Origin of the sequence: Methylorubrum sp. B1-46, from assembly GCF_021117295.1 — a bacterium.
Classification (GTDB): Bacteria; Pseudomonadota; Alphaproteobacteria; order Rhizobiales; family Beijerinckiaceae; genus Methylobacterium.
Genome location: NZ_CP088247.1, coordinates 3,700,025 through 3,924,902, shown reverse-complemented (window position 1 = coordinate 3,924,902; position 224,878 = coordinate 3,700,025). Strand labels below are relative to the sequence as shown.

At 68.6% G+C, this 224,878-nt stretch carries 209 protein-coding genes, 3 tRNA genes, 7 pseudogenes and 1 other annotated feature; of the genes and pseudogenes, 108 read left to right on the top strand and 111 right to left on the bottom strand.

Annotated elements, in window-relative coordinates; genetic code table 11:
- The first annotated feature begins 179 nt into the window (after positions 1-179).
- Positions 180-1,946: a glycosyl transferase family 90 gene (locus LPC10_RS18245; RefSeq protein ID WP_231343835.1), complete on the top strand. Its 1,767-nt coding sequence runs from the start codon at positions 180-182 to the stop codon at positions 1,944-1,946.
- Between the two features lie 173 nt (positions 1,947-2,119).
- Here LPC10_RS18245 and LPC10_RS18240 read toward each other — a convergent pair whose 3' ends face one another.
- The 10 genes and pseudogenes from LPC10_RS18240 to rfbC form a co-directional block, all read right to left on the bottom strand.
- The gene (locus LPC10_RS18240) at positions 2,120-2,305 is read right to left on the bottom strand and encodes a hypothetical protein (RefSeq protein WP_231343834.1); all 186 of its coding nucleotides are present in this window, start codon (positions 2,303-2,305) and stop codon (positions 2,120-2,122) included.
- Positions 2,306-2,395: 90 nt separating this feature from the next.
- Positions 2,396-2,719, bottom strand: a pseudogene (locus LPC10_RS18235) (helix-turn-helix domain-containing protein); the annotation flags it as partial.
- 31 nt (positions 2,720-2,750) lie between these two features.
- Positions 2,751-3,194 (bottom strand): peptidoglycan-binding protein, encoded by a 444-nt coding sequence (locus tag LPC10_RS18230; RefSeq protein WP_231343833.1) that lies wholly within the window; start codon positions 3,192-3,194, stop codon positions 2,751-2,753.
- 78 nt (positions 3,195-3,272) lie between these two features.
- The gene (locus tag LPC10_RS18225) at positions 3,273-4,904 is read right to left on the bottom strand and encodes a hypothetical protein (protein ID WP_231343832.1); all 1,632 of its coding nucleotides are present in this window, start codon (positions 4,902-4,904) and stop codon (positions 3,273-3,275) included.
- Between the two features lie 497 nt (positions 4,905-5,401).
- Positions 5,402-6,904: a phosphomannomutase/phosphoglucomutase gene (locus LPC10_RS18220; protein ID WP_231343831.1), complete on the bottom strand. Its 1,503-nt coding sequence runs from the start codon at positions 6,902-6,904 to the stop codon at positions 5,402-5,404.
- Between the two features lie 164 nt (positions 6,905-7,068).
- A complete protein-coding gene (locus tag LPC10_RS18215) occupies positions 7,069-8,538 on the bottom strand; it encodes a mannose-1-phosphate guanylyltransferase/mannose-6-phosphate isomerase (RefSeq protein WP_231343830.1) in 1,470 nt (489 codons plus the stop codon).
- A 145-nt stretch (positions 8,539-8,683) separates the two neighbouring features.
- A complete protein-coding gene (rfbA, locus tag LPC10_RS18210) occupies positions 8,684-9,550 on the bottom strand; it encodes a glucose-1-phosphate thymidylyltransferase RfbA (RefSeq protein ID WP_231343829.1) in 867 nt (288 codons plus the stop codon).
- Between the two features lie 16 nt (positions 9,551-9,566).
- A complete protein-coding gene (gene rfbD / locus LPC10_RS18205) occupies positions 9,567-10,457 on the bottom strand; it encodes a dTDP-4-dehydrorhamnose reductase (RefSeq protein ID WP_231343828.1) in 891 nt (296 codons plus the stop codon).
- A 2-nt stretch (positions 10,458-10,459) separates the two neighbouring features.
- On the bottom strand, positions 10,460-11,518 hold the full coding sequence (gene rfbB / locus LPC10_RS18200; RefSeq protein ID WP_231343827.1) for a dTDP-glucose 4,6-dehydratase: 1,059 nt from the start codon (positions 11,516-11,518) through the stop codon (positions 10,460-10,462).
- Positions 11,519-11,651: 133 nt separating this feature from the next.
- On the bottom strand, positions 11,652-12,203 hold the full coding sequence (rfbC, locus tag LPC10_RS18195) for a dTDP-4-dehydrorhamnose 3,5-epimerase (protein ID WP_231343826.1): 552 nt from the start codon (positions 12,201-12,203) through the stop codon (positions 11,652-11,654).
- A 148-nt stretch (positions 12,204-12,351) separates the two neighbouring features.
- Between rfbC and LPC10_RS18190 the strand changes: the two are divergent.
- Positions 12,352-12,573, top strand: a pseudogene (locus LPC10_RS18190) (IS5/IS1182 family transposase); the annotation flags it as partial.
- A 442-nt stretch (positions 12,574-13,015) separates the two neighbouring features.
- On the opposite strand, the gene LPC10_RS18185 reads toward LPC10_RS18190, so the two are convergent.
- The 3 genes from LPC10_RS18185 to LPC10_RS18175 form a co-directional block, all read right to left on the bottom strand.
- Positions 13,016-13,105: transfer RNA gene (locus LPC10_RS18185), tRNA-Ser, on the bottom strand.
- 142 nt (positions 13,106-13,247) lie between these two features.
- A complete protein-coding gene (gene mdoH / locus LPC10_RS18180; protein ID WP_231343825.1) occupies positions 13,248-15,416 on the bottom strand; it encodes a glucans biosynthesis glucosyltransferase MdoH in 2,169 nt (722 codons plus the stop codon).
- Between the two features lie 29 nt (positions 15,417-15,445).
- A complete protein-coding gene (locus tag LPC10_RS18175) occupies positions 15,446-17,086 on the bottom strand; it encodes a glucan biosynthesis protein D (RefSeq protein WP_231343824.1) in 1,641 nt (546 codons plus the stop codon).
- A gap of 261 nt (positions 17,087-17,347) precedes the next feature.
- Here LPC10_RS18175 and LPC10_RS18170 point away from each other — a divergent pair, with 261 nt between their 5' ends.
- Positions 17,348-18,514 (top strand): dimethylmenaquinone methyltransferase, encoded by a 1,167-nt coding sequence (locus tag LPC10_RS18170; protein WP_231343823.1) that lies wholly within the window; start codon positions 17,348-17,350, stop codon positions 18,512-18,514.
- Between the two features lie 323 nt (positions 18,515-18,837).
- Here the strand turns inward: LPC10_RS18170 and LPC10_RS18165 are convergent, their stop codons facing one another.
- A complete protein-coding gene (locus LPC10_RS18165; protein ID WP_231343822.1) occupies positions 18,838-19,062 on the bottom strand; it encodes a hypothetical protein in 225 nt (74 codons plus the stop codon).
- A 526-nt stretch (positions 19,063-19,588) separates the two neighbouring features.
- On the opposite strand from LPC10_RS18165, the gene LPC10_RS18160 reads away from it, so the two are divergent.
- Positions 19,589-20,620, top strand: coding sequence for an LLM class flavin-dependent oxidoreductase (locus tag LPC10_RS18160; protein WP_231343821.1), 1,032 nt, complete (start codon positions 19,589-19,591; stop codon positions 20,618-20,620).
- Here the strand turns inward: LPC10_RS18160 and LPC10_RS18155 are convergent.
- From LPC10_RS18155 to LPC10_RS18105, 11 genes are all read right to left on the bottom strand, one after another.
- Complete coding sequence (locus tag LPC10_RS18155) at positions 20,609-20,851, bottom strand: hypothetical protein (RefSeq protein WP_231343820.1); 243 nt, start codon at positions 20,849-20,851, stop codon at positions 20,609-20,611. The two genes, LPC10_RS18160 and LPC10_RS18155, sit on opposite strands and share 12 nt — an antisense overlap.
- A gap of 65 nt (positions 20,852-20,916) precedes the next feature.
- Positions 20,917-22,257: an NCS2 family permease gene (locus LPC10_RS18150; RefSeq protein ID WP_231343819.1), complete on the bottom strand. Its 1,341-nt coding sequence runs from the start codon at positions 22,255-22,257 to the stop codon at positions 20,917-20,919.
- Positions 22,258-22,349: 92 nt separating this feature from the next.
- Entirely contained in the window at positions 22,350-22,622 is a 273-nt protein-coding gene (locus LPC10_RS18145) for a hypothetical protein (protein ID WP_231343818.1), read from the bottom strand.
- A 117-nt stretch (positions 22,623-22,739) separates the two neighbouring features.
- Complete coding sequence (locus LPC10_RS18140; protein WP_231343817.1) at positions 22,740-24,977, bottom strand: xanthine dehydrogenase family protein molybdopterin-binding subunit; 2,238 nt, start codon at positions 24,975-24,977, stop codon at positions 22,740-22,742.
- 25 nt (positions 24,978-25,002) lie between these two features.
- Positions 25,003-25,977: a xanthine dehydrogenase family protein subunit M gene (locus LPC10_RS18135; protein WP_231343816.1), complete on the bottom strand. Its 975-nt coding sequence runs from the start codon at positions 25,975-25,977 to the stop codon at positions 25,003-25,005.
- A gap of 14 nt (positions 25,978-25,991) precedes the next feature.
- Entirely contained in the window at positions 25,992-26,645 is a 654-nt protein-coding gene (gene paoA, locus LPC10_RS18130; protein ID WP_231343815.1) for an aldehyde dehydrogenase iron-sulfur subunit PaoA, read from the bottom strand.
- Between the two features lie 183 nt (positions 26,646-26,828).
- Complete coding sequence (locus LPC10_RS18125) at positions 26,829-28,088, bottom strand: SfnB family sulfur acquisition oxidoreductase (RefSeq protein ID WP_231343814.1); 1,260 nt, start codon at positions 28,086-28,088, stop codon at positions 26,829-26,831.
- A 46-nt stretch (positions 28,089-28,134) separates the two neighbouring features.
- Positions 28,135-29,244, bottom strand: a complete 1,110-nt coding sequence (gene sfnG / locus LPC10_RS18120; protein WP_231343813.1) for a dimethylsulfone monooxygenase SfnG — start codon at positions 29,242-29,244, stop codon at positions 28,135-28,137.
- Positions 29,245-29,534: 290 nt separating this feature from the next.
- Positions 29,535-31,952, bottom strand: a complete 2,418-nt coding sequence (locus LPC10_RS18115; RefSeq protein ID WP_231343812.1) for a penicillin-binding protein 1A — start codon at positions 31,950-31,952, stop codon at positions 29,535-29,537.
- Positions 31,953-32,274: 322 nt separating this feature from the next.
- Complete coding sequence (locus LPC10_RS18110) at positions 32,275-33,606, bottom strand: N-acetylmuramoyl-L-alanine amidase (protein WP_231343811.1); 1,332 nt, start codon at positions 33,604-33,606, stop codon at positions 32,275-32,277.
- Positions 33,607-33,804: 198 nt separating this feature from the next.
- Positions 33,805-33,990: a hypothetical protein gene (locus LPC10_RS18105; protein WP_231343810.1), complete on the bottom strand. Its 186-nt coding sequence runs from the start codon at positions 33,988-33,990 to the stop codon at positions 33,805-33,807.
- Positions 33,991-34,706: 716 nt separating this feature from the next.
- Between LPC10_RS18105 and LPC10_RS18100 the strand changes: the two genes are divergently transcribed.
- Entirely contained in the window at positions 34,707-37,904 is a 3,198-nt protein-coding gene (locus LPC10_RS18100; protein WP_231343809.1) for a ribonuclease E/G, read from the top strand.
- Between the two features lie 156 nt (positions 37,905-38,060).
- Here LPC10_RS18100 and LPC10_RS18095 read toward each other — a convergent pair whose 3' ends face one another.
- The 3 genes from LPC10_RS18095 to LPC10_RS18085 all read right to left on the bottom strand — a co-directional run bounded on the left by LPC10_RS18095 (position 38,061) and on the right by LPC10_RS18085 (position 41,849).
- Complete coding sequence (locus tag LPC10_RS18095; protein WP_231343808.1) at positions 38,061-39,227, bottom strand: pyridoxal phosphate-dependent aminotransferase; 1,167 nt, start codon at positions 39,225-39,227, stop codon at positions 38,061-38,063.
- 89 nt (positions 39,228-39,316) lie between these two features.
- Entirely contained in the window at positions 39,317-40,672 is a 1,356-nt protein-coding gene (locus LPC10_RS18090; RefSeq protein ID WP_231343807.1) for an OprO/OprP family phosphate-selective porin, read from the bottom strand.
- A gap of 133 nt (positions 40,673-40,805) precedes the next feature.
- The gene (locus tag LPC10_RS18085; protein ID WP_231343806.1) at positions 40,806-41,849 is read right to left on the bottom strand and encodes an HD-GYP domain-containing protein; all 1,044 of its coding nucleotides are present in this window, start codon (positions 41,847-41,849) and stop codon (positions 40,806-40,808) included.
- Positions 41,850-42,160: 311 nt separating this feature from the next.
- Between LPC10_RS18085 and LPC10_RS18080 the strand changes: the two genes are divergently transcribed.
- The gene (locus LPC10_RS18080; RefSeq protein WP_108943028.1) at positions 42,161-42,940 is read left to right on the top strand and encodes a DsbA family protein; all 780 of its coding nucleotides are present in this window, start codon (positions 42,161-42,163) and stop codon (positions 42,938-42,940) included.
- An 84-nt stretch (positions 42,941-43,024) separates the two neighbouring features.
- Here the strand turns inward: LPC10_RS18080 and LPC10_RS18075 are convergent, their stop codons facing one another.
- Entirely contained in the window at positions 43,025-44,206 is a 1,182-nt protein-coding gene (locus LPC10_RS18075; RefSeq protein ID WP_231343805.1) for a mechanosensitive ion channel family protein, read from the bottom strand.
- Positions 44,207-45,033: 827 nt separating this feature from the next.
- Between LPC10_RS18075 and LPC10_RS18070 the strand changes: the two genes are divergently transcribed.
- The 3 genes from LPC10_RS18070 (at position 45,034) to LPC10_RS18060 (ending at position 48,687) form a co-directional block, all read left to right on the top strand.
- Positions 45,034-46,350 carry a Hint domain-containing protein gene (locus tag LPC10_RS18070; protein ID WP_231343804.1) on the top strand — a complete coding sequence of 439 codons (1,317 nt, stop codon included), beginning with the start codon at positions 45,034-45,036 and terminating at the stop codon, positions 46,348-46,350.
- Positions 46,351-46,649: 299 nt separating this feature from the next.
- Positions 46,650-47,321 (top strand): hypothetical protein, encoded by a 672-nt coding sequence (locus tag LPC10_RS18065; protein WP_231343803.1) that lies wholly within the window; start codon positions 46,650-46,652, stop codon positions 47,319-47,321.
- A 256-nt stretch (positions 47,322-47,577) separates the two neighbouring features.
- Positions 47,578-48,687 (top strand): glycosyltransferase, encoded by a 1,110-nt coding sequence (locus LPC10_RS18060; RefSeq protein WP_231343802.1) that lies wholly within the window; start codon positions 47,578-47,580, stop codon positions 48,685-48,687.
- Positions 48,688-49,108: 421 nt separating this feature from the next.
- Here LPC10_RS18060 and LPC10_RS18055 read toward each other — a convergent pair whose 3' ends face one another.
- The 4 genes from LPC10_RS18055 to LPC10_RS18040 all read right to left on the bottom strand — a co-directional run bounded on the left by LPC10_RS18055 (position 49,109) and on the right by LPC10_RS18040 (position 53,481).
- On the bottom strand, positions 49,109-50,851 hold the full coding sequence (locus tag LPC10_RS18055; RefSeq protein ID WP_231343801.1) for an AMP-binding protein: 1,743 nt from the start codon (positions 50,849-50,851) through the stop codon (positions 49,109-49,111).
- Between the two features lie 98 nt (positions 50,852-50,949).
- Positions 50,950-51,726, bottom strand: coding sequence for a hypothetical protein (locus LPC10_RS18050; protein WP_231343800.1), 777 nt, complete (start codon positions 51,724-51,726; stop codon positions 50,950-50,952).
- Entirely contained in the window at positions 51,723-53,216 is a 1,494-nt protein-coding gene (locus tag LPC10_RS18045) for a leucyl aminopeptidase (RefSeq protein WP_231343799.1), read from the bottom strand. Before LPC10_RS18045 ends, LPC10_RS18050 begins: the two co-directional genes overlap by 4 nt.
- Positions 53,217-53,337: 121 nt before the next feature.
- Positions 53,338-53,481 carry a hypothetical protein gene (locus LPC10_RS18040; protein ID WP_231343798.1) on the bottom strand — a complete coding sequence of 48 codons (144 nt, stop codon included), beginning with the start codon at positions 53,479-53,481 and terminating at the stop codon, positions 53,338-53,340.
- 119 nt (positions 53,482-53,600) lie between these two features.
- Between LPC10_RS18040 and LPC10_RS18035 the strand changes: the two genes are divergently transcribed.
- The 11 genes from LPC10_RS18035 (at position 53,601) to LPC10_RS17985 (ending at position 65,039) form a co-directional block, all read left to right on the top strand.
- A complete protein-coding gene (locus LPC10_RS18035) occupies positions 53,601-53,894 on the top strand; it encodes a type II toxin-antitoxin system RelE/ParE family toxin (protein ID WP_231343797.1) in 294 nt (97 codons plus the stop codon).
- A gap of 10 nt (positions 53,895-53,904) precedes the next feature.
- Positions 53,905-54,231, top strand: coding sequence for an addiction module antidote protein (locus LPC10_RS18030; RefSeq protein WP_231343796.1), 327 nt, complete (start codon positions 53,905-53,907; stop codon positions 54,229-54,231).
- Between the two features lie 149 nt (positions 54,232-54,380).
- The gene (lptF, locus tag LPC10_RS18025; protein ID WP_231343795.1) at positions 54,381-55,550 is read left to right on the top strand and encodes an LPS export ABC transporter permease LptF; all 1,170 of its coding nucleotides are present in this window, start codon (positions 54,381-54,383) and stop codon (positions 55,548-55,550) included.
- Between the two features lie 10 nt (positions 55,551-55,560).
- Positions 55,561-56,649: an LPS export ABC transporter permease LptG gene (lptG, locus tag LPC10_RS18020; protein WP_108941498.1), complete on the top strand. Its 1,089-nt coding sequence runs from the start codon at positions 55,561-55,563 to the stop codon at positions 56,647-56,649.
- Positions 56,650-56,754: 105 nt separating this feature from the next.
- Positions 56,755-59,343 (top strand): LPS-assembly protein LptD, encoded by a 2,589-nt coding sequence (locus tag LPC10_RS18015; RefSeq protein WP_231343794.1) that lies wholly within the window; start codon positions 56,755-56,757, stop codon positions 59,341-59,343.
- A gap of 145 nt (positions 59,344-59,488) precedes the next feature.
- Complete coding sequence (locus LPC10_RS18010; protein ID WP_231343793.1) at positions 59,489-59,965, top strand: TerB family tellurite resistance protein; 477 nt, start codon at positions 59,489-59,491, stop codon at positions 59,963-59,965.
- A 127-nt stretch (positions 59,966-60,092) separates the two neighbouring features.
- A complete protein-coding gene (locus LPC10_RS18005) occupies positions 60,093-60,479 on the top strand; it encodes a CidA/LrgA family protein (protein ID WP_231343792.1) in 387 nt (128 codons plus the stop codon).
- On the top strand, positions 60,476-61,192 hold the full coding sequence (locus tag LPC10_RS18000) for an LrgB family protein (RefSeq protein WP_231343791.1): 717 nt from the start codon (positions 60,476-60,478) through the stop codon (positions 61,190-61,192). Before LPC10_RS18005 ends, LPC10_RS18000 begins: the two co-directional genes overlap by 4 nt.
- Before the next feature lie 50 nt (positions 61,193-61,242).
- Positions 61,243-61,298: a sequence feature (sul1 is cis-regulatory element that is thought to sense ions involved in sulfur or methionine metabolism; They are found in Alphaproteobacteria), on the top strand.
- A gap of 68 nt (positions 61,299-61,366) precedes the next feature.
- On the top strand, positions 61,367-62,860 hold the full coding sequence (locus LPC10_RS17995) for a SulP family inorganic anion transporter (protein ID WP_231343790.1): 1,494 nt from the start codon (positions 61,367-61,369) through the stop codon (positions 62,858-62,860).
- A gap of 145 nt (positions 62,861-63,005) precedes the next feature.
- The gene (locus LPC10_RS17990) at positions 63,006-64,097 is read left to right on the top strand and encodes an alpha/beta fold hydrolase (RefSeq protein ID WP_231343789.1); all 1,092 of its coding nucleotides are present in this window, start codon (positions 63,006-63,008) and stop codon (positions 64,095-64,097) included.
- Between the two features lie 330 nt (positions 64,098-64,427).
- Entirely contained in the window at positions 64,428-65,039 is a 612-nt protein-coding gene (locus LPC10_RS17985; protein ID WP_231343788.1) for a DUF1795 domain-containing protein, read from the top strand.
- A 99-nt stretch (positions 65,040-65,138) separates the two neighbouring features.
- On the opposite strand, the gene rsmA is transcribed toward LPC10_RS17985, so the two are convergent.
- The 3 genes from rsmA to LPC10_RS17970 all read right to left on the bottom strand — a co-directional run bounded on the left by rsmA (position 65,139) and on the right by LPC10_RS17970 (position 68,294).
- Complete coding sequence (gene rsmA / locus LPC10_RS17980) at positions 65,139-66,026, bottom strand: 16S rRNA (adenine(1518)-N(6)/adenine(1519)-N(6))-dimethyltransferase RsmA (protein ID WP_231343787.1); 888 nt, start codon at positions 66,024-66,026, stop codon at positions 65,139-65,141.
- 11 nt (positions 66,027-66,037) lie between these two features.
- Complete coding sequence (pdxA, locus tag LPC10_RS17975) at positions 66,038-67,087, bottom strand: 4-hydroxythreonine-4-phosphate dehydrogenase PdxA (protein WP_231343786.1); 1,050 nt, start codon at positions 67,085-67,087, stop codon at positions 66,038-66,040.
- 370 nt (positions 67,088-67,457) lie between these two features.
- Positions 67,458-68,294, bottom strand: coding sequence for an alpha/beta fold hydrolase (locus LPC10_RS17970; RefSeq protein ID WP_231343785.1), 837 nt, complete (start codon positions 68,292-68,294; stop codon positions 67,458-67,460).
- Positions 68,295-68,599: 305 nt separating this feature from the next.
- Between LPC10_RS17970 and LPC10_RS17965 the strand changes: the two genes are divergently transcribed.
- Positions 68,600-69,520, top strand: a complete 921-nt coding sequence (locus LPC10_RS17965; RefSeq protein WP_231343784.1) for an oxidoreductase — start codon at positions 68,600-68,602, stop codon at positions 69,518-69,520.
- Between the two features lie 245 nt (positions 69,521-69,765).
- Positions 69,766-71,850, top strand: coding sequence for a YgiQ family radical SAM protein (locus LPC10_RS17960; RefSeq protein WP_231343783.1), 2,085 nt, complete (start codon positions 69,766-69,768; stop codon positions 71,848-71,850).
- 131 nt (positions 71,851-71,981) lie between these two features.
- Here LPC10_RS17960 and LPC10_RS17955 read toward each other — a convergent pair whose 3' ends face one another.
- Genes LPC10_RS17955 through LPC10_RS17940 form a run of 4 tightly spaced genes read right to left on the bottom strand, consistent with a single transcriptional unit; the run spans position 71,982 to position 75,480 of the window.
- Positions 71,982-72,986, bottom strand: coding sequence for a magnesium transporter CorA family protein (locus tag LPC10_RS17955; protein WP_017484493.1), 1,005 nt, complete (start codon positions 72,984-72,986; stop codon positions 71,982-71,984).
- 18 nt (positions 72,987-73,004) lie between these two features.
- Positions 73,005-73,859: an NAD(P)-dependent oxidoreductase gene (locus LPC10_RS17950; RefSeq protein WP_231343782.1), complete on the bottom strand. Its 855-nt coding sequence runs from the start codon at positions 73,857-73,859 to the stop codon at positions 73,005-73,007.
- On the bottom strand, positions 73,856-74,671 hold the full coding sequence (locus LPC10_RS17945) for an SDR family NAD(P)-dependent oxidoreductase (RefSeq protein ID WP_231347086.1): 816 nt from the start codon (positions 74,669-74,671) through the stop codon (positions 73,856-73,858). The genes LPC10_RS17950 and LPC10_RS17945 overlap by 4 nt, the downstream gene beginning before the upstream one ends.
- A gap of 44 nt (positions 74,672-74,715) precedes the next feature.
- Positions 74,716-75,480: an enoyl-CoA hydratase-related protein gene (locus tag LPC10_RS17940; protein WP_231343781.1), complete on the bottom strand. Its 765-nt coding sequence runs from the start codon at positions 75,478-75,480 to the stop codon at positions 74,716-74,718.
- 385 nt (positions 75,481-75,865) lie between these two features.
- Here LPC10_RS17940 and LPC10_RS17935 point away from each other — a divergent pair, with 385 nt between their 5' ends.
- A complete protein-coding gene (locus LPC10_RS17935; protein ID WP_231343780.1) occupies positions 75,866-76,309 on the top strand; it encodes a DMT family transporter in 444 nt (147 codons plus the stop codon).
- A gap of 72 nt (positions 76,310-76,381) precedes the next feature.
- On the opposite strand, the gene LPC10_RS17930 is transcribed toward LPC10_RS17935, so the two are convergent.
- Positions 76,382-78,079, bottom strand: coding sequence for a P-loop NTPase fold protein (locus LPC10_RS17930; protein WP_231343779.1), 1,698 nt, complete (start codon positions 78,077-78,079; stop codon positions 76,382-76,384).
- An 878-nt stretch (positions 78,080-78,957) separates the two neighbouring features.
- Positions 78,958-79,977: an SIS domain-containing protein gene (locus LPC10_RS17925; RefSeq protein WP_231343778.1), complete on the bottom strand. Its 1,020-nt coding sequence runs from the start codon at positions 79,975-79,977 to the stop codon at positions 78,958-78,960.
- A gap of 245 nt (positions 79,978-80,222) precedes the next feature.
- On the opposite strand from LPC10_RS17925, the gene LPC10_RS17920 reads away from it, so the two are divergent.
- Positions 80,223-81,983, top strand: coding sequence for an outer membrane beta-barrel protein (locus LPC10_RS17920; RefSeq protein WP_231343777.1), 1,761 nt, complete (start codon positions 80,223-80,225; stop codon positions 81,981-81,983).
- Between the two features lie 6 nt (positions 81,984-81,989).
- On the opposite strand, the gene LPC10_RS17915 is transcribed toward LPC10_RS17920, so the two are convergent.
- The 7 genes from LPC10_RS17915 to LPC10_RS17885 form a co-directional block, all read right to left on the bottom strand.
- The gene (locus LPC10_RS17915) at positions 81,990-82,547 is read right to left on the bottom strand and encodes an AprI/Inh family metalloprotease inhibitor (RefSeq protein WP_231343776.1); all 558 of its coding nucleotides are present in this window, start codon (positions 82,545-82,547) and stop codon (positions 81,990-81,992) included.
- 232 nt (positions 82,548-82,779) lie between these two features.
- Complete coding sequence (locus tag LPC10_RS17910; RefSeq protein ID WP_231343775.1) at positions 82,780-83,604, bottom strand: succinate dehydrogenase iron-sulfur subunit; 825 nt, start codon at positions 83,602-83,604, stop codon at positions 82,780-82,782.
- 58 nt (positions 83,605-83,662) lie between these two features.
- Positions 83,663-84,223 carry a hypothetical protein gene (locus tag LPC10_RS17905; RefSeq protein ID WP_231343774.1) on the bottom strand — a complete coding sequence of 187 codons (561 nt, stop codon included), beginning with the start codon at positions 84,221-84,223 and terminating at the stop codon, positions 83,663-83,665.
- A 46-nt stretch (positions 84,224-84,269) separates the two neighbouring features.
- Positions 84,270-86,087 carry a succinate dehydrogenase flavoprotein subunit gene (gene sdhA, locus LPC10_RS17900; protein WP_108943027.1) on the bottom strand — a complete coding sequence of 606 codons (1,818 nt, stop codon included), beginning with the start codon at positions 86,085-86,087 and terminating at the stop codon, positions 84,270-84,272.
- A gap of 47 nt (positions 86,088-86,134) precedes the next feature.
- Positions 86,135-86,554, bottom strand: coding sequence for a succinate dehydrogenase, hydrophobic membrane anchor protein (sdhD, locus tag LPC10_RS17895; RefSeq protein WP_017484506.1), 420 nt, complete (start codon positions 86,552-86,554; stop codon positions 86,135-86,137).
- An 8-nt stretch (positions 86,555-86,562) separates the two neighbouring features.
- Complete coding sequence (gene sdhC / locus LPC10_RS17890; protein ID WP_231343773.1) at positions 86,563-86,964, bottom strand: succinate dehydrogenase, cytochrome b556 subunit; 402 nt, start codon at positions 86,962-86,964, stop codon at positions 86,563-86,565.
- Between the two features lie 127 nt (positions 86,965-87,091).
- A complete protein-coding gene (locus tag LPC10_RS17885; RefSeq protein WP_231343772.1) occupies positions 87,092-88,417 on the bottom strand; it encodes an SLC13 family permease in 1,326 nt (441 codons plus the stop codon).
- Between the two features lie 176 nt (positions 88,418-88,593).
- On the opposite strand from LPC10_RS17885, the gene LPC10_RS17880 reads away from it, so the two are divergent.
- Positions 88,594-89,484 carry a LysR substrate-binding domain-containing protein gene (locus LPC10_RS17880; RefSeq protein ID WP_231347085.1) on the top strand — a complete coding sequence of 297 codons (891 nt, stop codon included), beginning with the start codon at positions 88,594-88,596 and terminating at the stop codon, positions 89,482-89,484.
- Between the two features lie 5 nt (positions 89,485-89,489).
- Here the strand turns inward: LPC10_RS17880 and LPC10_RS17875 are convergent, their stop codons facing one another.
- Positions 89,490-90,824, bottom strand: a complete 1,335-nt coding sequence (locus LPC10_RS17875; protein ID WP_231343771.1) for an Nramp family divalent metal transporter — start codon at positions 90,822-90,824, stop codon at positions 89,490-89,492.
- A gap of 378 nt (positions 90,825-91,202) precedes the next feature.
- Here LPC10_RS17875 and mntR point away from each other — a divergent pair, with 378 nt between their 5' ends.
- From mntR to LPC10_RS17860, 3 genes are all read left to right on the top strand, one after another.
- Positions 91,203-91,667, top strand: coding sequence for a manganese-binding transcriptional regulator MntR (gene mntR, locus LPC10_RS17870; RefSeq protein ID WP_231343770.1), 465 nt, complete (start codon positions 91,203-91,205; stop codon positions 91,665-91,667).
- Positions 91,668-91,710: 43 nt separating this feature from the next.
- Positions 91,711-92,019 carry a hypothetical protein gene (locus LPC10_RS17865; protein WP_231343769.1) on the top strand — a complete coding sequence of 103 codons (309 nt, stop codon included), beginning with the start codon at positions 91,711-91,713 and terminating at the stop codon, positions 92,017-92,019.
- A gap of 95 nt (positions 92,020-92,114) precedes the next feature.
- The gene (locus LPC10_RS17860) at positions 92,115-92,318 is read left to right on the top strand and encodes a hypothetical protein (RefSeq protein ID WP_231343768.1); all 204 of its coding nucleotides are present in this window, start codon (positions 92,115-92,117) and stop codon (positions 92,316-92,318) included.
- A gap of 45 nt (positions 92,319-92,363) precedes the next feature.
- Here the strand turns inward: LPC10_RS17860 and LPC10_RS17855 are convergent, their stop codons facing one another.
- Positions 92,364-92,576, bottom strand: coding sequence for a hypothetical protein (locus LPC10_RS17855; RefSeq protein WP_231347084.1), 213 nt, complete (start codon positions 92,574-92,576; stop codon positions 92,364-92,366).
- 246 nt (positions 92,577-92,822) lie between these two features.
- Between LPC10_RS17855 and LPC10_RS17850 the strand changes: the two genes are divergently transcribed.
- Both LPC10_RS17850 and LPC10_RS17845 read left to right on the top strand, forming a co-directional pair.
- Positions 92,823-93,014 carry a hypothetical protein gene (locus tag LPC10_RS17850; RefSeq protein WP_231343767.1) on the top strand — a complete coding sequence of 64 codons (192 nt, stop codon included), beginning with the start codon at positions 92,823-92,825 and terminating at the stop codon, positions 93,012-93,014.
- Between the two features lie 357 nt (positions 93,015-93,371).
- Positions 93,372-93,447 (top strand) — tRNA-Ile (locus tag LPC10_RS17845).
- A 227-nt stretch (positions 93,448-93,674) separates the two neighbouring features.
- Here LPC10_RS17845 and LPC10_RS17840 read toward each other — a convergent pair.
- Entirely contained in the window at positions 93,675-93,824 is a 150-nt protein-coding gene (locus LPC10_RS17840) for a hypothetical protein (RefSeq protein WP_231343766.1), read from the bottom strand.
- Positions 93,825-93,955: 131 nt separating this feature from the next.
- On the opposite strand from LPC10_RS17840, the gene LPC10_RS17835 reads away from it, so the two are divergent.
- From LPC10_RS17835 to LPC10_RS17820, 4 genes are all read left to right on the top strand, one after another.
- On the top strand, positions 93,956-94,531 hold the full coding sequence (locus LPC10_RS17835) for a hypothetical protein (RefSeq protein ID WP_231343765.1): 576 nt from the start codon (positions 93,956-93,958) through the stop codon (positions 94,529-94,531).
- A gap of 193 nt (positions 94,532-94,724) precedes the next feature.
- Positions 94,725-95,063: a hypothetical protein gene (locus LPC10_RS17830; protein ID WP_231343764.1), complete on the top strand. Its 339-nt coding sequence runs from the start codon at positions 94,725-94,727 to the stop codon at positions 95,061-95,063.
- Between the two features lie 67 nt (positions 95,064-95,130).
- Positions 95,131-95,649, top strand: coding sequence for a hypothetical protein (locus LPC10_RS17825; RefSeq protein ID WP_231343763.1), 519 nt, complete (start codon positions 95,131-95,133; stop codon positions 95,647-95,649).
- A gap of 49 nt (positions 95,650-95,698) precedes the next feature.
- On the top strand, positions 95,699-96,052 hold the full coding sequence (locus LPC10_RS17820; RefSeq protein ID WP_231343762.1) for a hypothetical protein: 354 nt from the start codon (positions 95,699-95,701) through the stop codon (positions 96,050-96,052).
- A gap of 24 nt (positions 96,053-96,076) precedes the next feature.
- On the opposite strand, the gene LPC10_RS17815 is transcribed toward LPC10_RS17820, so the two are convergent.
- The 5 genes from LPC10_RS17815 to LPC10_RS17795 form a co-directional block, all read right to left on the bottom strand.
- Positions 96,077-96,376 carry a hypothetical protein gene (locus LPC10_RS17815; protein WP_231343761.1) on the bottom strand — a complete coding sequence of 100 codons (300 nt, stop codon included), beginning with the start codon at positions 96,374-96,376 and terminating at the stop codon, positions 96,077-96,079.
- The gene (locus tag LPC10_RS17810) at positions 96,373-96,579 is read right to left on the bottom strand and encodes a hypothetical protein (protein WP_231343760.1); all 207 of its coding nucleotides are present in this window, start codon (positions 96,577-96,579) and stop codon (positions 96,373-96,375) included. Before LPC10_RS17810 ends, LPC10_RS17815 begins: the two co-directional genes overlap by 4 nt.
- Entirely contained in the window at positions 96,576-97,058 is a 483-nt protein-coding gene (locus LPC10_RS17805; protein WP_231343759.1) for an HAD domain-containing protein, read from the bottom strand. The genes LPC10_RS17810 and LPC10_RS17805 overlap by 4 nt, the downstream gene beginning before the upstream one ends.
- Positions 97,059-97,426: 368 nt before the next feature.
- Complete coding sequence (locus tag LPC10_RS17800; RefSeq protein WP_231343758.1) at positions 97,427-97,738, bottom strand: hypothetical protein; 312 nt, start codon at positions 97,736-97,738, stop codon at positions 97,427-97,429.
- Positions 97,739-97,955: 217 nt separating this feature from the next.
- Complete coding sequence (locus tag LPC10_RS17795) at positions 97,956-98,537, bottom strand: hypothetical protein (protein ID WP_231343757.1); 582 nt, start codon at positions 98,535-98,537, stop codon at positions 97,956-97,958.
- A 369-nt stretch (positions 98,538-98,906) separates the two neighbouring features.
- Here LPC10_RS17795 and LPC10_RS17790 point away from each other — a divergent pair, with 369 nt between their 5' ends.
- The 5 genes from LPC10_RS17790 to LPC10_RS17770 are packed head-to-tail and all read left to right on the top strand — an operon-like array spanning position 98,907 to position 102,564.
- Positions 98,907-100,553, top strand: a complete 1,647-nt coding sequence (locus tag LPC10_RS17790; RefSeq protein WP_231343756.1) for an AAA family ATPase — start codon at positions 98,907-98,909, stop codon at positions 100,551-100,553.
- A gap of 10 nt (positions 100,554-100,563) precedes the next feature.
- On the top strand, positions 100,564-100,791 hold the full coding sequence (locus LPC10_RS17785; protein ID WP_141949891.1) for a hypothetical protein: 228 nt from the start codon (positions 100,564-100,566) through the stop codon (positions 100,789-100,791).
- Entirely contained in the window at positions 100,788-101,411 is a 624-nt protein-coding gene (locus LPC10_RS17780; protein WP_231343755.1) for a hypothetical protein, read from the top strand. Before LPC10_RS17785 ends, LPC10_RS17780 begins: the two co-directional genes overlap by 4 nt.
- A complete protein-coding gene (locus tag LPC10_RS17775; RefSeq protein ID WP_231343754.1) occupies positions 101,411-102,241 on the top strand; it encodes a metallophosphoesterase in 831 nt (276 codons plus the stop codon). Before LPC10_RS17780 ends, LPC10_RS17775 begins: the two co-directional genes overlap by 1 nt.
- Before the next feature lie 2 nt (positions 102,242-102,243).
- On the top strand, positions 102,244-102,564 hold the full coding sequence (locus LPC10_RS17770; RefSeq protein WP_231343753.1) for a hypothetical protein: 321 nt from the start codon (positions 102,244-102,246) through the stop codon (positions 102,562-102,564).
- Between the two features lie 89 nt (positions 102,565-102,653).
- Here the strand turns inward: LPC10_RS17770 and LPC10_RS17765 are convergent, their stop codons facing one another.
- Together LPC10_RS17765 and LPC10_RS17760 are read right to left on the bottom strand one after the other, a co-directional pair.
- The gene (locus LPC10_RS17765) at positions 102,654-103,601 is read right to left on the bottom strand and encodes a phage antirepressor KilAC domain-containing protein (protein ID WP_231343752.1); all 948 of its coding nucleotides are present in this window, start codon (positions 103,599-103,601) and stop codon (positions 102,654-102,656) included.
- On the bottom strand, positions 103,598-104,281 hold the full coding sequence (locus LPC10_RS17760) for a hypothetical protein (protein ID WP_231343751.1): 684 nt from the start codon (positions 104,279-104,281) through the stop codon (positions 103,598-103,600). Before LPC10_RS17760 ends, LPC10_RS17765 begins: the two co-directional genes overlap by 4 nt.
- A 150-nt stretch (positions 104,282-104,431) precedes the next feature.
- Between LPC10_RS17760 and LPC10_RS17755 the strand changes: the two genes are divergently transcribed.
- Positions 104,432-104,674, top strand: a complete 243-nt coding sequence (locus tag LPC10_RS17755) for a helix-turn-helix transcriptional regulator (protein ID WP_231343750.1) — start codon at positions 104,432-104,434, stop codon at positions 104,672-104,674.
- A 381-nt stretch (positions 104,675-105,055) separates the two neighbouring features.
- On the opposite strand, the gene LPC10_RS17750 is transcribed toward LPC10_RS17755, so the two are convergent.
- From LPC10_RS17750 to LPC10_RS17675, 16 genes and pseudogenes are all read right to left on the bottom strand, one after another.
- Complete coding sequence (locus LPC10_RS17750; RefSeq protein ID WP_231343749.1) at positions 105,056-105,292, bottom strand: hypothetical protein; 237 nt, start codon at positions 105,290-105,292, stop codon at positions 105,056-105,058.
- Between the two features lie 193 nt (positions 105,293-105,485).
- Positions 105,486-105,716, bottom strand: a complete 231-nt coding sequence (locus tag LPC10_RS17745; RefSeq protein WP_231343748.1) for a hypothetical protein — start codon at positions 105,714-105,716, stop codon at positions 105,486-105,488.
- Positions 105,713-106,093 (bottom strand): hypothetical protein, encoded by a 381-nt coding sequence (locus LPC10_RS17740; protein ID WP_231343747.1) that lies wholly within the window; start codon positions 106,091-106,093, stop codon positions 105,713-105,715. The genes LPC10_RS17745 and LPC10_RS17740 overlap by 4 nt, the downstream gene beginning before the upstream one ends.
- 2 nt (positions 106,094-106,095) lie before the next feature.
- A complete protein-coding gene (locus LPC10_RS17735) occupies positions 106,096-106,473 on the bottom strand; it encodes a hypothetical protein (RefSeq protein WP_231343746.1) in 378 nt (125 codons plus the stop codon).
- Entirely contained in the window at positions 106,470-106,721 is a 252-nt protein-coding gene (locus LPC10_RS17730; protein ID WP_231343745.1) for a hypothetical protein, read from the bottom strand. Before LPC10_RS17730 ends, LPC10_RS17735 begins: the two co-directional genes overlap by 4 nt.
- 1 nt (position 106,722) lies before the next feature.
- Positions 106,723-107,322, bottom strand: a complete 600-nt coding sequence (locus tag LPC10_RS17725) for a lysozyme (protein ID WP_231343744.1) — start codon at positions 107,320-107,322, stop codon at positions 106,723-106,725.
- Positions 107,322-107,561: a hypothetical protein gene (locus LPC10_RS17720; RefSeq protein ID WP_231343743.1), complete on the bottom strand. Its 240-nt coding sequence runs from the start codon at positions 107,559-107,561 to the stop codon at positions 107,322-107,324. The genes LPC10_RS17725 and LPC10_RS17720 overlap by 1 nt, the downstream gene beginning before the upstream one ends.
- Positions 107,558-107,890 (bottom strand): hypothetical protein, encoded by a 333-nt coding sequence (locus LPC10_RS17715; protein WP_231343742.1) that lies wholly within the window; start codon positions 107,888-107,890, stop codon positions 107,558-107,560. The genes LPC10_RS17720 and LPC10_RS17715 overlap by 4 nt, the downstream gene beginning before the upstream one ends.
- Positions 107,887-108,339, bottom strand: a complete 453-nt coding sequence (locus LPC10_RS17710) for a hypothetical protein (RefSeq protein WP_231343741.1) — start codon at positions 108,337-108,339, stop codon at positions 107,887-107,889. Before LPC10_RS17710 ends, LPC10_RS17715 begins: the two co-directional genes overlap by 4 nt.
- Positions 108,336-108,596 (bottom strand): hypothetical protein, encoded by a 261-nt coding sequence (locus LPC10_RS17705; protein WP_231343740.1) that lies wholly within the window; start codon positions 108,594-108,596, stop codon positions 108,336-108,338. Before LPC10_RS17705 ends, LPC10_RS17710 begins: the two co-directional genes overlap by 4 nt.
- Positions 108,593-108,964, bottom strand: a complete 372-nt coding sequence (locus LPC10_RS17700) for a hypothetical protein (RefSeq protein WP_231343739.1) — start codon at positions 108,962-108,964, stop codon at positions 108,593-108,595. Before LPC10_RS17700 ends, LPC10_RS17705 begins: the two co-directional genes overlap by 4 nt.
- Before the next feature lie 306 nt (positions 108,965-109,270).
- A complete protein-coding gene (locus LPC10_RS17695; protein ID WP_231343738.1) occupies positions 109,271-111,304 on the bottom strand; it encodes a hypothetical protein in 2,034 nt (677 codons plus the stop codon).
- 485 nt (positions 111,305-111,789) lie between these two features.
- Entirely contained in the window at positions 111,790-112,224 is a 435-nt protein-coding gene (locus LPC10_RS17690; RefSeq protein ID WP_231343737.1) for a hypothetical protein, read from the bottom strand.
- Positions 112,225-112,447: 223 nt separating this feature from the next.
- Positions 112,448-112,564, bottom strand: a pseudogene (locus tag LPC10_RS17685) (IS3 family transposase); the annotation flags it as partial.
- Between the two features lie 416 nt (positions 112,565-112,980).
- Entirely contained in the window at positions 112,981-113,196 is a 216-nt protein-coding gene (locus LPC10_RS17680; protein WP_231343736.1) for a hypothetical protein, read from the bottom strand.
- On the bottom strand, positions 113,189-113,329 hold the full coding sequence (locus tag LPC10_RS17675) for an IS66 family transposase (protein ID WP_231343735.1): 141 nt from the start codon (positions 113,327-113,329) through the stop codon (positions 113,189-113,191). Before LPC10_RS17675 ends, LPC10_RS17680 begins: the two co-directional genes overlap by 8 nt.
- Positions 113,330-113,710: 381 nt before the next feature.
- On the opposite strand from LPC10_RS17675, the gene LPC10_RS17670 reads away from it, so the two are divergent.
- The 8 genes from LPC10_RS17670 to LPC10_RS17635 are packed head-to-tail and all read left to right on the top strand — an operon-like array spanning position 113,711 to position 127,533.
- The gene (locus LPC10_RS17670; RefSeq protein WP_231343734.1) at positions 113,711-113,917 is read left to right on the top strand and encodes a hypothetical protein; all 207 of its coding nucleotides are present in this window, start codon (positions 113,711-113,713) and stop codon (positions 113,915-113,917) included.
- Positions 113,917-117,030, top strand: a complete 3,114-nt coding sequence (locus LPC10_RS17665; RefSeq protein WP_231343733.1) for a DUF499 domain-containing protein — start codon at positions 113,917-113,919, stop codon at positions 117,028-117,030. Before LPC10_RS17670 ends, LPC10_RS17665 begins: the two co-directional genes overlap by 1 nt.
- Before the next feature lie 12 nt (positions 117,031-117,042).
- Positions 117,043-117,690 (top strand): DUF3780 domain-containing protein, encoded by a 648-nt coding sequence (locus tag LPC10_RS17660; RefSeq protein ID WP_231343732.1) that lies wholly within the window; start codon positions 117,043-117,045, stop codon positions 117,688-117,690.
- Entirely contained in the window at positions 117,687-120,629 is a 2,943-nt protein-coding gene (locus tag LPC10_RS17655) for an anti-phage-associated DUF1156 domain-containing protein (protein WP_231343731.1), read from the top strand. Before LPC10_RS17660 ends, LPC10_RS17655 begins: the two co-directional genes overlap by 4 nt.
- A gap of 20 nt (positions 120,630-120,649) precedes the next feature.
- Positions 120,650-123,397 (top strand): helicase-related protein, encoded by a 2,748-nt coding sequence (locus LPC10_RS17650; RefSeq protein ID WP_231343730.1) that lies wholly within the window; start codon positions 120,650-120,652, stop codon positions 123,395-123,397.
- Positions 123,398-123,443: 46 nt separating this feature from the next.
- A complete protein-coding gene (locus tag LPC10_RS17645; protein ID WP_231343729.1) occupies positions 123,444-124,592 on the top strand; it encodes a hypothetical protein in 1,149 nt (382 codons plus the stop codon).
- A complete protein-coding gene (locus tag LPC10_RS17640; RefSeq protein WP_231343728.1) occupies positions 124,589-125,608 on the top strand; it encodes a hypothetical protein in 1,020 nt (339 codons plus the stop codon). The genes LPC10_RS17645 and LPC10_RS17640 overlap by 4 nt, the downstream gene beginning before the upstream one ends.
- Positions 125,605-127,533: an Hsp70 family protein gene (locus LPC10_RS17635; protein WP_231343727.1), complete on the top strand. Its 1,929-nt coding sequence runs from the start codon at positions 125,605-125,607 to the stop codon at positions 127,531-127,533. Before LPC10_RS17640 ends, LPC10_RS17635 begins: the two co-directional genes overlap by 4 nt.
- A gap of 244 nt (positions 127,534-127,777) precedes the next feature.
- Here LPC10_RS17635 and LPC10_RS17630 read toward each other — a convergent pair whose 3' ends face one another.
- The gene (locus LPC10_RS17630; RefSeq protein WP_231343726.1) at positions 127,778-129,331 is read right to left on the bottom strand and encodes an ISL3-like element ISMex26 family transposase; all 1,554 of its coding nucleotides are present in this window, start codon (positions 129,329-129,331) and stop codon (positions 127,778-127,780) included.
- A gap of 183 nt (positions 129,332-129,514) precedes the next feature.
- Between LPC10_RS17630 and LPC10_RS17625 the strand changes: the two genes are divergently transcribed.
- Positions 129,515-130,610, top strand: a protein-coding gene (locus tag LPC10_RS17625; protein WP_231343725.1) for an IS630 family transposase whose coding sequence is annotated in 2 segments (ribosomal slippage) — positions 129,515-130,041 and positions 130,040-130,610 — 1,098 coding nt in all. Because the reading frame shifts where the segments join, the coding sequence is not laid out codon by codon here.
- A 75-nt stretch (positions 130,611-130,685) separates the two neighbouring features.
- A pseudogene (locus LPC10_RS17620) lies at positions 130,686-132,177 on the top strand (ISL3 family transposase).
- 146 nt (positions 132,178-132,323) lie between these two features.
- Here the strand turns inward: LPC10_RS17620 and LPC10_RS17615 are convergent.
- Entirely contained in the window at positions 132,324-132,857 is a 534-nt protein-coding gene (locus tag LPC10_RS17615) for a hypothetical protein (RefSeq protein ID WP_231343724.1), read from the bottom strand.
- A gap of 9 nt (positions 132,858-132,866) precedes the next feature.
- Complete coding sequence (locus LPC10_RS17610) at positions 132,867-133,970, bottom strand: XRE family transcriptional regulator (protein WP_231343723.1); 1,104 nt, start codon at positions 133,968-133,970, stop codon at positions 132,867-132,869.
- Positions 133,971-134,203: 233 nt separating this feature from the next.
- Between LPC10_RS17610 and LPC10_RS17605 the strand changes: the two genes are divergently transcribed.
- The 4 genes from LPC10_RS17605 (at position 134,204) to LPC10_RS17590 (ending at position 138,685) form a co-directional block, all read left to right on the top strand.
- Complete coding sequence (locus LPC10_RS17605) at positions 134,204-134,377, top strand: hypothetical protein (RefSeq protein WP_231343722.1); 174 nt, start codon at positions 134,204-134,206, stop codon at positions 134,375-134,377.
- Between the two features lie 69 nt (positions 134,378-134,446).
- Positions 134,447-135,577, top strand: coding sequence for a metallohydrolase (locus LPC10_RS17600; protein ID WP_231343721.1), 1,131 nt, complete (start codon positions 134,447-134,449; stop codon positions 135,575-135,577).
- Between the two features lie 31 nt (positions 135,578-135,608).
- Positions 135,609-137,897, top strand: a complete 2,289-nt coding sequence (locus tag LPC10_RS17595; RefSeq protein ID WP_231343720.1) for a ThiF family adenylyltransferase — start codon at positions 135,609-135,611, stop codon at positions 137,895-137,897.
- Entirely contained in the window at positions 137,894-138,685 is a 792-nt protein-coding gene (locus LPC10_RS17590; RefSeq protein WP_231343719.1) for a hypothetical protein, read from the top strand. Before LPC10_RS17595 ends, LPC10_RS17590 begins: the two co-directional genes overlap by 4 nt.
- 94 nt (positions 138,686-138,779) lie before the next feature.
- Here the strand turns inward: LPC10_RS17590 and LPC10_RS17585 are convergent, their stop codons facing one another.
- The 3 genes from LPC10_RS17585 to LPC10_RS17575 all read right to left on the bottom strand — a co-directional run bounded on the left by LPC10_RS17585 (position 138,780) and on the right by LPC10_RS17575 (position 141,802).
- Positions 138,780-139,694, bottom strand: a complete 915-nt coding sequence (locus LPC10_RS17585) for a hypothetical protein (RefSeq protein ID WP_231343718.1) — start codon at positions 139,692-139,694, stop codon at positions 138,780-138,782.
- Positions 139,695-139,801: 107 nt separating this feature from the next.
- Positions 139,802-141,277, bottom strand: coding sequence for a hypothetical protein (locus LPC10_RS17580; RefSeq protein WP_231343717.1), 1,476 nt, complete (start codon positions 141,275-141,277; stop codon positions 139,802-139,804).
- Positions 141,278-141,448: 171 nt separating this feature from the next.
- Positions 141,449-141,802: a recombinase family protein gene (locus LPC10_RS17575; RefSeq protein ID WP_231343716.1), complete on the bottom strand. Its 354-nt coding sequence runs from the start codon at positions 141,800-141,802 to the stop codon at positions 141,449-141,451.
- 698 nt (positions 141,803-142,500) lie between these two features.
- On the opposite strand from LPC10_RS17575, the gene LPC10_RS17570 reads away from it, so the two are divergent.
- From LPC10_RS17570 to LPC10_RS17555, 4 genes are all read left to right on the top strand, one after another.
- Positions 142,501-142,989: an RNA polymerase sigma factor gene (locus LPC10_RS17570; protein WP_091950927.1), complete on the top strand. Its 489-nt coding sequence runs from the start codon at positions 142,501-142,503 to the stop codon at positions 142,987-142,989.
- On the top strand, positions 142,989-143,705 hold the full coding sequence (locus tag LPC10_RS17565; protein ID WP_091950929.1) for an anti-sigma factor: 717 nt from the start codon (positions 142,989-142,991) through the stop codon (positions 143,703-143,705). Before LPC10_RS17570 ends, LPC10_RS17565 begins: the two co-directional genes overlap by 1 nt.
- Before the next feature lie 123 nt (positions 143,706-143,828).
- Positions 143,829-145,040, top strand: coding sequence for a molybdopterin-dependent oxidoreductase (locus tag LPC10_RS17560; RefSeq protein WP_091950930.1), 1,212 nt, complete (start codon positions 143,829-143,831; stop codon positions 145,038-145,040).
- Between the two features lie 13 nt (positions 145,041-145,053).
- Entirely contained in the window at positions 145,054-145,374 is a 321-nt protein-coding gene (locus tag LPC10_RS17555; protein ID WP_174804894.1) for a cytochrome c, read from the top strand.
- Between the two features lie 49 nt (positions 145,375-145,423).
- Here the strand turns inward: LPC10_RS17555 and LPC10_RS17550 are convergent, their stop codons facing one another.
- Entirely contained in the window at positions 145,424-146,863 is a 1,440-nt protein-coding gene (locus LPC10_RS17550; RefSeq protein WP_091950973.1) for a YncE family protein, read from the bottom strand.
- Positions 146,864-146,912: 49 nt separating this feature from the next.
- Complete coding sequence (locus LPC10_RS17545; RefSeq protein ID WP_091950935.1) at positions 146,913-147,311, bottom strand: DUF305 domain-containing protein; 399 nt, start codon at positions 147,309-147,311, stop codon at positions 146,913-146,915.
- A gap of 197 nt (positions 147,312-147,508) precedes the next feature.
- On the opposite strand from LPC10_RS17545, the gene LPC10_RS17540 reads away from it, so the two are divergent.
- From LPC10_RS17540 to LPC10_RS17530, 3 genes are all read left to right on the top strand, one after another.
- Positions 147,509-148,018, top strand: coding sequence for a sigma-70 family RNA polymerase sigma factor (locus LPC10_RS17540; RefSeq protein ID WP_091950938.1), 510 nt, complete (start codon positions 147,509-147,511; stop codon positions 148,016-148,018).
- Positions 148,015-148,812 carry an anti-sigma factor gene (locus LPC10_RS17535; RefSeq protein WP_091950940.1) on the top strand — a complete coding sequence of 266 codons (798 nt, stop codon included), beginning with the start codon at positions 148,015-148,017 and terminating at the stop codon, positions 148,810-148,812. Before LPC10_RS17540 ends, LPC10_RS17535 begins: the two co-directional genes overlap by 4 nt.
- A gap of 61 nt (positions 148,813-148,873) precedes the next feature.
- Complete coding sequence (locus LPC10_RS17530; protein WP_091950942.1) at positions 148,874-149,758, top strand: LysR substrate-binding domain-containing protein; 885 nt, start codon at positions 148,874-148,876, stop codon at positions 149,756-149,758.
- A gap of 14 nt (positions 149,759-149,772) precedes the next feature.
- Here LPC10_RS17530 and LPC10_RS17525 read toward each other — a convergent pair whose 3' ends face one another.
- The 3 genes from LPC10_RS17525 to LPC10_RS17515 form a co-directional block, all read right to left on the bottom strand.
- Complete coding sequence (locus tag LPC10_RS17525) at positions 149,773-150,864, bottom strand: molybdopterin-dependent oxidoreductase (RefSeq protein WP_231343715.1); 1,092 nt, start codon at positions 150,862-150,864, stop codon at positions 149,773-149,775.
- A gap of 64 nt (positions 150,865-150,928) precedes the next feature.
- Complete coding sequence (locus tag LPC10_RS17520; RefSeq protein WP_091950946.1) at positions 150,929-152,011, bottom strand: YeiH family protein; 1,083 nt, start codon at positions 152,009-152,011, stop codon at positions 150,929-150,931.
- Positions 152,012-152,288: 277 nt separating this feature from the next.
- Positions 152,289-153,089 carry a pentapeptide repeat-containing protein gene (locus LPC10_RS17515; RefSeq protein ID WP_091950948.1) on the bottom strand — a complete coding sequence of 267 codons (801 nt, stop codon included), beginning with the start codon at positions 153,087-153,089 and terminating at the stop codon, positions 152,289-152,291.
- A gap of 185 nt (positions 153,090-153,274) precedes the next feature.
- Here LPC10_RS17515 and LPC10_RS17510 point away from each other — a divergent pair, with 185 nt between their 5' ends.
- Positions 153,275-153,949: a Crp/Fnr family transcriptional regulator gene (locus LPC10_RS17510; RefSeq protein ID WP_091950950.1), complete on the top strand. Its 675-nt coding sequence runs from the start codon at positions 153,275-153,277 to the stop codon at positions 153,947-153,949.
- Between the two features lie 292 nt (positions 153,950-154,241).
- Here the strand turns inward: LPC10_RS17510 and LPC10_RS17505 are convergent, their stop codons facing one another.
- Complete coding sequence (locus LPC10_RS17505) at positions 154,242-154,619, bottom strand: hypothetical protein (RefSeq protein WP_231343713.1); 378 nt, start codon at positions 154,617-154,619, stop codon at positions 154,242-154,244.
- A 415-nt stretch (positions 154,620-155,034) separates the two neighbouring features.
- Here LPC10_RS17505 and LPC10_RS17500 point away from each other — a divergent pair, with 415 nt between their 5' ends.
- Positions 155,035-155,349, top strand: coding sequence for a hypothetical protein (locus tag LPC10_RS17500; RefSeq protein ID WP_231343712.1), 315 nt, complete (start codon positions 155,035-155,037; stop codon positions 155,347-155,349).
- Between the two features lie 81 nt (positions 155,350-155,430).
- Here the strand turns inward: LPC10_RS17500 and LPC10_RS17495 are convergent, their stop codons facing one another.
- Both LPC10_RS17495 and LPC10_RS17490 read right to left on the bottom strand, forming a co-directional pair.
- Positions 155,431-156,303, bottom strand: a complete 873-nt coding sequence (locus tag LPC10_RS17495) for a hypothetical protein (protein ID WP_231343711.1) — start codon at positions 156,301-156,303, stop codon at positions 155,431-155,433.
- Positions 156,304-156,385: 82 nt separating this feature from the next.
- Complete coding sequence (locus tag LPC10_RS17490; RefSeq protein WP_231343710.1) at positions 156,386-157,273, bottom strand: hypothetical protein; 888 nt, start codon at positions 157,271-157,273, stop codon at positions 156,386-156,388.
- A gap of 281 nt (positions 157,274-157,554) precedes the next feature.
- Here LPC10_RS17490 and LPC10_RS17485 point away from each other — a divergent pair, with 281 nt between their 5' ends.
- The 10 genes from LPC10_RS17485 to LPC10_RS17440 all read left to right on the top strand — a co-directional run bounded on the left by LPC10_RS17485 (position 157,555) and on the right by LPC10_RS17440 (position 163,678).
- Positions 157,555-157,773: a transcriptional regulator gene (locus tag LPC10_RS17485; RefSeq protein ID WP_231343709.1), complete on the top strand. Its 219-nt coding sequence runs from the start codon at positions 157,555-157,557 to the stop codon at positions 157,771-157,773.
- Positions 157,774-157,811: 38 nt separating this feature from the next.
- On the top strand, positions 157,812-158,309 hold the full coding sequence (locus tag LPC10_RS17480; RefSeq protein ID WP_231343708.1) for a GcrA family cell cycle regulator: 498 nt from the start codon (positions 157,812-157,814) through the stop codon (positions 158,307-158,309).
- Positions 158,306-158,848 carry a hypothetical protein gene (locus tag LPC10_RS17475; protein ID WP_231343707.1) on the top strand — a complete coding sequence of 181 codons (543 nt, stop codon included), beginning with the start codon at positions 158,306-158,308 and terminating at the stop codon, positions 158,846-158,848. Before LPC10_RS17480 ends, LPC10_RS17475 begins: the two co-directional genes overlap by 4 nt.
- A gap of 10 nt (positions 158,849-158,858) precedes the next feature.
- Positions 158,859-159,680 (top strand): hypothetical protein, encoded by an 822-nt coding sequence (locus LPC10_RS17470; protein WP_231343706.1) that lies wholly within the window; start codon positions 158,859-158,861, stop codon positions 159,678-159,680.
- The gene (locus tag LPC10_RS17465) at positions 159,680-160,117 is read left to right on the top strand and encodes a hypothetical protein (RefSeq protein WP_231343705.1); all 438 of its coding nucleotides are present in this window, start codon (positions 159,680-159,682) and stop codon (positions 160,115-160,117) included. The genes LPC10_RS17470 and LPC10_RS17465 overlap by 1 nt, the downstream gene beginning before the upstream one ends.
- Entirely contained in the window at positions 160,072-160,428 is a 357-nt protein-coding gene (locus LPC10_RS17460; protein WP_231343704.1) for a hypothetical protein, read from the top strand. Before LPC10_RS17465 ends, LPC10_RS17460 begins: the two co-directional genes overlap by 46 nt.
- A 124-nt stretch (positions 160,429-160,552) precedes the next feature.
- Positions 160,553-161,473, top strand: a complete 921-nt coding sequence (locus tag LPC10_RS17455) for a hypothetical protein (protein ID WP_231343703.1) — start codon at positions 160,553-160,555, stop codon at positions 161,471-161,473.
- A 68-nt stretch (positions 161,474-161,541) separates the two neighbouring features.
- Positions 161,542-161,766, top strand: coding sequence for a hypothetical protein (locus LPC10_RS17450; RefSeq protein WP_231343702.1), 225 nt, complete (start codon positions 161,542-161,544; stop codon positions 161,764-161,766).
- The gene (locus LPC10_RS17445; RefSeq protein WP_231343701.1) at positions 161,766-162,020 is read left to right on the top strand and encodes a hypothetical protein; all 255 of its coding nucleotides are present in this window, start codon (positions 161,766-161,768) and stop codon (positions 162,018-162,020) included. The genes LPC10_RS17450 and LPC10_RS17445 overlap by 1 nt, the downstream gene beginning before the upstream one ends.
- Before the next feature lie 2 nt (positions 162,021-162,022).
- Positions 162,023-163,678: a hypothetical protein gene (locus tag LPC10_RS17440; protein ID WP_231343700.1), complete on the top strand. Its 1,656-nt coding sequence runs from the start codon at positions 162,023-162,025 to the stop codon at positions 163,676-163,678.
- Positions 163,679-163,719: 41 nt separating this feature from the next.
- Here the strand turns inward: LPC10_RS17440 and LPC10_RS17435 are convergent, their stop codons facing one another.
- The gene (locus LPC10_RS17435; RefSeq protein WP_370644506.1) at positions 163,720-164,202 is read right to left on the bottom strand and encodes a metallophosphoesterase; all 483 of its coding nucleotides are present in this window, start codon (positions 164,200-164,202) and stop codon (positions 163,720-163,722) included.
- 620 nt (positions 164,203-164,822) lie between these two features.
- On the opposite strand from LPC10_RS17435, the gene LPC10_RS17430 reads away from it, so the two are divergent.
- Both LPC10_RS17430 and LPC10_RS17425 read left to right on the top strand, forming a co-directional pair.
- Positions 164,823-166,292 (top strand): site-specific integrase, encoded by a 1,470-nt coding sequence (locus LPC10_RS17430; RefSeq protein WP_231343699.1) that lies wholly within the window; start codon positions 164,823-164,825, stop codon positions 166,290-166,292.
- Between the two features lie 722 nt (positions 166,293-167,014).
- Positions 167,015-167,719, top strand: coding sequence for a L,D-transpeptidase (locus LPC10_RS17425; protein WP_231343698.1), 705 nt, complete (start codon positions 167,015-167,017; stop codon positions 167,717-167,719).
- A gap of 246 nt (positions 167,720-167,965) precedes the next feature.
- On the opposite strand, the gene LPC10_RS17420 is transcribed toward LPC10_RS17425, so the two are convergent.
- Positions 167,966-168,403, bottom strand: coding sequence for a DUF3597 domain-containing protein (locus LPC10_RS17420; protein ID WP_231343697.1), 438 nt, complete (start codon positions 168,401-168,403; stop codon positions 167,966-167,968).
- Positions 168,404-168,644: 241 nt separating this feature from the next.
- On the opposite strand from LPC10_RS17420, the gene LPC10_RS17415 reads away from it, so the two are divergent.
- The 5 genes from LPC10_RS17415 to LPC10_RS17395 all read left to right on the top strand — a co-directional run bounded on the left by LPC10_RS17415 (position 168,645) and on the right by LPC10_RS17395 (position 172,038).
- Positions 168,645-169,658, top strand: coding sequence for an ABC transporter substrate-binding protein (locus tag LPC10_RS17415; protein WP_231343696.1), 1,014 nt, complete (start codon positions 168,645-168,647; stop codon positions 169,656-169,658).
- Between the two features lie 22 nt (positions 169,659-169,680).
- Complete coding sequence (locus LPC10_RS17410) at positions 169,681-170,433, top strand: ABC transporter permease (protein ID WP_231343695.1); 753 nt, start codon at positions 169,681-169,683, stop codon at positions 170,431-170,433.
- Positions 170,430-171,224, top strand: coding sequence for an ABC transporter ATP-binding protein (locus tag LPC10_RS17405; protein ID WP_231343694.1), 795 nt, complete (start codon positions 170,430-170,432; stop codon positions 171,222-171,224). Before LPC10_RS17410 ends, LPC10_RS17405 begins: the two co-directional genes overlap by 4 nt.
- A 99-nt stretch (positions 171,225-171,323) precedes the next feature.
- Positions 171,324-171,758, top strand: a complete 435-nt coding sequence (locus LPC10_RS17400; protein ID WP_108943015.1) for a tellurite resistance TerB family protein — start codon at positions 171,324-171,326, stop codon at positions 171,756-171,758.
- 88 nt (positions 171,759-171,846) lie between these two features.
- Positions 171,847-172,038, top strand: coding sequence for a hypothetical protein (locus LPC10_RS17395; protein ID WP_231343693.1), 192 nt, complete (start codon positions 171,847-171,849; stop codon positions 172,036-172,038).
- A 217-nt stretch (positions 172,039-172,255) separates the two neighbouring features.
- Here the strand turns inward: LPC10_RS17395 and LPC10_RS17390 are convergent, their stop codons facing one another.
- Both LPC10_RS17390 and LPC10_RS17385 read right to left on the bottom strand, forming a co-directional pair.
- Positions 172,256-173,875: a peptide chain release factor 3 gene (locus LPC10_RS17390; protein ID WP_231343692.1), complete on the bottom strand. Its 1,620-nt coding sequence runs from the start codon at positions 173,873-173,875 to the stop codon at positions 172,256-172,258.
- A gap of 222 nt (positions 173,876-174,097) precedes the next feature.
- Positions 174,098-174,847: an SDR family oxidoreductase gene (locus LPC10_RS17385; RefSeq protein WP_231343691.1), complete on the bottom strand. Its 750-nt coding sequence runs from the start codon at positions 174,845-174,847 to the stop codon at positions 174,098-174,100.
- A gap of 184 nt (positions 174,848-175,031) precedes the next feature.
- Here LPC10_RS17385 and LPC10_RS17380 point away from each other — a divergent pair.
- The 5 genes from LPC10_RS17380 to LPC10_RS17360 all read left to right on the top strand — a co-directional run bounded on the left by LPC10_RS17380 (position 175,032) and on the right by LPC10_RS17360 (position 176,765).
- Positions 175,032-175,106 (top strand) — tRNA-Gln (locus tag LPC10_RS17380).
- 144 nt (positions 175,107-175,250) lie between these two features.
- A complete protein-coding gene (locus tag LPC10_RS17375) occupies positions 175,251-175,916 on the top strand; it encodes a metallophosphoesterase family protein (RefSeq protein ID WP_231343690.1) in 666 nt (221 codons plus the stop codon).
- A gap of 27 nt (positions 175,917-175,943) precedes the next feature.
- Positions 175,944-176,273 carry an HNH endonuclease gene (locus LPC10_RS25715; RefSeq protein ID WP_370644505.1) on the top strand — a complete coding sequence of 110 codons (330 nt, stop codon included), beginning with the start codon at positions 175,944-175,946 and terminating at the stop codon, positions 176,271-176,273.
- A gap of 83 nt (positions 176,274-176,356) precedes the next feature.
- Positions 176,357-176,551, top strand: coding sequence for a hypothetical protein (locus LPC10_RS17365; protein ID WP_231343689.1), 195 nt, complete (start codon positions 176,357-176,359; stop codon positions 176,549-176,551).
- Complete coding sequence (locus LPC10_RS17360; RefSeq protein ID WP_231343688.1) at positions 176,541-176,765, top strand: hypothetical protein; 225 nt, start codon at positions 176,541-176,543, stop codon at positions 176,763-176,765. Before LPC10_RS17365 ends, LPC10_RS17360 begins: the two co-directional genes overlap by 11 nt.
- A gap of 310 nt (positions 176,766-177,075) precedes the next feature.
- On the opposite strand, the gene LPC10_RS17355 is transcribed toward LPC10_RS17360, so the two are convergent.
- Positions 177,076-177,276 (bottom strand): hypothetical protein, encoded by a 201-nt coding sequence (locus LPC10_RS17355; RefSeq protein ID WP_231343687.1) that lies wholly within the window; start codon positions 177,274-177,276, stop codon positions 177,076-177,078.
- A 117-nt stretch (positions 177,277-177,393) separates the two neighbouring features.
- Between LPC10_RS17355 and LPC10_RS17350 the strand changes: the two genes are divergently transcribed.
- Complete coding sequence (locus LPC10_RS17350; protein WP_231343686.1) at positions 177,394-177,615, top strand: hypothetical protein; 222 nt, start codon at positions 177,394-177,396, stop codon at positions 177,613-177,615.
- Positions 177,616-177,717: 102 nt separating this feature from the next.
- Here the strand turns inward: LPC10_RS17350 and LPC10_RS17345 are convergent.
- From LPC10_RS17345 to LPC10_RS17320, 6 genes and pseudogenes are all read right to left on the bottom strand, one after another.
- Positions 177,718-178,101, bottom strand: a pseudogene (locus LPC10_RS17345) (integrase core domain-containing protein); the annotation flags it as partial.
- 30 nt (positions 178,102-178,131) lie between these two features.
- Positions 178,132-179,279 (bottom strand): IS3-like element ISMch5 family transposase gene (locus LPC10_RS17340; RefSeq protein WP_231343685.1). Its coding sequence is split into 2 segments (ribosomal slippage): positions 178,132-179,030 and positions 179,030-179,279, totalling 1,149 coding nucleotides; the frame shifts between segments, so codons are not numbered across the junction.
- Positions 179,228-180,109 (bottom strand): hypothetical protein, encoded by an 882-nt coding sequence (locus LPC10_RS17335; RefSeq protein WP_231343684.1) that lies wholly within the window; start codon positions 180,107-180,109, stop codon positions 179,228-179,230. Before LPC10_RS17335 ends, LPC10_RS17340 begins: the two co-directional genes overlap by 52 nt.
- A complete protein-coding gene (locus LPC10_RS17330; protein WP_231343683.1) occupies positions 180,109-180,513 on the bottom strand; it encodes a PAAR-like domain-containing protein in 405 nt (134 codons plus the stop codon). The genes LPC10_RS17335 and LPC10_RS17330 overlap by 1 nt, the downstream gene beginning before the upstream one ends.
- Positions 180,510-181,673: a DUF2169 domain-containing protein gene (locus tag LPC10_RS17325; protein WP_231343682.1), complete on the bottom strand. Its 1,164-nt coding sequence runs from the start codon at positions 181,671-181,673 to the stop codon at positions 180,510-180,512. The genes LPC10_RS17330 and LPC10_RS17325 overlap by 4 nt, the downstream gene beginning before the upstream one ends.
- Before the next feature lie 13 nt (positions 181,674-181,686).
- Positions 181,687-184,059: a type VI secretion system Vgr family protein gene (locus LPC10_RS17320; protein WP_231343681.1), complete on the bottom strand. Its 2,373-nt coding sequence runs from the start codon at positions 184,057-184,059 to the stop codon at positions 181,687-181,689.
- Positions 184,060-184,462: 403 nt separating this feature from the next.
- Here LPC10_RS17320 and LPC10_RS17315 point away from each other — a divergent pair.
- The 14 genes and pseudogenes from LPC10_RS17315 to LPC10_RS17250 all read left to right on the top strand — a co-directional run.
- A pseudogene (locus LPC10_RS17315) lies at positions 184,463-185,100 on the top strand (transposase); the annotation flags it as partial.
- Positions 185,101-185,475: 375 nt separating this feature from the next.
- The gene (locus tag LPC10_RS17310) at positions 185,476-186,588 is read left to right on the top strand and encodes an SDR family NAD(P)-dependent oxidoreductase (RefSeq protein WP_231343680.1); all 1,113 of its coding nucleotides are present in this window, start codon (positions 185,476-185,478) and stop codon (positions 186,586-186,588) included.
- Positions 186,589-186,599: 11 nt separating this feature from the next.
- Positions 186,600-187,688 carry an SDR family NAD(P)-dependent oxidoreductase gene (locus tag LPC10_RS17305; protein WP_231343679.1) on the top strand — a complete coding sequence of 363 codons (1,089 nt, stop codon included), beginning with the start codon at positions 186,600-186,602 and terminating at the stop codon, positions 187,686-187,688.
- On the top strand, positions 187,685-188,977 hold the full coding sequence (locus tag LPC10_RS17300; RefSeq protein WP_231343678.1) for a TIGR04295 family B12-binding domain-containing radical SAM protein: 1,293 nt from the start codon (positions 187,685-187,687) through the stop codon (positions 188,975-188,977). The genes LPC10_RS17305 and LPC10_RS17300 overlap by 4 nt, the downstream gene beginning before the upstream one ends.
- On the top strand, positions 188,968-190,092 hold the full coding sequence (locus LPC10_RS17295; protein ID WP_231343677.1) for a glycosyltransferase family 4 protein: 1,125 nt from the start codon (positions 188,968-188,970) through the stop codon (positions 190,090-190,092). The genes LPC10_RS17300 and LPC10_RS17295 overlap by 10 nt, the downstream gene beginning before the upstream one ends.
- A complete protein-coding gene (locus LPC10_RS17290) occupies positions 190,089-191,210 on the top strand; it encodes a glycosyltransferase (RefSeq protein ID WP_231343676.1) in 1,122 nt (373 codons plus the stop codon). The genes LPC10_RS17295 and LPC10_RS17290 overlap by 4 nt, the downstream gene beginning before the upstream one ends.
- A complete protein-coding gene (locus tag LPC10_RS17285) occupies positions 191,207-192,319 on the top strand; it encodes a glycosyltransferase (protein WP_231343675.1) in 1,113 nt (370 codons plus the stop codon). Before LPC10_RS17290 ends, LPC10_RS17285 begins: the two co-directional genes overlap by 4 nt.
- Entirely contained in the window at positions 192,316-193,434 is a 1,119-nt protein-coding gene (locus LPC10_RS17280) for a glycosyltransferase (RefSeq protein WP_231343674.1), read from the top strand. The genes LPC10_RS17285 and LPC10_RS17280 overlap by 4 nt, the downstream gene beginning before the upstream one ends.
- Before the next feature lie 19 nt (positions 193,435-193,453).
- Positions 193,454-194,527 (top strand): UDP-glucuronic acid decarboxylase family protein, encoded by a 1,074-nt coding sequence (locus LPC10_RS17275; RefSeq protein WP_231343673.1) that lies wholly within the window; start codon positions 193,454-193,456, stop codon positions 194,525-194,527.
- 199 nt (positions 194,528-194,726) lie between these two features.
- Positions 194,727-195,830, top strand: coding sequence for an inositol-3-phosphate synthase (locus LPC10_RS17270; RefSeq protein ID WP_370644504.1), 1,104 nt, complete (start codon positions 194,727-194,729; stop codon positions 195,828-195,830).
- Positions 195,827-196,429, top strand: a complete 603-nt coding sequence (locus LPC10_RS17265) for a histidine phosphatase family protein (protein WP_231343671.1) — start codon at positions 195,827-195,829, stop codon at positions 196,427-196,429. Before LPC10_RS17270 ends, LPC10_RS17265 begins: the two co-directional genes overlap by 4 nt.
- Positions 196,426-197,190 (top strand): TIGR04290 family methyltransferase, encoded by a 765-nt coding sequence (locus LPC10_RS17260; RefSeq protein WP_231343670.1) that lies wholly within the window; start codon positions 196,426-196,428, stop codon positions 197,188-197,190. Before LPC10_RS17265 ends, LPC10_RS17260 begins: the two co-directional genes overlap by 4 nt.
- Positions 197,190-198,128 (top strand): beta-xylosidase, encoded by a 939-nt coding sequence (locus LPC10_RS17255; protein WP_231343669.1) that lies wholly within the window; start codon positions 197,190-197,192, stop codon positions 198,126-198,128. The genes LPC10_RS17260 and LPC10_RS17255 overlap by 1 nt, the downstream gene beginning before the upstream one ends.
- 315 nt (positions 198,129-198,443) lie before the next feature.
- Complete coding sequence (locus LPC10_RS17250; RefSeq protein ID WP_231343668.1) at positions 198,444-201,146, top strand: excinuclease ABC subunit UvrA; 2,703 nt, start codon at positions 198,444-198,446, stop codon at positions 201,144-201,146.
- A 394-nt stretch (positions 201,147-201,540) separates the two neighbouring features.
- On the opposite strand, the gene LPC10_RS17245 is transcribed toward LPC10_RS17250, so the two are convergent.
- From LPC10_RS17245 to LPC10_RS17215, 7 genes are all read right to left on the bottom strand, one after another.
- Entirely contained in the window at positions 201,541-204,930 is a 3,390-nt protein-coding gene (locus LPC10_RS17245) for a chemotaxis protein CheB (protein ID WP_231343667.1), read from the bottom strand.
- A gap of 55 nt (positions 204,931-204,985) precedes the next feature.
- Positions 204,986-205,558, bottom strand: coding sequence for a PAS domain-containing protein (locus tag LPC10_RS17240; protein ID WP_231343666.1), 573 nt, complete (start codon positions 205,556-205,558; stop codon positions 204,986-204,988).
- Between the two features lie 638 nt (positions 205,559-206,196).
- On the bottom strand, positions 206,197-206,709 hold the full coding sequence (locus LPC10_RS17235; RefSeq protein WP_231343665.1) for a cupin domain-containing protein: 513 nt from the start codon (positions 206,707-206,709) through the stop codon (positions 206,197-206,199).
- Between the two features lie 19 nt (positions 206,710-206,728).
- Positions 206,729-207,670 carry an ABC transporter substrate-binding protein gene (locus LPC10_RS17230; RefSeq protein ID WP_231343664.1) on the bottom strand — a complete coding sequence of 314 codons (942 nt, stop codon included), beginning with the start codon at positions 207,668-207,670 and terminating at the stop codon, positions 206,729-206,731.
- A complete protein-coding gene (locus LPC10_RS17225; protein WP_231343663.1) occupies positions 207,670-208,767 on the bottom strand; it encodes an LLM class flavin-dependent oxidoreductase in 1,098 nt (365 codons plus the stop codon). Before LPC10_RS17225 ends, LPC10_RS17230 begins: the two co-directional genes overlap by 1 nt.
- 16 nt (positions 208,768-208,783) lie before the next feature.
- Positions 208,784-209,920, bottom strand: a complete 1,137-nt coding sequence (locus LPC10_RS17220) for an acyl-CoA dehydrogenase family protein (protein WP_231343662.1) — start codon at positions 209,918-209,920, stop codon at positions 208,784-208,786.
- Between the two features lie 133 nt (positions 209,921-210,053).
- Complete coding sequence (locus LPC10_RS17215; protein ID WP_231343661.1) at positions 210,054-210,389, bottom strand: hypothetical protein; 336 nt, start codon at positions 210,387-210,389, stop codon at positions 210,054-210,056.
- An 86-nt stretch (positions 210,390-210,475) separates the two neighbouring features.
- On the opposite strand from LPC10_RS17215, the gene LPC10_RS17210 reads away from it, so the two are divergent.
- Genes LPC10_RS17210 through LPC10_RS17200 form a run of 3 tightly spaced genes read left to right on the top strand, consistent with a single transcriptional unit; the run spans position 210,476 to position 213,352 of the window.
- Positions 210,476-211,561 carry an ABC transporter substrate-binding protein gene (locus LPC10_RS17210; RefSeq protein ID WP_231343660.1) on the top strand — a complete coding sequence of 362 codons (1,086 nt, stop codon included), beginning with the start codon at positions 210,476-210,478 and terminating at the stop codon, positions 211,559-211,561.
- Positions 211,562-211,571: 10 nt separating this feature from the next.
- Positions 211,572-212,567, top strand: coding sequence for an ABC transporter permease (locus tag LPC10_RS17205; protein WP_231343659.1), 996 nt, complete (start codon positions 211,572-211,574; stop codon positions 212,565-212,567).
- On the top strand, positions 212,561-213,352 hold the full coding sequence (locus tag LPC10_RS17200) for an ABC transporter ATP-binding protein (RefSeq protein ID WP_108941299.1): 792 nt from the start codon (positions 212,561-212,563) through the stop codon (positions 213,350-213,352). The genes LPC10_RS17205 and LPC10_RS17200 overlap by 7 nt, the downstream gene beginning before the upstream one ends.
- A gap of 140 nt (positions 213,353-213,492) precedes the next feature.
- On the opposite strand, the gene LPC10_RS17195 is transcribed toward LPC10_RS17200, so the two are convergent.
- Together LPC10_RS17195 and LPC10_RS17190 are read right to left on the bottom strand one after the other, a co-directional pair.
- Positions 213,493-214,844, bottom strand: a protein-coding gene (locus LPC10_RS17195) for an IS3 family transposase (protein ID WP_231345814.1) whose coding sequence is annotated in 2 segments (ribosomal slippage) — positions 213,493-214,506 and positions 214,509-214,844 — 1,350 coding nt in all. Because the reading frame shifts where the segments join, the coding sequence is not laid out codon by codon here.
- Positions 214,845-214,922: 78 nt separating this feature from the next.
- A pseudogene (locus LPC10_RS17190) lies at positions 214,923-215,963 on the bottom strand (nitrate/nitrite transporter); the annotation flags it as partial.
- A 262-nt stretch (positions 215,964-216,225) separates the two neighbouring features.
- Between LPC10_RS17190 and LPC10_RS17185 the strand changes: the two are divergent.
- The 5 genes from LPC10_RS17185 to LPC10_RS17165 all read left to right on the top strand — a co-directional run bounded on the left by LPC10_RS17185 (position 216,226) and on the right by LPC10_RS17165 (position 222,410).
- Entirely contained in the window at positions 216,226-216,447 is a 222-nt protein-coding gene (locus LPC10_RS17185; protein WP_231343658.1) for a hypothetical protein, read from the top strand.
- Positions 216,448-216,808: 361 nt separating this feature from the next.
- A complete protein-coding gene (locus LPC10_RS17180; protein WP_231343657.1) occupies positions 216,809-217,399 on the top strand; it encodes a TadE/TadG family type IV pilus assembly protein in 591 nt (196 codons plus the stop codon).
- On the top strand, positions 217,396-218,004 hold the full coding sequence (locus tag LPC10_RS17175) for a TadE/TadG family type IV pilus assembly protein (protein WP_231343656.1): 609 nt from the start codon (positions 217,396-217,398) through the stop codon (positions 218,002-218,004). Before LPC10_RS17180 ends, LPC10_RS17175 begins: the two co-directional genes overlap by 4 nt.
- A gap of 224 nt (positions 218,005-218,228) precedes the next feature.
- Positions 218,229-219,641 (top strand): TadE/TadG family type IV pilus assembly protein, encoded by a 1,413-nt coding sequence (locus LPC10_RS17170; RefSeq protein ID WP_370644503.1) that lies wholly within the window; start codon positions 218,229-218,231, stop codon positions 219,639-219,641.
- A 45-nt stretch (positions 219,642-219,686) separates the two neighbouring features.
- The gene (locus LPC10_RS17165) at positions 219,687-222,410 is read left to right on the top strand and encodes an ATP-binding protein (protein WP_231343654.1); all 2,724 of its coding nucleotides are present in this window, start codon (positions 219,687-219,689) and stop codon (positions 222,408-222,410) included.
- A 360-nt stretch (positions 222,411-222,770) separates the two neighbouring features.
- On the opposite strand, the gene LPC10_RS17160 is transcribed toward LPC10_RS17165, so the two are convergent.
- A complete protein-coding gene (locus tag LPC10_RS17160) occupies positions 222,771-223,832 on the bottom strand; it encodes an HD domain-containing phosphohydrolase (protein ID WP_231343653.1) in 1,062 nt (353 codons plus the stop codon).
- Positions 223,833-224,017: 185 nt separating this feature from the next.
- Positions 224,018-224,878, bottom strand: a complete 861-nt coding sequence (locus tag LPC10_RS17155) for a universal stress protein (RefSeq protein ID WP_231343652.1) — start codon at positions 224,876-224,878, stop codon at positions 224,018-224,020.

Sequence of the window (224,878 nt, the reverse complement as noted above, 5' to 3'; positions counted from 1 at the left end):
CCTGACCCGCAACGCCGTACAGACCGCGAACTTGCGGGCACGGCCGCCCCTGAAGTGATTGGGCGGAAACTTAGAGTGCCTCACAAAACTCCCGGTCTCTGACCGTTCTCGTTCTGGCGGTAACAGCGCAGCGGGAGTTTTGTGAGAGACACTTAGCCCCTATCGAGCCTGAGACGAGAATGATTCCGCCAGCGCCCACCTTCCGAGAGCTAACAACGCTTCATCTCGCCGAGGAGATCCGGCGCTGGGGCTGGGTCATCGGACCTCATACCTACGGCCTTCCGCGGGTGCTCGAGCCCGGACTGGCGACGCTATCGATCGGAGCGTTCTGCTCAATTGGTCCGAACGTTACCATCGTACTCGGCAACCATCGAACCGATCTCATCACAACCTATCCGTTCAGGGCCATCTCAGACATTACGGGCGGGTGCCTTTGGGAAAATGCCGATCAGTGTTCTGAGCCCGACCACGAAAGCCGGGGCAGTGTGGTAATCGGTCATGAAGTCTGGCTCGGCGCCAACAGTGTAGTGCTGTCCGGCGTCACGATCGGCCACGGCGCGATCATAGGTGCAGGCTCCGTCGTGAGTAGGGATGTTCCCCCCTACGCAGTGGCGGTCGGCAATCCCGCTGCCGTTAAGCGCTTCCGCTTCGACGAAGCAACGATCGCGCAAATGCTGGATACCAATTGGTGGACGTGGACTGAGGCACAGGTCGACAAAGCCCTGCCATACATTCTCAGTTCCGACACTAAACAGTTCCTAGCGTATGCTGCAACTGTTGCTCAAGCAGATGTCGAGACACCATCTGCCGAGTCGATGGGGGACGTCGCAGATGGTGCGTTCGACAACTCAACTGTTGAGCGGAACTTGCAAAGCAAGCAATATCAGGTTAGTAAAGGTGCAATAAACCTTCGTCGGGGCAACATGAAAACGCTTGCTCATCAAGATAGGCTTGCGGTCATAAGATCTTGGGTCGACTTACAGTTAAGTGGCTTTAGCGACCGCACCTACAGCAAGTCCGCGGCATTTGAATATTTTAATCATCTTAATAGGACCAACGGAGATGTATTTATTATTAATGTGCGGGAAGGAAGGGCAAATTTAGCCGAAAAGCCTCAAGAAGGTCGGCATGTACATTACGAACAAGCTCTGGCAAGAGCACAGAGATATCACTCCTTTTTTTGGTCCGTAGCCGCGAGATTTCCGTCTCAGATCGATGCGACGATCGCCGTTCATGTGGGCGACGGTGCTTTTGAGAGTGAGGACGCGCCGGTCTTCTCGTTCCAAAAGCGGCGCGGGCAAAGGTGCCCCCTCCTGCCTGATATCGATCTGATCCGGGTGGATTTCCTCACCGCCCCGGAGTTCGCTGACAAGACACCCTATGCGGCAAAAAGCAACTCGGCGATCTTCGCTGGCGCAACGAGCGGCTATAGGATTTCGCCTCGTGCCATCATAGCGAATGAAGTGCCAAGAATCAGGGCCGGCCTCTACTTCCGCCGGAGCCCGAACGTTCATTTCTATATTCCAAAGATCGCCGACTGCGACTCGCCCGATGCACGGAGCTTCCTTGAAGGGCTTGGCTTCGGAGATGGGAACATTGTTTCATGGCAGGATCAGATGAAGCATAAGTTCATGCTCAGCATGGACGGAAGCGGCCCATCGCTCACGCGTATCGTGGTTGGCCTACAGAGCCGCTGCGCACTTATTCAATACGCATCGGATCACGTCTTATATTACACGGACGGGTTGCTTTCGGGCGCGCACTACCTGTCTGTAATGCAGGACGGTGAGGTGGAAACGATCATTGCGAATGAATGTGCGGCGCCCGGCCACTATGCCGACGTTGCTCGGCAGGGATCAGAATTCGTCTCAAACTTTCTGTCGCACGACATGGTCATGCACTACGGCAACGAGATGATGAGTCGTTACTCCAATCTCTTTGAGTAGTGCGGTTGAAAAATCAAATAAGTATCATTCAGGGCTAGCTTTAAGATCTAAAAAGATAGGAATGAGGAAGCAACCATGTCAACGCCGGATGTTTAGGTCCGAGTTGTCCTGAAACGATGAGCCCCCCGCCAGCGGACCGTGCGGGGCTGATGTCATAGAGCGGAGAGCCTGGGCTAGTTGGCCGGCAAGCACGTCTGCAGCCAACTGGCGATCAGCTGGAAATCGGGCTGGATCACCAGCAGGAAATATCCGAGGGCCAGGGCGATCCCGAGCAGCGCGAAAAGCCTGGGCCATCGGACCGGCGGTGGATCCTGCTCTTGATCCCTCGGCGCGATCAACACGAAGATCTGCCCGAGCACGATGAGACAGAGCCATCATGCGTTGATGTCAGAGACAATCAGCCACCCGGGAAAGCCGGACCCGCGCTAGACCAGCGACCACATCGCGCTCCTGGTGAAGAAGCGCGACAGCCCACTCAGGCTCACCGCGGCGCCGTGCTCCTGCAAGGTTGCCCGCACCTCGCGCAGGTAGGCATGAGACTGGACCTCAAGGGTCTGCAGGATCAGGGCCGCATGCGCCTCGGTTTTATGCGAATGCCGGTCTGCGCCCATTGGCTTGGCAGCAATCTCGCCGTCCGCCCTGAAGCGAGCGTGCCAGCGGATCGCGCTGGCCTTGCCCACTCCGAACCGCTCTGCCGCCTGTCGACACGAGGCGCCCGCCTCGACGGCGGCGATCACCCGCTCGCGAAGATCCTGCGACAGGGCTGCAGCCATGTTGCTCCTCCGTGGTCCGAAAACCAAGGAATCACAGCAGCCGAGCGTGTGCGCCGCGTAGGTGCCCCGGAGGGGCCTCGTTGTCGGCGATGGAGCGATCGCCGCGGACCAGCGTGCCGTCGCCCTGGATGATGATGTGGTAGTGCGAGCGATCGAGGCCAGTCGCCTTGTGCGGGCCCGCCGTCCAATGGACGATGATGCGCTCCATCTTGGCGCTCGGCAGCCAGGCCGGGACCAGCGCGTAGGCGGGATCGGCCGGGACGGGGGCAGGCGCGGGGCTCGCCGGGCTTGCGCTACCCGCCTGAAGCGCTGCCTGCGTCTTTGGGCCAGGGTCGCCATCCACGGTCAGCCCAGCGTCGCGCTGGAACGCCCGCACAGCCGCCTCGGTCCGCTTCCCCGCGACGCCGTCCGCTCCCGAGGGTCCGAGGTCGTACCCGCGCGCCAAGAGAGCGCGCTGGATCTCAGCGACGGTCATGGTGGTGTTCTACGATGTCGAGGGAAGGTGTCAGGCTCGGGCCGGGTGGCACGGCGAAAGCGGGCTACCGAAGATGGATCACCAGCTCGAGAGAGCGGCCCGCTTCCAACTGTTGGCGGCGACACAGACGTAGACGAAGCCGGTGTCGAAGGTGATCGCGCCGGCGATGCAGGTCGCCGAGGCCGATGCGGGCGCCGTAGCCGGGATCACGGCGGGCGAGCTCAGTGAACCGAGGTAGGTTGGAGCCGAGCCTTTTGCGGAAACGGCGATCGGTCCCGAAGTCGAAGAAACCGCACTCGTTCCCGAAGGGCTGCTTGCGCCGCTAAGCGTCAGCGCGCCGCCGCCGTTGACTCCAGCAACGCTGGCCCCGCCTCCGATCACGACGGGTGAAGTGGCCGAGCCGAGGTTCGTGGCGGACGCACCTGCAGCCGAGACACGGATGGGGCCGGTCGTAGCCGTGATCGAGGCCGCATCGCCCGCGCTGGCCGCCCCGTCGAACTTGAGGCCATTGGCGCCGACGATGGTTCCATGGGTGGAGAAGAACCCATTGGCGAAGACGGCCGTGCCGGTCGTCGTCAGGCTAGCGAATTGCGCGTCCCCATTCGACTTGATCCAGAGCGGCCGGGCGTTCAAGTTGCCGACCGTGTCATCGTTGACCTCCAGCACGTAGTCACGAACCGCCCCGCGCAGCATGCGGATGCCGGCCGCGAATTTGGCTTGCGCCGGGTTTAGGCTCGACACGTAGAAGGCCGCATCACACGGCGCGTTGCCGCCACAGACGGCGTTCGTCGCGTAGATGGTGCTTCTGCCAGTACCCCCGACACCCGCGTAAAAGTCTGCCGTGTGGTCGATCCCGGTCTTGTTGTAGACATCGAACTCCACGGCTACGGCAGAGCCGGTTGCTCTGTGCTCCAGCGCGGACGTGATGTTCATCCCGTAGGCCCGCCCGCCCTTGACGCCGGCCCCCACATTGCCAGTGGCCGTAATGCCGACGATGTCCTTGCACCCTTTCAGCGGCGTTCCCACGCAATTGCCGCTGTCGTAGGTCGTCGCTCGCACGAATAAAGCCGATTTCTGATAGTTGGATGGGGCGGGCGAGTCGCGCGTAATCATACCAATGTTGACGACGGTGTCGGTGTCAGGCGTCGTCGAAGTCTTGAGGAACGTGTAGTTGGGATAGTTCGTTAGGTCGCCGATGTTTGCGAGGCGTCCCGCCGTGAAGGTAGCTCCGCGCGAGAAAAAGGGGACGCCCGCGGGGGGCTCGAAGTCTCGATCGAGGCGGTACTTGCCCGGCGCCACGGCAATGCTATGACCCGTATTCGCCGCCGCCGCACTTGCCGCGGCAAAGGCGGGAGCGCTATCGCTGCGCCCTACCGGATCCGCCCCCCGATCGAGCACAGCAGCCTCCTCCGCAGTGCGCGGGGCGGTCCGGCACAGTACGGTGCCCTCGGCAAGCACGCATAGGTCGGACCCGTCGCCTTGCTCCACCATCTTGCGACCGGCGGGCAGGGCCTCCATCATCGTGCCGATGCCGATCGTGTTATTCGGTCGCCGATAGATCAGCCGGCCATCAGCGGTGTTGGTTGCAATCTCGCCCTCGGTGAGCCGCGGCGGCACACGGCCCGGCTCTTTGGAGTACTGCAGATCAAGCGCATGCGCAGCCGAGCCTGCCAGCCCGCACAGGAGAAGGGTTGCGAGGGATCTTTGCATCGGGCCTCTCAGAGCCTGTTTGAGATCCTCCGCCGGCCGCCCCCTCTGTCTCATTTGCCAGCACAAATTCCGCGTGGCGTGGCGGAGCGGAGAGCAGATGCGGACGGACCGACATCGGACGCGTCATGAGGCGCGCCTGAAGGACATGGTGTTGCAGGTGGGCCTGGACGAGGTGGTCCGCTTGCCGGAGCGAGCCCATCCGCCAGGCCGTGCGGATGCGACGCCGGCGTGCCTGTTGGTGGCAGGGATGCGTGGCACCCGCGGATGGGCGGAGACTGGTGGGGTTGCCTCCAGGCTTTCCGCTCTGGTGCACGATCTACGGCTGGTTCCGGCGCTGGGTCATGAAGGATCTGTTCGAGGCTTTGATGCGGGCTCTGGCTCGCCGGCAGCGGCGGCGCTGCGGACGGCGGCCCAATTCACACCTTGGGGCTTGCCGTCTTCCTCACTGCGCATTTGTTCCATGGTCAAGCTTATCTTGATATTCAATTATCAGATTATCAGATGGTCTGGTTGTAGGCCCCGACCTCCGGATGCTGGCGCAGCACGCCGTCTACCGCGGCGAACATCTCCCGCAGCCGCGCCTCGGAGACCGGGCTCTCCACCACCACCACCAGTTCCGGCTTGTTCGAGGAGGCCCGCACCAGCCCCCAGGTGCCGTCGTCCGTCGTCACCCGCACGCCGTTGACCGTCACCAGATCGGTGATCGCATGGCCGCCCACCGGCTCGCCTGCCGCCTGGAGCGCCCGGAACCGCTCGGTCACCGCCTCGACCACACCGTACTTCACCTCGTCGGCGCAGTGCGGCGACATGGTCGGCGAGCCCCAGGTCTTCGGCAGCGCCCGGTAGAGGTCGGCCATGGTCTGCCCCGGATTGCGGTCGAGCATCTCGATCACCGCGATGCCCGTCAGCAGGCCGTCGTCGTAGCCCCGCCCCACCGGCGCGTTGAAGAAGAAGTGGCCCGACTTCTCGAAGCCGGCCAGCGCCGAGAGCTCGTTGACCCGGCGCTTGATGTAGGAGTGCCCCGTCTTCCAGTAGTCGGTGCGCACGCCGCGGCCCTGAAGCTCGGGATCGGCGGCGTAGAGGCCGGTCGATTTCACGTCGACCACGAAGGTCGCGTTCGCGTGCAGCTTCGACAGGTCGCGGGCCAGCATCACCCCGATCTTGTCGGCGAAGATCTCCTCGCCCTCGTCATCGACCACGCCGCAGCGGTCGCCGTCGCCGTCGAAGCCGAGGCCGACATCGGCACCGGTCTCGCGCACCTTGTCGGCGATGGCGTGCAGCATCGCCATGTCCTCGGGGTTGGGGTTGTAGCGCGGGAAGCTGTGATCCGGCTCGACATCGAGCGGGATCACCTCGACGCCGAGTCGCTCCAGAAGCGCGGGGGCGAAGGCGCCGGCCGTGCCGTTGCCGCAGGCCGCCACGACCTTCAGCTTTCGCGAGACGGGTTTGGCGCGCGCCACGAGGTCGTCGAGATAGACCTGAGCGAAGTCGGAGACGAATTCGTAGGCGCCGCCGTCGCGGTACTGGAACGCGCCCGTGGTGACGATCTCCTTGAGGCGGCCCATCTCGTCGGGGCCGAAGGTCATCGGGCGCTCGGCCCCCATCTTCACGCCGGTCCAGCCGTTGTCGTTGTGCGAGGCGGTGACCATGGCCACGCAGGGGCAATCGAGGGCGAACTGGCCGAAATAGGCCATCGGCGAGAGCGCGAGCCCGATATCCTTCACCCGCAGCCCCGCCGCCTGCATCCCGGCGATCAGCGCGAGCTTGATCGAGGCGGAGTAGGCGCGAAAGTCATGGCCGGTGACGATGTCGGGGCGCACGCCGCGCTCATGGATCAGCGTGCCGAGGCCGAGGCCGAGCGCCTGGACGCCCATCAGGTTGATCTCCTGCGGGAACAGCCAGCGGGCGTCGTACTCGCGAAAGCCGGTGGGCTTGACCATCGGCAACTGCTCGAAGGCGAAAGTGCCAAAAGGAAGCATTTTCATCGGTACTGGAAACATTTCAACACCTTGAGATGATCGCTTATTTTAGCTGAATTTATGAGATAAAGTTAGCTAAGGTTCATATTTTGTTAAAGCATATATAACGCTAATAATTCAATTAAAGTATTGAATCGAAAATAATTGTAGGAGGGTTGGACTGTGATATGCCTTAGTAATAATGGTCAGGACTGGTGAGCCTCATCTACTTGCGATGAGAGATGACGGCCATATATGTCCTCGACCCGAATAATATCATCTTCGCCTGTGTAGGAGCCGACCTGGACCTCGATCAGCTCGAGCGGGATTTTTCCGGGATTGGTCAGGCGGTGCCGCGAGCCAATCGGCAGGTAGACCGCCTCGTTCTCGTGCACGAGGATGATCTGGTCGTTCAGCGTCACCTCGGCCGTGCCCTTCACCACCACCCAGTGTTCGGCCCGGTGGAAGTGCTTCTGCAGCGAGAGCCGCCCGCCCGGCGTCACCATGATCCGCTTCACCTGGAAGCGCTCGCCGATATCGATGCGCTGATACCAGCCCCAGGGGCGGTACATCCGGCGGTGGGCATCCGCCTCCGGATGCGCCTTCTCGCGCAGCACGGTCACGAGATCCTTGACCTTGCCCGACTTCGCCTTGGAGGCGACCAGCACCGCGTCGGGGGTCGCGACCACCACGACGTCGTCGAGTCCGACCACCGTGGTGAGCCCGTCGCCCTCGCTATGGACGAGGCTGCCCGTGGTCTCCACGAGTTCGACGCGGCCGCGCACGGCGTTGCCCTGGGCGTCGCGCTCCAGCACCTGCCACACCGCGTCCCAGGTGCCGACATCCGACCACGCGAAGGAGACGGCGAGCACCCCGGCTCGCGTCGTACGCTCCATCACCGCGTAATCGATTGAGGTTTTCGGCGCCCGGGCGAAGGATTCGGCCTGGAGCCGGACGAAGTCGAGATCGGTGGCGGCGTTGGCGAGCGCGCCGCGGGCGGCTTCCAGCACCTCCGGTGCATGCGCTTCCAGCTCGGCGATCATCACGTCGGCGCGGAACAGGAAGTAGCCCGAGTTCCACAGGGCGCCCTCCCCGATCAGGCGCTCGGCGCCGGCCGCGTCGGGCTTCTCCACGAAGCGCTCGACCCGGTGGAGGCCCGGCGCATCGGGGAGTGCGCCGCCGGTGCGGATGTAGCCGTACTCGGTCGCCGGCCGGGTCGGCGTGATGCCGAGCGTCATGATCTGGCCGAGCCGGGCACCGAGCGCGGCCTCCCGCGCGGCGCGGGCGAACGCGGCGGCGTCCTCGATCACATGGTCGGCGGCCATCACCAGCACCACCGTCTCCGGCCCGCGGCGGGCCGCGTGAAGGGCGGCCACCGCGACGGCGGCGGCGGAGTCGCGCCGCTCGGGTTCGAGCAGGATGTCGGCAGCGACGCCCGCCTGCGCGAGTTGCTCGGCGACGATGAAGCGGGACTCGGCCGAGGCGATGACCGTCGGTCTCACGAACACGGCCTCGTCGGCGACGCGGCGGACGGTGGCCTGGAAGGTCGAGGTCGCGGGATCGACCAGCGGCGTGAATTGCTTCGGCATACTCTCGCGCGAGGCCGGCCACAGCCGCGTGCCCGAGCCGCCACATAGGATCACCGGGAGCACGTGAGTTGGTTCTTGTTTCACCATGATACAATTCCCATCAAAACATAAGTCTGGCATCGCAGTACTTGTGCCAAACGCGGCTTTAACTATCATCTTTCAAGGCAGGCATTGCTATAAATTTACATACGTAATCATGATATTCCTGTTCATATGATGAAGCCGCAAATCACTAACAATCTAGTAGCCGTAACAAGCTCTGACCGTAGCTAGTTTTGGCGAACAGCTCACCGCGTGCCTGCAACTGCTCGCGGCCGATGAAGCCCTGCAGGTAGGCGATCTCTTCGAGACAGGCGACCTGAAGACCCTGACGGCGCTGCAGCACCCGCACGAACTCGGCGGCCTCCAGCAGGCTGTCGTGGGTCCCCGTGTCGAGCCACGCATAGCCGCGGCTCATTTGCTCGACATGAAGCTGGCCGCGTTCGAGATAGGCTTGGTTGACCGATGTGATCTCGAGTTCGCCTCGGTCCGAGGGCTTCACCTCCGCGGCGATGTCGAGAACCTGATTGTCGTAGAAGTACAGCCCCGTCACCGCCCAGGGGCTCTCCGGCGTCTTGGGCTTTTCCACCAGCCGCAAGGGCCGGCCGGACTCGTCGAGGGTGACGACGCCGTAGGCTTCTGGATGATCGACGTGGTAGGCGAACACCGTCGCCCCGCTCTTGCGGGTGCGCGCGTTGGCGAGCAGGTCGCTCATGCCATTGCCGAAGAACAGGTTGTCGCCGAGCACCAGCGCCACGTCGTCGCTGCCGACGAAGTCGCGGCCGATGATGAAGGCCTGGGCCAGCCCTTCGGGCCGCGGCTGCACCGCGTAGGTGAAGGTGACGCCGAACTGCTCACCGGTGCCGAGAAGGCGCTGGTAGTTGCCGAGATGCTCCGGCGAGGAGATGACGAGGATCTCGCGGATGCCGGCGAGCATCAGCACCGAGATCGGGTAGTAGATCATCGGCTTGTCGTAGACCGGCAGCAACTGCTTGTTGATCGCCAGCGTGGCCGGATGCAGCCTTGTGCCGGAGCCGCCAGCGAGCACGATGCCCTTCATGCGAAACACGTCCTGATCAGTGGGAGCGAACCGGCCCGACCAGCCGGTCGAGGATGTCGTCGAGCGCCGGCTCCCAGCTTCGCGGCGCGAGGCCGTAGGCGTCGGTCAGGCTCTGCGTGGAGAGGCGCGAGTTCACCGGGCGCCGGGCCGGCGTCGGGTAGGCGGAGGTCGGGATGCCCTCGACCGGCACCGAGCGCCCGCCGCGCCGGGCCGAGCCCGCGACGATGGCGCGGGCGAACTCGCACCACGTGGTCGCGCCGTCGTTGACGCAGTGGAAGGTGCCGATGGGCGCGGCCTCGTCGCCCGCCAGCCGCAGGGCGATGGCGGCGAGTGCACCTGCGAGATCGGCCGCGGAGGTCGGGCAGCCGTGCTGGTCCTCGACAACGGTGAGCCGATCCCGCTCGCCCGCGAGCCGCAGCATCGTCTTGACGAAATTGCCCCGGTGCGGGCTCACCACCCAGGCGGTGCGGACGATGGCGTGGCGCGGATTGCCGGAGCGCACCGCCATCTCGCCGGCCGCCTTGCTCGCACCGTAGACGCTCTGCGGGTTCACCGGCGCATCGGGGGCGTAGAAGCCTTCGCCCGACCCATCGAACACGTAGTCGGTCGAGACATGGACGAGCGGGATCGCCCGCCGCTTCGTCTCGGCGGCGAGGAGGGCCGGCGCCAGCGCGTTCAGGCGCCAGGCGGCCGCGACCTCTGTCTCGGCCTTATCGACGGCGGTGTAGGCGGCCGTGTTGATCACCGCCGCATAGGTGCGCGCGTCGAGAGCAGCCGCAACGGCCGCCTCGTCGGTGATGTCGAGGCTCTGCCGGTCGGGGGCGTGGACCCGCACGCCCTCGGGCCAGGGAAAGGCCTGAAGCTCCGTGCCGACCTGGCCGGCGCCGCCGAGGATCAGGATGTCCATGTTCAGGCGCTCTTGGGCGTGAGGCCGAGGCGCTCGCCGGAATAGCGGCCCTCGCGGATCGGGCGCCACCACGCCTCGTTGTCGAGGTACCAGCGCACGGTCTCCGTCAGCGCCTCCTCGAACACCTTGGTCGGCCGCCAGCCGACCTCGGCTTCCGCCTTCGACGGGTCGATGGCGTAGCGGCGGTCATGGCCGGGCCGGTCGGCCACAAAAGTGATCAGGCGCTCGTGCGGGCCGTTCTCGGGCTTGAGTTGGTCGAAGGCGGCACAGAGCGCCTTCACCACGGCGAGGTTGTTGCGAACCGAGCGCCCGCCCAGCAGGTAGGTCTCGCCGAGCCGGCCGCGCTCCAGCACCGCGACGAGGCCGCGGGCATGGTCCTCGACATGGATCCAGTCGCGCTCGTTCAGGCCGTCGCCGTAGACCGGCAGCGGCTTGCCCTCCAGCGCCGCCAGGATCATCAGCGGGATCAGCTTCTCGGGGAAGTGACGCGGTCCGTAATTGTTCGAGCAGTTCGTTACCAGCACCGGCAGGCCGTAGGTCTCGTGCCAGGCGCGGGCGAGGTGGTCGGAGGCCGCTTTCGAGGCCGAGTAGGGCGAGCGCGGATCGTAGCGGCTCTCCTCGGTGAAGAACGCGTCCGGCGGCAGCGAGCCGTAGACCTCGTCGGTCGAGACGTGGAGGAAGCGGAACGTCGCCTTGGCTTCGCGGGAGAGGCTCTCCCAATGGGTGCGGGCGCCGTCGAGCATGACCTGGGTGCCGATCACGTTGGTGCGCACGAAGGCACCCGGATCGGTGATCGAGCGATCGACATGGCTCTCGGCGGCCAGATGCATCACCGCCTCGGGCTTGAAGTCTGCATAGAGTGCGTGGACGCGGGCCGGATCGCAGATGTCGGCCTGCTCCAGGCGGTGGCGCGGGTCGTCGGCCAGCGGCTCGAGGGAGATCGGGTTGGCAGCGTAGGTCAGGGCGTCGAGGGTCAGCACCTCGTGGCCGAGGTCCTGCACCAGATGCAGCACGAGGGCGGAGCCGATGAAGCCGCAGCCGCCCGTTACCAGAATGCGCATCGATCCCAACTCCGTCCAATTCCTGCCAGCGGGGTCGGCATCCGCGGGATGGGCAAGGGCCACGCTCGGCCGCGCCGACGCCAACCTGAGGTCGGGTTCAATCCGCCCGACCGAACGATCTCGATACCTTGACTCAGAACACCCGCCCGAGATCGGCCAGAAGCGGCGCCGCCTTGTCCTTGCCCGAGAGGATCGCATCCGCTTCGGCCACCGGCCAAGCGATGCCGATGGCCGGATCGTTCCAGCGCAGGTTCCGGTCGTCGGCCGGGCTGTAATAGGCGTCCACCTTGTAGGCGACCATGGTGTCCGGCTCCAGGGTGCAGAAGCCATGGGCAAAGCCGGCGGGCACGAAGAGCTGCTCACCGCCCGCTGCATCGAGCCGCACCGCGACGTGGTGGCCGTAGGTCGGAGAGTCGGAGCGCAGATCGACGGCGACATCGAGGATCGCCCCGGCGAGCACTCGGACCAGCTTGGCCTGGGCGTTGGGTGCCACCTGGAAGTGCAGACCCCGGATCGTACCGGCTGGCGCGGAGAACGATTGGTTGTCCTGCACGAAGGCGTTGGCGATGCGGCGCTCGGCCAGCAGGTCGGCGCGGTACACCTCGGAGAACCAGCCGCGATCGTCGCCGTGGCGCTTCGGGATGACCCGCTTGACCGCCGGGATCTCGGTCTCGATCACCTGCATCCGCCGTTCCTAACTCGTCCGTCCGGGTTCGCCCAAGGCGTAGGCCGTGCGAAGGCGGCGAAGTCAAGGCCGCATTAGATCCATTTCGGTGCAGCTGAAGTTTATGGCGTGCCGGTCTGGTGCACAGAACGAAACACGATGATAAGTTGCCTTGGCAACGAGCATCACCTTCGCGATCGTGTGCAAGCAACCGGTGCAGGTCGGCAACGTCGTCCAGGCGTGCAGATGGGTGGTCGAGCGCTTCTGCGCATGGAACAGCCGCAACAGCTGCTACTGGAAGGCCCTTGGGGCCATCCTCACCTCGGCTCAAGCTATCCTCTACGCCGCTGCAATTATGATCCACATCCAACGCCCTGAGTGCACCTTATAAATCATTGGGTATTTGATCCCGCGAAGAGGTGCACCCGCCTCAAGCTGATTAAGCGGAGCATATACGGCCGCGCCAAGTTCGATTTCCTGCGCCAGCGTGTCCTACATGCCGCATGAGGTCGACCAGCAGAGCTTGGCCGCAAGGCAGCCTACCAGCATCGAAAGTGCGGACGAACCGTTTTTCCACGCCGATTCTCAACCCTGACGGTGTATGAAACGCGGAGATTAAGATGTGGCCTGGAAACATGTATCTTGCTGAATGCTCAACCAGGGAGCCAGCAGGGAAGCGTTGGCTGACGGCAATGGGCGAGTAGCTGGGGAGTCTTCCGAGGAGGTCCGATAGGGTCCAGTGCAAGTGGCCCAAAAATGTGGGCTAATTTGAGGGTTTGCAGCCTGAATTAAACCGAAAATGATAACGACTGCAATTACTTGCTGAATTCAATTGGCGGAAGGGGTGGGATTCGAACCCACGGTGGAGTTGCCCCCACGGCGGTTTTCAAGACCGCTGCCTTAAACCACTCGGCCACCCTTCCTTGCCTGTCGGAGCCGCGCGATCGCGCCCGGCTCTGCGGTCGATGCTTGTCTATGGCCGCCGGGGGATCAGCGTCAACGTTCGAGACGCGGATCGGGCCCTTGCTGCCCCGGGCGCGGAGCAAGTTTGTAGGCGGGTCGGCTTCAGGCGGGCCGCAGACGGGTGAGCTGGTCCAGCGCCGCGCGGTCGTGGAGCAGGGCGAAGCGCTCTTTTGGGGCGAGCCAGGCCTGCGCTTCGGCCACGGTTTCCGCCTCCACGATCTTGGCGCGGGCGAGCGTGCGGTCTGCGTCGATATTTCCGCGGGGCCGAGGCGCACCTTCGGGCAGCATCGCCGCGTGCGCCTGGGCAAGGGCGGCGTCGGCGTGGAGGGCGGCCAGCGCGTCCGCGTCGTCGAAGCCGCGCGCCGCGTTGCGGCGGGCGAGTTCGCCCGCGCGCAGCGCGATGGCCGGCGGCGTCTGCTCCTCGGGCGTCACCAGGAGGCCGCGGTGCTTCAGGGCGAGGCCGAGTGCCAGTTGGCCGCTGGCCCAGGAGAGCGGGATCGCCAGGACGAGGCCGAGGATCGTCGGCGACATCCATAGGAACAGGGAGGTGGCGATGGCGAACGCCGCAATCCCTGTGACCACGCCGAGGCCGGTGTGCCAGCGGTGGCGGCGCACGATATCGGAGACCGGAATTGAGCCGTCGTCGCGGCGCTGCGGGTTCCAGCCGGTGTCGCGCCCGGCCAGGATCTGGAACACCGAGCCCGACTGGATCAGCATCGCGATCGGCGCGATCAGCGCCGAGAGCAGGATCTCGATCAGGAAGGACAGGGTCAGCCGCCCCGCTCCGCCGCTCGCCCGCCGGGTCTCGGTGTCGAGCAGCGCGAGGATGAGGCCCAAGACCTTCGGGGCGAGCAGGATGCCCATGGTGAGTGCGAAGAGCTGGAGCGCGCGCACCGGGTCGAAGCGCGGCCAGACGGGGTAGAGGCCGAACTCAGCGGAAAAATATTCGGGCCGTACCCAGGCGGTCTGCAGAACGATGATGATACCGATCACGAGCTGCGCGAGCCAGAGCGGCGAGGCGACGTAGCCGGCGATTCCCGTGGCGAAGTGCTGGCGCGAGGCCGGCGCGAGGCCTGCCGCGCCGATGACGCGGGCGTGCTGGAGATTGCCCTGCGCCCAGCGCCGGTCGCGCACGGCGAGGTCGATCAGCGAGGGCGGGCTCTCCTCGTAGGAGCCCTCCAATTGCGGCAGCATGGTCACGCCCCAGCCGGCGCGGCGGATCAGCGCCGCCTCGACGAAGTCGTGGCTGAGGATGTGGCCGCCGAACGGCGGGCGGCCCTTGAGGTCGGGCAGGCCGGCGGCCTCGGCGAAGGCCTGCATCCGGATGATCGCGTTGTGGCCCCAGTAATTGCCGTCGCGGCCCGACCAGACCGAGAGGCCGGTGGCGATGACGGGGCCGTAGATGCGCGCGGCGAATTGCTGGAGCCGGGCGAACAGCGTGTTGCGGTTGATGATGAGCGGCAGACTCTGGATGATGCCCGCCTGCGGGTCGGCCTCCATCGCCGCCGTCAGCCGCACGATGCAGTCGCCGGTGAGCAGGCTGTCGGCGTCGAGCACCAGCATGTGGTCGTAGGCGCCGCCCCAGCCGGTGACGAAATCGGCGATGTTGCCGGCCTTGCGGTGGTGGTTCTTCGCCCGGTGGCGGTAGTAGAGGCGCGCCTCAGGGCCGAGTTCCTCGCGCAACTCCAGGAAGGCGCGCTCCTCGGCGATCCAGGCATCGGCTTGCGTCGAGTCGGACAGCACGAACCAGTCGAAATGGCGCCCGAGGCCGGTGGCCTCGACCGCCTCGTGCATCGCCTGCAGCCCGGCGAAGACCCGGGCACTGCCCTCGTTGTAGACCGGCATGACGATGGCGGTGCGGGTGGCGAGACGCGCAGGCATCGGCGCCAGAGGCGGCCGCCGCAGCAGCGCCGCGAAGCCGAGCAGCGCGGCGGTAAACGCCAGCGCGATCCAGGAGAAGTTCAGGACGAACAGGACCAGCAGCACGTACTGGAGCCAGGTGGCGCCGCCGGAGACCGAGATCACCTCGTACATCTGCCACGCGCCGTAGACGGTGAGCGCGGCGGCCCCACCGAACACGAACAGCCGCGCCGCCAGCGGCCCGCCGCCGCCGTTGCGGCGCGTCGCCGGCCGGTTGCGCAGGTCCTGCACCGGCATGGACAGCGGCGCCCGCTTCGGCATGGCGGCCCGAGCGAGGCCGGTCTCGGCAGGGTCTTCCACCGGCGCGGGGCGGTCCATTAGGGTCGAGACGCTGGCGGCGGGGTCGGGCATCGTCGCTCCGGCGAGAATTCGGGGGAGGGTCAGGGCGTCCAGCGGTACAGCCACGTTTCTGTGATCTGCCGCCCTTCCGTCTTGAGGGCAAGGCGCAGTTCGGCCGCCCGCTCACTGCCGGGATCCAGCTCGAAGGCGACCCGCACGGTGCGGGTCTCCGGATGGGCGATCCAGCGGGTCGCCCCCTCGACGATCCGGCCAGGGGCGGCGATCAGCACCGTCTCGACGGGCACCATCGCGCCCTCCGCGGTGAACAGCCCGTCGCCGGTGAAATCGACGAGGAACAGGCGCCGTGGGGTGGCGCCGCCGCGACCGCTGCGGGTGCCCGTAACGCGAGCGAGCGGGTCGACCGGCGGCTCGCCGCCCCAGTTCTGCCGATAGCCGACACGGATCTCCTGACCCGCGGGCAGGGCCGCCTTCGGCCGCCAATAGGCGATGACGTTCTCGTTGATCTCCGCGTCGCTCGGGATCTCGAGGAGGGTCACGGCGCCCTCCCCCCAAAGGTTGTCGGCACCGGTCGATTCACCCGGCTCGACCCAGAGCGAGGGGCAGCGCTCCCAGGGATGGGCGTCGTCCTCGAAGGTCGCGGGGGAGCGGTCCCGCTGTATCAGGCCGAAGCCCTGCGGTCCGTTGTCGAGGAAGCCCGAGATCTGCAGCGTCTCCGGGTTGCGCACCGGGCGCCAGATCGCCTCGCCACCGCCGTTGCGGATCTGCAGGCCGCCCGCGGCGTAGACCGCGGCACGGGCATCGTCCGCACCGCGCCGGTCATGCGGGCCGAACAGGAACGGCGCCTGCATGCCGCCGAGGCCCAGATGCTCGACCGCCTTGCGGGTGACCAGGGTGGCGGTGACCGCGGCGGTCGAGGTCTCGCCGGGGCGCAGCTCCAGGCGTAGCGCCGCGGCGAGCGAGTCGGAATCGATCAGGGCGTGGATCACGAGCGGACCGTCCGGGGTCTTCGGGCGCTCCACGAACAGCGCCCGCCAGCGCGGGAATTCCTCGCCGCGCGGGTCGGCCGGGCGCAGCATCAGGGCGCGCCCGTTGACGCCGAATTCCTGGCCCTGCCCCACCAGCCGGTAGAAGCAGGCGCCCTGGAACACCGCGAAATCCTGGTGCCGCTCGCCGAACCGCGCGCGGATGCGCAGGCCGGAGAAGCCCGGCTCGGTCTCCGGCAAGGCCGCCGCGCCCGCCTCCGATCCCGCCTCGTAGTTTCCCCGCGCGTAGGTGACGGGACGGACCACGCCGTCCTCGACGAGGAACAGCGCGACCCGGTCGGTGTAGTAGAAGCCGCGCAGCAGCGGCTCGACGGCGAAGCCGTGCGGCTCGCCGCCCCAGAGCAATGCCTCGGGCCGGAGACGGATGGCCTCGTAGGCTTCCCGTGACAGGTTCTTCAGCGGGTCGGGCATGTCGTTCGCGGCCTGCGCCACGAAGGCCCGGTTGCCGAGCGCCCGGGCGAGGTCCGGCACGGTCGCATCCGAGAAGGGCGAGCCCGCCGCGGGAAGCGCCGGCGCCGCGGCCTGGGCGTCCGCCCTTCCCGGCAGCAGGGCCAGGGCGGCGCCGGCCGCGGCCCCGCCGATCAGCCGGCGGCGATCGAGACACGGGCCGAGGGAGTGCCCGAGGGCAGGGCCGGTCCGCTGCGCATCGCGGGTCGAGAGGTCGGTCGGATGCGTCATGCCTCGCCGGTTCTCACGGTGTTCTCGGGTAAAGGACGGTCGCAGATAGGATCTCAACGCCTGAACCGGGCGTTAAGGTTGCCGGGTTTGCCCGGTCGTTGCAGCGCATCGGGGCGGCGCATCGGAATCGGGGCCGAAGGCCCGTGGACCTTTCGGGGCCGGCCGGCGTAAGAGGCTCGAACCTCGCACGCCGCATCCGCGGTGCCCGCCGTCTCGCGTCCCGCGAGCCTCCTGTCCAGCCTTGAGTCGAGATTTCTGCCGATGATCGTCACGCAGATCTCCCATCACGACCTCGACGGCTACGGTGCCACGACGGTTGCCGCCGCCTTGGCCGCGGTGTCGCGGGTGGTGCATGTCGCCCGCTATTCCGATGTCGGCCCGGTGGTGGAGGACGAGCTGAAGCGCCTGCGCGGCGCGGCCGCCTCCGAGACGCTGCTGATGACCGATCTCGGGCTGGAGGAGCCGACGGTCGCCTTCCTGCGCCGCTTCGCCGCGATGAACCGCGGCCGGGCGGAGGAGGCGCGCCACCGCCTCGTGGTGCTCGACCACCACGCCTCCTCGATCGACCAGCTCAAGCGTCAGAACCTCGAGATCGGGCCCGACCCGGAGCGCGCCGGGCTGCTGCGGGCGGATCTCGGCGACCCGGACGTGTTCGTGCTCATCGACGAGGCGCATTGCGCCACGCGGATGGCGTACGACCAGCGCGCCCTCTACGCCGCCGAAAAGACGCTGCCCGAGACGCAGGCGGCCGACCTCGCGGCGCTGATCGAGGCGGTCGAGGCGCTCGACCTGTGGAAGAAGGGCGAGCCGCACTTCGCCGGCGGCCTCGCGCTGGACGAGCTGTTCTGGGACAGCGTCTCGACCCTGGTGCCGGCGGGCCACCCCTGGCACGATCGCTTCGTCTCCGACCTGCTGCTGGCGGCGGCCGGCCGGCTGCGGGCCGGGGCCACCCCGGCCGAGCTGGAGCGCCGCTCGGGCGAACTCCGCGCCGGCCTCGTCGATGCCCTGCTCGCGGACGAGCCGGATGACGACCGGACCCTGACCGCGCGCCAGCGGCTGGCCCGGGCGCTGGCGCGCTCGGAGGCGCTGTTCCACCCGCTCTCAGACGGCACGCTGCTCTCCTTCGGCCTCGATTCCGGCACCTTCCAGCGGGTCTCCGACCAAGTGATGGAGGCGGGCCGGGCCAAGCGGGTCGTCAACGTGCAGCGGGCGGGCACGCTCTCGTTCCGTTCCATCAACGGCACGGCGCTGGACGGCGCCCGCGCCTTCCGCGGCGGCGGGCACCGCGACGCCGCCGGCGGCAAGCTGCCGAACGGCAGCGCGCATTCTAGGGACGACGCGATCGCCCAGGTCGAGCCGGTGCTCAACCCCCCGCCCCCGGATCTTTCCGGCAGCCCGTTCGCCGCGCTGAAGAACTGGAAGGGCTGAGTTTTCAGGATCGAGCATCGTCCCGATCGGGCGTCGCCGGCTTCTTCGGCACCGATCTGCCGGAGGGCGCATCGCGGTGGGCTTCGAGGATCGCGTGCCGCGAGCGCCCAGCATGAGGACCGTCGTGGACGCCGGAGCGAGCTGGCCAGACAGCCTCATCGCGTTTCCGGTTGATCGCTTCGGCTTTTGCCCGACGCCGTCATCGCGAGGTGAAGCCGAAGCGATCCAGGACGCGACATCTCCGGAAAGTGCCGAGCCCTGGATTGCTTGCGCTTCGCCTCGCAATGACGAAGAGCCACCGAAGCGATCAAGCGGAGACCGTATCAAATCCTCAGGTTGAACGGCAGGTCGAACAGCGTCGAGTGATCGACGTAGCTGACCCGCAGAGTGTGCTCGCGGGCCGCGTCGCGCAGGGCGTCGGCCTCGCGCAGGGTTCGGATCATCTCGCGGGCGGCGCGGAAGGCCATGCCGCAATCGGGGCAGTCGCGCGTCTCCGTCTCACCAATCGTCCGGCCGTTCCGGCAGAGCTCGAAATGAAAGAGTGGCATCCGGCGCCGATCTCCGAGCCTCGTTCGGAGCCGCTCGTGCAAGCCTTGAGCCGGGATGGCCGATACAACGCCGTGTGGTGGAAATTTCGCTTGCCTGCCGAGCAAAGGGGCAGGCACGATGCTCTCTCGGCATGAAAAAGCCCGCCAGCTTTCGCCGACGGGCTTTTGCAGGGGCCACACTCTCGCGCGCGGTGGGAGCTGCCGCCCCGCCCTCGGACCGGCGGGGGAACTCAACCGTCCGCAGCGTTAGGGAGCCACTATCCCTGCCGATCTTGGTTGGGTGGCGTGTCCTGATCCGCATCGGCGGTGCGCGCGGTGGAGACGGTAACGCCGTGATGTCTCATGGCCGACCTCCTTGTCTCAGGGCGGCGCCGCAGCGCCGATGAGGAGAGGCTAGGACGGTTTGCGCGCCCCGCGCAAGCCCCTTTTTGCCTTGCGCCGGGCCGCCTCGCACACGATCTGTCCGGATCGAGGGGAAACAGATTTTTTGCGTCCGGGCGGGCGCGAAGTGAAGCGTGGTGCCCTGATGGCCTCCTCCCTGCCTCCCCTCTCCGTTCTCGATCTCGCCTTCATCCCGGAGGGCGCCACGCCGGGGCGGGCGCTCGCCAACAGCCTCGATCTCGCCCGGCATGCCGAAGGGCTCGGCTACCGCCGCTTCTGGCTCGCCGAGCACCACAACATGATCGGCATCGCCAGCGCCGCCACGGCGGTGGCGATCGGCCACGTCGCGGCCGGCACGACGCACATCCGCGTCGGCGCGGGCGGGATCATGCTGCCCAACCACGCGCCGCTGGTGATCGCCGAGCAGTTCGGCACGCTGGAGGCACTGTATCCCGGCCGGATCGATCTCGGGCTCGGCCGGGCGCCGGGTACGGACGGGGCGACCCTGCGGGCGCTGCGCCGCGACTACGGTTCGGCGGAGCGGTTTCCGCAGGACGTGCTCGAATTGCAGGCCCTGCTCGGCCCGGTGCGGGAAGGGCAGGCGGTCCAGGCCGTGCCGGGCGCGGGCCTCAGGGTGCCGCTCTGGATTCTCGGGTCGAGCCTGTTCGGGGCGGAACTCGCCGGCCTGCTCGGCCTGCCCTACGCCTTCGCCTCACATTTCGCGCCCGACGCGCTGCTGCCGGCGCTCGCGGCCTACCGCGCCCGTTTCCAGCCCTCCGAGCAGTTGCAGCGGCCCTACGCCATGGTCGGCATCAACGTCGTCGCGGCCGAGACGGACGGGGAGGCGCGACGCCTGTTCACCACGGCGCAGCAGCAATTCACCCGGCTGGTGCGCGGCACCCGCGGCCTGCTGCCTCCGCCGATCGACGACATCGAGGCGACTTGGAGCCCGGCGGAGAAGGCGCAGGCCTCGCGGATGCTGGCGCGCTCCCTGGTGGGCTCGCGCGAGACCGTGCGCGCCGGGCTGGAGGCGCTCGCGGCCGAGACCGGCGCCGACGAGGTGATGGTGGCCTCGGCGATCTACGACCACGGGGCGCGGCGTGCCTCCTACGCGATCCTGGCCGAGGCGCACGGCACTCTGGCGGCCCAGGCTCCGCCCGAGCGTTCAGCGGCCTGAATGCGGGACGTCCCTGGCGGCTTTCGGTGCGGGCGGCGGCGGAATCTGCGTGATGTGGCGCAGGGCGGGCGGGGTCTCCGCCGTCGCGCCGGGGCGGTGGCCGCCCTCGCCCATCACCCGCGCGACGAGGCTGCCCAGGGCGAAGCCGCCGAGGCCGAGAAGGATCGCGAGGCCGGTGCGCTTGATCATGGCCGGTGCCGTCCGGGCCCGCCGGGCGCGGACGGCGTCCATCGTGGCGCGGATTCGTTGACGGATCGTTCCGCCGCGCGCGGCGGCTCGCTTTCTCCGCGAACCGGTCAGTGCGCGCCGCCGGTCTCGACGAACTTGAACAGGAACACGGCCGCGATCACCCACACCACCGGCTTCACCTCGCGGGCGCGGCCGGTGAGCGCCTTCAGCACGGCGTAGGTGATGAAGCCGAAGGCGACGCCGTTGGCGATGGAATAGGTGAACGGCATCAGCAGCGCCGTGACGCAGGCCGGAATCACCTCGGTGAGGTCGTCCCAGTCGAGGGCGGTGAGGTCGCGCAGCATCAGGCAGGCGACGTAGAACAGGGCCGGCGCGGTGGCGTAGGCCGGCACCGAGCCGGCGAGCGGCGCGAAGAACAGGCAGGCCAGGAACAGCACGGCGACGGTGGCGGCGGTGAGCCCGGTGCGCCCGCCCTCCTCCACCCCGGCCGCGCTCTCGAGATAGGCGGTGGTGCTCGACGTACCCAGCAGCGAGCCGGTGAAGATCGCCACGGAATCGGCCATCAGCGCCCGGTCGAGCGCCGCCGAGCGCCCTGCCTCCGGCAGGAGGCCGGCGCGGCTGGCCACCGCCATCAGCGTGCCGGTGGCGTCGAACAATTCGACCAGGAACAGCACGAGGATGACGTTGAGAAGCCCTCCGGTGAGCGCGCCGGGAATGTCGAGGGCCAACAGCGTCGGGCTCAGCGAGGGCGGCGCCGAGACGATGCCTTGGAAGGCGTTGCCGGCGAAGACGAAGCTCAGGCCGGTCACCGTCAGGATGGTGAGGAGCAGCGCCGCCCGCACCCGCCGCGCCGAGAGCACCGCCACCATCAGGAAGCCGAGAGCGGCGAGCACGGTGCCGGGCTGGCGCAGGTCGCCGAGCGTCACGAAGGTGGCGGGGTTGGCCGCCACCACGCCCGCGTTCTTGAGGGCGATGATCGCCAGGAACAGGCCGATGCCGACGGTGAGCGCGATGCGCATGGAGCGCGGGATGCCCGCGACGATGATCCCGCGCAGGCCCGTCAGCGTTACGGCGAGGAAGCAGAGGCCGGAGAGGAACACCGCGCCGAGCGCCGCCTGCCACGTATAACCCATGCCTTGGACGACGACGTAGGCGAAGTAGGCGTTCAGCCCCATCCCCGGCGCCAACGCCACCGGCCAGTTGGCGACGAACGCCATCACGAGGGAGCCCAGCGCGGCGATGAGGCAGGTGGCGACGAAAACCGAGCCCTTCGGCATCCCCGCATCGGCCAGGATGCTCGGGTTGACGAAGACGATGTAGGCCATGGTGAGGAAGGTGGTCAGCCCCGCCAGCAGCTCGGTGCGGACCGTGGTGCCGTGCGCCTCCAGCTTGAACCGGCGTTCGAGCCAATGCGGCTTCGGGGCGGCCGGGTCCCGCTTCCTGTTCATCGCCGCGCTCGACCCTGTCCGTCTGAGAGGTGGTCCCTCCTCATGGCAGCCGTAGGCGATGCAGACCAGACCGGAAGATCGGCCAGGGCCGCTCAGCGAATTGCCGTCATCCCACCGCGGGCGGCCGGGCCCGACAGGGGCAGGCCGAAGCGGCCGGTGCTGGGGCTGATCGCGTTCGTGGTCCAGCGGGGATCGTGCGGGCGCGGGCGCTCGGAGGGCGGAAGCTGCTGGATCAACTGCCGGTAGCGCACCGAGGCCGCGTCATTCGGGAAGGCCTGCGCCGTCGCAGCGCCAGCAAGGGGTAGGCCGGCAAGGGGGAGGCCGCCGAGGACGAGCGCGGCGGCGAGAGGAGAACGACGGGACATGGCGTGACACTGCGTTCCGGCGGGAGCCGGTGGGAGAACGTGCTGGAAGGCTGATAGACCCTGAGATGGGCGTCCGGACCGCGATCCGCAATCCGAACCACCGTTTTCCGGTAGGCTTTAAGTCCGTCGCTGCGCTGCGCTCTCCTGATCAGTCCAGCCGTCGAGCACCTTGTCGAGGGTGAGCGGATAGTCGCGGATGCGCAGGCCCGTGGCGTTGTAGACGGCATTGGCGAGAGCCGCCCCGGCGCCACAGATGCTGACCTCGCCGAGCCCCTTGCTCTTCAGCGGGTTCGCCTTGTCGTCGAGTTCGGGCAGGAACACCGCGTCGATCGCCGGCACGTCGGCATGGGCCGGGACGTGGTACTCGGCCAGATCGTGGTTCACGAAGTGGCCGAAGCGGGTGTCGGTCTCGGCGGCCTCCATCAGCGCCGCGCCGATGCCGAAGATCATGCCGCCGATGGCCTGCGAGCGGGCGGTCTTCTGGTTGAGGATGCGTCCGCCGGTGAACACGCCGAGCATCCGCCGCAGCCGGATCTCGCCGGTGTCCGCGTCGACGCCGACCTCGGCGAAATGCGCGCCGTAGGAGTGCTGCGAGAATTTCTCCTTCATCGCGCCGGGCTTGATCTCGCCCTTGGCCTCGACGCCCTGCCTGCCGGCCAGATCCGCCAACGCCTCCGAACGGTTGCCGGACGTCACTTTGCCATCAGTGAACACGGCGCCGTCCGGGTTCATGCCGGCCGTCTGCAGCAGCGCCTGCCGGAGATTGTCGCAGGCGACGTAGAGCGCCGAGCCGGCCGAGCCCGCGCCGAACGAACCGCCGGAACCGGCCGCCTTCGGGTAGGCGGTGTCGCCGATCTCGACGCGGATGCGCTCGACCGGCAGGCCCATCATCTCGCCCGCGATCTGGGCCAGGATGGTGTAGGTGCCGGTGCCGATATCGGTCATCGCCATCCGCACGGTGAGCGTGCCGTCGGGGTTGAGGCGCACGCCCGCCTGCGAAGGCATCAGCGGGTTGAGCCGCGAGGCCGCCGCCATGCCCATGCCAACGAGCCAGCGCCCGTCGCGCGTGGCCCCGGTCGCGCCGCGCTTGTCCCAGCCGAAAAGCCGCGCGCCCTCGCGCATGCAGGCGACGAGCTGGCGGGTGGAGTATGGGACCCCCTTCTCCGGATCCTGCTCCGGCTCGTTGCGGATGCGCAGCTCGATCGGATCGATCTTCAACTGCTCCGCCAGCTCGTCCATGGCGCACTCGAAGGCGAGCTGGCCGACCGCCTCGCCCGGCGCCCGCATGGCGGAGGCGACCGGCACGTTGAGGTTCGCGAGCCGGTGCCGGGTGAGGCGGTTCTGCGCCGCGTAGAGGGAGCGGGTGACGACGGCCGAGGTCTCGTAGAACACATCCCCCGGCGCGGTGGCCGACCAGGATTCGTGGGCGATGGCCGTGAGCCGCCCGGTCTCGTCGGCACCCAGGCGAATGCGCTGGATCGTGTCGCTGCGATGGGTCGCGACGTGGAATTCCTGCTGGCGGGTCAGCGCGACCTTGACCGGGCGCTTGAGGCTCTTCGAGGCCAGCGCGGAGAGGATCGCCTCGGGCTGCGGCTGCAGCTTCGAGCCGAAGCCGCCGCCGATATAGTGCGAGACCAGCCGCACGTTCTCCGGCTTCAGCTTCAGCACCGAGGCGAGCGAGGTCTGGCCGCGGTTGAGCATCTGGTTGGCGGTGAACAGCGTGACGCGATCCCCATCGGGGCCGCTCTCCCAGGAGGCGATGGTGGCGTGCGGCTCCATCTGCGCGTGGATCTGCACCGGCGTGGTGTATTCCACGTCGAGCTTGACCGGCGCGCCGGCGAAGGCGCCGTCGAAATCGCCGAGCTTTGAATCCGGCGGCGTCTGCGCCGGCTTCGGCTCGACGGCATTCGGCCGGGCCGCCTTCAGCGAGGCTTCGGGCTTCTCGACGTCATACTCCGCCCGCACGAGGGCGGCGGCCGCGCGGGCCTGCTCGAAGCTCTGCGCCACCACGAAGGCGATGGGCTGGCCGTGGAAGCGGATCTCGGGGCCCTGCAATTGCGGGTACACCTGCTCCTTCTTCTCGCCCTGCTCCGGTACGTTCTCGTGGGTCATCACGAGTAGCACGCCCGGCGCGCGCTTGGCCGCGGCGACGTCGAGGCTACGGATGCGGCCCCGGGCAATGCCGGCCTCGACGAGGAAGCCGTAGGCCGGATTGTCCAACTCGCGGATCTCGTAGGCGTAGGGCGCGCGGCCCGTCACCTTGAGGCGCCCGTCGATGCGGTCGATCGGACGACCGACGAGCCCGTCCGGCTTGCCGTCGAGGGGCGTCGCGCCGATCGGCTGGTTCATGTCCATGGGGCGATTCCTCAGGCGCGAAAGGTCAGGCGCGAAGAGCTTCGGCGACGGTGGCGCGCAGCGTCCTGCGGGTGAGCGGGATCTTGAAGTCGTTGGAGCCCTGGCCGCGGGCGCCCTCCAGCACCCGCTCGGAAGCGGCATCCGCCGAACCGGTCTCGACCAGAGCCGCTTCCGCCGCCTCGACCCGCCAGGGCTTGTGGGCCAGCCCGCCGAAGGCGAGTTTCGCGGATTTCGGCTTGTCGCCCTCCCCCTTGGCGATGATGGCCGCCACCGACACCGTGGCGAAGGCGTAGGACGCCCGGTCGCGGACCTTGCGGTAGAGGTGCACGCCCTCGACCGGCTTCGGGAGCGTCACGGCGGTGATGAGTTCGCCGGGCTTGAGGTCGGTCTCGATCTGCGGCGTGTCGCCGGGCAGGCGGTGGAAGTCGGCGATGGGGATGCTGCGCCGCGCGCCCTGCGGGTCCACCGTCTCCACCGTCGCGTCGAGGACGCGCATGGCGACGTTCATGTCGGAAGGGTTGGTGGCGATGCAGGCCTCGCTCGCGCCCAGCACCGCCATGATCCGGTTGAACCCGCCGATGGCCGAGCAGCCCGAGCCCGGCTCGCGTTTGTTGCAGGGTTTGGTCGTGTCGTAGAAGTAGTAGCAGCGGGTCCGCTGCAGCAGGTTGCCGGCGGTGGTCGCCTTGTTGCGGAGCTGGCCCGAGGCGCCCGCGAGCAAGGCCTTGCCGAGGACCGCGTAGTCCCGGCGCACCCGCGGATGCGCGGCGAGATCGGAATTGCGCACCAGCGCGCCGATGCGCAGGCCGCCCTCCTCCGTCTCGGTGACGTCGGCCAGCGGCAGGCGGTTGACGTCGATCAGAGTCGCGGGCGTCTCGATCTGAAGCTTCATCAGGTCGAGCAGGTTGGTGCCGCCGGCGATGAAGCGGGCATCGGGCCGCTCCGTTGCGAGGCGCGCGGCGTCCTGAACCGTGGCGGGGCGCTCGTAGGCGAAAGCCTTCATGAGTCTCGCCTCCCTCAGATCTTGGTGCTGGCATCGCGGATCGCCGCGACGATGTTGGGATAGGCCGAGCAGCGGCAGATGTTACCGCTCATCCGCTCGCGGATCTCTTCGTCGCTCAAGGAGACCTTGGCCGAGAGATCATCCGTGACGTGGCTCGGCCAGCCCGCCTCAACTTCCGAAAGCATGCCGGCGGCGGAGCAGATCTGGCCCGGCGTGCAGTAGCCGCACTGGTAGCCGTCATGGTGCAGGAAGGCGGCCTGGAGCGGATGCAGCGCATCACCCTGCACCAGCCCCTCGATGGTGGTGACCTCGTCGCCCTCGTGCATGGCGGCCAGCGTCAGGCAGGCATTGATCCGCCGCCCGTTCACGAGAACCGTGCAGGCCCCGCACTGGCCGTGATCGCAGCCCTTCTTCGAGCCGGTGAGGTCGAGATGCTCGCGCAGCGCGTCGAGGAGCGTCGTGCGGGTGTCGAGGGTGAGCGCGTGCCGCTGCCCGTTGATGGTCAGCGAGACCGGCATGGTCTGCGGCTGCGGGTCGGCGGCGCCTGCCGGTGCAGCACTCGCCCGGCCGCGCAGGGAGGCGCCCAGCGTCGCCAGCGCCGCGCAGCTTCCCATCACCGTGCGGCGCGTCGGGTCGAAGCGCCGGTCTCTCGTCGAATGGTCTGTCATGCAGCCTGCCATTCCGCGCATCCGAACCGGCCGCGGCGGGCGCGACCAGTCTGGAATGGATCGAAAACTGCAGGCGGAACGCGACAGGCGTTCAGGTTGATCCGAGTGGACGCCGCGCCCCTATGGCGCAGCGCAGAGGTTGTTCCGGCCGCTCGCGCATCCCTCGGTCGCGTCCGGGGAGATCTAGCTCCAGGCGTGGAGCGGCGGGTTCACGCCGTTGAGCGCGTGGTTGCCGACGATCGCGTATTTCCAGCGCACGGGATCGTGAAGGGTGTGGGTACGGGCGTTGCGCCAGTGACGGTCGAGGTTGTGCTCGGCCAGCGTCGAGCGGGTGCCGGACAGTTCGAACAGGGTGTTCGAGGCGGCAAGCGCGACCTCGGTGGTCAGAACCTTGGCCTCGGCCGTGGCGATCTGAGCCGCGGCCACGCTGTCCGGCGTCGGATCCGTCACCGCCGCGTCGATGGCGAGTCCCGCCCGGTCGAGCAGGGCTTCCGCCGCGTGCTGGCGGATCGTCAGGTCGCCGATGGCGCGGATGGTGTAGGGATCGTCCGAGGCCCGCTCTCCCCCGCTGTCGATCCAGGGCCGCGCCTTCTCGCGCACGAAGTCGATGGTGTCGTCGAGCGCCGCGCGCCCGATCCCGGCATCGACCGCGGCCTGGATGATCTGGAAGATCGCACCGTCCGCCCGCGGCGCCTCGTAGGCGCGGTAGCCTGGCACGAGGTGGGATTTTTCGACCCGCACGTCCTCGATGATGACGGTGCCGCTCGCCGTGCCCCGCTGGCCGAAGGCCGACCAGTCGTCGATCACGGTGAGGCCGGCTGCGTCGCGCTCAGCGATGGCGTACCAGGCACGGCCCTGATCATCGAGCGCGACGATCGGCACGAGATGGGCGAGGAGCGCGCCGGACGCGTAGAACTTCTGGCCGCGCACGACGACGTGGTCGCCGTGATCGGTGAAGCGGGTCTCGAACTCCGCGGCGCGCTTGGTGCCCTTTTCCGAGAAGGCGTTGCCGAAGCGGGTGCCCTTCAGGACTTCGGCGAAGAGCCGCTTCTGCTGTTCGGGGTCGGACACGGTGCGGATCGCCGCGACGATGCCGAGATGGTTCTGGGCGATCTGGGCGATCGAGGGGTCGGCGGCGGCGATGATCGCGATTACCTGCGCCAGCGTCCGGTAGGAGACCTCCGGCCCGCCATAGGCCCGCGGCACGTTGATCGACCACAGGCCGCTTTGCGAGAAGGCGTCGAGTTCGGCCAGCGGACGGGCATTGGTGCGGTCGCGCTCGGACGCACCCTCGCGAAAATCTTTCGCCAGGTCGTGAGCGATGCGGATCGCCTCGGCGTCGTCGCGCACGATGTGGGCCGGGGTCGAGGGACGCGCAGGCCCCGGCACGCCCTGCGGCCGGCTGCCGGCCTCGGCCGTGGTGGGGCTGACGGCGATGGTCATGGAGCGGTCTCCGATGATGGGGGATGCACGACTGATGGCGTGAGGATCAGGCCGCCTCGGCCCGGCGCTCGCGGGCGGCTTCCAGCGCGCGGACCCGGGGGATCACCTGCTCGCCGAAATACTGCACCTCCTCCTGGAAATGCAGGAAGGCGAGCAGCGCGAGGTCGGCGCCGGCCTCCTTGAGCGCGAGGATGCGCTCGGCGATCTGATCCGGCGTGCCGATCAGGTTGGTCTTGAAGCCGTCGTTGTACTGGACGAGATCGTTGAAGGTCGATTTCGCCCAGTTGCCCTCACCCTCGGGCGAGGCCGCGCCGGCATTCTTCGCCTCGTGGCCGAAGGCCTTCACCGCCTCCGGATCGGCGTTGGCGATGATCTCCTGCAGCACGGCGCGGGCTTCCTCCTCCGTGTCGCGGGCGATCACGAAGGCGTTGACCCCGACCTTCACCGAATGACCGTTCGCAGTCGCCTTGGCGCGGAGATCCTCGACCTGTGCCCGCACCCCGTCGGGCGTGTTGCCATTCGTAAAATACCAATCGGAGACGCGGGCCGCCATGTCGCGGGCCGCGCGCGAGGAGCCGCCCTGGAAGATCTCCGGCAGGTTCGGCCCGGGCTTCGGCTTCAGGGTGTAGTTCGTGTAGCGGTAGAAATCGCCGCGGAAGCTGAAATCGTCCTGGGTCCAGATTCCGCGCAAGGACCGGATGAACTCCTCCGAGCGGCGGTAGCGCTCGTCGTGGTCGAGCCAGGGCTCGCCGATCGCCCGGAACTCGCCGGAGAACCAGCCCGAGACGATGTTGACGGCGATGCGCCCCTCGGTGAGCCTGGCGATGGTCGCGATCTGCTTGGCGGCGAGCGTCGGGTTCCAGGGCCCCGGCAGGATCGCGGCGATCACCGTCAGCCGCGTCGTGGCGGCGGCGAGCGCGTGGCTGAAGGCGACCGATTCGTGCTGGTACTCGGCGCCGTAGCCGGCGGTGAAGCGGATCTGCGTCAGGGCGTAGTCGAAGCCCGACGCCTCCGCGATCTGCGCGAGCCGGCGATTGTAGTCCGCGTCCCAGCTCGTGCGCTGCTCGATCCGGCTGATGACGAGGCCGCCCGAGACGTTGGGCACCCAGTAGGCGAAGCGGATCGGCTCGGATGAGGATGCATTCCGGACGGGCATGGTGGCGCGGTGCTCGCTTTGAGAAGCATTGATCTGTAGCGGTTCGAGGTGATGACAGTTTTGTCTGCAACATCATCTCGTTGTGTCGGATCATTGCTGCGGAACAACGCGTCGTCAAAGGAATGATCGGGCGTTTTTTCAGCTCATTGCGAAAGCTCGTTCTTCGCCGTGCCGCGGCCGGGCGAAGATCGTTTTCGTTGAATACGATCCACCATCCCGGCGTCCCCGAAACGAAAAGAGCCGCCCCGGTCGGGGCGGCTCTCTGTCGATCGCGGATCGTGAGGGGGGCTTCAGTACACCCCGCCGGCCTGGGCGGCGGCGCCGGCATCCGGCGGCGGCGCGGCGGGGGCGGACGGGGCGACGTAGGCGTCCGGGGGGGCGGTGCCGGGCTTGAACGCCTCGAGGATGGTGCCGCCGCCCTCACCCGAGCCGGCGCGGGTGCCGGAGGAAGCGTTGACGCGAATCAGCTTGATCCCCGGCGGCACGCGGAACGGGGTCGGCGGCTTGTCCTTGAGCGCCACCTTCAGGAAGTCGAGGACGATCGGGGCGGCCAGCCCGCCGCCGGTGGCCCGGTCGCCCAGCGAGCGCGGCTTGTCGAAGCCGAGATAGACGCCCACCGCGAGATCGGGGGAGAAGCCCACGAACCACGCATCCTTGGCGTCGTTGGTCGTGCCGGTCTTGCCGGCGAGCGGCTTGCCGATCTGCTTCAGGATGGTCGCGGTGCCGCGCTGGACCACGCCCTCCATGATCGAGACCATCTGGTAGGCGGTGAGCGGGTCGAGCACCTGCTCGGACTCGTCCACGAGTTTCGGCTCGTCCTGGCCCGACCACTTCTCGGCGTCGCAGCCGACGCATTTGCGGTTGTCGTGGCGGTAGATCGTCTCGCCGGTGCGGTCCTGGATGCGGTCGATCAGCGTCGGGCGGATGCGCCGCCCGCCATTGGCCAGCATCGAGTAGGCGGTGACCATGCGCATCACCGTGGTCTCGCCGGCGCCCAGCGACATCGGCAGGACGGGGAGCAGGTCGTCGTAGACGCCGAACCGACGGGAATACTCGGCGATCAGCGGCATTCCGATGTCTTTGGCCAGCCGCACCGTCATCAGATTCTTCGAGTGCTCGATGCCGTAGCGCAGGGTGTGCGGGCCGCCGGACTTGCCGTCGTAGTTCGAGGGCGACCACGCCTCCTGGCCGGGGCCGGCCTCGATGGTGATCGGTGAATCGAGCACCACCGAGGACGGGGTGTAGCCGTTGTCGAGCGCCGCCGAGTAGACGAGCGGCTTGAACGAGGAGCCGGGCTGGCGCATCGCCTGGGTGGCGCGGTTGAACTCGGATTCCTCGTAGGAGAAGCCGCCGACCATGGCGTGGACGCGGCCCGTATACGGGTCCATCGCAACGATGGCGCCCGACACCTCGGGCTTCTGGCGCAGGCGGTAGGTGCTCTTGGCCGGATCGAGCGGCTCGACATAGACCACGTCGCCGACCTTCAGCGCGGTGGCGACCGGGCGGCCGGTCCATTTCACGCCTTCCGCGGTGACCGCACCGGTCTCGCGCTCCTTCGAGAGGGCGCCGCCGGGCTCGCGCTTGGGCTGGAGGCCGACCTGGGCGACGCCGCCATTGGTGTTCAAGACCACCGCGAGCCGCCAGGGAGCGATGTCGCCGAGTGCCGGCAATTCGGCGATGGCCTGGCCCCAATCGCGGCCGGTCAGGTCCACCTTGTGCTCGGCGCCGCGCCAGCCGCGGGCCTGATCGTAGCGCACGAGGCCGTCGATGAGCGCCTTGCGGGCGAGCGCCTGCATCTTCGGATCGAGGGTGGCGCGCACCGAGAGGCCGCCCTCGTAGAGCTTGCTCTGGCCGTAGCGCTCGGAGATCTCGCGGCGCACCTCTTCGGTGAAGTAGTTGGCATTGGCCGCGTTGGCGAAGGCGACGCGCGGGTTCACGCCGAGCGGCTGCTTCTTGGCCTCGGTGCCCTCCTCGGCGGTGATGTAGCCGTTCTGGGCCATCAGGCCGATGATCTCGTTGCGCCGCGCCAGCGCCGCCTGGGTCTTGCGGTAGGGATGGTAGTTGTTCGGACCCTTCGGGAGCGCGGCGAGATAGGCCGCCTCGTTGATCGTCAGCTCGTGAACCGACTTTCCGAAGTAATCCAGCGCCGCCGCCGCCACGCCATGGAGGTTGCGGCCCGGAACGATGGTCCCCAAAAAAATCTCGTTGAGGTAGAGTTCGAGGATCTTGTCCTTCGAGTAGGTCGACTCGATCCGCAGCGCGATCAGCGCTTCCTTGATCTTGCGGTCGTAGGTCTGCTCGTTCGAGAGCAGGAAGTTCTTGGCCACCTGCTGGGTGATGGTCGAGGCGCCCTGCTTCTTCCCGGACTGGGCGTTGGTGAGGATCGCGCGGACGATGCCCTCGGGGTCGATGCCGCCGTGCTTGTAGAAGTTCTTGTCCTCGGCCGAGAGGAAAGCGGCGACCACGATCTTCGGCATCGCCTGGATCGGCAGGTAGAGGCGCCGCTCGTGGGCGTACTCGGCCAGCAGCGAGCCGTCGGCGGCGTGGACGCGGGTCATCACCGGCGGCTCGTAATTGGCGAGCGCGGCGTGGTCGGGCAGATCCTGGCTGTACTTCCAGTAGAAGAACGCGCCCACCGCCGCGGCGATGCAGAACACCACCGCGCCGGCCGAGAACAGGAAGGCGAAGAATCGCAGGATGAAACGCATCCGGGGTCCGTTCCGTCGCTCGTCCGCTGCGTGCCGATGGGCCGGCGCGAGGGCCTGCCGCGGGCTCTGGTGAGGCCCCGCGCGGCCGCGCCTCGTGTCAGGCGGACGGGGGGGCTCGTCGAGCCCCGTATCGACACCGGCTCTATGGTGAAACTGGGGCGATCGAGGGGATCTCCCGAAAGCGATCCCTTGGGTTCAGTCAGCCTCAGTCGCCGTCGCCCGCTTCCGCGGAAGACCTCGGCCCCTCGGGCTTTCGCTCCGCTCGACGCCTCGTCAAAGGCCGCGGCACCGCTCTTCGCGCTGGGGAACCGTGCCCGGCCCCTCAGGGCCGGAGCGCGATCGCGCTTTTTCCGTTCTCGGCGGAGCGCGCTCCGGTCGGCGCTGGCCGCGAGAGGGTGGCCCGACCGGAGAAGAACAGGTCCACGGCCTTGGCCATCGATCCCGTCACCCGGGCGCGCCACTCCTCCGATTGCAGCTTCTCGAGATCGCTCTTGCTCGACAGGTAGCCGAGTTCGATCAGCACCGAGGGCACGTCGGGGGAGCGCAGCACCTTGAAGCCGGCCTCGCGGTGCGGCTTCGTGCTCATCTCCATCACCGGCGAGAGCTGGCCCATCAGCCGGCCGGCAAAGCCCGCCGAGAAGCCGCGGGTCTCGCGGAGCGTCAGTTCCTGGAGGATGTCGGCGACATCGGCCGGCCCCTCGCCGGATTCGGTGCCGGCGGCGGCATCCGCTCGGTTCTCGCGCTCGGCGAGCCGGGCGGACTCGCTGTCGGTCGCCTTCTCCGAGCCCGTGTAGATCGTGGCACCCTTCACCTGCGGCGCGGCCGAGATCGAGTCGGCATGGATCGAGATGAACAGGTCGGCCTTGGCCTCGCGGGCGATGCGCACCCGCTCGGCCAGCGGCACGAACACGTCGCGGTCGCGGGTCATCACCAGGCGGTAGCGGCCCGACTGTTCCAGCCGCTCGGCGAAGGATTGGGCGAAGCCGAACACGATGTCCTTCTCGAACACCCCCGTGGCGGCGATGGCGCCGGGATCGGTGCCGCCATGGCCCGCATCGATGACGATGAGCGGGCGGGTGTCGGCGGCCTCGCTCGTCGACGCGGCCTTGGGTGCCGCCTTGGCGGCGGCCGCTGGGCTCGGATCGCCCGCCACCGCCGCCTTGCGGAAGGTGTCGCGATCGACCTTGCGGAAGGGAATCGAGACGAGCACCGCGCCCTCGCGGGTCTTGACCGTCTCCACGGCCTCGACCACGGCGGGGCCGGTGAGATCGACCACGATGCGCGAGCGGCCCGGCGCGAACAGGCCGTAGCGGAACGAGGCGATGGCGCCGTCCCGCTTGCGCCCGCTCAGCTTGCCCGTCTCCCCATCGAGCTGGAAATTGACCTCGGGCAGATCGATCACCGCCCGGTCCGGCCGCTCCATCACGAAGGCGCGCGCCTCGATCGCCTTCGACAGGGTGAGGGTGAGCCGCGTGGTACCGTCCCGGCTCGCGGTCTCGGCGGCGATCGCCACCGCCGCGCCGTTGCCTTGCGGGCCGCTGCTTTGTGGGCCGTCCTGGGCCGTCGCAGGGCCGAACGCCAAGAGCGCGCCCCCCAGGAGTGAGAGGGCGGCGACGGGGCGGAGAAGTCCGGGCAGGCGGGTGCTGTGCGGCATCGGTCGGCCAAGGTTCCGGGGAGCCTCCGATACGGGATACGGCCGAGATGGTTAACCGTTCCTCACCGCGTCGATCGCGGTCCCGGTGACGCTGTTGTGCAAGAGCGACACCATGGAGCGACCCCGCTGGTAGCCGTGGCGCGTCCTATCCTCCCCTCCCCCTTCAGGATGAGGGCGGCGGATGGGATGGCCGGCGCGTCAGGCGCGGCTGTCGGGTGCCTCCCGTTCGGCCGCCTCGCCGTCGGGCATCGCCCAGGCCCGCCGCCAGACCGCATGTGCCTCCGAGCCCTCCGGGTGCGGGTTGGCGCTGTCCGGGTCGCCCCGGTAACGGGCCTCACGCCCTTCCTTCGCCACCGAGGCGAGCGATTGTTCCGGAGCCGACACCGCGAAGCCCTCCCCTGCCGCCCGGCGGTGCCGGCGGCTCTCGCCTGCTTCAAGCCTGCAGAGCGGTATCCGGTTCACGAAGACGGCACGAGCGTCACTGCGCTCCCATTGCGCCCACGCGCTCCTATGCGCTCCCTTGCACTCCCCTGACGAAGTGCCGAGGGCCGTCATACGGAACCCTTGCAATTCTCCCGCGACACTCTGTAATGATATCGACCCCATTCCCGGGTTGGCGCTTCGGCGGCCCTCGGGCGCGCCCGGGGCATGTCGGCGCCCACCTCGCTCGTATTGGCAGCGTCAGTCGGCGCCTCCCGGCATCCGGGCGGGTGTTACGGCATTCGCGGCCTCCCGATCATTCCGGGGCGGTCGCGCCCATGAAATCTGTACGGGCCGCTCAACCGGCCCACCATCTTCGCGAGGCCGGATCAGGATGGGAGGACGCACAGCATCGGTTGCCGCTGCTCGTGCCGAAGGCGCGCGGTTTTCGCGTCGCCTCGCCCCTTCCGTCTCCCCGGCCCTGTTCAACCCCCAGCGCGCCGATGCCCGGCGCCAGAAGGCGGTTGACGGCAATCCCCTCCCCGCATCCTCCGCGACCTCGGTGACGAGGCCGGCACGCGCCCCTTTCCTTCCGGCCCGTAGGCCGGGGGCGGCGCCGCCGGGACCAAGCGGCGCGAGCGTGAGGAGAACGACGTCGGCCGCCATGTCGAAAGCACGTCATGGCCAACAACAAGATGCTCATCGATGCGATGCATCCGGAGGAGACCCGGGTCGTCACGGTCCAAGGCTCGCGGGTCGAGGAATTTGATTTCGAGGCGGCTAACCGCCGGCCTCTGAGGGGCAACATCTATCTCGCCAAGGTCACCCGCGTGGAGCCCTCGCTCCAGGCGGCCTTCGTCGAGTACGGCGGCAACCGCCACGGCTTCCTCGCCTTCAACGAGATCCACCCCGACTACTACCAGATCCCGATGGCCGACCGCCTCGCGCTGATCGAGGCCGAGGCGCGCGAGGAGGAGGAGCACCGCGAGCGCGAGGAGCGCCGTCCCCCGCGCGGCCGCCGTTCGCGCGGGCGCCGGGCCGAGGCCCGCGGCGCCCGCAGCGGCGACACGGTGAAGTCGCAGGAGGCGGTCTCGGAGACCGTGTCCGAGGAAGATGCCATTCCCGGCGAGGGCCAGGCCGCCGACGCGCCGACGCCGGAGGCGATCGAGGCGGTGCGCGCCGCCCTCGTCGAGGAGCGGCCCGAGGGCGACGAGGCCCCTGCGGCGGTCGAGCCCGGTGGCGACGCCTCGGCGAGCCTGCCCGAGGCCGCGCTGGAGCCCGGCGCGCCCGCCGGCGACGCGCCGGCCGACACGTCTGCCGAAGGGGCGGTCGAAGGATCGGCCGAGGCCGAGTCGCCGACCGCGGTCGAGCCCTCCGACATCGCCGCGATCTCCGAGGCGCCGAACCCGCCCGTCGAGGCGGAAGCCTCCGACGCCGCGTCCGCCGAGGCGGAGACGGTCGAGCCGCAGCCCGTCGGCGCCACGGCACCGGTCTCCGAGGCCGAGCAGGCCGAAGCGGAGTCCGACGATGATACCCAGGACTCGGACGCCGAGGATTCGGACGACGAGGACTCGGACGATGAGGATTCCGAGGACGACGAGTCCGACGATGACGAGGATGAGGACGACGACGAGTCCGATGACGAGGATTCGGACGACGAGGAAGAGGACGAGGAGTCCGAGGACGGCGAGCGCCGGGTCGCGCAGGTCGGCGGTTCGGGCGACGCGCTCGCCGAGATCCCCGAGCGCCCGCGTGCCTATCGCCGTCACTACAAGATCCAGGAGGTGATCAAGCGCCGCCAGATCATCCTCGTTCAGGTCGTCAAGGAGGAGCGCGGCACCAAGGGCGCGGCGCTCACCACCTACCTGTCGCTCGCCGGCCGCTACTCGGTGCTGATGCCCAATACCGGTCGCGGCGGCGGCATCTCCCGCAAGATCACCTCGGCCGCCGACCGCAAGCGCCTGAAGGAGGTCGTGGCCGATCTCGACGTGCCGGAGGGGATGGGGATCATCCTGCGCACGGCCGGCGCCTCGCGCACCAAGCCCGAGATCAAGCGCGACTTCGAGTACCTGATGCGCCTGTGGGAGAGCGTGCGCGAGCTGACGCTGTCCTCCACCGCCCCGGCGCTGGTCTACGAGGAGGGCTCGCTGATCAAGCGGGCGATCCGCGACCTCTACAACAAGGATCTCGACGAGGTTCTGGTCTCCGGCGAGGACGCCTACCGCGAGGCCAAGGACTTCATGCGGATGCTGATGCCCGGCCAGTCGAAGGTGGTGAAACCCTACCGTGACCCGACGCCGATCTTCGCCCGCTACGGCGTTGAGCAGCAGCTCGACGCGATGTTCTCGACCCATGTGGCGCTTCGCTCGGGCGGCTACCTCGTCATCAACCCGACCGAGGCGCTGGTCTCGATCGACGTGAACTCGGGCCGCGCGACGCGTGAGCACGACATCGAGGACACCGCGCTCAAGACGAACCTCGAGGCGGCGGAGGAAGTCGCCCGCCAAGTGCGCCTGCGCGACCTCGCCGGCCTAGTCGTGATCGACTTCATCGACATGGAGGAGAAGCGCAACAATCGGGCGGTGGAGAAGCGCCTGAACGAGGCGCTCAAGAACGACCGGGCGCGCATCCAGGTCGGGCGGATCTCGCCCTTCGGCTTGCTTGAGATGAGCCGCCAGCGCATCCGCACCGGCGTGCTCGAATCGTCGTCCATCCCCTGCGCCCATTGCGGCGGCTCGGGCTTCGTGCGGGCGACCTCCTCGGTGGCGCTGCATATCCTGCGCTCGATCGAGGAGGGGCTGCTCAAGTCGGCGAGCCACAACGTCGTGCTGCGCACCCGCACCGAGACGGCGCTCTACATTCTCAACCAGAAGCGGGCGCATCTCTACGATCTGGAGCAGCGCTTCCAGGTGGCGATCACCATCTCCGCCGACGACCGGCTCGTGGCGACTTCGGCCTTCCAGCTCGAACGCGGTGAGCCGGCGGTGAAGCACGAGGGCCCGGTGACGGGCGTGCGCGCCGTGGCGATCTCGCCGGTCTACGAGGCCGAGGAATTCGAGGACGACGTCGTCGAGACCGAGGAGGGCGAGGAGGCCGAGATCGCGGCCGAAGCCGAGACCGAGACGGAGGGCACCGCCGAGGAGCGCTCGGCCGCCGACGCCTCCGAGGACGGCGGCGGACGCCGCCGCCGCCGTCGCCGCCGTCGTGGCGGGCGCTCCTCCGGCGAGGGCGAGGCCCGCGCGCGGCAGGACAACGGCGACGACAACGAGGACGAGGCCGGCGACGACAACGGAGCCGAGAGCGAGGACGGCGACGAGGCCCCCGAATCCGAGGCGCATGTTGACGAAGCGGCCGTCGGCACCGCCGCCGAGCGGGACGAGGCCGCCTCGGAGGCTGCCGAGGCTGGCGACGATGACGGCAACGGACGCCGCCGCCGCCGCGGGCGCCGGGGCGGCCGCGGCCGTGGCCGGACCGAGCGCAACGGTTCCTCGGACACGGATCAGGATTCCGAGGCCGACGAGGCCCGGTCGGCGGACGCCTCCGAGACCGTCTCCGAGGCGCATCCTGAGGAGACCGCCTCCGACGCCCTTCCGGTCGGCCCCGAGGAGCCGGTCAGCGACGCCGACGTGACCACGGTCTCGCTCGCCGCCGAGAACGGCAGCGCCGCCGAGCGGCCTCCGGTCGCTCCCGCGCCGGAAGTCGAGCCGATCCGGGCGGATGCCGTCGCGGAGGCCGCGACCGAGGCGGCGGCCCCCGTCCCGGCGGCGCCGGAGCCGGCGCCCGAGCCCGTCGCGGTGGTGCTGACCCCGCCCGATCCGAACCGCCCGAAGCGGGCCGGCTGGTGGTCGCGCACCAAGGCGGCGCTCGGCGGGGAGTAACCCCCGACCGAGGATCCGTTCAAATCCCTCTCCCCTCCGTGGGAGAGGGCATGTGCGGACTAGGCGGGTGATCCCGTTCCCGACCCTCGCTCACGCGAGGGCCGCCCTTCCCCCACAGGGGGAAGGGATCGCTGCGCCGCAGGGCTTTGCGTCCGGTCAGGAGCCCAGCCACCCCTTCAGCCGCGTAACCGCCTCGGCGCAATCCACCTGCGAGCCGGCGAAGGAGAAGCGGATGTGGTGGCCGCCCTCCTCCGGGTCGAAATCGAGGCCGGGTGTGGCGGCCACCCCGGCCTCGTCGAGCATGCGCCGGCAGAAGGCGCCGGCATCGTCCGTCAAGCGAGCCATGTCGGCGTAGAGGTAGAAGGCGCCGTCCACCGGGTGGATGCCGGTGAAGCCGAGAGGCGGCAGCGCATCGAGGAGCAGGGCGCGGTTCCGCGCGTAGCCGTCGCGGATCGCCACGATCTCGTCGAGCGTGTCGAAGGCGGCCAGTGCCGCGATCTGCGAGAGATAGGGCGCCGAGATATAGAGGTTCTGCGCCAGCCGCTCGATCCCGCGCACGAGGGCGTCGGGCACGACCATCCAGCCGACCCGCCAGCCGGTCATGCAGTAGAATTTCGAGAACGAGTTGATGACGACGGCAGCGTCGTCGAATTGCAGGGCGGTGGCCGTCGGCACGCCGTAGCTGAGCCCGTGATAGATCTCGTCCGAGATGAAGGGCAGGCGCAAGGACCGCGCGGTGGCACAGAGTTCGGCGAGGCGGGCCGGCGCGATCACCGTGCCGGAGGGGTTGGCCGGGCTCATCACCAGCAGGCCCGAGAGCCGCTCCGCTGCGTGGACCGCGCGCACCAGCGCCGGGGTCGGGGCGTAGCGGTCCTCGGCGCGCAGGGTCAGCGGCTGCGGGATCAGGTCAAGGGCGCGCAGGATGCCGTCATAGGCCGGGTAGCCGGGGCGCGGCACGCCGATCCGCGCGCCGGCATCGAACAGGGCGAGGAAGGCGAGCACGAAGCCGGCCGACGAGCCCGTCGTCACCACCACCCGCTCGGGGGAAAGGCGGACACCGTAGGTCTCGGCGTAGTGCCGGGCGATGCGCTCGCGCAAAGCGGGCAGCCCGAGCGCCTCGGTATAAGGGATGCGCCCGTCGGCGAGCGCGGCTTGCGCCGCCGCGATCACCGCGCGGGGCGCCGGCGCCGAGGGCTGGCCGACCTCCATGTGGACGACGCCCTCCCCGCGCCGCTCGCGGGCGCCGGCGGCGGCCATCACGTCCATCGCCAGGAAGGGGGCGACGGCCTGCGCACGGCGCGAGAGGGCGGGATCGGGGCTCACGGCGGGCTCCTCACGGGAGAAGTGGGACAGGGCTGCAGGTAGACCCTGACGCCAGCCCGCTCAACCGCGAGGGTCGCCGCCTGCCCCGCCTACCAGTAGAGCTGCGCCCGGCCGATGAAGACGTCCGCATCGACGGTGCGGCGGCCGAAATTCAGCGCCGCCGCCGACGGCTCGGCGTGGGAGCGGATGTAGTCGAAGACGAAGCGGATGTTGGGCTCGGGATACCAGTTCACGCCCGCGGTGAAGTCGTGCTCGATGCCGCCGCGGATCTCGCGGGATTCGAGGTCGATGGCGCTGTAGCGAAGTCCGAGTTCGAACACGCCGGTGCCGCCGCGGCTGACCCGCTGGCCCTCCTCGACGGTGATGCCGGTGAAGACGCCGTACTCGCTGCCGTAAGTCGGGGCGACCCGGTAGGGCCGGCCCTTCCGGTCGAGCACCACCGAGGCCTGGATGTAGCCGCCCTGGAAGAACAGCGGCGGGCGCCCGTCGCGGCGCTCGATATTGGTGAGGATGTACTCGCCCTGGAGCCGGAACGGTCCCTGCTGCCACGCCGCCTCGAACCCGGCGCGGCCGATCGCCGTGGCGTTGCGGATCGTCCGGGTATCCACCAGCGGGCGGGCGAACAGGAACGCTTCCGAGCGGCTCGACAGGCCGGGGCTGCTGGTGTCGTCGCCGAGGGTCCGGTAGCTGCCGGCCAGCCCGAGATGCACGACGTCGTTCCTGTTCTCGGAGAGCCACGGCGTGTAGGTCACGCGGGTGGTCGAGGCGATGCCGTTGTTCTGGATGCCGGTGCTGATGTTGCCGCCGAACACACCTGTCACCGCCGTCCAGTTTGCGCCGTGGGTGCCGATGGCGGTGCCGAAGTTGCGTGCCGGCGCGAAGGCGTCGGCCTGGGAGCGCTCGGTGAACTGGCTGACGTTGTCGCTGATGAGCTGATCGAGGCTGAACGGCTCCTTGAAGTTGCCGTGGGTGATGATGACGTCCTTGAAGCCCTTGTAGGCGACGATGGCGTCGCTCACCGGCACCCGCGGCTCGTTGACGTCGTACTGGAAGGCGAACTCGAAATTCTTGAGGCTGTAATAGGTCTCGATCCAGGCCCGGCGGATCGCCGCCGGCTCTTCGAAGGCCGGGCCGAAGCCGCGCTGCTGCACCCGCCCCGCGCCGAAATCGGCCTGAAGCCGGCCGCCGACGCGGAATTTGCTGCCGTCCTCGAAGCGCGCCGTGATGCCCTTCTCGTCGAGGGTGATCGGCGGCTTGTCCGCGTCGGCCTTCGCCCCGAACGGCTCCCGCTTCGGCTCGCCTTTGCCGGGCCGGCTCTCGGCGGCGTGCCTCCTCGGCCGCTCCTCGGCGATCGCCGCCGTGCCGCCGAGGCAGACCAGGGATAGGGCCAGGGATAGGATCGGGGCGCAGACCGGGGGGCGTGACCATCGTCGGGATGAAGACATGCACAAGTCCCTCGAAGGCGATCCCTCCTTAACTTATGATGGCTTCCATGACCGTCGTACGACGAGGGTGCGATCGGGGCATGCAAGCCACGAAGAAGCAGGCTCGCCGGGGCTACCCTCGCCGGGAATCGCCTCAGGGGGTATCCCGGACCGCCCGGCCGAACGCCTGCACCAGTCCGCCCTCCAGCTTCCCTTCCATGCCCGCCAGGATGGAGAGCGCGTCGTGGCTCGACATCGGCGCCTTGTAGGGACGCCGCTCGATCAGGGCGGCGTAGATGTCGCAGATCGTCAGCAGCCGGACCGGATCGCCGATCTCGCCGGAGCACAGCTTGTCTGGATAGCCCGACCCGTCGAGCATCTCGTGGTGGTAGCGGGTTACCGCGAGCGTCACCGCATCGCAGCCGCCCGACGCGCTGAGGATCTCATGGCCGATCGGCGCGTGGGTCTGCATCACCGCGCGCTCGTCGTCGTCGAGCCGGCCGGGCTTGTTGAGGATGGCATGGGGAATGCGCGACTTGCCCACGTCGTGCACCAGGGCGGCCCGGGTCATGAGTTGCCTGTCCGCGGCGGAGAGGCCGAGGCTCTGGGCGAAGGCGGCGACGACGCCGGAGACCAGCAGGCAGTGCTGGAAGGTCACGTCGTCGTGCGCCCAGACCTCGTCGAGCCAGCGCGACAGGCCCCCCTCGTGAATGGCGTCGAGCACCGGGCCGACCCCCTGCTCCACGTTCGACATGTCGACGGCGCCGGTCTGGGCGGAGGCGAACAGGTTGGTCATCAGCGTGCCGGCCCGCTGCGTCTCGCGGGTGACGACGAGGTCGGCCACCGATTTGTCGGGCCAGACTTCGCGCACCAGCGAGCCCACGACCATGCGCGGCTCGGCCAGAGCCGACAGGCAGAGCGTGGCGCCGAGATTGCGCGCCTCGGTGAAGCCGCTCTGTCCGCCGCCGCGCGTCAGGCAGATGAGCGGCGTGCGTGCCCGTGCCGATCGGCTCGTGAGCAGGCGCAGGCAGCGTTTGGCTTCGGGGCGGCTCAGGGTGATGTCGGCGATCACGCCGCGGAGCGGACCGATCCGGTCCCAGGTCTCCTCGGTGCCGACGACTCGGCACTCGGCAACGGCGCGCACGGCATCGACCAGAGGCTGGCTACGATCTGGCCGATCGCTCACCACGACGATCACGCTGTGCTCCCCCCGTTTCGCCCGCTCCGGCGGCATCGCGGCTGCCCGAGAACTTGAAGTGCATCGTTTAGCGAATCGATAATGTAGCGCGGTCTTGGCTGAAACTTCTAAGCGAGCGGCCGGCGCCGTGAAATTGCCGCAGCCCTGGAGCAGGACCGGACGAAGGCTTTTCCGGGCGGCGGCCCCGTGGAAGTTAGATTGGCATCGGCGCGGTGGTCGCGCTGTGCCATAGTCTCGTCGCGCAGGGCCGGTTGAACGCTCCGTCGATGTTCCCGCCGGGCCTTCGTCCCGACACGTATTACGAGGTCTCGATGACGCTGTTCCGCTCCGTTTCCGTCCTCGCCCTCGCCGGCGGCCTATCGCTCGGCGCGGCCGCGGGCGCCCGCGCGGAGGAGGCCGTCCCCTTCACCGACGCTCAGCGCAAGGCGATCGAGGGGATCGTCAAGGACTACCTCGTCAAGAATCCCGACGTGCTCCAAGAGGCGATTGCCGAGGGCGAGCGCCGCGCCCAGGAGACGCAGAAGCTCGCCCAGGCCGCCGCGCTGAAGGAATCGCGCGAGGCGCTGACCAACTCGCCCCACGGCATCGTCGCCGGCAACCCGAACGGCGACGTCACCGTGGTCGAGTTCTTCGACTACAATTGCGGCTATTGCCGCAAGGCGTTCACCGACGTGCAGACCCTGATCAAGTCCGATCCGAAGCTGCGGGTGGTGCTCAAGGACTTCCCCGTGCTCGGCGCCGAGTCGCTGGAGGCAAGCCGGATCGCGCTCGCGGCCAAGCTGCAGCTCAAGCCGGAGAAGATGTTCGATTATCACGCCAAGCTGCTCGAGACGAAGGGCCGCATCAACGGCGAGCGGGCGATCGCGGTGGCACGTGAGTTCGGCGCCGATATCGAGCGCCTGAAGCGGGATGCGCAGGGGCCGGAGGTGAAGGCCGCGCTGACCGAGAATGTCGGTCTGGGCGACAAGCTCAGCCTGTCGGGCACCCCCGCCTTCGTCATCGGCGACGAGATCCTGCCCGGCGCGGTCGGCGTCGAGCCGATGCGCAAGACCATCAACGACATCCGCCAGTGCGGTCACGCGAGCTGCTGAGGCGGTCTCCCCTACGGCGATGAGAAAGGGCCCGGTGCGGATCGACCGCACCGGGCCCTTTTCGTTTCCGGTGCGGTTGCCGGTTCAGGCGGCCGCTGCGCGGGGATCGCTCCGGACCGGGCGCTCGCCGCGCAGGCCGGGCCCGTTGCCGGCCTCGGGCGTGACCCGGCCGCCGGGATAGGGCGGATCGGGGTTGACCCATTCCGCCCGCTGGCGCGGCAGAGCGGCAGGATGCTCCTTCTGCAGGAAGCCGATCATCTTCTCGCGCACCTCGCAGCGCAGGTCCCAGGTCTGGGGTGCGTTGCGCGCGCTCACCAGCATCCGCAGCTCGATCACGCCCTCGCGCGCATCCGAGACCTGCAGGTTGACCACTTGGCCGTCCCACAGCCGGGACGCCCCCGCGATCCGCCGCAGCTCCTTGCGCATCGCCTCGATCGGCGCCCGGTGATCGACGTAGAGGAACACCGAGCCGATCAGGGACGCACCCTCGCGGGTCCAGTTCTGGAACGGCTTCTGGATGAAGTAGGTCAGCGGCAGCACGAGGCGGCGCCAGTCCCACAGCCGCACGACGACGTAGGTCGCCGTGATCTCCTCGACCCAGCCCCACTCGTTCTCGACGATGATCGCGTCCTCGATCCGGATCGGCTGGGTGATGGCGATCTGGATGCCCGCCACGAGGTTGGAGAGCACCGGCTGCATCGCCAGCCCGAGGATCAGCCCGGCGGCGCCCGCCGAGGCGAGGAGGCTCACGCCGTATTGCCGCACCGGCTCGAAGGTCATCAGCACGATGGCCGCGGTGAGGAGGGCCACCATGGTCAGCGCCGCCCGCTCCAGGATGCGCATCTGCGTGAAATGCTTTCGCGCGAGCAGGTTGTCCTCTGCGTCGAGCTTGAACCGGCGCAGGTAGATCACGGTGGCGATGTGGATCGCCGTGGCGCAGGTCCAGCCCGCCAGCGTCACGAAGGCGACGAGCAGCACCTGATTGAGAACGAGCCGGATCTGCCAGGTCAGGGGGGCGGTCGAGACCGCGAGCGCCAGGGCCACCACCAGCAGCGCGAGCCGGCTCGGACCCCGGGTGCGCGAGACGAGCGAGCGCCAGAATAAGCTTTTGCCGCTCACCGCCCTCTGCGCGAAGCGATAGGCGACCCCGTGCAGGGGCAGCACCAGCGCGCAGCAGCCGGCGATCAGGATCGGGCTCGCGACCCACCAGGGAAGCTGGACGATCCATCCGATGAGCTCGTCGAAGACTGCGTGGGCTTGCGCCATCGATCACCTCCTCGTCGCAGGGGCAATGATCGCTACCGGGCACGGTTCCGCACTGCACAATGGTGCGTCGGAGAGGGATGACGGGGTGAATTTTGCTGCGATCGGGCTTGTGCCGAGACCGCCCGACACGGTCGCTTCTGACGAGTTTCGAAGGTCAGGGGGGACACGGGAACGGCTCGACCGTGCGTCGGCTCGCTTCCGACCCCTCTCGGACACTCCAACCGCGGGCCTGCAATCCACGCTGTTGAACTCCTTGCGGACATTCGAGCCGCTTTCGCCGAAGGTCCGGATGGAGTGGAGAGCAGGCACGAGAATCTAAGCAGGATCTGGATGCATCCATTACGGTTTCGGAATTGAAATCTTCACTTGCCAAACAGTATGTCGCAATAATTTCCGGTTATTAAAAGATACATAGATAATCCTTGAACAAATATTTGATGAATCTTGCGGCGCATATCGTGCTGAACTGACACCATCAGACCGCCGGCGGTGGGGTACGGGCAAATTAGGAATATGAATTGCCTATATGTCCCGAATACTTTTCCTATTTGGCATTACCATGCAGATTCTGCGGCAATATGTTGCAAATGAAGCACAGGCACGGCTCAATCCTAGAAGATAATAAGTTTTGTGACGAACTATATGTTTCGAGGGATTGCTGGCCGCTCAGGTTCGCGGCATTCTTTTAGGAGAGGCGAACGGTGGAGCGCGTCTTCAGGGTCGTCTGTAAATAACTAACAAGAACGAGTTTGAGCTTACACTTGTTAGCGCACTTTGTATGTTGCAAATGCGGGAGCTCAAATTGTTCGATTCAGGGAGATAACGCGATGGCTCTGCCGATAAATTTCAATAATACTGTATATGCTGCCGGATTTCTCGGCATTGATGACGGTGGGGCGTCTGCCACTTTCCAGGTCGATGCTGCATCCACCTACTCTGTGAGCATCAACGGCACAGTTACTGGTCCGGGCAGCACCGTGAATCTCACTTATGGCGCGGATGCGCCGGCCGGATTTGCTGGGACGTCGGTGCAGCTCACCGCGACGCAGTATGACAACTCTGACATGATGTTGTTCACGAGTAATGCAATTCCCCCCGGCGAGACAGATCGGGGAACTTACCGGTACCTTCTGTCAAATACGCAATTGTATGGATCAAATCCCCCGGCCGGAACGACGAGGACGCGGTTTACTGCCGACAGCAACGGTGCTCTCGGAGATTATAACGCTCGAGCCACGGGTGGTACCGGAGCCACGGGCGGTACCGGAGCCACGGGCGGTACCGGAGCCACGGGCGGGACTGGAGCCACGGGCGGCACCGGAGCCACGGGCGGTACCGGAGCCACGGGCGGCACCGGAGCCACGGGCGGTACCGGAGCCACGGGCGGCACCGGAGCCACGGGCGGCACCGGAGCCACGGGCGGCACCGGAGCCACGGGCGGGACTGGAGCCACGGGCGGCACCGGAGCCACGGGCGGCACCGGAGCCACGGGCGGCACCGGAGCCACAGGCCCGGTAATCTGCTTCACTCCCGGCACCCGCATCGCGACGCCTGATGGCGAGACGGCGATCGAGGATCTGCGGCCCGGCGATCGTGTCCGTCTCGCCGACGGTGCCGTTGCCATCGTGCGCTGGATCGGCCGTCGGCACCTCGACCTGCGGACTCATCCGCAGCCTGCCACTGCCCATCCCGTGCGGATCGCCGCCGGCGCCTTCGGCCGAGGCCTACCGGTTCGGGATCTCATCGTCTCGCCCGGCCACGGCCTCTACTGCGACGGCGTTCTCATCCCTGCGATCTGCCTCGTAAATGACCGCACAATCACGCGGGTGGCGGTCTCCTCGGTCGAGTATCTTCACGTCGAGCTGGAGCAGCATGCGCTCCTGCTTGCTGAAGGATTGCCGACGGAGAGCTACCTCGACGTGGACAACCGCGGATTCTTCGAGAATGGCGAGGCGCCGCTGATCCTGCACCCGACCTTTGCGGCGATGGCGCATGAGGGGGGCTGTGCGCCCTACGTGATCGCTGGGGCTAAGCTGAAGAAGGTGCGGGCGCAGCTTGAGCGGCAGGCTGACGTCCAAGAGGTGGAGCAGCGGTCGCATGCTGGATGGCGGGCACGTCTCGGCCTCAGCCGCTCAATCGCCTGACGACTGTTCGGCGCTGAGCCTGCTCAGCGCCGAACTTTCCTGACAACTTGTGCATCGTCCCGAAAGGTGGTCACCGGCTTTTGGAAAAAGACGATGCATAAACAAGAGGATAGAGCATCGTGCTGGATCTGATATCCAGCACGATGCTCTCGACGGTACGGATCCGCCCGCTTCCGACAATCGGCCGAGGCTTGGCGAATAACCGCGCTCGGCCTGCCTGCCCCGCAGGGTGTTGAGGCGCCCGAGGCCCATTCACTTGCCGCGCCGGAGCCTGTGCGGCCTCAGCTGAGACAGATGCGATGGCCAAGCGGCTTCGTCGATGGAGGGCGGCTGCCCGTTTTTGGTACGCAGAGCTTCGGCTGCTCAGGGAGCGTCGCCTGATCGCCAGCTCCGAGCTGTTTGACGAGACGCTCTATCTCTACGAAGCTCCCGACGTCATGCGCGAGGAGGCGGAGCCGATCGAGCATTTCTGCCGCTTCGGCTGGCGCGAGGGCCGACGGCCCAACCTCTACTTCGACCCGCTCTGGTATCGCGACCGCTACCTCAAGGGAGCCGACCAGAACCCACTCGTGCATTACCTCACGGTCGGTGAGGCGTCTGGCTGCCGCCCAGTCTGCTACTTCGATCCGCACTGGTACGCGCGAACCTACGGGCTGCCACCTCGAATCTGCGCGCTGGCCCACTTCCTCACCCATCGACGCAGTCAGCGTTTCGCGCCAAACCCAAACTTCGATCTCGCTTTCTATCTCGACCGTTACGGTGTCGAGATCGGTCCGAATCGCGATCCGTTTGCGCACCACCTGCGCTTTGGGGCCGTACGAGACATCGATCCGTCGCCGTGCTTCGACTCGGAGCGTTACCGACATTCAAAGATGACTGATCCACCCCCGGGGATGCGCACACCCTGGGCAGAGGCCGATCTGCGCGTGCCTCTCGTTCACCACCTGGACGCGCAATGTCGCAGCGCCTGAATAGCATCTTCTGAAAGTGTATATAGCAGGCGTCACCGATAATAGGATGAGTTGAATCTGCCCCTTTTTGCCAGCAAGTGATGTTTTGCAATGATTGTCTCTCGATGCGCAGAACTTGCATCGATTATATCTTGCCTTGGCAGGCGCCGGTTGCAGCCATGCGATGCTGCCAGGTCGCTCTGCTCTGTCGACCCCCCTTCTTCGACGCGTGAGGTGAGCTGTTGTGACGCCGACTGGTCAGACTGTCTGCCTGTGCATGATCGTCAAGAACGAGGCGCCCGTCATCCGCCGCTGCCTCGCCTCAGTCCGACCGATTATCGATCATTGGATCATCGTCGACACGGGTTCAACGGACGGGACGCAGGCGATCATCGGCGATGCATTGCGTGATTTGCCTGGCACCCTGCACCAGCGTCCCTGGCAGGATTTCGCGCACAACCGCAGTGAGGCACTCGCCTTCGCTCGGGCACACGGTACCTTTACGCTGATCATAGACGCCGACGACACGCTTCGCATGCCGCCCAGCTTCGTCCTGCCGGATCTGGAAGCAGACGCCTACTTCCTCGACATCGCCGATGAAGGAATCATCTACCAGCGTACGCAGATCGTCCGCTCGGCATTGCCTTGGCGCTACCGGGGCGTGCTGCATGAGTTCTTAACTTGCGGGGACGTGACCACCACCGCCGGCACGCTGCCGGTGACGATGGTGCGCAACCACGATGGCGCTCGCCGCCGTGACCCGCAGACCTACGGTCAGGATGCGCAGGTACTCGAACGCGCTCTCGCTACCGAGTCGGACCCCTTCCTCGTCTCGCGCTATACCTTCTATCTCGCGCAGAGCTACCGCGATTGCGGCCAACTCACCAAGGCAATTGAAGCCTACTTGCGCCGAGCGGAACTCGGCTTCTGGGGCGAGGAGGTCTACGTCAGCCTGCTCCAGGCCGGGCGGATGATGGAGCGGCTGGGCTGCCCACCTGACTCGATCCTCGCGATCTATGCCCGAGCCAACGCCGCTGTGCCCGGTCGGGCCGAGGCCGCCCACGCTGCCAGCCGTCTCTGCCGCGTCCTGTCCCGGCATGCGCAAGGGTGCTCGCTCGCCGAGCCGTTGCTCGGCCTGCCGGCGCCGGCGGACGGACTGTTCATCGAGACATGGATCTACGCCTACGGGCTCTATGACGAGTTCGCGGTCAACGCCTATTGGTGCGGGCGCTACCGCGAATCCCTTGATGCGAGCCTGCGCGCCCTAGAGGGCGGGGAGGTGCCGGAGGCGGAGCGTCCGCGCTTTCTAGCCAACATGCGCTTCGCCCTCGGCAAGCTGCCCCCGAGCTCAAGCGACTCCCGAGCCCCGCAAGCGACATCGAGCTGAGCGAAGCGATCAAATATCTCATACCAAATCCGGTTGATCCCTTCGGGATGGCGGATTTGGCCGTCGCTCAAGCGCCGCGCGGGCTTGCCAATCCGATCCCCGCTTTGATCAAGCGGAGACCGGATCAGCCCGTCCACATTGCCGGCAAGCAGACGTTCCTAGAGCATCATCCGGGATATCGGATCCAGGATGATGCTCTAGCTCCTTGTTTCTGCAGCATTTTTTCTGAAAGCCGACAACCACCTTTCGGGATGATGCTCTAGCGTCCGAGTAGGGTCGGGAGCGGCGGTTCGGCGCGTGCCGACAAATGTCGGCTCATGGGGCGAAGCCGTCGTTCAGCGGACAGGTGCTCAACAGCAGCCTCCCACCCTCAGCAGTCCTTCGCTCGGTCAAGCTGATCCGGCCCCGGAAGGCACCCTCCTCAACCTCGCGACGGCGCACCCGCCTCCTCCCGCAGCGCCCGGCGCAGCACCTTGCCGACATTGGTCTTCGGCAGGCTGTCCTGGATCACGATCCGGCGCGGCACCTTGTAGCCGGTGAGGCTGGCGCGGGCATGCGCCCGGAGCGCGTCCGGCTCCACCGAGGGGTCGCGCAGAACCACGTGGGCGACGACCATCTCGCCGCTGTCGCCGCAGGGCGCACCGACCACCGCGCACTCGACCACCGCCGGATGGGTGGCGAGGACGTCCTCGACCTCGTTCGGATAGACGTTGAAGCCGGAGACGAGGATCATGTCCTTCATCCGGTCGACGATGCGGATCTGGCCGTCGGGCGTCATCACCGCCACGTCGCCGGTGCGGAAGAAGCCGTCGGCGGTCATCGACGCCCGCGTCTCCTCGGGGCGGTTCCAGTAGCCGGCCATCACCTGGGGCCCGCGCACGCAGAGTTCGCCCGGCACGCCGAAGGGCAGCACCGTGCCGTCCTCGGCGCGGATCGTCACCTCGGTCGAGGGCAGCGGATAGCCGATCGTGCCGGTCCACTCGGCCAGCCCGAGCGGGTTGACGCTCACCACCGGCGAAGTTTCCGACAGGCCGTAGCCTTCGAGGATGGTCTGGCCGGTGATCGCCTTCCAGCGGGCGGCGACCGAAGACTGCACCGCCATGCCGCCGCCGACCACGTATTCCACCTTCGAGAAATCGACCGTGCCGATCTTCGGGTGGTTGTTGAGCGCGTTGAACAGCGTGTTCACCCCGGCGAAGTTGGTGAACCGGGTGCGGCTCAGGGTCTTCACGAAGCCGTCGAGGTCGCGCGGGTTGGGGATCAGGAGGCAGCAGCCGCCGAGCCGGAAGAAGAACAGGAAGCAGGCGGTCAGCGCGAAGATGTGGTAGAGCGGGAGCGCCGTGACCGCCACGCGCCCGTCGCCGTCCTCCGCCGAGCCGCGGAACCACGCCCGGCTCTGCTCGACATTGGCCATGATGTTGCGGTGGGTCAGCATCGCCGCCTTGGCGATGCCGGTGGTGCCGCCGGTATATTGCAGGAAGGCGACGTCGCCGGGCTCGATCGCGACCGAAGGGCGCTTGAGGCCGCGGCCGGCCCGCAGAACCGCCTCGAACCGCAGGGTCCGCCCGGCCGGCAGGGCGTAGGGCGGCACCGCCCGCTTCACCCGCCGCGACACGAGATCGATGATCCGCCCCTTCAGGCCGAGCAGGTCGCCGGGGCCGGCCACGACGATCCGCTCCAGGCCCGGCATCTGCGGCAGCGCCTGCGCCACCGTGTGGCAGAAGTTCTCCAGCACGAACAGGACGCGGGCGCCGGAATCGTTGATCTGCGCCGCGAGCTCGCGCGGGGTGTAGAGCGGGTTGACGTTGACGACGGTGCAGCCCGCCACCAGCACGCCGAGCAGCGCGACGGGACAGGCCGGGACGTTGGGCATCATCACCGCCACACGGTCGCCGATGCCCTCGGGGCCGCCCTTGCCGCTTTTGCCGCCCTTGCCGTAGCCGTTGGCGGCCAGCCACGCCGCCACCGCCTGAGCGGCGGCGCCGACCTCGCGGTAGCGCAGGCTCGCACCGAAGCAGGTGATCGCCGGGCGCTCGGCGAAGCGCAGGACGCTGCGGTCGAACAGATCGACCACCGTGCCGACCGCGTCCGCGTCGATGTCGGCGGGAATGCCGGGGGGATAGGCGGCCAGCCAAGGGCGCTCCGCGCTCCGGTCCTGCGCCATCCTCGTCCCTCCTGCCCTGTGGTGCGCGGTTTATGAGGACCGCCACTCGTCGGCGGCGCCGCTTCCCGTTGTGGCTTAAGCGTTTCCGGCGCGTTCGATCAAGCCGCGCCGTCCCGCCTTGCCGGAGACATCGCATGGACTGTCCGTCGCAGGCGCGCGGCCACGAGGGCCACGTGCGGCAGTGCGGCGCCCGTCAGCAGCAGGGCGGCGATGACGAGGTCGCGGGCATCGAGCGGGCGGCGCGGCCAGGGGCCGAACCCGGCATCGCGGGCCAGCCCGATCATGGCGGCGGCGAACCACAGGGCGAGAAAGCCCATGAGAGCCCCGAGCAGCGCTTGTCCGGCCCGGCGCCGGCGGCTGCCGGCGCGCGCCGGACCGGATCGGCCGGCAAGCCGCGCACCGAGCCCCATGGCGAGGCCGAACAGGCCCGCGGCGGCGCCCGCCCCCATCGCGTAGGCGAGCGCCATCGGCGTGCCGTTGAGGAAGGCGCCGCTGCCGGTGGCGAAGCCCGCCCGCAACACGAAGCCGCCGAAGGTCGGGTGCAGGCTCAGCCCCAGCACCAGGGCGAGGCCGAGCCCTCCACCGACGAGCCGCCGGACCGGCGAGGCCGAGCCCGGCGCCAGCATCACGGCCAGGATGCGGACGAGGCCGTAGACCAGCGCGAAGGCGAAGAGCGGGTAGCGGTCGAGGAAGAAGCCGTAGAAGCGCGCCGCCACGTCCGGCGGCATCGCGCTGCGTTGATCGAAGCCGGTGAGGAACACGGCGAACAGGGCGGTGAGCGCCGCCAGCAGCGGCGCTGCGGCGATCGCCCAGGCGCCGCGCTGCGACGCCGGTTCGGCCCCCGCCCCGGCGGAGCGCGCGGCCGTGCGGCTCACCGCTCGTAGTGTTCGCGCACGAGCCGGTCGAGCAGGCGCACGCCCCAGCCCGCGCCCCAGCTCCGGTTGATCTCGGAGGCGGTGGAGGCCATGGCGACGCCGGCGATGTCGAGATGCGCCCACGGCACGTCGTTGACGTAGCGCTTGAGGAAGGCGGCCGCCGTCGCCGCGCCGCCGTGGCGCCCGCCGGTGTTCTTCATGTCGGCGAACTTCGAGTCGATCGCCTTGTCGTAGGCCGGGATGAGTGGCATCCGCCACACCCGCTCGCCTGCCGCCTCACCGGAAGCGGTGATCTGGGCCGAGAGCGCGTCGTCGTTGGAGAACAGGCCGGCGATGTCCTGGCCGAGCGCGACGATGATCGCGCCGGTGAGCGTGGCCAGATCGATCATCGCCTTGGGCTTGTAGGTCGCCTGGACGTGCCAGAGCACGTCGGCGAGCACGAGGCGGCCTTCGGCGTCGGTGTTGATGACCTCGATGGTCTGCCCGGAGAGCGAGGTGACGATGTCGGAGGGGCGGTAGGAATTGCCGTCGGGCATGTTCTCGACGATGCCGATGGCGCCGACCACGTTCGCCTTGGCCTTGCGCGAGGCCAGCGCGTGCAGGGTGCCGACGACGGCGGCCGAGCCGCCCATGTCGCCCTTCATGTCCTCCATGCCGCCGGCCGACTTGATCGAGACGCCGCCGGAATCGAACACCACGCCCTTGCCGATCAGCGCCAGCGGCGGCTCGGAGGCGTCGTCCGCCCCGTTCCAGCGCATGATCGCCACCCGCGGCTCGCGGGCCGAGCCCTGCGCCACCGCCAGCAGTGCGCCCATGCCGAGTTCGCGCATCCGCGCCACGTCGAGGATCTCGACCTCGACGCCGAGGCGCGTCAGCTCGGAGACGCGGCGGGCATATTCCTCGGGGTAGAGGACGTTCGGTGGCTCGTTGACGAGGTTGCGGGCCAGGATCACGCCCTCGGCCACCGCCTCGGCGGCGCCCGCGGCGGCCCGCGCCGCGGACGGGTCGGCGACCAGAAGGGTCAGCGCGGCTCCCGCCTCGTCCTCGTCCTTCTTCTTGGTCTTGTACGCGTCGAAGCGGTAGCTGCGCAGGCGCGCGCCGAGCGTGAAGTCGGCGGCGTCCCGGGCGCTGCCGGCAAAGCCTTGCCAATCGAGCACGACTTTGGCCGTGCGCCCGCCGACCTTGCCCGCGGTGAAGCCGCCGAGCACGGTCCAGTCGATCTTGGCCCGGTCCTTCTCCGAACCGAGGCCGATCACCACGAGGCGGTCGGCCTCCACGCCCGCCGGGGCCGGAAGGACCAGCGCCGACTGCGCCTTGCCCTTGAAGCGCTCGCTTGCCGCGGCGCGGGCGACCAGCTCGGCGCCCGGCCGGCCCAGGATTTCCGCCGCAGCCCCCGACAAGGCAAGGTCGTCGCCCACGAACACCACGAGGTCGCCCCCGGCACCGCGCGACGACAGCGGCTCAAAGGCGATTTCGATCCCACCGGCCATGATGCTCTTCGCTTTCCACCCGCATTCCGGCGGCGTGCCGCGGGCCCCGCGACAGCCGGCGAACCTGTGTACCCGGTGAGGCGCAGAACGCAACGCGGGGGCGGGTCGCGGGCGAGGCCGCTCAACCCGGCAGCCCGATCGCTCGCCGCAGGCGGATGAAGGCTTTGGCCACCGGGACGACAAGGCCGGCCCGCACGTCCGTCAGCCCGCGTTCGAGGGCGGCCTCGATATTTTGCTGCTGTCGGGGGACGGGTGCCGTCGACATGCCCCGGTCTCGCTTCCGGCCGTGGCAAGCTCCGACGAGGCAGGCCTGCCCACGCCGTCGGATGTCTTCGCTCACGAACAGACCTTCCCCATTGCTGTATCCTGTGGGATACAAATCGCGTGCCGCAGATCCTTACCACCGATATCTTCGACGCTTGGCTTCTCCGGCTGCGGGATCGAATGGGTCGAACCAAGATCCTGACTCGGATCGACCGTCTTCAGCAGGGCAATCCGGGCGTGGTCAGGTCGGTGGGGGAAGGCGTTCATGAAATGAAAATCGATTTTGGACCGGGCTACCGTGTCTATTTCGTCGAGCGGACCGACGGGACCATCGTCGTGCTGCTGTGCGGTGGGGACAAGGATACGCAGACCCGCGATATCGCGCGGGCCAAAGCGCTCGCTCGGACAGTCTGAGGAGGAGGTCATGACGCATTCCGACGCGCCGGCAGCAACGCCGACGAAGCCATTCGACATCGCCAACTACATCCGCACGCCCGAGGACGCCGCGGCCTACCTTACCGAAGTTTTGGAGGACGGCGACGAGGTCGAGTTTCGCCGGGCGCTCGGGACCATTGCCCGCTCCCGGAGCATGGCCGGGATCGCCGAGAGGGCGGGCCTTGGGCGCGAAAGCCTGTACAAGGCCCTGTCCGAGACCGGCAATCCGGGTCTGTCCACGGTGCTCGGCGTGCTGCGCGCCCTCGATCTTCGGATGACCGTCTCCGTCATTCGCTCGCAGCCCGAGGCGGCCTGAGGCGTTCCCCGCCCTCTTCCGTCCCTCGGATCCCGTCGCCGCGAAACGGCCTCATTCCGGGCGCCCGAAGCCGGCAGTCTCGGCGTCCTGTCCCTTGCACGGGGTGCCGCTCACGGCACGTGGATGAAGGACGGATTCGGGCAGCGCGGATGACGCAGATCGAGCGCTACATATTCAGGATCGCGCTCGGGGCCTTCCTCACCTGCCTGATCGGCCTCACCGGCACGATCTGGGTGACGCAGGCCCTGCGCGAACTCGACCTCGTCACGGCCAAGGGGCAGACGCTCCTCGTCTTCCTGTTCATCACCGCGCTGTCGCTGCCGACGCTGATCACGGTGATCGCGCCGGTCGCGCTGTTCATCGCCTGCGTCTACGCGCTCAATAAGCTCAACGGCGATTCCGAACTCATCGTGATGTCGGCCGCCGGCATGCCGCCGCGCCAGTTGCTGCGGCCCTTCGCGACGCTCGCCTTCGCCGTCAGTGTCGTGGTCGCCTTCCTGACGATCCAGGTCATGCCCTCCTCGTTCCAGGAGCTGCGCGACGTGCTGACGCGGGTGCGCGGCGACTTCGTCGCCAACGTCGTCAAGGAGGGCCAGTTCACGTCCCTCGACAACGGCATCACCTTCCATTTCCGCGAGCGCGGCGCCGACGGTTCGCTCCAGGGCCTGTTCATCCAGGACAAGCGCGAGGCCGGCAAGGCGGTGGTCTACCTCGCCGAGCGCGGGCGCGTGGCGGATGTCGACGGGCAGACCTACCTCGTCCTGGAGAAGGGCAGCATCCACCGTCAGCAGAAGGACAGCCGCGATTCCTCGATCGTGAGCTACGAGCGCTACGCCGTCGATCTCGCCGCCTTCACGCCCCCGGATTCCGAGACGATCTACAAGCCGCGCGAGCGCTCGACCCTGGCCCTGCTCTTCCCCGATACGAGCGAGGGCTATTACCGCCTGCAGAAGGGCCGCTTCCGGGCCGAGTTGCATGACCGGCTCTCCGCCTGGCTCTACCCGCTGGCGCTCGCCTTCATCGCGTTCGCCGCTCTCGGCGATCCGCGCACCACGCGCCAGGGCCGGGGCATGGCCGTGGCCGGCGCCGTGCTCGGCGTCGTAGGCTTACGCATCGCGGGCTTTGCCGCGAGCAGCGCCGCCGTGCGCAGCCCCGGCGCGGTGGTGGCGATCTACGCCGCACCGCTCGGCGCCATCGCCCTCTCCTGCCTGCTGATCTTCGGCGGCGCCCGGGTGCGGGCGATGAACGAGGGGCTCGGCCGGTTCGGGCGGCGGCTCGCGGGGAGCCTGCGGCGGCGCCCGGCGGCCGGGCGCGCCTGAGGGAACGATCATGCTGATCGGCGCGACCCTCGGCCGCTACTTCGCGTGGCGCTTCGTGCGCACCATCCTCGGCGTGTTTCTCACGGTCTTCGCCCTGGTCTACACCCTCGACTTCGTCGAGCTTCTGCGGCGCGCCGGCGACGCCGAGGGCGCCTCGCCGGGGCTGATGGCGCAGCTCGCGCTCTACCGGACGCCGGCGGTGGCCGAGAGCGTGCTGCCGTTCGCCGTGTTGTTCGGCTCCATGGCCGCCCTGCTCCAGCTCTCGCGCAAGCTCGAACTCGTGGTGGCGCGGGCCGCCGGCATCTCGGCCTGGCAGTTCCTCCAGCCCGGCGCCTTCGTGGCGCTGGCGATCGGCGCGCTGGCCATCGGCGCGTACAATCCCCTGTCCGCTGCGCTCAAGCAGCGCTCCAGCGAGATCGAGGCGAAGATCTTCGCCAAGGCGACCAAGGCCGGCACCGGCAAGGACCTGTGGCTGCGCCAGCGCAGCGTCGACGGGCAGGCGATCATCCGCGCCGAGACGGCGATCGAGGGCACCACGACGCTGGCCGGCGTCACCGTGTTCCAGTTCGACGGCGCGGGCGCCTTCACCGCCCAGGTCGAGGCGGCGCAGGCGATCCTGCACGACGGCTGGTGGGAATTGCGCGACGTGCGCGTTCTCACACGCGACGAACCGCCCGAGAGCCACGAGGTCTACCTCGTCGCCTCGACGCTCGATCCGAGCCAGATCCGCCAGCGCTTCACTCCCCCGGAATCTGTGCCCTTCTGGCAACTTCCCGAGACCATCGCGCGCCACGAGCGGGCCGGGCTGGATGCCACGCGCTACCGCCTCCAGTACGATGTGCTGCTGGCAACGCCCCTGCTCTACCTCGCGATGGTTCTCGTGGCGGCAACGGTTTCCTTAAGATTCTTCCGCTTTGGTGGCGTCGGGAAACTCGTGCTCGGCGGGGTGAGCGCGGGCTTCGTTCTCTACGTCGTGCAGCAGGTCATGGAGGGCCTGGGCGCGTCGGGAATGGTCGCGCCGACAGTGGCGGCGTGGTTCCCCGCCGTGGTAGGGAGTCTCCTCGGTACGCTCACGCTTCTCTACCAGGAGGACGGCTGATGCGCGGTGCTCCGGGTGGGGACGGGTTCGGTCGTGCAAGGGGCTGTCTGGCCAGGGACTGTCTGGGTCGTCGTGCAGGGGGCTGCACAGGGTTCGAGGGACGCGTTGCGTAAGGTCGCCGACATCGCGATCACGGTCTCCATGGCCGCACTGCTGACGGCAGCCTACGGGCTCGCCGCGCCGCGCGCGCATGCCCAGGCCGGACTCGAAAAGCTCGCCGGCTCCAAGGGAGACGAGAAGGGCCAGCGCCTGCTCGTCGAGGCCGACGAGCTGATCTACGACAACGACCGCAACACGGTGACCGCCCGCGGCAATGCCGAGCTGCATTACGGCGCGCGCACGCTCCAGGCCGACCGGGTGCGCTACGACCGCGGCACCAGCCGGGTCTTCGCCGAGGGCAATGTCCGCCTCACCGACGAGACCGGGGCGCTGGTCACCGGCGAGCGGATGGAGCTGACCGACGACTTCAAGAACGGCTTCGTCGACGCGCTGCGCATCCAGCAGACGGTCCAGCTCAAGGGCGAGACGGTGCGCACCCGCATCTCCGCCCCGCGGGCGGAGCGAATCGCGGGCGAGCAGTCGAGCTTCGACTACGCCACCTACACCGCCTGCGAGCCGTGCAAGGACCGTCCTGAGACGCCGCCGCTGTGGCAGATCAAGGCGGCCAAGATCATCCACAACAATGAGACCCACACCATCGCTTACGAGGATTCGACCCTCGAACTCGGTGGCATTCCGGTCGCCTACCTGCCCTATTTCGAATCCGCCGACCCGACGGTGAAGCGCAAGTCCGGCTTCCTGACGCCGCGCTTCATCACCTCGACGGCGATCGGCACCGGCGTGGCGACGCCCTACTTCTTCAACCTCGATCCGAGCTACGACCTGACGGTCTCGCCCGCCTTCGTCTCGCGCCAGGGCGTGCTGGGCCAGGCCGAGTTCCGCCAGCGGCTCGACAACGGCAGTTACAATCTGCGCCTCTCGGGCATCTTCCAGACGACGCCCTCGGCCTTCCTGCCGGGGCCGCTGGGGGCGGCCGACCGCGAGTTCCGCGGCTCGGTCGAGTCGCGCGGGCGCTTCTTCATCAACGAGCACTGGCGCACGGGCTGGGACCTCGTCGGCGTGACCGACAAGTGGTTCCTCGATAATTACCGCATCCGCAATCAGAGCATCACCACCGACTATTTCCGCGAGGCGGTCTCGTCCGCCTACCTGATCGGCCAGGGCGACCGCTCCTGGTTCGAGGCGCGCGGTTACTACTTCAAGGCCCTGTCGAGCTTCGACTGGCAGAAGGAGCAGCCCGTCGTCCTGCCGGTGATCGACTACGACAAGCGCATCGACGGGCCGGGCAAGCTCGGCGGCGAAGTGCGGTTCGAGGCCAACGTCACGAGCCTCTCGCGCGAGGCGACCGACTTCCAGGGCATCCCGCGCACCGGCAGCTACCTGTTCGCGCCGAGCGTCAACGGGATCAGCTACCCGCTCTACGAGACCTGCACCACCTTCGTGCGCGACCGCTGCATCGTGCGCGGCCTCGGCGGCCTCGACACGCGGCTCTCGGCCCAGGTCTCCTGGCGGCGCAGCTTCATCGACGAGATCGGTCAGGTCTTCACCCCGTTCGCCTACCTGCGCACCGACGCCTTCTTCGTGAATCCGAGCCGCTCGGGCTTCCAGAACGCGCTGGTGAACACCATCACCACCGTCGATGACGGCTTCTCCGGCCGCGTCATGCCGGCGATCGGCCTCGATTACCGCTATCCGTTCGTCGCCGATTTCGGCGGGCTCGGCGTCCACACCCTGGAGCCGATCGCGCAGGTGATCGCCCGCCCCTCGGAGACCCGGATTGGCCGGCTGCCGAACGAGGACGCGCAGAGCCTCGTCTTCGACGACACCTCCCTGTTCCAGTGGGACAAGTTCTCCGGATGGGACCGGGTCGAGGGCGGCGTGCGGGCCAATCTCGGCGCGCAGTACTCCGTCGTGACCCCGACCGGCTGGTACGCCAACCTGATGTTCGGCGAGTCGATCCAGATCGCGGGCGTGAACTCGTTCCGCCGCGGCGATCTGGCCAATGTCGGCCTCGATTCCGGCTTGGAGAACCGCCGCTCGGACTTCGTCAGCCGCTTCCAGCTCTCGCCCAACCAGAACATCAGCTTCATCGCCCGCGCCCGCTTCGACCAGCGCGACTTCGCCGTGAACCGGTTCGAGGCCGGCCTGACCGCGCGCTTCGCGCCGTTCCTGCCGCTCGAGACCTCGGTGTTCTACTCCACCTACGAGGCGCAGCCAGCCCTGGGCTTTCCCCATCGCCGCGAGGGCGTGACGGCGTCGGCCACCTACCGCATCACCCCGAACTGGTTCGTCACCGGCTCGGCGCTCGTCGACCTCACCCACTATCTCGACACGCGCGACACCTTCACCGACTACTACACCGCCTACCTCGCCAACCCGGTCGGCCTGGCGCCGATCTACAACAATCCGGGCAAGGCCTATCTCTCCGGCATGAGCCTCGGCGGCGGCTATCAGGACGAGTGCACCACGGTCTCGCTCAACTACATCGTCTCGCCCATCGCCACCGCGATCGGCGTGCGCGAGCGCAACCAGACCGTGCTGCTGCGCCTGGAGTTGAAGACGCTGGGCGAGGCGGATCTGCGCCAGAACGTCAGCACCTCGGCCACCGCCGACGGCATCGCCTCGGTGCGCTGAGGGCCGCGCGTCGGGATTCGTCTCGGTGCAGCCGGGCCACGCCGCCCGCGAAACGGCGCGGCGGGCGCCACCCCTGCCCGCTCCTCGCTTGACCTGTGCCCGGCACGCCCCCGACGGTGGCGCGCAAAATCGGACAGGAACGGACATGGCCCTTCTTCAGCGGCTCTTCTCCTACGCCTCCTCGGCCTTCGGCCTGCCGACCCCGGCCGAGACGGTGCCGGACGGCAGCGAGGAGCATCTCGCGGCGACCGCCCTGCTCGTTCACGTCGCCCGCGCCGACGGCGTGCTCGACCCGGCGGAGGCCGAGCGGCTGGTGCGGCTCGTGCGCCGCCGCTACGCCGAGAGCGACGCGGAGGCCGCGAGCCTGATCGAGCGCGCCGCCGCCTTCGAGACGCAGACCCGCGACATGACGAGTCTCGTCGAGCTGATCGGCAGCGACGGCAGCAGCCCGGAGGAGCGGGAGCGGCTGCTCGCCATGGCGTGGTCGGTGGCCGGCTCGGACGGCGAGGTGCACGAATTCGAGGAGGCGCTGGTCTGGCGCCTCGGCAAGCTGCTCGGCTTCGACGAGGCCGGCATCGCTGCCGCCCGCACCCGCGCCTTCCGCGAGCCCGCCGGCGCGTGAAGGCCGATCACGGGTTTCGAAAGGGCAAGTCCTTTCGCGGGTCCAGGGCAGAGCCCGGGAGGATGATCGGGGCGCTGCCCCGACACCCCGCCAAGGGGATGATCCCCTTGGGACCCCGGACGCTTCAATGATCGTCAGCCTGACCCTGATCCTGCTCGCCCAGCTTCTGGGCGAGGTGGCGGCCCGCACCGCCGGCCTGCCGGTGCCGGGGCCGGTGATCGGCATGGCGCTGCTCCTCGGCTTCCTGGTGCTGCGCGACCGGACGCGGCCGGCCTCGACCCGCTGTCTGCCGCCGCCCTTGGTCGATGGCGGGTTGGAGGGCACGGCCAAGGGGATGCTGGCGCATCTCTCGATCCTGTTCGTGCCCGCCGGGGTCGGCATCGTCGGCCGGCTCGACGTGCTGGCGAGCCACGGGTTCGCGCTTGCCGTCGTTCTCCTCGTCTCCGTGACCCTGACGCTGGCGGCGACCGTGCTCACCTTCGTCGGCGTCTCGCGGATGCTGGACCGCCGATGACGGGCGAGTTCGCCCTCTGGGTCTATCTCAGCCACACGCCGCTCCTGTGGCTCACGGTGACGCTGCTGGCCTACGCGGTGGCCGACCGCGTCTTCCAGGCGGCGGGGCGCCACCCGCTCGCCAACCCGGTGATCCACGCGATCTGGATGATCGGCCTCGTGCTGACGCTCACCGGCACGCCCTACCGCGCCTATTTCGAGGGCGCGCAGTTCGTGCACTTTCTGCTCGGGCCGGCGACCGTGGCGCTCGCCGTACCCCTCTACGAGCGCCGGGCGACGGTGATGCGCGCGCTGCTGCCGATGCTGGCCGCGCTGGCCGTCGGCTGCGTCACGGCGATGACCTCGGCCCTCGTCTTCGCCCGGCTCGCCGGCATCCCCGACGACGTGCGCCTCGCCCTGGCCCCGAAATCCGTGACCACCGGCGTCGCCATGGGCATCGTCGAGGCGCTCGGCGGCGACCCGACGCTCGCCGCCGTGCTGGTGATGCTGACCGGCATGGCCGGCGCCGTGATCGTCACGCCGCTGATGCGGACCCTACGCATCGAGGACATGCGCGCCCGCGGCTTCGCGGCGGGGCTGGCCGCCCACGGCCTCGGCACCGCCCGCGCCTTCCAGGTCAGCGAAGTCGCCGGCACGTTTGCCGGCATCGCCATGGGGCTGAACGCCTTCCTGACGGCGATTCTCGTGCCGGTGGCGGTGAGTTTTTTGCGGTGAGCGTCCGTATTGCGCTGCAACGCAACGCGCCGTAAACCTCACCGCAATCGCTCGGACCCGGTGCAAGCCCGGGTGGCTCTTCCGGCCGCCGATCCGCCGGACCACGCATTCGCGACGCTCGTTTCCCTCCCCGCATCGTCGGCGGAGCCCGCGTCCCTCTGCGGATTCTCTTCAATGTCATCGATTTCCACGACCGCCCGCGGGCGGTTCGCTGCGTCTTGGTTCGGCTCACCCTGGGCCGACATCCTCTCCGGCATCGTCGTCGCCCTCGCCCTGATCCCGGAGGCGATCGGCTTCTCGGTGATCGCCGGGGTCGATCCCAAGGTCGGTCTCTACGCCTCGGTCGTCATCGCGTGCGTCATCGCCTTCGCTGGCGGACGCCCGGCGATGATCTCGGCCGCCACCGCCGCCACGGCGGTCGTGATGGTCGATCTCGTGCGCGACCATGGCGTCCAGTACCTGTTCGCCGCCACGATCCTGATGGGCGTGTTCCAGATCCTCGCCGGGCTGGCGAGGCTCGGGCGGCTGATGCGCTTCGTCTCGCGCTCGGTGATGACGGGTTTCGTCAACGCGCTGGCGATCCTGATCTTTCTGGCGCAGCTCCCCGAACTCACTGGCGTGACCCCTGCCACCTACGGGCTGATCGCGTTGGGGCTCGCCATCATCTACGGCTTCCCGAGACTCACCCGCGTGGTGCCCTCGCCGCTGGTGGCCATCGCCGTACTCACCGCGCTCACCGCCTGGCTCGGGCTCGACGTGCGCACCGTCGCCCATCTCGGCGAACTGCCCAAGGCCCTGCCGAGCTTCTCTCTGCCCGACGTGCCGCTCACCTTCGAGACCCTGCGGATCATCCTGCCCTATTCCGCGACGCTCGCCGCGGTCGGCCTGCTGGAGAGCCTGCTCACCGCGCAGATCGTCGACGACATGACCGATACCGGCAGTTCCAAGAACCGGGAATGCATGGGCCAGGGACTCGCCAACATGAGTTCGGCCGTGTTCGGCGGCATGGGCGGCTGCGCCATGATCGGGCAATCGGTCATCAACGTGTCGTCGGGCGCCCGCGGTCGGCTCTCGACGCTGGTGGCGGGCGGCTTCCTCCTCGTGCTGCTGGTGCTGCTGCAGGACCTGCTGGCCATCGTCCCCGTTGCGGCGCTGACGGCGGTGATGATCATGGTCTCCTTGAACACCTTTTCCTGGCGCTCGCTTCTGGACTTGCGCACCAACCCGCTGCCCTCCTCCCTGGTGATGCTCGCCACCGTCGCGGTGGTGGTCGCCACACGGGATCTGGCCATCGGCGTGCTGGTCGGCGTGCTGCTCTCGGGCGTGTTCTTCGCTGGAAAGGTCGCGCGGATGAGCCGGATCACCGCCGAGCTGTCGCCGGACGGGCGCACCCGCACCTACCGGGTCTCGGGCCAGGTGTTCTTCGCCTCCGCCGGCACCTTCACCGATACGATCGATGTCCGCGAGCCGGTGGAGCGCCTCGTCATCGATGTCCATGCGGCGCATTTCTGGGACATCTCGGCGGTGGGCGCCCTCGACCGCGTGGTGATGAAGGCCCGCGCCAACGGCAAAGCCGTCGAGGTGGTCGGCCTCAACGAGGCCAGCGCCACCCTGGTCGAGCGCTTCGGCCGGCACGACAAGCCGGAGGCCTCGCTGCCGACGCATTGAGGGTCACGGGCGGCGCCACTGGAGGGGGCGTTCCGTTTCCAGTCGTGGTTGTGCAGTGCGGTCGAAACTCGCTAGTGTCGCCCCGACGATGACGCGGGATCCGCAGCCCTAAAGGTCGCGCCGGCCCGCTGCCCCGAGAGGCGCCGTGTTTCCCTTCGACTCATCCCGCCAGACCCGGCGCCGTGTGCGCCGGAGCCTCGACCGGACGACGCGACACGTGACGCGCTCGATCGAGAGCACGGCCAAAGCCGTCACCAAGGCCGTGACCCGCTCGACCGAACAGGCGATCCGCGAGACGCGGAAGGCGACGGCCCGATCGGTGAAGCGGACGGTCCGTCACACCGAGAAAGTGGTCGAGGCGGTAAGGGGCTCGACCGGACCCGACATCGTCCGCAAGCCGCCCGGCCAGTTCGTCACGGTCGACGGCCTGCCCGTTCACTGCATCCTGCGCGGACGCGGGCGGCCGGTGGTGCTGGTCCACGGCAACGGCACCATGGCCGAGGATTTCGCGATCTCCGGCCTGATCGACCGGCTGGCGGCGCGCTACCGGGTCATCGCCCTCGACCGGCCCGGCTTCGGCTACACCGCCCGCCCCCGCCACCGCGTCTGGACGGCGCAAGCCCAGGCCGTGCTGCTGCACCGGGTGCTGGAACAGCTCGAGGTCGAGCGCCCGCTCGTCGTCGGGCATTCCTGGGGTACGATCGTCGCCCTGGCGCTCGCGGCCGACGGGCGGCGGCCCTTGCGCGGGCTCGTGCTGCTCTCGGGCTCGTACTTTCCGGGGCGCCGTGCCGACGCGGCCCTGATCGCGCCGCTCGCCGTGCCGGGCTTCGGCGACGCGGCCCGCGCGCTGATGCCTGCGAAGATGAGCGCGGCGCTCACCGAGCAGTCGTTCCGACAGGTGTTCTGGCCGCAGGCCGTGCCGGCCCGGTTCAAGGCGCGCTTCCCCGTCGAGATCGCGGCGGCGGCGACGCAGGCGCGGGCGGTGTCGGAGGACGCCGCCTCGATGAACGCTGCCGTCACCGGGCTCCAGCGCCGCTATGCCGGTCTGACGCTGCCGGTCTCGATCCTCGCTGGGGATGCGGACGCGATCGTCAAGACAAGCGAGCAATCGGTGCGGCTGCACACGACGATCCCCGGCAGCACCCTGCGCCTCCTGCCCGGCCTCGGCCACATGATCCATTACGGGGCGCGGCTGAAGGTCGAGCGCGCGATCGACGATCTGATGAAGCTCCGATAGATGCGCCCCAGGCGCGAGATCTGGCCCTGTCACCCCGCGGATCACCGGGCGCCGAGACCTACCCTCGTCGAGGGTCGCACGGGGGCTGAACAGAGCCTTCTGTCATCGGGCTTCCGCCATCATGGGGTGATCGGTCGCCGCCTTGTTGAAGGGTCCGCCTGGGGTGGGGAGCGGTCCTGCCGTGACAAAGCCGACCGCCGTTCCATGGCCTTGCGGAACGGGGCGTTTACTTCGGGAGCGACCTGCCGCGAATCGTTGCTGGCGCACCGCAGCCCAGGTTACGAGCTCTTGTTCTCCGACGCTGCGGCGTGAGACATCGGGATGACGCGTATGACAAAAATCGCGGTGAGCCTCATGCTCCTGTCGATGACGGCGGTATCCGCGCAGGCGCAGATGCAGTCTGCGGGGCGCCTGGACCGCCCCGGCATCTCTCGTACGGCCAACGAGCTGTTCAGTCAGGTCTGCGTCGAGCGGTTCGGAGATCGCGCCGGTATGGGACGGGCTTTGGAGGAACACGGCTTCGACCCGGCCCCGCCGAAGGCCGCAGCCCAGGCTGCAGCCCGCCTGCCGATCGGGGAGCCAGGGCAGGTGTGGCGTTGGACCGACGCGACACAGCCCATGCTCGTGGTGATCCGCGATGCGGGCGTGCGGTGCCAACTCATGGCCCCTTTCGTGGATGTGGAGGAGTCCACTGAGCGGTTCCGCCAGACCATGACGGGGTTGCGTCGGCCGGGGGTGAAAGTCGAGACGGAACGGGACGAACCCGCCGAGCTGGGCGGGCAGCCGGGGCGGCAGGTGTTCTTCCGCGTCCACCTGCCGGACGGCAAGGGGGAAAGCCGGCTCTTCGCGCTGTCCGTGGCTCTGCCCCGGACCGGGGGCGTCTCTCTCATCATGACGGCCTCCTCCCTGCCGCCGCAGACGAAGTCCGGGCCGATCCGGTGACGGCTCTGTCGGACGCGGAACCCGCCCCCACTCTCCGGATGGCCGCCAACGCTGTAAAATGACGTCGCTCGACACGGGAGGCTCCGTCACGGAGCGCTTTCACGATCCCTCTGCCTCCAGCGCGCGGGCCAGCGCCACGAACCCTGCAACCGGAATCTCCTCCGCCCGCGCCGTCTCCGGGAGGCCCGCCGCGGCGAGCAGGCGGGCGGGGTCGGGGGTGGCGGCCTTCAGGCTCTGGCGCAGCATTTTGCGGCGCTGGCCGAAGGCGGCGCGGGTCACCCTCTCGAGATCGGCGATCCGGCAGGGCAGCGGCTCGGGCCGCGGGCGCAGGTGGACGATGCTGGAGGTGACCTTCGGCGGCGGCACGAAGGCGGACGGCGCCACGTCGAACAGGATGGTCGCCTGCGTGCGCCAGCCGCACAGAACCCCGAGCCGTCCGTAATTGGCCCGGTCCGACTCGTCGGCGACGATGCGCTCGGCCACCTCGCGCTGGAACATCAGCGTCGCCGATTCCCACCACGGCGGCCAAGTCTCGTCCCGTGCCTCATCCCGCGTGTCGGCCCCGAGCCAGCCGGTGAGCAGCACGGTGGCGACGTTGTAGGGGAGATTGGCCACGATCCGCACCGGCCCGTCGCCGACGAGCGGGCGCGGGTCGAAGCCGACCGCGTCGGCGTCGATCACGTCGAGCTTTCCCGGATAATGCGCGGCGATCTCGGCCAGCGCGGGCAGCGCGCGGGGGTCGCGCTCGATCGCCACAACGCGCTTCGCGCCGGCCGCCAGCAGCGCACGGGTCAAGCCGCCGGGGCCGGGGCCGACCTCCACCACCGTGACGCCCTCGAGCGCGCCCGCCGAGCGGGCGATGCGGCCGGTGAGATTGAGATCGAACAGGAAGTTCTGGCCGAGCGCCTTCTTCGGCTCCAGCCCGTGCCGCCGCACCACCTCGCGGAGCGGAGGCAGGCCGTCGGCGCTCAACGCGTCAAGGGTCATCGGCGGCGGGTTCAGGCGCGGGCGGGAAAGGGCAGGACGGTGTTGGCCGGCCGCTGCGCGAGGCGCTGCGCCAGCCGCAGGGCCGCGATCAGGCTGTCGGGCTTGGCCACGCCTTTGCCGGCGATGTCGAAGGCGGTGCCGTGGTCGGGCGAGGTGCGCACGAAGGGCAATCCCAGTGTAACGTTCACGCCCTCGTCGAAGGCGAGCGTCTTGATCGGGATCAGCGCCTGATCGTGGGTCGGGGTGAGGGCCACATCGTAGGTCGCCCGCGCCCGCTCGTGGAACAGGGTGTCGGCCGGCAGGGGGCCGCGGATGTCGATGCCCTCGCTGCGCAAGACCGCGACGGCGGGCGCCAGCACGTCGCGATCCTCGGTGCCCATGGTGCCGGATTCGCCCGCATGCGGGTTGAGGCCCGACAGGACGAGGCGCGGCTGTTCGAGGCCGAAGCGGGCGCGCAGGTCGGCATGGACGATGCGGGTGGTGCGCTCGACCAGATCCTGGGTCAGCAGGTCCGGCACGCGGCGCAGCGCAACGTGGATCGTCACCGGCACCACGGCCAGCGTGTCGCTCCACAGCATCATCACCGGCAGCGGCGGCTCGCGCCCCTCCTTGGCGGCGAGCGCGGCCAGGAACTCGGTATGCCCCGGATGAGCGAAGCCGACCCGCGTCAGCACGAACTTGGCGATGGGGTTCGTCACCACGGCCGAGGCCGCGCCGGAGCGCACCAGATCCACGGCGGCGGTGATCGACTCGACGATGGCGCCGGCATGGGCCGAATTCGGCGCGCCGGGCGTGGCGATCACCTTGGCGCCGCTCGGCAGCGGCAGGACCGGCAGGGCCCGCGCAAACACCTCGCAGGCGTCGTCGGGCTCGACCTCGGCCACCGGCACCGACAGGCCGAGCCGGTAGGCGGTGGCTTCCAGGAATTCGGGGTCGCCGACGATCTGGAACGGCGGCACCCCGCGCTCGCCCCGCAGCCGCCACGCGGCGAGCGCGATTTCCGGGCCGATGCCGGAGGGATCGCCGAGGGTGAGGGCAAGCGGTCTGTGGTCGGAGGCCATGGCGGGCTTATAGCGCGGTTTGGTTGATCGCCGAGGTGGTTTTGGGCAGGGCTCCGAACCGGGTGACGTGTCTGTCACAAACCTCCCACTGCGCTTTCCTCGGCAGAAGGAGAACGGTCAGTGCCCGGGATTTTATGAGGCACTCTCAACGGCCGATGCGCCGCACCACCCGCAGCGTTCACCGTCATTCCGGGGCCGCGCAGCGGACCCCGGAATCCACCTGTGATGCGCGGGTGGACAGGGTGTCGCGGCCCGTCATGGATTCCGGGTTCGCCTCCGGCGCCCCGGAATGACCAGCGTTGAACGTTGTCACAGCGTTCGCGTATCGTTCGTCGACCCGAGTGCGGAGGTCCGGCGGCCGGCCGCCCGCTCAGCCGCGGATGAAGGCGAGGAGGTCGGCGTTGAGCCGGTCCGCGTTGAGGGTGAGCATGCCGTGCGACAGGCCCGGATAGGTCTTCAGAGTGCCGTTGCGCAAAAGCTTGATCGTCTTGTGCGCGGCGGCGACGATCGGCACGATCTGGTCGTCCTCGCCGTGGAGCACGAGCGTCGGCACCGAGATCGCCCGCAGATCCTCGGTCTGGTCGGTTTCCGAGAAGGCCTTGATGCCCTCGTAATGCGCCTTGGCCGAACCCATCATGCCCTGCCGCCACCAGTTGCGGATCACGCCCTCAAGGACCGTCGCGCCGTCGCGGTTGAAGCCGTAGAACGGGCCGGCCGGAACATCGAGGAAGAACTGGGCGCGGTTGTCGGCCAAGGCCTTGCGGAAGCCGTCGAACACGGCGAGCGGCAGGCCCTCCGGGTTGGTCTCGGTCTTCAGCATCAGCGGCGGCACGGCGCTCACCAGCACCGCCTTGGCCACGCGCCCCTGCGGCTCGCCGTGGTGGGCGACGTAGCGCGCGACCTCGCCGCCGCCGGTGGAGTGGCCGATATGGACGGCGTTTCTCAGGTCGAGCGCCTCGGCGACCGCCGCGGCGTCGGCGGCGTAATGGTCCATGTCGTGGCCCTCGGAGACCTGGGCCGAACGGCCGTGGCCGCGCCGGTCATGAGCCACCACGCGGAAACCGTGGCTGACGAAGAACAGCATCTGCGCGTCCCAGTCGTCCGACGAGAGGGGCCAGCCGTGATGGAACATGATCGGCTGCGCGTCCCTCGGGCCCCAATCCTTGTAGTAGATCTCGGTGCCGTCCTGGGTGGTGACCGTGGCCATGATTCTCTCTCCTCGACCATGGAGGGGCCGAAGCGTCGTCCGGTTCGGACCGCCGCGACCGTTGCTCGACGGTGAGACAATGGACCTCCGCGGCCCGTTTGAAAATTAGAAACGATTGAAACGTATCGTTTCCAAAAGTGGTATGAAGCGGCCGCTTCCGGGGTGTGACCGGCCTCACAAGGGCTGAGCCGGCGTGTGTGAGAGCCGATCCGTCCGCGATCGACAGCGAGGCCGAACTGCCGGGACCGGGGGCGGTTTCCCCTCGGCCGCCTCCGACTCGTAGCCCATGAGGATCGTGAACCCCGATGGCGAGACAACGCTGGACCGTCGCCGACATCCCCTCCCAGGCCGCCCGCCGCGCCGTGGTGACGGGCGGCAGCGCCGGGCTCGGGTTCGAGACGGCACGGGCGCTGGCCGGGGCCGGGGCGGCGGTGGTGCTGGCGGTGCGCGATCCCGAGAAGGGGGAGCGCGCCGCCGCGGCGATCCGGCGGGAGCATCCCGGGGCCGAGCTGTCCGTGCGCCCGATCGACACCGCCTCGCTCGCCTCCGTGCGCGCCTTCGCCCGAGACTGGCCGGCGGAGGCGCCGATCGACCGGCTCGTGCTCAATGCCGGCATTGCCGCAGTGCCCCAGCGCGAGGAGAGCGTGGACGGGTTCGAGCGGCAGCTCGCCACGAACTATCTCGGCCATTTCGCGCTCACCGGGCTGCTCCTGCCGGCTCTGAGCCCCTCGGCGCGGGTAGTGTCGGTGGCGAGCCTCGCCCATCGCAGCGGCGCGATCCGGTTCGACGACCCGCATTGGCGCGAGACCTACGGATCGCAGCCTGCCTACCGGCAGAGCAAACTGGCGCTGCTGATGTTTTCCCTCGAACTCGACCGGCGGCTGAAGGTGTCGGGCTCGGGCATCGCCGCCCTCGCGGCGCATCCCGGATTCGCCGTCACCGAGGTGTTCCGCCGGGGCGACCGGGCGGGCGCGTTCCAGCAGGGGGCGGGGCGGATCATCTTCTCGCTGATCGGCCAGCCGGCGGCGCAGGGCGCCCTGCCGATCCTCTATGCCGCCACCGCGCCGGAGGCGGAGCGCGGCGGCTATTACGGGCCGGACGGGTTCGGGGAAGTGCGCGGCTACCCCAGGCCCGCCTCGATCGCCGCCCAAGCCCTCGACCGCGCCGCCGCCGCGCGGCTCTGGGCGCTGTCGGAGACGCTCACCGGAGTGCGGTTTCCCCTGTGATACGGCCTGAGATCGTTTGGCTCGATCTCTCTTCCGTCATCGCCTCGCGATGCCGGAAGAGAATGGGCAGAGCCGAACGGATCAGCCGGAAGCCGGATGAGGCGGGTGCCGCTTCCCGTCAGTCCGGGGCCGTGCAGTGGAACCCGGAATCGATCCGTGATGCGCGGCGTTCACCCGAATTCGCAGCCCTCGCGCGTCCCGTCCTTTGTTGAGGTCTCGGTCCGGGCGGCCTATGCGTAGGCCCCATGGAACTCCGAGCTTCGACCGAGCGGTCTTTTGAGGGCGCCCTGGCCCCCCTCGCCTGCAAACCGCCGCCTGCCGGCAAGGCAGCGCCGTTCCTGCCGATGAGCCGCGCCGAGATGCTGGCGCTCGGCTGGGACGCCTGCGACATCGTGCTGGTGACGGGCGACGCCTACGTCGATCATCCGAGCTTCGGCATGGCCATCATCGGCCGGCTGCTCGAAGCGCAGGGATTCCGGGTCGGCATCATCGCGCAGCCCGACTGGCATTCGGCCGAGCCGTTCAAGGCGCTGGGCCGGCCGCGGCTCTTCTTCGGCGTCACCGGCGGCAACCTCGATTCGATGGTGAACCGCTACACGGCGGACCGCCGCTTGCGCCACGACGACGCCTACACGGCGGGCGGGGAAGGCGGGAAGCGCCCGGACCGCTGCACCATCGTCTACACGCAGCGCTGCCGCGAGGCCTACAAGGACGTGCCGGTCGTGCTCGGCGGCATCGAGGCCTCGCTGCGCCGCATCGCGCATTACGATTACTGGTCGGACAAGGTGCGCCGCTCGATCCTGGCCGACGCGAAGGCGGATCTGCTCCTCTACGGCAATGCCGAGCGCGCGGTGGTCGAGGTGGCCAACCGCCTGGCGGCCGGCGAGGCGCCGCACCAGCTCGACTCCGTCCGCGGCGTCGCCCTGTTCCGCCGCGTGCCCGAGCACTACACCGAGCTGCCCGCCGACGACCTCGATTCCACCGACGAGGCCGCCGCCCGCAAGCCCGGCGACACGGTGATCCGCCTTCCCGCCTACGAGGTGGTGAAGGACGACAAGGAGGCCTATGCCCGCGCAAGCCGAGTGCTGCACCGGGAGGCCAATCCCGGCAATGCGCGCCCGCTCGTCCAACGCCACGGCGACCGCGACCTGTGGCTGAATCCGCCGCCGATCCCGCTCTCCAGCGAGGAGATGGATGCGGTCTACGACCTGCCCTACGCCCGCGCCCCGCATCCATTCTACGGCGACGCCAAGATTCCCGCCTGGGACATGATCAAGTTCTCGGTGACGATCATGCGCGGCTGCTTCGGCGGCTGCACCTTCTGCTCCATCACCGAGCACGAGGGCCGCGTCATCCAGAACCGCTCGGAGGGCTCGATCCTGCGCGAGATCGAGCGCATCCGCGACAAGACGCCGGGCTTCACCGGCGTGATCTCCGATGTCGGCGGGCCGACCGCCAACATGTACCGGATGGCCTGCAAGGATCCGAAGATCGAGGCGGCCTGCCGGCTGCCGTCCTGCGTCTTCCCGGACATCTGCCCGAACCTGAACACCTCGCACGACGACCTGATCCGGCTCTACCGCAAGGTGCGCGAGGTCAAGGGCGTCAAGAAGGTGATGGTGGCCTCGGGCGTGCGCTACGACCTCGCGGTGCGCAGCCCCGAATACGTCAAGGAACTGGTGACGCACCATGTCGGCGGCCGCCTGAAGATCGCGCCCGAGCACACCGAGCGCGGGCCCCTCGACCTGATGATGAAGCCGGGGATAGGCACCTACGACCGCTTCAAGGAAATGTTCGACGAGGCCGCCAAGCAGGCGGGCAAGAAGTACTACCTGATCCCGTACTTCATCGCGGCCCATCCCGGCACGACCGACGAGGACATGCTGCACCTCGCGCTCTGGCTCAAGAAGAACGACTACCGCGCCGATCAGGTGCAGACCTTCCTGCCCTCGCCGATGGCCACCGCCACGGCGATGTACCACACCGAGGTCAACACGCTGAAAGGCGTGCGGCGCGGCGGCAGCGAGCCGGTGGAGGCGATCAAGGGACTGCGGCAGCGGCGCCTCCACAAGGCCTTCCTGCGCTACCACGACCCCGAGAACTGGCCGCTGCTGCGCGAGGCGTTGCGGGAAATGGGCCGGGCCGACCTCATCGGCCCGCGGCCGGACCAACTCGTGCCGTTCTCGCAGCCGCCGGGCACGGGCCTGGGCAAGGGGCCTAACAAGGGGTCCGGCAAGGGGCCTAACAAGGGGCGGGGCCAGCCGCGGCCCGAGTATCGCCCAGGCGGCGGACAGCGCTTCACCACCAAGGGCGTGCCGCTGCAGAAGTGACCGGTGTGCGTCCGGCGGGCGGATTCCGTATTCGGTCTCCGCTCGATGGTTTCGGCCTCGCCTCGCGATGACGGCGGCGGGGGCCGAACCGAAGCGATCGACTGCGAACGGCCAGGGACGACCGCGCGCCCCTACAGCCACTTCTTCCAGCGAAAGAACACGTAGGGCAGCACCGCGGCCACCACCATCATGCCGACCGCGGCGGGATAGCCGAAATGCCAGTCGAGTTCCGGCATGGTCTTGAAGTTCATGCCGTAGATCGAGGCGATCAGGGTGGGGGGCATGAACACCACCGCCATGACCGAGAACAGCTTGATGATGTTGTTCTGCTCCAGGTTCACCAGGCCGAGCGTGGCGTCGAGCAGGAACTGGATCTTGGCCGAGATGAAGGTCGCGTGCTCTTCGAGCGATTGCAGGTCGCGCAGCGTCGAGCGCACGTCCTCGCGCAGCTCGCGCGGGGCCTTGGCCGTGCGGTAGGTCGCCGAGAGCGAGAGCAGGATGCGCTCCATCGAGACCAGGCTCTCGCGCTGCTTCGAGATCAGGTCGCCGTGCCGCCCGAGCGCCCGCAGCGTGTCCTGCAGCGCGTTGTTGCGCGAGGACGGGTCGCCCTTGTCCTCGAAGATCTTTCGCGAGAGGCGGTCGATGCGCTCGCCTTGCAGCTGGAGCACGTCGGCGGCGCGGTCGATCACCGCCTCGATCAGCCCGGCCAGGATCGATTCGCCCGAGACCGAGCGCGACGGCCCGTTGCCCGTCGCCCGGCCGGCGCGCTGGGTGTACATCCGGAACGCCTGCGGCTCCTCATAGCGCACGGTGATGAGCCGGTTGTCGCGCAGGATGAAGGTGATGCCGGCCAAGCCCGGCTCCTCGGAATCGCTGACGCGGGAGAGCACGCGGCCCGTCATGTAGCGGGCGCCGGCCTCGACGTAGAGCAGTTCGGAGGGCTCGATGTCCTTCATTTCCTCGCGCGTCGGCACGGTGATGCCGAGGAAGGATTCGACCTTCACCTCCTCTTCCCGCGTCGGGCGCACGAGGTCGAGCCAGACCGTGTCCTCGGGGATCGGCTCCTGCAATTCGAGGTAGCGGCGCTCCAGCACCGTCTGGGTGTCGCCCGCGACGGGCTTGTGCGTGAAGATCAAGGTGCGGCCCGTGAAGTCTCAGTCCAGCGCCCCGGGCGGGGCGACGCTTGTCTCCGGCACGAAGAAGTCCGGCGCAAGCGGGACGCCTGCTGTGACGCGGTATTTTGAAAAGTCCGTGACGCCCTCCTCGGCCAGGAAGCTGTCGTCGATCAGGAAGCGCCCGGAAAATCCCTTGGCGTCCTTGAGGAACACGGCATGGGCCGCATCCGCCATGATCTCAGGGGTGCGGCTCGCCTGCATCAGGGCGTCGCCGCCCAGCAGGTTCTGCACGGCGGCCGTGGCGATGGTGGTGCGCGGCCACAGGGCGTTGACGGCGATGCCCCGGCCTCGCAACTCCCCGGCGAGCCCCAGCACGCACAGCGACATGCCGAACTTGGCCATGGTGTAGGCCAGATGCGGCGAGAACCACTTCTCCGCCATGTCGAGCGGGGGCGACAGCATCAGGATGTGCGGGTTCTCGGCCTTCTCCAGATAGGGAATCGCGTACTTGCTCACCATGTAGGTGCCGCGCGCGTTGATCCCATGCATCAGGTCGAAGCGCTTCATCTCGGTCTTGGGCGTGTTCGACAGCGAGATCGCGCTCGCGTTGTTGACCACGATGTCGATCCCGCCGAATTTTTTTGCGGTCCGGTCGAGCGCATCTTTCACGGCTTCTTCGTCGCGCACGTCCACCGTCAGCGGCAGCGCCCGGCCCCCCGCCCGCTCGATCGCCTCGGCGGCGGTGAAGATCGTGCCCTCGAGCTTGGGGTGCGGTTCAGCGGTCTTGGCGGCGATGGCGACGTTGGCGCCGTCGCGGGCGGCGCGCAGGCCGATGGCGAGCCCGATGCCGCGCGAGGCGCCGGTGATGAACAGCGTCTTACCCTGCAGGCTCATGGCATCTCCTCTCCGATCCGGAAGCGCTCCGGCTGGCGGCCGTCGGCGTCGGTGAAACCGTAGGCGCGGGCGAGATCCCCGACATGCAGCGTCCGCCCGGCCCGGTCCAGCACGGCCGGGTCGGCGGACAGCGCTGCCAGCGCCCGGCCGGCATAGAGCGGGCTCTCGGTGGCGCGCGCCTCCTGGCCCAAGTCGCGCACCCGCTCGGTGGCGACGAAGCCCGGCGAGAGCGACAGGGCGCAGACGCCGTGGGGGGCGAGTTCGGCGGCGCAGGCGAAGGCGAGCCGGTTCGTCGTCGCCTTGGCCAGATCGTAGTAGATGTCGCCGAGATAGGTCTCGGTGCCGAAGGAGACGAAGGCGATCAGGCCCTGCCTCGCTGCCACCATGGCCGGCGCCACGGCACGCGCCAGCAGCAGCCCCGGATACGGCCCCGTCCCGAGAAACTGCGAGAACGGCTCGGCCGAGCGGCGCCAGAACGGCGTGCCCCAGGCGGCGCCGTCGGGGTAGCGCTCGCCGTCATAGCCCTCGTTGCCGCCCCAGACGCTAGCAGCCGCCACGTCGATCCGCCCGAACCGGCGAAGCGCCCAGTGCACGAGTTCGTCCACCGCTCGCTCGCTGGTGTGGTCGCACAGGTAATGGTGCCCCTCGCCCCCCGCCGCATCGACGGCGCGGGCGGTGTCCTCGATCGCCTCGGGCCGCGTCTCGGTGCGCCGCCCGGTCTCGGAGGAGCGCGCGGTGACGATCACCGTGGCGCCGGCCTCGCCCAGGCCCCGCGCGAGCCCGCGCCCGACCCCGCGCGAGGCCCCGGCCACGAGGCAGACCTTTCCCCGCAGATCCGGCGTCGTCACAAGCGCGCTCACGCCTTGCCGGCGAGGAAGCGGGCGAGCCGCGCTTGCGTCTCGGGATCGCGCAGGCCCGCCTCGAAGGCTTCCGCCTCGGCCTCGATCGCCGCCTCGACCGCGCCCTGCTCGCCGCGCATCAGCGCGCGGGTCGCCTGCACCGCCCGGCGCGGCAGGGCGGCGAGGCGGGTGGCCTGGGCCAGCGCGTGCGCCTCCAGCGCTTCGGAGGGCAGTTCGGCGTTGGCGAGCCCGAGCGACACGGCCGCCGCGCCGTCGAACGGCTCGCTCAGCAGCAGCAGCGCCGAGGCGCGGGCGAGCCCGATCCGGCGCGGCAGCAGGTAACTCGCGGCGGCCTCCGGCACCACGCCGAGTTCCACGAACGGCATGCGGAAGCGCGCCTGCGACCCGACATAGACGAGGTCGCAATGCAGCGTCAGCGTCGTGCCGACGCCGATGGCGAGCCCGTCCACCGCCGCGACCATCGGCGTGCGGGTGCGGGCGAGCTGCCGGATGAAGCGCAGCGCCGGCATCTCGGAAAACGCGTCGCGCGGGGCCGTCCCGGCGGCGAAGAAGTCGGCCAGATCGTTGCCGGCGGTGAAGGCGCCGGGCCCCCCGGCGAACACCACCGCCCCGATGTTTTGGGACTCGTCGTCGGCGCCGACGAGCGCCGCGGTGGCGGCGTCGTACATCGCGCCCGTCAGCGCGTTCTTCTTCTCGGGCCGGTTCCAGCGGATCAGCCGGACGCCGTCGGCCCCGTCCTCGATGGTGATGGCTTCGCTCATCCGCCCTCGCCCGCGCCGTTCGGCCAAAAACGGCCCCGACCCCTCGCCCCCACCCTTCTTACCGCCGCGCGGCTTTGTCGAGGGGCCATCGCCGCCGCCCCGGTTGCGGGCGGGATTACGGCCTTCGGCTCACCTCCGCCGCTGTCCCCCTCCGCCATCATTCCGGGGCCGCGTAGCGGAACCCGGAATCCACCCGTGAGGCGCGGCTTGGGGTGGCGTGTTGGGTCGATTCCGGGTTCGCCTGCGGCGCCCCGGAATGACGGTGGAGGAAATGGACCGAGTCCGATCCCCCGGCACGAAAGCCCCCTCCCCCGCCGCGCGCGACTGGGCCGGCCCCGATGTCGCACCGGCGAAACTTGAGCGCGGCCCCGCCGGATGACGGGCTATGTGGTCCCTCTACGCTCTGACGATCCTCGCCGGTCTCGCCAACGCGATCCAGCCGGGACAGAACGCGACGCTCTCGAAGTCGCTCGGCCTACCGGTGACGGCGGCCCTCCTGACGCTGCTCGTCAGCACCGCCGCCCTGCTCGCGGGCGGCCTCGCGCTCGGCAAACTCGAAATGCCCACCGGCCAGCAGCTCGGGCAGGTGCCCTGGTGGGCGTGGCTCGGCGGTTTTCTGAGCATCCTGCTGATCCTGGCCCAGCTCTACGCCTCCCCCGCCATCGGCGCCGCGACCTTTTTGGGGATCATCGTGACGGTGGGTGTGCTCGCCTCGCTGGTGCTCGACCATTTTGGGTGGGTCGGGTTCCCAGTGCACCCGGCGAGCCTTTGGCGGGTCGCCGGGGCTGTGTTGATGGTGATTGGGGTGGGGTTAGTGGCGGTGTTTTGATGTTCCGTGAGATAGTAATGCATTAGATAAGGAAGTTCTGGAAATTTACTCTATGAGATGTAGTGGGCAATATCAAGTTGATGCATTGCCGTCGATATCTATCCCAAATACGCCTTTGATTCGCCTGCGATTAAGATCGTTTTCACTGGCGATCTCTCGGAGTGCCGCATCAAGTTTGCGTTGTATTTCTTTTACGACAGCAGATGGATTGCTTATGCTGAGGTACAGCTTGGCAGCTGAAATCACATTAGACCTCGGTTCTCCGCGGACTGATTTCAGAATTTGCTTTATATCATCAATCGATGCCTTTGCGAGCAAGGCATCATCCTTCGTGTTCCATCCCTGAGAAATGCCTACTTTTAAAAGCACTTCTTTCGGGGTTATTTCCGGCTCATGCAGTCTAAACTTTTCATTGCATGCCGATAAGACTTCCGCATCTTTGATGCCACCCCTGTATGAGTAACCTTCTGTGTCCCACGTTGTGGCGTCGCCATTCTTATTGTTAACGTAGTACTTTATAAGTTCCGTTGCTTCCTCGTTCGCCTCAAGTTCGCGCAGGGTCTGGATTACGGCATCAAGATTAGATATATCAACAACGCTTATGTTTGAGCGAACTGATTGAATGAGAGACTCGATAATTTCGTCTGCGTTGTCTTCATATGAGTCGTGGTATATCTTCCATGCTTCCCTGTAAGCGGCGCCTTGATCATTTAGTGTCAAGTTATGATTCGCTGCTTCTCCAAAATTCCTAACGGATTGATCATCGAAGAACCCCTTTTCGATGCCAGATATTATAGACTTATCAAATTCATCGGCACTGCCAAATCCATACTCCAAAAGTAAGTCAGCATGAGGATCTGTTTCCTGCGGCTTGCTGGTTTCTTTTGAGTCCCATAGGCCAGCGTATGGATCGAATTTCATTATATATTCGATAGTCGGCGCATCGCCTGGTTGAAATTTCGAAAAACTCGCTAGAGTGGCCGTGTGGATGGCTTGGTGTAATACGCGCGGATTCAATCCGTCTAATACTTCAATCAGCCGATTGCAAAAGAACTCTGTTTTCTTTATGACTCTGATGTTGTTTACTTTGAACTTTTTGATATTCTGAGCAAGCATTTCTTTGAAGGTGCCTTCTGTTGTAAGTGCTATCGTTATTGCCTCCTCGGGCGATGGGTCAAAATTGAAAATTATATCGGCAACTTTTTCAAGCTGATCCTCAAAGTCTATCTTCTGACTTTCTTCCAGCTTTTCATCGTTCAAGAGAATGATAACTTTGCAGCCCTTTTCTTCCTTCAATTGCGAGGCAAGACCAAGAACATCCTTGATATTTAATCCAGTTCCAGCTCTCTCCAAATCATCGAGGCACACTATTTTGTTTCGAGCTAGTAGAAACATTATGCGCTGAATGCCATCGGCATACTTGTCGGATTTGGGTAGGTATTGGGACAAAAATCCAGCTCTATTCAGTCCTTGTCGAAATACGTGTGCGGCTTGCTCCAAGCTCGTCAAGCTAGGTTTTGCATCAAGATCATCAGTACTAATTGAATTCTCAACAACAGCATTGCGCAAATCCGTCAAAGAATTTCTTCCAAAGAGCGAAACGTAAGAATACTGCTTAAGTGCAATACTTTTCTTTTGCTGCGATTCCTTCAAGAGCTTGCGCCAGGCATAGGTTTTTCCTACTCCCCATTTTCCTTTTATGCAGACAATTTCTGGATTCTCCGATGATATAAACCGAATGACTTCTGATGAAAGTTTGGCGACAGACAAATTTCCCCCCTTTCAAACGTTTCTTGTCTTATTTCATAAGCTAAATTAGCCATAGTGTCTTCAACAAGTTTGATGCTTATCGTTGGGCGCTTTGTCGCATTTTTATTTCATCACATAGGTTGCCGTCATCTCGTAAAATAATGGGATGTAAGCTGTAGCTTAGCTGTTCTGGCAAAAGTTTCCTTGACTTTTCAGGCTTAAAATCCTACAACCCCCGCCACTCACCTCCCGGACCAGCCGGGGGAGCTTTTCCGGTGACCGGCCGGCGAGGCTCGTTGGGAGGTGGGGCGGTTCCCGCGTCGGTGGCCCGGTCGCCATCGCCTCGGGCGCTGTGCGCGACACAACGCTGTCTCGGGATGGGGCCATAGGCCGGTCTCGGGTCGGCGCCCAGGAACAACCGGAGCCGGGCCCAATACGAGGTCCGGTGCGGACGAGTCCGCTCATCGCCGTCTGCCGAGGTTCCCTCTCCCCTCGCGGGGAGGCGGGCCGAGGGTCCCACAGGCGCCTGTGTCCGGGGTCGAGGCCGGTGGAGAGACCGTGACGCCAAAACGGAGGGACGGCTTCCCGTGATGGGGAAGCGGCCCCTCCGCGGGACGCCGGGAGACCGGCAAAGTCTCAAAACCAGCATCCGGAGGTCTCGCGGCGTCCCGCGTCCCCCTCGGGGTTCTTGTGCAGCGTGCGGGTTGCGTTCCCAGCCGGCCGATCGGCCAGCCGTCCTCCGGGCCTTCAGCGCCGCGGGGGGAATTGTGTTTGGCGCAGCGCTCTTTGATCGGTCGGGGAGACGCGCGCGGCGATCGCTTCGGCCCCTCCCCTCGTCTTCGCGATGACGGTGGGGGGCGAGCGTCAGCCCCCCGAAAGCCGTCGAGAGCCTTCGCGCCTCAGGCCACGCCGGTGCGCAGCAGGTCGTGGTAGTGCACGAGGCCGACGGGGCGGCCGTTCTCCACCACCACGAGGGCGGTGATCTTCATCGCCTCCTGGATCTGCAGCGCCTTGGCGAGCAGGGTCTCGGGCGTGATCGTGCGGGGGTTTTGGGTCATCACCGCCTCGACCGGCAACTGGTCCAGCCCCTCGCGGGAGAAGATGGCGCGGCGCACGTCGCCGTCGGTGAGGATGCCGGCGAGCGCCCCCTGCGCATCGACCACGAGGACGGAGCCGAACCCCTTGGCGTCGATCTCGGCCACCGCCGCCCGCATCGCGGTGCCGAGCGCCACCATCGGCAGGTCGGCGCCGCCATGCATGACCTCGCGCACCTGCCGCAGCGAGGCGCCGAGCCGGCCGCCGGGATGGAACACGGAGAAGTCGCGGGCGGAGAAGCCGCGGGCCTCCAGCAGCGCCACGGCGAGCGCGTCGCCCAGCGCGAGCTGCATCGCCGTCGAGGTGGTCGGCGCGAGCCCGTTCGGGCAGGCCTCCTTCGCCTTCGGCAAAGCGAGGCAGGTGTCGGCCTCGCGGCCCAGGGTCGAGGCGGCGTTCGCCGTGATCGCCACGAGGCCGACGCGGTAGCGCCGCGTGTAGCCGATGATGTCGGCGAGTTCCGTGGTCTCGCCCGACCACGAGAGCGCCAGCACCACGTCGTCGGGCTGGATCATGCCGAGATCGCCGTGGCTCGCCTCGGCCGGGTGGACGTAGAGGGCCGGCGTGCCGGTGGAGGCGAAGGTCGCGGCGATCTTGCGGGCGACGTGTCCGGACTTGCCCATGCCGGTGCAGATCACCCGGCCGCGGGCCGCGCCGATCCGCTCGACGGCCCCGGCGAAGGGCTGGCCGAGGCCGTTGTCGATCGCGGCCATCAGGCAGGCCAGGCCCTCGCGCTCGGTCTCGATGGTGCGCAGCGCCGAGGCGATGGCGGGCGGGCGTGCCGTCTGCGCCGCGTCCTGATCCTCGATCCGCTGTGCCAGGGCCATGAATTCGCGTGTCCGTGCCGTCCGGGGCCGCGCGCGGGCGCCCTCGGTCTCGATCGTGTGCCGCGCCCTCTTCGCCCGCGACTGTGGCCGCAAGGCGGCTGCGCCCGGCCGGGGCCATTAAGGCGGCGCTAACCATGTTCCTTTAGCAAGCCGAAAGGGCGCTCGCCGCGCTTCCGCCGCTGCCGGATCCGTGCCCGCGGCGCCGTTCCACCGGCCGCCGGCCGCCTCGAGGGAAGACAGCGCCGGTGTCACGCGAGCGGCCGATCGAGGGAAAGCGACAGCGCCGCCGCCGCGCGGGCCAGCTCGCCCTCGCGCTGCTCCCGGCCCTGCTCTCAGCGCCCGCCCTTGCGCAGGAGACGCCCGACCCGTCGCCGTCCGAGAGCGCCGCTCCGGGCACGCGCACCGCCTCCGAGCCGGCCACCGCCGGCCGCCCGCGCCGCTCCGTCTTCGACGCGCCGACGGCGCTGCGCGGCGCCAACGCCTTCTCCGCCCCCGCCCCGCTCGGCAGCAGCCCGGCCACGAGTCCGGCCCCCGCCGCATCCGCTGAGGAGGCGCCGACGGTGGCGCGCCTGCCGCGCTTCCGCGCCGCGCCGAGCCTGCCCGGCTCCGCCACGGCGCAGGGCACACCGGCCCGGCCCTCGCTGCTGCGCCTGCGCGCGGCCCCCCCGCGCCGGATCGGCTCGGCGACCCGCCGGATCACGCAAGTCCGCACGCAGCAGACGATCACCGACCTGCGCCTCACCCCCGTCATCCAGACGCCCGTCTCCGGCGTGCCGCTGCCGACGCCGATCCTCGGGCTCGGCCTGCCCAACGCCACCGGGCTGCTGCTCGGCACGGCGCTCCGCCGGCCGATTCCGCCCGACACCGCCTACGCGCCGCTGGGCATCCGCTTCGGCACCTTCACCCTGCTGCCGGCCTTCACCCAGAGCATCGGCTACGATACGAACCCGGACCAGATCGGCTCGACCCGCCCGCGCTCCTCCCTGGCGCTGCGCAGCGAGGCGGAACTGGCGCTGCGCAGCGAGTGGTCGGCCTCCGAGCTCACCGCCGAGATGCGCGGCAGCTACCTCGAATATCCGCAGAATCCCGAGGCGAGCCGCCCCAACGCCGTCGGCGTTGCGCGGATGCGCATCGACGTCGACCGCGACACCCGCATCGACCTCGAGACCCGCTTCCTGCTCGACAGCCAGCGCCTCGGCAGCCCCGATCTCGGCGCCGGCAGGGCGACGACCCGGCCGCTGTTTGCCACCTACGGCGCGACCGCGGGCGTGCAGGAGAGCTTCAACCGACTGCAACTCTCGCTGCGCGGCTCGATCGACCGCTCGGTCTTCGAGGATGCGCAGCTCGGCAACGGCACCACGATCATCCAGAGCGACCGCGACGCCAACCAGTACGGCTTGCGCCTGCGCGCCGGATACGAGATCTCGCCGGCGATCACGCCCTTCGTCGAGACCTTCCTCGACACCCGGGTCTACGACACGCCGGTGGACCAGTTCGGCCTGCGCCGCGATTCCGACGGCATCGCCTTCACCGCCGGCGCGGCGGTGGCGCTCAACAGCACGCTGACGGCGGAGATCTCGGGCGGCCTGCAGCACCGCTCCTACGTCGACCGCACGCTTCAGGACATCAACGCCCCGGTCATCAACGCGGCGCTGGTCTGGTCGATCTCGCCGCTCACCACGGTGCGGTTCAACCAGCAGACCGGCGTGATCGAGACCGCGGTGCCGGGCTCCAGCGGCGCCTTCACCGACGCCGCCACGCTCGAAGTGCAGCACGACCTCCTGCGCAACCTCTCGATCACGCTGGGCGGCGCCTACCTGTCCACCAATTACGACGGCGTGCGCATCCGCGAGCGCGGCTATTCCGCCACCGCCCGCTTCGATTACCGCTTCAACCGCTGGCTCGCGTTACGCGGCAGCTACATCTACTCGACGCTGAACAGCACCATCCCGCTCTCGACCTACGACGCGCATACGGTGCTGCTCGGGGTGCGGGTGAACCCCTAGGCCGCCTCAGCGGGCCAGCGAGAGCGGCGCACCGGATTTCGAGAGGGCGCCGTCGAGGCTGCCGCCAGCCTGCCGCAGCCGCGCGGCGACGGTGCCGCCCGGCTGGTAGAGATAGACCTCGCCGTCGCGAAAATCCCAGGCCGAGACCTTGGCGAGATCCTTGTTGCCGCAGCCCGCAGTGGTGGCCTTGTAGAGGTCGAGCGAGGGGGTGCTCGACAGCGAGACCTTGCAGCTTCCCGCCGCGTCGGTGGCGTTCCACGAGCCGACCACCGAGGAACGGCCGGTCGCCACCACCGGCCGCGGGGCGGGCGGCGGCTCGATCACCGGGGACGGGGCGGCAGCGACACTCGGGGGCGGCGGCTCGCCCGGCGCGGCGGCGGCGCCCGGCGGGGGCGCCAGCGGCTCGCTCGTCACCGTGCCGGCGGGCAGAGCGGGCGTGGCGGGTTCCAGCGCCGCCTGCGGCCGCGGCCGCTCGCGGGGGCCCTCGAAGCGGTTCGAGGCGCAGGCGCCCACACTCGCGGCCAGCGCGAGACAGGCAGCTTTCGACAGGAACCCACGCGTCATCAAAGACCCCTCACCCCAAACACGCTACGGTCGCGCTTGGCTCGCGGGCAAATGCGCTTGCGGCAAGGCAAGCTGCATCGTGAGCCTGGGAAAAGCCGCGCTCGGGCCGGTTTTCGCGGCGGTGTGGCGGCCCTGCCTCACCCGCAGGGCCGGGCACTTCGATGGGGCTGACACGAGAAGAGCCGCGCCCGGATCGAGGCGCGGCTCTTGCCGACGGCATGCTTGCGAAAAATTAGACCTCGCGCTCGACCATCATCTTCTTGATCTCGGCGATGGCCTTGGCCGGGTTGAGGTTCTTCGGGCAGGTATTGGCGCAGTTCATGATGGTGTGGCAGCGGTAGAGCCGGAACGGGTCGTGCAGCCCGTCGAGGCGCTCGCCGGTGTTCTCGTCGCGCGAGTCGATCAGCCAGCGATAGGCCTGCAGCAGGGCCGCCGGACCCAGGAACTTGTCGCCGTTCCACCAGTAGCTCGGGCAGCTCGTGGTGCAGCAGGCGCAGAGAATGCACTCGTAGAGGCCGTCGAGCCGGGCGCGGTCCTCCGGAGTCTGCTTCCACTCCTTTTCCGGCGCGGGCGTCTCGGTCTGGAGCCAGGGCTCGATCGCCGCATGCTGCGCGTAGAAGTTGGTCAGATCCGGCACGAGGTCCTTGAGCACCGGCATGTGCGGCAGCGGGTAGATCCGCACCGCTCCGTCCTTGTCCTTGCGGGTGAGGAACGGCAGCGCGTTGTCGGGGGTCTTGCACTCGTCGATGCCCATGGTGCAGGCGAGCGCGTTCTGGCCCTCGATGTTCATGGCGCAGGAGCCGCAGATGCCCTCGCGGCAGGAGCGGCGGAAGACCAGCGTCGGATCGACCTTGTTCTTGATCCAGAGCAGTGCGTCGAGGACCATCGGTCCGCAATCGTCACGGTCGACATGGTAGGTGTCGATGCGCGGGTTCTTCCCGTCGTCGGGGTTCCAGCGATAGATCCGGAAGACCTGGATGGACTTGGCGCCGCTCGGCGCCGGCCAGGACTTGCCTTCCGTGACCTGGGAATTCTTGGGCAGATTGAACTGAGCCATGTCTTGTGCCTTCGAGGTGCGGCGGCCGCGAGGCGCGCTCCGAGCTTGAGAGAAAATCCTATTGCCGGTCGAGCCAGCCGGTGATGAACCGCTCGGCCTCTTCCTTCGGCGGCCGCTTCGCGGCCGGGCCGGACAGGCGGAACTTCACGAATTGGCCGCGCAGGCCGGTGAGGCAGAGCAGGCTCTCGGTGGGGCCGAGGGCCGGATGGTCGATGGTGAAGGTACGGCAGGTGAGCCGGGCACTCGCCTCCCCTGGCAGGCGCACCGGGCCGCGATCCTTGCTGTCGCGATAGATGCCCTGCGCCACCGCCGCCTTGACGTCGTCGGCCGCCTGCGCGAGCTGCCCGGCGACCGCGGGCGAGGGTGCTCCGTCGGGAATGTTCGCCACACCGGCGTCGTAGACGTAGATGTCCGCCTTCCAGCGGCCATTGGTGTAGACGACGGAATAGCCAAGCCCCGGCGCGCGAGCCTCGTAATCCGTGCGTGGCCCGCGGGTGAAGCCAGCGACCTCCGCGGGGAAGTCGAAACCCGGACCTCGCGCCGCCGCCGGCTGGACCGCCAGGAGCGCTGCCGTGGCGCACAGGGCGGCGCGGGCGATCGGGCGAAGATCCGGGATCATCGCCCGCCGAGCCCTCCGTTCCACTGTGTGGCCACCGGACGCCGCATCAGTACACCCGCGCCTTCGGCTCGATGTACTGGATGTCGTTCGACATCGTGTAGGTGTGGACCGGGCGGTAATCAATCTCGACGCCGTGCTTGGACTGGTCGAGCCACGCGAGCGTGTGCTTCATCCACTCTTTGTCGTCGCGGTCGGGGAAGTCCTCGCGAGCATGCGCGCCGCGGCTTTCCTTGCGGTTGACCGCCGATTCCATGGTCACGACCGCCTGACCGATCAGGTTGTCGAACTCCAGGGTCTCCAGCAGGTCGGTGTTCCAGACCAACGAGCGGTCGGTGACCCCGATATCGGAGACGCCGCGCCAGACCTCGTGGATCAGGCCCTTGCCCTCCTCCAACACCTCGCCGGTGCGGAAGACGGCGCAGTTGTTCTGCATCGTCCGCTGCATCCGGTCGCGCAATTGCGCGGTCGGGGTGCCGCCGTCGGCGTAGCGGAAACGGTCGAGGCGCGAGAGCGCCTTGTCGGCCGAGTCCTTCGGCAATTCCGGCTGGCGGGCGTTCGGCTCGACGATGTCGGCGCAGCGCAGGCCCGCAGCGCGGCCGAACACCACGAGGTCGATCAGCGAGTTCGAGCCGAGACGGTTGGCGCCATGCACCGAGACGCAAGCGGCCTCGCCGAGCGCCATCAGGCCCGGCACGACGGTGTCGGGATCGCCGTTCTTCAGCGTCAGCACCTCGCCGTGGAAGTTCGTCGGGATGCCGCCCATGTTGTAGTGGACGGTCGGCAGGACCGGGATCGGCTCCTTGGTCACGTCCACGCCCGCGAAGATCTTCGCGCTCTCCGAGATGCCCGGCAGGCGCTCGTGCAGGATCTTCGGGTCGAGATGGTCGAGGTGCAGGAAGATGTGGTCCTTGTCCTTGCCGACGCCGCGGCCGTCGCGGATCTCCATGGTCATCGAGCGCGAGACCACGTCGCGCGAGGCGAGGTCCTTGGCCGACGGCGCGTAGCGCTCCATGAAGCGCTCGCCTTCCGAGTTCGTCAGGTAGCCGCCTTCGCCCCGCGCCCCTTCGGTGATGAGGCAGCCGGCGCCGTAGATACCGGTGGGGTGGAACTGCACGAACTCCATGTCCTGCAGCGGAAGGCCGGCGCGCAGCACCATGGCGTTGCCGTCACCGGTGCAGGTATGGGCCGAGGTCGCCGAGAAGTAGGCGCGGCCGTAGCCGCCGGTGGCCAGAATCGTCTGCTGGGCGCGGAAGCGGTGGATCTCACCGGTCGCCTGATCGATCGCCATCACGCCGCGGCAGCGGCCGTCCTCGTCCATGATCAGGTCGAGAGCGAAGTACTCGATGAAGAACTGGGTCTTGTTCTTCACCGCCTGCCCGTAGAGCGTGTGGAGCATGGCGTGGCCGGTGCGGTCGGCCGCGGCGCAGGTGCGCTGGGCGGTGCCCTTGCCGTAATCGGTGGTCATGCCGCCGAACGGCCGCTGGTAGATCTTGCCCTCGTCCGTCCGGGAGAAGGGCACGCCCCAGTGCTCCAGCTCGTACACCGCGGCCGGCGCATTGCGCACGAGGTACTCGATCGCGTCCTGGTCACCGAGCCAGTCCGACCCCTTCACGGTGTCGTACATGTGCCAGCGCCAATCGTCCGGGCCCATATTGCCGAGAGAGGCCGAGATGCCGCCCTGCGCCGCCACGGTGTGCGAGCGGGTCGGGAACACCTTGGTGATGCAGGCGGTGCGCAGGCCGGCTTGGCTACAGCCGACCGTGGCGCGCAGACCGGCGCCGCCGGCGCCGACGATCACCACGTCGAAGGTGTGATCGATGATGGCGTAGGCGGGGGCGCCGCCATTCGTTCCGTTAGAAGCCATGCCGTTGGAAGCCATGAGCGATGAATCCTCGGTTTCCGTGCCGGCGATCAGGCGAGGCCGCCCAGGCTCACGCGGATGATCGCGTAGAGGCAGGCGGCGGCCACCGCGACCGCGTAGAAGGTGTTGGCGATGAGCGCCGCGAACTTGAGGCCGTGGCTGTGCACGTAGTCCTCGATCACCGTCTGCATGCCCAGACGCATGTGGATCGTCACCGACACCACGGCGAGGATCAGGATGATCGAAACGAGCGGGTGCGACACCAGCGCGACCGCCTGCGGATAGGTCCGCCCGGCCATTAGCGCGATGATGACGACGAAGGCGAGCATCAGGAGCGCGTTCGAGGCGCCGGTCAGGCGCTGCAGCCAGAAATGGCCGGCGCCGTGGCCCGAGGCGCCCAGCCCCTTCACTCGGGCGCGGGGCGTGCGCATCGAGAGCGCGGTGTTCTGGCGGTTGTCGACCTGGGACATGGGGAGCCTCAGCGAACGAGCAGGGCGATCGCCCAGATCACGACGGTCAGGATGACGGAGCCGATCAGGGTGGCGCGGGCGAGCCCTAGGCGGCGGTCACGATCGAAGCCGTAGCCGGCATCCCAGATGAAGTGGCGGAGGCCGCCGAGCATGTGGTGCAGCAGCACCCAGGTGTAGGCGAACAGGATGGCGCGCCCGACCCACGAGCCAAAGAACCAGGCTACCGTGTCGTAGGCGCGCGGACCGGAGGCGAGCGCCACCAGCCACACCGCGACGAGGAGGGTGCCGCCGTAGAGCGCCGTGCCGGTGACGCGGTGGAACACCGACATCGCCATGGTCCAGGTCCAGCGGTAGATCTGGAGATGGGGCGAGAGCGGCTGGGCGACCGTAGGTCTGACGGTAGGGTTCATCGCGGCTCACGATCCTCGCGTCGAAGACTGGATAAATTCCAGGGAAGGGTTAGGGCGACCGGCTCCGGCCGGCAATGCCGCTGCTGCGGTGCAGCATTCGTCAAGCTGACGATCGCGCGGATCTGTCTCACGCCAGTCTCCCCGTCAGCCTGAACCAGAAATAGGCGAGTGGGGTCGCGATCAGCAGCGAGGCAATGCCCGTGGCGAGGGTGAGTTTGGTCGCGTCGGCCAGAGACAAGCGGCCGAGATCCATGGTCATGATGATGGGCGGCGCCTGATAGGGCAGGAACAGCGTCGAGTAGCCGACCACCTGCACCATCAGCACGCTCATCAGGTCGAAGCCGCTGGTGCGCGAAAACTCCTCCGCCAGTGCCGTGTAGAGGGCCGGCGCGCCGTTGGCGGTGGCGGTGAACAGGAAGCCGATCGACAGACCCGTGAGCGTCGCGAAGTTCTTGGCGGGCGCCCCCGGTTCCAGCGGGGCGACCGAGAGGAGCACGTGGCCCAGACGCGCGCCGAGCCCGGTCTCGTTGACCACCGCCGTCAGCCCGAAGAGGGCCGCGACGTAGAAGCAGGTCCGCAGCGGAATCTCACCGAAGCTCGCCGACGTCAGGACGCCGATGCCCGGAAGCAGGCAGATCACCGCCGCGGCGAGCCCGATCCAGGCCGGCGGGATGCCGTGCCAGCCGTCGCTGAGCCAGAGCGCCAGCATCACTGCCAGGATCACCGAGAGGCGCCGCTCCGCACCCGACAGCGGAGGCAGCGGCGGCAGTTCGGGCCGCCTTCCGTCGAGGCGATCGGGGAAGATCAGGATCGTGCAGGCGACCAGCAGCACACCCTTCACGAAGCCGAGAACCGGCGCGTGCAGAAACAGATAGGGCAGATAGTTGAGATGGATGTTGAACAGGGTCTCGGCGGTGCCGGCCATGACGAGGTTCGGCACGTTGGCGGGCAGGATCGCCGCTGAGAGCATCGGCGTCGCCACGCCGAAGGCGAGCAGCGCCCCCGTCCGGCCCGGACGCCCGGCCTCCAGCCCGAAGGCATCGCATAGCGCGATCACCACCGGCACCATCACCGCAATGCGCCCGAGATTGGACGGCATCACGAAGGCGAGCGCGAAGGAGAAGGCGACGATCCCGGTGACGAAGCCGGGATAGGAGGCGGGCAGCCGCGCCGCCAGCCCTCGCGCGAGCCGGTTGCCCAGCCCCGTGCGGTTCATGGCGAGCCCGACCACCATGCCGCCCGTCACCAGCCAGAAGGCGGAAGAGGCAAAGCCCGAAAACACCGTCTGCGCCGGGGCGAGCTTGAGCAGCATCGCCAGCGCGAAGAACATCAGCGCCGTGACGATCTCGGCCACCAGGCCGGTCGCCCACAACCCCATGCACAGCACGAGCAGGCCGCCGGCCGCGACGACCGTGCCGTGTGCTCCGAGAATGCTGGCCGCTGCGGCGCTCATGGGCGCGGTTCAACTGCGAATTGGAACCGTTCGCAATTCGGCTTTCGTGGTGGGTGCCTTCGTCATCGGCGAAGGCTACTGCCAGCCTCACGCTGTTGTGATAGGAGGTCCGGCAATCACTGCCTCCAGCCGACGCGAAAGCCGGGATCGGTGATGCGGCCGAAAATCAATCTATGATGCGCTTCGATCTCGTCGATCTGAACCTGTTCCGGCACGTGGTGGAGGCGGGCTCGATCACCCACGGCGCGGAGCGGGCGAACCTCGCGCTGGCTGCGGCCTCCGCGCGGGTCAAGGCGATGGAGGACTCGCTCGGCGCCGCGCTGCTGCTGCGCGGGCGCCAGGGGGTGACGCCGACGCCCGCCGGCCGCGCCCTGTTGGCCCATGCCCGCGAGATTTTGGGTCAGATCGAGCGGTTGCAGAGCGATCTCTCGGTGTTCGCCGGCGGCGCCGTCGGCCAGGTCCGGGTCCTGTCGAACACCAACGCACTCACCGAATTCCTGCCCGAGGCGCTCTCCGCCTATCTCGCGCTCCATACGGGGGTCAGCGTCGATATCGAGGAGCGCACCTCCGACGAGATCGTCGGGATGGTGGCCGATGGGGCGGCTGATCTCGGCATCGTCGCCGGCACCGTCGATACCGGCACGCTCCAGACCTTCCCCTTTCGCCACGACCGCTTCGTCGTGGTGGTCGCGGCCGGCCACGCGCTGGCCCGCCGCACCAGCCTCGGCTTCGCGGAGGTGCTGGAACACGACTTCGTCGGCCTCGACCGGCCGAGCGCCCTGACGCGCTTCCTCGCCGGCAAGGCCTCCCGCATCGGCCGGCCGATGCGGCTGCGGGTGCAGTTGCGCAGCTTCGACGCGGTCTGCCGCCTCGTCGAATGCGGCGTCGGCCTCGGCATCGTGCCGGAGACCACGGCGCGGCGGGCGTGGCGCACGATGGGGATCGCCCTCGTTCCGCTCGAAGACTCCTGGGCGGCGCGCGACCTCAAGCTCTGCCTGCGCGACCTCGCGGCCCTGCCGCCCTTCGCGCAGGACTTCGTGGCGCATCTGCGCGCCGCCGAGGCGTGACGCCGTCAGGTGCCGGCGAAGGTATCGATCAACAGCTTCACGTTCAGCACCACGATGATGCCGGCGATCACCCAGGACAGACCCTTCAGCCAGCCCGGAATCACGAACGAGCCCATCAGCCGCCGGTCGGAGACGAAATGCACCAGCGGGATTACCGCGAAGGGCAACTGCATCGAGAGCACGACCTGGCTCAGCACGAGCAGCCGGGCGGTGCCCTGCTCGCCGTAGAGCGCGGTGACGACCACCACGGGGACGATGGCGATGCCCCGCGTTACCAGCCGCCGTGCCCAATTCGGCAGGCGCAGCCGTAGGAAGCCTTCCATGACGATCTGGCCGGCGAGCGTCGCCGTCACCGTCGAGTTGAGGCCCGAGGCCAGCAGCGCCACGGCGAACAGGGTGGAGGCGATGCCGACGCCGAGCAGCGGCGAGAGCAACTCGTAGGCCTGCTCGATCTCCTCGACCTCGGTGCGTCCGCTCGCATGGAACACGGACGCGGCCATGATCAGGATCGCGGCGTTGACGAAGAGAGCGAGCATCAGCGCCACGGTCGAGTCGGTGACGGCGAAGCGCAGGGCCTCGCGCCGGCCCTCCTCCGTCCGGGGATAGGCCCGCGTCTGCACGATCGAGGAGTGGAGGTAGAGGTTGTGCGGCATCACGGTGGCGCCGATGATGCCGATGGCGATGTAGAGCGCGGCCGGGTTGGTCACGATCTCTTTCGACGGCACGAAGCCGCCGAGCACGGCCTGGACCGGCGGCGCGGCCATGACGATCTGGATGCCGAAGCAGACGAAGATGATCGTCAGAAGGCCGATGACGAAAGCCTCCAGCGCCCGGAAACCCCGGCGCAGGAGCAGCAGCACCACGAACACGTCGAGCGCGGTGATGATCGCGCCCAGCGTCAGCGGGATGCCGAGCAGCAGCTTGAGGGCGATCGCCGTGCCGATCACTTCGGCGAGGTCGCAGGCGATGATCGCCGCCTCGCAGATCAGCCATAATGCGATGGAGACGGGCCGCGAGGTCCGCTCGCGGCAGGCCTGGGCGAGGTCGAGGCCGGTGGCGATGCCGAGCCGCGCGGCCAGCGCCTGCAGCACGATCGCCATCAGGTTCGAGAGCAGGATGACGGAGAGCAGCGTGTAGCCGAACTGGGCGCCGCCGGCGATGTCGGTGGCCCAGTTGCCGGGATCCATGTAGCCGACCGAGACCATGTAGCCCGGCCCGAGGAAGGCGAAGAGCCGCCACAGCCAGGAACCGCCCACCCGCACCGGCACGCTGCCGTTGAGCGCGCCGAGGCTCGGCTCCGCTGAGGCCTGTCCGGGCGGTGCCGGCCGAACCTGATCCATCACCGCTTCCATTCGAAATCGAGGTGCTCGGTTGCCCTGCCCTGCTCCGATGGGAGGGCGGACACCGGTACGGGAGAGGCGGCCACCCCATCCACGCTGATGAGATGGCCATATAGCTTCAGCTATAAAGCTGTGCCGATGCTGTGATCAAGAGCCGCCGAGACCGGGTTCCCGGCCCCGGTGTGCATCGGTTAAACAGGTCGGCGCGAACGACCGATGACACCCGGCGGATCGGCTGACCGTGCCGGAGCAGACCCGTGGGCCCACGTGTTTCGTGAGCGACGTTGATCATGCGAGGCGCGGGCCGATCGGGCCGTGCCCGGGAACGGAGGGGCCCGCCGCCTCATGCAGGACGCAGCGCGAGAGATGGGGCGAGAGATGGGGCAGAAGCCGGCACCGGAATCGCACCGTGCGGCGGAAGCGCCGCTGGTCGATGCGGAGGTCCATGTCGAGAGCTTCCGTCAGGCCCGTGAGGCGCGCCGTCTCGAACTGGTGGAGGATTACGTCGAGCTGATCGCCGACCTGATCGGCGATGGCGGCGAGGCCCGGCAGGTCGATATCGCCGCCCGCCTCGGTGTGGCCCAGCCGACGGTCGCCAAGATGCTCAAACGCCTCGCCGAGGACGGTCTCGTGCAGCAGCGGCCTTATCGCGGCGTGTTTCTCACCGCGGCGGGGCAGGCTCTGGCCGAGCAGTCGCGGGAACGCCATCGCATCGTCGAGCGCTTCCTGCGCGCCGTGGGCGTCAGCGCCGAGACGGCGCGGCGCGACGCGGAAGGCATCGAACACCATGTCAGCGCCGAGACGCTGGAGGCGTTCCGCCGCTTCGCCGACGCGAATTCGTGATCTCCAATCCTGACCGTAGGCGCGTTCCGAGGACCCGACACCGATGGATCAGACCCAGCAACTCGCCGCCCTCGCCGCGGTCAGCGCGCGGCACGATGTGGCGGTGACGAACCTCGCCGAGGGGCTCGCCGAGCTCGGCGCCAAGCAGGTGGCCCACCAGATGGCGGTGGGCTTCCTGGCGAGTGTCCTGCGCTCGATCGATTCCGACCATTACGACGAACGCCTCGAAGGCTACCTCGCCATGCTGCGCGACGTGCTGTTCCGCGACGATCCGGACGCGGTGCTCGCCAAGACCGTTCTAGAGACGATCGAGCGTTCCTTACGTCCCTCGCAGGATGAAAGCGAGGCCTGAGGGCCGCCCGACCTCGGCGCGGCTGCAAGCAAATGTGAGCCGCGCCGTGAAAGCCGCCCCTTGGTCGGGGCTGGCGGGCGTGGCACGATGTGCGGGTGGCTGAGCGGACCGACCATCCCTACTCCATCGATGTGCGACCGTGCTGGCGGCGTCCGGGCCGCTTCGTCTGCTCCATCCTCGAGAAGGGCGCGCCGCGGCGCTACGGCTCGCAGAACTACGCGACCTTCGACGAGGCTCGCCGCGCCGCTCAGGCGCGGCTGCGCCAGCTCGTCTTCGAGTGGCAGCTCGTCGGTTCCTGAAGCCCTCTGATCCGAGGCTAAGCCGGACTGCCCTGTGCCGCCGGATCAGATCTGTTCGGCGTCGGCGGTCTGGGCGTATTGAACCAGGGCGGCCATCTGCGCCGGTGCGCGGAACACCCGTCCGTCATTGGTCTCCACGTAGACGTCCGATGCGCCCATGCTCGCGAAGGTCATGGCTCGCTCGGCCGCCCTCGCTCCGAGTGCGTGCGGCTCCGTCGAGGGGCCGGAAGGCGCGGTCCAATGAACGGTATAGCGCATGGTGTCTTCCTGTTCGGGATGTCCGAGCGTCAGGGCGGCCGGACGCATGGATCGACGCGGCGGAGCCGATGCCGGAAGGCCGCTCAGCAACCTTCCTTGCGCGTGATGCCCCTTCCGTCGATGGGACTTGCGCCCGGCTTCGGAGCGATCACATCTGCATCATAATGCCGAACATGCGGCGCCTTCAAGCTTCGACCAGCGTTCTACCGGCTTGGAGCATTTTTGCTCGGCGAATGGGAGGCCGACATGAGGAAGCCGGAGAAGGCTGGTACGGAGGCCGGCAAGACGCACGAGGGTGGCGCGCTCGGCAATATCGACGAGCAGACCGGGCATCCCGGTAAGGGGACGCCAGGGGCGACGGTCAAGTCCGAGGACAATCCCGATCCTTCAAGGGATCCCAAGCCGGAAAGGCCAGAGGACCGGAAGCCGAAACGCTGATCGCCCGGCCCCCGTCTCCATCGACTTCACTCTGGCCGCCGCGACGATCCGGCGGCTCGCCGCAGGCTGCCCATTGTCCGAGGCACGCTCGACGGCTTGCACGGATCCTTGCCGGTCCCCGCGGCTGACCGCAGCGGCCCATGCCCATGGCCGATCCCATGGCCGATCCCATGGCCGATCCGGCATCAACGGGGCTTGCCGCATGGCACCACCCCGGCTACTCAAAAGCGGCGTTTGCCTCGCCGTTTCTGACGCCCCACTCATCTTCACAGATCGAGGGTTTCTGTGGGGATTGCTGTAGGGCAATCTGTTGCAGGCGCCAGAAAGCGAGTCTAAGTATCTGACCGGAAACGGTTAGGGCCTGTAGCTCAATGGTTAGAGCCGACCGCTCATAACGGTCTGGTTGCAGGTTCGAGTCCTGCCGGGCCCACCACCGTTTCCCCTCTGTAGACCTCGAAAATCCGGCTGGTCGGGACGCCCGTTCCGGGGCTACCGGAACCGATACCGGAACCGCAAACGCGTTTTTACCCCGCTCGGAGGCCTCCGGCGGGGTGGTCGGCGACGCGGGATCCGGGGCTCGCGGCCCCGTCCGTGACGGTCACGATCCGACGGTCTCACCCGCCGTTGACATCTCCAAGCATCGGCTGACCCGGGCGAGCCTCAGGCCGTCCACCACAGCGCGGCCGCCACCGCCGCGACGCTCGCCCCGATCGCGGCGAGCCTGCCCCACGCCCAGCGCTCAAGCACCGGGACGGCCCGGCTCCGTGCCCGCTCTTCGCGGTCGCGCGCGTCCTGTGCCCTCCAGCCCATGTCCGCCTCCCACATTCCCAAAGATTTCGTGCACGAGGCCCTTGCAAATACCGCAGAATGCGGTATATGCCCTTCATCGGCAGCGAGCCGAGGCCTCCCGGGGAGATCCGGGCCGATGATGGAGAACGACGATGACCAAGGCCAAAGAACCGATTTACCGCTCCCACGCGATCAAGAACTTCGGGATCAGCGAAGCGACCGCGGACCGCATTATTGCTCTGGGCGAGCGCGTGGGCCTGGAAATCTACGCCGAGCCGGGCGCCGGCGGCGGGCTTGGGCTCCTTAACCTCGGCTCGATGGCCTACATCGTCGAGCCGGCGCCGGGCGGCCGGTGGCGCCTGACTGCACCGTATCGGTCAGAGCTCACCTATCGTACTCCGACGGGCGCCCTCCGGACGGCGCTTAAGGGCGACCGTTTGCTGCGTCGCCCCAGGCCGTACGACGAGATGCAGGCCCTCCGCGCCGAGATCCACCGTCGCAGGCAAACGATGCCCGACGCCGCGTTTGCCGACCTCGAAGTGGCGCTCGGCAAGCGCTTCAAGCCGGGGACGATAATACATCCCAACGGGACGGTCGTGCACCGCATCGAGGACCCGTCCGGGGATCGATATGACGCCACGGAGAGGGATTGCGGCTTCGCCGAGCACCGGTTCGCAGCACGGTTCCTGCGCCTCCACCCAGCCGGCGAGACGATGCCGGCGCCGTGACTATCCCCCACGAGTAGCGCTCCCGATCCTCGCGGTCCCGCGCGTCCTGCGCCCTCCACCCCATGCCGGCCTCCACATTTCCTAAGATTTCGTGCACGAGGCCCTTGTTTATACCGCAGAATGCGGTATACTCACTTCATCGGCAGCGAGCCGAGGCCTCCCGGGGCGATCCGGGCCGACGATGGAGCACACGATGTCCCACAACCTCAACATCACCGCCGCCACCCTCGCCAACAACGGCACGATCGAGCGCGCCCTCAACGACGTCCTGACTCAGGACGAGCTCGACACCGCGATCGCGCAGATCGCCTCCCTCAGCTACCCCGCCGAGACCGCTGTGGCCGACTTCGGCACGGACGCGATCGCGGTGCTCGGCGACGGCACCGTGCTCTGCTGGGGCGAAGAGACCCAGATCCTCAGCCGCACCTACCGCGCGATCGTGGTCTACCTCTCCGCTGAAGAGACCGTCGGCATCCTGAGCGCCCAAGTTCAGTTTGAGATCTGGGAGGACTCCCAGGTCAACGAGGACTGATCCAAGCCAACGCCCGGGGGGACCGCTCCCCGGGCAACCCGGCTTTCGCATCCCACGGAGACCCACGATGCCCTGGATGGTCCGACTGCGCGCCCACGACGGGGGCGAAATCTTGGAGCGGGCGAGCTTCGGCTCGTCCGCCGCCGCCATGGATGCGTACCGCCTGCTGCTCGCGAGGGAGGACCTGCTCGGCGAGCCGCTGGCAGCCGTGTTCAAGCCGCCCGCCGGCGTAGCGGGGGGCGGCACGAATGTCTCGTCCTTCTTCTCGCGGTTCGATTGCGAGGTCGGCGAGGGGCGGATCGCCCATGACGACCCGCGCCTCGACCCGTTCGCCGATAGCGGCACGGCGAGGCACGTCGCCACGAGCCTGCCCCCTCAGCAGAGCCACCCCATCGACTGGGAGGCCGACGACCGCCCGTTCTCCGACGTCCTAAAGGCGTGGGCCCGCAGGCGCGGTGGCCGGGATGCTGCTGCCGAGGCGCTGCGCGTGTCTCGCAAGACCCTAGACGGCTGGTGCGACGGCCGCGGCGCGGCGCAGGAGGGCATGGCCCGGCGCCTGATGACCTTGATCGACCGGGGCGCATAAGCACCCGTCCAGGCTTGCCCCCGCGGTCGGCCGGCGCGAGGATGCGGGCATGCCCAAGGACGACGACAGCTATCCGACGCACGGCTGGGGCGCGCTCGCCGCGGATCCCTGGACGCCGATCGGCGCGGACGGCCCCGAATACCGGGAGATCCTCCGCCGGACATGGCTGCGGCAGGGCGGGACGGACGAGGTCTTCGAGGAGCTCATGCCGGCGAAGGCGGCTCCGGACGGGACGACCTACCCGCCCGAGGCTGCCCGCGTACTCGAAGGCATTCCCCCGCCGCGGCGGCGGCCGGCAGGTCACGTCGAGGACGCCCCGGATCCGGAATGGCTCGCCCTCCCGCCGGAGGAGCGGGCCGCCGCGCTGGAGATGGCGGCCGCCTCCGACGTTCAGGAATCCTGAATCGCGCGCGAAAAAATTTGGCGGTCAGGACCCCAGGTTCGTGACCCAGCCGCGCTCGCTGCCTTCGATCGGGGGGGCATCGGTGACGCCTTCGCCGAGGAAGGTCCGAGAGGCCGCCGCGTTGGCCAGCATCATGCCTTCCCAGCCGACGCACGGAGTAAGGGGCATGCCCCAGAGCCGATGCCGCTCCCTCGCCCAGCGGGCGTCCTCCTCCGCGCGCCGGCGCTCCTCGGCCTCGATGGAGACCTGGATGCGCCGGGCGCGCTCGACCTCTCGGGTCCGGGTGGCCTGCCGGCGGTGGCGGTGGGCGTGTGCCTTCCTCATTTCGATGCCTCCTCCTCCTCGCCGTCGGCCTGCCACGCGCGGAGCTCGCGTTCGGCGTGGGCCCGCACCTCCGCACACGTCCGCCCGGCGCCGAGGCACTCCTCCAGGGCGGTGGTCTCCCCAGCGGCGACGCGGGCCTGCGCGGCGGTGACGGCCGCGTGCGTGGCGACGGCCACCATCGTTTCGGTCCAGTGCCGGGTCATGCCGCCAACCTCGCAACGGTCTCGGCGTCGTCGTTGAGGATCGCGACGAGCAGCTCGGCCTTCGAGCGGGTCAGGCCATCGAAGCCACTCGTCTGCACGAACCGAGCACGCTGACCGGGGAGCAGGTCGCTATCGTCATCAACGATCGCCCAGCTCGTAACCTCGGGGTGGCGCGACAGCCACTCGGCGATCTCGTCGCCGCGCGGGCCACCCCACATCCTCTTGGTGCGCCAGTCCCGGTGGAAGCGGGCCCTTACGCCGCGCTCGCGCAGCATCGCCCGGCAACCTTCTGGTCCACGATGGGGGCCGATCCGCCAGGCTGACGACACCACCACGGTCGCGCCGGTCCTGTCGAGGACCTCGTTCAGGTATCCGACGCACGCGGCCTCGACGCGCCAGACGATGTCCCTACCGCGCCAAGCCGGCGTGCGATCAGCGTTGAGCACGCCGTCGACATCGAGGAACAGGATGCGGCTCACGCCCGCCTCCTCGCCCCGGCCTCGGCCGCCCGACGCTGCTGCCGGTTGGCCCCGATGAAGGGATGCCTCGTCGCGGGCGTGCGCTTGCTCATGGGCTAGCCGGCCTCGTAGTCGGGGTAGGCTTCATCGCCTCCTCCTCGCCCGCGGCGGTCAGGCGGATCCGGTGTGGGCCGTGCCCCGTGGCCAGCCCGAGCGAGACGAGACGCAGCCATGTCTCGGCGTTGCCAAGGATGGGCTTGCCGACTGCAGAGCCGCATCCCCCGCTGGAGACTATCCAACCACCCGGGCCGATAGCTCCCTCGCACCCGTACGCGTACAGGCAGCGGATCGCCTCGCGCTGCTCGAAGCTTATGTCCATCATCCCCTCCTCAGCCCCAAGCGCTCATGCCGGCGGGGCTGCCCGCCGGCTTCGGCTTCCTCTCGACGACCGGGGCGCCCCCTCCGAACAGGGCGGCCTCGATGCCGGCGCGGTCGGCCTCCGGCGTGAGGGCGAGCCTCTCCGCGACGCGGGCGTGGAGTTCCAGCGTGTGCGTCCGCTCGACCGTCAGGCGATCCACGTCGAGAACGAGGAAGGCCGCCTCCTGCTGGGTGGTCCCCGGGTAGCTGTCGCGGACCGCCGCCACCGCGGCGCGGAAGGCCGACTGCTGGGGGACCGGCATGGTGTAGAAGGCCCGGCTCACGCGCGCCCCCCGTCGATCAGCCCATGGGACGTCAGGACGGTGTAGACCGCCCCGGCGAGCTGGACGTCGTCGAGGCCGTCGGCGCGCCCCTTCGCGAGGACCTGGCGAATGAGCTCCCATGGGCTTGGGCCCGCCGGCGCGGGCGGGGCCCACATCGGGGAGCGGGGGAACCTGGCGTGGAGGCGGGCCCGGAGCGCCTCGGGGATCGGGGCGCGGGTCATACGGCACCCCGCCCGTAGTCGGCGACCTTCACGCCGCGGGGCGCCCGCAAGTTACCACCCGCCGAGAGACGCGACGGATAGAGGTCGGGATCGTTCTCGGCCGGCTCGTCCTCGGGCTCCTCCCGAGCCTTGCGGGGGAAGAAGACCTGCACATCTCCGACCTTGATCGAGCTTAGAAGATCGGAATTGAGGGCAAAGCCGTCGTCCTCGACCATCCTCGTTGCGCCGGAGAACAACCCGTTGGCCGAGCTGGCAAGGCAGGCGAGGATATCGGCGTCATCGCCGTACATCGTGATGTCGCCGGCCGTCCCGTTCCAGGCGACGAGGCAGGTCGCGCAAGGCGTATCGGCTTCGTAGTCCCTGATCGTGAAGGTCCGGATGGTCTCGGCAGGAGCGCTGTCGTCGCCGATCCTGGTATCGATCTGGAGTACCTCGCCCGGGTTCAGGAAGACCTGCCCCTGGCGGAGGGCGAGGTCCGTCACCTGCTGCAGGCGCTCGGGCGTTACGAGCACCCGCGCCCAGAAATGGACCTTGGGGATGTGCACCCCCGTCACAACGAAATCCGGTTTCTTGGCCATGTCGATCCCCGTCCCGTGATCCCAGGATCGCAGCCTGCCATGGCCCGCCGATTCGCACTGGACGCTGACAACCAAAAACGGCAGCCGACTGATTCGTCAGAGGGGCTCCCTTAGGAGAGAGGGCCTCCCGACCCCGTAGGTGCGCCAACTTGTCGCGGTGCGGGATGTCGGGATTCGAGCGGTCGCGGTAGGGATTTGAAAGGGATGTCCACAGGCCGGCGTTGTGCCCGCGGCCAGCCCGTGGCTTAGTCGGGACTCCACGCCGGGAGATACCCGTGACCGCTCGCATATCGAAACGGAAACTGACCGCCGCCTGAGCCCACCGCTCAGGGCCCGCCCGCGCGTCCTCCGTTCTGCGAGCCTCCCCAGATGTCCACGAAGAAGTCCGACCGCCAGAAGGCGGCAAACGCGGTCGCGCGCGCGCGACGCGATAGCACTCACGTAACCGGTCCCCGGGCGCCGAGCGCCCCCCTTCCACGCAACGAAATGCTCGCGGGCGGCGAGTTCGTCGGCTGGGATGCGCGCGTCGATGCTGCAATTCGCCTCGGCTGGCTCCCCGCTGCTGAGCTCCCCTCCCGCTGCCGGCGCGCAGTCCAGGCCGCGACCAGTGACCCGAACGCGCGGACGCTTCGCCGCGTCCGCACGGTACTGTTCGAGCTCAGCACGTCCGAAGCTGCCGAATTCGGGATCGCCCAGGCCTCGGCACGATGCCACGAAGCGCTGGCCTTTAACCTCGCCGCGCTTGGTTGTCCTCAGGCGTCGGCAGAGATCTCGGCGGCTGCCATTCAGCATGCAAGCTTTCTAATAAATCTTGAATACTACGGAGAGGCGTATCTCTGCATGCGATCGGCAATTGTCTGGTCGAGCGACGCCTGCCAAGACAAGACGAACGAGCCGTACAATCCGGAACCGAATTACGCGCGGATGAGCAGGTGCGAGCTCAACGCTGAGCGCTGGCGCGCATTCAGCTACGCGCTGCGGGACGCCGAGGCGCAGCTCCAGGCCGCCGACGACGTCCTCCGCGGCGGCGCCGGCATGATGGCTCCGCCGGTTCAGGACGGCGACCTCGCGCTCGATTTCGGCGACGAGCCCGGGACCCCCGCGCCTGCGGAGGCAGCCCCGAAGGTACCGGCCCCAAGGACGCTCGTCGTCGTCTCGTCGCTCGGGCACCTCGCGAAGCCGACGACGTACGCCCAGGAACGGAGGGACTCGCCCCGCGCCGAGTTCGAGAAGATCGCCGGCAAGGCGCTGCCGCTGCTCCCGGCGCCGGACCCGCAGCGGTTCGTCGAGGAAGGCTCGGCCGCCGCGCCGTGGCTGCGACCGGTGTTCGAGACGCTCGCTCAAGACCTGGTGGGCGCGCCTTATGCGTGGCTCCGGCCGACCGTCCTCGTCAGCCCGCCCGGCACCGGCAAGACGGCGACTGTCCGGGCGGTGTCCCGCCTGCTCGGGCTACCGCTGCGCCTGTATTCGGCGGCCGGCGCGTCGGATGGCTCGTTCGGCGGGACGAGCCGGCAATGGGGAACCGGGCGCGCGTCGGTCCCCCTTCAGGCGATCCTTCAAGAGGAAGTCGGCAGCGTCTGCATCGGGATCGACGAGATCGAGAAGTCGTCCGCCGATCGCCGCAACGGCTCGCTCGGCGACGTCCTGCTGCCCTTCCTTGAGCGCGAGAACGCTAGATCCCGGTTCGACCTCTACATCGAGACGGGCGTCAACCTGAGCGCGGTCACGTACCTTGCGACGGCCAACAGCCTCTCCGGGATCCCGGGGGCCCTGCTGGATCGCATGCGGATCCTGGAAGTCCCGTCGCCGGGGCCGGAGCACCTGCCCGTAGTCGCGGCCAACCTGATCGCGGAGATCCGCGCCGATCGCGGCCTCGACGCGGCATGGCTGCCCGACCTCGACGGCGAGGAGATCGAGCTCGTCGGGCGGCACTGGCGAGGGGGCTCGCTCCGTCCCCTGCGCCGCCTGGTCGAGACCGTGCTGGCCGGCCGCGACCGGCTCGCGCCGCGTCACTGAGGAGGCCGACGTGACGCAGTTCGACGACCTCGCCAGCATCGCGGCTCAGCTGCAGCGCTCGTGGGAGAGCGGGCGGATCTGCGCCCTGATCGGACGCGGCTGCCATGCCCGTGTCCTCCGGATCGCCCGCCTCGTCGACCAGGGCAGGCTCTCCCACGACGACGCCCTCAAGGCCGCCCGCGAGACGGAAGCGGTCGCCCTCTGCCTCGCCCCCCTCCCGCATGGAGACGTCCCGTGATTAGAGATGAGTTCACCGTCATCGCCGGGCGCGCCCTCCGGCTCCACCAGGGCGTCGAAAGCCTGGACGTGGGCGCCGTACGCCCGTCGCCGGTCGGCCCGATCGTCGAGTGGAAGGCCCCGCTGCTGTCGCCCGACCGGCAGCGACGCCCGCTCCCCGGCGGTGGGCACGTGCTCGGCGCGCCGGCTGGCCCCGACATCCTCGGCGTGCTCGTCCGGTACACGGCGTGCCGGTGGCGTCAGGGCCCCCCGCACGCGCCGTCGACGTGGGCCGAGGACCTCGCCTTCCGGCATCCGGCGATCTTCCCGTTCCCGCCTTCCTCCCACGCCGGCTGGTCGTGGCTGTGGCAAGCCGGGGCCGAGATGATCGAGGAGTACGGGATCCCCAAGGGGTTCAAGACAGTCGACACCAAGGAGAAGTTTGGCAGTCTACGCTGGCACACGGAAGCTAATGGCGATGATCGCCATGCAGACAACGTCATCAGTTGTATTGACCACCTGTCAAGCTTTGTCTGCGAATACTGTGGCGCGCCTGGACTTCTGCGGAAGGGAAGCTGGGTGAAGTGCGCGTGCGACGCCCACGCCCAGGGGAAGAAGCCGTTTCGCGAGGGGGAGGCCTGATGCGTGTCTGGATCGTCTCCGACCTGCACGTCGACGCATGCCCCTGGGAGCCGCCGCCCGGCGAGCGTGTCGACCTCGCGATCGTCGCCGGCGACGTCGCCGACGGCCTGACGAAGAGGGCGATCCCGTGGCTCGCGCAGCACGTCCGGCCGCGGGCGCGGCACGTCGTCTACGTGCCCGGAAACCACGACCTGTACGGCTGCCGGATCCCTGACGAGCTCACCAGGGCGAGGGACGCCGCAATTGCAGCGGACGTGACGCTGCTCGATGCCGGGCAGTCCCGGATCGTTGAGGGAGTGCGTGTCGTGGGGGCGACGCTCTGGACGGACTATTCCGTTGGAGAGCCGCGCTGGTCGCGCGTGTGGGGGATGCGCGACGCCGGCGACCGGCATGTCGGGATGCGCGATCACCGCCGGATCCAGACGAGGGATCGGCTCGGCAGCCCGGCCCCGTTCCGGCCACCGGCCGCGCTCGCTCTGCACGTCGAGCACCGGTCCCGGATCGAGCGCGTGCTCGCCGAGCCGCACCCGGGCCCGACGGTTGTCGTGACGCACCACGCGCCGCACCCCCTGAGCCTGCCCGCGGGCGAGGTCACGGGGCCCGGCGACGCAGCGTACGCCTCCGACCTGTCGGCGATCCTCGAAGGCCCGCACGCGCCAGATCTGTGGATCCACGGCCACGTCCACGCGAGCCGCGATTACCAGGTCGGCCGGACAAGGACCGTGGCCAACCCGAGAGGCCACGACGCCTCACACCGGCGCCGGGACGGGACCTGGGTCGACGAACGCGAAAATCCGAATTTCGACCCCGCCTTCATTCTGGAGATCTGACCGTGCGCGCCGTCCTTACCGCCCTCGCCCTCCTCGCCGCCGGGCCGGCCCTCGCCGGGGGAGGCCTGCGCGAGGGCATCTACTGCCCGGTCGGCGTCGACCTGAACCCGATCCTTGTCGACGGCCGCGGCGTGGCGATCGACGGCCTCGACTGCGAGGGCGCCCGGTTCGAGGGCGCGCGCCTGAAGGCCAAGGCGTGCTGGACGAACGGCGGGCACACTGTCCCGTACGACGTCCCGATCCGGATGCTCGCCGACGGCAGCATCGAGCACGACGGCGCCCGGTTCCGGTGGCATCCCGCGCCTCCATGCCCCGTGCAATGAAATGGAAGCGAACGGGGATTGGCTTCCTTGGGTCATGAAAAAGGGGGCCGCGGCGTGCCGGGCCCCCTGAGCGACTCGATGACGGCAGGTCAGTCGAAGAGGTGGCGATCTCGGGCAATGGTCAGCACCTTCAGCATGTCCGCCGGCAACGGCAGCTTGGGGTCTTTACCTTCGATGATGAGCCGGGCGAGCCGGGTGACGCCGAGCGGGGTGACCCGCAGCTTCACCACCATCTTGTCCCGCACCGTCCCGTCCGCCTGTTTGACCGGTACGGTCTCAGGGATCTCGATGAGCTCCTCGGCGTCGAGGCGATCCTGGATGCCGACGTCGGGCCCCTTCTCCGAGCGCTTGTAGAACCAGCGAACTTTTGCCTCGCTGTGGCGCATGTAGGTGAAGAGGGCGCCCGGCTTGAGACCGAGAACCTTCGCAACGTCCGTCACGCACAGGGACCCGTCGGCATTCGCGAGGAGATCGTGCGCGGCCACGGTCACGGCCTGCCGCTCGATCGTATGCTCAGCGATCTGGAGGTCCCGTCCCTGCCGGGCGACCTGTACCTCAAGCTCGATCGTCCGCTGAGCGTACTGGCCGATTAGAGCCATCACGTTGTGCGGGTTCGACAAGAACGCCATGGGATCGACCGGCTCCGGCGCCGGGACGGGGGCATAGCTTCCGGTCCGCCGGATGGTCGGAAGGACCTCTTCGACGACCCAGTCCTGGAAGCGCTCGATGTCGAGACGAAGGGTGACGTCCTTCTCGTCGGCGACCTTGCGGGCCATGATGGCGCGGTAGAGGCCGCTCTCGGTGACCGTCGTCAGGCGCTGCGCCCCGCCAAGGGTACTCACTGTGTGAGTACCCTTTTCACGGGGGCGGACGACCCGCACCAAGTTCGCGGCATCACGGTAGCGGAGCGCCCGGGCGAGGTCGGCGGCCACGAAGACCGCCTTCTCGCCGATCATGAGCCCACGGACGGGATGGCCGTCGAACGAGAATTCGAACTGCGAGGTGCCCGCCTGGGGCGCCGGGACCATGGCGTTCATGCAGCCCTCCCGCTGGTCGGCGCCGTGCCGAGGTCGACCTCGACGAATTCCACGGTGATGCCCGTCTCGGCCGCCCCATGGGGGACTCGGGCGACCTTCGCCAGGCCGGGCGGCCCGACGACGACGATCCCGCCCCATCCGTCGTCGACCGCTTTCTCGTGGCACTCGTCCGCGTCGGACTGCGCACAGCTGAGGACGGCGTACGTGGCGAGCAGGATCCGGTCGCCGCGCTCGACGAGCCAGCAGCCCTCGCCGCGGAACAGGGTCGTGGCGGACGGCGTCGCGCCCGGCAGCCACCGGCCAGGATCACGCTTGAAGGCCGCCTCGCGCGCCGCGTCGTCCGGACCGTACAGGGGATCGCCGTCCCACAGCCCCCGCTGATCGGGCGCGCCGGGCGCGGTGAGGTCGCCGGCGGCCTTGCCCTTCTCGGCCTCGGTGACGCGGTGCATCTTCGTGAGCAGCTTCAGCATCACCGCGCCGCGGATCTCGTCGAAGAGCGGCTCGATCTCCAGCGAGCGCTGGGTGAGCGCCGCGTGAGCTGCGTGGGGGTCCGACGCGCGGAGGGCGTCGTCGTAGGCTCGGACCTCTTCGATGAAGTCGTGGAATTCCCTGGCCGCCGGGTTCTCGGACAGGCGCGTGAGGATCGGCGGCGTGGTATCGTTCTGGCTCGGCTCGCGCATTGGGGTCTCCGTCCCGTGTGCGACCAGGCCCGGGGCGGCGGTTGCCTCCGCTTCCTCGGGCCACCCCTCGGCGAGGGGTTAACCAAATTTGAGCACATTTCTGGATTCGCGCAACCTTGCGCGTGAAAGAAATTTCGCTACCCTGTCTGCATGTACCCGTCCGGTCCCCAAATCCGTGCCGCGCGCGCGCTCCTGAACTTGTCGCGCGACCAGCTCGCCGATCTAGCGGGCGTGTCCGCGCGGACGATCGACAACCTTGAGAGCGAGACGCGCAAGCCGATACGGGCGACACAGAATGCTGTGCTCGGTGCTCTGTTAGGCGCCGGCGTTGAGTTCGATCCTGGCGATCCGGAAGCCGGCCGCGGCCCCGGCGTCTACCTACGCACGCGCTAGGCCTGCGCCCGTCGGGGCCCCTTCGGCCTGCGCGGCGCGCCTCGGATCAGCTGGCTCGCCGGAGCGCCCCATCTCTCCAAGCACGCGACGTCGGGATCCTCGCCCGTCATGGTGCACCACGCGACGAGGGCGCGCACCCGCTCCTGTGATGGCCGAAATCTGAGGCGGGATCCCCAGTCCTCCCGCGCCCCCTTCATGGCCGGGGCCTCTGAAAGGGACGGGTGGTCGACCGATCCGCGGCCCGCCCGAGCGCCGCGGAGATCTTGTCCCTCGCAAGGGACATCTCCTCGGCGGTGTAGCCCGGCACGGGGATCGGGCCGCCCATCGCACGCATGAGGGCGACCTGCCTGGCGAGGTTGTCCGGGGCGGGCGGGAGCAGCGTCACCGGTCACCCCGAATTTCAAAATCGAGATCGCGCGATTCAGGAGCGCGCTTCCCCGGAGGACGGCGATGCGCGCGGGGATCGCCGGCCCGGCGCGCGAGGCAGGCGAGGACGTAGACGTGGTTCGTGTTGATGCCGCAGGCCTCGGCGATCCCCGCCGCCGATCGGCCGCCTGCCCACATGAACAGGGCGCACTCGCGCATCACCGTCGCCTCGGGACCGGATCGACGCCTCACCTGCGCTTCCTCCGTCCGGGCCCGTGGGCCGCGGCCGCGGCGATCGCAGCGGCTACCTCCGGCGGGGCCGGCGGGCTCGCGACCGGGCCCGGGCGAAGGGCGACGACCGCGGCCATGAGCGCCGGATCCGGACGCGGCACCTCCGGTTCCGGCACGAGGCAGGCGACGGCGAGAAGGGCGAGGACTTCGGGCGTCACGGGCGCCCCCCGACGAGGCCATGGACGGCCCCGAGCTTGCCTCGGCAGTCCGCGTGCGCGTCCCGCAGGTCGGTGACGTAGCCGGCGACGTCGCGCTGCGTCCCGCCGCGGCGCCACGTCGGCGCCTCCTGGCAGGCCAGCATCGAGGCCTGTACGGTCGGCCGGGCCGTGGTCTGGCACCCGGCGAGGCAGGCGGCGATCGCCGCGCTGGCAAGGATCCGGTTCATCGGCCGCCCTCCAGCACGTCGCGAAGGACGGGGGCGACAGGACCGTCGTCGGTGCCCGGCGCGGCCTGGATCCGGCGGTGCGTCTCGCGGGACCGGGCGGCCCGCGCGTCCCTCGTACGGGACAATCCCTCCAAGGCCTCGATCGCCGCGGCCTTGCCGGCGGCCTCGGCCTTGGCCTCGTCCCGCTCGCGCCGGGCAGCATCGAGCTCCGTCCGGACGTGCGCGACGTAGGCCGCCCCGGCGAGCGCCAGCGCCACGGCCGCGGCCGGCAGGGCGAACCGAGGCAGGTAGACGACCGCGGCGACGGCGGCCGCCGCGGCAACCAGGGCGCCGAGCCCGAGAGGCGTCCAGACGAGGGCGAGCGCCAAGTCGAGCATGCTCACTCGCAGCCGAGAGCGGGAAGGCCACGCTGAGCCCGACGCAGGTTCACCCTCAGCATGAGGCGCTCACCCTTCAGGCGCGTGACCAGGCTTCCGGAGGCGAGCATCCCCTTGGCGCGCCCGATGTCGTAGGCGTCGGGCGCATCCTCGAACGCGGACGACACCTCTCCGATACCCTCGGCCGAGAAGAAGGTCCGCACCTCCGCGCCAGGAGGCAGCTCGACGATGTTGCCAGGCACGAGCGTGACGTCCGGATCGGTGGTCGAGCTCTGGTCGCGGCCGGCATGTGCCCGCAGGACCAAACCGGCCTCCGATACGAGACGGCCGAATGCGAGAAGGGCGAACAGCCCGACCCAAAAGATTGCCCAGGTGCTCATGGGGTGGCCTCGGAAGCTTCTGTGAGGTCGACGATCTGGTCAGCCTCGGGCGGGCCCGGCATCGGCCAGGGCAGCCAGGGTCCGTCGGGGTGGAGCTGGACTTCGATCGAGTGGACGTACGGGTACGGCGCGTACGTCGTCAGGAAGGCGCGCCCGGTCTCGCGCCAGCCCATGCCTGGCACGGGGTGGGGCTCTTGCTCGCGCTGGACGACCTGGATCGCCCCCTCGGGGATCGGCTGGCCCGACATGTCAGGCCCCCTTCAGGCAGAGGGCGCGCTCCTCGGCACGCCGGCGGGTGAGGCCGTTCGAGACAACGAGGACGCGGTTCGGCGGCTTGCCCTTCCCGACCTTGTTGAAGCTCCGGAAGGCGTCGCAGGCCCCGCGCACGTCGCCTGAGTTCTGCAGCCGGGCGACCGAGGAAGCGCAGTAGCCGGCCCACCCGATGTTGTAAGCGAGCGAGACGTGGGCGGCGTATCGCTCGACCGGCATCGAGACCGCCGACGGGACGCAGCGCTCGACGTGGGAGGCGAATTCGTCGAGACGCCGGGCGAAGATCGAGTTGCGCTCGGCGACCGTCTTGGTCATGCCCATGCGCACTCCCTGGGTCTCGCCCCAGCAGATCGTCGGAACGCCCACGATGTCCCGGTAGGCGGTGGTGCGAAGCGCCTCGAACCCGCCGACGAGGCCGGTGCACGCCGCGGCGGCCGCCGGCACGAGCAGGATCCGGGACGGCCGCCGACCTGAGGCCTTTCCCGTCACTGCGACCGGCACCGGGGCTGCGGCTCGGGGAGCGGCGTTGGCGGTGCCGACGGCAAACGCGACGCCGAGCTTGCGAAGGAAGGCGAGCATCAGGCTTGGTCCCCGGATAGGTGGCGGTTGGCGAGGAAGGGCAGGACGAGCGCGCCGAGCGACACGACCGTGGTGGCGACCGCGAAGGGGATCGGGCCGAACGGCGGATCGCTCGCAAGGCAGGCCAGTCCGGCCTGAAGCGCGGAGAAGACGAAGCCGGCGCCCGACAGCCAGACGACGCGGCTGTGCCGGGCGACGGCCTTGGGGTTCGAGACGATCCTCGGCTTGCGGAGCTTCACGGCTGCCTCCGGCGGCTGCGATGGGTGGGGGTAGCGGCCGGGGGCGTACCGCCGCCGGGCGGCATGGACGCGCGCAGGATCTCGCCATGCTCGTGGAGGGCGCGGGTCAGGTCCGTGCCCGTCCGGACGAGCGTGAAGCCGAGGTCGCGGTCGGCCGGGTCGAGGGCGATCCGCGGCAGTCCGAGGGCCTGCTCGGGCGGACGGCGCGCTTCCTTGATCCGGGCGAGGACGTAGGTGCCCACCGCGAGCAGGCCGCCGACGGCGACGGTGCCGATCGCCTTGAGGGCGTCACCGGGCAGGGTGGTCAGCGTGGAGAGCCAGTCGATCACCGGGCGGCCCTCCGGAGGATGGCCGCCCGGGCGTCGTTCGCGCCCTGGTCCCAGATGGCCCGGAAGGCGCAGTAGGCGTCGACCACGGCGAGCACGCCGTAGGCCCCCACGCCCGTGTTCCAGCCGGGGTAGCCGTCCTTGGCGAGGAGCCAGGCCAACGCGGTCCGGACGGCTGCGCCGACGGCGGCGGTGACGAGCCGGAGCGAGGGGGAGTGGCGCTTGGATCCGTTGACCCAAAGACCGATCATGCGAACCACGGCCACGCCGAGGAGCGCGGCGCCCCACGTCCCCTCGGGGGCGATGTCCGAGAAGGCTCCGATCGTCGGGCGGGAGAACGTGGCGCCCGGCAGCAGCAGCGCGATCTCCACGCCCATCAGGACGAGGGCCCCGACCCACTCGGCTTCGCGCCGCTGGTGATAGCCCTGGAAGGGAAGGCCGTACCGGGTCACCGCTTGCCTCCCGTGACGGGCGCGGGCTCGTCGGCCGGTGCGGGATCGGGCTCGGGCTCGGGCGCAGGCACGTCGGCCTCGACGGGGACCGGAGGCTCGATCCCGAGGTCGGCGTGGAGGACGATCCCCTGGCGACCGCAGCGGCCGCAGTGGACCTCGGACCATGTCATGCCCGGGGCGAGAAGGGGCCGGATCGCGTCCCGGCAGGACTGCGGATCGGCGCATTCGGTGAAGGTCAGGGGCTTGGGCTCGCTCACGACGCGCCTCCCAGTTCGAGGACGCTGCGGGGGCGGGGCGGGACGGCCGATGCCGGTCCGGCGGGAGCGAACTTGGCGACGCGGGCGAGGACGGTGACGACGACGCCGTCGACGACCCTGAACTTCATTGCCTCGGGGAAGGCGACGACGTCACCGGTCCTCGACCCGGCGGCGAGGATGACCCCACCCACGGCGGCGATCCGAGCCCGGACCCATGCGAGGTCGACGCCCTTCGTGCGCAAGGCCTTGAGAGCCTGCTGGTCGTCGAGCCCCTCATCGACGACCGCGCCAAGGCAGCGCTGGCAGTACCTCACGACCGCGTGGTCGGTGGCCCGGGCGCGGGGCGTGGTGGAGCTGACGTGGGACACGTCAGGCCGCCTCGGCGAGGGCGGCGGGAGCGGTCAGGCTGGGGACGGCGAGGGACTTCTTCACGTGGGGCTCTCCGGTTCGTTCCGGGAGCGTCACGCGGCCTATGGAATTCGGATAGACGTCGGAGGCGAGGTCATGGGTCCGGCGGTCCCGTCATCAAGGGAACCGGGGCGCCAAACATGAAGAAGCCCGCCCCGGGCTGCGGGACGGGCTCTTCGAGATGTGCTGCATCTCGCCCTACGAAGGCAGGTATTATGTACCGCGCCCCCTAGGCAGCTACAAGGGCGAGACGGCGGATCTATCGACTATCCGCCCGATGCCTCGCGGTAGAGATCCACCTCGCGCTGGCGGTCGGCGGCCGTGACCGGCAGGGGCCGGGAAGCCCCGAGACGGCCCCTCACGCCGTGGCGGGCCTTCGAGGCGATGGGCGCCCGACGGGCCCGTCTCGGGGCGGCAACGACGCTCCCGGCGAGCTCACGGCGGGCAGCCTCGGCCATGGCGGCGTCGGCCGGGGTCGGGGTGCCCGCTTCCAGGAACCACGTGTCGAACCGGCCGCGCCCCCAGACGTCCTCGGTCTGCGTCCACGTCCAGACCGCCGAGGCCGTCTCGACGACGGCGTGGAAGGGCGTGACCCTCGTCACCCGGACCGGCTCGGGTTCGGGCAAGGTGACGGGCAGCTCACGCGAGGCGGAGACCACAATATAGCGTGACGTATCGTGGACGGCCGAGAAGCCGTCGGAGGCATCGACGATCGTCGTGGACGGCGTGGTCGTCTCGAAGCCCGTCGAGACGAGAGCCTCGGCCTCGGGCGATCCCGCAAAGACGGGTCCTGTCGAGAACATCTCGTCGAGGGGGATGACGCCGGGCTCTCGCGGCGCCGCCTCGGCCTCTGCGATCGCCTTGGCGACGCCGGAGCGGCTGCGCCCCACGATCTGGGCGCATCGGTCCAGCGAGAGCCCGGCAAGCTTCCAGAGCCGTGCGATCCCGCCGTCGGTAATCCTGTCCTCGACCTGCCCCGAACGAGTGACCCGGTCGGGGTTGCGCGCGTCACGGCTCGCTCGCTGGCGCTCGGCCGGTGTCAGCGCCTTGCCACCGCCGGGGAACAGGGCGCGCAGCCCGAACGCCTCTGCCTGCTCGACTTGGACGTCGAGCAGGTCGACGATGGTCGCGGCCGAGTAGTTGTAGAGTGGGCTCTGCTCGACGCCCTTGTGCTCGTCGGTCTCGCCGGCCTCGTGGCGACGCTGGCGACGGTCGAGCGTTCCGAGGGCGCGGAAGGCCTCGCGCTCGGACAGGCCGGCCAGAGGGGCGAGCTCGGCGGCCCAATCCTCGCGGCAGCCGCCACGGACGTGAGCCGTCGCGTTGGCAGTCAGGAAGATCCAGAGCTCGCGCATGCCGACCGGAGGGGCGCCCATGCCGTCACGCCACGCGTGGAGGTCGCGAAGGATCCCGGTCCACCGGCCGGTCGGGCCGGCATGGCGGCGGGGCTTGGCCGGCGCCGGGTTGTCGTTGGCGGGCACCGCGGCCTTGGCCTCGGCGCGGACCCGGCGCCGCTCCAGGATCTCCGCGCGCGAGAGCGGCAGGATCGCGTCAGCAAGGGCGTGGAAGTCGTAGCGAACCGCGTCCCCAAACGAGGACAATCCCAGGAGCCGCGCCATCACGCCGGACTTGGCGTTCACCGAGCCGACGAGGCGCACGACGCGGGCACCGTCGCGGCAGACGCGGTCGAGCCCGGCGTCGCGGAACAGGCGCCACACCGGAAGCATCCGGGCCTCGAATGCATCGAGCACGGCGTCGTCACGCTTGCGCTTGGCCTTGGGCAACCCATTGGTCGCGAGGTCCGGCCCATGCAGCGCGTCGTAGATAGCCTCGACGCGGGCCCAGGCGGCAGCCTTCACGCCATCGCAGCCGTACGTCGCCTGCAAGTTCCGTCCCGTGGCGACCCAGATCGAGGGCAGAGGGACGCCGGCCTCGGCCATCGCCTCGACGAGGACGTCCCGCACCGCCTCGGGCGCCCAGCCGTCGAAGCGCAGGCCCGCCTTGTTGTAGTCGAAATCCAGGATGGTCGACCCGACGGATTTCAGGCACTCGCCCGAGCGTCGGCGTCCCCAGAACGTGTTCAGGCTGCTGTAGTCGGCGTTCGCGAATGCAGGGGACAGCGTGACCGCGGCCGGGTCGACCGTCTCGCCTTCGAAAATCTCGTCACCCTCGGCGTCGACGCCCTTGCGTCCGATCCAGACGCGTCCGACGCCGCCCTTGGGGTGCAGCCACGCGACATGGGCCGCGCGCAGCATGGCGCGGGTCGCGTCGCACAGGGTGGGCTGGGGGTGGGTGGTCGCCATGGTCTCGTAGGGCTTGGTCGTCGCCGGGGCAGCACACCCGCCGACGCATTAAAGGTACGCGCGTCGCTCGAATTCGGCAAACCGCCCCGCTTAGGGGAGCCTTCGCCCCTAGGCTGCGCTGTTTGTCGCAGTCAGCGGGCCGCCCAATCACCGGTTAAGCGGCTCTTATTGCCGCGAATCGGTGTTCGTGTCATTTCAGCACTCCTGCGCGACGGCGATGGTAACGAACTCTCACTGGTGCTCTCCACAAATCGGCGCACCCGCCTAAGGCTCTCCTCACCACCATTGGACAGCCCCGCCCGTGTCGGCTGCCCATGCCGCTGCCATCAGGCCCGCATCGCCCGCGCTCGCCGAAGTCATTCACGATAACAACCAATGCGGATGGCAAAATCAGGATACCGGCCGACGAGTATCGGAAAGCGGGATTACAGGTGCCCGCTGCCTAAATCGTCGGACTCTCGCAGTTTTACTGAGCATATAGCGATCTAAATGTCCGGCGGCAGATGGGCATTCACAGAACGCACACCCACCCGCCATTCAAGCGCTTGTCGCAAGATTGAGGGCGTGGCTGAGATTTTGCCGTCTGCTGCCGCATCAAACAAGCCCGACACTCTCTCGGTGTTTGGATAAAATGGACTGAGGAGGCGATACCAATCGCAGCCAGCGACAGGCCTGACGATCGCAAGATTGATACAAGTCTCCAGAATATCCCCATTTGTTACGCGCTTGATGCGCTTACCAAATCCTGCCGGCTCAAAGTAGTGCTGCATGATTATACATAGCCAGTCGTGAACTTGGACATATTCGTTGCTCAAGGAGGCCCGTGCATCCCTTATGTGCTCGGCTAACTTTGCCTTATCTTCGGCGGTGAGCGCAACAAAAACAGCCGCCCCGATTTCATTAAATTTTTGTTCTGACATTTGAAGCTCCTGACTAGACCAATCGATCCTAATTTTGCCGGGGGAACTTACTCCAGAATTAATGGCATTTTGCTGTCTGGATCCGAGGGTAAACCGTTTATTTCTAGAGTGCGAATTGGCTCTCATGGTAGGGCGATTGGTTCAATACCCGCCGCTTGCTTGAACCAATCGGCAACGTGCATATCGCCGAGGCCGAAGCGCGCTACTTTGCTCAGGTCAAGGCGTAGAACGTCGCGTCGCTGATAGCGTAACGGCGGACAATCTCAGCCACCGGTAGCCTCGCCTGCTGGTTCTTCGGAATACCGATGATCTGCTCTTTGCTGAACCGGCTCTTCTTCATTGTCCGTATCCTCATCGACGGACACTAGCTTCAGAATAAGGGAAGGCCAGGGGGTTAAGGCCACCTTCTCTTCTTTCGTTGCTCCCGTGTTTGTCGAGGGAGTTGGCTTGTTGAGGAGACTGCACCTGCTGGGCATCTATCACCTGCTGGAGAAGCTTCGGCTGGACGGAAACTCTCCGAGCCGCGCACTTCTTTGCGGGGGGGGCAGCTCCCATGGCCTGAGTGGTCGGCGCATTTCGGGTAGGAATTCGAATAACTGCGGCAGTGGCTGCGTCGGAATCCGGCGAGGGCCCTTGATCCGCGGAAGAATGCAACGGGAACCAATAAACGGCTCGGCCCTGATCTCGTTGATTAGAGCGCGCTGGGCAGCAAGATCGTTGTAGCGGATTTGCTTCAGGCGTTCTGTGTCAGGCTTTCTAATATTCGGCACTGCCGTCCGCTCCTAAGTTCGGCAATTCGGGCGAGCGCAGATAAGCACAAAAACAAACCTGAAAATCAGGGTAGGCGATATTCGTCACCTGCGTCACCTTGGCATGCCAATTGGCGCCCGCAGGCACAACCAACAAACTCGACAGATATAACAAAAGTTGCGTTTCGGCGTGCAGCTTTGGATCTGGCGCACTCTCATTCAAGGGTGTTGTCGAGCGCGATGCGTCCGTCGTCGAAGGTGCGGGTCAGTGCCGGCCAGCGCGCCAGTATGTAACGCAACGCCTTGGCCAGTTCGGACCGACCCGGCAGCTCTGGGTCAGGCTCCGTTCCGCCCACAGCTTCAGCGCCGCCGCCAGCGGCTTCGCGCGGGCCTGCCGCTCAAGCGCGTAGACGGATCTCAGCAATTTGCGGGCCGAGACGCGGTGGATCCATGTTGAAGGTCAGGGTTTTCATCAGGCGTTCGGGTACCTGCCGATCCCGTCCCCGCAGGTTACCAACAAGCCACCGCGTTACGGCCGGATGCGAGGACGACGCCGGCCTCGACCGGTTCGCTCTCCCGTTCCTTCGCCGCCTACCAGAACGCGTCGGTCAGGTTGTGGTCGCCGACACACAATGCCCTCGCAAAAGCGATGACGCCGGCCATCGAACGGCCAAGCTCGATTGTCGAATCGACCCGCCCGTGAGAGCGTCAGATATCTGGATGGCTGGATTGCACCGATGGTTCTTGGCGCCGAAGAGGGCAGGACGGCTCCCCGTTCAGACGGGCGGCGGCCGCTGTATGTCTACCTGCATCCCGACCTGATCCTCAACCTCAAGAAGGCGGCCCTCGACGACAACAGGCCGGTCTACGAACTGGTCGAGGAAGCCGTCACGCATCTGCTGGACGCACGCCGGGAAGGTGCGGCCATGGGAGGGAAGAAGTAGTGGCCATTCAGAGCGTAAGGCAACTTTGCGACGTCAGTGACATCGTCTCGAAGGATGGCCTCGTCGACCAGATCGCCAACCTGGACGACCTTCACAAGGGTAAGATCGACCCGGACGCGTTCTTCAGGCGCAACCACTTCACCGATGGCCTGAACGCCCTGGTCCGTAACGGCTTCGACCGCCTCTCCGGCAGGACCGGCGACGGCGCCTTCTACCTTTCGCAGTCGATGGGCGGCGGCAAGACGCACTCGTTGATCGCCTTCGCTCTCCTCGCGCAGGACGATGGCCTGCGCCACCGCATCATCCCGAACATCGCCCCGACGGCGACCTTCGGCTCCGCGAAGGTCGTCATCTTCAATGGCCACCAGAACCCGTCAAACTTCCTCTGGGGCGAGATCGCAGACCGCCTGGAACGCCCCGAGGCGATGGCGCGCTTTTGGAAGGACGGGGCCAAGACGCCCGGCGTTGACGACTGGGTCGCGACGCTCGGCGACGGGCCCGTGCTGATCCTCCTGGACGAGCTCCCGAGCTACCTGCAGATGGCCGAGGGCCAGGCGGTCGGCAACTCGACGCTGGCCGACATCACAATCGGCGCCTTGGAGCGCCTGTTCAACGCCCTGTCGCAATTGCCGCGGGCTTGCGTGGTCGTCACGAACTTGATCGACGATGTCTTCGCCGAGGGCTCGGGCAAGCTGAAGACTCTCATCAACACGCTAAACAAGCAGTACGGCAAATACGCCCAGGCCATCACGCCGGTCCAGCAAAACTCAGGCGAGGTCTTCCAGATCATCCGCAAGAAGCTCTTCGACAAGCTTCCCGACGGAGACGCCATCGACGAGATTGCACAGGCTTACGTAGACGAGCTCAACCGCGCCAAGAAGGTCGACGACGTCCCGTCCATACCGGAGAGCTTCATCGCCCGGATACGGGAGACGTATCCCTTCCACCCGTCCATCCGAGACATTGTCGCCCGGTTCAAGGAGAACCCGGGTTACCAGCAGACCCGGGCGCTCATCCGCATCCTGCGGCTCGCCGTTCGGAATGCCTGGGCGTCGAACGACTCGATCTTCCTCATTGGGCTCCAGCACCTCGACCTGAACCATCCCGGTACCGTGGAGGAGATCCGCAAGATCAACAACCACTATACGAACGCCATCTCCAAAGACATCGCAGACCGGGGCAATGCCCTGGCCGAGCAGATCGACGCCGGCGAAGGCTCTTCCACGGCGACGTCTATCTCTAAGCTGATCCTGATGTCGTCGCTGTCGATGGCTGAGCAGCCCATTCGTGGACTCCGTCGGTCGGAGGTCATCGAATTCCTCATTGACCCGCTCACCAGGACGCCGGCAATCTCGACAGCCTTAGACAAGCTCGCCGGAAATGCGGAGTACCTGTTCAAGGGACCTGATGAGCGCATCTACTTCGGCCAGGTCGCCAACGTCGTGTCGGAGATCAACAACACAGGCGCCAGCTTGGCCGAGGAGGTTGTTGACCAGGAACTTAGGGACAAGCTGGCGGAGGTCTTCGAACCCAAGACCAAGGCGCTCTACAACAAGAATTTGGCCATCCTACCCTCTCTTGACGAGATCAAGGTCGGCGAGGAGGACGTTACGCTAGTCGTCGTGGAGCGGCCGGCCCAAAGCCTTCCGCCGGACCTCATCGAGTGGTGGAGGAAGCTCGACCGCCAGAACCGGGTCCTCATCTTAACGGCCGACCTCAACTCGCTCGGTTCGTTGCGCGGGATCGCTCGCCAGATGCGGGCTATCTCCATCGTCGAGAAGGCCATCGCGCAGCGGCATGGCAAAGAATCGACCCAGATGCGCGAGGTGGAGGGCATCAAGGCGCGCGTCGCGAACAGCTTCACCTCGGCTGTAAGGGAGACGTTCACCACACTCGTCTTCCCGACTGGGTCAGGCCTGCGGGACTACGGCCAATTCCGTATGGAGTTCGATAACAACGACTATCGGGGCGAGGAGCAAATCCTCAAGACGCTTGAGGCCCGGGGGAAATTCTACCCCGCGGCCAAGATCGAGACTGAAATCGCGACCTTACGCGAGGAAGCAGAGCATGAGCTCTTCGACGCAGATGCAGTCCAACGTGGGGAACTGAGGCGCAAGGCTGCGGCGAAGGCCGGATGGTACTGGCTCTCGACCGGAGGACTTGACCATCTCATCACGGAGATAGTGCGGACGAAGCACTGGCGCGAACGCAACGGTCTCATTGAAAAGAAGTACGAGCGGGTAACATCTGTCGCCGTCAGGCTCGAAGGCTCGCTCGACGCTGCCCTTGAAAAAGGCGTCTACAAACTGATTGTCACACCCGAAGAGGCGGACACGGTCTACGCCTCGGAGACTGGGCACCCCGACCCGACCGTCTCCGGGAAAGTCGCGGGCCGCAGCTACGAGACAAGCGCTTCCAGGGTTTGGTTCCTGCCCGTGGACAGCCGGGGCGAGGCGAAGTCGGGTCCCCCGGTCGAGTGGCTCGCCCCAGTCAGGCTCGCTGCCCACGCCGCCTCTACCTCGACGGGCACGACGATCGAGTGGACGGTCGTACCGCGCTCCGCGCAGGTCCGCGCTTCGTTCGACGGCTCGGACCCGATGCAAGGCTCAGTGGTCTCAAGCCCCCTATCGGTGCCAGGCGCTGCCAAGGAAGTCAGGCTCGTGCCGGCGGTCGATGGGCGGACGGGCGAGGAAGTGCGCCTTACCCAAGGCGACGGTCCTGAGCCGCATCCGCGACCGAAGGAGATCCGCGACGACCGCCCCCTACTGCTTCGCCAGGCGCTCCGTTTCGATTCCATCACCCGCCTGACTGACGCAATGACGGCCCTGCAGGCCGCGACCGGCGCAACGGTGCGAGGCGGACAGATCGAGATCGGTTCGGAGGATGTCGGCGTGTTCGCCGACATCACATTCGGGGACGGGGTCTCCATGTCCGCGGATGCCGTGACGACGGTGATTTCGTCGGTGGCCCAGTCGGGCAGCTTCACGGCGACCCGTGCGAGCGCGAGCTTCAACGAGACCCGGTTCGCTACCGGTAAGGACTACAAGGTGTTCGCCGACGCCGTGGATCTCGATTTTGAGACCATGAAGTGGGCGCAGGACGACGGCGTCTGAGGGTTTAGCGTCATGCCGGACTTCGATTGTGCCGACTACTACGTCGAGCATTGCTACCTCGTGCAGGTGCCCCGAGCTACGAAGGACACCGTCGATGTCTTCGAGGTCTTCGGGCGACCGCCGGTCGCGACCGAGGCAGTCCTATCCCCGGAGGTCGTCCTCAGGGCACAACTGCCCAAGGCCAAGTGGGATGCTGTCTCGGGCGAGGTGCGCTCCGAGTTTAACCGACGGCTGAAGGCGGAGCGCAAGCGGTCCGGCTCCTGGACCCAGGGCAACAACGGCGTTCAGCGCCTCCTCGGCAAAGAGCTCCTTGTCCTCGTCTGGGCCATCGAGCAGGACGACGTGTCCGTGGAGCAGTGCGACGTCGCCATCCGGAACTGGCTCGGGCTCAAGCCGGAAGAGCGCTGGTGGCTGTACACCATGACCGCCGCCTCGACGGGCTACGCCCACCAGACGGGGATGGGGTGGCGCGACGCCCTCAGACGGGCGCTGTGCTTCGGAACGAAGCGCGACGTGTTCTCACTCGGCGTCATGACCGGCCGCGGCCACCTTCCGCCCAGGAAGAACACGGGCGCGGCTCAGCAACCCGACATCGCTCAGAAGCGCGTCGAATTTGCTGCCCTCAAGGCGATCTCTGGCCGACTGGAGGCTTTCGCGTGAACGTCCATAGCCCCGTTGTGGCGGCCGGCGCCGTCGTCCCGTTCGCTTTGAGGGATGCCCCCTCCTTCCTGGAAACCCAGTTCCCAGTGGGACGGGCGTCAGCCGAGTCCTTCAAGGAGCGCTCGGCCGTCCAGGGCCAGTTGCTGACCGTTCTCGGCACCTACTGGAAGGGGCGCAAGCCTCTGATCCTCGTTCGGGCGACGGTCCTGGGCTGCCTGCTGCCTTCGACCAAGGACCCCATCAAGGACCTCCGCATATTCCTTCTGCTGATGGGTATGGACGACGCGGCCTTCCTGAAGCGCCTCAAGGCGATCCCGGCCGCGAAGGTCGACCCGGAATGGCCCGAGTACCTCAAGCTCGTCGAGCCGGACCCCAAGCCCGCCTACCGCAAAACCCTGTCGCGCGAGCAGCGTCAGGAGCTCTTGGCCGAGTGGGTCCTGACGCTCCCGTACGACAAGCGCTTGGACTTCTGCCTGCGGCCGGACGAGTGCCGCGAGGAGGAACTGCTCAGCGACATCTGGGAGGAGGTCAACGCCCATCTGGGAACCTCGGCCACATCCGTCGCGGGGCTGATCGAGCAACTCGGGGTCATGCGCTATGGGCGACGGCCTAGGCTGGCCGACACCTTTTGCGGCGGCGGCTCGATCCCCTTCGAGGCTGCGCGCATCGGTTGCTCCGTCCATGCATCCGATCTCAACCCCATCGCTTGCATGCTCACTTGGGGGGGCTTCAACGTCATCGGCGCCGACGCTCGGACGAGGGCGGAGATCGAGGCCGCCCAACGCGCGGTCGCGGAGGCTGTCGATGCAGATGTCACCGGATTGGGCATCGAGCATGACGCGGAGGGTAACCGGGCGAAGGCTTACTTGTACTGCATCGAGACGCGCTGCCCCCGTACGGGTTGGATGGTGCCGCTGCTCCCGACGTTCATCATCTCGAAATCGCGCAACGTCGTCGCTCGGCTGCGTCCGGACAGCGGCAACAAGCGATACGACATCGACATCGTCACGGGTGTCACGAAAGCAGAGCTGGCCTTGTCCGAGAAGGGAACCTTGCGAGACGGGCGGCTCGTCCACCCAGCCAACCCGGAAGCGGATGGCGTGGCAATTAGCGTAATCAGGGGCGACTACCGTGGCGATGATGGGCGCAACGCTAACAAGCTCCGTCCCTGGACGAAGAATGAATTCAGGCCGGCAGAATCTGATATTTTTCAGGAGCGCCTATACTGCATTCAGTGGATTGAGAGAGATACCATCGGCAAGTCGCGCCAGAATACGTTCTTCGCAGCCGTGAGTGATGCCGATCTCGAACGGGAGGCAAAGGTTACGGCTTGCGTCGCTTCGAACATCGACGAGTGGCAGGGGCTTGGTCTTATCCCTGACCAGCCGATCCTGCCAGGCGATAACACGTCCCAGCCAATGCGCGAGCGCGGTTGGCGCTACTGGCATCAGTTGTTCGGCGCCAGGCACCTCCTGTACTTCGCCCTGGTTTCGAAACACATCCACGCATGCGACTTGCGCATGCAACCTTCGTTATACCTCAACCTCGCGAAAGCACTCGATTGGGGCAACAAGCTTTGCTATTACGGGACCGGAGCGGCGCGCGAGTCCATCAGCCATCTCTTTTCGAACCAGGCTTTCAACACGCTCTTCAACTACGGCGTCCGCGCTACCCGCGGGTTGAACGAGCATATCGTGCTTGAGCTCGGGGAACGACAGGTGTTGGCTGGGTCCGGCGCGGTGCATAACATGTCCGCGCTCGATTTTTCCGAAGAAATCGACATCGGCGTTTCTGACCCGCCGTACGCGGACGCCATCAACTATCACGAGATAACCGAGTTCTTCATCGGCTGGCTCAGGAAGCGTCCGCCGGCACCCTTCGATGGCTGGACTTGGGACAGCCAGCGGAGCCTGGCCGTCAAGGGCTCCGACGAGAAGTTCAGGTCCGACATGGTCGCGGCCTACAAGGCTCTTTCGCGCCAGATGCCGGACAATGGCATGCAGGTGGTCATGTTTACTCATCAAGACGCCGGGGTCTGGGCGGACTTGGCTGCCATCATGTGGGCCGCCGACCTGAGGGTCACCGCTGCATGGAACGTTGTCACCGAGATCGCCAAGCCCACGGGTGGAGGCAACTACGTCCAGGGAACCGTCCTCCTTGTGCTTCGCAAGCGCATCGGCGGCGGCAATGCGAGGCGGATGGAGATCGAGGAGAAGATCGAGACCGAGGTTGATGCCCAACTCGCCTCGTTGAATGCCCTGGACGACGACTGGACCTCGGAGCGTCTCTACACAGACGGCGACTTGCAGCTCGCTGCCTACGCTGCCGCGCTGCGGGTCATCACCAGTTACGCGACCATCGACCGGAAGGAGGTCGGCGCGGACATCTACAGGAAGCTCGCCCGCGGTGAGAAAACGGTCATCCGCGAGCTGATCGAGTACGCCGCCTCAGTCGCGAACAACAAGCTCGTGCCCGAAGGCTTTCCACCCGCAATGTGGCGGGACCTTGACACGACGTCCCGGTTCTACGTCCGGATGCTCGATATGGAGAGCAAAGGCACGACGAAATACGCGGACTACCAGGACTTCGCGCGCACTTTCTCCGTCACCGATCATACCGACCTGATGGATTCGACGAAGGCGAACGCCGCCTCCCTGGCTGGCGCGGGGGCCCTAAAGGGTCGAATGCTGGGCGGCAACGGCTTCGGGTCCTCGCACCTGCGCCGCGTCCTATTCGCTACGCACAAGACGATGCAGAAGGACGACCCCCGCGAGGGGCTCGCGTTCATTAGGACGGAGCTCGGTCAGGACTACTGGCCCAGCCGGGCGAAGCTGGTCGCCCTGGCCAAGTACGTGTCGGCCAAGACATCCAAGACCCGGCCGGTCGAGAGCTCGGCGGCGGACCTCCTGGCCCAGCGCCTTGAAGTCGATAAGGTCTAAGCGCGCACAGGAGCGAACCGGTGGCCCTGCAGCGTCACTCCTCCCGTCGCGGGTCCCTGCGCGATGTCCTGGGCGAGCGCCTCTCGCGCTCGCGCCGCTACCTGCGCATCGCCGGCTACTTCCGGTCGTCGCTCCTCGAACTCGTGTCCGAGGAACTCTCGGGCGTCGACGAGATCCGGGTCGTGTGCAACGCCGAGCTCGACCCGAACGACGTCCGGGTCGCGAAGGCCGCGAGCGAGGGCTCGGACGCACTGTCGCGCGCGCTGGTCGCCGGCTGGATGGCCGGCCAGTCCAGCATCGAGGAACTCCTGGCGAAGGGCCGCTACCGCATCCTGCACGACCTTCTCGCGTCGGGGCGCATGCGGGTGAAGGTAGTGCCCAAGGACGGGACGAACGTCTTCGTGCACGGCAAGGCCGGAATCATGGAGTTCCGCGACGGGGGCTCGACGGCTTTCGTCGGCTCGATGAACGAGAGCGCCACCGGCCTCCTGCACTCCTATGAGATCCTCTGGGAGGACGACGACCCCGAGGCGACCAAGTGGGTGCGTGAGGAGTTCGAGTACTTTTGGGACTTAGGCGTGGACCTGCCGCAGGCGGTCGTCAGCCACATCGGCGCGGTGTCGCAGCGCCTAGAATACGCCTCCATCGACCTGGCCCGGAAGGAGGGCGGCCTTTCCAACCCCGCCGCGGCCCTCATCGAGCGACCAATCTACAAGACCGGGCAGATCCTGCGCCCCTGGCAGAAGCGGTTCGTACAGGCCTGCGTCGACGACCATGCCCTTTACGGCAAGGCGCGGTTCCTGATCGCGGACGACGTGGGCCTCGGCAAGACCCTCTCGATGGCTGCCGCCGCGCTCGTGCTATCGCTCCTCTCCGGCGGCGGCGTCCTGATCCTGGCTCCGGCGACCCTGACGCGGCAGTGGCAGACCGAGTTAGAGGACATGCTCGGCCTGCCGTCGGCCATCTGGTCCTCGGCCAAGAAGCAGTGGCTCGACGGCAAGGAGTTCGCCATTTCGCCGAAGGGTGACGCCGGCGCGGTCGCGCGCTGCCCCATGCGCATCGGCATCGTCTCGACCGGGCTCATCGTGAGCGGGGACGAGGACGGCGAGATCAGGCACCTGCGGGAGAGCCGCTTCGGTGTCGTGATCCTCGACGAGGCGCACAAGGCCAGGGCCGACCGCAGCGGGAAGGACGACGCCCGGGTCGGCGCCAAACGCCTCCTCGACTTCATGGAGCGGCTCGCCGCCAACTCCGACAACGTCATCATCGGCACCGCAACGCCGATCCAGCTCAAGGCGGTGGAGCTGCACGACCTCATCGCGATGCTTGCCAAGGGCACGAGCCACGTGCTCGGGAGGGAGGGCAGCCGCGCGTGGTCGTCGGATAGCAGCATACACTACCTGACCGGGGAGAAGCCCTGGCCGGAGGATCCGACCGACCAGTGGGCGCTGCTGCGCAACCCGTTGCCGCCAACGAACGAGGCCGGCTTCTACAAGGTGGTTCGCACCGCTCACCGCCTAGCTGACAGCCGCATCGACGGCCCCCGCTACGACGACCTTTCGCAAGGCCAGAGGAGCAGGCTGCGGAGCGAGTTCCCGACGCTGGTGGAGCAGACCAACCCGATCATCCGTCGCGTCATCCGCCGCTCTCGCTCAATGCTGGAGAACGCCGGCCTCCTGCCCCGCATCGACGTCGTCGTACACCCACGCGAAGGCGACGGACTGCCGGAAGAGCTCTTCTCCGGCGATGGCCTGGAGATGGGCCTCTCGTTCCGCCAGGCGTACGACGCCGCCACGCGCTTCTGCGGGCTATATGCGCGCACGCGGCCGGCCGCGGGGTTCATGAAGACCATCCTGCTGCGCCGTATCGGCTCGTCGGTCGCGGCCGGCCTGAACACGACGCAGGCCCTGCTCGCGGGCGCGACGACCGGGTCCGCCATCGACGACGGGGACGAGGATCTCTACGCCCAGGAGCGCGAGCGCATGCCGCTCACGCCGGATGAAGCGGAGGCCCTCCGCGAGGTGGAGGCGCACCTCCAGGCGGTCCTCGGCCGCGGCCGGATGGACCCCAAAGTCGAAGTCATCATCCGCTACCTCGCCGACAACCGATGGCTCGCCGACCACGGCATGATCGCGTTCAGCCAGTTCTTCGATACGGCCGAGTTCGTAGCCGAAGGCCTGGCAGCGCGCTTCCGGGAGCAGCCCGTCGCCATCTACGCAGGCGGCGGTCGGTCGTTCGTCCTGCACAACGGCGAGAGGCGCCGCACCGACCGTAACGACATCAAGGAGGAGGTGCGGAAGGGGACGATCAAGCTGGTGGCAGCCACCGACGCGGCTTGCGAGGGGCTGAACCTGCAGCGCCTGGGCTCGCAGGTGAACGTTGACCTGCCCTGGAACCCGTCGCGCCTGGAGCAGCGAAAGGGCCGCATCCAGCGCATTGGGCAGCCGCGCCCCCGGATACACGTCGCGAACCTGCGCTACGCCGGCACCTACGAGGACGAGGTCTACGGCGCCCTATCGGAGCGGTTCGAGGACATATTCAAGGTGTTGGGCCAGTTGCCCGACTCCTTCGAGGACGACTGGGTCGACGCCGTGCTGAAGGACCGCGAGGCCGTCAAGCTGTTTCCGAAGCGGGTGGACCGCATCCGTTCCCCGGTCGAACGGCGCTACTTCCGCGACGTGGCGGATGACGTCGGTCTCGATTGGGAGGGCACGGAGCGCATCCTCTCCTCGCGCGATATAGAGGAGTTCATGCGGAAGGGTTGGTGACCGAAACTGCTGCTAGGCTTCAAACGACAGGGGCGCTGGATTCGGGATGCCTACTTTCGGCTGGGTACATGAGGACGCGAGCGAGGCATTCCTGTCCGCGACGCAGAAGGTCCCGGACCCGCGTGGTCCGCTACCCCGCAGCTATGGCTGCCCCTTCTGCACCCATGTCGCCATCTCGCCGCGCGATCTCCAGGACCATCTTTCGGTGGCACACCCGGTCGACCGGCCGACGCTGCTCGTCTCGGGGATTGAGCCTGGACTGACCTTCACCGTTCGCGAACGGCGTGCGCCCTCCGACTATATCCTTGCGAATGCCACCGCCGCCGCCGTCTCGGTCGACGGCATGCCTCCGGAGCCGGTCGATCAGTCGACCTTCGGATCGCTCATGGCGAGGCTCGATAGGTCGGTCGCCCGCATACGCCTGAGCAACGGCAAGCTGCGCGGCGCGGAGCCCGTCACGACGACCTACGACGTCCGTTTCCGGGTCGCCGCCCCTGGGGACCTGGATGCAGTCGACCGCGCCTTCATGGACCACATGACAAAGGGCGTGCCGACCCGCGAGACGGCGCGCCGCTTCCGGCAGGATGCCCGATGCCAAGGGACCGGATCGGACTACGCGGAGGGCATGGCGGAGTACGTCCTAGGCGTGCTGATCAAGGAGCAGCCCCATGGCCAGAGGGTCTCGTCCTCCCTCGATAGCTTCACTGAGGCGTTCACGGCGGCGCTCCAGAAGCTGCGGGTGCATCGTCGCCCCCTCCCGCACCTGCTGTGCTCGGTCATGCGGTTCGCCTTGAACGAGTTCGGTAGCGGTACCGTAGCTTCCGGCTACGATGAGCTCGACGCGGCGACCGAGCTACTTCGTGGTCCCGCGGTTGCCCATATCGTCGTTCCAGACGCGCCAGCCTCGCGGCTCAAGGCATGCCCGCTCGATCACGGGACCGACCGGCTCCTGGGGCTGGTAAAGGCGATGTCGCGAAAGGACCATTGGAGCCCCGTGTTGAGAAGCGAGTGCCTCCAAGTCGCCGGGGACGGTGCATTGGTTCTCCCGGACCGCCAGAAGGCACTTGCGGTTTGGGCCCTGACCGCACTGCGCCTCAAGGCCCCGGACCAAGCCGTGGAGCCCCTCTCGCAGATCGCCGCGGTGCACCCCTTCGACGCCTGGGCGCAACCCGCTCTTGAAACGGTGACCAAGTGACAGACGACGTTCCGATAGAAGCGACCGAACCCGCGGCCCCGGCCGCGGAGCCGGCACGGCCGGAGGCGAAGAAGGCGCGCAAGCCGAAAGAGGTCAAGGTCGAACCCTTCCTCCGCACCTACTTCGGGGGCACCGAAGTCAGGCCGAGCGACTTCATCAAGGCCGTGTCGGAGGTTAAGGCGTCGAGGTTTTCGGAAGACGACATCGCCGAGGCCGAGCGCCTCCGGCGAGCGGGAGACAGCGACCACAAACGCATGCTCGGGCTCGCGACGCAGCCCAAGCTTCCCGCGCAGGTGAGCAACTGGCTGTGGCCGGCGGTCCAGGCCGCGATCCGCGCTCGCGCACCGAATGTCCTGGAGCCCTACAACGTCGAGGCCGACACGGCCCTACGCCGACTGCACCGTGAACTCGCGAACGAACTCGGGTCCGGGGATACGGCGGTTCGCCAACCGGCGACGGTCATCCTGCAACTCGGCTTGGCGTGGATGGTCCGGCAGAGGAACCTCGACCTCGGAACAGCGCTGCAGATCCTCGGCGACACTTACGCCGAAGGCGAGGCGTCGGTGACAAGGCACGTCCGGCATGCGCTCTCCTCTGGCAGAGTGGCGGACATTGAGCGGGCCGTCGCCATCTCCAAACTCATGGGCCGCTCGACGCGGGAAGCCATCTCCCAACGGGACCAGGAGAAGCTCCAGCGCGGGGAGGCCGAGGAATTGCTCGATCAGGCCAGGGTCTATTCCGGAGACCTGAAGCGGCGGATCGCGGAGCTTGAGGCCGAGGTGGCCGAACTCAAGGGGCAGGTGTCCGCGTCCCGCTCCGAATTGGACGACAGCAGGCAGCACTGGGGACACGACATGGTGGAGGTGAAGACCCGCCAGGCGGCTCTGCTGCAGGAGAAGGTGGTTCCGTTGCTCGGAGACGCGATCGACGCGCTGGAGATTGATCCGCCGCAGCCGAAGATCGCCGTACGACGGATTCGAACGGTCCTGGCGTCCATCAAGGAGACCGAAGGTTGAGCATCGTCACGTTCGGCATCGACTTCGGCACGACCAACAGCCTCGCGGCGCGCATCGTGCGCGACCGCTCCCTGCCCCTCGTGGACCTCGGGAGCGGACGGCCCCACCCGTCGGTCGTCTGGTACACGGGCGACACCGTGAAGGTGGGGCGGGAGGCCAAGCAGCACCTCGACCTCACGGGTGGCGGCGCGCCGCCCGGCTTCCTGCGGTCGCCGAAGATGAAGCTTCGCCGCGAGGGGCCGATCTTCATCGAGGGGCGCGAGGTCGATCCGGTCGATGCCGTCGCCGAGGTGCTGCGGCACGTGAAGACCGACGCCCTGAAGGCGCGCTCGGTCGCCGAGGGCGTGGCCCTGACGCGCGCCGTGATGACCATCCCGGTGGACTTCGGCGGCCCCCAGCGCCGGGCGTTGCGGGAGGCCGCCCGGGCGGCCGGCATCTCGGTCGTGCAGTTCGTTCACGAGCCCGTGGCGGCGCTGTACGGGTACCTGCGGTCGAGGCCCGACTACCAGCGCCAGATAGCCCAATTGGAGGGCCGTTCGGTCCTGGTCTTCGACTGGGGCGGCGGAACCCTCGACCTCACGCTGTGCCGCATTCAGGGCGGTGCGATCATGCAGATCGAGAACGACGGCGACAACGAGATCGGGGGCGACGAGTTCGACGTCCGCCTGACCAACCTCCTGAGAGACCGTCACGCCGCGTCCCACCGGCTTCATGACATCCGCGGCATGGAACAGCCCGGGATGGGCGCCAAGCTCCTCAATCAGTGCGAGATCGTGAAGATCGGCCTTTCGGCGCAAGGCGCCGACGAGGAGGACGTCATCATCAGGAACTACCTGAGGACGACGGGCCCCGCCCAAAACCTCGTAGAGACCATCACACGCGCCGACCTGGACTCGGTTTGCTCGGACCTCGTGGCGCGCGGGCTCAAGCGGATCGACGACATCCTCGCCCGCGCCCGGCTTACCAACCGCGACATCGAGCTCTGCCTCGCGACGGGCGGCATGGTGAACATGCCGGCCATCGCCGACGGGCTTTTCGAGCGGTTCGTCGGGCGGGTGGCGGACATCGACAACGGCGACCGCATCATCGCCGAGGGCGCGGCGTGGATCGCCCATGACGGCCTCAGGCTCAGGCTGTCGAAGCCCATTGAGATCCTCGTGGCGGACAGCTCCGGACGCGGCTCCTACCACCGGCTCGTCGAGGCCGGCTTCGAGCTCCCGGTCGAGAACGAGACGAAGACCGTACCCAACACGCGCCTCTACTGCGTGGACCCCCGGGAGGGCGTGGCGGTCGTCGAGATCGCGAAGCCCGATAAGGTCGGGCTGGTCTCGCCCACCGACCCTCGGTCGCTCCTCTGCTCCATGAGCGTGCCGGTCGACGCTAAGGCGGACCCCCTACTCGAACGCATCGAGTGCCACCTGAGCATCGACCACGACTACGTCGCCAGCGTCCTACTCCGCTCGACCGGCCGCCGCGCCGAACGGAGGGAGGAGTTCCACGACATCGACTTCGGCCTGGCCCTGCCGGTTCCTGGCCGCGGCGGGTTCGCCGGCGGAGAGGGGGCAGGCTCCACGGGTACGAAGGGGTCGTCGCCGGCATCCGCCACGAAGACGAACCTGACGCAGCGGACGAACGTGGCTATCGACGACGGCGGGCGTCTCCGCCACGATGACCTATGGCGCCTGGTGCCGGGCGACCTCGTGGCGGCTTGGCGCGTCAGCCACTTCGACAACCGGACGACGGCCTCCAGCGACCGACAGAACAAGGAGCGGGAGTTCTACCTGCCGTGCTCGCGGTGCGGCCGCCTCCTCACGCAAATCAAGGCCGAGCCACCAGTTGAAGCCTGCCGCGGCCGGTCATGCGGCAAGGGTCTTCCTCCGGCATCAACTATCGGAGTTGCCGTTCACTCCTACCCTTCGAGCTGATTGACTGGAAGCCGGCGACGGAAAGCGGGAAGCGGACAGCGCTTCCCGCTTTCCGCTTCCCGAGTGCGCTTTGTTTACGAGCTTCTGTGATCCTCGCCTCTGCAGGAGACGGGAGATGCCGATCAGGGACCAGGTTTGGATGGCAGCCGACAGGGTTGCGGAGCGGGGAGACCCGGTATCGCAGACTTCGGTGTGTCAATCGGCGTCCAATAGGGGGTCTGGCGCACTCCTGATGCAGCCGGCGTCACCCAACGCCGATCAGCCGCGCTTCGAGCAGATCGAGCTTGGCCCGACCGAACATCTGTCGCTTCACGAGCTTGAGGCGAGTGATCTGCCCCTCGGTCTGGCCATTCGACCAGGGCTCGGCCAGCGCCGCGGCGACAGCCTTTCTGTCTCGCGACAGGCCGTTCGCGAAGGACGCGAGGAGGCTGCGAGCCGCCGTGTCGATCCAGGTGTCGAGGTCGTGTGTTCTCCGCTCGCGGATCATGGCCTGGAAGCCGGCCAGGAGAGAGCGCGCCTCGTCGAGCGCCGGTACCGCTGCCTCGATCGTCGTCACCGTCACGGCCTCGGCCTTGCTCAGGCCATCCCGCCCGGTCGTCATCAGTCGCGCGAGGAGGCGTGCAGAGGGTACCTTGCCGGGAGCACCCGCGGGGGACTGCTCATGGCGCCGACGGCGGGTCGCCCACTCTCCAACGACGCGGAGGCTGCCGGTGAACCCGCCGGCGCGCAGGCGTCGCCAGAGTTCGGCACCGTTGCGGCAGCCGGCCGCCCACTCGTCGTCGAGCCGGGGCAGGTAGGACTCCAGGCTGCTCTGGCGCGCCCGGAACACGTCACCGGTCAGGCCGCGCAACACGTGGCGCACGAGCCTGCGGCTGTGGCCGGTCGTGCAGACGATCTGCCGGATCGGCATGCCCTGTCGCGACAGCGTCAGTATCGCCTCGGCAGTCGCCGTGCGCCGACGGTAGCCCTCGTATTGCAGGCGCTCGGCGCAGGTCAGCCGATTGGGGTCGATCGTGGCGGCGCCCACCGCGACTCGGATGGCGTTCATCGACTTGCGCACGGCATCGAGGAAGGCGGCGCTGGCGTTCTCCATCAGATGCCAGCGGTCGGCGACCTGGATCGTCGTGGGCAACGCCCGCGCCGCGGCCTCGCCGTAGCCGCCGCCGCGGTCACGGGCGAGGACGGCGATCTCGGGATGGGCGGTGAGCCATGCCTCGACGGTGCCGCTCTCGCGATCCGGCAGGAGGGCGACGACGCGCCGCCGCTCCAGGTCGCAGATCAGCGTGCCGTAGCGTTGCCCACGGCGGAAGGCCCAATCGTCGATGCCGATCACGGTCAGGGTCTCGGCCGGCCTCTGGGCGCGGCGGCGCACGGTTCGCAGCATCGTGTCCCGGCTCGCCGGCACCATCAGTCGGCGGGCGAAGCTCTCCGCCGGCCTGCCACCGAGTGCGAGGCCGAGATGATGGACGATGGTCTCCAGCCGTCCTGTTCGTCGGGCGTAGGCGGCGGCGAGGTCCGGTTCGAGCCGCTCGGCGAAGACCTTCGTCCGGCATTCCGTTCCGACGCACCGGAAGCGGCGGACGCTGATCGTGATGACGACGCGTCGGCCAGCGACCGGCAGATCCGATAGGGTGCGGATGTACCGGCTGTGCACACGGGACGAGATCCCGTCACACCTCGGACATCGGGCCGACGCGGCGGTCGGCCGAGCGGTGATGGTCAGACCCGCCCCCACCTCGATGTGATCGACGACAAGGCCGGGCGGAACGACAGAACCGAGATGAAGGCTGCGGGGCATGGCCGGATCTCCGACGGCTGAAGCCGAGATCCATCAACCCGCCTGCACCGAAAGTGAGTCAGAGCCCCTTTTGGACGCCGATCCTGGGTCCCTATTGGGTTCATCCGCACTTTCGGTGCTGGCGGGTGGCTCATACCAACCCTCGTTGAACGCGACTCATGGGGTAGCGTCGTCGGCTGAGGGATGATTCTGTTCTCGGGTTTTGAGCCCCAGGAGGATGGGATGGCTGCTTCGGTGCCGCTGCGGCCGGACTTCGACGCCGCGGATCTGCGCGCCTTGGCGAAGAGTTCGCCCGATCCCGCACAGACGCGGCGCCTGCTGGCCCTGTCGGCGATCTACGCGGGCGGCTCGCGCCCGGCCGCTGCCGCGCTCGGCGGGGTCGGGCTCCAGACGGTGCGGGACTGGGTGATAGCGTTCAACGCGCGCGGTCCCGACGGGCTGATCGATGGCAAGGCCCCCGGCGCTCGCCCGCGCCTGGACGCCGAGCGGCGGGAGGCCCTGCGTGTCCTGGTCGAGCAGGGCCCGATGCCGGCCGCGCACGGGGTGGTCCGCTGGCGGCTGGTCGATCTGGTCCAGATCCTGTTCGAAGACCACGGCGTATCGGTGTCCGAGCAGACCTTGGGCCGGGTCCTGCGGGGCATGGGCTACCGTAAGCTCTCCGCCCGCCCGCGCCACCACGCCCAGGAGCCAGACGCCATCCCGGCTTATAAAAGCCTTCCCCGCCCGCTTGGCAGAGATCGCGCAGGCTGTCGGCGGCAAGCCGATAGAGGTCTGGTTCGCCGACGAGGCCCGCGTCGGCCAGAAGAACACGATCACCCGGCGCTGGGCCCGCCGCGGCACGCGCCCCTCGGCCCCGAAGGACCAGCGCACCGCCTCCACCTACATCTTCGGCGCCATCTGCCCGGCACGGGGAACGGGCGCCGGTCTCGTCATGCCCCGCTGCACCACCGAGGCGATGGGCCTGCACCTGGCCGAGATCGCCCAAGCCGTCGCCCCCGGCGCGCACGCCGTGCTGCTGCTCGATCAGGCCGGCTGGCACACGACCCGGAAGCTCGTCGTGCCGGCCAACATCACGCTGCTGCCGCTGCCGGCCCGCTCCCCCGAACTCAACCCGGTCGAGAACCTGTGGCAGTTCCTGCGCGACAACTGGCTCGGCAACCGCATCTTCAAATCCTACGCCGACATCCTCGACCACTGCTGCCACGCTTGGAACACCCTCATCGACCGACCCTGGCGCATCATGTCCATCGGACTCCGACAATGGGCACATGGGTTCTAATCAATGAGGATTGGTATCAGGCGTTGATCAGCGTTGTGGCCCGAGGGCAGCACGATGCCGATCTCGAACTCGTCGATGCCGTCGGTCCCGGACGGTGTTCAGGTCGATGATCTGACGCTGGACCCGTGCGGGCTGCTGATCACCGCTCATACCACCACGGTTGATGCTACCTGTCCGGGTTGCGGACGGTCCTCGACGCGGATGCACAGCACCTATTGGCGAACCCTCAAGGACCTGCCGTGGCAGGACCGGGCTGTGATGTGGCGCCTGAAGGTGCGCCGTTTCCGCTGCAGCCACTGCCCAGGGCGGATCTTCGCCGAGCGCGTGCCGAGGCTGGTTGCGCGCAAGGCGCGCTGCAGCAAACGGTTGGCCGAGACACAGACCGATATCGGCATGGTGCTCGGAGGGCGGCGACACCGTCCTGCGCCTGATTCGCCGGCGCGGACTTGTTCCGCCTCCGCCACCGCGCGTGGTCGGCATCGATGACTGGGCTTGGCGGCGCGGCCGATCTTACGGCACCATCGTCTGCGATCTCGAACGGCGGTGTGTCATCGACCTGCTTCCCGGCCGCTCGTCGGCACCGGTGCGGGATTGGCTCGCTGCCCATCCGAGCGTAACCGTCATCAGCCGCGACCGTTCAGGGCCCTACGCCGAGGCAGCGCGGACGGGGGCACCGACGGCGACGCAGATCGCCGACCGCTGGCACCTGCTGGTCAATGCTTCCGAGGCGCTGCGCGGCATCGTCGAGCGGCACCAGTCCGAGATCCGGGACGTGGCGCATCGCCTCGTGCACGTCTCCTCCGAGGGCCGCGATGCGCCGGAGAGCGCGCCAACGTCGGTGGTGCACAACCCGCGGCGCGATCGCTGCGAGACAGCCTTGCGCTTCCACGGCGAGGGCATGCCGACCAAGGAGATCGCCCGCCGTATCGGTGCATCCCGCAACGCCGTGCGACGCTGGGTTCGGGCCGGCCGGTTCATGCCCTACCGCCGAGCCCCAGGTCCGAGCTGGCTCGACCGTCATCTTCCCTTCGTCGAGACGCGTTGGCAGGAGGGCGAACGCAGCGCGACCGTTCTCCATCGCGAACTGCGCGTCCAGGGCTTCACGGGCGGCTACGACATCGTCCGACGCTGGGCTGCGCGGCAGCGGTCAGGGGCGCCGGTCCGACCAGTGTCCGCCCGGATTCCCTCGACACGACGCATCACCCGATGGCTGACCGGCGATCCAGCGACGCTGTTGCCGGAGGATCGCGCCTTCACGGAAGCACTCTGCGTCGCGGCCCCGAAAATCAGGCAAGCCGTTGCGGATGTGCGGGCCTTCGCCGAACTCCTGCGCCGAGGAGATCCGGCAGGACTGACGCCTTGGCTTGAGGCCGCAGCCAGGACCGATCTCGGCGGCTTCGTCACCGGGCTCCGGCAGGACGAAGCTGCCGTACGCGCGGCCATCGTCGAGCCCTGGAGCAACGGACCCGTCGAGGGACAGGTCAACCGACTCAAGCTGATCAAGCGGAGCATGTACGGCCGCGCCGGATTCGATCTCCTGCGCCAGCGCGTCCTGCATGCCGCCTGAGGCTGACCTGTAGAGCTTGGCCGCACAGAAGCCCGCCAGCACCGAAAGTGCGGATGAACCAACATTCCACGCTGTTTGACACACGGTTAGCGTGTCGCCGACGGGAATGTCGTCGTCGATGACTTGCGCGAGTGCGTGCGCGTCCGTCATGCCGGCTTTCCTTGCCCAGGTCCCGGCCGGAGTCCCTCCATCGCGAGGCGGTGGATCAGGTCGTCGAGCCACGGCTTGCCGAAGTTACGGCGGAGCGGAAGCGCGGGCCGGAAGCCGATGTCGTTCAGCAAGCCGCCGAGGCTGACAAGCCTAGCTCGGTGCCCCTGGTCGAAGCCGAAGCGCATACTGGCGGCGTCGGCCCCGCAGATCAGCCAGTCGTCCTCCCGCGTCAGGGCATGCGTCCACAGCGAGAGCTCGCCGGCGTCGAGGTGCGCGCCGGGACCGTCGAGCTGCAACCTCATGATCGCGAGGGCGTCATCCGGCTCGACTGAATGGAAGCTCGGGCGCAGGACCGTCGGGTCGATGTTCTCCTCGGGCCGCCGGCGCTGGAAGCCCGTCTGCGTCTCCTCCAGGCATTTGGCCACCGTCACCAGGCGGTAGCGGCTGGACAACGCCCGCCATGCGCCGACGCGATGCGCCTCGATGACCGTGTTGGTGTCGGTGAGGACCGAGCCGCGATGGACAGCCATCGTGCGGGCTCACATGTCGAACGGGCGTTCGACCCCATGCGCGTCCAAAAGGTCCCCGAGCTCGTCGATGGTGACGTCGAGCAGCGCCGCGGCCCGCCGCACCGAGACGTGTCCCTGCCCGATGGCGTCGGCCACCACGGTCAGGAAGTGCTTGCCGAATTTCAGGGGCACGTCCTGCTCCCTGTGGACCAGCCCGCCGTTGTTCACGAGCCGGTGGTCCTCGTAGCCCTGGGCGGCGGAACGGGAGAGGCGTTCGAGGTCGACCAGGCGCCACTTGAGCGCCTTCGCCGAGACGCCGAGCTCGGTCGCCCTGACGTTGATCCAGTCCGGGTTGCGCCCTTCGTCCGTCACGCCCTCGAAGAGCCGCCTCGGCATGAGGACCGCGGAGGCGAACTTCTCGGCCATCGTCTCGACGCGCTTCTGCAGGTTGCCGGTGCCCTGCCCGTCGTCGAGGCGCTCCGGGGGCATCGCGTCCCAGGTGAGGATGTGGAAGAGCTCGTGCGCCAGGTCGAAGTTCCGCCTGCCGGGCGCCTCCAGCCGGTTCACCAGCACGGCGCCCAGGTTCCGCACGAGGCAGGCGGCCCCCGAGATGCCCCTCTCTGCGTCGACCATCAGGACGAGCGTCGATAGCTTGTCCTGCATGGCTTCCGCGAGCCGCTCGGACGGCACCGGGCCCAGGTCGAGGAAACCCGCCACCGCCTCGCCGGCCTCAAGCGCGTCCTCGTAGCTGTTCGTGCGCGTCAAGTTGAGCCGGTGGGCGATAGGCGGGAGCGTCCTGCCCGTCGCCGCCGCCAGCTCGCGGTACGCGCCGATCCACTCGCCCGCCTTGCGCTCGAACGCGTCGAGCTCCGCGACCGAGGTCTGCGAATGGCGGCGCCAGGAGAACCTCGCCTCGCCGACGATGAGGAACGGGTTGGTGAAATAGTCGAGCGGGACGTCGAACGCCTGCACGGCGGCGACGAGTTCCTCGGCCGACAGCTTCCGCCCGCCGGTCTCGATCTGCTGCAGCGACTGCCGATGGTCGAGGCCGAGGACGCGCGAGAGCTCCTCCTGCGACATGCCGCGCTGCTCGCGGAGCGCTTTCAGTCGGATGCCGGTCGGTGCGGATGCCATCGTGTCCCTCCATCGCGGATGTATCTTGCACATCGGCAATTTGCAAGATAATTAAGCAATCCACGAGGTTGCCTGCGTACTCCGACTGGAGCACGCTGTAGCGACCTCGGACCGGGGGCTTGAGCATCAGAGCTTCCCGGCCGTCCCGGCGCCATCGGCCCCGGATCACGGGCAGGCTCTGAGGCATCCCGGGCCGCGCATCCGTCGCGCGGGCCCCCGACACGGACACCGACATGGCAACGAATCCCCCGGCCGGCGACGGCCACCGCAACGGCATGGTTCGCGACCGCTCCCAGGTCTTCAACCCCAAGACGGACACGTGGACGAAGCGTGACGCCGACACCGGCCGCTTCATGGACGGCAAGAAGGACGGCACTCCCTTCAAGGGCGTGCGCAGGGAGCGCTGACGCGCGGCAAACCCTGGCGAAACCGTACTCGGTGGCGCGCTATCCTGGTAGCGGCGCCGGAGACCTGACATGACGGCGAACACAGTTCATTTCCGCGTCGGCAACGGCGACATGCACCTCGTTGAGATGGAGGGCGAACGCAAGCTTCTGATCGACATCAACGTCCGGCAGCCCGGACCCGACGTTCCGGACGTGATCGCCCAACTGCGCAAACGGCTGCAGCGGGACATCTACGGCCGGCTCTGCATCGACGCGTTCCTCCTGACCCATCCCGACCAGGACCATTGCCGCGGCCTGCGGGAGCACTTCCACCTCGGGCCGCCCGAGACGTGGTCGAAGGCGCTGGACAAGATCGTCATCCGCGAGATGTGGTCGAGCCCCATCGTCTTCAGGCGCGCGGGGCGTGATCACGCGCTCTGCGACGACGCCAATGCGTGGGCCTGCGAGGCGCGCCGCCGGGTGCGCCGGTACCGCGAGCGTGGGATCGGCACGGACGGCGAGCGCATCGTCATCCTGGGGGAGGACGTCGACGGCAAGACCGACGACCTCCGGCAGATCCTGGTGAAGGCCGACGAGGAGTTCTCGACGATCTGCGGCGCGCACGGCCGGTTCAAGGGGCGGCTCATCGCCCCCATGCCGGCCTCCGACGACGACGAGGACGAGTTCCTCAGCAAGAACAACTCCAGTGTCATACTCGGTCTGGCCCTCCAAGCGGACGGCTACGCGGAGGCGTCCCGATTCCTGTTCGGCGGGGACGCGGAGGTCGGCATCTGGGAGAAGGTCTGGGACCGGAACAAGTCCCGGAAGCACGTCCTGGGATACGACGTCCTCGTGGCCCCCCACCATTGCAGTTGGCACTCGCTCTCCTGGGACAGCTGGTCCGATTACGGCGAGGACGCCCAGGTCAGCGCGGATGCCCGCGACGCCCTCGGGCAAGCGCGGTCCGGGGCGGAGGTCCTGGCGAGCAGCAAGCCGATCAAGGACGACGACATCGACCCGCCCTGCATCCGCGCCAAGCGGGAATACAAGGCCATCGTCGCCCCGCACGGCGGCACCTTCACCTGCATCGCCGACCGTTCCGGCACCGACCCTTACGAGATCGAGGTGACCTATGCGGGGCACAAGCCGAAACGCCCGACGGTCCCTGCGGCGGTCGCGGTGGCGACCGGAATCGGGGCCGCCCCCCTCCCGCACGGCTGAGACAGGCCCGGCGGAGCCGTCGCCTCCGGCGATGCCGAGGGCCGTCGCCCGGGCTCTCCGCCTGATCGGGTTGCACCCATCCGTGCGCGGCGTCGAGAGCCATGTCGACGCCGGCACCGGCGCGACCATGGCGACCGTACGGATCGACGCCAACCTGCCTTCGCGGTGGCGCGTGAGGGGCCATTCCGACAACGGCGTCCGGGCCGTCGAGCCGGTCACGATGGCGTTCTGGCCGGAGTATCCGCTGCGCGAGCCGTACATCGTCCTTCGCGAGGATTTCGACCGAAGCCACCCCCACCTGCAGCCCCGGGGGCCAAGCTTCCGGCCCGAACCCTGCCTCGTGTTCGGCTCGGTACGCGAACTCCTGCAATCGCGCGGCGTCATCGGGCTCGTCGACCAACTCGCGGAATGGGTCGAGCGGGCCGCCCTCGTGCGCCTCAATGACCCCGCCGGGGGCTGGGAGATCACGAGGCGCGATGGCGTGCACGACGTGGTCGTGCTCGGCGCCGACTGGCTTCGCTCGCTCCCGAACCGGGATGGGGGATGCGACGGCTACGGCATCGGCTACGCGGCTGTCCGCGAGGACGGTGGCCCCGAAACCTATCGCGCGCTCCTGTCCGAGAGCCGGCACGGCTTGTCGGAGGACGACTGCCGCTGGCAGGTTGAGGTGGTTTCGAACGAGGAGCGGTACGGGTTCGGCCTCGCGCTCGTGGCGTGGTCCGGCCGGACGCCGTCCGGCGAGCCGTTCATTGCCGGACGCTACCTGCCGGAAACCGTCGTCGACATGGCATCCCTGCATGCCCGGACCGAGGAACTGGGCTGCGGCGAGCACCTCCGGGCCAAGCTCGGCCTGCTGGAAAGACGCCTGCGACGCAGGCGCCTCAAGCACCCGCAGCCCTGCGTCGTCATCCTGCTCGCGCGCCGGCCCTACGACCTCGTCGGGGGCAACTCGCCCATCGAGATCTGCCCTTACCTCATCGAACTGCAGGGCAACGACGAACTCGGGCCGGGAAGCGCGAAACCCGTCCGGCTCGCGGGGCCGCACGAGCAAGTCACGCCGGGCCTGATGCGGACCGCCTCGGGCGGTGACGCGACCGGATCAGCACGGTGGACCCTGCTCGGCTGCGGCAGCGTGGGGTCGAAGATCGCGACGCACATGATGCGTTGTGGCCGAGGTCCGACCCGGTTGGTAGACGCCGCGCCGATGCGGCCGCACAACTTCGCCCGGCACGCCCTCTTCCCGGCGACCAAGTGGGAGCAGCACCAGGGCGGCGGCAAGGCCTCGCTCCTTGCCGAGGGTCTGGTGGGCTTCTCCGACGGGTTGTCCGCGCTTACCGCCGACGTCGCCCTCGCGGCGACCGACCCCGTCAGAGCCGCAACCGTGTTCGGTGCCGACGCGGACTTCGTCGTGAACGCCACCGGTTCCCTCGTGGTGCGGGAGGCCCTCTCGCTCCCGGTCGTCACCCCGCTGAGGCCGAGATGCGTCGAGGCGTGCCTGCTGGGTGCGGGACGGGTGGCGTACATGGCCGTCGAGGGCCGCTCGGCCAACCCGTCGTCGGCGGACCTGGCCGCCGAGGCGTACAGGCTGCTTGGCACCGACGACGCGGTTGCCGCGGCGGTGTTCGGGCCCGAGGCCGCCGCTGCCAGCATCGCCATCGGGCAGGGTTGCTCGTCGTTCACCTTCCCGATGACCGACGCGCACCTGTCAGCGATGACGGCGCCGATGGCTGTGGCACTCGGCAGGATGCATGCCGGCGGCTGGCCCGAGGACCGCGGCGAGATCCTGATCGGTATCGGGGCTGACGACGGCCTCAGCCAGAGCTGGACCCGGCACGAGATCCTACCTTGGCACGTGGTGCCGGCCGCCTCCGGGGATGGACCCCGCATCCGCGTCAGTCCGCGGGTCGATGCGCTGATCGCCTGGGAGGTGGCCTCCCGCCCAGGCAGCGAGACCGGGGGAATCGTCGTCGGCCGCTACTCGGGCGTGACCGACACCTTCCATGTCGTGGACGTGCTGCCCGCGCCGCCGGACAGCCGGTTCTCCGCCGAGGAGTTCGTGCTCGGGGTCGAGGGGTTGGCAGACCTCATCGACGGGCTGATCGGACGCAACGGCGGCTCCCTCTATCCGCTCGGCACCTGGCACAACCACCTCGTCACGAGCGGCCCGTCCCCCAAGGATGTCGCCACGGCCCTCAAGCTCGCGACCGAGCAGGCGTTCCCGCTGCTGATGCTGATCCACACGCCCGGCGGGTACCGCTCCCTGACCACGGAAGTCATCGCTCGCCCAAGGACGGGCGACCCACTCGGAGAGGCCGCATGATGGTCCACCTCGACCGTTACATCCTGAACGCGCGCGTCCTTCCGATGCTCGTGGTCACCTTCCCCCTCGTCCTCGCCGCTTATCCGTGGCTTTCGGCCGATGCGTTCGCCAAGGACGGATTGTGGGCCACGGCCATCAAGTGGGCGACGACCGGGGCGAGCTCCGCCTTTCTCGCGACCGTCCTATCGTTCGTGCCGCGCGCGTTCGGCACCCGGTTGGAGGAGCGGCTCTGGCGGGAGTGGGGCGGCGCGCCAGCCACAGCCTACCTGCGCTACGCGCACCCGGAGCTCGACGAGCGGCAGACGGCGGCGCTGCACGCCAAGATCGCGAAGCTCGATCCCGGTCTCCACGTCCCCACGACGGCGGAGGAGGAGGCTGACCCGGCCGCGGCGGACCAATGCTACGAGGGCATGGTGCGGATGTTGCGCGCCCGGACTTGGGGGCCGAAAAACTATCCCATGCTGTTCGACGAGAACCTGAGCTACGGTTTCCGACGCAACTTGTTGGGCATCAGGCCCATCGGCATCCTCGCCTGCCTGATGGGCCTCGGCTCGGGCGCCGCCGCCATCTGGATGGGGCACGATGCGTGGCCCGTGGCCGCCCTTTCAGTCGCCGTCGGTGCCTTCATCCTCGTGAACACGCCCGGCGACGTGAAGCGGCAAGCCGAACGTTATGCCCGGCGCTTGTTCATGACTGTCGATCTGCTGAAGCCCACTCCAAAGACTAAGCCCGCTGGTACGGCAACCCGCAAGAAGGGCGTGGCACCTGTCCCGCCTTCAGCGGCCTAACGGGGCCTATGGGACAGGCGGCCACAAGGGCGCATCCTAGAATAGAGTTCGGCGTCTGAGGGCGCTTTCGCGACCCAGCTGCGCTGTTCAAACATCACCCAAACTCGAACTCGTGGATGCCGCCGAACTCGCCGCTATAGGTCAGTTGCACAGCCATGACCGGCGGCGCCACGACGAGCTCCAACTGGCTTAGGTCCATGTCCTTGATGAAGGGAGCGAACGCGACGGTCCTCGACTGCACCGCAGGAAGGGGCGCGGAGAAGATCATCGGCACCCCGCTGCCCCGGTTCGCCGAGTTCCAGGTCTGTGCAAACTGTTCGACGGGCCCGAGCGCCAGCGAGTATGAGCACAGGTAGTGCAGCTCGCGGCGGAGCCCATCCGGGGGCAGCGCCATGAACACGCCCCGCCGGACTGATTGGTGATTGAGTCCCGAGGAATTCGGATCGCCGAACAAGTCCAGGTAATCCGCCATGCGCTGCTGGATGAGGTCGCTGTTCGCATCGAACAGCGCCTGGGTCTGTTCGGGCGTCAACAGAGCCTCTACCGTGTCCGGTATTTGCTTCAGGACGTATTTTCCCGCGCCGCTGGGGTACTGATGACGGTCGAGGTCTCTGATAGAGGCCTTGATCCCCATCATGGTTTGCGTGTTCTGGCGCCGCGCGAAGCCGTCGACCCAGTCTTCACGAAACGCTGCCTCGATCAGGTCGAACTTGTCGGATGGGACGCCGTTCGACAGGACGAGGTCCCGGAATTCGGCGGACCACTTCGGCTGCATCTCCGCAAAGTATCCGACGCGTCGGGTAGCTTCCTCATCAACCTCCATCGTCTTGGGGCCAGAAACCCAAGCAGCTCGCGTGACGGCGTTCGGGTCATAGTTGTGGAGAAGGCGGTGCTGCATGAGCGCATCGCCTACGTAGGTATCGAGTGTCGCGTGCTCAAGCTGCGGCGATGGCGCCCAGGTGTCGAGGTAGACGTCATACTCGTCGCGCTCATCGTGTTCGTTCGGCATCGTCACAGTTCCGGTTGACTGCGAAGTCGCGCAGCTGGTTTTCAACCGGCGGCGCATCAAGCCCGTTGCTCAATGCGCCGCCGCAAGCATGCGAGAAGCTGATATCGTCAGCTCCGCATCAACCGGCGGAAGCGGTCACGCCGCCAGCGCTCGGCGTCGATCCGCTCGGCCATGAAGGCGTCCATCGCCCGCGCCCGCTTGGTTACGGCCTCGGTCAGCCCCCGCACCACGGCCTGTCCGTCCCCGTGCAGCGCCTCCTCCATCCGGTCACGCATCTCCTCCGAGGTCGCGCCGCCCGTGAGCTTGACCGAGCGGGGCAGGACGAAGGCCTCGGCGAACGGCGGCGGCTCCTTGAGGAAGCGCAGCATCGTGCGCCACTTCTCGTCCCCGGCGCGCCGCAGGAGCGTCTCCAGCACCTCGGCGTCCAGGTCGATCCGCCGGGCGACATTGACCATCTCGTAGCAGTAGCCGGCCTCGAAGGTGTGGGGCCCCGCCTCCTCGGCGGACACGAGCAGGTCGCGGACGTGCTGCTCGTACTCGGGGCAGCCGAAGGACAGCGCGTCGTCCGCGAATGACACCCCGAACGGCGCGTCGCCGGCCGAAATGTGCAAGCCGCCCGAGAACGGCGTGCCCTGCTCGAAGTGGGAGAGCCCGGAATCGCCCCAAGACCTCGCACGGCCGTCGTTGGGCTTGCCGAACAGCGCCGTCCACGGCTCGGCGAAGACGACCGTCCGCAGGCCGCGCCCGTCGGGCACCAGCCCGAGGTGGTAGACCTCGACCACGTTGGCCTTCATCTCGCCGAGCGGCACGACGAACCTTTCGCCATCGACGGTCTCGTCCCAGGTCCGGCACTCGACCGCCCCCACCGCCACCGTGCGGGCGAACAGCGGCACCGTCGGCGCCTGCCAGAACCCGGCGTCCGGGACCGGCTCCTCGGGCTCCGGCATCATCCGGTCCTTGGCGACGCTGTAGCCCACGCCCATGCGGATCGCGTCCGAGAAGAACCGCTTGAGGTCGACGGGCTCCCCGTCCGAGCCGTCGCGGGTCTTGCCGAAGTAGATGGCCAGCATGGTGAGGTCCTCCGCCAGGAGCTCCCACGGGCTGCGGTCGGCCGACGCGAACGGCGCAAGGTAGCCGCCCACCTCGATGGCGAGTTCCTGCAGCAGGTCGGCCTCCGGCGCCGAGGCCATCCCGGCCACCGTCCGGGCCAGCCGCACGTAGGGGACGAGCCCCTTATGGATGCGGCGTCCGGGCTTCAGGGGCGCCTTCGCCTTGCCGGAGGCGTCCATCTCGCCCTGGGTCAGATGGAAGGCGAAATACTCCTTGGGGTTGTTGGCGACCCCCGCGCCCCTGCACACGTCGGAGGGGTTGAGGCCATGGCGCCGCATCATGCGTGTCACGACGGTGGCGGCGGCGAAGGCCTCGGCCTCCTTCATCTTGCGGGCGGCGCCGGCAGGAAGCGGATCGTCGATCCGGGGATCGAGCAGCGCCTCAGCCAGGACCAGCAGATGCGCCTCGGGGTGGGTGGCCTTCATCAGCGCATCCTTGATGAGCTTGGCGACGGCTTCGTTGGTGTCGGACATCGTCGGTCTCCTTTCGACCTCCTGACGATGCCAGCTCGACGCCCTTCGGTCGCCCTGAATTCTGCAAAACGTGAGTATCATGATTTTGCAGAATTGTGCAATTTTTTTGCAGAAATCGATGTAGTCATGTGCTTGGAAATTTTCGTAACGCGTAACGGGGGGCGCCCTGCGTTATTCCTGCCGGTTTAGAAGCGTGACGATGACGATGCCCGCGTTGATGAGCAGCATGAAGTCCGGCAGGACCTCGCCCACCGCCTTGCGGCTCAGTCGGTCCAGGCTCTCGACGATCAGGTAGGAGCCCGCCGGGACCTGGCCCTTCTCGACGAGGTCGTGGAAGCGCCCGAGCGCGCCCTTGATGCGGTTGGCGCCGCGGAGGGCGCTGACGCCGAGATCCCGAAGGCTCTCGTCGATCACGACGCCGCGCTTGGCGGCCCACTTGTTGGCGGCCTCGGTCTGGCGGCGCAGGCTGTCGCCGCGCAACTGCTCGGGGCGTGAGAACCGAATGTAGCTGTACGCCTTGACCATGGCGGGCGTCCTCGTCGGAGCCCGGCGGACGACGCGGCACTCCTAGGCTAACGGGAAGGATGCGGCGTCGCGGCTATCATCTGGTGAATGCCTCTTGGAGAGCGTCTGGCTGAGATGGGGGAATGCCGGCCCGAGGCCAAGACGGTCCGCGTCGTTATCCACGCCGCAAGCTCCGCGCCTACGCGAAGGCCGCCTCGGGGATGGGCGTGGAACGGCGCCTGAACAGCATGGCGGACCTGTCCGGCTTGCGGCATCCCCAGGCGGCAAATGGCAGGGATACTAAGGCCTTGGCCGCCGCTGGGTCGCGGTCGCTAATGTGCCCGTACCTGCTGATATCGTGACCGCCTCCAAGTCGGCTTATTCCACCGGAGCGGACCTCTTGGCTGGCAGGCTCAAAGGTCTGCAAGGGGTCAAAGGTCCGCCCGCCGATTGTTCGGCTTTGCGCCATGAGCGGACATCAACTCGATACCCGGAACCGGACATTCAGCTTCGCGCCCACCCCGGTCTTAAAACCGCATCCTCACAATGCCTGAAAGCAGACATACGAGCTTGCAATCGATTGTTCAGCAACAGCAACGCTCCGAGTAGCGCTGCAGAGGTGTAAGGCCTCCCGACATCCACAACCATCGACGACCGTTGCGACTCTGTGTGGACATGCATCGATGTGCTATGGAGTGCGGGGAGGATGACACATCAGGATGCGGTCCATCGGTGAGCACCTCGTCGAAGCGTGGCCGCGCCTGTTCCGCTACGCGCTGACGCTGACGCGGGAGCCCGACGCCGCGCGCGACCTGATGCAGCAGAGCGCCCTCAAGGCGCTCTCGACGGGGACGACGCCGAGCGAACCGCGGGCGGCCCGCGCCTACCTGTTCCGGATCGTGCGCCACGCCTGGATCGATCGGCTCCGCCGGAACCGGACCCGCCGCGAGGACGATCTCGTGGATTGGCCCGACGAAGGGTTCGACGACCGCCTGATTGAGGCCATCGCCGTGCGCCAGGCTTTCGCCACCCTCGATGCACCCTGCCGAAAGGTCGTGACCTGCGTGGACGTCGAAGGCCTGAGCTACCGGGAGACCGCCAAACGGCTCGGCATTCCCGTCGGCACGGTCATGAGCCGTCTGCACAGGGCGAGGCGGATCATGCTGCACCGGATCGCCGAGCCGTCCGATGGGAGCGAGGGGCCGTGATGCGCTGGGAGACCCTCAATGCCTACGTCGATGGGGAACTTGATGCGAAGGACCGGCGCGCGGTCGCGGAGACGCTGGCCCGCGATCCGGTCCTGGCCGCGCGGGTCGCGACCCTGACCCGGCTGAAGCAGGGGGTGAAACGGGAGGTGAAGGCTGCGGTCGTGCCGCCCCCGCGCGCGCCGATGGCCCGCGCCTCCCTCGGATGGGCGTGCGCCGCGGCCCTGGTCGTCCTCGTCGGCACCGGCTGGCTGGCCCCGTCGTCTCGCCCGCCGGCCGACGCCGCGCGCGCGGCCTTCATGGCCTGGAGTGCGGCGGGCGCACCCGCGAACGCCATGCAGCCCGCGGGCGGCCTGAACGGCTTCCCCCTCGATCTCGGGGCGGCGGGCTTCCGCTTGGTCTACCTGTCCGAGGGTGACGGTTCGGCTGGCCGGCTTGCCGGTTACGAGGGGCGTCACGGCTGCCGGCTCGCCGTCTGGAGCAGGCCGTCGCGCGGGCAGGCCGGACTCGAGATCGCGCAAGGGGACCGCGACCTGCGTGTGGCGCGCTGGGACAGCAAGGGGCGCCGCTACGTCCTCCTGTCCGAGACGGTGCCGGCCGAGCGCTTCGCCCTGCTGGCCGAGGCGGCCGTGCTCCTCACCGAACCGACCAAGACGGACCGCCTGCGGCTCGCCCTGGACCGGGCCACCGGCCTCTCTGAACGCCCCTGCACCGGCTGACCGGCGCGGGCCGCGGAATTTATTTCGACCCGCCGCGAATAGACCGGGGGCGACGTGCGTCTCCTCCTCCGCACGTCGCGGGCCCGGTCGCCGGAGTCACGCGCGAAACCGGGGAGGAATCGGATGCTCGACAGACGCGATCTCATCAGGCGGGCGGGTCTCACCGCCCTGGCGGGCCTCGGCGGCGGCAGCTTCGCGTCGTTGCGGGCACTCGCGGGCGACACCACCACGCTGCCCTTCGGCAACGGCGAGCGGCCCCTGGTGGCCTATCCGGGCAAGCGCCCGCTGCTCCAGATGACCGCGCGCCCGCCGCAACTGGAGACCCCGTTCTCGGTGTTCGACGAGGGCGCCATCACGCCCAACGACGCGTTCTTCGTGCGCTACCACCTCGCCGACATCCCGACCGAGATCGACCCCGAGACCTACCGGGTTGCGATCAAGGGCCATGTCGAGAAGGAGGTCTCGCTCTCGCTCGCCGACCTGAAGGCGATGCCGACGACCGAGATCGTCGCGGTCAATCAGTGCTCGGGCAACTCTCGCGGCTTCTTCGAACCGCGCATGGCCGGCGGGCAGCTCGCCAACGGGGCGATGGGCTGCGCCCGATGGACCGGCGTGCCGCTGAAGGCGGTGCTCGACAAGGCCGGGGTGAAGGCGGGCGCCGTCGAGGTCGCCTTCACCGGCCTTGACGGCCCGGTGATCCCGGAGACGCCGGACTTCGCCAAGTCGCTCAAGCTCGACCACGCCCGCGACGGGCAGGTGATGCTCGCCTGGGGCATGAACGGGCAGGATCTGCCCTGGCTCAACGGCTATCCCCTGCGCCTCGTCGTGCCAGGATTCTACGGCACCTACTGGGTCAAGCACCTGGAGAGCATCAGCGTGCTCGACAAATCCTTCGACGGCTTCTGGATGCAGAAGGCCTATCGCATCCCCGACAACGACTGCGCCTGCACGCAACCCGGCAAGGCGGCGGACAAGACCGTGCCGATCAACCGCTTCACCGTGCGCTCCTTTCTCACCAACCTGACCGACGGGGCGGACGTGAAGGCCGGGCGCACGCCCTTGCGCGGCATCGCCTTCGATGGTGGCTCGGGAATCAAGTCGGTGGCGGTCTCGACCGACGACGGCAAGACCTGGGCGGAAGCGCGGCTCGGGCAGGATCTCGGCCCCTACGCCTTCCGGCCCTGGACCCTCGACGCGGAGCTATCGCAGGGGGCGCACGCGATCCGGGTGCGGGCAACCGCCAACGACGGGGCGAGCCAGCCGATGGAGCCGCGCTGGAACCCGGCCGGGTACCTGCGCAACGTGGTCGAGACCACCCGCGTGCGCGCGGCCTGAGGGAGTGACGACGATGACCCGCACCACCCTCGCCCTGACGGCGGCGCTTGCCCTCGCCACCGGCGCGGCCCTCGCCGCCCCGAAATCCTACGCGGTGCCGGAGCCGACCGCGGAGCTGCGGGCGCCGAAGGCCGGCACGCACGCGGAGGGCTTCGAGGCGGCCCAGGCGAACTGCCTCGTCTGCCATTCGGTGGACTACATCGCGATGCAGCCGCCCGGCAAAGGCGCGGCCTTCTGGGAGTCCGAGGTGACCAAGATGGTCAAGGTCTACCACGCGCCGATCGACGCGGCGCAGGCCAAGGCCATCGCCGCCTACCTCGCCGACACCTACTGAGGCGCGGCTGGAAACAGGGGGCGGTCCGGCGACCGCCCCCCTCGTCCGGTCAGCGCGGTGCCTGCGTCTGGACCGTCGCGCCGGTCTCGCCGGGCTTGCCCTCGACGATGACGAGGCTTCGCCGCGCGGCCTCGTTCGCGTTCTGCGTCACCTGCCGGATCGGGCCCACGGCGTTGACGATGGCCGCGCCCGCCGGGTTCGTCATGAAGGCGGCCAGCGGCTCCAGCGGCCCGGCGCCCTTCGGATCGGCCGAGAGGGCCAGCACGTAGGGCTTCTTCGGCGTGAGGCCCGTCACCGCCGCCTGCAGGGTCTGCAACACGCCCTGGTCGAACAGCGTGACCTGCGTGGCCGCCTTGCCATCCGGCCCGGCCAGCGTCAGCGTGCTCGACTGGCCCGCCGCGCCCAGCGGCTGGAGGTTCGGCGCACCCGCTCCCTCCGACACCGCGTCCGGGACGTAGGCCACCCCCTGCGGCCCCTGGCCGATCGGGATGGTGGCGATCACCGCGTTGCTGCCGGTGTCGATCACCGCGACCGCGTCGGCATTCTCCAGGCCGACATAGATCCGCGAACCATCGCCCGAGGGCCAGAGGCCGTGCGGGAGCGCGCCGGTGGGAATCGTCGCGACCTGCGAGAAGTCGTCGGTGCGGAACACCTTCACTTGGTTCAGGCCGCCGATCGTCACGTAGGCGAACTGCCCGGCCTTCGTGCGCGCGATGTTGACGTGGTTGGTGATCGGTCCGGTCTCGATGGTCTTGAGCGCCTTGAACGGCGGCGTGGCCTCGAACACCTGGACGCGGCCGACGTCCTTGAGGGTGAACCACACCTGCTTGCCGTCGGGCGTCGCCGCGATGTCGGGGCAGAACGGGCTCTCCTGCTTGATCCGCCCGACGATCTCGCGGCTCTTCACGTCGATGGCGACCGTCTCGGGGCTGAAGCTGGAGCAGACGTAGCCGTAACGCCCGTCGGGCGAGAAGATCGTCATGCCGGGCCCGTTTGGCACCGTGATCCGGCCCGTCTCCTTGCCGGTCCCCGCGTCGAGGATCGCGACGTAGTCCTCGCCGCGCACGCTGACCCAGACCTCGCGCCCATCCGGCGTGAAGAACGCCTCGTGCGGCGAGCGGCCGACATAGGTTGTGCGGCGCACAGTGTTGGTGGCGGTGTCGATGAAGCTGACCGAGTTCGAGCCGATCGAGACGGCGAGCAGGGTCTTGCGGTCGGGCGAGAAGCCCATGCCGTGGACCAGGAGCTGGCCGCGATAGAGCGGGCTCAGGTTCGCGGGCGTCGTGTCGCCGAGACGGATCACGCCTAGGAGCGTATTGGCGGCTGGGTCGATCACCGAGACCGTGTTGGAGAACTGGTCCGAGGTGTAGAACCGGTCGCGGGGGCCGACCGGCACGTCCGGCGCCGAGGCGGGCCCCGGCGCCTGGCCCGCAAGCGCGGTCCCGCCGAGGAGGGCGAGCAGCAGGGTCGCCGGAATGAGGTGTCGCATCATGAAGGTCTCTTCGCGCTGATGGTCGGGACGGGGGACGGCGATCCGCTCAGTGGTGGTGGCGGGCCGGCGGCTGCGTCGGTGGGGTCTGCGCGACCGGTCGCTCGGCGAGGGCGCGGCGCATGACCTCGATCTCCTGCGCCTGCTCGACGACGATGCCCTGCGCGAGCCGACGCAGGACCGGGTCGCGGCCGTATGCGAGTTCGGCCTTCGCCATCTCGATCGCGCCCTGATGGTGCGGGATCATCATGGCGGCGAAATCCCGGTCGGGGTCGCCGGACGGCGACACCGCCATGTCCGCGTGCATCCGCGCCATCGATTGGGCCATCATCGCATCGAAGCCGCCGGGGGCGGTCTCCGCATGCCCGGCGCGCATCATCATGCCGCCGCCCAGGACACCCCCGGCCATGAACAAGGTGATGAGGATCGCCGTCGGTGCTCCGCGCATGGTCTCTCCCGCAGTGTCGAGGTCACGCGGGGAGAGATGCCGGCCGGGCCGGGATATTCCCCGGCGCTCCCGGTCAAGCGGTCACGGATGCGTGATCGGCTCGCCGGGGCCAAGCTTGGAATAGTTCGGGCAATTCCGGCATCTCTGTTCCGAACGGCGGCACGGGCATCGCCGTAGCCGCGATCCGGAGACCACCCTTGGACGACCTCGCCGTCCTGATCGAACCGCAGATTCCGGCCCTGCGGCGCTACGCGACCGCGCTGCTGCGGCAGCGCGAAGCAGCCGACGACCTCGTCCAGGACACGCTGGAACGGGCGATCCGCGCCTGGCCGCAGCGCCGCGAGGGCGATCTGCGGGCGTGGCTGTTCGCGATCCTGCGCAACCGCTACCTCGAAGGCGTGCGCCGCCGCCGGGGCATCGAGGTCGGCCCGGAGGCGCTGATGGAGATCGCGGAGGTCGGGGTCGATCCCGAGGCGGCCGTGGGCGCGCGGGACGTGCTCGACGGGATCGCCGCGCTTCCCGAGGAGCAGCGGTCCGTCCTGCTCCTCGTCGCGGTCGAGGACATGTCCTATGCCGAGGTCGCCGCCGTGCTCGCGATCCCCGTCGGCACGGTGATGTCGCGCCTCAGCCGGGCGCGCGGCCGGTTGCGCGCCTTCCTCGACCGGGCTCCCACGATCGTCACCGGGCATCTGCGGAGGGTGAAATGACCGCGTCCGACCCGCGTCCCGTCGGCGAGGACGACCTGCACGCCTTTGTGGACGGACGGCTCGATCCGGGCCGCCGCGCCCGCGTCGAGGCGTGGCTCGCCGCGCATCCGGAGGCAGCCGCCCGGGTCGCCGCCGACCGGGAGGTGCGGGAACGCCTGCGGGCGCGCCTCGCGCCCGTGGCGGACGAGCCGATCCCCGCCCGCCTGCGCATCGCGAACCTCGCAGGCTCGCGCCGGATGCGCCTCCCGCGTCGGTGGCCGAGCGCGGCGGCGGCGGCGCTCCTGCTCGCCCTCGGCGGCGCGGCCGGGTGGGCCGGGCGCGGCGCCGTGCCGGGCCCGGGCGCCCACGCCGAACCGATGACGCAGGCGGCCGTCTCCGCCTTCCGCACCTACGTGGTCGAGGCCGCCCATCCGGTCGAGGTCCGCGCCGACGGCTCGACCGACCTCGTGCGATGGCTCAGCGCGCGCCTGGGCCGGCCCGTCACCGTGCCGGACCTGCGGGCGCAGGGATTCCGGCTCATGGGCGGGCGCCTGCTCCCCGCCGGAGACGAGCCGGCGGCGATGCTGATGTACGACGACGACCGGGGCACCCGCCTGACCCTGTACAGCCGGGCCGGGCCGACCGGCGGGCGCGGCGTGTTCCGCTACGCCCGCGCCGACGACGTGGCCGCCTTCTCGTGGATCGATGCCGGGATGTCCTACGTGGTGACGGCCCGCACGGACGAGGCGCGGCTGCTCCGGGTCGCCGAGGCGGTCGATGCGCAGGTCTCGGGCAAGCGCGAAGTCGCGCGGTGATGCTCGTATCCGAACCCTGCCGGACCACGCCGGCCAAGGCCCCCGCCGAGCACGAGACGCCATGACCCTCGACCAGTTGCGCATCTTCGTGGCGGTTGCCGAGCGCCAGCACGTCACGCGGGCGGCCGAGGCGCTGAACCTCGTCCAGTCGGCGGTCAGCGCCGCCATCAGCGCACTGGAGACTCGGCACGCCGTCAAGTTGTTCCACCGGGTCGGCCGGGGCATCGAACTGACCGAAGCGGGCGGCGTCTTTCTCAGCGAGGCTCGCGCGGTGCTCGCCCGCGCCCAGGCGGCCGAACAGGTGCTCGCGGACCTCAGCGGCTTGCGGCGCGGCACGCTGTCCATCCAGGCGAGCCAGACCATCGCCAGCCACTGGCTCCCCCGGCACCTCGTCGCCTTTCGGGCGGCCTATCCCGACATCGTCCTGCGGCTCGGCATCGGCAACACCGCCGAAGCCGCCGAGGCGGTCCGAGCCGGAACGGCGGAACTCGCCTTCGTGGAGGGCCCGATCGAGGACGGCAGCCTCGCGAGCACTCCGGTCGCCGAGGACCGGCTGATCCTCGTCATCGCGCCTGATCACCCGTTGGCCGCACGCGCGCGGTCGGGACGATCCGACCTCGCTTCAGTCTCCTGGGTGCTGCGCGAACCCGGATCGGGCACGCGCTCCGCCTTCGAGGCGGCGATCGTCGCGCTGGGCATCGCACCGGACGCACTCACGGTTGCCCTCGAACTGCCGTCGAACGAGGCTGTCCTCGCCGCCGTCGTGGCGGGGGCCGGGGCGAGCGTTCTATCCGAAGCGGTGGTCGGACCCTCTCTGCGAACCGGAGCGCTCGTCGCCGTGCCCTTCGCTCTGCCGACGCGAACCTTCCGGGTCCTGCGCCACAAGGAGCGCTACCGCAGTCGCGCCGCCGACGCCTTGCTCGACCTGATCCGTGCCGCCCCCTGACGGGGGGCGGCCCTTCAGGCGACCTCGACCCACACACGGTGCCAGGAGGCGCTGAGGTAGCCCTTGAAGTTCCACGTCTCGTCCGGCCGCGCCGGCTGGGTCTGCCCGGCGCTGTCCCAGGCGCGCACCACGAGGTCGCGCTCGCCGGACGGAAGGTCCAGCACGATCTCCCAGAACGTCCAGGCGAAGGGAGCGCCGGCCTCGTGTTCCAGCGTAGCTTGATGCCAGGACCGACCGCCATCGCCCGAGACATCGACGCGCACGATCGCCCGATCTCCCGCGATGGCGTACCCGCGAATGGTGGTCTCGCCCGCCTTGAGCCGGGCTCCGCGCGCGGGCTCGCAGATCGCGGCGTTGAGCGGCATCGTTTCGATGGTGTGGCCTTTCGCGGGATTGGCGGTCTCGGCCGTCACGTCCGGCGGGAACAGCTTGTAGTCGTCGGCTTGCATCGGGTTGGTCGAGGGATGGTCCTGCACCGTGATGCGCTTCAGCCATTTCGGGCTGCGCACGCCCGCGAAGCCCGGCACGACGGCCCGCACGGGGAAGCCGTGCTCGGGCAACAGCGATGCCCCGTTCATCGCGAAGGCCAGCAGTGTCTCGCCGGCGACCGCCTTGGCGAGCGGGATCGAGACGCCGTAGGGCCGTCCCTCCACCACATCTTGGCTCTCGAAGGCCACATGGAGGTCCGAGTGGAGGTTCGCTCCTGGCGCTACGCCCGCCGCACGCAGGACGTCGCCGAGGCGGACGCCGGTCCAGTCCGCCGTCCCGATGGCGCCGCCGTCCCAAGGATCGCCCGAGACTGGGGCGACCGCCCGCATATCGGCGCGGCGGTTGCCGGCGCACTGCATCGTGGCCGTGACGGTCGCCTCGGGAAAACGCGCGCGCAGATCCGCCAGCGACAGATCGAGGGGACCGACATGCGCGCCATCGACGGACAGGCGCCATGCGGCGGCGTCGATCTCCGGCAGGTCGCCGTGGGAGCGGACATAGAAGTCTTCCGCAGGGGTCCGGTAACGGGCCCGCAGGCGGGTCAGCGGTGGCTCGGCATTGTAGGGGCGCTCCCCATGAACGATCAGGCGCACCATACGCTCGGTCAAGCTCGACATGGGTGTCTCTATCGCAGAAGGTCGGACTCCAACGCGCTCATACGCGCCGGGTGGCAGGCCTATTTCAGGCGATGCCGAGCAGGCGGATCAGCCCGAGGCTCACGGCCGTCAGGGCGGCGAGCGAAGCGACTACCGCCAGGGTGACGCGTGGTCCCGCCTTGGCGACGCTGCGCACGTCGACGCCGAGGCCGAGGGCCGCCATCGACACGATGGTCAGCGCGTTCGCCGCCGCGGCCATGGGGTGCAAAGCCGCTTCGGGAACGAGCTCCGCGGAGCGAAGACCCGTCAAGGCCAGGAAGGCGAGGATGAACCACGGCACCAGCCGGTGCAGCGGCATCCGGCCCGAGGCGGGGCGCTCGCCGGCCGTGCGGTGCGGTACGGTCACGCCCGTCCCCGCGCGCAGCCAGCTAATCCCGAGCGAGAGAGCCAGGACCACTGGCCCAAGCATCAGCACGCGGACCAGCTTGACCAGGGTGCCGACTTGGACGCTGAGGGCGGCCACCGGGGCGGTTGCGGCGAGAACCTGCGGCACGGCGTAGACCGTGAGCCCCGCGAGCACACCGTACTGCATCGGTGAGAGTCCGAGCAGCGGCACGAGCAGCGGCAACCCGAGAACGACGAGAACGCCGAGCACGGCGGTGAAGGCGATGGAAGAGGCGACGTCCTCGCCGTCCGCGTCGATCACCGGGGCCGCCGCCGCGATCGCCGAGTTTCCACAGATCGAGTTGCCGCAGGCGACGAGGATGGCCAGGCGCGGGGTCAACCCGAGAACTCGGCCGATGCCGTAGCTCGCCGCAATGGCGAGGGCCACCACCACCGCGATGCCGACGAGGAGCCCCGGCCCGGCCGCGAGCAGCGTCCCGAGGCTGAGCGAGGCGCCGAGCAGGACGACGGCGATTTCCAGGACGGTCTTGGCGCCGAACGCGATACCGCGAGCGAAGCGCCGACCAGGGTTCCAGGCCGTGCGGACGGCCGTGCCCAGCACGATGGAGAGGACCAGAGCCTCCAGCCACGCACGGCCGAAGATATGCTTCTCGACCATCTCCAGCCCGAGGGCGGCGCCCGTCACCGCGAGGCAAAGGCTCAGGCCGGGCAGGATGGAAGACAGAGCAAGCGCGCGTGATCGGAGAAAGGCTGCTGCGGGCATGGTGCGTGCACCTCGCGGACTGGATCTGCCACGACCATGACCGCGTCCATTCGTTCGATCCAACGGAACGTATCGATCGTTTTGATCACGCGATGCGATGATTTGGCTGGGGACGACGAACGTCGTGCTTTGGCTTGAAGCCAGTCTTGTCGATTGGGCAACCCGAGTTTGCGGCTTCGCTGATATCAGGGAACGTTGTAGATTACCGCTGACTAGGTTTCTTGAGACAGAAACCGTTGAGGTCAGAGGCGGGCCGTCAGGTTGGTGAACGGGCGGATCAATCGGATGCCTGAGTGACGGCACGGTCGATGTTCACCCTCTCCGCCCAGTCCTTGGCCTCGGACTGACCTTGGAGGTCGATGAGACGAGCGCCGCTGACATCGACGTTCTTGAAGTCCGCGCCCGTGACCGTAGCACCGGTCAAATTGGCCCCGGACAAGTCTGAGCCCATCAGCACCACGCCAGTGAGATCGGCATCCTTAAGATTCGCATACTCCAGGCGTGACCGGCCGAGGTTGGCTCCCTTGAGGTTCGCGCCCGACAGGTTCACCGAGGTGAACACCGCCCGCATCAGACCCATGGACTGATTCTTGATGTTGGCTCCGCCCTTGAGATCGACCAGCGTGGCGCTGCTCATGTTGGCGCCCTTGAAATCGCCGATGGGCATGGACCGGCTGAGGTCGGCCCCGCTGAGGTTGGCCTCCCGCGCAGTGATGCCGAACATTTTCGCGTCCGCGAGCTTGGCCCCGGAAAGGTCTGCCTTCAGGAGCCATGCCTGTTCGAGGTTTGCGCCGCTGAGGTCGGCGCCGCGTAGATTGGCCTTGTTCAGGCGCGCAGTTCGTAAGTTGACGCCCCGGAGATTCAACCCGGAGAGATCGAGGCCCGACAGCGCCTTGTCGTGCAGGTCGATGGGCTTACCGTCCGCGGCCTGGATCATCGCCTCTACGTCGGCGCGGCTCATCTCGGCCTTCGTCATGGCAGGCGAGGACATGTCGGCTCCGAGCAGCAGATCTTGTTCGGCCGCGGCGGGGCCGGCAGCGAAGACGGCGAGCATGAAGCTGAGGGCTAAGCGGCGCATCGGTTTACTCCCGGCGGGCGCCACGCATGGCGGGCACCCTTATCGTGTTCGTTGTGTCGCGATGCTATGCCGGGCCGCTGCACCCGGTCGGTGACCCAGGTCACACAAATCCGGCGCGGCGGGAGGAAAACGCAACGCGCGCCGGACGATCAACCCGTCGTCATGGCCGGGGGACCACGCCAGCCATGACGGATGCCCAAAAGGTCGAGCGGTGGATCGACCGGTTTCCGCTTCTTCAAGCTCTCAGCCCGGCGCATCTTCAGATCGCTCGGGGAACCGTGCATTTCCCGGTGCTGGATGCAGGCGCCATCGCCTACGAACTAAATGGCGAGTGTGCCAACTACCTGATGTGCCTGGAGGGACGCACGCGGATCTTCCGGATGTCGGAGGGCGGACGCGAGGTGCTGATCTACAAGGTTGGCCCGGGCGGCACCTGCCCCCTCACCACTCAGTGTCTCCTGTCCGGCGGCACCTTTCCGGCGCAGAGCGTGGCCGAGGAGCGGACCGAACTCGCGGCCCTGCCGGTCGGCACGTTCCAGCACCTGATCGGCGACAGCGCGGCGTTCCGCAGATTCGTCATGGATGACTACACGCGATTGATGTCCGGCCTGTTCACGCTGATCGACGAGGTCGCGTTCGCACCGCTAAAGCAGCGCCTCGCGCAACGCCTCCTCGCTGAAGCCGATCCGCGGGGCGTCGCCGCGGTGACCCATCAAAAGCTCGCGGACGATGTCGGAAGCGTGCGCGAGGTGGTGAGCCGCATTCTGGCACAATGGGCCGAGGCGGGCCTGATCGAACTTCGTCGAGGCGCGGTCGAGATTGTTGACCGGACCCGCTTGGAGGCCGCCGGGCGGCGGTGACTGGCGGCGTGCTGGTGTCCATTTTTGAGGCCGACGCCAATCTAGCTTTACGACTGGGTTGGTTCGGTAGGGCCTTGTCTGCTCTTTTTGGCAAGCCCTCCCCAGAGCAGACAGGCCACTACTGGCCAGAAGTTGCCGAACCGGGTCCATTGAACTGCCTGGAAGCGGACATTCCGACCGTCTGCAATGGGTCAAAAGCAAGGATTCCGGGCACGCTGTGGGGCGCTTTCGGGCTGGGACTGCCCGGAGTGTCCGCGCCGGCCGCTCACCCGACAACAATGCGGGTGGCGGGTCAGGCCCCGTACGGATTGGGCCGGTTCGGCGCCAGGCGCGCCTGCAGTTGACGGACGACCTCGGCCCGGGGGAGGACCGGCTCCCCCCGCTTGATGACGCGCTGCATCACTTCCCGGATGCCGACGCGGGCGGTGACCGCCTTGCCGGCGCGCTCGTTCGCCTGGTCGACGTCCCACAGTTCGAGCAGGAACGCGTCGACGATCGCGGCATCGATCTCGGCCCTCTTCCGGAACGTGGCGTCCTCTTCCGCCTTCTTGGCGCGCCAGTCGGCAGCGCGTTGGGCCGCCTTCGCCAGACGGTCCGCCGTCGCGCGGGCGGCCGCTTGGCGAGGGGTCTCTTCAGGGGCGGGTTCGGCGGTCGGGATCGCGAAATTCATGGCACGGCCTGCGTACGTATGCGGTTTGAACCCCATTTCAGCGCGTACGTACGCATAGAACCAGGCGCCGGGCGCCCGATGGCCCGAAAGGGGGCGGCTGTACGTATCTCCCGGATCCGCGTTTCAGTGTGAGCAAGTAACGGGGGGAGAGGTCCTCGGCCAAATTTTGGGTACGCCCGCACGCGATGGGTGGGTAACGCTATTTGGGGGATTTCCGGTAAGCAGTCGGAAAGGATGACGGCGGGCTGATGGCGGGCCAATTCGGGCGCACAGGGAAAGGCACAAGAGGAAATCGACATCCGGCACAGAAAATCTTCGCGGAGCCCAGGGATAACCTGACGGGGTGCGTTGACCGGGGAGTCCGCCCAGGGGTTCTATAGGGGGGAGAGATCCGCCCCGCCGAGGAGAAGCCCCGATGAGCGTCACGTCCCACCTCGCCCTCGATGTGGCTTCCAAGGGCGCCATGTTCGGCGTGGCCTTCAGTCGGGGCATCGACAGGGCCTTCGCCAACGCCGCCGACCGCCGCGCCGTCGCCGCTCACGCGAATGCCGGCCTCGCTGACCGGCTCGCCTCCGCCCGCGAGGGAGAGCACGACGCCCTCGTCGCCGCCCACGAGCTCGCGCTGGAGCTCGCCCGTGTCCGGCAGGAGCTCGCCGAGGCTCAGGCCGCCCTTGCCGCCGAGCGCGCCCAAAGCATCCGGCTCGCCCTCGCGCTGCGCCAAGTCGCCTGAGTCAAATTTCAGGATTCTTGAAATGCGAAGGCCCGCCGGAGGGAATCCGGCGGGCCTTCTTCGTTCGGCGGGCGGTGGGGTTCAGTAGGCGACGGCGCGGGGGGAGGCCGAGAAAATGGCCTCGGCTTCCGCGCCATAGGCGGGCTCAGTCGGCAGGCGGGGGCGCGGGGCCGATCCGGGGCGCTTCGCCATCTCGGCGATCTCGTGGGCGGACTGCTTCATGTCGCGCATCGAGCGCCGCACGATCTCATCGAGCTCCTCTTGCGTCGGGATTGCGCCCGACGAGACGCTGGCGATCGGCCGGAGCCCGGCGACGGGCTGCACGCCGGCGACGTGACGCCAGACGGCGCCGGACGGGAGCGATGTCAGCCGGGCGAGATCGGCGTCCTCCAGAAGGAGGAGCCAATTTCCGGCCTGATGGGGCAGCCGATCGATGACGGCCGCCGCGCCCGGGTCCTTCTTCTGCATCAGCGCCGCGGCTTCACGGACGAGTGCCACGGTCTCGACCGGCGAGAGTGGGGGCGGCGAGAGGCGAGCGCGAGCCGACGGCGCCGGGGCGGCCGAGATCGCTGCGGCGACGGTGTCGCGCAGGTTGTCGTTCGCCTGCGTCTCGCGTCTGTCCTGAGCGGCGGCCGCCGCGGCGACGTCCGCAGGCCCGACCGGGGGGCGGGGGACCAGCGCGCCGAGGAGGCCGCCCACGCCCGAGGCGATCCCGTGCGTCATGCGGTAGCCGAGGCCGAGGGTCCTGCCGACGCCGTCGACGGTGTGGGCGGCCCCGAGCGCGGCGCGCCCGGCGACGCCGCCGGCGATCCCGCGGACCGTGTCGACGTCGCGGCCGATGTCGGCGAAGGTGCCGCCGAACACGAGGGCGAGCACCTTGCGGATCGCTCGCATGATCGCGCGGGCGGCTTTCCGCATCGCCCGCGCCAGGATGTCTTTCCGCGTCCTGCTCATTTCTATTCCCCGTCCGCTCATGTGATGTCGGCGGGTCCGATGCCCGCCGCTCATGGAAGCAAAGCACTCGGCTTTGAAAGTCTCAAAGCAGGGCTGGCTGCAGGCCAGCGGCCGCGGGGTGGAATAGCCGGGACAGCAGCGGCCCCGGCAGCTGGCGCCGATGATGATGGAGGAGCGCCAGCGCGTGCGCAGCTTCCGTCGGCGTGAGGGTCTCCCTGCCGGCGAGCGTGTGGCCGATGGCGCTGTCGTCCGCGCCCCAGCCGATGCCGTTGCGCTTCGACGCCCTGTCGCCGTCGAGCGTGCTCAGCAGGCGGCATCCGATCAACGCTGCGTCGCGGACCCCCGCGTCCTCAGCGAGGGCCTGCCAGTCGCGCGGGGCGCCGCGGCGGAGGCGGGCCTCGGCGTTCTCGGCCGTCCGGTCGGCCGTCTGGAGCAACTCGACGACCCTACAGGCTGACGAATCGGTCAGCTCGCTTTTTAGGATTTCGGACGCCTCGCCGATCAGCCGTCCGAGCTGCCACGGGGCGTCCGCCACGATGCCGGCGAGCCGGGGCAGGCCGTCCCGCCCGCGCTGCGAGTATGCGGCGTCGGAAGCGGCGACCTCGGCCGCGCGGCGGGCGCGGGCTTCCTCGATCACGCGAGGGAGGTCGGCCACGCGCTGCGTCAGGTCGGCGAGCTCCTCGGCGGAAAGTCGGCACCTCTCTGGCCACCGCACTGCGCGAAGGGCGAGCCCGTCCACTCCGGGCACGCGCACGTACCCGGGAAGGTGGAACCCTGCCGCGCTTAGCTCGCGGCCGTAATGGCGCTGCGCGAGCTCCGCGGCGGGCGTCATGTCGGCGAAGAAGACGGCGTGATCGCCCTTCCGCTCGTTGCGGTGGACCGTCTCGGCGAAGGGAGCGCCGAAGGAGAAGGGGGGCGTCGAGACCGGCAACCTGGGGGTCGCCGTTGGGTTAACGGGCGAAGCAAGCATCTCGTAGATGTCCTAGATCTGGGACAGGGACTTTTTTTAAATTTTAGAAGAAGTCCGGAGGCATCCGTGAACATCGTTCAAAGGGACAAGGTTTTTGTCTCTTTGGAAATCTGCTATCGGCGTGACGAATTATTGCATTTGAGACTTGCAAAGCGCAACACGCTCTCCCATCCTCTGGGGGTGGCCGAATTCGGCCGCCCAATCCCTTCCGGAGACCAGTCGTGGCTTCTTCGAGCGCACCCTCTTGCGCGAGCGTTCCCGCTCGCCTTGACGACACCCCGTTGCCTGTCGTCGTCCGCGTCGTGGACGACGCCGATGTCGTTGAGCGCCTCCGCGCCGCGGTCGCCGCCGCCGGCTCTCAGCGCGCCTACGCCCTCGCAGCGGGCCTCAACGAGGGCGATCTCTCGTCCGCATTGAGCGGCCGCCGTCCGCCCTCGACGCCCCTCCGCCGAGCGGTCGGCGTCGAGCAGGCCCTCGTGCTGCGGGAGGGCGTGCTGTGAGACAGACCGTGCGTTGGCCTGCTGAAGCGAAAGCTCGGGTGTCCGAGCTGTGGCTCGGCCGTCAGATGCCCGCCGTCGAGATCGCCGGCGCCATCGCCGCCGAGTTCGGGATACCCGCCTCGAAGAGTGCCGTGATCGGGATCGCGTTCAGGGCTGGCCTGTCTTTCCAGGGCCGCCTCGCCGCGTCGCCGATCCGCCCCCGCCGCGTCGGACCGCCCGCGCCCCGGGTCCGCAAGCCACGACCGGCTCGCCCGCGCGCCGAGGCTGCCCCCAAGCCGCCGAAGCCCGCCCCGATCCCGAAAAGGGTGCCCCCCGGACCGGTCGGAATTCCCGAGTCCCTGCAGGTCTCGATCGTCGAGATCCGGGAAGGCCAGTGCAAGTATATGGCCGGCGATCCGCGCGATCCGTTGTCTTCGTGCTGTGGGCATCCGACCGCGTCAGGCTCGCCGTGGTGCCCCGGGCATCGCGCTGTCTGCACCACGCCGTCGACCGGGCGGATCGGTGGCTTCATGCCCTCGTTCAGGAGGGCGGCATGAGCAGCGTCGGGCAGGAGGAGGTCGAGCCGGACTACGCGAAGGAGCGAGAGGAATACGCCGCGATGGACGCCCACTTCGCGGCGGAGCGGAAATTCTTGAGCGAGCGCGGGCTGCCCGTGCCTGCTGCGGGCGTCCCCGAGATTGCCGAGGAGCAACTCGATCTAGTGGCGGTCTGGCGCGGTCTGTCCGAGGCCGATCGCGAGACGGTCGGGCTGATCGGCCTGGGGCTCGTCGTCGGTGGCACGATCGCGGCCGAGGCCGAAGCATTCGCGCCGAGGGCCGCGCGGGCTGGGCTCGCGTTCTACCGCGCCGTCGAGGACGAGCTCGCGATGACGCCGCCGCCCGAGGGCGTGCTGGCCGCGTTGCGTGGCCCCTCATGGCGGATCCCCGCGGGCCTCGGGCCAGTCTGCAAATCCTGCGGCTGCAGTGAAGGCGACGCTTGCCCAGGCGGCTGCGGGTGGACGGACGCGAGCCAGTGCCGATGCACCGCCTGTGCGAGCCGGCCGTCCTACGACTCCGTTTCCGATATTCCGTACTGAGGAGCGCCCGGTGAGCACTCTCCCCCTCGACAACCCGAACCCGCAGTGCTTCCCAGCCACGTTCGACGCGACCGTCCTCGACGGCGGCGGCTACACGTCCGCCGACGGGTGCTGGAACGCTTACGTGAACGCCGACGTCATCGAGGCCTGGGGTCTCGATGACTGGCTTGACCGCCTGACGATCGTGGATCGCCACTCCTCAAGCCTGCGCGCGCGTTTCAACCGCTACAAGGGCATGCCTGCGGAACCGCGCACTTGGGCCGACGCCGGAAATCTGGTCCATCACGCCCTGCGCCTGAGCCTCGTCGCCGAGGAGACCGGCCCCGACGGCGAGCGCGGATGGCGGATCCTGGACCGCGAGCCGCACTGGATCGTCGTCGGCACTGGCTACCACCGTGAAGCCAGGCAGGTCCGTGGTCTCCCACCCGCCGAGCAGGCCGTCGTCGACAAGGCTGAGGCTCGGAAGCGGAAGCTGAGCGCGACGCTCGATCGGAAGGCCCGGCATGCGGCGGACGAGCGGATCGCAAACCGTGTTCGGCAGATCCTCCAGTACGACCCTGCCAGCCTCGTACCTAAGCACTGGGCGAGGCTCGGCTACGTGCCTGCATGGCTTCCCGGTACGCGCCTCGACGCCGCGGCCGCGATCGTCCGAGAGGCGCATCACACCGTCGAGATGGATCGGGAGCGGCTCAGGGGCTGGCTCTCCTACCTCGGGACGGAAAGCCTGTGCGCGCTCAGCCGTCCGTCGCGCCGGCAGGCCGAACGCGATGCGCTGCCCGAGCACGCCCAGCTCCCCGATGATGATGCCGCCGCACTAGGAGCCCTCGCGTAATGACTCCCACTCTCAAGCCGTCCGCCGTCTTGTGCCGCGACGGCGGCCGCTTCGCCGTCGAGACCGCCGACGGCATCCTCGTCGTCACCGCCCCGGCCAGCGATCCCGCCCTCGATGCGGCCGGCCTGTCCCCGTACAGGGACGCCGCCCAACCGCGCCCGGGCGTCCTTCGACATTCGGGCGTCCCGGTCGGTGTCGTCCGCGAGCTCATTCGGCACCACGGCGGCTTCGAAGCGGCGGGCCCCGACGCGCTGGCGGTCCTCCAGGCCGCGGGCCGTCCCGTCGAGCCGGAGCCGGCCCCCATCCCCGAGGCAGCGCCGGCGGTCGAGGAGGCCGCCTCCCGCCCTTTTGCCCGAGCCCCCCGGCCCGAGCCGAGGTGGCCGAAGCCGGGGTGGTCGATCACGGTGTGCCGGATGCCGGCGCCGTACCAGCACTGACGATCGACCGCCTCACGCCCGCCGTCGTCGAGATACGCCGTGGGCTCGCCCAGGTCGAGGGGGGCACGCCGATCGGCGATGCGGCCGACCGCGACTTGCGGATGCGGCAGGCACGATGCCTAGGCATGTCCTCCCGCCTGATCCTCGTGACCGATCCGAAATACGGGCGGCATCCCTTGCTCGACGAGGCGGTCCGGATGCGCGGGCGGCTCGATGAGATCGAGCGGGCGATCAGCGTTGAGCTCGCCGTGAGGCGCGAGACCGAGTTCAGGCTGGCTCGCGCCCGGTGGGCGAGCCCCAAACACGGTTAACGAATCCTTGCCGACCGCCCTTGACGCACGCGCCGTCTGTCCTCATATTGGGGACCAAGAGACGGCGTTGCCGCTCTGATCCGCCGAATAGGCGGTCCTCATGGGATAACCAGGGAAGCCGATCATGAACACGAAAACCTACGACCGTTCCGCCATCCTCCGCGCCGCTTGGAACGCCGCCCGCTCCGCCGCGGCCGCCGCCGGCGAGGGCGTCCGCAAGCACATCGGGTCGGCCATGCGCGCCGCCTGGACCGCCGCGAAGGCGACCGCCATGGTCCCGCAGATCGCCCAGCTGCAGCAGGCCTGCGCCGCCTCGGTCGAGGCCGAGGTGGCCGAGCCCGTCGCCGAGATCGAGGCGCCGGCGAAGCCCGCGAGGATCGAGCTTGAGCTCGGCCGAGGCCGGCTCTGGCGCGTCGGCGACCGTATCCGGTTCTACGGCGAGGTCACCGGCGGCGGTGCGAACGGGCCCGGCAACATCGAGGCGGCGACCGGCTTCGAGGCCTCGAACCGCATCCGCTTCTCGGAGGACAATCGCTCGGGATCGAAGCGCTCCGGATCGTGCCTGTGGGAGCTGGACCCGGATCGCCTCTACGCGCTGACCGGCGTCGCCTACAACTCGCGCACGTCGGAGAGCTACTGGATCTCGACGTTCGGCGGTACGCTGACCGAGCTCTCGCGCTCCGAATACCGCGCGGAGCTGCGCCGGCTCTATCCGCTGCAGGCTGACGAGCACGACCAGGCCCAGGCGCGCCGGAAGCGCGAGGAGGAGGCCCGCATCGAGCGCGAGCGGGCTGAGGTCGAGCGGCGTCGGATCGAGCGCGAGGCTCTGGCCGAGCAGAACGCGGCCGAGGCGGATCGCATCGAGGCGGAGGGGCAGCGCGAGATCAACGGGATGCCGGCCCTGTCCGGGACCCCGAAGCAGGTCGCCTACGCCCTCAAGATCCGCGACGCCGTCCGCCGGCAGCAGCCCACGCTCCGGTCGATCAAGACGGCGACGACCGCGAAATACTGGATCGAGACGCACCGGTCGGCCCTCTACCGCTGACCAGCCCGCCCCCGGCCGGGTCCGACCCCCGGCCCAAATCGATCCCCCATCCCTTAGGAGACCATCCCATGTCCGCCGTCCGCAGATCGGGCGTCATCGCCGACCACGGATCCCTCGAAGCGTACCGCGCCTACGTGATCAAGGGCCGCGAAGCCAGTTCCCTAGCGATCTCCATGACGCGGGAGAACGAGACGCCCGATCAGGATCTCATCACGCTCCTGGAGCAAAACGTCCTCGACTGGGAATGCGACCTCGCCTGGGTCGACGCCGAGCTCTCGAAGGAAGCCGCGTGATGGCGATCGACCGCGCCACGCTCGCCGAAGTCGGCGCCTTCCTGCACGGCAGCGAATGGCGCCGTCCGCTCGCCCGCGACCTGGGACCCCATCACCCGCAGGGCGCCCGCGTGCAGATCGACCCCCGCCTCGTCGCCAGGTGGGATGCCGGGGATCGGGAAATCCCGGACTGGGTCGGGCCGGCTTTGATCGCCGTTTTGACCGACCGCGCTGGAGAGGCCCTCCAGCTCGCCGCCCGCCTCCGGAGGACCTGACCGTGGCCCGTACCGCCATCGCCATCTCCCACGACGATCTGGCCGCCCAGCGCGCGATCGTCGAGGAAATCCGCGCGCTGCCGTTCACCGGAGCGCGTGCCGTCCTCCCGCGGATCCGGCGCCCCCGGCCCGCCCGGACGGCGCCCCTCCCGCAGCTGTTCGCGTTCCTGCCCGAGATGCGTCGGCCGCCGCGCCCGTGGGAGCAGGCCGCCGCCATCGAGGCCGCACTGCCGCCGGCGCCGTGGTCCCTGACGCCCGAGGAGACCGCCGTCGTCGAGGAATTCGTCTCGACGTCCTGGCGGGACGGGGCGGCCGCCGTCGCCGTCCGCCAACACTGGGATACTTGGATCACGGGAGGCCGCATCGAGATCGAGGATCGCGTCGAGGCCGTCGGAGAGACCGGGCGGATCAGGGTCAGGGAAACCCGCCTCGGCTGGAACGCCGTAGTTTCGTTCGACGTCGACCGTACGTCGGTCGGTCCCGGCAACACTTTGCGGCCCGACATCGACGATGACGGCCGCTTCCTCTGGTCTACGCGTGAGGCGGCGATCACTTATTCGGCCCACAAGATCTGGCGGATGTTCTCCGAGGACAACGCATCGACCGGACGCGAGCGTCGGAAGCGGGACAAGATCGCCTCACGGATCGAGGCTTTCTTTTGCGCCCAGGGGATCGACGCCACGAGGCCGCCCGAGCGGGAGCTCAAGCGCGTGCTGATCACGCGGGCGAGGGAACGGGAGCTGAGGCTTGCCGCCGAGGCCGCCGCGAAGGCTGCCAAGGCGCCGGCGGTGGAGCCCGACGACGGAACTCCGGGGGAGACCCGGTTGGGGAGGCATCTGATCAGGATCGGGGCGATCGAGCCGCCGACGCCGCTGGCGCTCAAGAGGCGCCGGCTCAAGGATGAGCGAGCCGCGGCGGCGCGGGCAGCGGCGGAGGCCGAGGCCGCTGCCGAGCCATCGGCACCCGAGCCGGAGCCCGCCCCCGACGCCATGGCTCGCCTCGTCGCATCGGGCATCTCGAACGAGTACCTGGCCGGCCTCGGCGCGCTGCGGGATCCGGACGCCCCGTGGTCCCCGCGCTCGATCGGGTTTCCGGTGAGGCTCCACCGAGTTGGCGGCCCGTTTCAGCCGCCGACGGCTCCTAGGATCTGGGAGCTTCATCTCAGCACCCCGGCATGCGGCGACCTTCCCTTCGTCCGTAGGGTCGAGGAGGTCACCGGACTGAAGGCCAAATGGGTCAGCACAGCCTCAATGGGCGGGTGGCATCACGCGGTCGATCTCTCAAACGACGAGGGGTGGGAGCGGCTCGCCGCCTCGATGGAGCACACTGAGGCGGGGTGGGTGACAAGCGCTGTCGGGATGCACGTCCTCGACGGCAGTCTTGGAACCGCCAACGCCCGACGCCTCCTTCTGGCCATCGGCGTCTCTGAGCCCGCGGCGCGTACATGCCCTAACATCCGCCCTAACCCGGACGCTGGCCTGCAGATGTCCCTCGGCGGATGGGAGGCGATCCACGCCGTCGAGGACGGCCTGATCGTCCCCGGCAATCCGAAGCGCAACACGTTCGCCCGGGTCACGGACGCCGGGTGGCGCAGCGTCGGAAAGGAGCCCCCGACGAAGGAGGCGCTCGCGGCGGCGCGCAAGGCTGCTCGATGCTGACATGGGGTCTCCTCAGGTTTGAGGAGACCCCATTCTCCCGGTCACGCCGCCTCCGCCAGCGCGGCCGCCGCGACGGGGCCGTCCTCGTGTCGGACGACGTCCGCGAGGAGTTCTAGGATCTCCGGGATCGTCACCGGCCGGAAGCGCCAGCAGTCGACGCCGACGTCGCAGGATCGGGCGGTCGCCGGGATGGCGCCATGGGAATGCCCGAAGAGGTGGAGGCGGCCCTTGTAGCTGTCCGGCCACGAGAGGTGCGCGTAATGGGACAGCCACAGGTCGACGGGCGTCGGCATGCCGCGATCCTGCACGGTCAGCCGGAGAACATCGTGGATGCCGCCCTCCCACGGGAGGCGGTCGCCGCGCTGTTCATGATTGCCTCGGATCAGCGTTCGGTGACCGTTCAGGCGCGCGAATACAGACTTGGCATGCTTCATCGAGCATCCGTAGGCAAAATCCCCGAGGTGGAAGACCCGGTCGTCGGGGCGAATTCTGTTGTTCCAGAGAGCTACCATGCGCTCGTCCATCTCCTCGACGGAGGCGAACGGGCGCGGCCGGGGCATGCGGTCGCTGAGCATGCCGGCATGGCCGAAGTGGGAGTCGGATACGAAATATGTGGCCACGGGAAGCCCCCTCGAATTCGGAACGCGAGCCGCGCGGGGTGTCCCGGCGGCGGGTGGCAGGTCAGGCCTGCGGGCGTTTCGAGAGGGCGACGCTCATGAGGGCATCCTGCACGACGCAGATTTCCAGCTCAAGGTCATCCTCAAGCCAGCATTGAGATTTCCCTGGACTTGGGGGTTGCGCCCAGGGGTTTTTGGCGAGCTTCCGTTAACCGAGGGGTCGTCTTGGCGCTTGCAGTATTCCGGTCCCGGAGCGAGACTCCCTGCATGGCCGAATTCCAATTGATTGTGGGGACCGTCTTCGAGGAGCGCCCCCTCGCGGCAAGCGCGACCGACGACACGCCTCTCAGCCTCGCAGCCGCGATCTGGCTGCCGGAGCTGTGCGGCGTGGACCCGTTCTTCGGCGCATACCCCCTCCTCACCGAGCGTCAGCTTCGCGAGGCGATCGACCGTGGGGATCTCAAACCTGAGCGGCACGGACGGTCGATCATCGTGACGAGGCGCATCATCAGGGAGTGGCGGGAAGGATGCCGCGCAGGAACAGTGGACCGAGGCTCTGGCTCAGGCCCGGCGAGATCGGCAAGGACGGCGGGACAGAGCGGCTCGCCCAATGGCACGTCAAGGACGACGGAGGGATCCGGCGACCCGTTGGCTGCTTTGCGCGCGATGTCCGCGGCCTCAAGGGCGCCGAGAAGGCCGAGGCGCTAGCCTTCAACAATGCCGAGGAGGCGAAGGCCCACCAGGCCCTGGCCGACTACATCACCGCCAAGCACCGCCCCTCCGTCCAGAAGGGCCGCGGCGCCGGCGAGATCCTCGTCGTCGACGTGCTCCTGATGTGGGGTGAGCGCGTCGTCCAGAAGCGCGTCGAGGACCTGCGCGCCGAGGACGCCAAGGCCGGCATCGTCCACGAGAAGCCCGCGATCTACGAGGGGCGCGCCGGCCGGTGCATGGCGCGGCTGCTGCAGCTCGGCGAGTGGTGGCAGGGTAGGACGCTCGCCGACGTCGACGGAGACTCCTGCGACGCCTACGTGGCCTGGCGCTGCGGCCATGCCTGGAAGTCCGCCCGCCCGGAGGAGACCGGCAACGAAGCCCGGATGGTCTCTCCGCAGGGGGCCCGGCGCGAGCTCGAAGACATGCGCGCGGCCATCAACTGGCACCGTGGCCGGGGCTACTGCCGCGAGATCGTCGAGGTCTCGCTGCCAGCCAAGGGCAAAAGGAAGGAGCACCACCTGGAGCGCCCCGAGGCGGCCCGGCTCCTGCTCGGCATGTGGCGCAAGCGCGAGCTCATGACCGTCCGGAAGGACAGCCGGACCCGGGCTGGGGAGAAGGTCCCCTCGAAGAAGCGGCCGCACCGGCACCTTTGCCGGTTCACCCTGCTCGGCATCTACACCGGCACACGGGCCGGTGCCATCGCGACGGCCGCGTTCGATCCCATCCCGGGGCGGTCGTGGCTCGACCTCGACACCGGCATGTTCCACCGCCTCGCCGTCGGGCAGGCCGCCACGAACAAGCGCCAGCCGCCGGTGCGGATCCCGGACAGGCTCCTCGCCCACATCCGCCGGTGGAAGCGCCTCGGCGTGTCGCGGGACTACGTCGTCGAGTTCAACGGGCAGCCGGTCGAACAGGTGAACAAGGGCTTCGGCGTGGCCCTCCGCGACGCCGGGCTCAAGGGCACGCCGCACATGCTGCGCCACACCTGCGCGACCTGGCTCCTCCAGCGCGGGGTGAAGTCGTGGGATGCGGGCAACTATCTCGGCATCAGCGAGAAGATCCTGCTGGAGGTCTACGGCCACTGGGCCGCCGACTACCAGGCCGGCATCGCCGGCGGCCGGAAGAAGCGGTCGCTCCCGCCGCCCGAGCTCCACGACGCCTTCTCGATCCACTACCACCGCGACAAGGACTTGCGCATCGCGGCGGCGAACCGGGACGCCCGGCTCGCGCGGCTCGGGCTGCCGCTCCGGTCCCTGGCGACCGTGGGGGAGGCGAAGGCCGCCTGAGGGTTTCGGTACCGGAACCGGACCGGAACCGGAACGGGGGGAAACTGGGGGTAATAGCGGTTCCGGTACGTGTTTCGTTCTCACCCTCTCACAGGGCGCAGAACGGTCCCTACACACCGCTCATAACGGTCTGGTTGTCGGTTCAAGTCCGGCCAGGCCTACCAACCCCGACAATGATTTAGCTCGAAATGACGGTTTGCGCTGCGGCTTCGTGAGCCCGACGCGCTCTCCGCTTGGGTTCACCGAACCCGGCGGCTCCCGCGCTGTTGGACGCGCTTGAGGCGTGACGGCGCCTGCCGTCCCTCCCCGCTCGCGCTCCAGCGTCGGCAATCAGGTCGGCGTGGCATTTGCAGCGGTCTGCGACGCTGATCTTCAGGAAGCGCGGCACATCGCCCAGACGGGACGGGCGCCCGCCAAGAAGCCCACCGGCTCTGTGCTCGGCCGCGACCGACCCGTCGATCGGGCCCGAGGGGGCATCGTTCGCCGCTGTCGCGATGCCGGAGGCGCGAACCGCGACGAGTGAAGTGCCGATGGCATTGAGCATCGGCATTCCGGCCGCGAGCACAACCGGGCGCAGGGCGCAGGCCGAGGCCATCGGTCGACAGCTCACGCCGCACTTGCCAGGTGCATCGCGTCGCCGCAATCTCAGCTTAGCAGGAGGATGATCGGGCGAATGCCGGAGCCTCGCCCATCGGACTGCAGGATTTGGAAAGTCCAAGACGATGACGATCGATGTTCGGCGGGCCCATGCCGATGGCTCGAACGAGACCACCCTTCCCCGGGCTCGGCTTCTCGACCGGCGCTCATTCCTGGCTGGCTCGGCCGCCGGCCTCGGCGCATTCGGGCTTGGCGGCTGCGTGACCTCCGATGGCACGATGCTGGCCGAGGCGGCGAAGGTCTACGGGCCGATGCCGGCCGAGAAATTCCCAATCCCGGCGGTCGATGTCCGCAAGGTTGATCCGAAGTACTTCCGCCGGACGGTTCGATACGAGACCAAGGAAGCGCCCGGAACGATCGTCGTCGATCCGCGCAACTACTACGTCTACCGCATCGAGGGCGACGGCTCGGCGACCCGCTACGGCGCCAATGTCGGGCGCGACGGGTTCTTGTGGAGCGGTGACGCCTATGTCGGCCGCAAGTCCGAGTGGGCAACCTGGACACCACCTAAGGAGATGATCCGGCGACAGCCCGAGGCGGCCAAATACGCGCGCGGGATGCCGGGCGGCCTCGACAACCCGCTCGGGGCCCGCACCCTGCATCTCTACCAGAACGGCGCCTATACGCTCTACACCATCTATGCCAGCAGCGATCCCGAATCGATCGGCAGCGGCATTACGAGCGGCTGTGTCGGCCTGCTCAGTCAGGATATGATCCACCTCTACGCGCGAACCCCGGTCAAGACGAAAGTGGTGGTCCTGCCAGCATAGCGAGAGGCAACAGCCCCGATCGTTCCAACGCCACGGTCCGTCGGCTGCCGGCTCGCAATCTCAGATTTTTGCCGCGGACTTCGCCGGTGCCCTGAACGAGCACTGCGCGTGGGACCCCGCGAGGGCCTGGGCCGCCTGACGATCGGCAGGATGGAGCGATGACAAGGAAAGGGCGGCGGCAGGGATCCTGCCGCCGCCCTTTCCCTTTCGATACGTCGCCGACGGACTTTCGCCGCCGCAAAGGACTCAGTCCTTGAGATCGGCGGGCACCTTGCCGCCGTTCTCCTCGAGCTTCTTGATGACCTGCTTGTGCAGCCACACGTTCATCGAGGCCGAATCGTTCTTGTCGCCGGTGTAGTGCAGCTCGTCGGCGAGCTGCTGGCGGGCGTGCAGGCTCGAATCGAGATCAAGCAGCTTCATCAGGTCGACGATCGAGGTGCGCCAGTTCAGCTTCTGCGGGTTCTTCGCGGCGAGGTCGTTGAGCACGGCCTCGACATCGACCGATCCGCCCGAGGAGGTGCCGCCGCTGGTGGGCGTAGAGGCCGCGGCGCTGCCGCCGCCGGAGGACGGCTGGGCCTGGGTCTCGGAGGGCTTGGAGGACGACGTGCCGGCCTCGGCGGCCTGCGCCTCCGACGAGCCGAACGGGTGGAGGATCTTGCTGACGATGCTGCCGATGAGGCTCATGGCGTGAGGTATCCTGTCGTCTGTCCCGCGGCGTGGGTGCCGCTTTCGGCTGGGTAAACGGCAGGAGGAACAGGCCGTTCCGTCGCAGGCCGGCAAAGCGTCGCCGCTCGGGTGGCCGTGTCACCGGTCCGGTGAGGCTGGCGGCCTGCGGCGGCAGAGGGCGACGGAGGGCGGGTGCGTTTGGAAGATCGCGCTTGCTGTGCCATGGGGGACGCCGTTCGGCTCCCTGGAACCCGTATCGATGCGCAATCTGTTCAAGGCCTTTGCCCTGATCGCGGGGCTTGTCGCCCTTCCTGTCTCCGTCGCCGCCCAGACGGTGCCCGTGCGCATCGGCGTGATTCCGGTGATCGGTGCCGCCCCCGTCTTCGTCGCTAACGGCGAGGGCTGGCTGAAGGAGGCCGGGCTGGCACCGGTCTTCACCACCTTCGAGTCCGGCCCCAACATGATCCAGGCGCTGGCGTCGGGCACCATCGACGTCTACGTCGCCGGCATCGCGCCGCTCGCGGTCGCCCGCACCAAGGGCATCGACGTGCGGGTCGTGGCCGCCACCGCCATCGAGGAGATGGTGTTCGTGGCCGCCCCCAAGCTCGCGCCCTACTTCGCCGCCGCCCCGAGCAAGGCCGAGGCCTTCAAGCAGTTCAAGGCCAAGGAGGGGCGCCCCGCCCGGCTCGCCACGCAGCCGCCGGGCTCGGTGCCGAACACCACCCTGCAGCACTGGCTCTGGCAGGTGGCCAAGGCCGACAAGGCCGATGTCGAGATCGTCGCCATGGGTATCGACGCGACCCAGCAGGCGCTGCTCGCCGGCGCCGTCGACGGCGCCTCGATCCGCGAGCCGGCGCTGACCATCGTCCAGGGGCGCAACCCGAAGATCACGCTGATCGCCACCGGCGGGGAGATGTTCCCCGACCAGCCGGGGACGGTGGTGGCCGTCTACGGCAAGTTCGCCGACGCCAACCCGAAGGCGGTGGAAGGTCTCGTCTCGGCGCTCGTGAAGGCGACCGACCTCCTGAAGACCGACCCGGCCCGCGCCGCGCCCCCGGTCGAGGCGGCCCTCGGCAAGGGCATCACCGACGTCGCCACGATCCAGAAGGCGCTCTCCTCGCCGGCCGCGAAGTTCGTCGCCGACCCGCGCACCATCATCGAGGCGACGAAGAAGATGCAGGCCTATCAGGTCTCGATCGGCACCCTCGACAAGGAGGCGCCGACCGACGGCCTGTTCGACGCCAAGCCGTTCGACGCGGCCAAGAAGCCCTGATTTCCCTCACGACCCTGACGCCATGAACCCGTTCCGCTCGGCTGCGCTGGCAGCCGTCGGGCTCGCCGCCTTCCTCGCCCTGTGGGAGGCGGCGCCCCGGCTCGACCTCGTCAACCCGGCCTTCCTGCCGCCGCCCTCCTCTCTTCCTGCGGCCTTCGCGCGCGAGATCGCGAGCGGTGCGTGGCTGCGCGCGGTGGCCGAGAGCCTGAGCCACTACGTGGTCGGGCTCGGCGTCGGCGCGGGCGCCGGCATCGCGCTCGGTCTCCTCTCCGGCATGTTCCGCTGGTTCGAGAGCCTGACGGCCTGGATCGTGCGGCTGCTGCGCCCCATTCCCGGCCTCGCCTGGGTGCCGTTCGCGATCATCTGGTTCGGCGTCCAGCCCTCGGCGGCCGTGTTCATCATCGCCATCGGCGTGTTCTGGATCGTGTTCTTTGCGACCCAAGGCGCGGTGCGCGGCGTCGACCGCGATTTGGTCGAGGTGGCCCAGGCCTTCGGCTTTCGCGGGCCGTTCGCGCGGCTCACCAAGATCATGCTGCCGGCGGCTACCCCCGGCATCCTCGTCGGCCTGCGCACGGCGCTCGGCCAGGCCTGGATGGCGGTGGTCGCCGCCGAGATCTTCGGGGTGCCCGGCATCGGCGCCCGGATGATGCAGGCCTCCTCGCTCCTCTCCACCGACATCGTCGTGGTCTACATGCTGACCATGGCCGGGCTATACGGCCTGTTCGACACCGGCTTCGTCGCCCTGCAGGGCTGGCTGCTGCGGTGGCGCGCATGAGTGCGACGACGCGTGCGGCGATGGGCACGGCGCAGCCTCCCATCATCGACATCCGTGGCCTGAGCCTCGCCTACGAGCGCGACGGGCGGCGCACCGAGATCCTGTCGGCCCTCGATCTCGCCGTGCCGCGCGGGCAGTTCCTCGTCATCGTCGGCGAGTCCGGCGTCGGCAAATCGACGCTCCTGCGGGTTCTAATCGATCTGGCCAAGCCCAGCACCGGCACGGTTCATCTCGACACCGATCCCCAGAAGACCCGGACGCCGATGGCGCTCGTGTTCCAGGACGCCCGGCTGCTGCCCTGGCGGCGGGTGATCGACAACGTCGCCTTCGGCCTGGAGCGGCACGGCCTGTCCAAGTCCGAGCGCCGGGAGCGGGCGGCGGCGATGCTCAAGCTCGTCGGGCTGTCCGACCTCGCCGGCCGATGGCCGCACCAGCTCTCCGGCGGGCAGCGCCAGCGCATCGCCATCGCCCGCGCGCTTGCGGTGGAACCCGAAGTGCTCTTGATGGACGAGCCGTTCTCGGCGCTCGACAGCTTCACCCGCGAAGGCCTGCAGGACGAGATCCAGCGCATCAAGGCGCAAACGGGCAAGACGGTGCTGTTCGTGACCCACGACATCGACGAGGCGGTCTATCTCGCCGATCGGGTCGTGGTGCTGGCCGGCAGCCCCGGGCGGATCGCGGCGGACGTCACCCTCGCGCCGCCTCGTCCGCGTCAGCGCCGGGACGCCGCCCTGGTCGAGGCGGCCCGCCACCTGCGGGCGGAACTGTCGCGGCGCTCGGCGGAACTGTGAGAGATCCGTCAAGCTTGCCATCTTGACGGTTCGCCGCCCGCATTGGAACCATCGGTGCGGCGCCGTGCGGTCGGGGATCTGCGCCTGGGAGAGTGCAAGATGGGGTTTTTTCAGGACGCCCTCGTCCGTCTCAACCGGGTGGTGATGTCCTACGCGGGCGATACCGAATTCATGCACGCGGCGGTCTCCGCCGCGGCCAACGTGATCGTCGCCGACGGCGACACCGACGAGGAAGAGATCGAGGCGGCCCTCGTCAGCATGCGGGCCAACCCCATCCTCCAGAAATCCTACGACACGCTCAGCCTGGAGAAGGCGCTGTTCGAGGCGCTCGCCCGCGCCGAGCTGCGCGCCGGACGCCTGGAGAACAGCCAGCACGTCGCCGCCATCGCCGAGCGCCCCCTGGAGCAGCGCCAGCATGTCTTCCTGATCGCGGCGGACGTGGCCGACAAGGGCGGCATCACCGAGAGCGAGCACCGGGTGCTCGACGAACTGGCCCAGGCGCTCGACGTGGACAAGGCGGCGCTGCTCGGCTGAAGCCGGCGCACGAGGCGCCCTGCTCGGCCGGCCTCTTCTCCCGGAGGGGGCCGGGCCTTATCTTCACGGCTCGGACAGGAGGACGGCCATGTACAAGGTGACGGGAACGGACCCTTCGGGCCGCATCCTGGCCTTCGCCTGCGGCACGGACGAGCAGGCCCTTGAGAAGACCTGGGAACTGGCTGGGCGCGGCTTTCGCGATATCGTCGTTGCCGATCCGAAGGGGCGCGAGATGAGCGCGATCGCCTTCGAGCGCGCGCTCGATCTCGCCTACGATTGAGCGGTCTCGCTCGATTCCATCGTCTCCGTCATCGCGAGGCGAACCCGACGCGATCCAGGGCGCGCCCTGTCCGGAGATGCAAGCGCGGCTGGATCGTTTCGCTGGCGCTTGCAACGAAAGGTCGACAAGCCCGACGCGTTCAGCCGGACAGCGGGATGAACGCCGCCAGAGCCGGACGAGCGTTGCGGATGACGGGCCGAGTCTCCGACCGCTCCGCTCACGCCGCCCGCTTCTGGTAGTCCTTCACGTCGGTGAACCGGATCTTCTCCCAGCGCTCCTCCTCGTAGCGCAGCGAGAAGGCGGTGGTGGCCATGAAGACCGGGGCACCATCGAGGTCGCTCGCCATGGCCGAGCCGTGGGCGTTGACGAATTTGTCGATCTCGGCCTCCGACTCCGCCTCGATCCAGCGGCAGACGGAGAACCGGCTCGTCTCGAAGTCGATCGGCAGGCCGTATTCCGCCTGCAGCCGCTCCTTCAGCACGTCGAGCTGCAGGGCGCCGACGACGCCGACGATGGCGGGGGAGCCGTCCTGCGGGATGAAGACCTGCACGACGCCCTCCTCGCCCATCTGCTGGAGCGCTTCCCGGAGCTTCTTGGCCTTCATCGCGTCGGTGAGCTTGATCCGCCGCATGATCTCCGGGGCGAAGCTCGGCACGCCCCGGAACACGATCTCCTCACCCTCAGTCAGCGTGTCGCCGATGCGCAGCGTTCCGTGGTTGGGAATGCCGACCACGTCGCCGGCATAGGCCTCGTCGGCGATCGCCCGGTCCTGGGCGAAGAAGAATTGCGGCGCCGATAGCGACATCGGCTTGCCCGTGCGCACGAGCTTGGCCTTCATGCCGCGCCGGAGCTGGCCCGAGCAGACCCGCATGAAGGCGATGCGGTCGCGGTGGTTCGGATCCATGTTCGCCTGGATCTTGAACACGAAGCCCGTCATCTTCGGCTCGGAGGGCTGGACGGCGCGCTTGTCCGCCTCCTGGCCCCGCGGCGGGGGCGCGAAGCGGGCCAGCCCGTCGATGAGGTCGCGCACGCCGAAATTCCGCAGCGCCGAGCCGAAGAAGACCGGCGTCAGGTGCCCCTCGCGGAAGGCGGCGAGATCGAAGCTCTTGAGGCCGCCCTCGGCCAGCTCCACCTCCTCGCGCCACGCGTCCGCCGCGCCGTTCTCGGTCAGCAGTTCATCGAACAGCGGATCGTTGAACCCGGAGACGGGAATCGTGCCGGCATCGTCCGCCGCGTCGAGCCGGCGCACCCGGTTGCCGCCGAGTTCGTAGGTGCCGGCGAAGTTGCGGCCGAGCCCGATCGGCCAAGTCACGGGGGCCACGTCGAGGGCGAGCGTCTTCTCGATCTCGTCGAGGGTCTCGAACGGGTCGCGCGCCTCGCGGTCGAGTTTGTTCACGAAGGTGACGATCGGGATGTCCCGCAGCCGGCACACCTCGAACAGTTTTCGCGTGCGGGCCTCGATGCCCTTGGCCGCATCGATCACCATCACGGCCGAATCCACTGCCGTCAGCGTGCGGTAGGTGTCCTCCGAGAAGTCCTCGTGGCCCGGCGTGTCGAGCAGGTTGAAGACGCAGTCGCCGTACTCGAAGGTCATCACCGAGGTGACCACCGAGATGCCGCGCTCCTTCTCGATCCCCATCCAGTCGGAGCGGGTCGAGACCCGGTTGCGCTTGGCCTTGACCTCGCCCGCGAGCTGGATCGCGCCGCCGAACAGCAGCAGCTTCTCGGTCAGCGTGGTCTTGCCCGCGTCCGGGTGCGAGATGATCGCGAAGGTGCGCCGCCGCGCCACCGGATCGGCTTTGGGGTCGGCGGCTTTGGGGTCGGTCTGCATCAGCATGGCGGATACCGGCCGCCGCATTGCGGACGGCCGCTCGTCTTGAAGGGGGCTGGCAAGAGGGGGGATAGAGCATCGTGCTGGATATCAGATCCAGCACGATGCTCTATCCTCTTGTTGATGCATCGTCTTTTTCCAGAAGCCGGTGGCCACCTTTCGGGACGATGCTCTCGGCGCTGTCCCGCTCTCTACGCGTTCCGTGCGGCCGACGCAAAGCGGCCTCCCCTACCCCCGCCCGACGAAGGGCATGGCTGTCGCCATGACCGTCATGAACAGGACGTTGGCCGAGAGCGGCAGCCCGGCCATGTAGACGACCGCTTGCGCCACGTGCTGCGCCTCCATGTACGGTTCGGGCCGGATCGAGCCGTCGGCCTGCCGCGCACCCTGCCCGAAGCTCTGCGTCATCTCGGTCTCGGCATTGCCGACATCGATCTGCCCGCAGGCGATGTCGAAGGGGCGTCCGTCCAGTGCGGTGGCGCGGGTCAGCCCGGTGATCGCGTGCTTGGTGGCGCTGTAGGGCGCCGACATCGGCCGCGGCGCGTAGGCCGCGATCGAGCCGTTGTTGATGATGCGCCCGCCCCTGGGTTCCTGCTTGCGCATCATCCCGAAGGCGGCGCGGGTGCAGAGGAAGGTGCCGGTGAGGTTGACGTTGACGCTGGCCAGCCAATCCTCGACCGCGATCTCGTCCACCGTCGCGGCGGGTGTGAAGATCCCGGCATTGTTGAACAGCAGGTCGAGCCGCCCGAAGCGCGCTTCGACGGTAGCAAACAGCGCCTCGACGGCGCGCGAATCGGACACGTCGGTCGGCACGCACAGCGCCTCACCCGGCAGCTCCGCGGCGACCCGCCCCAGCGCCTCCCCCCGCCGTCCCGCCAGCACCAGCCGCCACCCGGCCTGCGCCAGTCCGAGCGCCACCGCCCGCCCGATACCGGACCCCGCCCCGGTCACCACCGCGACCCGATCATCCCAAGCCATGATCTTCCTCCCTTCGGCCGGATCATAAGGCGTCGCGCCGATCCGGTGCAGGGGCGCTGTGCCGTGATACGGTCTCGACCTGCCCAACGCGTCGTACAAAATCGCTGCCGGCTCACGGCGGACGCGTTCAAGCCGGTTGCCAGCCCTGCCCGGCCCGTCTAGAGAACCGGCGGCTTGGAGCCGATGGGGCGTCGCCAAGTGGTAAGGCAGCGGTTTTTGGTACCGCCATTCCCAGGTTCGAATCCTGGCGCCCCAGCCAACTTTCCCTAGGGAGAGCGGCACTTAGCGGCTCGGACTTCTCGGACATAAAAGAACAAACGTCGGACGGTGCCGGCACAAGAGTCGGCACAGTCGTAGGCAGGCGTTTTGCCGCCTTCTCTCGCTTGAACGGGAGGGCCGGCGCATGAGCCGAACCTACGCCATCGGCGACATTCACGGTCGCTTCGACCTCCTCACCCTGGCCGTGGCCGAGATCACGGCCCGCGGCGGCGGCAAGGTCGTCTTCCTCGGCGACTACGTGGATCGAGGCCCGCAGAGCCGGGAGGTGCTTGAGGCGCTGATCGCAGGCCCGCCGACCGGTCAGGAATGGGTCTGCCTCAAGGGCAACCACGAAGACATGATGGTCGAGACGATCACCGTGCCGCTTGAGCCGGACTGGTGGATCGGGAACGGCGGCGCGGCCACGGTCGCATCGTATGGCGGTGAGATCCCGCTTGCGCATGTCCGCTGGGCTCGCGGGCTGCCGCTCTCGCACGAGACCCGGTACCGCATATTCTGCCATGCTGGCGGCGATCCAAGCCTGAGCGTCGCCGACCAGACCGAAAAGTCCCTGATCTGGTTCCGCTGCAAGCGCGACTTCGACTACGGCTTGGATGGCAAGCACGTTGTCCACGGGCACACGCCGTTCAAGGACGGCCCTGTCTGTCTGCCGAACCGCACGAACCTCGACACGGGCGCCTATGCGACCGGGCGGCTGTCCGTCGCTGTCTTCGATGATGGCGAGCCCGGCGGGCCGATCGACGTGTTCAGCGTTACCGTCCCCTCCCCCATCCGATCCGAGGGAGCCTGAGCGATGGGGCGTCCGAGACGTATTCGCATGAGCGGCCGGATGAAGGCTGTCCTTGCCGCAGCGAAGGGCAAGGACTGGCGGCGGAAGAAGGCCAAGGCGCAAGGCGGGCGGTGCTTCTACTGCCAGTGTGAGATGGTTGAGGAACCCGTGAAGGGGCAGGGGCGCCGTGAACTGACGCTGGATCACCTGCTGCCCACGTCTCGGGGCGGCGCGCACCATTGGGAGAACGTCGTAGCCGCCTGCATCACCTGCAACGGCGCGAAGGGCGACATGACGGCCGACGAGTTCATGGCGGCTCGGATGGCCCCCGCCCCCGCCCTTTCCCGCAATCCGATGATCGAAAAGGGCCAGCCGTGACTGACACGAAAGACCTAGCCGCGACCATCGCGGAGTTTGAGCGCCGCTTGCCCGGTTGGTGGTGGTCGGTTGGATCGTGCAGCGTGAGCCGTGATGCGAGCTGCGGCCCGGATCGCAATGGGCCTGATGCCGATCTTCTGAAGCATCGGGACTTTGACGAAGGCTTTCACCACGATGGCAACGGTGAGACGGCCGACAGCCTGCGGATTGTCATGGAGCACGCGCTGAGGCGGAAAGCGGATGTCATGGCGGCCACGGAGGCATTCCATGACCACTGACCCTCCCTGCCCTCGCCGGGACAAGTGGTTCCGGGGCTGCCGGTTCGAGCCGCGGTATGATGTGCCGACGCTGAAAATGCCTTCAATGGAGGCGTTCGACGCCTTCCTCTACGGCGACAGGGTGGCCGCCCTCGGTGCTCTTCGCGGCGAGGTCTATGTCCACGATCTCTGCACCCGCTGCGGGAAGGTGGTGGATCGGGGAGGTGCGAGATGAGCCCTCGCCGCCAGCGCAAATGGGACCGGGCTCAGTTCATCCACGACAACTGCCCGGCCTACTATCGTGGGCCGTTCCGAAGGCCGAGTGAGTTCACGGACCCGCTTGAAGCCCTGGCATGGGACGAAACGGAAAGGTGGATGACTCCTCGTGAATGGCTGGATCGTCTGCGCAGGAGCGGGCGACCGTACAAGGTGTGGGGAAACAAGATGCCGGGGCGGTGGGAGCCGATGTCCCGGCCGTGCATCCGAGCCCACTTCTACCCGGCCTCAACCAAGCGGCTCGGCTTCATCCCCTAATTCCTTCCCCCCTACCCCTCTGCGGGGGAGGGTTTGGAAGGACGAGCCGCAGAGGCTTCCCGGCGCTCAACCTCGGCTTCAAGGCTCTTCCTGAGGAAGTCCGACATCTCGCCGTCGGGGAACACGATCCGAACCCGGCGCAACAGGCTCTCCGTCAGACGGATCGTCGTCTTCACGGTCGGGTCTTTCGGCTTGAGCGGAGGGCGTCCCATTGTCCGCTCGCTATCGTATGGCGGAATTTGTCGCAAGGGAGCCTCTTTTCGTATGGCGCTTATTGACACATAGCGTATGGCGGTTATTGTGTCCATATCGAACGACGGAGACACCCCATGGCCCTCACCGACCGCGACATCGTTCTCTTCGCCCGCGACACGGTTTTCGAGGGCGCCACCTCCGACGCCGCCAAGAACGTCTGCGCTCGCAATGCTCTGGCCTGCTACGAGGCCGCTCAGCAGGCGGTGCGCGAGAGCGGCTACCGCGTCACCCAGCGCGTCAAGGACGGCATCTGGGCCGAGCTTCAGCGGCTCTCTTCCTTTCGGATGGCCGCCTAAGTTGGCGGCTTCCCCCTGGGCTCACGCATGTCCGTTGTCAGATGATTTGAGACGCTTTGAGGTGCTCAGGAACGGAGGCTCTGGTCCACCTGGGTTGAGAGGTTAGGCAGCCTGCGCGTAATGGCGCAAGCGGCGATCCATGAGGGTCTGACGCTTGATCCGCGCCCGTTCACGCAAGATCGTCTCGCCGCGGCCGAAGTAGACGTCGGCAGGGGTGAGGTTGCCCAGGCTCTCGTGAGCCCGGAGATGGTTATAGTGCTCGACGAAGGCGGCCACACGCGCCTCGAGTTCGCCGGGCAGGTAAGCGTGTTCGAGTAGAATGCGGTTCTTGAGCGTCTGGTGCCAGCGCTCGATCTTGCCCTGCGTCTGCGGATGGCGCGGGGCACCGCGGATGTGGGTCATACCCTGACTGCCGAGCCAGTCGGCCAGATCACCCGCGACGTAGCTCGATCCGTTGTCGGTGAGCAGCCGTGGCCGATGCGCCACTGGCCTGCTGCCGGTTTGTTGGACACCGTCCTAAGCTAATTGGGTTCGGTTTTCGAACTCGACGGGGCTGAGGTAGCCCAAGGTCGAGTGCCGCCGCGCCAGGTTGTAGAAGCGCTCGATGGAATCGAACACGTCTGCACGGGCTTCATCCCGCGTCCGGTAGGTCCGTCGGGCGGTGCGCTCGGTCTTCAGCGAGGAGAAGAAGCTCTCCATTGCCGCGTTGTCCCAGACGTTGCCCGAACGGCTCATCGAGCAGGTCACGCCGTGCTCGGTCATTTGACGCTGGAAGGCTTCGCTCGTGTATTGCGAGCCCTGGTCCGAGTGATGCAGCAAGGCATCCGGCTTGCCTCTGCGCCAGATCGCCATGACGAGCGCATCTGTCACGAGTTGAGCCGTCATACTGGCCTGCATCGACCAGCCCACGACACGGCGCGAGAACAGATCGATGACGGCGGCGACGTAGAGCCAGCCCTCGGCGGTCCAGATATACGTGAAGTCGGCGATCCACTTCCGGTTCGGAGCGTCGGCCGCGAACCGCCGCTCCAGGAGATTGGGCGAGGCAGCGGCCCGCTCACCTTCGTCCTTTGGCAGGCCCCGTCGGCGCGGTCGCGCTCGCAAGGCATTCTCGCGCATGATCCGCTCGATGCGGTGCAGCCCGCATGACACGCCCTGGGCGAGCACATCGCGCCAGACGCGCCTCGCGCCGTAGGTGCGGTCGCTGGCCACGAAGCTCGCGTGGGCCTTGCTCAGGATAGCTTCGTCGTCCCGTGTGCGTCGGCTAGGCTGCCGGGTGAGCCAAGCGTGGAAGCCGGAGCGCGAGACACCCAGCGCCGCGCACATCCAGGCAACTGGCCAGACAGCACGATGCTTTGCGATGAACGCGAACTTCATATCGCGTCCCTCGCAAAGTATGCGGCGGCCTTTTTTAGGATGTCACGCTCCGCTTTTAGACGAGCGACCTCCTTGCGCAGCCGGTCGATCTCGATCTGCTCGGGCTTCATCTGCCCCTGACCGGGAAAAGCGTGTTGGGGATCGGCCGCCGCCTGCCTCACCCACCGGTGCAGCATCGTCTCGTGAACATCGAGATCGCGCGCGGCCTGCGCGACACTGACACCACGTTCCCGAATCAGTCGAACCGCCTCGATCTTGAACTCACGTCCGAACTTGCGACGCTGCATGGAGCACCTCCGGCTTCACCTTCACACCTAAACAGGGTGTCCGTGAAACCGGCAGCAGGCCAGTCGGCCTGGTGGACGTCGAGCTGGCCGGGCTCGGGATTGGAGACGATCTCGTCGAACATCGAGATCTGGCAGGGGCCGAGCGGGCTGGCGTAGCCCGGCGGCAATGGCAGCTTGAGTCCCATGTAGCGAGCGCCATCAAAGGGTAGCGTCGCAGGAATAAGGAAATCGTCCCATGTCTCTAGGTACTCGCCCGTGGTGACCGAGACTGGCTCTCCGGCAGTTAGTGGCGTGCGGGCCGCGCGCAGGAAGCGAATGCCCGATCCGATGATCCACCCGAGGCCCTCGCCGGCAAGCACCTGTGCAGCTTGTATCGCGCCCTCCTTCGCGATTTCCTTCGTCGCGGCCGCGGGCACCTCGTCCATCGTTAAGGGCGTGAAACGAGGATTCGCGCCCTGTATGGCATTATACTGCCCTAATAATCCCGAGAGATTGCCGTTCGGATTTATTTTGTAAAATCCTCGATAATTCTCAACAACCTGCCTGAGCGCCTTTTGGTCGTGAGCGATGCTGCGACCATTCTCAATGGCGGCTTGCTTCGCCGCGTCGCTCAGTTCGGTCGAGAGTTGCTCCGGCGGACGATTTCTAATTTGTCCAGCTGTCGCACCTGTATTCGCCTCACCTCGGCAATTCGCTTTACAGGTCGATTGGTTATCGCCCTCGTTGGTCCGCTCTGAGGTGCTGCGCCTGCGCGCGTCAACCTCGGCGGGCGGAATGGTGGTCCTGGCCCCACCTGCCTCGGGCGGCGATGCGCTCGCACCAGCCCCCATCAGACCGTCTCCTCGGTCTTGCCCTTCTGCGGCTCGGTCGGCCCGGGATCGGGATGGTTGATCCAGGCCGGATCGCGGTGGCTCACCGTCGCGAACCCCTCCGAGTAGACGAAGTCCGAGGCCACCCGCACGTGCGAGTAGGTCTCATAGCCCGGTACCACCACGCCCTTGCCGGTGCCGGGCTTGTGCCCCTTGATCCGCGTCGTGCGCGCGTTCAGCTGGAAGTCGTAGCACCCGTTGTTGCGCACGCTCTTCGAGACGCGGATCGCCCCGTCCAGATGTGCGACCACCGAGTAGGGCACCGGCACCATCGCGCCCCCGCGCGGGGTCAGGCACACGTCCGGCCCCTTCGACACCAGCAGGTTCGAGCGGCAGCGCCGCGCCGAGATCCGTCCCTCGCTCATGCCGTCTCCTCTCCCTTGCCGGCCCCGCGCAGTGCCTCCAGCACCGCGTCGTGGTCCGCCCGCGTGATCAGCCGCACGGCCGCGAAGGCGTCCGGCTCGAAGTTGACCCGCCACGTCAGGAACACTCGCGCCCGCTCCCGCCGCGCGTCGGCGAGGTCGAGGAACACCGTGTCGAGCGTCATCGCCCGCGCTTCCGTGCCGCCCTCCGGCCGCACAAACTCGGTGACCATGCCGTGATCGGGCAGGATCAGCCGGCTCTCCGCCTCGCCCGGCATCAGGTGGGTGAGGGTAATCGTCTCGCCGCCCGCGAGGTGGCCGGGGCAGATCAGGTCGGGATGGGCGCTGTTGTGGAAGGCGAAGCTGTAATCCTCCGCCCAGTTCGGCCAGACATGGTCGATCCAGTGCTGGTCGTAGGTGCCCCCTAGCGGCAGCCGCGGCTCCCAGGCCGGCGGGATCGGCCCGAGGCTCTGCGGCGCGTAGGCCACGCCCGGGTCGCTCACGGGCTCGCCATCCGCCTCGATCTGCGGCGCGGGCTGGGGCAGGGTGTGATCGGTCCAGTCCGGGTCGATCAGGCCGCGCCCGATCGGGTTGCGCACCTCGCAGACGAAACGCGGCCGGCCCTCGTCGTCCGTCCCGGCCGCCACCGTGCCGCCGAAGGCCAGCTCGTAGCGCAGCGGCACCTCGCTCACCGGCTCGGGCTCGGTCAGCGCCCAGCCGGCGAACAGGCGGCGATGCGCCCGCCAATCCTGCGCCTCCTCCGCGTCGAGTCGCCGGCGCCAACGCGGGTGCCATTCCCGCGGCCCGGTCACCCGCAGCCGCTTGGACAGGAGCGGGCCGGAGGCGCCGCCGAGCGCGATCCCGCAGGTCCAGCGGCGGGCGGGCTCGCCCCCCGGCGCCCGCGCCACCGCGTTGACGATCAGGTCGGTGCGCGGCTTGTTCGGCACGAGGTCGGAGGGGTGCCAGAGCGAACTCTCGTTCACCGCGCCGTGGCAGGCATCCTCGAACATCAGCGGCGCCTGTTCCTCGGCCACCGCGAGCCGGCCCGCGGCGTCGATGGTGTAGGTCGCCTTGACGATGACGACGCCGAAGTCGCGCCCCCGGTTGTCGCTGGAATAGTAGCGGAAGTTCGGGAACGGAGTGAAGTTCAGCAGTTCCGGCATCGACTCGGCCGGCTCAGTTGTGGTCGAGCATCGGCGTCAGCATCTGGATGTGACTGTCGCCCTCGACGAAGATCTTGATCCCCTTGAGCAGGATGGTGCCGTCGCCCTTCATGACCAGCAGAGACTTGGCCGAACCGTTCGGGCCGACGCTGATGATCACCTCGTCGCCGACGTCGATCTTGAGCTGGTTGCCGATCTTCTGGGTGTAGACGTGGCCGACGCTGAGCGCCTTGACCGCGCCGACCTGCTCGGTCTGGGCGAGGCCGACCGAGTTGTTCTGCAGCCGCCCCACCACCTGGTTGAGGATGCCGGATCCGATCATCCCGGCCACCTGCCGGCCGGTCTCGGCCCCGGCCGCCGCCACCGCCCCGCCCGCATCCCGGGCGATGCCCTCGGGCGAGGCGACGCCGGCGAGCGCGTTCGCCGCGGCGCCCGCGTTCATCCGGGCCGGTCCGCTTCCGGCCAGGGCCGCGGCGTAGGAGGCCACCGTCGAGGCGATGCCGCCGAGCGCCGAGCCCGCCTCGGAACCACTGCCGGCCAGCGCGTCCGGGCCGAGGGCGGCTGCGGCGGCCCCGGCCGCGCCGCCGCCCGGCGCCTCGGCCAGGCCGCTGGCCGCCGCCTGCTGCAGCGCGCCGGAGACAACGCCCATCGCCTCGCCGAGCAGGCTCGAGGACTGGCCCATCAGCCCGGCCAGCGTCGCGGTGACGAGGCCCGGCACCGCCCCGCCCACGGCCCCGACCGCGATCGACATCCCGCCGCCGACATTGTGCTGCATATTGGCGCCGACCTGCAGCGAGTGGTTGGCCCCGACATTGCGGATCGCGTCCCGCTGGACGTGCTGGGTGAGGGTGTCGCCGACCCGGTGGGTCTGGTCCTTCTGGGCGAGCAGGTGGAGGCGCTCGCGCCCGCCCTGATCCTCAAAAGCCAGTTCGTTGTAGCCGCTGGCCTTGTAGCTGTCGGAGCGCAGCACCATGCGGGTCTTGTTGGCCGGCAGGTCGTAGGGGACGGGGTTGTTGGGGTTGGGGGCGATGCCGGTCACGATCGGCCGGTCCGGGTCGCCCTCCTGGTAGGCCACCAGCGCTTCCATCCCCACCCGCGGGATGATCTGCTGGCCCCAGCTCGTCCCGCCCCAGCTCTGCGTCACCCGCACCCAACCCGTGTCCGTGCCGTCGCCCTTCGCCCGCCGGTCCCACGGGAAGGCCAGCTTCACCCGCCCGTAGGCGTCGGTATGGATCTCCTCGCCCGAAGGGCCCGCGATCCGCGCGATCTGCAGCCCGTCGATGCGCGGGCGCGGGATCGTGCGGTGCGGCGTGGCCGGGCGGTCGGCTGGGAGCGTCGCGAAGCTGTTCTCGTAGTGCGGCGTGCCCGCGCCCGACTCGTAGGTCGGGCCCTCGGCCCGGTGCAGGATCGTGGTGATCACCTGGGCCGGATAGCCATGCTCGGGATGGGCCACCTCGTAGGGCGTGAAGCGCCCGCCCGCCGCCAGCGTCCGGACCGAGGAGCGGCCCTCGACCCGGTCGAAATCACCCTCGGTCGCCTGAACCCGCAGCCGGCTCGCCCGCTCACTCGCCTCCGGCGTCAGCGCTCGTGCGGGGTATTCGTAGAGTTCGTATGAGATATTCTCGGGAACGCGGTCGATCGACGGCGTCTTTGCGAAGAGGTCGAGGTTCGGCGTCAGGAACTCGTAATCCTTGCCGGCGCGACGTCCGGGCGTGAACGAGACCTGCCGGCGCCAGTCATGGATGTGCTCGGCGTCCGAGGAGCCGAAGGCGAGCCGCACCCGGGTCTCGTCGCTGCCGTCATAGGCATAGGGATGGTCGCCGATCTTGAGCGTATGCCGTCCACGCTCGTGGGCGAACCAGAAGAACTCGCCCTCCTCCTGCAACCGCCGCAGGAGATAGGCGAGGTCGGTCTCGTTCCACTGCACGACGTAGTCGCGCTTGGGCGGCGGCCGGGTGACGCCGGCGAGATCGACGTCGCGGATGCCGTGCTCGGCGCAGAGGGTCTCGAGCACCTCGAGCGTGCTGCGCTCCAGGAAGATGCGGCAGTCCTTTCGCTGGCTCATCAGCCAGAGGCGCGGGCGCAGCGTCAGGGCATACTGGCGGGCACCGCGGGTGACGATCGGCCCCTCGTGCAGCTCGGTCACCAGCCCGTTCCAGGCACGCTGACTGCCGTCGGCGAGCGTCAGCAGCACGTCGGCGGCGGTACCGACGATCTCCTCGGGGCGGACCTCGGCGCGCTGCGCCCGCACCCGGGCCTGGATGGTGAAGAGGCGGTTGATTCCCTCCTCGATCTCGAACCGCTCCAGCAGCAGCGCGTCCTCGCCCAGCACCGTCTCGATCGCCATCAGGCGACCGGCCTGGGTGTAGCGCACGGGTTCGTTCATCGCCTGTCCTGCCGGAGCACCCCGATCCACAGGTTGCAAGCTAGGGGGTTGTTCCAGTCGATCAACCCGACTTGTGATCGTCAATGCAGATCAATTCTCGAAAAAACAATATAATTGTATCGTTATCGGATTTTCGATGCCGCAATGTTGGATATATAGTGCATTTATCCTCTATGGCGGGCGCGCGGGAGATGGACAGGGGCGCGGATCGCGTGACGGACTTGACGTGGTCACGGCAGGCGGTCCGGCCTCGTCCTGACCCGGAGCACGTCTGCGGCATGAGCGAACGCCGTCCCGACGCGGCGACACGGACGGCATCCGGGCCACGCCCCATGCGCATCGAGGCCGGGCGCGGAGCCCCACATTCCGATCCGCTTCCGGATTCTGGTGCGCCCCTCCCCGCGTAGAGATCGGCTGCAGCGGTAAGACGAGTTGGCGGCGGCTGGGCGCGTGGCAGGCGGCCGGGGTCTGGGCTGCACTGCATCGCGCGATGCGGGAGCGGCATCAGGATGCGGACGCGCTCGACTGGTCACGCGCTGCGCTCGACAGCGCCAGCTTGCCGGCGAAAAAGGGGGCGCCGCGACGGGCACGAACCCAACGGATCGGGGCAAGCCGGGCACGAAGCGTCACCTCGTCGTGGACGCCAACGGCACACCGCTCGGCCTGACGCTTGCCGGGGCTAACGGCCACGACAGCCGCATGCAGGCGGCGCAGACCGAGCGGGTGCGGCTCTGGGCCAACATCGTGGTGAACCTCGGCGACCGCGTCGCCGACGGCTACCGCGTGGCGAGGGATGTGGAGACGCACGGCGCGATCCTGTTCTCCCGCTGCCCCGCCGCCTGTGCATCGTTCGAGTTCGTGATCCTCGCCGCGGCGGCGGACGGCGCGGCGATCCCCGATCTGCCGTTCGGCTCCGTTCCGCTCCTCGAAGCCGTCCCGGTGACCGCGGCCGAGATGGCCGGAGGCGGTCTGGATGAGGCCTGGGAGGTGAGGACAGCCCGCGCGGCCCTCGCCCGGCGGGACCGGTCGGCGCCGCTCTGAAATCGGTGGGTCGCCGCGCTCGAATTCATCCGGGGAGCCGCGCAGCGGAACCCGGGCTCCACCCGTCGTGCGAGTCCCGAGGCCGATGTCCGTGGATTGCCTGATTCCGGTGCGCGCCTTCGAGGCCGGGTTCGCTTGCGCAGCGGGGGCCGCGCTTGGCCGTCGCGCTTGGCCGCAGGATAAGCGTGCAGAAAACGCGGATTAAAATCGAGGAACAAAGATCCTCGACCGGAGATATCCCGAAAACTGAGCAGGCTTGGGGGTATCGGATGCAATTTACCGTTATCACATCATAGGTTGCTGCCGAAGTTTGGTGCCTTATTCGAATAAATATTTGTTGTTCCTGTAGCAATCGATGGAGTTGCGCGGCTGCTCATGAAAGATCTAGCCCTCATTACCGGAGGTGCCGGCTTCATCGGCCGGCATCTCGCGAGCGCGCTTTTGGCCCGCGGATACCGGGTTCGGGTTCTCGACAGCCTGATCGAGCAGGTGCACGGCGCAGGAGCCGCTCCCCAGGGGCTCGATCCCGCGGTGGAATTCGTGGAGGGCGACGTCCGGGACGCCGGCGCCGTGGCCCGCGCGCTCGCCGGGGCGACCCATGTGGTCCACCTCGCGGCGGAGGTCGGTGTCGGCCAGAGCATGTACGCCGTTGAGCGCTACGTCTCGGTCAACGATTGCGGCACCGCGACCCTGTTCCAGGCGCTGATCGAGGCACCGGTGAAGCGCGTCGTCGTCGCCTCCTCCATGAGCATCTACGGCGAGGGGCTCTATCGCACGCAGGGCGGCGCCACGATCGAGGATGCGGTGCGCAAACCCCGCAAGCCCGGCGAGCCCTGGGACCCGCTCGATGCGGAGGGCCATCCGATGCGCCCGGTGCCGACGCCGGAGACCAAACGCCCGGCGCTCGCCTCGGTCTACGCACTGACGAAGTACATGCAGGAGCGCCTGACCCTGACGCTGGCACCGGCCTACGGCATGGAGGGCGTCGCGCTGCGGCTGTGGAACGCCTACGGCCCCGGCCAGGCGCTCTCGAACCCCTATACCGGCGTGCTGGCGATCTTCGCCGCCCGGCTCCTCAACGGCCAGCCGCCGATGATCTTCGAGGATGGCGAGCAGCGGCGCGACTTCGTCCATGTCGAGGACGTGGCCCAAGCCTTCGTGCTCGCGCTCGAACACCCGGCCGCCGTGGGCCAAGTCTACAATGTCGGCTCGGGCCGGGACCGCACGGTCAACGAGGTGGCGCGCCTGCTGGCCCGCGCCATGGCCCGCGAGGACATCGCGCCCCAGGCCACCGGTCAGGCCCGGCTCGGCGACATCCGCCACTGCATCGCCGACATCGGAAAGATCACCCGCGAACTCGGCTACGCCCCCAAGCGAGACTTCGAAGAGGGTTTGGCCGAACTCGCGGCCTGGGTCGCCGAACAGCAGGCGGTGGACCGCGTCGCCGAGGCGCGGCGCGAACTCGAAGCGCGCGGGCTCGTCGCGTGAGCGCCGCCGGCATGGCCCCGGTTCCCGGCAGCCGCCCGATCCTCGTCACCGGCGGCGCTGGCTTCGTCGGCGCCAACCTTGCCGATCGTTTCGCCGCCGAGGGCCGCACCGTCATCGTCTACGACGCACTCGCGCGCGTGGGCGTCGAGCGCAACCTCGCGTGGCTGACCGAGCGCCACGGAAGCCGGATCGTTCCGGTGATCGCCGACATCCGCGACCGCGACGCGCTCGCCCGCGCCGTGCGCGAGGCCGGCGCCGTGTTCCACTTCGCCGCCCAGGTCGCCGTGACGACGAGCCTCACCGCGCCGCGGGAGGACATGGAGGTCAATCTCGGCGGCACACTGAACCTTCTGGAGGTTCTGCGTGCACGCGCGGAGGCCGTGCCGCTGCTCTTCGCCTCGACCAACAAGGTCTATGGCGGCCTGCCGGACGTGGCGCTCACGCTGGCGGGCGACGCCTACCTGCCGGAGGACCCATCCTTGCGCGAGCGTGGCATCGGAGAGGACCGCCCGCTCGACTTCCACACGCCCTACGGCTGCTCCAAGGGGGCGGCGGACGCCTACGTGCTCGATTACGCCCGGACCTACGGCCTGCCGACCGCGGTGATGCGGATGAGCTGCATCTACGGCCCGCGCCAGATGGGCAACGAGGATCAGGGTTGGGTCGCCCATTTCCTGATCCGGGCACTGAAGGGCGAGCCTATCACCCTCTACGGCGATGGCAGCCAAGTGCGCGACATCCTCCACGTCGACGATTGCGTCGCGGCCTACCGGGCAGCGCTGGCGCGGATCGACCGGGTGGCGGGCCGGGCGTTCAACCTCGGCGGCGGACCGGCCAACGCCGTGTCCCTGCGCGGGCTGATCGCCCATGCCGGACAATTGCTCGGCCGCGAGATCGCCATCGAGACCGGCCCGTGGCGGCCGGGCGATCAGCGCTACTACGTTTCCGATCCGAGCCGTGCCATCGAAGCCCTCGGGCTCGACCGGCCGCTGTCCTGGCGCGAGGGCGTGGCACAGCTCGCCGGCTGGCTCGGCGAATGGCTGGGAGAGACCGAGGCCGCCGAACCGCTCCCGCGGCGCCAGCCGGAGGCGGTGCTGTGAGGGTCGCACTGGTCAATCCTGCCTGGGACTACCGCAACAGCATCTATTTCGGCTGCCGCGCGCCGCATCTGCCGCTCGAACTCGGCTACGCCGCCGCCCTGCTGCGGGCCGCCGGCCACGCGGCGCTGATCGTCGATGCCCACCTCGAAGGTCTCTCGACCCAGGACGCTGCGGAGCGCGTCGCCGCCTTCGCGCCGGGCATGACCGTGGTTACCACCGCGCCGACCTACCTGTTCTGGCGCTGCGCCCCGCCGGAGCTGCGGGTGCCGCGTCTGTTCCTCGATGCGCTGGGAAACCGTGGCGGCCGCACGGTCGCGGTGGGTCCGCACGGCTCGGCGACGCCCCGTCCCACGCTGGAAAAGCTCGGCTGCGACCTCGTGGTGCGCGGCGAATGCGAGGAGATCGTCGCCCGGCTTGCCGATGCCGAGGACGTTCGCGGGCTGCCCGCGCTCGCCTACCGCGACGGCGGTGAGACGGTCGTCACCGGCCCTCCTCATGCCGGCCGCTTCAACGATCTGCCGGCGCTCCGCTGGCCGGACGCCTGGATCGCCCGCCACCATCACCACCATCACCGCTTCGACACCGCACCGGACGGGCCGGGCGCCGAGATCGAGGCGTCGCGCGGCTGCCCCTATACCTGCAGCTTCTGCGCCAAGATCGATTTCCGCGACAAGTATCGCCGTCGCGAACTCTCGCTCGTGCTGGACGAGATCGACGGCCTGATCGCGCAGGGGGTGACCTACCTCTACTTCGTCGATGAGATCTTCCTGCCGCAGAAGCCGCTGCTGGAGGCGCTGGTGAGCCGGCCGATCAAGTTCGGCGTCCAGACCCGGATCGACCTATGGAAGCCCGACATGCTCGACCTCCTGGGCGCGGCGGGATGCGTCTCGATCGAGGCCGGCATCGAGAGCCTGACCGAGGAGGGCCGCGCCGCTCTCGACAAACGCTGCCGCGACTCGACCGACGACCTCGCCGAGCGCCTGATCTATGCCCGCCGTTCGGTCCCCTTCGTCCAGGCCAACCTGATCGCGGTTGCGGGCGACGATCCCGACCTCGTCGCAAACTGGCGCGACCACCTGCGCGGACAGGGCGTCTGGGCCAACGATCCCGTGCCGCTCTACCCCTATCCGAGTTCACCCGATTACCGCCGGCTCTGGGGCGAGCCCGACGACGGCGCCTGGGAGCGGGCGCACGCGCATTACCTCGCGCAGTTCGAGCGCTTCAGCGACATCCAGGAGGAGCGTCCCCTGCCGCTGGCGGAGCTGGAGGCGGGCTGCGGATGCCGGTGAGACGGCCCCCGACCCACATCCTGATGACGGCCGACGCGCTCGGCGGGGTCTGGCAATACAGCCTCGAACTCGCCGAAGGGTTGGGCCGGCGCGGGCTCGCCGTGACGCTGGCCCTGATGGGACCGGCGCCCTCCGAGGCGGCGCTCGCCCGGGCCGAGGCCGTCTCCGGCGCCCGCATCCGGCCGACCGGATGGCCCCTCGATTGGACCGCCGGGCGCCCCGCGGATGTCACGGAGGCCGCCGCCGCCATCGCCCGCCTCGCCTGCGACATCGGTGCGGATCTCGTCCATCTCCATAGCCCGGCCCTGGCGCTCGCCGCCTTCGATGTCCCCATCGTGGCCGTGTGCCATTCCTGCGTCGCGACGTGGTGGGACGCGCTCGGCGACGGCCCGCTCCCCGCTGACTTGGCGTGGCGCGCCGACCTCGCGGCCCGCGGCTGCCGCGCCGCCGACCGCCTGCTCGCCCCGACCCGTGCCTTCGCCGAGGCGACGCGGGCCGCCTACGGCCTCGATCGTCCGCCCGAGGTGGTGCGCAACGGGCGCCGTCTCGCCGACGCGCCCGTCTCGGGCGTGCCCGCCGCGCACGCCTTCACCGCCGGCCGGCTCTGGGATCGCGCCAAGAACGCGGCCGCCCTCGACCGTCTGGCCGCGCGCCTCGACGTGCCCTTCTACGCCGCCGGCCCGGCCGAGGGGCCGAACGGCGAGCGCTTTACCGCGGATCATCTGCGCCTGCTCGGCCGGCTCGACGCGGCTCGGATGGAACAGGAGCTGACGCGACGCCCGGTCTTCGTCTCGCTTGCGCGCTACGAGCCGTTCGGTCTCGCCGTGCTGGAAGCGGCCGGCGCCGGCTGCGCCCTGGTCCTGTCCGACATCCCGAGCTTTTCGGAATTGTGGGAGGGCGCCGCGATCCTCGTCGCGCCCGACGACGATGCCGCGGCGGCCGACGCCGTCCAGGGTCTCATCGCCGATCCCGAGCGGAGGGCTTCGCTTGCCGAGGCGGCCCGCACCCGTGCCGCCCGCTACGGCACTGACGCCATGGCCGACGGGGTGCTCGCCGTGTACCGCGATCTGCTGGGCGAGCCCCGTATCCGCGCACTCGATGGAGCGGCGGCATGAGGATCGTCGCCTTCACCCACTCGCTCGCCTCGTGCTGGAACCACGGCAACGCCCATTTTCTGCGCGGTGTCCTGCGCGCGCTGATCGCCGACGGCCACGCGGTCGAAGCCTACGAGCCCGAGGGCGCCTGGAGCCTCGACAATCTCCTGCGCGACCGCGGCCCTGCCGGGCTCGATGCCTATCGCGCGGCCTATCCCGAACTGTCCTCGCAGACCTATGCGAGGGTGGAGGAGGCGGTCGAGTGGGCCGAGGGCGCCGACCTCGTCATCGCCCACGAGTGGAACGCCCCCGACCTCATCGCGGCCCTCGGGCGGGCGCGCAAGAACGGCCGGCTCGGCATGCTTCTGTTCCACGACACCCATCACCGCGCCGTCAGCGCGCCCGACGAGATGGCTGCCTTCGATCTCTCCGGCTACGACGGCGTCCTCGCCTTCGGCGAGGCGCTCGCCCAGGTCTATCGGGCGCAGGGCTGGGACGGCCGCGCCTATGTCTGGCACGAAGCCGCCGACACCCGCTTGTTCCGCCCGCCGGCGGAAGAGGGCGAGCGCGCCGGCCTCGTGTGGATCGGCAATTGGGGCGACGGCGAGCGCACGCGCGAACTCGAAACCTTCCTCTTCCGCCCGGCCCAAGCGGCGGACTTGTCCCTCGACATCTACGGCGTGCGCTATCCCGACGAGGCTCTGGCGACCCTGACACGCCACGGCGCGCGCTATCACGGCTGGGCGCCGAATGCCGTCGCGCCGTCGCTGTTCGCGCGCGCGCTCGCCACGGTTCACGTGCCGCGCCGCTTCTACGTCGAGGCTCTGCCCGGCATCCCGACGATCCGCGTGTTCGAGGCGCTGGCCTGCGGCATCCCGTTGGTGACCGCGCCGTGGGAGGATGCGGAGGGCCTGTTCACGCCGGGCCAGGACTACCTCGTCGCCCGCGACGGCGCCGAGATGGAGCGCCACCTGCGGGCGCTGGCCCATGATCCGGCCTTGCGGCGGGCGCTCACGGCCCGCGGTCTCGCCACGATCCGCGCCCGCCACACCTGCCGCCACCGCGCGGCCGAGCTTCTGGCCATCGCCGCGTCGCTCGCCGCACCCGACGCGGCCCCCCGCTTTCGGAGGCAGGCATGAAACGGATCGCGTTCTACGGCTCCTCGCTGCTCTCCTCCTACTGGAACGGCGCGGCCACCTATTACCGCGGCCTGCTGCGCGACCTCGCCGGGCGCGGCTACCAGATCACCTTCTACGAGCCCGACGCCTTCGACCGGCAGAGTCACCGTGACATCGAACCGCCGGATTGGGCCGAGGTGCAGGTCTATCCGGCCACGGAAGAGGCGATGCGCGCCGTCGTGGCGCAGGCGGCCGGGGCGGACATCGTCGTCAAGGCGAGCGGCGTCGGCGTATTCGACGACGAATTGCTGGAGGGCGTGACCGCCGCCGCGCACCCCGAGGCGATCCGCATCTTCTGGGACGTGGATGCGCCTGCGACGTTGGCCGAGATGCGCGGCGACCCGAATCATGCCCTGCACCGGGTGATGCCCAGCCTCGACTTCGTCCTCACCTATGGCGGCGGCCCGCCGGTGATCGAGGCCTATGAGGGGTTCGGCGCGCGCGCCTGCATCCCTGTCTACAATGCGCTCGATCCGGATACCCACCACCCCGTCCCGCCGGATCCACGCTTCGCGGCCGACCTCGCCTTCCTCGGCAACCGCCTGCCGGACCGCGAGGAGCGGGTCCAGAAATTCTTCCTCGCCGCGGCGGCGCGGCTGCCGGAGCGACGATTCCTGCTCGGCGGCAGCGGCTGGGAGAGCCGGGGCCTGCCGGTCAACGTGCGCCATCTCGGCCACGTCTCGACCCGCGACCACAACGCCTTCAACGTCTCGCCGCTCGCCGTCCTCAACATCGCCCGCGAGAGCATGGCGGCGGTGGGCTATTCGCCGGCCACCCGCGTGTTCGAGGCGGCGGGCGCAGGCGGCTGCCTCATCACCGATGCCTGGGTCGGACTCGACCTGTTTCTCAAGGAGGGCGAGGAGGTGCTCGTTGCCCGCGACGGCCGCGACGTCGCCGAGCACGTCGCTGCGCTGACGCCGGAGCGCGCCCGCGCCATCGGCGAGGCCGCCCGCCGCCGGATTCTGTCCGAGCACACCTATGCCCGGCGCGGCGCGCAGGTCGATGCGATCTTCCGCGACGAGGCGGCGCGCAAGCGCGAGCGCCGCGTGATCGAGCGGAGCGTCGCATGACGGACGCGCCGCTCCGCCTCGTGGTGCTGGGCCTCAGCATGTCCTCGTCCTGGGGCAACGGCCACGCCACCACCTATCGCGCCCTGCTCAAGGCATTCGCCGCCCGCGGCCACGCCGTGACCTTCCTGGAACGCGACGTGCCCTGGTACGCCGCACACCGCGACCTGCCCGACCCGGATTTCTGCCGGCTCGTTCTCTATTCCGATCTTGCGGAGCTGCAGGCCCACCGCACGGAGATCGAGGCGGCGGATGCCGTCATCGTCGGCTCCTACGTGCCCGATGGCATCGCGGTCGGAAACCGCGCGCTCGCCTGGGCGCGGGGCGTGCGCGCCTTCTACGATATCGACACGCCGGTGACGCTGGCCGCGCTCGAGGCCGGCGCCTGCGCCTATCTCGGCCGGGCGCAGATCCGCGATTACGACCTCTATCTCTCCTTCACCGGGGGGCCGACGCTGGAGCGCCTGGAGCGGGCCTACGGTTCGCCGGCCGCGCGCGCTCTGTACTGCTCGGTCGATCCGCAGGCCTACCCGGCGATGGCGCGCGCCCCGGCCTACGATCTCAGCTATCTCGGGACCTACAGCCCCGACCGGCAGCCGACGCTGGAGCGGCTGCTGATCGAGCCGGCCCGCCGCGCGCCGGACCTACGCTTCGCGGTCGCCGGCCCGCAATACCCGGCCGACATCGACTGGCCGGCAAACGTCACCCGCATCGACCACCTGCCGCCGGACGCCCATCCCGCGTTCTACGCGTCGAGCCGCTACACCCTGAACGTCACCCGCGCCGACATGATCGCCGCCGGCTGGAGCCCCAGCGTGCGCCTGTTCGAGGCGGCGAGCATCGGAACGCCGCTGATCAGCGACCGCTGGGACGGACTCGACGCGATCCTGGCGCCCGGCCGCGAGATCCTCTGCCCGGACGGCCCCGAGGCGGTGCTCGCCATCCTGCGCGAAACGCCGGAGGCGGAGCGGCGTGCGATCGGCGCGGCCGCGCGCGAAACCGTGCTCGCCCGCCACTCGGCCGCCCATCGCGCCGAGGAACTCGAGTCCTATCTGCGTGAGGCCGCCTCCCGGCAGTCTCCCGCTGCGGCGTCCGAACGCGATCTCGAAGTGCTCTAGGCCTGAGGAGTTGAAGTCCATGAAGAGTCGCTCAGCGGACGGCCCGGACGGCAGGCACGTGCTCGTGGCCGGGGGCGCGGGCTTCATCGGCTCGCACCTCGTCGATGCGCTGCTGGCGCGGGGGGACCGCGTCGTCGTCCTCGACAGCCTTCTGACCGGGCGCCGCGACAACCTCGCCCATCTCGTCCGCGAACCGCGGTTCGAACTGGTCGAGGCGGACGTGACGCAGCCGCTGCCGGTGCTGCCGCGCTTCGACCGGATCTTCAATCTCGCCTGCGCCGCCTCGCCGCCACACTATCAGGCGGACCCGATGCACACGATGATGACGAGTGTCGTCGGCACCCACCACCTGCTGGAGCGGGCGCGGGCCGACGGTGCGCGCTTCCTGCAGGCCTCCACCAGCGAGATCTACGGCGATCCCGAGGTGCATCCGCAGACCGAATCCTACTGGGGCAACGTCAACCCGACCGGCCCGCGCGCCTGCTACGACGAGGGCAAGCGCTCGGCCGAGACCCTGGTCTTCGATTTCGAGCGGGTGCACCGGCTCGACGTGCGGGTGGCGCGCATCTTCAACACCTACGGCCCTCGCATGCGGGCCGATGACGGGCGCGTCGTCTCGAACGTCGTGTGTCAGGCGCTCGCGGGCGAGCCGATCACCGTCTACGGCAATGGCGAGCAGACCCGCTCGTTCTGCTACGCCGCCGATCTCGTCGAGGGTCTGATGCGGCTGATGGACCGCGAGACGTCGCCCGGCGGTCCGGTCAATCTCGGCAACCCGCGCGAGATGACGGTGGCGGAACTCGTCGAACTCGTCACCCGGATGACCGGCACCCGCTCAGCGGTGGTGCGCCGCCCGCTGCCGGTGGACGATCCGCAGCGCCGCCGGCCCGACATCACCCGCGCGCAGACGCTTCTCGGCTGGTCGCCGCAAGTGCCGCTCGAACAGGGGCTGGAGGCGACCATTGCGTGGTTCGCCAAGGAGATCCGCCCGCCCGAACTGGCGGCGCGGGCGGGTCTCGGGCGCTTTGTCGGCAGCCGTCCGTTCCAGTCGGCCGAGCCGGCGCTCGGCGACCTCGCCCGAGGGCCAACGTGATGGCCGCTGCAATCTGCGAGCCTCCGCTTCATGGGCCGATCGTGGAAACCTCCACGATCCTCATGCTGAGGTGCTGCGCCAGCAGCCTCGAAGCACGCCGCGACGCGTCTCCCGGCAGAGCATTGGCGTGGGATCGACCGTTCCGGGGTGCCTCACAGCCGAGCTTGCGCTCGGCACCTCAGCATGAGGAGCGATGAGCGTGCCACAGCAACCCGGTCAGACAGGCGCCGAACCGATCCGCGTCGGCATCGTCGGCGTCGGCAACTGCGCCTCCGCCTTTGTGCAGGGTCTGCACCATTACCGCGACGCCTCCGCGGACGAGACGGTGCCGGGTCTGATCTCGCCCGAACTCGGCGGCTACCGGATCGGTGACATCGAACTCGCCTGCGCCTTCGACGTGTCGGCGGAGAAAGTCGGGCAGGACCTGGCGCGGGCAATCCTCGCGCGCCCGAACAACACCCACATCTTCGCCGCCGTGCCGCCGAGCGGCGTCACCGTTCAGCGCGGCCCGACCTTCGACGGCATCGGCCGCTACCTGCAGGGGATCATCGAGGAATCGCCCGAGCCCGTCGCCGATGTGGTCGAGGCGCTGAAGCGCAGCCGCACGCAGGTGCTCGTGAACTACCTGCCGGTCGGCGCGCAGCGCGCCACCGAGTTCTACGCCCGCTGCGCCCTCGATGCCGGCTGCGCCTTCGTCAACTGCATTCCGGTCTTCATCGCCTCCGACGCCGCGTGGCGGGCCCGGTTCGAGGAGCGCGGCCTGCCCATCGTTGGCGACGACATCAAGAGCCAGGTCGGCGCCACCATCGTCCACCGGGTGCTGGCCAATCTGCTGCGCGAGCGCGGGGTCAGGCTGGACCGGACCTACCAGCTCAATTTCGGCGGCAATGCCGACTTCCTCAACATGCTGGAGCGGGAGCGGCTCGAATCGAAGAAGCTGTCGAAGACCCGCGCCGTGACGAGCCAGCTCGATGCGCCGCTCGCGCCCGGCAACGTCCATGTCGGCCCGAGCGACCACGTGCCCTGGCTCGAAGACCGCAAATGGGCGCATATCCGCCTCGAAGGGACCGGCTTTGGCGGCGTGCCGCTCAACATGGAGCTGAAGCTCGAAGTCTGGGATTCGCCGAACTCGGCCGGCATCGTCGTCGATGCCGTGCGCTGCGCCCGCATCGCCCTCGACCGGGGGCTCGGTGGCGCCCTCGACGGCCCCTCGGCTTGGTTCATGAAGTCGCCGCCGGTGCAGTACACCGACGCCGAGGCGCATGCGCGCACCCTGCTTTTCGCCGCCGGCGAGCCTGCATGAGGCGCGTCCTGTTCCTGCGCCACGGCCACCACGACCGGCTCGGCCGCATCCTGTGCGGGCGCATGCCCGGCGTCTCCCTGAGCGAGGCCGGCCACGCTGAGGCGCGGGCCGTGGCCGCGGCCCTCGTCCGGCGCTTTGCGGGCGAGACCGTGATTCTCCTGTCGAGCCCGCAGCCGCGCACGCGCGAGACCGCCGCGCCCCTGGCCGAGGCCCTCGGCGTCGGCGCCGAAGTGGCGGACGAACTCGACGAGATCGCCTTCGGCGACTGGACCGGCAACGCCTTCGCAGACCTCGACGGCGATCCGGCCTGGACCGCTTGGAACGCAAAGCGCGGCTCGGCCCGCCCGCCGGGCGGCGAGAGCATGGCCGAGGTGCAGGCGCGGGTCGGCGGCCTGCTCGACCGCCTCGCGTCCGAGGAAGGATCTCCGGTCGTCGTCGTGAGCCACGGCGACCCGATCCGCGCGGCGCTTCTCGGCGTGCTCGGGCTGCCGCTCGACGCCTACGACCGCATCGTCGTCGCCCCGGCCTCCTGCAGCGAGGTCGAGCTCTGGCCCGGCGGCGGACGGGTCGTGTCCATCAACGAGCGGTTGGCGGGATGAATCAGGCCGATCTGCGCCGGCAGGCGGAGGCCCTCGGGCCATGGTTCCACAACATCGATCTCGGGGAGGGGGTCTGGACCGCGCCGAACCATTTCCTCGGCGATTATCCGGGCTTCAAATTCCGCCGCTTCGCCCACGCCCTGCCCGCCGACCTCACCGGACGATCGGTGCTCGATATCGGCTGCAATGCCGGCTTCTACAGCGTCGAGATGAAGCGGCGCGGCGCTGCCCGCGTGCTGGGCCTCGATTCCGACGAGCGCTACCTCGCCCAAGGCCGCTTCGTCGCCGAGCGGCTGGGCTACGACATCGAGTTCCGCAATCTCTCGGTCTACGAAGTCGGCGCCTTGGCTGAGCGCTTCGACGTGGTGATCTTCATGGGGGTGTTCTACCACCTGCGCCACCCGCTGCTCGCCCTCGACCTGATCCACGAGCACGTGGCCGACGACCTGCTCGTGTTCCAGTCGATGCTGCGGGGCTCGGCCCAGGTCGAGCCGGTCGCCGAGGATTACGACTTCTTCGACATGGATGCCTTCGAGCGGCCGGGCTACCCGCGGATGCACTTCGTCGAGCACGCCTACGCCCACGATTGCACCAACTGGTGGATCCCCAACCGCGCCGGGATCGAGGCGATGCTGCGATCGAGCGGCTTTGCCATTCAAGATCGGCCGGAGACGGAGGTCTATCTCTGCCGCCGGGTCGAGGCCCCCTACGGGGCGGAAGCGGCCTATCCGGCGCGTTCGAGCGGGCAACGGGAGACGTGATGCTTGAAGCGGTGATGCTCTGGAACGAGCCCAACAACAAGTCGCACTGGGATCCCGAGATTGATCCGGACTGGTTCCTGTTCGGCGAGATGGTGAAGGATGCCTCCCGCGCGATCCGGGCCGAGGCACCGGGCCTGCCGCAGGTGCTCGGCGGCATCTCGCCGATCGACCCCGGTTTCATGCTGCGGATGCAGGCGCAAGGGGTGCTCGACGGGCTCGACGCGGTGGCGGTGCACGGCTTCCCGCTCGATTGGAATCTCTGGCAGATCCACGAATGGCCGCAAAAAATCGCCGAGATCCGCGCGGTGACGCACCTGCCGGTCTGGGTCTCGGAGGTCGGCGTGTCGAGCTTCGGCGCCGAGGAGGTCCAGGCCTGGGGCTGCCGCCGCACCGCGGAGCTGCTGAAGGGCCAAGCGCCCCGCATCCACTGGTACAGCCTCTACGACCTGCCGCTCGAATGGGGCGCCACCACCCGCCACAAGGAGGCGGAGGGCTCCTCCTACTATCGCCACTTCCACATGGGCCTCCTGCGCCAGGACGGCACGCCGAAGCGGGCGCTCGAAGAATTCGCCCGCTGCACCCCGGATTTCGGCCTGTGCCAGTGGTTCCACTTCGAGGATCCCCGCCTCGACGAGGCGGTGGCCTGGATGAAGCGCCTCGGCGTCACCCATCTGCGCACCGGCCTTTCCTGGGCCGACAGCTTCCGCCCCAACGCTCTCGACTGGTTCGACCGGCAGATGGCGGCGTTGCAGGACTTCCAGGTGACGGCGACCTTCTGCTTCACCCCCGAGCATCGCGGCATCGCTCCCCACCACACCTCAGCGCCGCTGGTGCGCGAGGAGTTCTCGGAGTTTTGCGCCACGATGGCGCGCCGCTACGCCGACCCCGCAGCTTTCCGAGCCGAGGCCGTGCCGGCGTTGGAGATGCCGCTGCTGTAGCCCGGACGACGCGGGCCGGCGTCACACATCCTCGCGCCAGACCCGCTCGATCGCGGCCAGAACGGCGTCGAGGCCGCCTGCCACGCCCTGGCCGGAGAGCCGGTAACCCGCGCCGTACATCGGCTCATGCCGCCCAGCCGCACAGGCGGCACGCACACCCCTGTGCCCTTCCGAACCATACACCTTGTGGTTCGGGAAGTCGGCTCCAGCCTTGCGGCGGTTTCCCGCAAGGGGTAGCCCCCGCACGCCTGAATCTCCAGTCGGCGCGGCACCGTTCGGTGCCCTGTGAGAGAAGGTGTGTCGAGAGGAAGGCCCATGGATCAGCCGAAGCCCAGAGAAGGGGTCAGGATCGCTCGGGCAGGCGCAGGACGGCCGGGCTACGTGACGGTGAAGGGAGCCAGGGAGCACAATCTACGCGACGTCGACGTGGAACTGCCGCGCGACGCCCTCGTGGTGTTCACCGGCGTCTCCGGCTCCGGCAAGTCCTCGCTCGCCTTCGGCACGCTCTACGCGGAGGCTCAGCGGCGCTACTTCGAATCGGTCGCACCCTACGCGCGGCGGATGATTGATCAGGTCGGCGTGCCCGATGTCGATGCCATCGAGGGTCTTCCCCCTGCCGTCGCCCTCCAGCAGCAGCGCGGCACACCCAGCGCCCGCTCCTCGGTCGGCAGTGTCACCACCCTGTCCAGCCTCGTGCGGATGATGTACTCGCGCGCCGGCACCTATCCGCCGGGCCAGCCGATGCTCTACGCGGAAGACTTCTCGCCCAACACGCCGCAAGGCGCCTGCCCGTCCTGCGGCGGGCTCGGGCGGGTCTACCAAGCGACGGAAGCATCGATGGTGCCCGACCCCTCGCTGACGATCCGGGAGCGGGCCGTCGCGGCGTGGCCGCAAGCCTGGGGCGGACAAAACCTGCGGGATATCCTGGTCAGCCGGGGCGTCGACGTCGACACGCCCTGGAAGGATCTGCCGAGAGCGCTGCGGGATTGGATCCTGTTCACGGACGACCAGCCGCAGGAGCCGGTCTATGCCGGGCTCTCCCCGGAGCAGACGCGGCTCGCCCGCCAGCGTCGCCTGGAGCCGAGCTACATGGGCACATTCACGAGCGCCCGCCGTCATGTGCTCGGCACCTTCACCAACTCGCAGAGCGCCCTCATGCGCCGCCGCGCCGCGCGCTACCTCGTGAGCGAGGATTGCCGGACCTGCCAAGGCAAGCGCCTGAAGCCTGAGGCGCTCTCCGTCACCTTCGCGGGATGGGATATCGGTGAGCTGTCGCGCATGCCGCTCTCCGAACTCGCCGAGGCGATGCGGCCGGCAGCCGAGGACAGGCTGCCCGACGACCACGCTGCCGCCGGCGTCGTCCAGGAAATCCTCGACCGCGAAGCGGGTCAACGGGATCGCGCCCGGCGCGCGGCCTCCGGAGCGTCGGCCCATGCGGGCGCGCCGGACGTGCGCGTGACACCGAACCTCTCCATCGAGAAGCGCCTCGCCGCCCAGCGCCTCGCCGCCGACCTCGTCGACCGGATCGGGACCCTCACGGAGCTGGGCCTCGGCTACCTCTCGCTGGATCGGGTCACCACGACCCTGTCGTCGGGCGAGTTGCAGCGCCTGCGCCTCGCCACCCAGCTCCGCTCACAGCTCTTCGGCGTGGCCTACGTGCTCGACGAGCCCACCGCCGGGCTGCACCCGGCCGACGGTGAGGCCATGCACGAGGCGCTCGCCGGGCTGCTTGCCTCGGGCAATTCGCTGTTCGTCGTCGAGCACGATATCGGCACGATGCGCCGCGCCGATTGGCTGGTCGATGTCGGTCCGGCCGCGGGCGAGCACGGGGGCACCGTGCTCTACAGTGGCCCGCCGGAGGGCTTGCGCGCGGTGGAGGCGTCGCGCACGCGCCTCCACCTGTTCGGGCTGGTCGAACCGCCGCGGCGTCCGCTGCGCGAGCCTTCGGGATGGCTGCGGCTGGAGGGCATCGTCCGCAACAACCTATGCGGCGTCTCGGCCGCGTTCCCGCTCGGATGTCTCACCGCCGTGACGGGCATCTCCGGCTCCGGCAAGTCGAGTCTCGTCAGCCAAGCCCTGCTGGAACTCGTCGGCGACCGCCTCGGACGGCCGATCGACATCGACGACGAGCCGGAGGATCCCCTCGACGACGCACCGGGCCCGACCGAAGGGCGCATCGTCGGCGGCATGGAAGGAGTCCGGCGCTTGGTCAAGGTCGATCAGAAGCCGATCGGGCGCACGCCCCGCTCCAATCTCGCGACCTATACCGGCCTGTTCGACGCCGTCCGCAAGCTGTTCGCCGCCACGCCCGAGGCGCGCCGGCGCCGCTACGACGCCGGCCGCTTCTCCTTCAACGTCGCCAAGGGCCGCTGCCCGGCCTGCGAGGGCGAGGGGTTCGTCAGCGTCGAACTCTTGTTCATGCCGAGCGTTTACGCCCCCTGCCCGACCTGCCACGGGTCCCGCTACGCGCCGGAGACGCTGGAGGTCACGTGGAACGGGCTGACCATCGCGGACGTGCTCGGGCTCACCGTCGAGCGTGCCTGTGACGCCTTCGCGGACGAGCCCACGGTGCTGCGCCCGCTTTCCGTGCTGCGGGATCTCGGTCTGGGCTACCTGCGCCTGGGTCAGCCGGCGACCGAACTCTCCGGCGGCGAGGCCCAGCGCATCAAGCTCGCGACCGAGCTGCAGCGGGGCCAGCGCGGGGGGACGCTCTACGTCCTCGACGAGCCGACGACCGGGCTGCATCCGACCGACGTGGATCGCCTCATGCTCCAACTCAACGGCTTGGTCGATGCGGGCAACACGGTTGTCATGGTCGAGCACGACATGCGCGTCGCCGCAGCGGCCGATCACGTCATCGATGTGGGGCCCGGCGCCGGAAACCTGGGTGGCACGGTGGTGGCGGCCGGCCGTCCCGAGGTGGTGGCCGAGGCGTGGGCGAGCCGCACGGCACCATATCTGCGGGAAGAGCTGGATGCCCATGAAAGCGAGGGCTCGCGACCGCAGCATCCCCAATGATCTTAAGCAGGCACGGACGATGTCTGCTTATGGATAATGGAAAATCTGTAATATCTGTTGCTGACTTTGCGACCCATGCAATGGCCGCGGTATTATACGGTCTCCGCTGGATCGCTTCGGCTTCGCCTCGCGATGACGGCGTCGGGCAAAACCCGAAGCGATCAATCGGAATCGGTCTTATGCCAAATTGCTCGATCCATTCGAGATAGCCGTCCTCGATCATTCCGGGGCCGCGCAGCGGAACCCGGAATCCACCCATGATGCGGCAGGTCCCTGCCCCGTCGAGGCCAGTCGTGGATTCCGGGTTTGCCTGCGGCACCCTGGAATGACGGAGACCAGTGTCAGACCGAACTCTTCAATCGGCTGGTTTTGTGTAATCCTTTGATCTGGCCGATCACACCAAGCTGGGTATGACGAGGGTGAGCCTGTATCCGCTCTCGTCCAGCTTGCGCTCGACGGCCGCCTGAAGCTGCAGGAGCGACATCTCGATCAGCGACGTGCCGAAGCCGCGGCCGGCACTGACCGCAGTGCGGCGCGTCATCCGCTCGGTCCATTGCAGGCTGAGCCCCTCGGAGCGGTGCTCCCAGGTCACTTCGAGGCGACCGTCCTCCGTGCCGAGGGCTCCGTACTTCACGGAATTCGTTGCGCATTCGTGCAGGATCATCGCGAGCGAGGACACGTAGCGCCAGTCGACGGCCGTCGGCGGCCCCTCGATCTCGATCGGGATGTGGTCGCGGTAGGGCTGCAGGGTCGCGCTCACGAGGCTGCAGAGGTCGCTCATTCCCTGGTCGGTGGTATGGTCGGCCAGCGAATGGGCCCGGCCGAGCGCGGCGATGCGGTCGCGCGTGTCGTGCGCGAAGGTCGCGACGTCCTGCTGCAGGCGGGCGCCCGCCGTGATCATCCCCCCGATGATCGCGAACAGATTCTTGACTCGATGATTCATCTCGCGAAGCATCAGGTCACGGGTCTCGGTCAGGGCGTGCTCGGGCGAGACGTCGATGGAGACACCGATGATCCGGCGCGGTGCGCTGCCGACGATCAGTCGCCCGTAGCTCCGGACGTACCGGGTGGCGTGCCCGTCGCCACGGACATGCAGGCGCGCCTCGAAATCGCAGAGGCCTCGGGCCGCCTGCGCGAACGCGTCCCGCACCTCCCTGCGATCCTCGCGTCGCAGGCGCGCCTCCAGATCCGCGAGCGGGTGGCGCCCCTCGGAGGCGAGGTCGAGCATGGCGGCGGCCGTGGCATCGACCATGATGGTGTCTTCGTCGGGCAGATACTCCCAGATGCCGATCCCGCCGGCCTTGATCGCGAGGTCGAGCCGCTCCCGCTCGGCGGCGAGTTCGCGCTCGAGCGAGAGCGCCTCGGTGATGTCGGTCAGCACCAGGGTCGCGCCGTCGACGCTCGCGCTCTGAAGGCGGTAGGGCAGCACCCGCAGGGACAGGGTGCGCTCGCCGTCGCGGGTCACGACCCGCCGCTGGATCGCCGAGCCACCCGCGCACACCGCCCGCGCGTCGGCCAGGTACTCCGGACCGGCGAGCCGCGTGGCGACGTCGGCGAGCGGCCGCCCACGGTCGCTCGGCTGCAGCGGGAAGACCGCGGTGGCCGAGCCGGTGAAGCTGCGCACCCGCAGGTCGCGGTCGAGCACCACCACCGCGAGATCGGTCGATTCGAAGAAGTTACGCAGGTCGGCGTTGGCGACGGTGAGCTGGTCGATCTTCGTCTTCAGCTCGTCGTTGACCGTGGTCAGCTCCTCGTTGGTCGATTGGAGCTCCTCGTTCATCGACATCATTTCTTCGTTGGAACTTTTCAGCTCCTCGTTGGCGGTCTCCAATTCCTCGACCGTCGAGCGCAGCTTGTAGCGGGTGCGCAGCAACTCCTCTTCCAGGGCTTCGACGTGATCGCCGCCGGCATCCATCTCGACGAGGTCAGGGTCGCTCGACGGGCGGAAGGCGCCCGCGTCACGCAAGACGAGAAGCATGGTGGCGTCCGGCAGCGGATCGCAGACAAGCTCGATCTGCTGGACCCCGTATTCGGACACCACCTCCACGTCCCGAACCACGACGCGCTTGCGGGCGTCTCGGGTCTGCCGCAGCAGGGGGCCGATCACGTCGCGCAGCCCTGGGCGTGCCAGCGTGATGGCGCTGGTGCCGCCGGTACGCGTCACGGGAAAGTCGAAGTAGCGGCTCAGGCGCCCATAGGCCGCGATGATGGCGCCGTCCTCGTTCAGGACCATGCTCGGCGGGGCGTAGCGCTCCAGCATGCGCCGGGCGGCCGCCGTCTCGTCGGCGATCGGTGCAGCCTTCTGCCCATCGTTCGGGTTGCGGCGCGCCTCGCTGCGCCGGGCATGTCCGGGTAGGTCGATCGGGTATTTCGGCGAGCCCGGCGGCCGCTCGAACAGGCGGGCGTGCTGGTCGATCGGGGGGAACAGTTGCTCGAACCGGCTGACGCTCTCGGAGGGGCCGAGGAAGAGGTAGCCGCCCGGCCGCACCGCGTAGTGGAACAGCGGCAGCACCGATTGCTGCAGGCGGTCATCGAAGTAGATCAGCAGGTTGCGGCAGGACAGAAGATCGATCCGCGAGAAGGGCGGATCCTTGACCAGGCTGTGGCTGGAGAAGCGGATGAGGTCGCGGATGTCTGAGGCGATCGTGAAGCGCTCGGCGTGGGGCACCACGTAGCGCTCGCGCAGGGGCGCCGGGATATCGGCGAGTGCGGCGGCCGGGTAGGTCGCCTCGCGGGCGATCTGCAGCATGCGCTCGTCGATGTCGGTGGCGAAGATCTGGACTGCGAGCGGCAGGTCGAGGCGCCGCGCGGCGTCCGCGAACAGCATGGCGATCGAATAGGCCTCCTCGCCGCTCGAACAGCCCGGAATCCAGACCCGGATGTCCTCGTCCGGATCGCGGTCGCGCAGCAGCGGCTCGATCGCCCGCTCGCGCAGCACCTCGAACATCTCCGCGTCGCGGAAGAAGCGGGTGACGTTGATCAGCAAGTCGCGAAACAGCGCGTCGCACTCGGACTTGTCCGCCCGGATGCGGGCGAGATAGGCGCGGCCCGCGTCGATGCCGAGTACGTGCATGCGCCGCTCGACCCGGCGGATCAGGGTGGTGCGCTTGTAGCCGGAGAAATCGTGCCCGACCGCGGCGCGAAGCACCCGGCACAGGTCGTCGACGTGGTCGGCCAGCAGTTCTTCCCGATCGTCGATCGGGTCCGAGCCGCGGCGGCGGAAGAAGGCCGCGAGGCAGTTCACGATCTCGCCGGGCGGCTGCACGAAGTCCACGAGGCCGGTACCGACGGCCGAGACCGGCATGCCGTCGTAGCGGGCGGTGTCCGGCTGTTGCACCACGCAGACGCCGCCATGCTCCTTCACAGCCCGCAGGCCGGTGGTGCCGTCCGCCCCCGTGCCCGAGAGGATCACGCAGGCCGCGTTGGCCTGCTGATCGACCGCGAGCGAGAGGAAGAAGTCATCAATGGGGCGGCGCAGCCCGCGCGGCTGCACGAACTCGGTGAGCTCGAGCACGCCCTGCTGGATGGCGAGCCCGCGACCGGGTGGGATGATGTAGACCTTGTCGCCCTCGATACGCTCGCTGCCCTCGCATTGCAGGACCTCGAGATCGGTATGCCGGTCGAGGAGCTGCGCCAGCATGCTCTCGTGATTGGGATCCAGGTGCTGGACGATGACGAAGGCCATGCCGGTCGGCGCCTGGGCGCGCGAAAGCATCTCGCGCAGGGCCTCCAGGCCGCCCGCTGAGGCCCCGATCCCGACGACGGGACCGGCAAAGCGCGACACGGCTCCGGCTGCGCTCCCACCGCTTCGCGCCTCGGGCGCCTCGGGCCGGGCGGTTTCAGGGAAATCCGGTTCCATCGAGATCCGCGAGGGTGAGCTTGGCTTGGGCGACGGTGGCGACGGTGTTGGCAATCGCCTTGAGCGACCCTTCGAGGACGATCCCGCTCTCTGCGAGGGAGGGGCGCAGCCGGGACAGCGTTCGGCTCAGCTCGGCATCGTACGCCGCGAGCAGTTCGGGCTGCGAGCGGCTGACGTCGAATTGGGATGCGAAAAGAAAGCGCACCTCTCCGGACAAGGCCCGCAGCTTGGACATGTAGAGCAGGTTGACGAAGGGCCGCCCGTCCTTGCGGACGTTGAGGATGGTGGTGCGCACCGCGTTCACGCCATCCCTTTCGAGGAAGGCGTGGATCTTCTCCCTCGCCTCGGGATTCTCGGCATCGCCCTGCAGCAGACGGCAGTTGCGCCCGACGACCTCCGGCGCGGTGTAGCCCGTCAGCTTGTGGAACGGCTCGTTGACGAGGAGCAGCGGATTGTCCTCGCCCACCCCCGCGAGCGCCAGGGCGATGTGCGCCTGTTCGAAGTAGCGCTTGAGCGCGTCCGGAACGTTCGGGGAGGAAGACTGCGACTGCACGATGAATCCTTCGCCGCCTGCCGCCTCATCCCCGAGCGCGCGTGACCATCGTCAGCGACGCGCGGAACTAACATAGGATCTGCATCGCCGGAACTGCGCCATCCCTGGGTTCGGGGCGTCTTAGCGTCGCCGGCTTTAATTCTTGAACAGCGCACCCGTTCCTCGCCGGAACGTGATCAGATATCGGGGAAGCATCCAGACCGCGCCGGCTGCTGCGCAGGCCGTGTTCTACGCCTTCCGGCTGATCCGTTCGGGTCTGCCCAATCTCCTCCGTCATCACTTCGGCTTCGCCTCGCGATGACGGAAGAGAAATCGAAGCGGTCAGCCGGAAATCGTATGAGGTTTGGACGCGCCGACGAAGATCCCGTTCGGGGCGCGGGCCTCGCGCCGGGGATCGTCGAAACCGAGCAGGTCTGGAGCGACCTCCCGAAGGAAGCGCGCACAGGCCGCCCCGTCGGAGCCGGCCGTCATCCGGCGCGTGGGCTCGGATCAGGATCGCTTATGCCGGGACGATCTGTGCGTCCTGTGCGCACCTTTTGGGCGTTTCTCGTTCGGCAGGATAGGGCGTTCGCCTGCCCATGCCTGGGAAGGGACAGGCCCCTGCCCGGCTCGCTCAGCGCAGCAGAGGCTCCATCGCCTCACGGCTGCTTGTGGATCGGATCGACCCAGTAGACCGTCTCGGGCCGCTCGGCGGCCTCGACGTCGGGCAGGTTGACCACCACCGCCTCGTTGTCCGAGCGCACCAGCACGCAGTGCAGCGGCTCGTCGGTCGAGGCGTTGATCTCCTGGTGCGGCACGTAAGGCGGCACGAAGATGAAGTCGCCGGGCCCGGCCTCGGCCACGTATTCGAGCCGCTCGCCCCAGCGCATCCGGGCGCGGCCGGAAACGATGTAGATCACGCTCTCCAGGGCGCCGTGGTGGTGCACGCCGGTCTTGGCGTCGGGCTCGATCGCCACCGTGCCGGCCCAGATCTTCTGGGCGCCGACGCGGGCGGCATTGACCGCCGCCTGCCGGAACATGCCCGGCGTCTGCGCCGTGTTGGGATCGAGCCGGTCGCCGGGGATCACCCGCACGCCGTCGTGTTTCCAGCGCCCGGCGGCGCCTTCGTCGTGATCATGATCGTGCCTGTGGCCTTCGCCGCTCTCGTGCATGGTGATCTCTCCTGCCCGATCATCGCACGGCGGCGAGCGCATCGGAAAACCCGGTGTCGAGGATCGCTTCGGCGCGCGGGGCGCGGGCCGCCGGGATCAGGCCGGCGCGGACGTAGAGGTCGATGATGCGCTGTTGGTCGGCGATCACGCTCTCGTCGATCGGCACGGTGCGGTACCGGGCGCGCCCGAACCAGCGGAGCGGCACCGCCTCGGGCAGGCTGATCAGCCGCGACCACGCGGCGGCGTAGGGCGCCGGGTCGGTCAGCGCCCAGGCCCGCGCCTTGGCCAGACGGGCAGCGTAGTCGGCCAACAACGCGCGCTTTGATTTGAGGACAGCCTCGCTTGCCACCGCGTAGCTGAGACCCGGCGTGATGCCGTTGCCGTCGCGGACCACCCGCACGAGGCCGGCGAGTTCGGCCGCGGAGGTGTAGGGCTCCCAGGTCGACCACGCATCGACCGCGCCGGAAGTCAGCGCCAGCTTGGCATCGGCCGGCGGCAGGAAGCGGAACTGCACGCTGTCCGCGGGCAGCCCCGCCTCTTCGAGGGCGGCGAGGACGACCTGATGGCCGATCGAGCCGCGGTTGGTGGCGATGCGCTTGCCTTGTAGATCCGCGACGCTGCGGAGAGCGGAATCGGGCCGCACCAGGATGGCGAGCCCGTCCTGCCGGTTGCGGAAGGCGAGGAAGGCCTTGACCGGAACGCCCGCGGCGGCCGCGAAGGTGAAGGGCGCGTCGCCCACGCCGCCCGCATCGATCACACCCGCGTTCAGCGCCTCCAGCAGCGGGGCGGCGGCCGGGAATTCGCTCCATTCGAGGCGGTAGGGCAGGCCGTCGAGCACGCCTGCAGCCTCCATCAGGGCGCGGGCGTTGCCGCGCTGGTCGCCGACGCGCAAGACCTCCTCGGCGCGGGCCGGCGCGAGGGCGGCGAGGGCCAGCAGGATCAGGACGAGGAGGCGGGCCATCACGCGGCCTCCGCCGTGCCGCCGCGGCGGGCGAGCCGATCCTTGAAGGCGGGCAGCAGGTCGCGCCCGTACTGGATCGCGTCCTCCAGCGGGTCGAAGCCGCGGATCAGGAAGGTGCGCACGCCGAGATCGTGATAGTCGAGCAGCGCCTCGGCGACCTGCTCGGGCGTGCCCACGAGCGCCGTCGAGTTGCCGGAGGCTCCCGTCTCGGCGGCGATCGCCGTGTAGAGCCGCTCGTCGAGGCGCGAGCCCTGCGCCGCCGCGGCGAGCAGGCGGCGCGAGCCCTCGTTCTGCGGGGCCGGCGCCGGTCCGAGGCCGCGGGCGGCACGCAGCCGCCGGGTCTCGGCGAGGATGGCCTCCGCTCGCGCCCAGGCCCGCTCCTCGGTCTCGGCCAGGATCGGGCGCAGCGACAGGCTGAAGCGCGGCGAACGCCCGTGTGGGGCGGCTGCCGCCCGCACCCGGCCGATCAGCTCGCGCACCTGCGCCTGGGATTCTCCCCACAGCGCGTAGGTATCGGCGTGCCGGCCCGCTACCGCGAGCGCGGCGGGCGAGGCGCCGCCGAAATAGATCGGAATCGCTTTCACCGGCTTCACCTCGGAGAAGCCGGCCTCGATCCGGTAATGCGCGCCCGCGTAGTCGAAGGGCGTCTCCGAGGTCCAGGCAAGGCGCAGGATGTCGAGGAACTCGCGGGTGCGGGCGTAGCGCTCGTCCTTGGTGAGGTGGTCGCCGTCGCGGGCCAGATCACGGTCGTCGCCGCCGCTGATCGCGTGGATCGCCACCCGCCCGCCGGTGAGCCGGTCGAGTGTCGCGAACTGGCGGGCCGCGACGGTCGGCGCGGTGAAGCCGGTGCGGTGGGCAATCATCAGTCCGATCCGCTCCGTGACGGCGGCGATCTCGGCGGCGATCAGCAACGGATCGGGCGCCGTCGCGTAGAAGGCCACCAGCACCCGGTCGAATCCGGCCCGCTCGTGCGCCTGGGCCAGCAGACGCAGGTAATCGGGCTCGATCGCGGGGCCGCGCGGGGCGCGCGACTCGGAGACCTCGTGGGGGGCGACGAAGCCGATGAACTCGGTCGCTTCGGGCGGCAGCAGGCTCATGCGGAATTCCCTTCAATCAGACGCCAAGCGCGGCGCGGCCAGCGGCGACCCGCACCGCGTCGCCCTGCGGCCAGTGGATGCGCGCACACAGCACGTCGCGCAGGTGCCGCTCCAGCGGGTTGTTTCGCGAGAGCGCGGCGTTTCCGCAGAGCTCGGCGACCCGCTGCACGGCCTGGATCGCGTTCTCGGTGACGGTGAGCTTGACGAAGCCGGCCTCCTGCGGGGCCGGCGGCGCGCCCGCATCGGTCTCGGCGGTGAGGCTCGCCACGAGCCGGGCGTTGACAGAGAGCAGTCGCACGTTCTCGCCGAAAGCCTCGTGGAACCGTGGCAGGCTCGCGAGCGGCGCGCCGAGACTGCCTGGCACGCGCTCGTGCAGGAAGTGCGCGAACCACGCTTGCGCCGCCCGCGCGACGCCGTCGTAGAGCGCGGCGAGCAGGGCGCAGCTCCAGGCCTGCTGCAGCGGATCGGGCCGGCGCCAGTCTTCCGGGCGGCGCAGATCGACGGCGTGGTCGCCCGGCACGAAGGTCTCCTCGAACACCACGTCGTGGCTGCCCGAGGCGCGCAGGCCCAGATGGTCCCAGCTCTCCTCGATGCGGATGCCCGGGGATGACATCGGCACCAGCCAGTTGCCGATCCGCGGCTCGGCCTCGTCGGTGCGGGCGAAGACGAGGCCGTAGGAAAGCCCCGGTGCGCCCGTCGAATAGATTTTTCGGCCCGTGACACGCCAATCGCCGCCGTCGCGCCGGGCGATCGTCGCGGGCAGGCCGCCGCGGGCGGGGGTGCCCAGATCGGGCTCAACCCTCAGCGCGTTGATCAGGGCGCCGTTCGTCACGGCCTCGCGCCCGACACGGTCGGCGAGCGCGCGCGGCCAGGATGTGCCGTCGCGGTGGATCAGCCCGTGCTGGAGCAGCGTCATCGCCAGCACCAGGGCGACCGCCGGATCGCCCGCGCCGATGGCGCCGACGACCTGCGCCGCCCGCACCAGCCCGCCCCCGCCGCCGCCGAGTCGCTCCGGTGCGGCGAGCCCGATCAGGCCGGCCTCGCGCAGCGACGCGATGGGCGCATGCGGGAAGGCGCCGCTGCGGTCGCGCTCGCCGGCGGTCGCGGCAAATTCTTCGGCGAGCGTCCGGGCGGTTTCGAGGAACGCGGTCATCGAAGGGGCATGGGGTGAAGAGGCATGGGGCGAAGGAACATGGGGCGCGAATGAGAGGTCCGGATCGGCCGGTGGGCCGCGTACAGAGGTGAGCGGCGGGCGGTTTTTATGCTCGGCGCAGAGCATCGTTCCGTCAACGAAACGTATTTCCAAAGTCGAGAACGCCGAAAGGATGTTCTGCCCGCGTACCCGAAGATACGGGAAGATCACCCTTTGACCTGCCGTGGAGGCGCAGGACATCTGCTGTGAGCGCCAACTCGGCCCGTCCTTGCTCGATGATCCTTCCGTGATGTCGTCGCCGTCCGATGCTCAGGCATGGATCGGCGCCGAAACAGAACGCCGGATGGAAAATCTTCTCGCTCGAAGCATCTTCGGGAAATCCCATCGCAAGACATGCTGAATTTTGGAAAGATGCTTCGATTGACTTTGCCGCTGCGCGAATAAAAACTGAATAAATCGGCCCGACCAACGAGGCTGTTCCCGATATCGACACGCCACGCCGTCCCGGCCCACCGGGCGGATATCCGCGCGTGTGCCCCCTTCTCGGAGACGACCATGACCGACGAGCCCTTGCGCCCCGGCCTTCTGCCGTCGCGCCGGTTCCTGCTCCGCACGGGCGCCGCCGCGGCGGCTCTGCCCCTCGGGTTCGGAATCGGCGGCGTGCGCGCCTGGGGGCCCGGCCCGGCGGTGCCTTTTGATCCCGGCTCGATCTGCCGCCCCGCCGTCGCGGAGGCCGCCGCCGGGCCGCTGAAGCCGATCAAGCTCGCCTGGAACGCCACCGCGGTCTGCACCGCCGCGGCGCCGCTGGCCAAGGAGCGCGGCATCTTCGCCGCCCACGGCCTCGACGTGGAGTTCGTCAATTTCGGCGGCTCGACCGAGGCGTTGCTGGAGGCCATCGCCACCGGCAAGGCCGATGCCGGCATCGGCATGGCGTTGCGCTGGCTGAAGCCCCTGGAGCAGGGCTTCGACGTGAAGATCACCGCCGGCCTGCACGGTGGCTGCCTACGGTTGCTGGGGGCGAAATCGGCCGGCATCACCGACATCGCGGCGCTCAAGGGCAAGACGATCGCGATCAGCGATCACGCCAGCCCGGCCAAGAACTTCTTCGCACTCCTGCTCGCTAAGGCCGGCATCGATCCGGAAACCGGCGTCGAGTGGCGGCAATACCCGGCCGATCTCCTCAACCTCGCGGTCGAGAAGGGCGAGGCGCAGGCGCTGGCCGATTCCGATCCGCGCACGTGGATCTGGCTGAAGGACCCGAAATTCACCGAGGTCGCCACCAACCTCTCGGGTGAGTACGCCGACCGGACCTGCTGCGTGGTGGCGATGCGCGGCAGCCTGATCCGGGGCGACCGCGCGGCGGCCACGGCCCTCACCCGCGCCGTGCTGGAGGCCGGCCACCGCGTTCACGCGGACCCGGAGGACGCCGCCCGCATCTTCTCCGGCTACGGCGGCCGGGGTTCGGTCGAGGATCTGGCCGCGATGCTGCGGAGCCAGCACCACGGCGACCGTCCGGTCGGCGCCGACCTCAAGCGCCAGCTCGTGCTCTACGGCGACGAACTCAAACAGGTGAACGTCCTCAAGCGCTCGACCGACACGGCCAAGTTCGCCGAGCGCGTCTATGCCGACGTGCTGAGCTGAGGGCGCATCCATGGCCAGCCTGACCGGATTCGCCGGCACCCTGCCCGCCGCCGGGCGTCTTCCCCGCCCGCCGCTGAGGGCGCTTGCCCTCGGTGCGGCGTGGCTCGCGCTCGCGGGCGCGACCTACGCCCTGCCCGAGGAGGGCGACTTTCCCCACACCGTGGGTTTCGCGGGCGGGGCGCTGGCCCTTGGGCTCGTCCTGCCTCCGCTCACCGCCTTTTCGGCGCGCCTCGGCCGGGCCGGGGCCTCGCTCGCATATTGGACGCCCTGGCTGACACTCGTCGCACTCGGTTTCCTCGCCTGGGAGCTGATCACCGCGAAGTTCGCGCTCCTGCCGATGCCGTTCTTTCCGCCGCCGCAGGCGATCCTGGAGGTCTTTCTCGACGACTGGCCCCAGCTCGGCGGCAGCATCCTGGCCTCGCTGAAGCTGCTCGCGGGCGGCTACGTCATCGGCGCCGGCCTCGGCTTCGCGCTCGGCGTGGCCATCGGCTGGTCGAAGGCGGTGGGCTACTGGGCTCATCCGGTCCTCCGCTTCGTCGGGCCGCTGCCGGCGACCGCGTGGCTGCCGCTCGCCTTCTTCGTGTTTCCCTCCTCGTGGTCGGCCAGCACCTTCCTGATCGCACTCGCCACCGGCTTCCCGGTGACGGTGCTGACCTGGTCGGGGGTCGCCGGGGTCAACAAGGCCTATTTCGACGTGGCGCGCACGCTGGGCGCCTCGCCCGCCTTCCTCGTCCTGCGGGTCGCGGTGCCGGCGGCCCTGCCGCACGTCTTCGTCGGGCTGTTCATGGGGCTCGGCGGCTCGTTCGCCGTGCTGGTGGTGGCCGAGATGCTGGGCGTGAAGGCCGGCCTCGGCTGGTATCTGCAATGGGCGCAAGGCTGGGCGGCCTACGCCAACCTCTACGCCGCACTGATCGTGATGGCGCTGATGTGCTCCGGGCTGATCACCCTGCTGTTCGCCCTGCGCGACCGGGTGCTCTCCTGGCAGAAGGGACTGGTCCAATGGTAGCCGTGACGCTCGAACGCCCTGCCGCCACCGCCGCCGGATCGCGCCTCGCGGTCGAGGCCGTCTCCCACGCCTTCGACCTCCGCGGCACGGCGTTGCCCGTCCTCGACCGTATCAGCCTCGACGTGGCGCCGGGCGGCTTCGTGGCGCTGCTCGGTCCCTCCGGCTGCGGCAAGTCCACCCTGCTGCGCCTCGTCGCCGGGCTGGAGCCGCCGGGCGCCGGCCGCATCGCCGTCGATGGCCGGCGGGTCGAAGGTCCCGATCCGTCGCGCCTCCTCGTGTTTCAGGACCCGACGCTCTATCCCTGGCGCAGCGTGCGGGGGAACGTGATGCTCGGGCTGGAGGCCCGCGGCGTCACGAGGCCCGAGCGGGCGGCGAAGGTCCAGACGGCGCTCCGCCTCGTCGGGCTCGATGGCTTCGCCGAGGTGTTTCCGCACCAGCTCTCCGGCGGCATGGCCCAGCGCGCGGCGCTCGCCCGCGCGCTCGTGAACGCACCGCGCCTGCTCCTCCTCGACGAGCCGCTCGGCAAGCTCGACGCCCTGACCCGGCTCGCGCTCCAGGCCGAGATTCTGCGGCTGTGGCAGGAGACGCGCTTCACCGCGCTCCTCGTCACCCACGATGTCGAGGAGGCTCTGGTGCTGGCCGAGCGCGTGATCGTGCTCTCCGACCGTCCGGCCGCGATCCGCGCGGACCTCCCCGTCGATCTCCCCTATCCGCGCCACCGCGACGATCCCGAACTGGTGCGCCTGCGCCGAACGATCCTCGGCATCCTCGGCCAACCGATCTGATCGGCTGCCCTGACGCGTGGGCCGCACCGGCACTCTTCCGACGAGCGGGAAACCGCTTGTCGGGACTGTCCGTTGTCAGATGATTTGAGACGCTTTGAGGTGCTCAGGAACGGAGGCTCTGGTCCACCTGGGTTGAGAGGTTAGGCAGCCTGCGCGTAATGGCGCAAGCGGCGATCCATGAGGGTCTGACGCTTGATCCGCGCCCGTTCACGCAAGATCGTCTCGCCGCGGCCGAAGTAGACGTCGGCAGGGGTGAGGTTGCCCAGGCTCTCGTGAGCCCGGAGATGGTTATAGTGCTCGACGAAGGCGGCCACACGCGCCTCGAGTTCGCCGGGCAGGTAAGCGTGTTCGAGTAGAATGCGGTTCTTGAGCGTCTGGTGCCAGCGCTCGATCTTGCCCTGCGTCTGCGGATGGCGCGGGGCACCGCGGATGTGGGTCATACCCTGACTGCCGAGCCAGTCGGCCAGATCACCCGCGACGTAGCTCGATCCGTTGTCGGTGAGCAGCCGTGGCCGATGCGCCACCTGCACATGGTCGAGCCCGGCCGCCGCCAGCGCAAGGTCGAGCGTGGCGGTGACGTCGCCAACCTGCATCGTCGTGCACAGCTTCCACGCCACGATGTAGCGCGAGAAGTCGTCGAGCACGGTCGAGAGGTAGTACCACCCCCATCCCACGACCTTCAGGTAGGTGAAGTCCGTCTGCCAGAGCTGGTTGGGTGCGGTCGTCTTGTCGTGGAACGCATCGGCGGCTTTGACGACGATGTAGGCCGGGCTGGTGATCAGGTCCTGGGCTTTGAGCAGGCGGTAGACGGTTGCCTCCGAGACGAAGTAGCGCCGCTCGTCGGTGAAGCGCACCGCCAGCTCGCGCGGGCTGAGCTCTGGCTCCTCCAGTGCGAGGGCGACGATCTGCTCGCGGATCTCTGTCGGCAGACGGTTCCAGACCCGGCTGGGCCGCGAGGGACGATCCGCCAATGCCTCGGGGCCGCCGCACTGGAAGGCGTCATACCAGCGGTAGAAGGTGGCGCGCGGGATGGCGAGCTTCTCCAGGGTAGCGCGCACCGGCAGGTGAGACTGCTCGACCAACTGGATGATCTCCAGCTTCTCAGAGGCCGGGTACCTCATGCCTCGTCGCCCCCAGCCGCGGTCATGCTTTTTTTCAGCAGGCGGTTCTCCAGGACGAGGTCGGCCACGACTTCCTTCAGCGCACCCGCCTCGCGGCGCAGATCTTGGACCTCATCAGCGGTCGCGGCGCGGGCCGTGTCGCCGGCCAGCCGCTTCTTGCCGGCCTCCAAGAACTCCTTGGACCAGCCGTAGTACATCGAGCTGGCGATGCCCTCACGCCGGCACAGCTCGGCGATGCTGTCTTCACCGCGCAGGCCTTCCAGCACGATGCGGATCTTCTCCTCGGCCGAGAACTGCCGGCGTGTCGCGCGGCGGATGTCCTTGATCACGGCTTCTGCCGGCTTCCGTACCGGCCCGGACGTCTGTTTCATCTTCGCTCCTGGAGGCGACGATGAACCAGCCATCCTCCGTTCGTGAAGACCCTCAGTATGTCTCAGGAGTGCTGACGGCGGACAGTGCTTGAACACGGCGGCCTTGCCGAGGCTCATGAAGAAGCCGAGCACGAACATGATGACGAGGAACGGGGTGAGCCCCAGGCTCGTCGAGAAGCGGATCGGCTCGCGGATTCCCTCGATGATGTAGGTGGTGGGCGGATAGGACAGCATGAAGGTGGACAGGATGCCCACGCCGAAGGTCCAGTAGAGCACCGCCCGGGCGCCGTAGCGGTCGGACAGCACGCCGCCATAGATGCGGAACAGGCTGGCCGGCACCGAGTAGAAGGCCGCCAGCATGCCGGCCGAGGACAGGGACAACCCGTAGGTCGCAACGAGATAGTGCGGCAGCCACAGCGCCAGCGCGACGAAGCCGCCGAAGACGAAGAAGTAATACAGCGAGAAGCGCCAGACCTGGGCGTGGACGAGCACCTTGAACTGGGCCAGGAACGGCTCGCGCGCCGCTTGGGCGTCGGCGGCGCTGCGCGGCTCGTCCCGGGTGAGGAGCAGGAACAGCACCGCGGTGATGGCGAGGCCGGCCGCCCAGACCTCGGCGACGCCGCGCCAGCCCATGGCGACCATGACGAAGGGCGCGAGGAACTTGGTGACGGCGGCGCCGACATTGCCGGCTCCGAAAATGCCGAGCGCGGTGCCCTGCCGTTCCGGCGAGAAGAAGCGCGAAACGTAAGGGACGCCGACGGAGAAGGTGCCCCCGGCCAGCCCGACGACGAGGCCGGCGAGCAGCATCGTCACGTAACTGTCGGCCCAGATCAGAGCGTAGGTGGCAGCCGCCGAGATGAACATGAGCGCGGCGAAGATCTTGCGGCCGCCGTAGCGGTCGGACCACATGCCGAGAAACAGCCGCGATACGGAGCCGGATAGGATCGGGGTGCCGACCAGAAGTCCGAACTGGCTCTCGGACAGCCTCAGCTCTTCCTTGATCCCGATGCCGATGATGGCAAAGATCGTCCAGACCGCGAAGCTGGCCGTGAAGGCCGCGGTGCTTGTCCAGAGAACCTGATTGGCTTTTTCGTCTGTGCCGCTTGGTGACGTGACCAATGTTGCCACCGGCGTTTCTCCGGTTCGGGCTCGCCGAATGGGCGCGTAAGGCAGACGTGTGGAATGGATCTCCGCGAGTATGTTTCGCAGGCACGATGGTTTGGGCGCGCCTTGTTGGCATGAGGCGCCGCTTGCATTGACTTATGCGTATACCACCGTGCGTAGGATCAGTACACCCAGCGATCAAATAGGGTGAATTGTGGGAATGCTAGCCTGTATCGCGCTGATTGTATATAGATCGGATGTTAAAAACGCTATTTGAATGCTGTCGGATGGGCTGGATATGTGGATCGGCCGCGAAGGTGCCGGCCGAAATCGCAGAGCCGTTTCCCGCGGCTCGACCATGACAGGCCTTGCGGGGCGCGCTTTGATCGATCGTAAGATCTGGAGGCGCGAAGGGATGATCGGCGTTCGCGCCGCGCCGATGGCCGCGCGCCTCGCGCCGATCGCGTCCGCGATCGAAGCCCGGTCGCGCGCCGCTTGACGGTCCACCGCCTGGTCGGACTGGCATCCCGGCGGCTTCCCTCCTCGATCGCGGGACGATGGGCTCACCCTTCGGGAAAAGGAATAGATTGCCAGTAACCAAGTCATGAGGACCGCGGCGCATGGCCGGAGATCGGCGAAATCGGTCATTTGCGGGCGGTCACGACCAATTGATGAGCCGCATGCTCGCGCAGAGGCCGCGACAGGCATGGCAGATCGCCGGATGGTGCAGTCTTCGCGGTCGGATTCACGGAGCATAAAGGCGCGTCGCCGTAGCGTGTTTGAGCGAGCCCGTCTCAAATCGGGGAAAAGCCCGGTGGTGCTGAGACCGCGGGGGAAGCGGCATCGACGAAGACCAAGCCTTGAAAGCCTCTCAGCTCATCCCGCATCGTCGGCGCTGTTCAGCAGCAGAAGGTCTGAGGTCTCGGTTCGTCCGTAATGTCGACGGCATTGCCGCGGTTGAACTTTCGCTCGTCATCCTGCCGCTCTTCGTCTTGGTGATGGTGATCATGGAGGCGTCGATCCTCGCCTTCGCCCAGCACCAACTCGACGTCTCGGTCCAGCGGGCGGCGCGCCTCGTCCGGACGGGGGCTTTCCAGGAGGATGCCGGCGCCGATGTCGCGCAGCAGATGCGCGGCCTCCTCTGCGGTTCGGGCCTTCGCTTCTATCAGTGCGACGAGATGCGGTTCGATCTCGTGCGCTCCGCCACCTTCGCCATCAAGCAGATCGCGCCGGCCTACGATGCCAGCCGCGGCGACTGGGCCGCCGGCTTCGGCAGCCAGCTCGATTGCCCGCTGGGCGGGGCCGTCCACGTTCTGCGCGCCGCCGTGCCGATGCTGCGGCCGTTCCGGTTCCTCGATTACACCGGCCAGCGCATGCCCGGCGGCAAGCAGCTCCTCACCTCGACCGCAGTCTTCCGCGCCGAAAACTACGCGGCAGGCGCGTGTCCATGAGGCTGCGCCGTCTGGTCCCGGGGGGGTATCGGCTCCGCCAAGTCCTCGTCCGGGTCGGCCGGGCGCAGGGCGGGGCGAGTGCCGTCGAGTTCGCCTTCATCGCGCCCGTCCTCCTGCTCCTGTTCGTGGCCACGATCGAAATCCCGCGGGCCATCGCCACCAACAATCGTCTTGCCCAGGCCACGATCACGATGGCCGACCTCGCCTCGAAGAGCGATTACGCTGACATCAACGACGTGTTCTCGGCTGCCCAGGTCGTGGCGTCCCCCTACAGTCTGACCGGCATCGGTATCGTGCTGACGGCCGGGGGAGTCTATCAAGCCGGAAACGACTTCGTGGCCAGGGTCTGCTCCAGCGTCCAGCAGGGAGACACGGCCCGCGCCGTCGGCTCCGATATCGGTCCCCCGCCGGCGGGAACGGCGTCGAAGGGGGATCGCTTCGTCATGGCCGAGACGCGGCTGCCCTATCGGCCGCTGTTCTCCTTCTTCCCGTTCCTCAACGATTTGACGTTCACCGCAAAGACCGTGTGGCCGGTGCGTGAGGGCATCGCGAAGAACGGGCAGGTCGAAGTCGTCCTGCCGGGCGGAAATCCCTGTCCGGCGTGATCCCGTCCCGAGGCTTGAAGCCCGCTTTCCGGGAGCCGGCGGCAGGCTTGCCCGTGTTCGAGCTCGGCCCATCGCCGCATTCGGCAAGACGTCGATCAGGCGCGGTCATTGTCAATTGTGCGTAAACCGTACCGTCACTGCCTCGCCGATGCCAAGTATGACCTATTAACTCGGGAAAATTACTCAGGGGATGGGGTGCGACGGGAGACGGGGCAAAAGTCACGATGGTGACGCGTGAGGCGAAGACGAAACCAATCGGGTGGAAAAAGCCTCTGTCGCGCCTGTCTCGCGAGAATGACGGCTCGGTTGCGGTGATCTTCGGGCTGGCGGCCTCCGTCCTGATCGGCCTGGTCGGCGGCGCGATCGACTATGCCAAGGTCGTCTCCGCCCGCACGCATCTCCAGAGCGCGGTCGATGCCGGCGTCCTGGCCGGCGGCAATGCCCTCAAGCTGGTCGTCTCGAGCACCGAATCCATCGTCGGCTTGACGACCCAGACGATCCAGGCCGAGGCGAAAGCCGGTCCCGACGCTCCGGTCGCGATCGAGGTCAGCGTCGCCGCCGACAAGACGAGCGTCGAGGCGCGCGCCGAACAGGTCATCAAGCTCACCTTCGGGACGTTCGTCGGCGTGGCGTCGATGCCGGTCTCCGCGCGGGCGCGGGCGAGCGTCGTCGGCCGGATGCGTCTGTGCATGCTGGCGCTCGACCCCGCGGCCTCCGGCGCGTTCAACCTGGAGCGCAACGCACAGGTCACGGCCTACGATTGCGCCCTCTACTCGAACTCCACCAGCAACTCGGGGATGGTCGGCCGCGACGGCGCGCTGGCGCGGGCCCAGACGATCTGCTCCGCAGGCGGGTTCAAGGACGACCGGGCGAATTTCACGCCCAACCCGCAGACGAGCTGCCCCGTCATCCAGGATCCGCTCCGAAACCGCCCTGCCCCGCCGGTCGGCGACTGCGTGAACCTTCCCGAAATCCTCCGCCTCGCCGATGCGCTGACGGGCAAGAGCAAGGGGAGCAACGTCGTCGCGGAGTCGGTCACGCTCGATCCCGGCACCTATTGCGGGGGCCTGCACATCACCAAGAACGCGGTCGTCACCCTGCGGCCGGGCATCTACGTCATGAAGGACGGCCCGCTCATCGTCGACAAGAAGGCGACGATGACGGGCAAGGATGTCGGCTTCTACTTCAACGGGAACAACGGCGGCCTGCTCTTCGACAAGAAGACCACGGTCGAATTGTCGGCGCCGACGACGGGCGTGATGGCCGGCCTTCTGATGGCCGAGGACCCCACCGTCACCCTGCCGATCGATCCGGCCCTGTCCGTCGATCTGCTCGTCGGCGAGGTGATCACGCCGACGCCCCCGCCGCTCAGTGCGACCAAGCCGATGCGGACCTACCGCATCATCAGCGACAACGCCCGCACTATGCTTGGGACCATCTATCTGCCCGCCGGCCGGCTCGTGATCGATTCGAAGCGGCCGGTGGCGGATCTCTCCGCCTACACCGTCGTCGTGGCTCAGCAGATCAACCTCTACGAGGGCCCGAACCTCTACCTCAACGCGGATTACAACCGTTCGAGCGTTCCGATCCCGCAGGGGGTCGGCCCGATCTCGGGGCGGCTCGTCATCAGCCAGTGACACGCGCGGCTCATCCCGCGCGCCCCTTCCCGCGAGACCCCCTCCGTGCGTAGCCCGTTCACGAACCCGATCCGCTCGCTGTCCGGTCGGCTCGCGCTCGCCGTGGCCAGCGCGGTGGCGATCGCCCTCCTTCTCCTCACCGGCCTGTCGACCTGGCGCGAGGTCGATCGCTACGCCGCGGCCAAGCGCGAAGCCCTGCGGATGACCGCGCAGATCCTGGCCGCGAGCGCCGCGCAGGCGACGGCCCAGGGTGACGAGGGGGCGGCGCAGAGCACCCTGCGGGCGATCGCCCACGGGCAGGCCCTGGTCTACGCCGCGGTCGAGCGGATCGAGGGCGGCATCCTCGCCGAACAGGGCATCGGCCTGCGGCTCTCGGACGACATCGACCTCGATCGGGACTCCGTCTCGCCTCTCGATCTCATGTCGACGCGGACGCTGCGCGTCTCGGTACCGATCCTGGAGAACGCCCGCCCGATCGGGCGCGTCGTCCTGGTCTCGGACAACCGCGACCTGGCTGAGCGCATCACCGAGGTCGGCCTCACGGCCGCGCTCGCCGGGCTGCTCGCCCTGGCGCTCGGGCTCGCCGTCTCGCTGGGGCTGCAGCGCAGCGTCACCCGTCCGCTGGCGGCGCTCGCCCGGACGATGGACGGGGTGCGTCTCGGCCACGACTATTCCCGGCGCGCCGAGACCGGCAGCGGCGAGGTCGGCGCGCTGGCCGAGAGCTTCAACGACCTCCTGCGGGCCGTGAACGAGCGCGACCGGGCGATCGCGCGCCACAATGCGGGCCTGGAGGAGGAGATCCGGCTGCGCACCCACGACTTGATCGAGGCCAAGCAATCCGCCGACGAGGCCAACGCGGCCAAATCCGTCTTCCTCGCCACGATGAGCCACGAGATCCGCACGCCGATGAACGGCATGCTGGTGATGGCCGAACTTCTCGCCTCGGCCGATCTGCCGCCGCGCCAGAAGCGCTACGCCAATGTCATCGCCCGCTCCGGCCAGTCCCTCCTCGCCATCATCAACGACATCCTCGATTTCGCGAAGGTGGAGGCCGGCCGCCTGGAGGTGGAACGCATCCCGCTGAGCCCGCGCGATGTCGCCGACACCGTCGTGACCCTGTTTGCCGAACGCGCGGCGTCGGCGGGGCTCGACCTCGCGGCGCAGATCGACGGCGACGTGCCGCGCACCCTCCTCGGCGATCCGGTGCGGCTCGGGCAGGTGCTCGGCAATTTCGTCTCGAACGCTCTCAAGTTCACCGCGGCCGGCCATGTCCTGGTGCGGATGGAGATGGAGCGGGAGGCCTCCGGTCCGGTCCTGCGCATCGCCGTATCCGACACCGGCATCGGCATCCCGCAGGACCGGCTGGCCGGGATCTTCACCGCCTTCACCCAGGCCGACCAGTCGATCGCCCGCCGCTTCGGCGGCACCGGGCTGGGGCTGTCGATCGCCGAGCGCCTGATCGGCGCCATGGGCGGCCGCGTCGGCGTCGAGAGCCGTGTCGGCGAGGGCTCGACATTCTGGGCGCGCATCCCGGTGGAGGGCGCGGAAGGGGCCGAGGCACCGGTCCGCCGCGCGCCCGCCGTGCCCGCCGCCATCCGCTTCGGTGCGGTCGCCGCCGCGACGCAGGCCGCGCTCGCGGCCGATCTTCGGGCCGCCGGCTTCCATCCCGCACGATCCGGAGACGCTCACTGGATCGTCGAGGCGTCCGAGCTGCTGGCAAACGGCTGTCGCCCCGAGGGCGCGGGCCGCGTCGTCGCGCTGGTGCCGATCGGCGACACGTCCGGTTCCGGGCTCGTGCGAGCCGGCCTCGCCGATGCCGTGCTGCGCCGTCCCCTCGCCCAGGCCGAATGGCGCCCGCTGCTGGCCGCCCTGTCCCAGGGCGCGCCGCTGGCCGTCGAGGCTCCGGGGGCGGATGCGGGCGCGGCGGCCGCCCTGCCCTCCTTCGCCGGAGCGCGGGTGCTGATCGCCGACGACAGCGCCGTCAACCGCGAGGTCGCGGCCGAGGCGCTCGGCCGCTTCGGCATCCACGACATCGTCTGTGTCGAGGATGGTGGGGCTGCGGTGGAGGCCGCCGCCGCGGGCCGCTTCGATCTCGTCCTGATGGATGGCAGCATGCCCGTGCTGGACGGCTTCAGCGCCGCCGCCGCCATCCGCGCTCGCGAGGCGCGGGACGGGACAGGGCGCGTGCCGATCGTGGCGCTGACCGCCCACGTCGTCGGCGACGGCTCCGAATCCTGGCAGGCGGCCGGGATGGACGGCATGCTCGCCAAGCCGTTCACCCTGGCGCAGCTCGGCGCGCTGCTGGCGCATCACCTTTCGGCGGCCGGGGGCGATCCGGGAACGGTCGTGCCGGAGGCGCCCACGCTGGCGGCGTCAGACGATGCGCTGCTCGACGAGCCGACGATTGCCAATCTGGAGGAACTGGGCGACCGGGACTTCCTCGAGCGCATCCTCCGGCTCTACCTCGCCCAGGCACCCCAAACGCTCCTGGACCTCGAAGACGCGCTGGCCCGCGCCGACGCGCCGGCCGCGGCCCGCGCCGCCCACGGTCTCAAGTCGATGAGCGCCAATATCGGTGCGGTGCAGGTGAAGGACCGCGCGGGCGCGATCGAGCGGGAGGCGCGCGACGGCCGCTTGGACGGCCTCGCCGACGCGGCGTCCGACCTGGACGACCTGCTTGCCCGCACCGTAAGCGCGCTCCGTCTCCGCTTCGGCGTGCCGGCTGAGGAGAGTGGCGAGGAGACCCCTCGCAGGCTCGGGATCGGCTGAGGGTCGCACGGCTGGGACGGGCTGCGGTCCGGTTACCTTCCCGGCGCCGGCCTCTGTCCCGGCTCGCCGATAAGGCCGCACGCGCCGAAGCCGAAACGCGATCTCACACGATTCTCAGTTGATCGCTTCGCTCTCACCAGCCGCCGTCATCGCGAGGCGGAGCCGAAGCGATCCAGGGCGCGACATTTCCGGCATGGTCGCGCCCTGGATCGCCATGGCTTCGCCTCGCAAAGACGGGTGAAGGTCCGGACGCAATCGAGCCGACGCCCTTTGGCCTGCCACCGGCTGCGCGGACCCAGGCGAATGAGACCGGCGCGCAGAGCGCTCGGCGACGCACCCGCCCTGAGAGCGCGTTTCTCTTCAGGCAGCCTGCGTCGCCGCGGCGGACTCGCGGCCGAGATCGAGAAACGTCTGGACGGCGCTCCAGCGACTCAGGAACACCTCGACGATGCGCGGGTCGAAGTGGGAGCCGGCATTCTCCTGAAGATGGGCGCGGGCGCGCTCCGGCGACCACGCCTGCTTGTAGGGACGCGCGGTCGTCAGCGCGTCGAAGACGTCGGCCACCGCGACGATGCGGCCGGCGAGCGGGATGGCCTCGCCCTTCAGGCCGTAGGGGTAGCCGGTCCCGTCCCAGCGTTCGTGGTGGCTTCCCGCGATCTCGGCGGCGAGCCGCATGACCGGCGATTCGCTGCCGCTCAGGATGCGCCGGCCCCGGTCGGCGTGCTGCTCCATCTCCCGGCGCTCCTCGGGCGTGAGGGCGCCCGGCTTGAGCAGGATGGCGTCCGGCACGGCGATCTTGCCGACATCGTGCATGGTCGCGGCCAGGCAGATCTGCCGGGTGTCGGCGGCGGACAGGCCCATCGCCTCGGCGATCAGCCCGACATAGGCGGAGACCCGCGCGATATGGTCACCGGTGTCGGAATCCCGGTGCTCGGCGGCGCGCATGAGGGTCGAAACGATCTCGCGCTCGCGCTCCTCGACCATCGCCACTGCCGCCGCGATCTCGCGGGCGAGCTGCGCGGCGTGATCGCGTTGCGCCCGGTGGGCCTCGGAGAGGGCGAGCAGGTTCGTGACGCGGGCACGGATCTCGACCGCGTCGGCGGGCTTGGTGAGGAAGTCGGTGGCGCCCGCCTCCAGCGCCTCGCGGCGCAGGCTGCGCTGGTCGTGACTCGTGACCATGACCGTGGGCACGATGGCGAGGCCGGGGACGCGCCGCACCGCCCGGATGAACTCGATGCCGTTCATGCCCGGCATCTCGTAATCGGTGATGACGACGCCGATCTCGCAGGCACGGCTCTCGGCAAAGGCGAGCGCCTCCGCCGGCACGGTGAAGGCGTGCGGCACGCATCCGGCGAGCGGCCGCAGGGAGGCCACCATCACCAGGTTGTTCATCTCGGCGTCGTCGAGGACGAGAGCGAGCATCGAGCGGTGTCCCAGGCCTGTTCGGTCCCCCGTGCCCAGCCGAGTGCTTTGACGGCAACCCTACGGTGGACAGAGCCACTAACGCCGCTCTCCCTTGCCGAAACGTGAAGGCGGCTCCGCTTCTGCAGGGGAAGGCTGCCAAATCACGCATCAAAGTTAGCAAAAGATGGTTCCGGTTCGGGCCCTCAGCGCGACAGGAACAGCGGGACCGGACAGCTCCGCAGCAGCGAGCGCGTCACGCCGCCGAAGAAGAACTGGCGCGTGCGCGAATGGCGGTAGGCGCCCATCACGATCATGTCGGCCCGGAACAGGCCGGCCTGCGACCGCAGGGTGTCCCCGATCGAGCCGGAGACGGGCAGGTCGTTGACGATGACGTTCACCCCGTGCCGGGCGAGATGAGGCGCGAACTCGGCACCGGGCACGGCGTCGCGGATCTCCGCCGCGTTGCCGACGGTGACGATCTCCACCGCCTCGGCGGCGCGCAGGAGCGGCATCGCGTCGTTGGCGGCCCGCGCCGCCGGGGCGCTGCCGTCCCAGGCGACGATGATCCGGCGGCCGGCGAAGACGGCGTGTCCCGGCGGGACCGCGATGACCGGGCGGCCGCTCTCGAACAGGGTGGCTTCGAGCGCCTCGCGGTCGAGGTCGCAGGTCCAGATCCCGGCATCCAGGATCGCCAGATCGTGCAGGCGCGCCTGTTCCGCCAACCGGCGGATGACGGCCGGATAGGGCAGGCTCGGCGTCTCCGTGGTGCAGACGACGCCCGCCAGCCGCGCATCGCCCGCGGCGCGCTCCGCGATGGCGCGGGCCAGGGCGCCGAGGCGGCGGTCGATTTCCGCGACGCTGCCGTCGTCGAAGCCGCTGATCCAGCGGTCGTCACCGGAGAGGCGCCAGGAGGCCGATTGAAGGGTCAGGTGGGCGCCCGCGGCCTTCGCCAGCGTCAGGCCGTAACCGATGGCCGACGAGGCCGTCTCGCCCTCGTTCTCGACCGCGATGCCGATGAGGACGTCGCGGATGCCCGCGAGCGCGGACGAGGCCTTCTGGGACAT

What these genes read in the sequence shown, in the direction of transcription:
- LPC10_RS18245 (WP_231343835.1), top strand. Translation starts at nt 180, where the DNA reads ATGATTCCGCCAGCGCCCACCTTCCGAGAGCTAACAACGCTTCATCTC.
- LPC10_RS18230 (WP_231343833.1), bottom strand. Translation starts at nt 3,194, where the DNA reads ATGACCGTCGCTGAGATCCAGCGCGCTCTCTTGGCGCGCGGGTACGAC.
- LPC10_RS18225 (WP_231343832.1), bottom strand. Translation starts at nt 4,904, where the DNA reads ATGCAAAGATCCCTCGCAACCCTTCTCCTGTGCGGGCTGGCAGGCTCG.
- LPC10_RS18220 (WP_231343831.1), bottom strand. Translation starts at nt 6,904, where the DNA reads ATGTTTCCAGTACCGATGAAAATGCTTCCTTTTGGCACTTTCGCCTTC.
- LPC10_RS18215 (WP_231343830.1), bottom strand. Translation starts at nt 8,538, where the DNA reads ATGGTGAAACAAGAACCAACTCACGTGCTCCCGGTGATCCTATGTGGC.
- rfbA (WP_231343829.1), bottom strand. Translation starts at nt 9,550, where the DNA reads ATGAAGGGCATCGTGCTCGCTGGCGGCTCCGGCACAAGGCTGCATCCG.
- rfbD (WP_231343828.1), bottom strand. Translation starts at nt 10,457, where the DNA reads ATGGACATCCTGATCCTCGGCGGCGCCGGCCAGGTCGGCACGGAGCTT.
- rfbB (WP_231343827.1), bottom strand. Translation starts at nt 11,518, where the DNA reads ATGCGCATTCTGGTAACGGGCGGCTGCGGCTTCATCGGCTCCGCCCTC.
- rfbC (WP_231343826.1), bottom strand. Translation starts at nt 12,203, where the DNA reads ATGCAGGTGATCGAGACCGAGATCCCGGCGGTCAAGCGGGTCATCCCG.
- mdoH (WP_231343825.1), bottom strand. Translation starts at nt 15,416, where the DNA reads ATGCCCGACCCCGCCGCCAGCGTCTCGACCCTAATGGACCGCCCCGCG.
- LPC10_RS18175 (WP_231343824.1), bottom strand. Translation starts at nt 17,086, where the DNA reads ATGACGCATCCGACCGACCTCTCGACCCGCGATGCGCAGCGGACCGGC.
- LPC10_RS18170 (WP_231343823.1), top strand. Translation starts at nt 17,348, where the DNA reads ATGATCGTCACGCAGATCTCCCATCACGACCTCGACGGCTACGGTGCC.
- LPC10_RS18165 (WP_231343822.1), bottom strand. Translation starts at nt 19,062, where the DNA reads ATGCCACTCTTTCATTTCGAGCTCTGCCGGAACGGCCGGACGATTGGT.
- LPC10_RS18160 (WP_231343821.1), top strand. Translation starts at nt 19,589, where the DNA reads ATGGCCTCCTCCCTGCCTCCCCTCTCCGTTCTCGATCTCGCCTTCATC.
- LPC10_RS18155 (WP_231343820.1), bottom strand. Translation starts at nt 20,851, where the DNA reads ATGGACGCCGTCCGCGCCCGGCGGGCCCGGACGGCACCGGCCATGATC.
- LPC10_RS18150 (WP_231343819.1), bottom strand. Translation starts at nt 22,257, where the DNA reads ATGAACAGGAAGCGGGACCCGGCCGCCCCGAAGCCGCATTGGCTCGAA.
- LPC10_RS18145 (WP_231343818.1), bottom strand. Translation starts at nt 22,622, where the DNA reads ATGTCCCGTCGTTCTCCTCTCGCCGCCGCGCTCGTCCTCGGCGGCCTC.
- LPC10_RS18140 (WP_231343817.1), bottom strand. Translation starts at nt 24,977, where the DNA reads ATGGACATGAACCAGCCGATCGGCGCGACGCCCCTCGACGGCAAGCCG.
- LPC10_RS18135 (WP_231343816.1), bottom strand. Translation starts at nt 25,977, where the DNA reads ATGAAGGCTTTCGCCTACGAGCGCCCCGCCACGGTTCAGGACGCCGCG.
- paoA (WP_231343815.1), bottom strand. Translation starts at nt 26,645, where the DNA reads ATGACAGACCATTCGACGAGAGACCGGCGCTTCGACCCGACGCGCCGC.
- LPC10_RS18125 (WP_231343814.1), bottom strand. Translation starts at nt 28,088, where the DNA reads ATGACCATCGCCGTCAGCCCCACCACGGCCGAGGCCGGCAGCCGGCCG.
- sfnG (WP_231343813.1), bottom strand. Translation starts at nt 29,244, where the DNA reads ATGCCCGTCCGGAATGCATCCTCATCCGAGCCGATCCGCTTCGCCTAC.
- LPC10_RS18115 (WP_231343812.1), bottom strand. Translation starts at nt 31,952, where the DNA reads ATGCGTTTCATCCTGCGATTCTTCGCCTTCCTGTTCTCGGCCGGCGCG.
- LPC10_RS18110 (WP_231343811.1), bottom strand. Translation starts at nt 33,606, where the DNA reads ATGCCGCACAGCACCCGCCTGCCCGGACTTCTCCGCCCCGTCGCCGCC.
- LPC10_RS18100 (WP_231343809.1), top strand. Translation starts at nt 34,707, where the DNA reads ATGGCCAACAACAAGATGCTCATCGATGCGATGCATCCGGAGGAGACC.
- LPC10_RS18090 (WP_231343807.1), bottom strand. Translation starts at nt 40,672, where the DNA reads ATGTCTTCATCCCGACGATGGTCACGCCCCCCGGTCTGCGCCCCGATC.
- LPC10_RS18080 (WP_108943028.1), top strand. Translation starts at nt 42,161, where the DNA reads ATGACGCTGTTCCGCTCCGTTTCCGTCCTCGCCCTCGCCGGCGGCCTA.
- LPC10_RS18075 (WP_231343805.1), bottom strand. Translation starts at nt 44,206, where the DNA reads ATGGCGCAAGCCCACGCAGTCTTCGACGAGCTCATCGGATGGATCGTC.
- LPC10_RS18070 (WP_231343804.1), top strand. Translation starts at nt 45,034, where the DNA reads ATGGCTCTGCCGATAAATTTCAATAATACTGTATATGCTGCCGGATTT.
- LPC10_RS18065 (WP_231343803.1), top strand. Translation starts at nt 46,650, where the DNA reads ATGGCCAAGCGGCTTCGTCGATGGAGGGCGGCTGCCCGTTTTTGGTAC.
- LPC10_RS18060 (WP_231343802.1), top strand. Translation starts at nt 47,578, where the DNA reads ATGATCGTCAAGAACGAGGCGCCCGTCATCCGCCGCTGCCTCGCCTCA.
- LPC10_RS18055 (WP_231343801.1), bottom strand. Translation starts at nt 50,851, where the DNA reads ATGGCGCAGGACCGGAGCGCGGAGCGCCCTTGGCTGGCCGCCTATCCC.
- LPC10_RS18045 (WP_231343799.1), bottom strand. Translation starts at nt 53,216, where the DNA reads ATGGCCGGTGGGATCGAAATCGCCTTTGAGCCGCTGTCGTCGCGCGGT.
- LPC10_RS18040 (WP_231343798.1), bottom strand. Translation starts at nt 53,481, where the DNA reads ATGTCGACGGCACCCGTCCCCCGACAGCAGCAAAATATCGAGGCCGCC.
- LPC10_RS18030 (WP_231343796.1), top strand. Translation starts at nt 53,905, where the DNA reads ATGACGCATTCCGACGCGCCGGCAGCAACGCCGACGAAGCCATTCGAC.
- lptF (WP_231343795.1), top strand. Translation starts at nt 54,381, where the DNA reads ATGACGCAGATCGAGCGCTACATATTCAGGATCGCGCTCGGGGCCTTC.
- lptG (WP_108941498.1), top strand. Translation starts at nt 55,561, where the DNA reads ATGCTGATCGGCGCGACCCTCGGCCGCTACTTCGCGTGGCGCTTCGTG.
- LPC10_RS18010 (WP_231343793.1), top strand. Translation starts at nt 59,489, where the DNA reads ATGGCCCTTCTTCAGCGGCTCTTCTCCTACGCCTCCTCGGCCTTCGGC.
- LPC10_RS18005 (WP_231343792.1), top strand. Translation starts at nt 60,093, where the DNA reads ATGATCGTCAGCCTGACCCTGATCCTGCTCGCCCAGCTTCTGGGCGAG.
- LPC10_RS18000 (WP_231343791.1), top strand. Translation starts at nt 60,476, where the DNA reads ATGACGGGCGAGTTCGCCCTCTGGGTCTATCTCAGCCACACGCCGCTC.
- LPC10_RS17995 (WP_231343790.1), top strand. Translation starts at nt 61,367, where the DNA reads ATGTCATCGATTTCCACGACCGCCCGCGGGCGGTTCGCTGCGTCTTGG.
- LPC10_RS17985 (WP_231343788.1), top strand. Translation starts at nt 64,428, where the DNA reads ATGACAAAAATCGCGGTGAGCCTCATGCTCCTGTCGATGACGGCGGTA.
- rsmA (WP_231343787.1), bottom strand. Translation starts at nt 66,026, where the DNA reads ATGACCCTTGACGCGTTGAGCGCCGACGGCCTGCCTCCGCTCCGCGAG.
- pdxA (WP_231343786.1), bottom strand. Translation starts at nt 67,087, where the DNA reads ATGGCCTCCGACCACAGACCGCTTGCCCTCACCCTCGGCGATCCCTCC.
- LPC10_RS17970 (WP_231343785.1), bottom strand. Translation starts at nt 68,294, where the DNA reads ATGGCCACGGTCACCACCCAGGACGGCACCGAGATCTACTACAAGGAT.
- LPC10_RS17965 (WP_231343784.1), top strand. Translation starts at nt 68,600, where the DNA reads ATGGCGAGACAACGCTGGACCGTCGCCGACATCCCCTCCCAGGCCGCC.
- LPC10_RS17960 (WP_231343783.1), top strand. Translation starts at nt 69,766, where the DNA reads ATGGAACTCCGAGCTTCGACCGAGCGGTCTTTTGAGGGCGCCCTGGCC.
- LPC10_RS17950 (WP_231343782.1), bottom strand. Translation starts at nt 73,859, where the DNA reads ATGAGCCTGCAGGGTAAGACGCTGTTCATCACCGGCGCCTCGCGCGGC.
- LPC10_RS17940 (WP_231343781.1), bottom strand. Translation starts at nt 75,480, where the DNA reads ATGAGCGAAGCCATCACCATCGAGGACGGGGCCGACGGCGTCCGGCTG.
- LPC10_RS17935 (WP_231343780.1), top strand. Translation starts at nt 75,866, where the DNA reads ATGTGGTCCCTCTACGCTCTGACGATCCTCGCCGGTCTCGCCAACGCG.
- LPC10_RS17925 (WP_231343778.1), bottom strand. Translation starts at nt 79,977, where the DNA reads ATGGCCCTGGCACAGCGGATCGAGGATCAGGACGCGGCGCAGACGGCA.
- LPC10_RS17915 (WP_231343776.1), bottom strand. Translation starts at nt 82,547, where the DNA reads ATGACGCGTGGGTTCCTGTCGAAAGCTGCCTGTCTCGCGCTGGCCGCG.
- LPC10_RS17910 (WP_231343775.1), bottom strand. Translation starts at nt 83,604, where the DNA reads ATGGCTCAGTTCAATCTGCCCAAGAATTCCCAGGTCACGGAAGGCAAG.
- LPC10_RS17905 (WP_231343774.1), bottom strand. Translation starts at nt 84,223, where the DNA reads ATGATCCCGGATCTTCGCCCGATCGCCCGCGCCGCCCTGTGCGCCACG.
- sdhA (WP_108943027.1), bottom strand. Translation starts at nt 86,087, where the DNA reads ATGGCTTCTAACGGAACGAATGGCGGCGCCCCCGCCTACGCCATCATC.
- sdhD (WP_017484506.1), bottom strand. Translation starts at nt 86,554, where the DNA reads ATGTCCCAGGTCGACAACCGCCAGAACACCGCGCTCTCGATGCGCACG.
- sdhC (WP_231343773.1), bottom strand. Translation starts at nt 86,964, where the DNA reads ATGAACCCTACCGTCAGACCTACGGTCGCCCAGCCGCTCTCGCCCCAT.
- LPC10_RS17885 (WP_231343772.1), bottom strand. Translation starts at nt 88,417, where the DNA reads ATGAGCGCCGCAGCGGCCAGCATTCTCGGAGCACACGGCACGGTCGTC.
- LPC10_RS17880 (WP_231347085.1), top strand. Translation starts at nt 88,594, where the DNA reads ATGCGCTTCGATCTCGTCGATCTGAACCTGTTCCGGCACGTGGTGGAG.
- LPC10_RS17875 (WP_231343771.1), bottom strand. Translation starts at nt 90,824, where the DNA reads ATGGATCAGGTTCGGCCGGCACCGCCCGGACAGGCCTCAGCGGAGCCG.
- mntR (WP_231343770.1), top strand. Translation starts at nt 91,203, where the DNA reads ATGGGGCAGAAGCCGGCACCGGAATCGCACCGTGCGGCGGAAGCGCCG.
- LPC10_RS17865 (WP_231343769.1), top strand. Translation starts at nt 91,711, where the DNA reads ATGGATCAGACCCAGCAACTCGCCGCCCTCGCCGCGGTCAGCGCGCGG.
- LPC10_RS17855 (WP_231347084.1), bottom strand. Translation starts at nt 92,576, where the DNA reads ATGCGCTATACCGTTCATTGGACCGCGCCTTCCGGCCCCTCGACGGAG.
- LPC10_RS17850 (WP_231343767.1), top strand. Translation starts at nt 92,823, where the DNA reads ATGAGGAAGCCGGAGAAGGCTGGTACGGAGGCCGGCAAGACGCACGAG.
- LPC10_RS17840 (WP_231343766.1), bottom strand. Translation starts at nt 93,824, where the DNA reads ATGGGCTGGAGGGCACAGGACGCGCGCGACCGCGAAGAGCGGGCACGG.
- LPC10_RS17835 (WP_231343765.1), top strand. Translation starts at nt 93,956, where the DNA reads ATGACCAAGGCCAAAGAACCGATTTACCGCTCCCACGCGATCAAGAAC.
- LPC10_RS17830 (WP_231343764.1), top strand. Translation starts at nt 94,725, where the DNA reads ATGTCCCACAACCTCAACATCACCGCCGCCACCCTCGCCAACAACGGC.
- LPC10_RS17825 (WP_231343763.1), top strand. Translation starts at nt 95,131, where the DNA reads ATGCCCTGGATGGTCCGACTGCGCGCCCACGACGGGGGCGAAATCTTG.
- LPC10_RS17820 (WP_231343762.1), top strand. Translation starts at nt 95,699, where the DNA reads ATGCCCAAGGACGACGACAGCTATCCGACGCACGGCTGGGGCGCGCTC.
- LPC10_RS17815 (WP_231343761.1), bottom strand. Translation starts at nt 96,376, where the DNA reads ATGAGGAAGGCACACGCCCACCGCCACCGCCGGCAGGCCACCCGGACC.
- LPC10_RS17810 (WP_231343760.1), bottom strand. Translation starts at nt 96,579, where the DNA reads ATGACCCGGCACTGGACCGAAACGATGGTGGCCGTCGCCACGCACGCG.
- LPC10_RS17795 (WP_231343757.1), bottom strand. Translation starts at nt 98,537, where the DNA reads ATGGCCAAGAAACCGGATTTCGTTGTGACGGGGGTGCACATCCCCAAG.
- LPC10_RS17790 (WP_231343756.1), top strand. Translation starts at nt 98,907, where the DNA reads ATGTCCACGAAGAAGTCCGACCGCCAGAAGGCGGCAAACGCGGTCGCG.
- LPC10_RS17775 (WP_231343754.1), top strand. Translation starts at nt 101,411, where the DNA reads ATGCGTGTCTGGATCGTCTCCGACCTGCACGTCGACGCATGCCCCTGG.
- LPC10_RS17765 (WP_231343752.1), bottom strand. Translation starts at nt 103,601, where the DNA reads ATGAACGCCATGGTCCCGGCGCCCCAGGCGGGCACCTCGCAGTTCGAA.
- LPC10_RS17760 (WP_231343751.1), bottom strand. Translation starts at nt 104,281, where the DNA reads ATGCGCGAGCCGAGCCAGAACGATACCACGCCGCCGATCCTCACGCGC.
- LPC10_RS17755 (WP_231343750.1), top strand. Translation starts at nt 104,432, where the DNA reads ATGTACCCGTCCGGTCCCCAAATCCGTGCCGCGCGCGCGCTCCTGAAC.
- LPC10_RS17745 (WP_231343748.1), bottom strand. Translation starts at nt 105,716, where the DNA reads ATGAACCGGATCCTTGCCAGCGCGGCGATCGCCGCCTGCCTCGCCGGG.
- LPC10_RS17740 (WP_231343747.1), bottom strand. Translation starts at nt 106,093, where the DNA reads ATGCTCGACTTGGCGCTCGCCCTCGTCTGGACGCCTCTCGGGCTCGGC.
- LPC10_RS17735 (WP_231343746.1), bottom strand. Translation starts at nt 106,473, where the DNA reads ATGAGCACCTGGGCAATCTTTTGGGTCGGGCTGTTCGCCCTTCTCGCA.
- LPC10_RS17730 (WP_231343745.1), bottom strand. Translation starts at nt 106,721, where the DNA reads ATGTCGGGCCAGCCGATCCCCGAGGGGGCGATCCAGGTCGTCCAGCGC.
- LPC10_RS17725 (WP_231343744.1), bottom strand. Translation starts at nt 107,322, where the DNA reads ATGCTCGCCTTCCTTCGCAAGCTCGGCGTCGCGTTTGCCGTCGGCACC.
- LPC10_RS17695 (WP_231343738.1), bottom strand. Translation starts at nt 111,304, where the DNA reads ATGGCGACCACCCACCCCCAGCCCACCCTGTGCGACGCGACCCGCGCC.
- LPC10_RS17690 (WP_231343737.1), bottom strand. Translation starts at nt 112,224, where the DNA reads ATGTCAGAACAAAAATTTAATGAAATCGGGGCGGCTGTTTTTGTTGCG.
- LPC10_RS17670 (WP_231343734.1), top strand. Translation starts at nt 113,711, where the DNA reads ATGGTTCTTGGCGCCGAAGAGGGCAGGACGGCTCCCCGTTCAGACGGG.
- LPC10_RS17660 (WP_231343732.1), top strand. Translation starts at nt 117,043, where the DNA reads ATGCCGGACTTCGATTGTGCCGACTACTACGTCGAGCATTGCTACCTC.
- LPC10_RS17645 (WP_231343729.1), top strand. Translation starts at nt 123,444, where the DNA reads ATGCCTACTTTCGGCTGGGTACATGAGGACGCGAGCGAGGCATTCCTG.
- LPC10_RS17630 (WP_231343726.1), bottom strand. Translation starts at nt 129,331, where the DNA reads ATGCCCCGCAGCCTTCATCTCGGTTCTGTCGTTCCGCCCGGCCTTGTC.
- LPC10_RS17615 (WP_231343724.1), bottom strand. Translation starts at nt 132,857, where the DNA reads ATGGCTGTCCATCGCGGCTCGGTCCTCACCGACACCAACACGGTCATC.
- LPC10_RS17610 (WP_231343723.1), bottom strand. Translation starts at nt 133,970, where the DNA reads ATGGCATCCGCACCGACCGGCATCCGACTGAAAGCGCTCCGCGAGCAG.
- LPC10_RS17605 (WP_231343722.1), top strand. Translation starts at nt 134,204, where the DNA reads ATGGCAACGAATCCCCCGGCCGGCGACGGCCACCGCAACGGCATGGTT.
- LPC10_RS17600 (WP_231343721.1), top strand. Translation starts at nt 134,447, where the DNA reads ATGACGGCGAACACAGTTCATTTCCGCGTCGGCAACGGCGACATGCAC.
- LPC10_RS17595 (WP_231343720.1), top strand. Translation starts at nt 135,609, where the DNA reads ATGCCGAGGGCCGTCGCCCGGGCTCTCCGCCTGATCGGGTTGCACCCA.
- LPC10_RS17590 (WP_231343719.1), top strand. Translation starts at nt 137,894, where the DNA reads ATGATGGTCCACCTCGACCGTTACATCCTGAACGCGCGCGTCCTTCCG.
- LPC10_RS17585 (WP_231343718.1), bottom strand. Translation starts at nt 139,694, where the DNA reads ATGCCGAACGAACACGATGAGCGCGACGAGTATGACGTCTACCTCGAC.
- LPC10_RS17580 (WP_231343717.1), bottom strand. Translation starts at nt 141,277, where the DNA reads ATGTCCGACACCAACGAAGCCGTCGCCAAGCTCATCAAGGATGCGCTG.
- LPC10_RS17575 (WP_231343716.1), bottom strand. Translation starts at nt 141,802, where the DNA reads ATGGTCAAGGCGTACAGCTACATTCGGTTCTCACGCCCCGAGCAGTTG.
- LPC10_RS17570 (WP_091950927.1), top strand. Translation starts at nt 142,501, where the DNA reads ATGCGGTCCATCGGTGAGCACCTCGTCGAAGCGTGGCCGCGCCTGTTC.
- LPC10_RS17565 (WP_091950929.1), top strand. Translation starts at nt 142,989, where the DNA reads ATGCGCTGGGAGACCCTCAATGCCTACGTCGATGGGGAACTTGATGCG.
- LPC10_RS17560 (WP_091950930.1), top strand. Translation starts at nt 143,829, where the DNA reads ATGCTCGACAGACGCGATCTCATCAGGCGGGCGGGTCTCACCGCCCTG.
- LPC10_RS17555 (WP_174804894.1), top strand. Translation starts at nt 145,054, where the DNA reads ATGACCCGCACCACCCTCGCCCTGACGGCGGCGCTTGCCCTCGCCACC.
- LPC10_RS17550 (WP_091950973.1), bottom strand. Translation starts at nt 146,863, where the DNA reads ATGCGACACCTCATTCCGGCGACCCTGCTGCTCGCCCTCCTCGGCGGG.
- LPC10_RS17545 (WP_091950935.1), bottom strand. Translation starts at nt 147,311, where the DNA reads ATGCGCGGAGCACCGACGGCGATCCTCATCACCTTGTTCATGGCCGGG.
- LPC10_RS17535 (WP_091950940.1), top strand. Translation starts at nt 148,015, where the DNA reads ATGACCGCGTCCGACCCGCGTCCCGTCGGCGAGGACGACCTGCACGCC.
- LPC10_RS17530 (WP_091950942.1), top strand. Translation starts at nt 148,874, where the DNA reads ATGACCCTCGACCAGTTGCGCATCTTCGTGGCGGTTGCCGAGCGCCAG.
- LPC10_RS17525 (WP_231343715.1), bottom strand. Translation starts at nt 150,864, where the DNA reads ATGTCGAGCTTGACCGAGCGTATGGTGCGCCTGATCGTTCATGGGGAG.
- LPC10_RS17520 (WP_091950946.1), bottom strand. Translation starts at nt 152,011, where the DNA reads ATGCCCGCAGCAGCCTTTCTCCGATCACGCGCGCTTGCTCTGTCTTCC.
- LPC10_RS17515 (WP_091950948.1), bottom strand. Translation starts at nt 153,089, where the DNA reads ATGCGCCGCTTAGCCCTCAGCTTCATGCTCGCCGTCTTCGCTGCCGGC.
- LPC10_RS17510 (WP_091950950.1), top strand. Translation starts at nt 153,275, where the DNA reads ATGACGGATGCCCAAAAGGTCGAGCGGTGGATCGACCGGTTTCCGCTT.
- LPC10_RS17505 (WP_231343713.1), bottom strand. Translation starts at nt 154,619, where the DNA reads ATGAATTTCGCGATCCCGACCGCCGAACCCGCCCCTGAAGAGACCCCT.
- LPC10_RS17500 (WP_231343712.1), top strand. Translation starts at nt 155,035, where the DNA reads ATGAGCGTCACGTCCCACCTCGCCCTCGATGTGGCTTCCAAGGGCGCC.
- LPC10_RS17495 (WP_231343711.1), bottom strand. Translation starts at nt 156,303, where the DNA reads ATGAGCAGGACGCGGAAAGACATCCTGGCGCGGGCGATGCGGAAAGCC.
- LPC10_RS17490 (WP_231343710.1), bottom strand. Translation starts at nt 157,273, where the DNA reads ATGCTTGCTTCGCCCGTTAACCCAACGGCGACCCCCAGGTTGCCGGTC.
- LPC10_RS17475 (WP_231343707.1), top strand. Translation starts at nt 158,306, where the DNA reads ATGAGCAGCGTCGGGCAGGAGGAGGTCGAGCCGGACTACGCGAAGGAG.
- LPC10_RS17465 (WP_231343705.1), top strand. Translation starts at nt 159,680, where the DNA reads ATGACTCCCACTCTCAAGCCGTCCGCCGTCTTGTGCCGCGACGGCGGC.
- LPC10_RS17455 (WP_231343703.1), top strand. Translation starts at nt 160,553, where the DNA reads ATGAACACGAAAACCTACGACCGTTCCGCCATCCTCCGCGCCGCTTGG.
- LPC10_RS17450 (WP_231343702.1), top strand. Translation starts at nt 161,542, where the DNA reads ATGTCCGCCGTCCGCAGATCGGGCGTCATCGCCGACCACGGATCCCTC.
- LPC10_RS17445 (WP_231343701.1), top strand. Translation starts at nt 161,766, where the DNA reads ATGGCGATCGACCGCGCCACGCTCGCCGAAGTCGGCGCCTTCCTGCAC.
- LPC10_RS17435 (WP_370644506.1), bottom strand. Translation starts at nt 164,202, where the DNA reads ATGGACGAGCGCATGGTAGCTCTCTGGAACAACAGAATTCGCCCCGAC.
- LPC10_RS17430 (WP_231343699.1), top strand. Translation starts at nt 164,823, where the DNA reads ATGCCGCGCAGGAACAGTGGACCGAGGCTCTGGCTCAGGCCCGGCGAG.
- LPC10_RS17425 (WP_231343698.1), top strand. Translation starts at nt 167,015, where the DNA reads ATGACGATCGATGTTCGGCGGGCCCATGCCGATGGCTCGAACGAGACC.
- LPC10_RS17420 (WP_231343697.1), bottom strand. Translation starts at nt 168,403, where the DNA reads ATGAGCCTCATCGGCAGCATCGTCAGCAAGATCCTCCACCCGTTCGGC.
- LPC10_RS17415 (WP_231343696.1), top strand. Translation starts at nt 168,645, where the DNA reads ATGCGCAATCTGTTCAAGGCCTTTGCCCTGATCGCGGGGCTTGTCGCC.
- LPC10_RS17410 (WP_231343695.1), top strand. Translation starts at nt 169,681, where the DNA reads ATGAACCCGTTCCGCTCGGCTGCGCTGGCAGCCGTCGGGCTCGCCGCC.
- LPC10_RS17405 (WP_231343694.1), top strand. Translation starts at nt 170,430, where the DNA reads ATGAGTGCGACGACGCGTGCGGCGATGGGCACGGCGCAGCCTCCCATC.
- LPC10_RS17400 (WP_108943015.1), top strand. Translation starts at nt 171,324, where the DNA reads ATGGGGTTTTTTCAGGACGCCCTCGTCCGTCTCAACCGGGTGGTGATG.
- LPC10_RS17395 (WP_231343693.1), top strand. Translation starts at nt 171,847, where the DNA reads ATGTACAAGGTGACGGGAACGGACCCTTCGGGCCGCATCCTGGCCTTC.
- LPC10_RS17390 (WP_231343692.1), bottom strand. Translation starts at nt 173,875, where the DNA reads ATGCTGATGCAGACCGACCCCAAAGCCGCCGACCCCAAAGCCGATCCG.
- LPC10_RS17385 (WP_231343691.1), bottom strand. Translation starts at nt 174,847, where the DNA reads ATGGCTTGGGATGATCGGGTCGCGGTGGTGACCGGGGCGGGGTCCGGT.
- LPC10_RS17375 (WP_231343690.1), top strand. Translation starts at nt 175,251, where the DNA reads ATGAGCCGAACCTACGCCATCGGCGACATTCACGGTCGCTTCGACCTC.
- LPC10_RS25715 (WP_370644505.1), top strand. Translation starts at nt 175,944, where the DNA reads ATGAGCGGCCGGATGAAGGCTGTCCTTGCCGCAGCGAAGGGCAAGGAC.
- LPC10_RS17360 (WP_231343688.1), top strand. Translation starts at nt 176,541, where the DNA reads ATGACCACTGACCCTCCCTGCCCTCGCCGGGACAAGTGGTTCCGGGGC.
- LPC10_RS17355 (WP_231343687.1), bottom strand. Translation starts at nt 177,276, where the DNA reads ATGGGACGCCCTCCGCTCAAGCCGAAAGACCCGACCGTGAAGACGACG.
- LPC10_RS17350 (WP_231343686.1), top strand. Translation starts at nt 177,394, where the DNA reads ATGGCCCTCACCGACCGCGACATCGTTCTCTTCGCCCGCGACACGGTT.
- LPC10_RS17335 (WP_231343684.1), bottom strand. Translation starts at nt 180,109, where the DNA reads ATGGGGGCTGGTGCGAGCGCATCGCCGCCCGAGGCAGGTGGGGCCAGG.
- LPC10_RS17330 (WP_231343683.1), bottom strand. Translation starts at nt 180,513, where the DNA reads ATGAGCGAGGGACGGATCTCGGCGCGGCGCTGCCGCTCGAACCTGCTG.
- LPC10_RS17325 (WP_231343682.1), bottom strand. Translation starts at nt 181,673, where the DNA reads ATGCCGGAACTGCTGAACTTCACTCCGTTCCCGAACTTCCGCTACTAT.
- LPC10_RS17320 (WP_231343681.1), bottom strand. Translation starts at nt 184,059, where the DNA reads ATGAACGAACCCGTGCGCTACACCCAGGCCGGTCGCCTGATGGCGATC.
- LPC10_RS17310 (WP_231343680.1), top strand. Translation starts at nt 185,476, where the DNA reads ATGAAAGATCTAGCCCTCATTACCGGAGGTGCCGGCTTCATCGGCCGG.
- LPC10_RS17305 (WP_231343679.1), top strand. Translation starts at nt 186,600, where the DNA reads ATGGCCCCGGTTCCCGGCAGCCGCCCGATCCTCGTCACCGGCGGCGCT.
- LPC10_RS17295 (WP_231343677.1), top strand. Translation starts at nt 188,968, where the DNA reads ATGCCGGTGAGACGGCCCCCGACCCACATCCTGATGACGGCCGACGCG.
- LPC10_RS17290 (WP_231343676.1), top strand. Translation starts at nt 190,089, where the DNA reads ATGAGGATCGTCGCCTTCACCCACTCGCTCGCCTCGTGCTGGAACCAC.
- LPC10_RS17285 (WP_231343675.1), top strand. Translation starts at nt 191,207, where the DNA reads ATGAAACGGATCGCGTTCTACGGCTCCTCGCTGCTCTCCTCCTACTGG.
- LPC10_RS17280 (WP_231343674.1), top strand. Translation starts at nt 192,316, where the DNA reads ATGACGGACGCGCCGCTCCGCCTCGTGGTGCTGGGCCTCAGCATGTCC.
- LPC10_RS17275 (WP_231343673.1), top strand. Translation starts at nt 193,454, where the DNA reads ATGAAGAGTCGCTCAGCGGACGGCCCGGACGGCAGGCACGTGCTCGTG.
- LPC10_RS17265 (WP_231343671.1), top strand. Translation starts at nt 195,827, where the DNA reads ATGAGGCGCGTCCTGTTCCTGCGCCACGGCCACCACGACCGGCTCGGC.
- LPC10_RS17260 (WP_231343670.1), top strand. Translation starts at nt 196,426, where the DNA reads ATGAATCAGGCCGATCTGCGCCGGCAGGCGGAGGCCCTCGGGCCATGG.
- LPC10_RS17255 (WP_231343669.1), top strand. Translation starts at nt 197,190, where the DNA reads ATGCTTGAAGCGGTGATGCTCTGGAACGAGCCCAACAACAAGTCGCAC.
- LPC10_RS17250 (WP_231343668.1), top strand. Translation starts at nt 198,444, where the DNA reads ATGGATCAGCCGAAGCCCAGAGAAGGGGTCAGGATCGCTCGGGCAGGC.
- LPC10_RS17235 (WP_231343665.1), bottom strand. Translation starts at nt 206,709, where the DNA reads ATGCACGAGAGCGGCGAAGGCCACAGGCACGATCATGATCACGACGAA.
- LPC10_RS17230 (WP_231343664.1), bottom strand. Translation starts at nt 207,670, where the DNA reads ATGGCCCGCCTCCTCGTCCTGATCCTGCTGGCCCTCGCCGCCCTCGCG.
- LPC10_RS17225 (WP_231343663.1), bottom strand. Translation starts at nt 208,767, where the DNA reads ATGAGCCTGCTGCCGCCCGAAGCGACCGAGTTCATCGGCTTCGTCGCC.
- LPC10_RS17220 (WP_231343662.1), bottom strand. Translation starts at nt 209,920, where the DNA reads ATGACCGCGTTCCTCGAAACCGCCCGGACGCTCGCCGAAGAATTTGCC.
- LPC10_RS17210 (WP_231343660.1), top strand. Translation starts at nt 210,476, where the DNA reads ATGACCGACGAGCCCTTGCGCCCCGGCCTTCTGCCGTCGCGCCGGTTC.
- LPC10_RS17205 (WP_231343659.1), top strand. Translation starts at nt 211,572, where the DNA reads ATGGCCAGCCTGACCGGATTCGCCGGCACCCTGCCCGCCGCCGGGCGT.
- LPC10_RS17200 (WP_108941299.1), top strand. Translation starts at nt 212,561, where the DNA reads ATGGTAGCCGTGACGCTCGAACGCCCTGCCGCCACCGCCGCCGGATCG.
- LPC10_RS17185 (WP_231343658.1), top strand. Translation starts at nt 216,226, where the DNA reads ATGCTGTCGGATGGGCTGGATATGTGGATCGGCCGCGAAGGTGCCGGC.
- LPC10_RS17175 (WP_231343656.1), top strand. Translation starts at nt 217,396, where the DNA reads ATGAGGCTGCGCCGTCTGGTCCCGGGGGGGTATCGGCTCCGCCAAGTC.
- LPC10_RS17170 (WP_370644503.1), top strand. Translation starts at nt 218,229, where the DNA reads ATGGTGACGCGTGAGGCGAAGACGAAACCAATCGGGTGGAAAAAGCCT.
- LPC10_RS17160 (WP_231343653.1), bottom strand. Translation starts at nt 223,832, where the DNA reads ATGCTCGCTCTCGTCCTCGACGACGCCGAGATGAACAACCTGGTGATG.
- LPC10_RS17155 (WP_231343652.1), bottom strand. Translation starts at nt 224,878, where the DNA reads ATGTCCCAGAAGGCCTCGTCCGCGCTCGCGGGCATCCGCGACGTCCTC.